We start from the raw sequence: 199130 nt of genomic DNA, 5'->3' as shown, positions 1-199130 counted from the left end.
CGAGTGATTGGTGCGTGCGAGTGATGGGTAGACGGCCGAGCGAACGAGATCCTGTTATGTGCGGAGTGAAGATTTGCGGGACTGTCCCCGAACAGTCGAGGGTGGTACTGTCGAGGGTGGCTTTGTCGAGGGTTGCGGTTGTTCCTGACACCCGACGACCTGAAGATTGTCACCTAAAGACTGACACCAAAGACTGCCTCTGGGGATGGTTTCTGTGCATGGTGCGGCTTGGCGCTTCGGCGCCGGGTCCGCGATATCGAGTATAATAAGGGCATTCGGTGGATGCCTTGGCACCAGGAGGCGATGAAGGACGTGGCACGCTGCGAAAAGCCACGGGGAGCCGCGAGCAGGCGTTGATCCGTGGATGTCCGAATGGGGCAACCCACCCGAAAGGGTATCTTCACATGAATCCATAGTGTGAAGAGGCGAACCCGGGGAACTGAAACATCTCAGTACCCGGAGGAACAGACATCAACAGAGATTCCGCTAGTAGTGGCGAGCGAACGCGGAACAGGCCAGTGGTCTTCGCAAGATAAGCAGAACGGTCTGGAAAGTCCGGCCATAGCGGGTGATAGCCCCGTATGCGTAAAGTGGCGAAGATCCTTGAGTAGGGCGGGACACGTGAAATCCTGTCTGAACATGGGGGGACCACCCTCCAAGCCTAAATACTCCCTGGTGACCGATAGCGAACAAGTACCGTGAGGGAAAGGTGAAAAGCACCCCGAAAGGGGAGTGAAAGAGACCTGAAACCGGATGCCTACAAGCAGTCGGAGCGGCCTCGCGTGCGAGCGCGGCGTGTCGTGACGGCGTACCTTTTGTATAATGGGTCAGCGAGTTTCCGTTCGCGGCGAGCTTAAGCCGGTAGGCGAAGGCGCAGCGAAAGCGAGTCTGAACAGGGCGTTCAGTCGCGGGCGGAAGACCCGAAACCGAGTGATCTAGCCATGGCCAGGCTGAAGGTGCGGTAACACGCACTGGAGGGCCGAACCCACGCCTGTTGAAAAAGTCGGGGATGAGCTGTGGCTAGGGGTGAAAGGCCAATCAAACTCGGAAATAGCTGGTTCTCCGCGAAATCTATTGAGGTAGATCGTCATGTGTTTACTCCGGGGGGTAGAGCACTGGATGGGCTAGGGGGACCCAAAGTCTTACCAAACCTAACCAAACTCCGAATACCCGGACGTATAGCGTGGCAGACAGACGGCGGGTGCTAAGGTCCGTCGTCGAGAGGGAAACAGCCCAGACCACCAGCTAAGGTCCCCAAATCGTGGCTAAGTGGGAAAGGATGTGGGAATTCCAAAACAACCAGGAGGTTGGCTTAGAAGCAGCCATCCTTTAAAGAAAGCGTAATAGCTCACTGGTCTAATCAAGAAATCCTGCGCCGAAGATGTAACGGGGCTCAAGCCACGTACCGAAGCTGTGGGTGCATCGAAAGATGCGCGGTAGCGGAGCGTTCCGTAAGCCTGCGAAGTTCTGCCCGTGAGGGGGGATGGAGGTATCGGAAGTGCGAATGCTGACATGAGTAGCGACAAACAGAGTGAGAAACTCTGTCGCCGAAAGTCCAAGGGTTCCTGCGCAAGGTTAATCCGCGCAGGGTGAGCCGGCCCCTAAGGCGAGGGCGAAAGCCGTAGTCGATGGGAACGGGGTTAATACTCCCCGGCCTGCTGGAAGTGACGAATGATCGACGTTGTGCGGACTTATCGGATTGTCCGTGCAACCACATTGTTCCGGGAAATAGCTCCAGCGTATAGACCGTACCCGAAACCGACACAGGTGGACTGGTAGAGCATACCAAGGCGCTTGAGAGAACGATGCTGAAGGAACTAGGCAAATTGCTCGCGTAACTTCGGGATAAGCGAGACCCACACTTGGGCAACCAGGGGTGGGTGGCACAAAGCAGGGGGTAGCGACTGTTTAGTAAAAACACAGGGCTCTGCGAAGTCGAGAGACGACGTATAGGGTCTGACGCCTGCCCGGTGCCGGAAGGTTAAGAGGAGATGTGCAAGCATCGAATTGAAGCCCCGGTAAACGGCGGCCGTAACTATAACGGTCCTAAGGTAGCGAAATTCCTTGTCGGGTAAGTTCCGACCTGCACGAATGGCGTAACGACTTCCCCACTGTCTCCAGCATCGGCTCAGCGAAATTGAATTCCCCGTGAAGATGCGGGGTACCCGCGGTCAGACGGAAAGACCCTATGAACCTTTACTGCAGCTTTGCAGTGGCCTCAGAAGAGAGCTGTGTAGGATAGGTGGGAGGCTTTGAAGCCGGGGCGCTAGCCTCGGTGGAGCCAGCCTTGAAATACCACCCTGAGCTCTGCTGATGTCTAACCGCGACCGGTCAGCCCGGTCCGGGACCCTGCATGGTGGGCAGTTTGACTGGGGCGGTCGCCTCCCAAAATGTAACGGAGGCGCGCGATGGTGGGCTCAGGCCGGTCGGACATCGGCTGCTGAGTGCAATGGCACAAGCCCGCCTGACTGCGAGAGTGACAGCTCGAGCAGAGACGAAAGTCGGCCATAGTGATCCGGTGGTCCCGCGTGGAAGGGCCATCGCTCAACGGATAAAAGGTACTCTAGGGATAACAGGCTGATCTCCCCCAAGAGTCCACATCGACGGGGAGGTTTGGCACCTCGATGTCGGCTCATCACATCCTGGGGCTGGAGCAGGTCCCAAGGGTTCGGCTGTTCGCCGATTAAAGTGGTACGTGAGCTGGGTTTAGAACGTCGTGAGACAGTTCGGTCCCTATCTGCCGTGGGTGAAGGAGACTTGAGAGGATTTGTCCCTAGTACGAGAGGACCGGGATGAACAGACCTCTGGTGCACCGGTTGTCACGCCAGTGGCACCGCCGGGTAGCTATGTCTGGACAAGATAACCGCTGAAAGCATCTAAGCGGGAAACTTACCTCAAAACCAGGTCTCCCAGGGGGCAACCCCGAGAGGGCCGTGATAGACCATCACGTCGATAGGCCAGATGTATACGGGCGGCAACGTCCTCAGCTAACTGGTCCTAATCGCCCAAAGACTCGATAGCAGCGGTCAGTGGTCAGCCGCCCGTGGTCAGCAATGGCCGCCGACGATCCGACGCGACACACCATGCATGGAAATCATCCCCAGGGAATGATCCCAGTGGAAATGATCCCAGTGGAACTTATCCGCAGGGAAAATATCCGCAGGGAAAATATCCCCGGACAGACCTCGCCTGAGACCGCCCGGCGGGCGAAACCGGCGGGCGGCGGCGAGCACACCGCACGACACACACCCAGAACCGATCCGTCCCGCCAGCCTGATACCCTGACCACTGAACAGGGCTGGACTGGACGACCTGGTGGCCATGGCGGGGAGCCTACACCCGATCCCATCCCGAACTCGGCCGTGAAAGTCCCCAGCGCCCATGGTACTGTGTCTCAAGGCACGGGAGAGTAGGTCGCCGCCAGGTCTTCCAATCTAGCCCAATACCCAACACTTGAGACACCAGGCGTAGGTAGCAAGGCCATCGGACCCAGGCCACCAGGACCTAGCTAGCTAAGACCCAGCCAACCTCAGAGACGGCGGCACGCCCGTATCGCCCGTCCGAGACAACACACCTCTTCTACCGCGGGGTGGAGCAGCCCGGTAGCTCGTCAGGCTCATAACCTGAAGGTCACAGGTTCAAATCCTGTCCCCGCAACCAGATTGTCCAACAATACCAACGCCGTCAGCCTCACCGCTGACGGCTTTTTGATTCAAAATACCGTAGGGCCTGTCGTCAATTGAGCCAAATCGCGCTGGCGGCGAGATAGACGGCGGCGAGGAAGTTGCGGGCGGTCTTGTCGTAGCGCGTGGCGATAGCGCGGAACTGTTTGAGTTTGGCGAAGAAATTCTCGATCAGATGGCGCGCCTTGTAGAGGTCGCGGTCGAACGGGCGAGTCGCGCGTCGGTTGGCCCGTGGCGGGATCACCGTGCTCTTGCCGGCTTCGGCCAGCGGCTCGATGACCCGGGTATCGGCATCGAATGCCTTATCGGCGATCAGAGTATGGGCGGCCATATCCGGCAACAGATGGTCAGCTCCGACCAAATCGTGGACCTCGCCGCCGGTCAAATGGAAGCCAACTGGATTGCCAAGCGCATCGACCAGGGTGTGGATCTTGGTGCTCAGTCCACCCCGCGAGCGGCCGATCGCTTGGTCCGCGCCGGCTTTTTTTTAGCCCCGGCGCTATGCTGATGAGCCCGCACGATGGTGCTGTCGATCATCGCGTATTGGTTGTCGGCATCGCCGGCGAGAGGCTCGAAAACCCGCAGCAAAACGCCGGACTTTGCCCAACGACTGAAGCGTCGGTGGACGTTTTTCCAGTCACCATAGCGTTCCGGAAGGTCGCGCCAGGGAATCCCGGCGCGGTATCGGTAGAGCATCGCCTCGATGAACAAACGGTTGTCCGCGGCGTTCGCTCCCACCGTCCCCGGCTGTCCCGGCAACAGGGTCTTGATCCGGTCCCACTGGTCATCACGCAAGCCATAGCGGCGCATCGGTCAGCCTTTCGATCAAGCTGACCGCCTACGAATCGAAGAATGCGCCGCGCCGGAATCTCCTAGTTTGCCTGGACAACCGATTTACGCTTAGCTGTTGCACGCTGGACTCAACACGCCAGTCCTTAATTGACGGCAGACCCTAGTGCGTATGCGTCCGGTCAGCCGCGCCTGTTGGCGAATGACGAGTTCTGGCAGGGCAACACCTTAAGATTAGCTTTAAGGTGTGTTCAAGGTCATGGCGGACGGAGCTGTTGAGATCATCACGGGGCGTGAGCGTCGGCGTCGGTGGAGCGTCGAGGACAAGCTGAAGATTGTTGGCGAGACCCTGGAGCCCGGCGCGTCGGTCAACCAGATTGCGGCTCGGCACGATGTCTATCCGGGCCTGCTGTTCACTTGGCGTGGAGTGCGCCCCTGCGGGTGGACAGAATCAAGCCAGCATTTTGACCGTCTGGCGGGTGTGTTGATCCTCAAACTGGGCCGGGCTGAGATAGCCAAGCGCTGAATGCAGTCGTTTGGTGTTGTAGACCTCGTCGATGAAGCGTGGAAGACCGGCGGTAACATCCTCGAAGGTTTCATAGGCTGCCAAGTAAACCGCCTCGACCTTCAAGGTTTTCATGAAGCTCTCGGCTTTGGCATTATCATAGGGATTGCCGCGTCGGCTCATCGAACCTTTTAGGCCGTACTCGGCAATCAAAGTGCGATAGGCGTCCGACGCGTATTGCGCCCCCCGATCGGAATGGTGAACACAATCCTTGGGCGGCTGACGCAGGCGGATGGCGGCCTTGAAGGCGGCGATCGCAATCCGGGCATCCATCGATCGGCTGATGGCGTAGCCGATCACTTTGCGCGACCAGGCGTCCAGGATGGCGGCGAGATAGACGAAGCCACCCGGGATCGCCACATAGGTCAGGTCCGCGATCCAGAGCTGATTGGAGCGCTCGACCACCAGGCCCTTGGTCAGGTTCTTGAAGATCGGGCTGGCATGGTTGCTGTCGGTGGTGACGACATGCCGTCGGCGGCGCTTCGGTTGCAGATCATGCTCGCGCATCAGGCGGCGGATCTTCTTGCTATTCACCACCATACCCTGGTGGCGGAGGGCCGCACTCACCCGTCGGTACCCGTAGCACTCAAATTCGTCACAGATCTTGCTGATCCGTTGGACGAGATCGTCCTGAGACGCCGCGATGGGCGGTGCGTCGTAGAACGTCGAGCGCGCCAGCCCCATCAGTTCGCACCCCCGGCGGGCGGTGATGCCACGGGGCCGGTGACGACGGAGGTATTCGCGCTTTTCGGCCGGGGTGCCTGCTTGAGAGCCCCCTTTAGCATCTCGATCTCCAGCGCCTGGCGACCGACCATCCGCTCCAGAGCTGCGATCTTGGCTTCGTATTCCTGAAGCAGGTCAGCCGCCTGGACATCATCATCCAACGCCCCGGCTTCAAACTTGCCAACCCAGATCCGGATCAGCTGGCGCGAGATGTCGTGGCGCTTGGACAGCGCATGCAGCGCCTCCCCGGCGATGAATTCCTCGGCTACCTGCCGCTTGAACGCCGCACTATGGGAACGATGCTTGGTCATGGCTTCTAGTCTCCAGAAGCCCGATCAGGGGGGTCAAATCTACGAACTCAAACTGTCCACCCGCAGGGGCGCACTCCAGCCCCCCCGCCACTGGTGGGTCAGTTTTCAACCGGCGTTGACACCCGCTCCATGGCTCGCGGAAGATGAAGCTATGAAACACATGGATTAGTCCACCTTGTAGCCAAGTTGCTCAATTACTGGCTGCAATATTGGAATGACTGCCTCGATCTGGGCGATATAATTCCGATATCGGAATATAGAGCGATCGTATAGCTTCTGCGAAACCTGCGCGTAACTGGCTGTGCGCGCGTAACGAAGATTTTCATGGAAGCGCAAGCATCTTGCATCGAACGGCTCTCCAATGAAGTCCAGCAGCCGCCGCACTGTGGCCTCCTGATCATAAACCATATCTTCGTAACGGATCGTCAGATATCGAAGCGCCATCTCATGCCGGTAGTGCTCGACCAGGTGCATGACCAGGACGTAATGCCGCGCCACTGTCTCCAGTTCATACGAGCAACAGAACCCGTGCGTGAGCTGGGTGGCAAATACCGACAACACGACGTCGAGTGGGTGCCGCATCACGTGGACCAGCGGCGCCGTGGGAAAAACCAGCGCTATGAGGCCAAGGTGCATTTCGTTCAGCGGCATCTTGTCGGTTAGCCAAGCCGCTCCCGGTTTCATGATGCCGCGGCGACCTACTTGATCGAGATAGTAATCGCGGAGCTTATCCAGCCCGTCACGGTGATCGGCCATCCACAATTCGGCCAAAGCCTCAGGATACGGCAATGGGCTATCGAACATGCCCGGCATCCTGACGGTGATTTCATTGATCAATGGCAACTCATCGCCCGCGGAAATACGGGGATGCGCCGACAACATCTGTTCCACCAAAGTTGTGCCGGAGCGCGGAAAACCTAGAACAAAGATTGGTTTCGTTTGCTCGGAAGAATCGGTGACACGCGGCAGGGTCGCCAGCCGTTTGGCGGTGAAGAAACCGCCAAGCCGATGCGACAATTGCCGCGCCTGTTCGGACTGATAACGGGTGCCGGTCAGCTCGCAGGTCAGGCGCTTGCCCTCCTCGAACGCGGCGAAAGCCTCTTCGTAACGGCCCATCCGGTCGAGCAATGCGCCTTTCTCCAGCAACTCGTCAGAGCTCAGACTACCGTTACGACTGGCATGGGCGATTGTTTGCAAGGTCTCGAGTGCCTGCTCATAGCGCCCAGTGCGGCGCAAGAGCACCGCTCGTGCGAGTAGCAGGCCGGGATCGTCCGGGAACTTGGCTTGCGCGCGATCCAGTATGGCGGTGGCGTTTCCGAACTGCCGATCGGCTTCTTCCATTCTGGCCCAGCCCAGCATCGTCTGGGGAACGTCGGGCGCCTGTCCCGCCGACTCCTCGTAGAGACGGCGCGCCTCTGTCATCTTACCTTGAGTTTTCAGATTCCACGCCAAATTCGCCAGCAAGATTGGGTCACGCCGGCCGGACAGATCGATTACGCGACGATAGTGATACTCCCCGAGGTGCGGTTTGTGGGCTTCTGTCAGGACCATGCCCATCAAGTTGTGTGCCTGCGGGTTCTGCGGCGCGAGGCGAACCGCATTGCGGGCGTGGACCTCTGCTTCTGCGATGTTACCCTTGTTCAGCAGCATCAGCGCCAGCTCATTGACCGCCCAGAAATCATTGGCATCGAGCGCAACGAGGCGTCGGATCAGGGACTCGACTGCGTGGTGCCGAGTTTCGGCCTTGCGGATATTGTACAACACGCGCAGCGCGTCCCGCTCGATTGGGACGAGTTCCAGAACATCGAGACATAGACGCTCCGCGACCTTCGCGTCACCGTCGCGATTCGCCTCAGTCGCGCGCTGGACCAGCGGAGCCAAATGGCGAAGCGAATTCGGCGCGGGTGGGGCCACATACGGTAACGCACAGCAACTGCCGTGCCGGAGACCGCTGTCGCACGGGCAGAGCGCAAGCGGATCCAAGAGGTCAGCTCAACAATGGCGACATTGTTCGGCAGGCTCCAAGTTCAACGCGATCATGGCGATCGTCGATACGACGTTCAAGAGTAATTCGCTGGGTTCAGGTGTAGGTAACGAGTGCACCGCTGGCTCCGTCAGAGGCGATATGGAATGCGCCGCTGCCCAGACTGGACGTATCGAACCGCAACGACGCTGCCTGACTGCCGGCGTTGGCGATCTGCAGCAGGCCGTTCGTGTTGTTAAAATTGAGGACCGCTCCCGCTGCCCCGAAGTTCTTCAGATCAACTTCGCTTCCGCCAAATTGTTCAAGCAGTGGCCCGGCATAGTTCGAGGTCCCCACGTTGACGCCGAAGGATCCCGTGTTGTCGATCAGCAGATCGCTGCTGGTCGAGAAACTGATCTTGGTGTTAATTCCGAGCGCGGCGGCGATCTCCAGGCTCGCTGAGTTGGTCAGCCGGAACAGACCGGAGCTGGCTGGATCGATCGAAGTGCTGACATCCAAGAAGCCTGCAACCGCCAGGGTGCCAGTATCCAGCACGGTGGCGATGGTATTGGTCCCGGTCATCGTCCAGTTCGCCCCCAAATCAACAACCGCAGTGCCAAAATTGGTGAAGTTGCTGCTGTTGATACCGCTGATGCTGCCGGTGCCACCAGCGGCAAGCTCCAGTGTATTGCTGCCGGTGCCCCCGACAACGGAGCCGTTGAACACCGCCCCTGGATCGACGATCAGCCGATTGGCGCCGCTGTTGCCAAACTCGACAGAAGCGATCCCGCCGGAGATGGTGCCGGCGTTTGTGACGGTTCCTCCGCTACCATAGACAGCGACGCCGAAGCCCGCGCTGGAAATGGATGCGCCGGCGGTATTGGTGACGCTTCCTCCGCCGGTCAGGTCGATGGCAATGTTGTTGTTTCCGGCAATCGACCCCGAATTGCTGACTGTGCCGAGGCCCCCGGTGACGAAGAGGCCGAACGTGGCTCCCGAGAGCGACGCGTTCGCCGCGTTGGTGATGCTGCCACCGTTCTCGATATCGGCGCCGGTGCCACCGGACCCCGCTGCGCTGATCAAACCAGAGTTGCTCAGGGTCGCGGCGCCGCCCTGGATCAGGACGGCTGTAGTCGGGCCCAATACCGATCCCCCCGCATTGTTCGTGACGCTTCCGCCTGCCTCCAGGACCACACCGCGTGGACCGGAGATGCTGCCTGAGTTGCTAACCGCGCCGGCACCGCCAGTGACGAAGATGCCCTCCTGGGTGCCGGAAATCGAGGCGCCGGCGGTGTTTGTGATACTTGCGCCACCCTCGAGATCGGCGCCGGCACCGCCTGCGCCGTTAACGCTGCCGGCGTTATTCAGGGTGACCGATCGGCTGCTGGAAAAGATACCGGACACGGCGCCAGAAACAGTCGCGGAGGCGGCGTTTGTGATGCTACCGCCCGCGGCAAGATCGATACCGATACTGCTGGTTCCTTTGACGTTGCCGGTGTTGGTGACCGATCCGGACGCGCCTGAGACGAAGATGCCGCTGCCGCCTGAGACCAGGCCGGCGGCGTTATTGGTCACCGACCCGCCGTCGCCGAGATCGATTCCGGCGCCGGTTCCGGTGACGGTGCCGGTATTGGTGATCGTTCCGGCACCTTTGTATCCGACATAGACGCCGGCGCTGCCGCCGGAAATCGTTCCGCCCGCGGCATTGGTGACACTGCCCCCGGCCGAGAGGGCTACACCATCATAGGTGCCGCCGCTGATGATGCCGGCATTGCTCACACTGCCGACCGCGCCAGCAATGAAGACGCCGAACAGGCTGCCCGATATTGATGATGCCGTGGTGTTGTTCTGTACGCTGCCGCCGGCCTCAAGATCGGCACCGGCGGCGCCGCTGGCCTTGATGCTGCCCGAATTGGTGACGGTGCCGGCCACATTGCTAAAGGCGACGGCGGCAGAGTTGCCTGTTATGGATGCGCCGGCGGCATTGGTAACGCTGCCGCCCGCAATCATGAACACGCCGAGGTGCGGGCCGCTGACTGTGCCGGCGTTGGTCACCGTGCCTGCACCGCCGCTGATGAAGACGCCGGCCCCCTGGGCACCACCGCCGACAATGGACGCGCCAGCCTTGTTGTTGACGCTGCCGCCGGAGAATTCGGCGACGCCGTCGTCGACCGATGCGGTGACGCGACCAGAGTTCACGATGGTGCCTGAACCGCCCTGGATGATGATCCCGTCTTCGCCGCCGGAGATGACGCTGACATTGGTCACACTGCCGCCATGTCCCAGTCCTACGCCATAAGCGCCTGCGCTTACGCTGCCGTAGTTCGCGACGGCTCCGGTCGTGCCGGTAACGTAAATGCCATCCCCGATAGACAGTCCGCCGCCTACGGTACCGTTCGCAACAATCGACCCGCCGGCTGCGTTCGTCACGTTTCCGCCGGCATCGAGCCCGACACCATCTCGGCCAGAAATCAGTCCCGAGTTGGTGACGGTACCGCGTCCGGCGAGCCTGATTCCATAAGCGGCGGAAGACGTGACGGTGCCAGCATTGGTAATTGTCCAGGTCGTTCCGGACGGCCCATCGACACCGTCAGCCCCGGTGCCGGTCGATGTCACCTTGCCGGTTTTGGTAATGGTGAGCGGGTTGTCCGTGCTGCGAAGAGTTACCGGACCGCTGATGCTGGTGCTGATCGTCCTGCCGCTGACGAGGGGGGCCAGTTGCTGTTGCGGGTTGGCGAGGGGCGTGATCGGTGGCGGATTAGCCACTGCGGGCGCGGGCCGGTGAGCCGGCAACGGCGAAAGCTGATGGTTTTGTTCGTTAGGAACGATAGGTCGCGGCGGCAGTGCTGGCGGCGTGGCAGGACGCACGCCGGCGAAAGGACGTAGAGTGCTGCTTATTGGCGCGCTGGCCATGCTGTAGTCCCCCGGTGATCGACACAAACTCGGCCATTAGCCCGAACAAGCCAACAATGTATCATTGCCCCCGGACAAGGGGAGACTAATAAAGATGTAGATCGAAAGTTCACGCTTTAAATACGGTTACCAGTTTTCTGAAAGCTCAGTTTTCCCGAGCAATATTGAGAGTCGGGAGCCAAGCCATAAACCGAACCACGGCCCGAATCTGTAATTCCTATGACAACGATCTAATCAGCATCAGCATGGCTGCTTCGGTTTCAACTTTCTGATCGATTTGCTTCGGTGATCGCCGAAACGAAAATCAACGATTGAGAGCTTTACTTGATGCCGTCGCCTCGGTTGTAGCGCGCAAACAAGGTCTGAAGGCTGGGCGCTGTCTCCAGTGCGACGTCGCCTTTTTGCACGCCCCAACTATAGGCCATGTCCATTTCGGGAGCTGGAACAAGCTGGCTCCAGCGGGACAGGATGTCGGCAGTCTGTTGTACGGTTGGCATACGTAGTGTCCGCCGGTTTCGGTTTTCCAGTCTCCGCCGCCAAAGGTTTGATAGATCGGCACGATCCGATCACGTGAAATTCCGGCATCCACTGCCGCCGCGACGTAACGATCGATGATCCCGTAATCGCAGCGGGGGAGGCTCGAACGACATGGGTAGGCTGCGAGCCCGAACAGATCAACATGTGAGTTGGCGGGCTCATATGTATTGATGAACGAAGGCTGCACCGTCGTGGCCATGTTCATCAGCACAATGATGGTCTTGGCCCCAGGGATATTATCGTGAATCCAATCGGCTTCCGCTCGGAGGTTACCCGAGGCGCAGGCATGGGAAGGATTCCTTATTTCCGCAAACAGCCGCGGGTCGGGATCGTCCATCAGAAAAAACCCAAACAGATCCCGGCGCCTGGCATAGGGACGAACGATGCGCAGAAAATCTTTGTCCACGCCTCCGCAGCGGCCGACCCACACCAATGCAAGCTCACTCGGCTTTAGTCTCTTTATCTCGTGAAGCCCAGAGACATCTGCCAGGTTGAAGCCCGCGCTGGCCGGCGAAAATGCTCCGTCCAGGGCGAAGTTATGGTTGGGTGCGTAATGCAGCTTCGTTTCGGCGGAGGCAACTGCCGGCCCCAGGAATGTCAAAAAAAGGGCAATGGCGGTAAGTCGACCGAGCCGTTGCAGCGTGGGACAAAAGCGTTGCATCCGCTGATCAGCCTTTCGCGGAGAATCTTGTACCGACGGTCTCAAGCTAATGACTTCTGTTTTTCTTCCGGCTTACCACGCACCAGAACGGCTGCGCGTCTGAGAACGTTATTTCCTCGAGTCCGGCTTCATGCAACGTTGCTTCAATTTCGGCCCGGCTGAACCGATGTTCGATCGGTGTTCCGAACCGGTCAAGTGCATTCGTTCGCATGGTGTATAGTGTCTTATCTCTATACCAATTCAGAGGCAGGCTGGTCGGATTTATACCGAAACATTGTACCAAAGCGGCAAAGCGGGCCACGGGCCAATAGACGCAAAGCGCTATAACATCGGTAACGTACCTTTTGCCCTTGATCGGCAGGCTAGCGATAATTCGGCGCACGAGGTCCGCAGCTCGCCAAATGGCACGAAACCATGTCGGGCGATCATCCAGCGCGTAATAAAGATACAGCAACAATGGGGCGCCGGGCTTCAGGAGCCGAACGCAGCACCATATACCGGCCTTGGTGTCCGGTATATGGTGCAAGACGCCCAAAGAGTAGCAGAAGTCGAGTGAATCCAGCGCGACAGGCATAACGTCTACGCTGGCATGGTGAAACGTACAATTATGAGCCCGCGACAGGTTGCGACGGGCCACATTCAAGGCTTCTTCGCTGGCATCAAGGCAATGCAAATGCCCAACACGGGGGGCGACCAGTGCGGCCCAGCGGCCGCTGCCGCAACCAACATCCGCACCGATCGCGTTTTCCGGCAAGCTGTTCCAGGGAAAAATACCAAAGTATTCGTTGAAGCGGGATTCTGTTTTTGTCTCGTGCGCCATACGACTTTGATCGAAATGCGCCCATTCCGCGCCAAAGGATCGGACGGTCCGCTCGTCTAGATTTTGCGTGCTCATGTTTTAGCTCCACCCGAATTGTGACTTACCGGCGCTTCGTGCGCTGTTCGTATTGAGTTTGCAGTGTTCGATGGTGTTCGATGCCCGGACCAGCGCGTCTTCCACCTCCCCGGCGCTAAGCGTGACGCTCAGCGCGAGCGCGCCCCGGCGGCCGCGCGACCAAAGTGCTGCGATTCACGGAACAAGCGTCTTGCTCTGCTTCATCGACCTTGACCATGCAAAGCGCGATGGCGAACCACACCAGCGGCTGGCGGATGATCAGTCCCGTCATGCCGAATAGAACCAGCCCGCAGAGCATGGCGGTCAGCCCGGCGTAGCGGAACCGATAGACCCCGGTCAGCGCCCTGCCAAACAGCCAGAAGAAGCTAATCACCAAGATCAACCCGCCCTGGGTCAGTAGATCCAGCGGCGTGTTGTGAGCTTCGTAATTCGCGGCCGCACCCTGCTGCGGAGACTGCATCTCGCCACGCTGGTTGATACCGCTGGTGTGATCGGCAGCAATCTCCGCCGGCATCTGCAGATGCGGGCCCGGTCCCAGGCCAAGCATGCCGGATCTGACGCTCCGCTCGAGTGCCTGGCGCCAAAGCGCAAGGCGCAACTTGGCCTCGGAGTCGGCATATTTGCCGCCGTCCTTCTCCAGGCCGGAAACGAGGAAACCGACGGAATCCGGCTTGGACAGGACGATTGGGGCCATGGCGGCAGCGGCAAACGGTATGGCCACGATGATGATCCAAGCGGTGGCCGAACGAAGCATAAGCCGCGGGCCCCGCATCACCAGCCAGGCCCGCATCTTCATAGCGGCGAACACCAGACCCGCGGCAAGCATGGCAAACGTGCAGCCATCGCTTTGCGACAGGCGGCCGACCCATACCGCAAGGACCAGGCACAGCATGGCGCTCCACCATTGCCCGGCTCGGCGCGCCGTTTCGATGCCATGCAGCGCAACGACGGCGAGACTGAGGCAGAGCACCGCGAGCTGGTTGGGATTGTCCGACCAGCCGCGGAAGCGTTCCCAGAACCATGGCTCGATCGACGGGATGCTCAGGATGCCGGCAGCCTGCGCCAGCAACAAAGCCAAGCTCGGCACGCCAAGCGCGATCATCGCCCGGGCCACGCTCTGTAGCCGGCGGGCGGCCTCGGGTCCGGAAACCATGACACAACTAACCGCCGCCAGCAGCGGATAGGCGAGGCAATCGTGCATGAACCAATTGGGATCGTAGATCTCCCCGGTGGCGAGTCCGACAAGCGTGCCGATGGCCAGGCTTATCGTCAGCAGCAGCCAGAATGTCCCCATGCGGCAGAAGGCCGGTGTCAGCGGCGGGCTTGGCTGCCTGAAAAGCTCCGGGGCGCGCAGTCCCAGCCAGACGACCAGGCAAAGCTCTCCGGGGCCGAACGGGAGGCCCCCAACACGGAACTGGGACGCCGTGGTAAGAATCAGGGCAATGGCGAGCAGAACGTTGCCGTTCATCGCATCAGGCTCGGCTTCGCCGGTGCGTCGACGTGCCCCGGCTTGCGCCGGTCCATCCATCGTACCGCTCGAAAAAGCAAATTCCGCGCGGCCGCGGAGAGCGCACGCATGGTCCATGGTTTCGCAAGCATTCCGAATGAGCCAGGCTTGACGCCCAGGCGGCGCCAGACCAGCAGCGCCATCGCGATGTTCATTCCCACCAGGCAAGCGGAGGTCGCCACGGCGGCACCGGGCAGGCCGAACGGCGGCACCAGCAGCACGCTGGCGGCAACATCAGCCAAGGCGAAACCGATCAGCACGATGGCCGCCAGCCGTTCCTGCCCTGACATGGTCAGCAGAAAAATCTGCGATCCCGCCCCGCTGGCGATGATCTGGCCGAGCAGCAGAATGCCGAGAACCGGCAGAGCGCCCACAACAGCCGGACCGAACACGAGAGGTAGCAGGGGTGCTGCCACCAACCACAGCGCGGCGGCCATGCTGGCGGCCGCTAGCAGGGCCCAAAGGCTGGCGTGATTGAGCAAGGCCTGCACACCTTCGGTGTCGCCGCGGGCAAAGCGATCGGCGACCATGGGCGCGAACTGCGTATTCACCGCGACGCGTGGCAGGATGACGATGGCGGATAGATTGAACGCAAGGGCATAGACACCAGCCTCGGCGGGACTTCCGGCCCAGGTCAGCGCCAGGGAGCCGGCGCGATTGACCGTGACTTCGGCCAGGGCGATAGCGACGAGCGGAAAAATCGAACGCCGCCATAAACCGATTTCGCCGGAGCTGGGTTCATAGGAATCCATGGGCAACCTCGCCGGCGCGTCCTGTGGTCCCCGCTGGTTCCGAACCGCCCGGGTGACCGTGACAAGTCCGGCGATGCCGCCCAGCAGGGTGATGGCCATTGCCGTGGGTGCACCGAAAGCGCCGGTCGGCAACAGCGCGGCGAGCAGGACCGCGGCCAGCACGAACCCATCCCGTATCACCCGGTCGGGGATCAGGGCGGAGGCAACGCCGCCGAACGCACGGACCCTGGCACAGCGTATCCACAGCAGCGCATACACCGGAATCAAACCGAACCCGGCTGCAAATGTCAGAATGGTTCCGTCGCGCGCGACATGTCCGAATGCCACGATCGCGGCAATCCCGACTGCCGCGATCAGGCCGCCAGCCCAAGCGGCGCTGCGTTCTGCATAAACCACAACGCCCCGCATCAGGCGCCATTGCTGCTGGCTTTGATAGGCGGGCAGGAAGCGAAGCAGCGACACATCGAAGCCAAGCGCGGCCAGGTAGGCCAGCAGCGTAACGATCCCCAGCACGTAGGCGTAGGTCCCGTACGCCGCCATGCCTATGACCCGAGCGAGCACAAGTTGTGACAGGTAGGTCAGCCCGGCGCCACAGACATAGACGGCGAAGGCCGTGGCCTTTCCCTTGAGCAGCGGTCCGGAACCGGCTGGTTGCGCCGACGACGGTTGGATCATGGCGCGCCCCCCCTGCGGCGGGCGGGTGCGTGACGGTTTTCCCGCACGCCGTGGCGATCGGGTTGGGCGGGCAGAATCTGCTCGATCCGCGCCACAACCTTTTCATCCACGTCGTCGTACGGCGAGGATAGCCAGACAGGGCTTCGCCCCTGGCGCCGCAGTCGCGTCGCAAGGTCGGCCAGCACCGCGGCAAAGCGCAAATTCTCTTCCACCGACAACTCCAGCCAACGTTCCAGCCAACCTTGGGCCGGCAGCCTTTCGGCGAGACGCTGGCGCAGCACAGCGGCGGGCGACTGCAGCCCGATTAGAAGGTCTGGCCTTGGCAGGGTGGTCAACTCGCGGTCAATGCGAGCCTCGTTCCGGCAGCCGGACAGCAGTACCAGGGAGGCGATGGCCTGCACGAAGCCCTGGTCAATCAGCACCAGGTACGGCGCCCGCGCGGCCGCTTCCCATGCGCAGTGCAGGTGCAGAAGGTAGCGATACAGCCGGATGCTCCAAAGCGGGCTGCGAGGCGGCATCGCGGCCAGCATGTGCCAGGCAGCGGCAACGTGTTCGCGATGTTGGGCCGCGTGGCGCAAATCGGCGCCCAGCAAGTAGATCGGGCGAAGCAGGCGCCGCGCGGCCGGAAGCGTTGGGTCGCACGTCGGGCCCTCCCGCTGCTCTCCAGGCCGGAGGCTCATCAGCAGGTCGACACGGTGGCCGCGCGCGCGCAGCGCAGCGGCCAGCCTGAAGGCGCAGGTGGTCTTGCCGACGGCCGGTGGACCGAACAGTTCGACGATCATTGACGCTGGCCGCCCATGATCACAGACGCCGCCAGATTTCCCGCTTCGCACGTCGGATCACCTCGTCCAACGGCAAAGTCGCATCGATGGCGATCAGAGGCACTCCCGGGAACGCCAATTGCTTGACCGCTTCGGTCCGGGCGGTCAGCACCGTCCGGTCCATGTCGGGCTCGCGGCGGGCCAGCACGTCGGGCGTCGCGTCCAGGCGAATCACCAGATCGGGGGGCAGGCGTCGCGCCAGGGCATAGGATCGCGCCTCGAATCGGCGCAACCAGGCCGGCACCGCGCGCAGGCGCGGCAGAAGGGGGCCATCGTTGAAGGATGGCAACTGGTCCTGCGGGTAGCGGTCCGCGACCACCACGGCGCCACGGGCCGCGCCCCGGTGCGCGGCTGTCAATTTGCGCCGTTTTTCGATTGCCAGGACGGTTGCCCATAGCGCCAGAAGGCCGGCGTAGGCTGAGCCCGGCGCGCGGTCGGAGACCTGGCCATGTGATGCGCCCGCCGGCTTTCGCCGCATCAGCGCCTGCGCCAGGGGAACCATCATTTTCAGCGGCGCCAGGATCAGCGACGGCCGGCCGCCGCCGGTACCGAAATAGATCGGCATGACGTCCATCTCGGCGCCCAGCCAGGTCCGGATCGTGCGCGTGAGGGTGGTCTTGCCGCTGCCATCGACACCCAGCATGGCGATCACCAGGCCGCCAGCGAAGGGGCGTCGGCGCATCGGCCTTGGCGCCTGTAGAAAGCGTCTATTGATCGTGTCCCACGCCAAGCCCGCGGCGCGTATGCCGGCACGGAACAGTGCTTCGCCAGCATTATAGCGGCGCCAGGGGGCCAAGGCGCGGCGGATTTGCCAGCGCAATTTGACTGGGATGCGACGCGCCGGCGCGAGACATTCAGCGGTGATCGCGACGGCCAGATTCTCGCCGAGAAACTCGGTGGCCCGCGCGTGCAGTTCGTTGCGATCCAGATCACGACGCAGTGCGTCCTGCGCGGCGGCCAGTCGAGCCGTCTTATCGCGCCAGTTGTGCAGCGCGACGGGATCGGTGATGGAAACATCCAAACAGCGACGCAGCAAGAGCAGCAAGGCCTCGGTCGGCGGATCGAGCAGCCTGATGGGCAGGGTCGGGTGCACCATGGCGCGCGACAGAATGGACCTGGTCCAGGGCAGCCGGTAGTTCTTCGACAGCGCATGGCCCATCACGGGAAAGAAATGTACATGTACATGCAGTAGCCGGCCGCTGGCTTCGTCGAACCCGAGAAAGCTGGTGAAGCAGGGGTCGTCGCGAAGCTGGGCCGAGGGAAACAGCTTGAACCCGCATTCGCCCAGCGTCCGCTGCAGCAGCGCTTGATCCTGCTGCGCCACCAGAAGATCAAGGTCGGACCTGCCGGAAAGCGCCGCGTTCAGACGATGGCGGCTTTTCCAATAGCACCATGCCACGCCGCAATCATTCAGGGCATGCGCAAGTTCGGCAAGCGGATCGGCGATGGGATGGAGTTCGGTGATTTGATTCATCGTTGCCCTCGTTTCGCCTATGGACTGCCGCCAATTTGCGGAAAGGCCGAGCGCGCGGAGCGGTCCGGGGTGAATTCGGCATCAGCATAGTCATATTTATAGCGGTATGACGCATGGCTTTTCGGATCGATCTGGTTGATCACAACGCTTGCCAGCGCCGCGGAATCCCGTTTGAGGAAGCCGCCGTTGCGCAGCATGTCGATCGCGCCGCAGGCCTCTTCATGTCGGGTGCTGCCCGATTTCACGACGAACAGGATGCGGTCAGCCATTGCGGCGAGCAGCCGCGCTTCTGTGATGGCGAGCAGGGGCGCGCTGTCGATCACTATGCAGTCGTATCGATCACGCAGCCTGCCCAGGGAATTGGCGATGTCGGCGCGTGCGAAGAGTGCCACCGGATCAAGCGACCGATCCCGCCTGACCGGTAGATAGTCCAGATTAAGTCCGGGCAGATGCTGCACGCTTGCCTCGGACAGCGGGCCTTGCCGCAGAGGCATCGGGGAGACGTCCTGATCCCTGCCGCCGAGAGCACGAAGGATCCCCGGTTTGCGCAAATCAAGATCCACAAGCAGCACCCGATAACCCAGCTTGGCGGTGTATGTCGCAAGGCTGACGGCCAGGGTGGTCTTGCCCTCGCCGGGCAGGCTGGAGGTGACCAGAATCACCTTGTTGGCCTGCTCCGCCGGGCGCAGATGGGTCGCCGCGACCAGCGAGCGGATCGCCTCTGCATAGTGGCTGAAGGGGTGACTCAGAAGATATTCATGCAGCCGCATCTGATTGGGGGGGCGCACGCGCGGAACCAGGCCGGCGCAGCGAAGGCCGAGCGCGGCGGTAATTTCGGACTCGCCTCGGAGCGTGTGGTCCAGGCCTTCGCGCAACACAGCGATGAAGCAACCGAGGATCGTGAAGGCGATCAGCGCGGGCGGAACGAACAGAATGGGACCAGGCGATGTCGGCCGATCCGGCGGGGCGGCGAGGGACAAGATGTCGATGTTGGGAGATAGGCCCTCCCGCTGTTGGTGCAGTTCTTCCTCCCGCTGGGCGAGAGAGAGGTAAAGCGCGTGGTTCAGGGCGTCCTGCCGCTCGAGCGTGCGGACGCTGCTATCCGAACTCGATGCCTGCAGCAGGTCGAGCCTCGATCGTAGTGATGCCACCCGTGCCGCGGATACACTCGCGTCGCTGATGAGACCTTGGATGCCGCTGCTGACCTCGACGCCCATCAGGCGGCGGACTTCCTGGAGCTGGCGGTCCACGAGATCGATGGATGGATCATCCTTATGATACGTCGTCGCAAGCTTGATCCTGGCCTGCATCAGGTCCCAGGCGCGCCGGCGCAGTTCGGTGATCGAAGGCGAGTTAAAGGCACCCGCCAACGACTCGGCGGTTGCGCCGTTGTGGCGCAGATCCTCGATGTTTTTGACCCGTTCCGAGCGGGCCGCGGCATCGGCCTCCGCGGTCGCCAGTTCCCGGCTGAGATCGGCCAGCCGTTGGTCCATGGCGCCGGCATGCGAGGTATCGATCAACTGACGGCTGGACTGATACGCGCGCAGACTGGCTTCTGTTGCGGCACTGTCCTTCTGTAATGTTTTCAGGCGGCCGTCGACCCAGGCCAAGGCACGATCGGTCGCGGCGCGCTTTGCCTCCTGCTGGTGCTCGACATAAAGCTTGACGATGCGGTTGACGATTGCCGCCGAGTCCACTGCCTGGCCGGACACGAAGCTGACGCCGATCACGTGGGACCCGGCTTCCTGAAAGACTTTCAGGTTGCGCTGCAGCTCACGTATCGTCAGCCAACTGTTGTTTTGCGCGGAAAGCAAGCGTTCCACCCAGGTTTGCAGTTGCGGCAGAAGGTCCTGTTCATCGTGGGGCTTCGCCCGTGCGGCGACGATATGACCGAATTGCGGGTCGTTCCTTAGGCTGTCGAGAACGCGCCGCAGTTGATCGTACGAGGTGATCGCCGTTATTTCAGTCAGCACGGTCGGTTCATCGGGCGACTGCGTGATTACGGCCTGCTGGCCGGCCAGCAGGCTTGGCTGTTGTGACTTGACAACAAGTTGCGCCTTGGCGGTGTAACGCAGCGGCAGCACCATGGCGACGGCGAACACTGCGGCGGTGCCGAACATGGCGGTCAGCAGGATAGTCCAACGCCGACGCAGCAAAGTGGACAACACCTGGGAAAACGGCGACGGGTCGGTGAGGGTCATGACACGGCTCCAGGTTGCGCAGTGAGGGCAAGCGCACGGGCATCGCTGGATGCGACCTCCGAATCCGGCATCCGGATCGCTTGTTGGCTGGTATCCAGCCAGGACTGGACCATCAGAATGGCCCATAACGCGTAGGCATGGTCTTGCCCGCCGCTGATATGTCGCGCCAGACAGGTCCGCACCCGCGCGACATCCAGAAGGCCGTGGCTGCGGAGTCTGGACTCGCTGAGGGTATCTTCGGCCCATGGACGCAGCGGACCGCGCAGCCATTCACCAATGGGTACGTTGAAGCCGTGCTTCGCCCGCGCCGCCACCGGTTCGGGAACGTATTTTCGCAGCAGCCTACGCAGCGGCAACTTGCCCTTGCCGCCGCGTATCTTGTGGTGCAATGGCAGCCGCCAGGCGAACTCGACCACGCGATGATCCAATAATGGACAGCGGGCTTCGAGGCTGACCGCCATGCTCGCCCGATCAAGCTTGACCAGGATGTCGCCCGGAAGATACCGCCCGGTATCCCGAAACATGATCCGCTCGGCCAAGCCCGTTAGTGCCGGCATCTGTGTCGCCGCCGGGGACGGGTGGGAACGCGGCGCTGTCATTCCGGCATCGAGACGCAGGAGGCCGGCATACAGCGCGTCCTCGGACTCCGCGTTGAGGGCGTCCGCCAGCTTCGGGAGCCGCCCGACGCCTAGACGCGCGGCGAGCGTCGCGGTCGCTGGATTGCGTTGCAGCTGGCGGATAAGGTCGGGATGAAGCATGCCGAGCGTGCGGGCGCCAAACCTGCGCAGGCTGCCTGGCAGCCGGAACAGCGGATCGTACTGCACCGCTTGAACATGGCGGGTGTAGCCGCCAAAAACCTCGTCCCCACCATCGCCGGACAACGCAACGGTGACGTGCCGCCGGGCCAGTTGCGAAACCAGCAGGGTCGGGATCTGCGATTCGTCGGCAAACGGCTCGTCCCAGACATTGGGCAGGTCGGGCAGCACGTCCCAGACCTGTGCCGGCCGAAGCCGCAGTGCCGTATGGTCGGTGCCCAGATGGTGCGCGACCAGGGACGCGGCGCTCGCCTCATCGAATCCAGGGGCGTCGAAGCCGATGGTGAAGGTGCGCACTGGGCGGGAGGCCCGCGCCTGCATCAACGCAACGACCAAGCTGCTATCGACACCACCGGACAGGAATGCGCCGAGCGGAACGTCCGCCACCATGCGATCGTTCACCGCGGCCTGCAGCAGCGCTTCAAGTTCGTCATCCAAGGCTTGTTCATCACCCTTGAAGGGGTCGCGTTGCCCGACTTCGACGACGTCGCGAAGTGACCACCAAGGCGTGGCTTTTTGTTGCAAATCGGCGGCGCTGCAACGATCAAGCTCGGCTGCGGTTATCGACAGGCAGCTGCCAGGTGGAAGCTTGATAACGCCCTGCCAAATGCAGGCATCGTCCGGCACCCACCCCTGCTGAAGCACCGCGGCAAGGGCGGCTGGATCGACATGCGGCGTGAATCCCGGGCCGGCACGCAACGCGCGCAGCTCGGAGGCGAACAGCAGGGCGCCATCGACAACGGTGACATACAGCGGCTTCTTGCCAAAGCGATCGCGTACCAGGTGGAGAACCCGGTCACGCCGGTCCCACAGGCCAAATGCGAACATGCCGACGAAACGCGACAGGGCGTTACGCAAGCCGAATTCCTGGCAGGCCGCGAGAATGATCTCGGTATCGCTATGGCCGCGGAATACGTGGCCGCGCGATCGAAGCTCGTCACCAATTTTCGCGGCGTTATAGACCTCTCCGTTGTAGGTGATGACGAAGCGGCCGTCGGCGCTGTGCATGGGCTGACGCCCGAGCGGCGAAAGGTCCACGATCGCCAGTCGCCGGTGGCCGAAAGCGAGGCCAGCTTCGACGTCAAGCCAGCTGTCGCCATCGTCCGGACCGCGATGCCGCAGGGTCTGGTTCATGCTGTCGATCGATCGCAGGCGCCAGGGGGCATTGACACGCGGACCGCTTACCCGGGGCGACAGCAAGATGCCGGCAATTCCGCACATTGGCGTCAGCGCCGACGTCTGGACATTGCTTGCGGTTGCGCCGCCAGCAAGGTCCGGTAAAGCTCGGTGTAACGAGCGACAATGAGTTTCAAGCCGAACTCGCGGCGCACCAGATCCGCCGCCGCCCGACCCATGGCACGGGCGCCGTTCGGATCCACCACCAGATCGAGAATGCGGGCGGCGAGCGCATCCGGTGATCGGGGCGGAACCAGATAACCGCCACGGCCGTCCTCGACCACGTCACTGCAGCCTGGCATGCGCGTCGCCACAATCGGCCGCTCGGCTAGTGCGGCTTCCAACAGGGCGCGCGGTACGCCTTCCCGGTATTCGGTCGGGAAGGCGAAAATATCAGCCATCCGCAGCAGCGCGGGTACATCGTCTCGCTGCCCGGTGGCGACCACATAGGGGCGATGGCGGTCAAGCTCCTGCTGGGATACCGCGAGGCGGCCCTCGGTCTCGCGCGGGCCGACGAGAACGAAGCGAAGGTCCGGGCGCAGGCCATGTAGTTTTTGCGCCGCCCGCAGTAAGGTTGGAATGCCTTTTTGCCGGGTCAGGCGGGTGACAGTCAGCACCACCGGGCCAGCGCCGAGCCCCAATCGTGCTCGCATTTGGTGCGGCGCGGGGGCGGTCGCCGCGGCTTGATCGAAGCCTTCGACATCAACCCCGGAACCGGGAATGAGGCATTCGGTGCCTTGGGCGACCAGATGATAGCGCTGGAAGAACGCTTGATCCTGACGGTTTTGGAACACCGTCGCCGTCGCATGGCGGCCGGCGCGATGATGCATCAGAAGATAGCTCGGTCGTAGCGCGATGGCGGCCGGCGAGCGGGACGAGTAGATCCATCCGAGACCATTGACGGTGCGGACAACCGTTGTTCCCGGCACAGCGCGGGCGGCCATCGGGGCGAGGATGTTCGGCTTGGTATCGAATGACTGCACCAGCGCCGGGCGACGCGCAGCGATCAGATCAGACAGCGCACGCACGCTACGCCGATCAGCGATGGGGTTGACGAATCTGTCGTAGTCAAAACGGTCAAAATCGATGCCTGCCCGGACAAACGGCGCAGGATCGCCCGACCCTGCCGCTCGGACACAAAATCCCGCGTCCGCGAGCAGGTGAAGAAACGGAAGCCGGAGATGGAGGTCGCTGCCGCCGACGAAAAGTATCAGCGGTGGATCGACAAGATCCGAAAATGTCAGATGGGTGGCTGAACGATCGTGTCCCGGCTTTGCCTCGGCAAACCCGGCGCGCGGCAAAGACCTGTCGGCTTGCCCGATGCACGGGATCGTGCGGTCGAGAGTGATCATAAGAACCGGTGCCTTCCCTGCGGCCAAGCTTAATTACGCGACGTCGCTCCGTTACTTGCCGCCATTTGCGCTGGTAGGTCGTATAAAGACCATTCGGCGGCGTCATGACCACTCGGCCGTACGATCAATATTCCATACTCCTCGGATGTATGAAGGGCTGATCCGAATGCATCGGAAGATCGATACCATTGTCATGGGGTCGGCCCTAAAGCGCGATAAATCAATGCTTCTTGGGCATTTCTTATGTCGAGTCTCTTCACTTAGATCGTTTGGACAATTTGACCTGGGGGTAGAATTCAGCGCATTTCCCGCTGGTCCGTAGTTCATTGATGTCGAGTTTGCGACATTGCGGTGCGCACCGAAATACAGGGGAACGCCATGAAGGCCGTTATTCAATCCGGCGGAAAGGGGATGCGCCTACGCCCCTACACCAACATTTTGCCGAAGCCGCTGATGCCGGTCGGATCAAAACCGGTGCTGGAGGTATTACTTCGCTGGCTGCGTCGGAACGGGGTAAAAGACGTCTATATTACGACGGGCTATCTGGGGCACCTGATCCGCAGCTTCTGCGGCGACGGGAGGCGCTGGGATCTTCGTATCGAATACACTGAGGAATATGAGCCGCGAGGCACGATCGGTGCCTTGAGCCTGCTGCGTGAGGAGCTGGATACGACGTTTCTTGTCATAAACGGCGATATCCTGACCGATCTCAACCTCGCGTCGTTTGTGGCGGAGCACAATAGTCATGGCGGCGGCCTGACGGTCGCGGTGTCGAGCCGGAATGTGAAGATTGACTTCGGCGTTCTTGAGCACGTCAACAACCGGGTGATCGCATTCCGGGAGAAGCCGAATTTCACCAGCCTATGCAGTATGGGCGTTTACTGTATGGAGCCAACTATGCTGCGTTACATCCCGGATGGGATACCATTCGGTTTCGACGACCTGATGTTCTCGATGCTGGCGTCTGAGCAGCCTGCCCACACGTTCGTTCACAACGGCACCTGGCTGGACATTGGTCGGATCGAGGACTTTCAGAAAGCACAGGACCTGAACTGGGACGAAGACACGCCGGCGTTCGACACGACGCCGCTCAGGCTGGAAGCGATTGGGCTGGGCTAGCCACCCGGAGGCGCGAAACCGGGGCAGTCGCGAGTACTATATCTCCAGTTGAGCTGATCACCGTCCGCGTTGCATCAGCGGTGTTGATTTAGAAATGTAATGAAAGTGTTGCTTCGATGTATGGCAAGTCCCTGTTGCTTGTATCCGAACCGAGCTTGGGCGCCGATGAGACTGCGGCGCTGGCGGATGTTATTTCGTCCAATTGGATTACCATGGGCGGTCGTGTAGCCGGCTTCGAGCGCGCCTTTGCCGAAGCGCACGGCGTCGGCGACGCCGTGGCGGTGAATTCCTGCACCGCCGGTCTGCATTTGGCGCTTTCAGCGCTTGGGATCGGCAGCGGCGACGAGGTCATTGTCCCATCCTTGTCATTCGTGGCCACCGCGAATTGTGTGATTTATACAGGCGCGCGGGCTGTGTTCGCCGACATCGAATCACTCGAGCGGCCGTTGATGTCGCTGGCCGACGCGGAAGCAAAGCTTACGCCGCGAACGCGCGCGGTGGTCGTAATGCACTACGCGGGCTCGGTCGCGGACGCGCAGGCTTGGCGCGACTTCGCGAGCAGGAACAATCTTTTCCTGATCGAGGACTCGGCGCATGCGGTTGGACAGGACCGTGGTCCGATTTTCGGCGATCTCGCTGTATTCAGTTTCTACGGCAACAAAAACATGACCACCGCCGAAGGTGGTATGATTTTGGGCCGAGACAAGGCGGTGCTGGAACGGACGCGGCGAGCCCGGGCGCACGGCATGACCAGCACGACATCGGAGCGCCTGAATGCGCGGGCGGCGAGCTATGATGTTCTTAGTCTTGGCTACAACTACCGGATGTCCGAGTTGAACGCGGCGCTGGGACTGGCGCAGCTTCCAAAGCTGGCGGCGCGTAACGCTAAGCGCCGCCTGATTGTCCAAACCTACGCGGAGGCATTCGGCAAGCGACCGTCCGGTTTGCGGCTGCCGCTATTGGGGCATGCGCCGTCCGCCCATCATCTATTTCCGGTTGTTTTGCCGCAACACGCGGACCGTAGCACTGTCATGTCAAGCCTGTACGAGCAGGGCATCCAGACAACGATCCACTACCCACCGATTCATCAATTGACCTGGTTCAGGCAGCATTGCCCCGGTGTCAGCCTGCCCGTGACCGAGGCTTTTGGCGCCCGACAACTAACCTTACCGCTGCATCCGAAGATGAGCGAAGCCGATGCCGAGTATGTGGCTGGATCGCTGCTGCAGCTGCTTGCCACGCTTGCCGGGAGCGGGACGTGACGGCTCACCTATTGGGGGCGGAAGCAAGGCGGCATCGGCTTGCGAAAGCCCTTCCGGTGATCGAGGTGCTGATCGCACTGGCGCTGATGCTGATCCTGCTGCCCGCGATTGCGGTGATCGCGCTGTTGATCTGCCTCGAGGATGGCGGACCGGTATTTTTCGCGCAAACGCGGCTTGGCCGGGATGGACAGCCATTTGCGCTGCTGAAATTCCGCAAGTTCAAACCCGATTGCGGCACGACGGGCCAGGCAGTTACGGTCAGCGGCGACAATCGCCTGACCCGGGTGGGCCGGTGGCTGGAGCACACCAAGCTCGATGAACTGCCGCAGCTTTGGAACATCTTACGCGGCGACATGGCGATTGTTGGCCCGCGCCCGGAATCGATGTTCTTCGCCGATTGTTTTTCGGGGGTTCATCGCGGCCTGCTGCGCTACCGCCCTGGGATCTTCGGCCCGGCGCAGGCGTTGTTTCGGGATGAAAAGAACATGTATCCGAAAGGCTGCGATCCAGAAGAGTTCTATCGGCAGGTTTTGTTCCCGACAAAAGCGCAAATTGATCTGGCGTATTACCCGGACCGATCCTGGCTTTCCGACTTCGGTTGGATTTGCCGCTGCTGCCTTGCCGTCTGCGGCATCGCTGCCGGGTGGCGCTTGGGTGAAAGACCTTCGCTGGAGATGCCGTTCAAGGCGCGGGTTGATCTGTGATGAGGATTTCTTGTTCGGGAAGGTTCCATGCCAGCTATGGCCTGTTTTGATAGCGCAAAAATTCTTGTCACAGGAGCGGATGGGTTCATTGGCTCTCATTTGACTGAACGTTTGGCACGTGCCGGCGCAGCCGTAACAGCGTTAAGTTTGTACAATTCTTTCGATGGTCATGGGTGGCTTGATGACTTGCCGGCGAACCTGTCGGGCAACCTTTCGCTTGTTAGAGGAGATATTCGCGATCCGTCGTTCGTGCGGAACCTGGTGTCCGGGCAGGACATTATCCTCCACCTCGCCGCCCTGATTGCGATCCCGCATTCCTATGTTGCGGCGCGATCCTATGTGGAGACCAACGTGTTAGGGACGCTGAACGTACTTGAAGCGTCGCGCGAGTGCGCGCCGGGGCGGGTCGTCGTGACATCGACAAGTGAGGTCTATGGCACCGCGCAGACCATACCCATTGCGGAGTCACATCCGCTGCACGGTCAATCACCTTATTCGGCGACGAAGATCGGCGCCGACATGCTGGCCGAGGCCTACGCCCGATCGTTTGGGCTTCCGGTGGTAATCCTGAGGCCCTTCAATACGTTCGGGCCGCGTCAGAGCGAACGGGCGGTGATTCCCACCATCATCCGCCAAGCGCTCGATCCGACCTGCCGTATGTTGAAGCTGGGCGACACGACGACGCTGCGCGATTTCACCTTCGTCGAGGACACGGTGTCCGCATTCCTTGCGGTCGCGGCAGCGCCTTCGATCGACTATGGACGGCCCTATAACGCGGGTACCGGCATCGCGGTCTCGGTTGCTGACGTGATCGCGATGGTTTCGGATCTGACCGAAACAAACAAGCCGGCTGAGCAAGACTGCCAACGTTTGCGTCCAGCAGAATCTGAAGTTCGGGCATTGATTGCGGACAGTCGCCGGCTGACTGCAGATACCGGTTGGCATGCCGAGACAAGTCTGAACAAGGGATTAGCGGAGACAATCGCGTGGTGGAGAACCCGTTTCGAACGCGGCAAGGTTCATCAATCTCGCACCTACATGACTTAGATCGGCCCGATCTCGCAGCACATAGCGCTCGTTCTTTGCGATTTCAGAAACCCAGGCCAACCGCTCGTAGTTTGCTGATTACCATGGGTGCGGCGGTGCCACCCATGGATGGACCAAAAAGGCCCGAAGGGAGACGAGGAATGTCATCGCTGTCGGAACTGGCCGCATCCGTTGTCATGCCCGTGACAAGCGAATTGAGAGAAGCGATAACAGACCCCGCAAAAGCCCATCATGGCAGTCTCTTTCTGCGAGGCCTTCCGTCAGCTGATCTACGCCGGATCGCACCTGATCTGAAGATCAGAGTATTTAACGAGGAAAAATGTATTCAGAACGATGGCGACATAATAGAAAACATTCTTTTCCCGCATAACATGACGGTTTCGCTTGTTGGCATCACGGCAGGCGGTCACGCCGTTGAAAGCGCGTGTGTCGGCCGCGAAGGATTTGTCGGCGTGGAAACCTTGCTTGGCTCGGCTGGGGCCAAATGCGGGGCTGTAGCGCGACGCGGACAGGCGTCAAGCATTCCGCTGGATCGTTTGCTGATCATGACGCATCAGCTTCCGTCGCTTCGTGCAGCCCTATTGCGGTACGCAAGATGCTATCTGGCCGGGATTGCAAGACTGGCGGCGTGCAATGCTGTTCATAGCATTCGACAGCGGGCCTGCCGACGATTGTTGCTGGAGCTGGACCAAAGCGAGCAACGGGAGGTGGCGATCACACAAGAGGAACTGGGACGTGCGTTGGGGGTGAGCCGAGCCAGTCTGAACCAGATATGTCGGGAACTCCGCGCTGACGGGGTCATTGCATATAGCCGCGGGCATATCCGCATCAAAGATGCGGAGGCGATGAAGACCGCCGCTTGTGAATGCTATTCCTACCTAAAACGCATTCAGATCGTCTGAAACCAGCGGCCTGACGCGCTGACTCTTCTGCCCTCAAAATGCTGACTCGTAGGTGATTGCGAGCGACGCGGTGAGGTGTGATTGATCGATTTCCTTTGTCTATGTGGGAGGCGGGATGACGGTTCGGATTGTCCGACATGATCACACGTCGGCCGAACTGCGAATCGAGGCTGCCCGAAGCAAGGACGCGGCCTATGCGCGGCGGGCCCCGCGAGAAAGGATGCCGCCGAAACCATGCGGTATGGATCGTCAGGCCGGCGCCACGCGACCAACTCTACAAGTGGGTCTATATCCGGTGCGGTCTGCCCGGCCCGCGATAGCGGGGACGCCCTGGTTCTGCTAGCTGCCAATGCTTATGCGATGGACCTGCACCTGCGGGAAATCAGTACACACGCCATCTTCGTCCCGGAAGGCGCCGGCTGCCACCAGACTGGAAGTCGCAGTCCCAGACAACATCAGCCTGTTACACTTTCTGCCACATTCAACCCGACCGAGAATATCTTGCCACACCTCCGGCAGAACCACCTTTAGCAACCGCATCCTCGATAATTACGACACCATCGTCGATGCCTGCTGCAACGCGCGGAGCACGTCGAGGAGACCAAAGATTTACCGAATCCGATACGCCTGCGCCGCTGCAAGGGGAGTTTTGCAGCGGCCGGCTAAACTACTGATGAGCAGTCGCTCGCTAGTATTGGCGGTTGCCAGACCAGTCACGACGCTCGGTTGGGTCAATGTGCCTTGGGGCCGACACGAGGTGCGCGGACGACGAAACGGCTGGCGAGGTGCGGCGTGATCTCAAGATCACCCTTTTTTGCCGCCAGCTCAAACTCTAGATGGCCAACTTTGTCAGCTGGGTGAACGGACTGGTCGCGCGATTCGACGCTAATCTTAGTGGCAGCGATTACCGCCTCGGTACGGTTTTTTACCTTCAACTTACGGATAATATTATGAACATGGACTTTTGCTGTACTTAACGACATACTAAGTTGGTGGGCAATTACCTTATTAGGCTTGCCAGTTTTCAGCAAATCTAGAACGGCGCGCTCTCGCTGTGTCAGACCGTTCAGGCGGGCGATGGGATTTTGATCAGCCGGATCGTCGGGACTTTTTGACGGCAGAGCCGCGGTGGGAACCTGAAGCGGCATGTAGCGGCCGCCAGCGATGACCAAACGCAACGCAGCCGCAGCCACTTCGGTCGTGTCAGACATCGGAATAAAAGCATCGATGGCTCCGCGGACAATCAGATTTTGAACTAGGTCAGCGTTGAATGCGTCAACGATTAAGATTGTCGGCGCCGACGCGCAATATCGATTTTTCGCTTCGATCTGCTGCTCGATCCACTCAAAATCGCGCCGGTGACCGCTTGCGTGAAGAACAATAGCAACAGGTGCGCCTGCAGGTTCCTGCGAACGCAGGTCACCCAACTGGGTGGCGACAACAACTTCGAATTCGGGGCAACACGCACGACCCCAATGCAACAAACAGCCTAGTACCTCCTGTCATTGATTTCGCGGCCATTCTTCGAATCGATAGTTCCGCAACGACGGAGATGCTTCGTGATCGCGGAACGACTTGCTGGAAAAAGGTATGTGGTGAAGCTCAGCGAAGAGGAGCGGGATCGCCTCAACACGCTGATCCACGCGGGCAACCACCCGGCCCGGCAACTGACCCGGGCCCGCATTCTGTTGAAGGCCGACAGCGCGCAAGCGGGCGACGGCTGGAGCGACAGACAAATCGCAACAGCCCTCGATACCAGCGTCGACACGGTCGCACGGACCCGCCAGCAAATGGTGGAAGAGGGGTTCGAGGCCGTTCTGGTCCGCAAGCATTCCCCAGCCTCGGCCAGACCGCGCATTTTCGACGGAGCCGCCGAGGCTAAACTGATCGCGCTGGCTTGTTCCGACCCGCCGAAGGGTCGCAAGCGGTGGACGCTACAACTCCTTGAAGAGCACGTTGTCGAACTGAAGATCGTCGACCGCGCCAGCGACAACACGATCGGGCGGACGCTAAAAAAAACCTCCTTAAGCCGCATCTACAAAAGCAATGGGTGATCCCGCCGGACGCCAACGCCGCCTTTGTAGCCGGAATGGAGGACGTTCTTGAGGTTTATCAGAGGCCGCACGATCCAGAGTATCCTGTGGTCTGCGTGGACGAGACCTCGAAACAATTGGTCGCCGAAACGCGTGTAGCCATCGCTGGCAGGCCTGGGCAACCGGCACGCTACGATTACGAGTATAAGCGTAATGGAACCGCTAATCTGTTCATGATCTTCGCCCCCCTGGAAGGCTGGCGCCATGTCGAGGTGACAGATCGCCACACGGCCGTGGATTATGCTCAGATCCTCAAAGCCATAGCCGACATGAATTTTCCGAAGGCGAAGAAAATCGTGCTGATGCAAGACAATCTCAATACCCACAAGCCGGCGTCGCTCTACGAGGCTTTTCCCGCCGCAGAGGCCCGCCGGCTGGTGGAGCGGTTCGAATGGCACTACACGCCAAAGCACGGCAGTTGGCTGGATATGGCTGAATCCGAGCTCAGCGCCTTGTCGGGTCAGTGCCTCGATCGGCGGATCGCGGACAAGCAAACTCTGACCGAGGAAGTCGCCGCATGGGAGGGCAGCCGTAACAAGAAACATGTCAAAGCCGACTGGCAGTTCACCACCGCCGATGCCCGCGTCAAGCTGAAGCGGTTGTACCCCGCACTATGAACGACTCGAAGTACTAGCATGAAACCTCGCTCGGCCAACACGATTAGTTTAGATGCTGCCTCAGACATTTCATCCCTACCTTGTAACTGGCATCCCATTCGAGGGGTTCGGAAAGGAAAATTTGAAGTGCACGTAGTGCATCTTCTTAGCATGGCAGGGTTTTGTCGCTGGCGACGCTAGATGTCATCAAGTAAACACTTTGATGACACATATGTGAATGTTTGATGAACTAGAACCAATATGAGGAGTACCTTAGGACGCGCGCGAGCTTCCGATAACAACTAGAGCGAGCAGAAACTGTATTTACCATGAGACAACGCGTTTATTTAGTGCTCGCTTAGCACGTCAAGCCTAGCCGGCTTTAGGCCAGCGACACCCATACGAACACAGGTTGAGGTCACGACACTCTAAGCTCGACTTTGGCCATTTCCCCCTGAGCGGTCGGGTCCCCGCCTCCACGATATGGACCTGAGTTGAATCCTCCGTGATTGAATGGAACGTGATGTCGTAGCGGATTCGCATTGGACCCGCGGTCGTCGAGTCTTTCCCCCGAAAACATCGATTCGGGAGAAGTGCATGCAGGGCGCAAGCGGACGCGGCGTGCCAAATGTGCTGGCGGCTTGGATGCAGTCTTTCCGAGGCGCGTTCGCCGCGCCAACCTGGCGGCATGTGCTGGTCCTGGTTATGGGTGCGATCCTTGTACCCGGTCGACGCACCGTCGCTTCTGCCCTGCGGGTCATGGGGCTCGATCAGGTCGCGAATCGGTTGGCTAGGGCCGCTCAGGCTATCGGTAGCATGGTATGCGAACATCCCCCTGGCCATTTGCGTTGTTCGGATGGCCAAAGGCCGCGCTCCAGATACCGCAACCTGCTATCTAGCTATCGACCTTGCTGCAACCGCATTGATTCCACATTTGTTTTTCTCAATGGTATGGGGTTGGCAGTTCCAGATTCATTGGGGACTTTCTCTGTGGCTCTGGTTGCGGTGGTCCCGGCGGTCTGGACAGGTTCCGGCATATCTATGGCGCCCCGCGCATCCATGCTCAGCTTCGGGCTGACGGGCCAGGCATGGGCGTAAGCGGATTGCCCGCCTGATGCGTGAAGCTGGCCTGGTTGGCGCCTGTCATCGTCAGGGTGGTCCTACCATCACACTCCGGGACCAAACACCTAGTGGCCGGCGTGGCTGCCGGAGAAATCCGGCTGTTCCAGGCCAGAGGCTTCGAGTTGCGTCACCAGCGCGGCCTTCAGCCGGTCCAGGCCGGCGGTGCTGGTGGCCTCGCAGCGGGCGACCAGCACGGCCTGGGTGTTGGAGGCGCGCAGCAGCCACCAGCCGTCCGGGGTCTGAACGCGGACGCCGTCGGTGGCGGAGACCTTGGCGCCCTCGGCCTGCAGGCGCGCGGCGACTTCCTCGATCACCGCGAACTTGCGGCGGTCGTCACAGTCGAAGCGGACCTCCGGGGTGTTGACGACGTGCGGCAGGGCTTCGCGCATCTCCGACAGCTTGCCGGACATGCGGGCGATGATGCCGAGGGTGCGGACCGCTGCGTAGAGTGCGTCGTCGAAGCCGTACCAGCGGTCGGCGAAGAAGATGTGGCCGGACATTTCGCCGGCCAGCGGGCTGCCGGTCTCGGCCATCTTCGACTTGACCAGCGAGTGACCGGTCTTCCACATCAGTGGATGGCCGCCGGCCTTGGCGATCTCGTCGAACAGAACCTGGCTGGCCTTGACGTCGGCGATGATGGTGGCGCCAGGATGTTCCTTCAGCACGTCACGCGCCAGCAGCACCAGAATCTGATCGCCGAACATGATCGTGCCGGTGTCGTCGACCAGACCGATGCGGTCGGCGTCGCCGTCGAAGGCGATGCCGATATCGGCCTTGCGGGCGCGCACCTCGGCGATCAGTTGAGCCAGATTGGCCGGCACGGTGGGATCGGGGTGATGGGCGGGGAAGCGGCCGTCGATGGTGCCGTTCAGCACGCAGTGCTCACCGGGCAGCGATGCCACCAGCTTGTCCAGCACGTCGCCGGCGGCGCCGTTGCCGTTGTCCCAGACCACTTTTAGCATGCGGTCGCCGCCGTCCCAGTCGGATAGCAGGCGCGCCGCGTAGTCATCGGCGATGGCGACCGCCTGTTCGGCACCGGTCGCCTCGGGCACCACGTTGCCGGTTTCGGCCAGCTTGCCGATCCGCAGGATCTGCTGGCCGAAGAACGGCTTGCGGCCCCACATCATCTTGAAGCCGTTATAGTCGGGCGGGTTGTGCGATCCGGTGACCATGACGGCGCCGTCGGTCTCCAGCTTGGTCGCGGCGTAGTACAGCATCGGGGTCGGTCCGCGGCCGACGCGCAGGGCTTCGATGCCGCTGGCCTGGAGCCCATCGACCAGCGCCCGTTCCAGATCGGGGCTGGTCAGGCGGCCGTCGTAGCCCACCGCTACTCGCTTGGCCGCAGCGTGCGAGTTGGCATTGGGCGCCCTGGCGTCGGCCTCGGCGTGGGTGGCCGGCGCATCGGCTTCGACCAGCATCGATCCGAACACCCGGCCGATGGCGAAGGCGTCGGCCGGATGCAGGGTCCGCCCGACGATGCCGCGGATGTCGTATTCGCGCAGCACCGTCGGATCGAAATGGTGGGAGAAGGCCATGGATCGGGTTGCTCCCGCTGTCAGACGTAGTTTTTCAGGAACGCGTGCACCGCGCCGGCCAGGTCGGGTCGCTGCAGGGCGAAGGCGATCTGTGCCTCTAGGAAGCCGATCTTGTCGCCGCAGTCAAAGCGGCGGCCCTGGTAGCGCAGGCCATGGAACGGCTGCTCGCCGATCAGGCGGGCCATGCCGTCGGTCAGTTGCACCTCGTTGCCGGCGCCGCGGTCCATCCGCGCGAGGTGGTTGATGACCTCCGGCATCAGGATATAGCGGCCGATGATCGAGAGGTTCGACGGTGCGTCCTTGGGCGCCGGCTTTTCCACCAGGCCGAGGACCTCGACCAGGCGGCCATCGTCCTTTCCGGTGCGCAGAATGCCGTAGCGGTTGGTCTGTTCCGGCGGAACCTCGGTGATGGCGACGACGTTGCCGCCGGTTTCGCGGTAGGCTTCGGTGAGTTGCTGCATGCAGGGCTTGTCGGACAGCACCATGTCGTCGGGCAGCAGGATGGCGAACGGATCGTCGGCGACGAAGGCGCGGGCGCACCAGATGGCGTGGCCGAGGCCCAACGGCACCTGCTGGCGAACCGAGGTGATCGAGCCGGGTTCGCTGCGGGTGCCGGCCAGGGCGGCGATCGCGTCCTGTTTGTCGCGTTCGCGCAGCGTGGCCTCCAATTCGAAGGCGACGTCGAAATGTTCGACCATGGCGGTCTTGCCGCGGCCGGTGACCATGCAGAATTGCTCGATGCCGGCGGCGCGTGCCTCTTCCACGGCGTATTGGATCAGCGGCTTGTCGACGACCGGCAACATCTCCTTGGCGGTGGCCTTGGTGGCGGGCAGGAAGCGGGTTCCCATACCGGCGACGGGGAGAACGGCTTTGCGCAGTTTTTTAATCACGCACGGCTCCAATCCAAATTTTTCGCAAATTCGCGCGGCGCGGGTTAGCCTGTGGCGCTGCTGACATGGCAACGCCGCATACCGGCGCGCGAGCACGGGGCTGCGGCGTGAAGATAAGTCGGTGCCCGGCTTTACCCAAGCAGAATGTCGCGGGCCTGATTGATCCGCGCGGCGAGCCAGTCGGACCCGCCGGCATCGGGGTGGGCGCCGCGCATCAGGCGGCGATGGGCGCTCCTGATGTCCGGTTCCGAGGCGCCGGGCCGCAATCCGAGCACCGCGTAGGCTTCCTCACGGGTCATCGGGCCGGAGCGGGGGGGCGCCGAGTTGGCGTTGTGGGTGCCGGTTCCTGGCCCCGCGGCGCGGCGGCCGCGGGCTGCCTGCCAGCGCTGATAAACCAGTGGACCGAACAGGGTGAGCGCGCCGAGCGCGACGCCGCCGCGGCCGGAGAGGATCAACAGCAGCGCAAGGCTGAGGCCGCCGAGGGCGAGGATCCAGGTAAGCAGCGCCTTGATCGAGGTGACCGAGGCCTTGGCGAACGCGCTCATGCCGCCGAGCAGCAGGAACAGGACGACGGCACCGAACAGAAGCCAGAGCATGGTCAGGCCATCATGTGGGGTGGGCGTTCATGTGGGGTAGTGGATCATTTTGGGTAGGTTGGGCTGGCCTGCTCCTGCGCCTCGACCACGGCGAGGGCGCTGAGGTTCACGATCCCGCGTGCGGTCACGCTGGGGACGACGACGTGGATCGGCTTGGACATGCCGAGCAGGATGGGCCCGACCGGCAGGCCGTCGGCGGCGGCCTTCAGCAGGTTGAAGGAGATGTTGGCGGCATCGAGGGTCGGCATGATCAGCAGGTTGGCGCTGCCGCCGAGCTGGCTGTCGGGCACCGCGCGGTCGCGGATCGCCTGCAGCAGGGCGGCGTCGGCGTGCATCTCGCCATCGATTTCCAGGCCGGGGGCTTGGGCCCTTATCATGCCCAGGGCCTGGCGCATCTTGCGCGCCGACTGGCTGTCGCTGGCGCCGAAGCTGGAGTGTGAGACCAGCGCCGCCTTGGGGATGAGGCCGAAGCCGCGCACCGCCTGGGCGGCGAGCAGGGTCATTTCGGTGATCTGCTCGGCGGTGGGATCGAGCACCATGAAGGTGTCGCAGATGAACAGCACGCCGCTGGGGATGATCAGGCAGGACAAGGCGTAGATCCGGTTGACGTCGCGCCGGCGCGGGATGATCGGCAGGATGTACTGGATCTGGCGCCACCAGCCGCCGGTGCCGCCGCAGATCGCCGCATCGGCCTGGCCATCATGCAGCAGCATCGCGGCGGCGACCGAGGCTCGGGTGGAGAGGCGCCTTGCGGCGGCCTCGGGCGGGGTGCCGCGACGGCCGGACAGGCGCTGGTATGGCGGGACCAGGCGGTCGAAAACGTCGCTGTCGAGCGTCGGGTCGAGCACCCGGACGGTGTTTTCGAGATCGATGCGCAGGCCCATTTCCTTGATTTTGGCGGCGATCACGGCGCGCCGGCCGAGCAGGATGGGTTGGGCGATGTCGTCATCCACCAGGGTCTGGGCGGCGCGCAGGATGCGTTCGTCCTCACCTTCGGCGAACACCACGCGGCGGGGATCGCGGGAGGCGGCTTCGAACACCGGGCGCATCAGGTAGCCGGAGCGGAACACGAAACGCTGCAGGTCGCGTTGGTAGGCGGCGAAGTCGGCGATCGGGTGGCGGGCGACGCCGGTTTCGATCGCGGCACGGGCGACGGCGGGGGCGATTTCGAGGATCAGGCGGGGGTCGAACGGCTTGGGGATGATGTAGTCCGGGCCGAACACCGGGGCCGATCCGCCGTAGGCGGCGGCGACCACCTCGCTGGCCTCGACGCGGGCGAGCCGGGCGATGGCTTCGACGGCGGCGATCTTCATTGCCTCGTTGATGGTGCTGGCCCAGACATCCAGGGCGCCGCGGAAGATGAACGGGAAGCAGAGCACGTTGTTGACCTGGTTGGCGTAGTCGCTGCGGCCGGTGGCGATGATGGCGTCGGGGCGGGCGGCGGCGACGATGTCGGGGTCGATTTCGGGATCGGGATTGGCCAGCGCCAGGATCAGCGGCTTGTCGGCGAGCAGCGGCAGCCAGTCGGGGTGGAGCACGCGCGGGGCGGACAGGCCCATGAAGATGTCGCAGCCCGGCAGCGCGTCGCGCAGCGTGGCGGCACTGGCGTCGCGGGCGTAGCGGGCCATGTTCGCCAGCATGCCGGGGCGGTCCTTGGTGACCACGCCGCTGATGTCGGTCAGGGTGACGTTCTCGGGGCGGAGACCCATCGAGACCAGCAGGTCGACGCAGGCCAGTGCGGCGGCGCCGGCGCCGGAGGTGACCAGCCTGGCGTCGGACAGGTCCTTGCCCTGCAGCAGCAGGCCGTTGCGCACGGCGGCGGCGACGGTGATGGCGGTGCCGTGCTGATCGTCGTGGAACACCGGGATGGCCATGCGGGCGCGCAACTCGGCCTCGATGGCGAAGCACTCGGGGGCCTTGATGTCTTCCAGGTTGATGGCGCCGAAGGTGGGTTCCAGGGCGGCGACGACGTCGCAGAAGCGGGCCGGGTCGGTGGCGTCGACCTCGATGTCGAACACGTCGATGCCGGCGAATTTCTTGAACAGGACGGCCTTGCCTTCCATCACCGGCTTGCCGGCCAGGGCGCCGATGTTGCCGAGGCCGAGCACCGCGGTGCCGTTAGAGATCACGCCGACGAGGTTGCCGCGGGTGGTGTAGTCGTAGGCGGCATTAGGGTCGGTCTTGATCGCCTCGCAGGCGGCGGCGACGCCGGGCGAGTAGGCCAGCGCCAGGTCGCGTTGGGTGGCCATGCGCTTGGTGGCCTCGATGGCGAGTTTTCCGGGCCGGGGAAGCCGGTGGTAGTCGAGCGCGGCCTTGCGGAAGTCGTCGTCCATTGATGCCTCGGGCGGTCGGGTTGCAGCCGCGCACCATGGTGGGCGGAGGCTGGGCTGGCAACACGAGGTTGGTTTTTTCGCTTTTTGGTTGGAAAGAGCACGTGGCTGCTTGATGAGGGTCTTTTGGAGAAATATTATCTAAGTGACGGCTTTGATCTTGCAGTTTTGGAAAAAATATCCTCTTAAGCGCCACTCGATTGCGCCACGAGCGCGTTTCAAGGCGTTCCTGTTCGATGCATTTTCCCGGTCTTGTCGGCGCACGGTTCGATCCAGGTTCGGTTTGGCTGGTGGGGGCGGGTCCGGGTGATCCGGGCCTGCTGACGATGCACGCGGCGTATGCTCTGGGGCAGGCGGATGTGGTGGTGCACGACGCACTGGTGTCGGAGGCGATCCTGTCGCTGGCGCCGAACGCGGTGCTGGAGCTGGCGGGCAAGCGGGCCGGCGGAGCGCGCACGCAGCAGTTGCGGATCAACGACCGGCTGATCCGGTTGGCCAGGCGGGGTCTGCGGGTGGTGCGGCTGAAGGGCGGCGACCCACTGGTGTTCGGGCGCGGTGGCGAGGAGGCGCTGGCGTTGGCTGCCGCCGGGATCGGGTTTCGCATCGTGCCGGGAATCAGCGCCGGGCTCGGGGCCACCGCGGCGGCGGGGATTCCGCTGACACATCGGCGGCTGGCGCGCAGCGTGGCGCTGGCGACCGGGCATGATTCCAGCGGCGAGCTGGCGGATGTGGACTGGGCCTCGGTATCACGCGGGTCGGAGGTGCTGGTGTTCTACATGGCGCAGCGCCGGATCGGGCAGATCGCCGACCGCCTGATGCAGGCGGGGCGTGAACCCGGTGAGCCGGTCGCGCTGATTAGCAATGCCACGCGGGTCGATCAGGAGGTGCGGATTTCGACGTTGGCCGAGGCGGGTTCGGCGGCGGCCGGCATCGCGCCCAGCGCGGCGACGCTGATCGTGGTTGGGCCGACCATTGGTTTGCGGCCGTTGCTGGCCGATTGGCAGCAGACCGAACCGATGACTGTGGCGGGTAGCGACGCCGATGCCGCGGACCGACTCCGCTTGGCACAAGGCTGAAGGACAAAACATGCAAACTGCTCCCTTGCTTCCGACGACGGCGCCGTTTGCCGAGGAACAGATCGCGGCGCTGAACCGGGTGATCTCGGTGACCACGGAGGAACAGCGGGCGTGGCTTTCGGGCTATCTGGCGGGGCTGCAGGCGGCGAATGATCCGCAAGGCGTTGCGCCTGCCGCGCCGCCGGCCAAGCGCGCGCCGTTGACCATCCTGTTCGCCACCGAATCGGGCAACGCGGAGGCGCTGGCGGGGCGAGCGCGCAAGGCGGCGGCGAAACTCGGTTTCGCGGCGAAAGTGGTCGATATGGCGGACTTCACGCCGCAGCAGGCGGCCGGGGTGGAGAATTTGCTGATCGTTGCCTCGACCTGGGGCGAGGGCGACCCGCCGCAGCGAGGGGTGGATTTTCATGAGGCGTTGATGGCCGAGGATGCGCCTCGGTTCGACAAGACGCGGTTCGCTGTGCTGGCGCTGGGCGACCGCGCCTATGCCCAGTTCTGCGAGATCGGGCGGGCGATCGATGAGCGTCTGGCGGCGTTGGGCGGGGCGCGGGTGGCTGACCGGATCGAGTGCGACCTGGATTTCGAGGCCGCGGCGTCGGGCTGGATCGATGCGACCTTGGAGCGGTTGAACGCCGAGGTCGGTGGCGAGGCGGCGGGTGCGTCGGTGATCCATGTCGATTTTGCCCGGCCGGGGGCGGAGGCGCCGACGCGGGCGGTTCCGTACCCGGCCGAGATCACCGAACACGTGCGGCTGAGTGGCAGCCGGTCGTCGTCGGATACGCATCATGTCGCGGTGTCGCTGGCGGGGTCGGGCATCCTGTATGAGCCGGGCGACTCGCTGGGGGTGGTGGCCGAGAACGACCCGGCGCTGGCAGATGCGGTGCTTCGGGCGGCGGGGTTGGGCGATGACGCGGCGTTGCGCGGCGCGCTGATCGAGCGGCTGGATATCACCACGCTGACCGCGCGGCAGGTCGAGGATTTCGCCCGCAAGACGAAGACTGCGGCGCTGCCGGCGGATTGGGCGGTGGGGCGGCAGGTCATCGACCTGCTGGAGACCGCGCCGGGGGCATTGAGTGGCGAACAACTGACGGCGCTGCTGCGTCCGCTGCCGCCGCGCTACTACTCGATTGCGTCCAGCCGGCGGGCAGTGGGGGACGAGGCGCACCTGCTGGTTGCCGGGCTGCGCTATGCGGCGCATGGGCGGGAACGGGGTGGCGTGGCCTCGCTGGACATCACCGCGCGCCATAATGAGGGCGATCGGTTGAAGGTGTTCCTTCGGCCGAATGCGCATTTCCGGCTGCCGGCGGACGGCGGGCGGCCGATCATCATGGTTGGGCCGGGCACCGGTCTGGCTCCGTTCCGCGGCTTCCTGCAGGAGCGGGAGGCGACGGCGGCGGGCGGGCGCAACTGGCTGGTGTTCGGGCATCGCAACTACAGCCATGATTTTCTGTATCAGCTGGAGCTGCAGGATTGGGTGAAGAGCGGCCTGCTGACCCGGCTGGATGTGGCGTTTTCCCGCGATCAGCCGCGGAAGCGCTACGTTCAGGACGCGCTGTGGGAGGCTCGGACGGAGCTGCATGGCTGGTTGAAAGAGGGCGCGGCGCTCTACGTTTGTGGTGACGCCAACGCGATGGCCAAGGACGTGCACGCGATGCTGCTGCGGATCCTGGCCGATCAGGGTCGCCAGGATGCGGCGGCGGCGAAGGCGGAGTTGGATGCGATCCGGCGCGACGGCCGTTATCTGCGCGACGTTTACTGAGGGTCATCGGCATGGCTGCGGAACCGAAATTGTCGGCCAACGAGCGGATCAAGGCGGAGAGTCGTTTGTTGCGCGGCACGATCGCCGAGGGTCTGACGCGGGTCGAGACCGGGGCGCTGGCGGACGATGACACTCAACTGACGAAATTCCATGGCTTCTATCAGCAGGACGACCGTGATCTGCGGGCCGAACGCGGCAAGCAACGCATGGAGAAGGCGTTCAGCTTCATGGTGCGGATGCGGATCCCCTCGGGCACCGTCAGCCCGGCGCAATGGCTGGCGATCGATCAACTGGCGTTGCAGCGCGGCAACGGCAGCATCCGGCTGACGACGCGCCAGACGGTGCAGTTGCATGGGGTGCTGAAGGGTAACGTGCGATCGCTGATGCAGGGGCTGCATGACGTGTCGCTGGACACGATCGCGGCCTGCGGCGATGTCAATCGCAACGTCATCGCGTCGGCCGATCCGTGGCGGCGCGCGCTTTATGGCGAAATCAGTTCGCTGGCGCGCGGGCTTTCCGAGCACCTGCTGCCGCGCACCCGAGCCTGGCACGAGATCTGGCTGGGCGAGCAGCAGGTGGCGGGTGAGGCGGTGGAGGACGAGCCGATCCTGGGGCGGACCTATCTGCCGAGGAAGTTCAAGATCGCCATCGCGCTGCCACCGCACAACGATGTCGATGTGTTCGCCCATGATCTGGGGTTCATCGCCATCGTCGAGAGCGGTGCCATCGTCGGCTACAACGTGGTGGTCGGCGGCGGCATGGGGATGACGCATGGCGAGACGGAGACCTATCCGCGGACCGGCGACGTGATCGGATTCTGCCGGGCGCGCGATGCGATCGATGTGGCGGAGCAGGTCGTCACCGTCCAGCGTGACCACGGCGATCGTTTCAATCGAAAGCATGCTCGGTTGAAATACACTATCGACGCGATCGGACTGGATCGCTTCGTCGGTTTGCTGCGCGAACGCCTGGCGGTGGGATTGGAACCGGCGCGGGCGTATGCGTTTGCCTCGACCGGGGACCGGCTGGGCTGGGTCGAGGAAGCGGATGGTTCGGCACACTTCACGTTGTTCGTGGAGAATGGCCGGATCCGCGGCGAGATGTTGGCCGGACTGCACGCGATCGCCGCGCTGGGTGTCGGACGGTTTGTCATGACGGCGAACCAGAATCTGATACTGGCGGAGATTCCGGCGGCGTCTCGGCGCGATGTGCAGGCGCTACTGGCGGAGCATGGGCTGGATCGGCCGGCAGCTGGGCTGCGGCGCAATGCGATGGCCTGCGTGGCGCTGCCGACGTGCGGGCTGGCACTGGCGGAAAGTGAACGTTACTTACCCGATCTGGTGAGCCGGCTGGAAGGCGAGCTGGAGCGGTTCGGACTGGGCGAGGACGAGATCACTCTGCGGATGACCGGCTGCCCGAACGGCTGCGCCAGGCCGTATGTCTCGGAGATCGGGTTGGTCGGTCGCACGCCGGGTATCTACAACCTGTATCTCGGCGGGGCGTTCGAGGGGGTGCGGCTGAACAAGCTGTATCGCCGTGATGTCGATGGCGACGCGATCGTGGCGGCGCTGTCGCCGCTGTTCGAGCGCTACGCGACGGCGCGGCGGCGGGACGAGCGGTTCGGCGATTACCTGATTCGGGCTAGTATCGTTGCCGAAACGACGGCCGGGTTGAACTTTCATGACAATTTGTCCGCGGATGTAGGGAGCTGATCGATGCGCGCTGTTCGTGCCTTGACGGGTGGTTTCGCGATCTCCGCCGAGCAGCCCTGGCTGCCGGGGTTGCCGCATGTGGTGGCGGCGCTGGCGACGCTGCTGGTGTTCGACGGCCGGGCTTTTGTCACTGGGCTGCTGCTGGCGACGCTGGCGAGCTTCGTGGTGTATCTGCCGGTGACGGCGCTGGCGCTGAACGGCGGCCGGGCGATCCCGGCGGAGGGGCCGGCGCCGGTGTTGCCGGTGGCGGCGCAGGTGGTGCTGCTGGGGTTGTGGACGCTGACCGCTTGGGTAGGGGCGGCGCTGGCTGGGTAGCGGGTTGGCCGAGGCAGGGAATAAACCCGACCGGGGGTGTCGGAGCCGGCGTGTCCCGAAGGTCGGCGCCTAGCTGCACGGCTAATGGCTGGATTGGCAGATGAGGATGCCTCGGTTTGCGCTCGGTCCGACTATCGGGGGTCACGATTGCCTCAGCGGGCTTGCGGCGGCTGCTACGTCGCCAACCTCGCGGTCAGACAAAGGAGACTGCGATGACCAAGGCGCTTCGTCCCGGCGAGAGGGTTTCCTGGGGCACATCCCGGGGTCCGACCAAAGGCGTCGTAGAAGCAAAGGTCACGTCCACCACGAAGGTGAAGGGCCACACTGCCCAAGCCACCGAGGCGAACCCGGAATACAAGGTGCGGAGCGACAAGACCGGGGCGGAGGCAGTCCACAAGCCCGGGAGTTTGCGCAAAGTCCGGTGAAGCCTGCGTGACGGGCCACTCGGTTATTGACACGAACCGGTTCGATGCCCCCAGACTGATCTTGTCCAAGGAGGTAACCCCGCGCTTGCGCGCCCAGGCCCGTTGTTGCGCTTGACCCTGCCGGTCGAGCCGATCATTGCTTCCGCCGCCGATGCCGGAATGGTCCGGCCTGGGTGTGGGGATTGGCATGGATGACCGGGACTAAACGCAAACGTCTACATGTCATCACCTGGGGCTGCCAGATGAACGTGTATGACAGCGGGCGGATGGCGGACGTTCTGGCGCCGATCGGCTATGCGCCGGCGGCGGACCCGGACGGCGCCGACATGGTGATCCTGAACACCTGCCACATCCGCGACAAGGCGGCGGAAAAGGTGTTTTCCGAGCTGGGACGGCTGCGCCGATTGAAGGAGGCGACCGGCAACCGGATGATCCTCGCGGTGGCTGGCTGCGTGGCGCAGGCCGAGGGGGCAGAGATCCTGGCTCGGGCGCCCTATGTCGATATCGTGCTGGGACCGCAGACCTATCACCGGCTGCCGGAAATGGTCGCCCGCGCCGCTCGTGCCGGCGGCAAAGCGGGCGGCCGGGGGGCGGGGGTGATCGAGACCGACTTCCCGCCCGAGGACAAGTTCGACCAATTGCCGCAGAGCCGCGCGCCGCAGGGCGTGACCGCGTTCCTGACGGTGCAGGAAGGCTGCGATAAATTCTGCAGCTTCTGCGTGGTGCCGTATACCCGCGGCGCCGAACAGAGCCGCTCGGCCGACAGCATCCTGCGTGAGGCGCGTCACCTGGTGGCGCAGGGCGCGCGCGAGATCACCGTGCTGGGCCAGAACGTCAACGCCTGGCATGGCGCGGCGCCGGCTGGTTCAACCAGCGGCTCCGGTTCAACCAGTGTCTGGGGCCTCGGGCGGCTGTTGCGGGCACTGGCCGAGATTCCGGGCTTGGGCCGGCTGCGCTACACCACGTCGCATCCCGGCGACATGGATGACGACCTGATCGGCGCGCACCGCGACCTGCCGACGCTGATGCCGTATCTGCATCTGCCGGTGCAGTCCGGATCGGACCGCGTGCTGGCGGCGATGAACCGCAAGCACTCGGCGGCGGACTACTGGCGGTTGGTGGAACGGCTGCGCGCGGCGCGGCCCGACCTGGCGCTGTCGTCGGACTTCATCGTCGGTCATCCGGGCGAGACCGAGGCCGACTTCGAGGCCACCCTGGCGCTGGTCCGCGCGGTCAAGTTCGCCCAGGCCTACAGTTTCAAATACTCGCCGCGGCCGGGTACGCCGGCGGCCGGAGCGCCGTCGCAGGTGGCGGAGGCGGACAAGGACCGGCGGCTGCGGACCCTGCAGGCGCTGCTGCGCGACCAGCAGGGCGAATTCGCCGCCGGCTGCGTGGGGCTCGATCTGGCGGTGTTGTTCACCGGATTCGGCCGTCACCCTGGTCAGATCGTCGGGCGTTCACCATTTCTTCAGCCTGTACATGTGATGGGACAGGCCGGTCTGATTGGTACTGAATCGATTGTGCGAATCATTGCCAATATGCCAAACTCATTGTCGGGAACCCTTGTCGAGGAGAGACGAATAGCTTGACCCAGATCGCCGTCCCCCGGGCCGCGCCTGCGGCACCGACTGCCTCCGCCGCGTCCGGCGGCAAGGCCATTACCCTCAAGTTCAACGACAACACCTTGCTGCCGCTGTTGTTGGGGGATCACGACCGGCATTTGGTGCGGATCGAGCAGGCCTTGGGGGTCCGCCTGTCGTGCCGGGGCAATCGGGTGGCGATCGCGGGGGACGCGGTTCGGGTGGACGTGGCACAGGAGCTGCTGCGCGGGCTGTGGCGGCGGCTGGAGCGCGGCGAAAGCGTCGGACGGCCCGAGATCGAGGCGGCGATCCGGCTGGCGGATGCGGAAAACGATCCGCGGCTGCCGCTGTCGGACCTGCCGGCGATCCGCACAAGGCGGGGCGAGGTCGGCCCGCGCAGTCCGGGCCAGGCGGAATACATGGAGGCGTTGGCCAATCAGGAGATGGTGTTCGGGGTCGGCCCGGCGGGGACCGGCAAGACCTACCTCGCGGTGGCGCAGGCCGTCGCCATGCTGCAGGCCGGCAAGGTGGACCGTATCGTGCTGTCGCGCCCGGCGGTGGAGGCCGGCGAACGGCTGGGGTTCCTGCCCGGCGACATGAAGGAGAAGATCGACCCGTATCTGCGGCCGCTGTACGACGCGCTGCACGACATGATGCCGGCCGACCAGGTGATCCGGCGCATGACCAACGGCGAGATCGAGGTTGCGCCGCTGGCGTTCATGCGCGGCCGCACCCTGGCGCATTGCTATGCCATCCTGGACGAGGCGCAGAACACCACGCCGATGCAGATGAAGATGTTTCTGACCCGGATGGGGGACGGGGCCCGGATGGTGGTCACCGGCGACCTCAGCCAGGTGGATCTGCCGAACGGGCTCCGCTCCGGTCTGCGGGATGCGCTGGACACCCTGGAGGGTATCCAGGGCATCGGCGTGGTGCGGTTCGGGCAGCGCGACGTGGTGCGCCATCCCCTGGTGGCCAGGATCGTTGGCGCCTATGATCAACGAGACGCAGCTTTGGGCGAGGCCCGCCGGGAACGGGAGCGGCCGAAAACCAGCGAGCAATCGAGTAGCGATGGAACCTCCTAGTAGCCGTCCGTCCGACGCAGGTGGCGGCGCCATCGAGATCGTCGTGACGGATCCGGCCTGGCACCGACTGATCCCGAACGCCGGCGCGATCGTGCGGCGCGCGGCGCGTGCCGCCGGTATGGCGGGAACCGTCGTGCTGGCCTCCGACCGCGTGGTGCGGGGACTGAACGGGCGTCACCGTGGCCGGAACAAGCCGACCAACGTGCTGACCTACGCCGATCCGGCGCCGGAGGTCATCCTGGCGCTGGGCGTGGTGCGCGCCGAGGCCGCCGCGCAGGGTCGGCGTCCGGCCGATCATCTGGCTCATCTCGTGGTGCATGGCGCGCTGCACCTGGGTGGCGCGGAGCACGATCATCCGGGCCAGGCTCGGCGGATGGAAATGGCGGAGACCCGCATCCTGCACCGCATCGGCGTGCCCAATCCGTGGCAGCGCCGATGAGCACCCATCGCGGCACGCTGCTGGGCCGGCTGGGTCATCTGCTGGGGCGCCGGCAGAGCGAACACTCGCTGCGCGAATCGATCGCCGAACTGGTGCAGGAAGCCGCCGACGCGCAGCAGCTTCCGGGGGAGCAGCCGGAGCTCGATCGTCATGAGCGGCTGCTGATCGCCAATGTGCTGCGGTTGCGCGAGACGACGGCGGACGACGTGATGCTGCCGCGGGCCGATATCGTTGCGATGCGCGCGGATGTGACGTTGGCCCAGGCGATCGAATTGATCCGCAACGACGGCCACTCGCGCCTGCCGGTGTACCGCGAGCAACTGGACGATGTGATCGGCATGATCCACATCAAGGACGTGTTCGCCTATGTCGGCCGACCGGAGGCGTTTGCGCTGGAGGCGATCATGCGCAAGCCGCTCATGGTCGCGCCGCAACTGCCGGTGCTGGACCTGCTGCTGCAGATGCGCACGCAGCGCATCCACCTGGCGCTGGTGGTGGACGAATATGGCGGCATCGACGGGCTGGTGACGATCGAGGACCTGGTGGAAACCATCACCGGCGACATTGCCGACGAGCACGACGACGTCGAGGCGCCGATGATCAGCGAGCGGCCGGATGGCGCGCTGGACCTGAATGCCCGGATGCCGATCGAGGATTTTGAGAGCAAGGTTGGGCGGATCCTGACCGAGGACGAGCGTGACGCCGATATCGAGACGGTCGGCGGCCTGGTGTTCACGCTGGCCGGCCGGGTGCCGACCCGGGGCGAGGTGATCAGCCATCCGTCCGGCATGGAATTCCGCGTGCTGGACGCCGACGCGAGGCGGATTCGCCGGCTACGCGCGCGGCGGACGCAGACGGAAGCCGCCGCCGCTTAAGGTCCTGGCCAGGCGGACGTGCGGCCTGGCGATTGCGTCAGGCGGCCGGCGACAGCACGTGGATCACCCGGCTGGCGATCAGATCTTTGGTCTTGGCGGCGTATTCGGCCATGTGAGCAGACGCGCCGTGGGCCTTCAGGTGATCCATGCTCTGCCATTTCTCGATCACCACGAAGGTGTCGGCGCCGAACGGCGTCTGGATGCGGCCGGCGTCTTCGGCGTCCACCGCGGGACCATACTCGATACAGCCGGCCTCGGCGTGCACGGCGGGAATGTTGGCGCGGAAGGCCTGCAGGATCTTCTCGCGGTTGCCCGGTTTGGCGGTGATGATGGCGAGGACGTTGATCATGGTTCGATGGTTTCCTTGTGTCGGATCGGCGCGGTTTCGGCAGATGGCCGGGTCCGCTCGCGGCGGGGGGATGATGCGCCAATTCGGCCGGCGCGCGAAGACACCGGGGTCCGGCCGGGTTGCGGGACGTGCCGGGTTCGGCGGCTCCGAGGACGTTTCGCCTGCGGCTGCGACGGTCGAAGGTGGTTTCATGTCGCGGCGGTCGGTGCGGATCGGTTATCACCACGGTCATCCGATGTGAGTATGACGCCGTATGACGAACGCCTCTACGATCCTGCTATTGCCGTTCATTGTCGCGTTTCTGATCTTCGTGCTGAGATTCTACAGCCGCGAAGGCGCTGCTTCGATGGGCCAACCAAGTTTTCTGCTTGCCGCAGTGACGGTGCTGATCGCCGGGGGCTATCTAGTACTGGGGGTGATGGGAGTGCTGCCGCCATACAGCACCTTGGCTTTCGCCGCGATCGGGCTGATCCTGCTGGGCACCGCCATCCTGCGCATGTTCATGATCTGACCGCGATGGTCATTTGAACCCGAGCGTCATTGGCGCAGCAGGCGGGACCAGAATCCAGTGGTGGCGCGATTGGTTTGGGACACATAAGGCGTGTGCGCGGGCGGCGGCAAGGCGCTGCTGATCAGGTGGCGGCCGATGTCACGCGCGGCGATTTTGGTGCGCTGGAAGGCGATGAGTGTGGCGGCGAGTTCGTCCGGGCCATGCTGGGACATGTGGTCTGCCCAGGCCTCGGCTTCCTGGAACAGGCCGGCGCGGCGCAGCACATCCAGTCGGCGCAGACCGAGTTCGATGTCGGTGGTGCCGTCCCACAGCGCCGCGACCTCGGTGCGCAGGCGAGCCGGTTCGGTCATCGCGGCGGCGTCATCAGCGGCCCATGCGGCCTGCAACAGGGCCTCGGCCTGAGTTGGGCGGTCCCCGGTGCGCTGACAGATCAGCGCCCAGCGGCGGAACGGCAGGGTTTCCTCCGGCGCCGAGGTGGTCAGCATGCGGTATTCATCGGATTTGGCGACCGCGCGCGCGGTCGAAGGCAGGGCGGCGAGGTCCGGTGCCGCGGCGCCGCAGGCGGGACAGAGTTGAATCCAGTCGCGCAAGGTGGAACGTGCCGGTTCGCCTGGACGCATGTCGAGGTCGGGTGCGATTTCGGGGGCCGGGGCTCGGAACGGTGCGCGGACCGGGCCGCCGCAGGCTCCACAAACAGGTTCGGTCCCAGGGGTTGGTTCGGTCATCGTGCCATCTCCGCCCGTATGCCGTCACTCAGGCGCTGCATCGCCCGCTCCATCAATCCCGACGATTGCGCGAAACAGACCCGTAGCCAGCCTTCGCCGGCTGATCCAAACGCCACGCCGGGTGCGACGGCAACGCCGTGGCGGGTCACCAGTTGCTTCGCCAGGTCGAGGCTGTCGCGCAATCCGTCCACCTGGAGGAATGCGTAGAACGCGCCGGCGGGGGGTTGGTAGCGGATACCGCTCAGTCCGGTCAGAGTTTGGGTGGCGAGATCGCGGCCGACGGCGCAATGGGCGCGGAATTGCTGCATCGTTTCGGTGTCGGCGATCGCGGCGACCCCGGCGAGCTGGATGAAGGGTGCGACGCCAGAATGCAGGGTCTCCACCAGGTCGACGATGAGTTCGCTGGTTGCGGCAGGCACCACTAGCCAGCCGAGCCGCCAGCCGGTCATCATCCAGGTCTTGGAGAAGCTGTTGCAGACGATGATCCGGTCATCCGGTTCGGCGATATCCAGCATCGAGGGGGCGGCGTCGCGGCCGTCGTAGACCAGGCGGGAATAGACCTCGTCGCTGATCAGCCAGGCGCCGTGGCGCTGGGCGATATCGCGGATGGCGCGCAGTTCGGCCTCGGTCGCGGTCCAGCCGGTGGGATTGCCGGGCGAGTTCACGACCAGGGCGCGGGCGCCGTCCATCATCATGTCCAGGCGATCGAGATCGAGCCTGAAGCTGCCGTCGGGCTGGACGTCGAGATCGATCGGCTCGACCACTGCGCCGCGCAGCGCGGCGGCGCTGGCGATGTTGGGCCAGGCCGGGCTGGGGATCAGCACGCGATGACCGGGGCGCAGCACCGCCGCCATGGCGACCGCGAGCGCGGTCATGCCCGACGCGGTTACCTGGATGCGGGCCTCCGCCACTGGTTTGGCGTGTAGCTGGGTCAGGTAGTCAGACAACGCCTGTCTTAGCGCGGGGACGCCCCGGACGTCGGGGTAGCGGGTGTGTCCTTCGGACAGGGCGCGGATTGCCGCGTCGCGAGCCGCCAGCGGGCTGGGCTGATCGGATTCGCCGAAACAGAGCAGATCGACGTCTGGAGTGGAAAATGCGAGGCGGGCGACCTCTACGATGCGCGAGCCCGGAATGACAGTCAGGTCCATGGGCTGCCATATAGAGGTTTTTGCGTTGATTCGGTATCATTACTGATGCTCTTCGAGCCAGATTCAGGATTAATTATACGGCCGACGGCGTGTCGGGCGGTGGTCCGCAACGATCGGGGTCAGCGCAGGCCTGAATCGGCGCGGTGCGTCGACGTCTGTCAGCGCGGGGGCGGCGCGAGCGGGGGCGATGGGGTAGACGGAAGTGGGGTGCGGTCGGTGTCGGTGCCGGTGTTGCGGATGCAGTTGCTGACCATCCGATCATGCACGAACAGGTCGGACAGGCCGCGGGTGGAATCGCCCGAGACATAATTGGCGGAATATGGGGTGTTGACCTGTGATTGCGGGCCGTAGATCTCGGCTCGGTTCTGTTGTTCGTAGGCTTGTTCGGCGCGGTGTTCGCAGGCAGCGCGAGTCTCGGCGTCGGCTCGGGCCTGTCCGGTCGGCGCGGGGCGGTCGCAGCCGGCCAGCGCGACGGCAACCAGCAGGGCGGCGGCCGGGATATGGCCGAGGTTGGAGCGGGGGCGGTTCATCAACGGGCTCCTGACAGGCGTTGCGCCGATTGCGCGGTTTCGATCTGAAAGCCGCTGACGAAGCGGGACAGCCGGGCTCGGAAGCCGGCTTCGTCAAATCGGGCCTCGGTGGTGAGCGGCTGGCTGGCGGCGGCCTTGAGCAGGGCGGGGTGAAATTCGGCACCGTCGCGTGCCAAGTGGAACAGCGAGCGGGCCCATGGCGCGTGCGCCAGCAGATCGATCAGCGCGAGCAGACGCAGGCAGAGCGACAGGCCGGTGGTGTTGGCGATGCCGACCGAGCGATCGACCGCGCCGACCCAGCAGCGTGCATCGCGGTCGGCCAAAGCGAGGTCGGTGTGGCTGCCGTCTGGGCGGTTGAAGCGAAAGCCGCGCACCGCGCCTTGGCGTTCCGCCAGCGCTGCTTCGCGGGCCGCGTACCAGGCTCGCTCGAGGTCGCGGCGGCCGACGCTGGGCAATGCCTCGGGCGGCAGATCGATCAGATAGGTCATGAGCCCATCAGGATCGCCGCCGACGCGGATGGCTGCGCCGGACGCATCACTGTCCGTGGGCTGCTGTCGAACGTTCATCAGGGTCAGGATGGACCCGTGGACGCCGCGGCGCCAGTGTCGCATGGGTTCGGGGATGAGAATTGGGTGTTGTCGGTGGGATCGCGAAGGCTTTGGTTCGGCTGGGTTGCGTCGTCTGCCGGCCGGGTGAAGGACGGGCAAAGTCACTATAGTCTGGACGCCGGCGCCGAGGCGGATGGGTCGCGGTTGGCGGAAACGTTGCGTCTGGCGGATAGGCGGCTGGGTGGATCCCCGAGCAGGGTGGTCATGCAATAGGCCAGGGCTGTCCTATTGCATGTTTGTGGGCGTCAGGCGTCAGGATCGTCGCGTTTGGGCTGCATCCGAAGGTCGCGGTGGGCGTTTCAGGCCGCTGGGTGTTTTCCCGACACTGGGCCTTTGCGACGCCGGCTTGCGGCCAGTCCGAGCAGGCCGGCGCCGAGCAGGGCCATGGACGCGGGTTCCGGGACGAGGGCGGGATCAGCCGTGACCAGCGTCTGCGTGCCCTGCAGCGAGATCAGTGCGATGACGTTGCCGCCATAAAGGGCTGCCTGCTGCGGGTCATTCACGACCGTCAGATAATTTGCGATGAGACCATCCAAGGTGGCGTTTCCCTGGTAGGTGAAGGTGGGATATTCGACCTGCCAGATGGCAAGCTGAATCGCGGCCGAGACGTCGTTGCTGGCGGTGTGGGGGTTGGCGAGCAGCGCGTCGCCGTAATTGATCAGCCCCCTGATCTTGGTGATCTGATCATCGGTAAGCGCGACGGCGATGGGTGTCGCATTGTTGGTGGTGATCGGGCCGGTAACGAACGCCACGTCCTGGCCGCCGCCGACCTGATCGTCGTGGTAGATGTCGATGCACCAGGCATCGATGGTGCCGATACTGGTGGTCAGCACCTGCTGGCCGATATAGCCCGTGCCCGACGCGGGACCGTTGATGGTCAGAGTGTCGTTGTACGGTAGCTCGATATCATTGACTGTGAACGGGCCGGCCATGGCCGGAGTGGCCAGGGCCAACGACACCGCTCCGCTAAGTGCGGCAAGGCCGAGGATTGCAGTCCGCATTAGAGTCTCCTGTGGCGAAGCCCATTGCTTCAAGGAAACTAATTCAATAAGCGTGCCAAGATGTTCGTCGTAGGATATCGGTTACTTCGGTATGTCTGGTCGGTTGTTATCAGTTATGAACATACGATACGATGCGGAAAAGCTCCCATGGAGGGAAATTAGCCGTCCAGGTATGGTGCCAAGTTTAGACCGTCATCGCTTCCGCGCGGGGTAAATCGCGATAGCATTTGTCGACTCATGATACTATCGAGTAAACTTAAGTGTTTGTTTTAGCGTATAATTTATTAGACCGACACGTTCACTCATCGCCGTGATGGTTCGGAACATTCGTTGTGCGGTCGATAATTCTTACACTATTTTGATCGGCCAAATCGAGTTTACCCGCCCCGATATTGGCTGAAAGCCGGGCTTTCCGTAGCGCAACAGTAAATCGGTTGGGTCCAAAATGCATGCGTATGGTCAGCCAATTTTACACCGACCATGCGCTGGGCCTGGGCTTGATTCGGACGCCGGCGGACTGACCGGCAGCCGTTGCGTGGGCCGGATGCGGGCGCGCGGGTTCTTTTCCTGGTCCAGGCGGCGACACGGTGACCGGTCTGGTCGGCGGCAATCCGGGCTACAGCACCGGCAATGGGTCTTTTCCGTCGATCCTGACGCTTGATGGGCTGTTTTAGTATGATGACATTTTGTATCCTGCTGCCTAATCGGACCAAGGTTCGTTGCTCGACAATAGCGGCCCGCTGTTCGCCGCGACGGGTCACGCGGAAGCCGACATCTACGGAAGTGCTACGACTTCGGCTACACCAGCAGCATTTCCGGGCCGGCCCTCGGCTACGACCACAACGACGTGTCGGGCGCGACGTTCACCGTTGCCGCGGTTCCCGAGCCGCTTCGACGGCTGTCGTCGGTTGATCGGCCTCGACGCGGTTCGGCACCGCCAGTGCCGGCTTGCGCAAGCCCGGGTCTGAGCCGCCAGGTGAAACCGGCACGCAGTCGTCCCCGGCGTGCCGGTCCATGGCGTTGAACCGGCGGTCCGTCCGCCGCTGCTTTGGACTGGGGCAAGAACCATTTTGCGCGGCCGGGCGAAAGCTTCCACAGTGCCCTGCCGGTGTTCAGTTCTGCCGGCCGATCAGTCCGCGCGCGATCACCTGGGCCTGGATTTCCGCGGCGCCTTCAAAGATCGAAAGGATGCGGGCGTCGCAGAGTACCCGGCTGATCGGATATTCGACCGCGTAGCCGTTGCCGCCATGCACCTGGACCGCGCTGTCGGCATTCGACCAGGCAACCCGGGCGGCCAGAAGCTTGGCCATGCCGGCCTCGATGTCGCAGCGCTGGCCGCTGTCCTTCTGCCGCGCGGCGAAATAGGTGAGCTGTCGGGCGAGCATGGTTTCCGTCGCCATCCAGGCGATTTTGCCGCTGACCCGCGGGAACGCCATGATGGGTCGGCCGAACTGGTTGCGTTCGGTGGCGTAGACGGTGGCCAGTTCCAGGGCGTTCTGCGCCACGCCCAAGGCCCGAGCGCCGGTCTGGATGCGGGCGCTTTCAAAGGTCTGCATCAACTGCTTGAACCCCTGGCCTTCCTCGCCGCCCAGCAGGCCGGAGACCGGGACGCGGAAATCCTCGAACCCGATCTCGTATTCCTTCATGCCGCGATAGCCCAGCACGCGGATCTCGGTGCCGGTCATGCCGGGCGCCGGGAACGGATCGTCTTGTGTTCCGCGCGGCTTGCCGGCGAGCAGCATGGACAGACCGCGATAGCCGGCGGCGGCCGGGTCGGTTCTGACGAGCAGCGTCATCAGGTCGGACCGCGACCCATGGGTGATCCAGGTCTTGGCGCCGGTGACACGATAGAAATCGCCGTCGCGCACCGCGCGGGTTCGCAGGCTGCCGAGATCGGACCCGGTATTGGGTTCGGTGAACACCGCGGTCGGCAGGATGGCGCCGGAGGCGATGCCTGGCAGCCACTGCCGCTTTTGCGCCTCGGTTCCGGCCTGCCCGACCAGTTCGGCGGCGATTTCCGATCGGGTGCCGAGCGAGCCGACGCCCAGGTAGCCGCCGCTGAGCGCCTCGGACACCACGCACATGGCGATCTTGCCGAGGCCTGAGCCGCCGCTGTCCTCGGCGACGGTCAGGCCGAACACGCCCATCTCGGCCAGTTGCTGGACGATCGCGGCGGGGATCAGTTCGTCGCGCTGGTGCCAGTCCTGCGCGTGCGGTGCGATCTCGGCCTCGGCGTAGCGCAGGAATTGCTCGCGGATCGCGGCGATGGTTTCGTCGGCGATGCCGACATCGCCGAAGTTGCGCAGCGAGGCTGCCTCCACGATGCGCTGGCGCGCGGCGGCCAAGGCGGCGGGATCGCCGAGTTCGGCCAGCAGCGGATCGCGCAGGAATGTCCACACCGCCTCGGCGTCGGTGCCGATGTCGCCGGGTCGGACCATCTCGGTCTGGCTGATGGCGATACCGCCGCCCAACTGGGCGAGGTATTCGGCGAAGCCGATCCGGAGCATGGCGGCCTCGACCGGGGTCAGGGCGCCGGTTTCGCGCAAGTTGCGGGCCCAGATCAGGCTGCGGCGCAGCGCCTCGACATAGGTGGCCTGCCAGGCGAAGCCGTGCGCCGCGAGTTGATGGGTATCGAGACGTTGCGGGTCGATGCGGCCGTCACGGACCACGGCCGAAGCAACGGCGTGGCGGGAATGGGCGAGCAGCTGTTCGGCGAGCGCGAGGCCGCGGTCGCACAGGAGTAGAAGGGCGTCGATTTCGGGCATGGTTGCGTTGGTCACCAATCGGTCCCCGGTCAGCGCGGCGGGCCGGCCACCACGCCGGCATCGTGCAGCTTGGCATATTCGGCGGACGGCAGGCCGAGGAGTTCGGTCAGTACTGCTTCGGTATGTTCGCCGAGGCGCGGCGCGGCGGTCGGATGGCGGCCGGCGGTAGCGGAGAAATTCAGCGGCTGGGTGTTGACCATCAGCGGGCCGACGCCGGGTTGGTGGACGTCGCCGAACATCGGGTTGGCGGACGAGCATAGCGGGTCGTCACGCAGCAACTGGCGAAAATCCTGATACGGTCCCCACAACACACCGCTGCCTTGGAACGCGGCGCCGATTTCCGTCAGCGTGTGTTGGGCGAACCAGGGTTCGAGCACCGCGGCGATGGCATGGCGGGCATCGAACCGACCGCCCTCGGTGTTGAGATCGACCTGCATCATCGGCCCGATCATGGCGAGGCGTTCGGACAATCCGGTGGATTGGCCGATGGCGCGCCATTGGCGGTTGGAGATCGCCGCCAGCATGATGCGCCGGTGGTCCGCGGTGGCGAAGTCGCGTCCAAAGGCACCGTACAAGTCGTTGCCCATCGCTGGTCGTACCGCGTCGTTGATCTGGACGTCGGCGAGGTAGCCAAGGTTGGAGACGGTGGCGAGCATCACGTCGGACAACGCAAGCGTGACTTCCTGGCCGTGCCCGGTTGCCCGCCGGGCACGCTCCGCGGCGAGGAAGCCGGCGGACAGGTAGAGTGCGGCGGTCACATCCCAGGCCGGCAATACGTGGTTGACCGGGTCCTGTCCGGTGCCGGTGGCGAGCGGGAAGCCGCTGGCGCAGTTGACGGTGTAGTCGATCGCGTTGCCGCCGGTGGAGGTGCCGGTCAGGCGCATCATGATCAGGTCGGAGCGTCGCTCAGACAGCGCCTGGTAGGTCATCCAGCCGCCGCTGGGCAGGTTGGTCAGCAGGTTGCCGCCTCCGGCCCCTGGGGCGCAGATCAGGGCGCGGGCGAGATCCTGTCCCTGCGGCGTGTTCAACGCCAGCGTGACCGAGCGTTTGGCCTTGTTGAGGCTGGCCCAGTACAGGCTGTTGCCGTCGGGTGCCAGCGGCCAGCGGCCGATATCGATGTTGCCGCCGATCGGGTCGATGCGGATGACGTCGGCACCAAGCTGGGCCAGCGTCATGCCGCCAAGCGGGGCGGCGACGAAGGCCGATACCTCGACAATTCGGAGGTCACTGAGCGGGTGGGCCACGAGGGTCAGGCTCCGCGGGTGCTGTCGTGGTTGCCGCTGGTCGGTGCGACCGATCGGGCTGAATCCGGGAGTTCCGGCGATGTCCGGGGACGGCTTGGCACAACAAACACTCAGCGCGCTTTGGCGGTGTCGCGTAACCCACGCAGCGCGAGGTAGTAGCCGAACACCCCGAAGCCGGTCACCATGCCGAGGCTGACGGTCGCGGTGTCTGATACCGGGCCTCGGCGCACCGGATTGGAGATGTGCACCTCAATCACCGGGAAGCTGACCTGGCTGATGGCCGCGGTGAGCGCGGGGTAGCCGCGGGAGAAACCGGCCGGGTTGAACAATGCGCCGTCGCAGGCCTGGTCATTCGCCTGGTACAGGCGGTTGATGACCTCGCCCTCGATATTGGAGTGGAAGATGTCGATCTGGAGATCCAGTTCGGCGGCGTATTGACGGATGTGCTGGTTGTATTGGTCCAGCGTCATGGTGCCGAAAATCTCGGTTTGGGTTTTGCCGCGCATGTTCATGCCGGCGCCCTGGACAACGAGGATTTTCATCGCGAGGCTTCCTGCTGGATCAACATTGACCGACGGTAGGCGAGCGGCCGGCGGCTGACAAGCGGTTCGGCGGCGGCGAAAAAGGGGGGAGGCATGGGCGGCGACAACGATAGCCTGATCGAGGCATTCTGGCAGGCGCGCGGGCAGGGCAGCTATTTCCCGCCGGCGTATTTCGGCAGGCTTTCGGTCGACCAGGCCTATCAGGTTCAGCTTGGGTTGATCGCGCGCCGGTGTGCGGCGGGGGAGCGCCAGATCGGCTGGAAGGTCGGGCTGACGGCGCCGGCGATCCAGCAACAGTTCGGCTTCCACGAACCCGTGTTCGGCTGCGTGTTGGACAGCAAGCCCACGGGGCACGAGTTTGCCGCGGGCGAGCTGATCGCGCCCGGCTTCGAGAACGAACTCTGCATGCGGCTGGGCGTCGATCTTGCCGGCACGATCGATCTGGAGCAGGCGCGGGCGGCCGTCGAGGTGATCTACCCGTCGCTCGAGATCATCGAGACCCGTGGACCATTTACCGAGCAGATCGCCCTGGCGCTGGCTGACAATGCCCAGCAGAAGACGGTGGTTCTGGGGGCACCGGCGGCGTTGCCGGCCGATCCGACCGCGATCGAGGCGCGGGTGTCGATCAATGGGCAGCCTGTGGCGACCGGTACCGGGGATGCGGTGCTGGGGAATCCGCTGCGTTCGATCGTGTGGCTGGCGGCGAAACTCGGGGCTTATGGCCGGCAGTTGAAAGCCGGTGAGATCGTCATGACCGGGTCGTTCACGCGGCAGTTTCCGATTGCCCCGGGCGACCGCATCGAGACGGTGTTTTCCGGTCTCGGCGTGGTGAGTGCGGCGATGTCCGCTTAGGAGTGCGCGCGGACGCGGGCCGGCTTCTTCGTTGCCGGAGGAGTGGCCGAATCATCGGGTAACGGGGGTCTGTCGCCCGATCGGGGATTGCCCTGGCGGCAAAGCCTGATTACTGGGCGGCGATGAATTCATTTTCGACCGCCGTCCGATGGCGATGATCCGCGCGTTGCGGCTGGTTGCCGACCGGCAGGTCGCGCTGACCGAGCGTGACGCCCCGCCCGATCCCGGGGTGGATGAGGTGCAGCTTCGGGTTCGCGCGGTCGGGCTGAACCACATCGACGTCTGGGGCTTTCGTGGGATGGCGTTCGCCAAGCGGAGCTATCCGCTGACGGTGGGCGCTGAGACGGCGTGCGAGGTTGTCTCGGTCGGCGCGGGCGTCTCCGGTGTGAAGCCGGGGGATCGGGTCGTGCCGTATTCGGCGTTGACCTGCGGTACCTGCGCGGCCTGCCTGAGCGGTCGCGACAATCTGTGTGAGAACGTCGCCGGGGTGCGCGGTTTCCATATCGACGGGTTCGCCGAGGAGCTGACCAATCACCCGGCTCGGTTGCTGGTGAAGATCCCCGATGGCGTGTCGATGCAGGACGCCGCCTGCGTCGCTGTCGCGTATGGCACGGTGGAGCATATGCTGTTCGACAACGCGCAATTGCAGCCGGGCGAGTGGGTGCTGGTGCAGGCGGGCGGGTCGGGGATCGGCAGCATCGCCATCCGGATCGCCAAATCGATCGGCTGCACCGTCATCACCACGGTGGGTTCTCCGGCCAAGGCCGAGCGAGCCAGGGCGCTGGGGGCGGACCATGTGATCAACTACCGCGAGGACCGGTTCGAGGGCGTGGTGCGCAAGCTGACCCGAAAACGGGGCGTCGATGTGGTGTTCGAACACACCGGCGCGGATACCTGGGCGGGGTCGCTGTTGTCGCTGAAGCGGGGTGGGCGGCTGGTGACCTGCGGCGCGACCTCGGGGCCGGTCGGCAGCCTGAACCTGATGCAGTTGTTTCAGCAGCAGTATCGCATCATCGGGTCGTTTGGCGCGCCGATGACGGCGCTGACGCGCGGGTTGCAGAGGATCGCATCGGGGGTCAGGCCGGTGATCGACACCGTGTATGGCCTGGCCGATTTCCACGCCGGGGTGCAGCGGCTGGAGTCGCGCGACGTGTTCGGCAAGATCCTGATCGAACTCTGAGCAAGGTGCGCCGGCAAATCGGACTGTACGCGGAACGTATCCTCGGCCGCGTGGTGAAGTGGCTGATCCGGCTGCTGCGGCGCGCCGATCCTGACCGCGCGTCGGATTTCTGCGGTGGGGTGGCCAGGCGGGTCGGCCCCTATCTGCCGGCGCACCGTGTTGGCCGGGCCAATCTTCGCGCGGCGTTTCCGGAGCAGGACACGGCCTGGATCGAGGCCACGCTGGCTGAGGCGTGGGAGAATCTGGGCCGCGTCGGCGGCGAGTATGTCCATATGGCGCGGATCTGGGACTTCGATATGCAGCGTCCGAACAGCGGCCGCATCCAGACCGACAGCGTGCCGTTGTTCGATCTGTTGCGCGACGACGGCAAGCCGGCGCTGTGTTTCGCCGCGCATCTGGCAAACTGGGAGTTGCCGGCGATTGCCGCGGCGGCGCACGGGCTGCCCTCGGCGGTGGTCTACCGGATGCCGAACAACAAGGCAGTCGCCAAGGAGATCATCCGCATTCGAGCGCCTCTGATGGGGCGGCTGATCCGCACCCGGGCGCAGGCGGCGCTGGAGATGGCGGCGGCGTTGAACGCGGGCGAGCATCTAGGCATGCTGGTGGACCAGCATTTTTCCCGCGGCGTGGAAGTGGATTTTTTTGGCCGGCGGTGCAAGGCCAACCCCTCGGTGGCGCGGCTGGCTCGGCGGTTCGATTGCCCGGTGATCGGGGTGCGGGTGATCCGTCTACCGCAGCACGGTTTTCGGATTGAGGGGTTCGGGCCGTATGAACTGCCAAGGGGGGAAGACGGAGAGATCGATGTGGTCGCGGCGACGCAGATGATCACCACGATCGTCGAGGGCTGGGTTCGCGATTATCCGGGGCAATATCTGTGGTTTCATCGTCGGTGGCGTTGACCGGGGCGGCATTGACCGGGGCGGCATTGACCGGGGGGGCGCCTGTCCGTACTTCGTGTCTTGCGGCGAGGTGAAGGGTGTCAGCGCGGCTGTTCCCGGACCGGCCTGCCGCTATTTTGCCATGCGGACTATGTAACCGCCTGAAACCATCTGCTGAGGAATTCGAAATCGATGCGAGCTGTTGTTCTTTCCGCTTGGTTGCTGATCGCGGGTTCAGGCGCCGCCCTGGCCCAGCAGGCCCGCGAATCGGTGCTGTCGCCGTTGCCATCGCCGAACCTGCCGGAGGGCGCTAGACCATCGGACGAGCTTCGCGCGGCGGAAGGGGCGTTGGCGGCCGGTCGCACCGGAGAGGTCGAGGAAGCGCTTGAGCGGGCGCAGACGCGGATGCTGGACCGGTCGGTGGCGCTGGGGCGAACTAACGACCCTAGTAACAATCCGACGGTCGGGCAGATCACCGAGGCGCGGCAGGCGTTGGCGGCGGGTGATCGCGCGGGCTGTCTGCAGTGGATCCAGACGGCGGTCGCCTCGGCCACCGCTCAAGGGTTGTGAGGCGGGATCGGGAGGGATCAGAGGCCGAGATCGGTCAGGTTCGGATGGTCGGCGGGACGCGGGCCGGTGTGGTCCCAGTGAAACAGGCGGGCTGAGGCGGCGATCGGCAGGTCGTTGATGCTGGCGTGGCGGGTGTGCATCAGACCGTGGGCGTCGAACTCCCAGTTCTCGTTGCCATAGGCGCGGAACCAGGTTCCGGAATCGTCATGATACTCGTAGGCGAAGCGCACCGCGATGCGGGCGTCGGTGAATGCCCAAAGCTGTTTGATCAGGCGGTAGTCGAGTTCGCGGGTCCACTTGCGGGTCAGGAATGCGACGATGGCCGGGCGGCCCTGAAAGAACTCGCTGCGGTTCCGCCAGCGGCTGTCTTCAGTGTAGGCGAGGCAGACGCGGTCTGGGTCGCGACTGTTCCAGGCATCCTCGGCGCCGCGGACCTTTTGTCGCGCGGTTTCCAGGTTGAATGGCGGCAGCGGCGGGCGGTCGGCGGGCATTGTGTACTCCGGGGGGTGTACTCCGGGGGGTGTTTTCCGGGGGTGTTTTCCGGGGCTTGCCCTAACGGACGAAGCCCGGGCCCAGAAGCTTGTCCGGGCTTGCATCTGAAGCGCCCTCGACGCAGATCATCTTGCGGTTCAACCCGGACTCTTCTCGGATCTTCAAACCAGGAGAATACTCGGGGGAAGCGTACCACCGCGCCGCGGCTTCCCGATCGGGGAATTCGACGATGACGATGCCGTAAGGGGACCAGTCGCTTTCCATGACTTCGATCGCCCCACCGCGAGCCAGATAGCGTCCACCATACTGCTCGATCGTCGCTGGGGCCATAGCCACGTAAGCCTTCCAGGCGCCTTCGTCTTCGGGTGCTACGACACCAACGTCAACGATTACATATGCCGGCATAATCTGGTCCTTACGATTTGTCGTATTTGGCTGGATCGAATGGCGCCCGGAGCAGCCACTAGCAACCGAGTTGAGGTCGCGTCATCCCAGCGCAATCCTGATCCTTGCAAAAGCTGCTTATCGTTGATATGACGGAAATAAATAGCACTGGTTGCGCGCCAGCGCGTCTTCCGCATCTGAAAATCAGTGCCCTCATTTATTGCGAACTTGGGACAGCGTCCATCATACGTCAAGCGTACTGTCCAAAGCGAGAAGCGGCTGAAGGGCGGCGGCGGTCGCGCGGAGGCTGCGGTCGAAAGATTCAACTGGCAAACGGATAACGGCTTGCCAGCAGCGCGAAGCAACGCTCGTCGTGGTCTGGCCGGGCTGGGTCGGAGGCCTCGGTGTCGCCGACGCTGCGGTGGGCCAGCAGGTCCCAGCCGGAGCGGTCGAACAGACGGATCAGGCCGGTTTCGCTGAAGATCCAATAGTTGGTCGAATCGTTGTTGGCCTCGGTCGGGTCGAGCAGGTAGGCGACCGGCAGGTGCCTGATTGGTTCGGCGTGTGGGGTGAGTTGCGCGATGCGGGTGCTGAGCAATAGGTATTTTGTTACTTTGGAGAGACTTTCGAGCACCAGGAACGGGTTCTTCAGGTGGTACAGGATGCCCAAGAAGAACACCAGGTCGTAGCGTGTGCCGGGCAGGGCGAAGTAGCTGTCGAGGTCGACGTCGTGGATGACGACCCCCGATTTTAGCCGCGCCGCGAGCAGGCGGGCGCCGCGCAGGCCGTTGAAATTGGTCGGCGCGTGGTCGATAACCTCGACCGCGTGGCCCAGACGTTCGAGGAAGAACGCCAGGTCGCCGTCGGCGGCACCGATGTCGAGCGCCGGGCGTGCGCCCAGCAGTTGGTGCAGCGGAAACTGTTCGAACAGCGGCCTGAGATGAATGAAGTTGTTGAGGCTGCCGTAGGGGTACCAGGGAAACTTCGGATCGATGGCGGCCTTGAGCGCATCGATCTCGGTCATGAACGCCAGGGCGGCGGTTTCCAGATCGGTTGCGTTCATCGGGCTGGGTCCGTCGTGGCGGCGTCTTGCGAGATCAGCGACCGGCCGGTCATTTCGGTCGGTTGGGGGATGCCCATCAGGTCGAGCAAGGTCGGCGCGAGGTCGGCGAGGCGGCCTTCGTGGATCGCCCGATCGCCGCCGCCGATCAGCACCACGGGCACCGGGTTGGTGGTATGCGCGGTGTGGGGGCCGCCGGTCTCGTGGTCCTTCATCAATTCGCAATTGCCGTGATCGGCGGTGACCAGCAGCGCGCCGTGCTGGCGCGTGATTGCATCGGCGATACGCCCGAGGCCGGTGTCGACGGTCTCCACCGCCGTGATGGCGGCTTCCAGGACGCCGGTATGGCCGACCATGTCGGGGTTGGCGAAGTTCAGTATGATCAGGTCGTATTGTCCGCTGTCGATTGCCTGCACCGCCTTGTCGGTCAGTTCGGGGGCCGACATTTCGGGTTGCAGGTCGTAGGTGGCGACCTTTGGGGATGCGACCAGGATGCGGTCCTCGCCGCTGAACGGTGTCTCCTGGCCGCCGTTCAGGAAATAGGTGACGTGGGGGAATTTCTCGGTCTCGGCCATGCGGAGCTGGGCTTTGCCGGCGTTGGCGACGACCTCGCCCAGGATGTTGCGTGGCGTTTCGGGAGCGAACAGAACACCGAGGAAGGGTGCCAGCGCATCGGAATAACGCGTCATGCCGACCGCGGCGGCGAACTTGCGCGGATCGGGGCGGGGGAAGCCATCGAATGCCGGGTCGAGCAGCGCGGCAAGGATTTCGCGGACCCGGTCGGCGCGGAAGTTGAAGCACAATATGGCATCGCCGTCTTGCATCCCGGCGTAGTCGCCGATCACCGAGGCGGGAACGAATTCGTCGAATTTTTGCTTGGCGTAGGCGGCCTCGATAGCGGTCTTTGGGGAGGGAAAGCGCGGCGCCTGGGCATCGGCGATGGCGCCGTAGGCCTGGGCGACACGATCCCAGCGGTGGTCGCGATCCATCGCGAAGTAGCGGCCGACGACGGTGGCGACCGGCACGGCCTCGGGCAGCGCGGACTGCAGGCGGGCGAGGTCACCGGCGGCGGATTGCGGCGGGGTGTCACGGCCGTCGGTGATCGCGTGGACCACGGTCTTGATGCCGGCGTCGTGCAGGTATCCGGCCAGGGCGGCGGCGTGGTCCTGGTGGGCGTGCACGCCGCCGGGTGAGACCAGGCCGATAAGGTGGCAGGTGCCGTCGGTCTGCTTGAGCGTTTCGACCAGGGCGGTGAAGGCGGCGGCCTGGGCGATGCTGCCGTCGGCCACGGCGTCGCCGATCCGCACCAGTTCCTGCTTCAGAATGCGCCCGGCACCGATGTTGAGGTGGCCGACCTCGGAATTGCCCATCTGGCCGTCGGGCAGTCCGACGTCGCGGCCGGAGGGGTGCAGGATGGCGTGCGGGCAGGTGTCCCAAAGGCCGGAGAAGGTGGGGGTTTTGGCGAGGCGCACGGCGTTGTCGGCGGGTTCGTCACGCCAACCGAAGCCGTCGAGAATCACCAGCATTACCGGTCTTGTCGCCATGGATCTGCCATCCCTCTGCCTGCGCAGGCCAGGATGTCTCCGTTCGGAGCGTCCTGGCCTGGCTGATGCGGTTGTGCGGCGGGTGCCTCGGGTCGGAACAATTCGGGACAATCCGCTGCCAGTCGCCAAATGCCTGCGTAGCGTCCAAGGTCGCAGGGGACAAGCCGATTGACGGTGCGGCGATTACTTTGCCTGGGCGGTCACGGCCGCCAGCCCAGCCTTGGCGGTGACCGCGTCCTGGGTGAAGATGCCGCCGCTGGCGCCGATCGCGCCGACCAGTTTGCCGTCGATCACGATCGGGAAGCCGCCTTCGCTGGCGACGCCGCCGCCGGCCACCGCCAGCAGGCTGAGGCCGTTTGGCGAGCCGCCGTTCACCGCGGTTTGGAATACGCCCGACGGGCGGCGGAACGTAGCAGCGGTGCGGGCCTTGGCCTGGGAAATCGAGATCGAGGCGTATTGCGTGCCGTCCATGGTCGCATGCGCGATCAGGTTGCCGGCTGGATCGACCACGGTAATCGACATTTTCCAATTGTGTTTCTTTGCCTCGGCGATGGCGGCGGTGATGGCCTTGTCGGCCTGATCGAGTTTGAGCGGGGCGCCGTAGGGGATGTCGAACGGCATGACCTCGGGCACTGGGGCTGGGGTTTGGGCTTGGCTTGCGGGTCCATCGGCGATGATGGCGGCGATGGTGGCGGCGATGACCGCGGCGGCGATGCGCATGGGTGAGTTCCTCCCGGTATGATTGGACGCTGTTTTCCAGCGAATGAGGCCTGCGTACCGCCGAAATGGTTCCCCGGCAATGCAGGTCCCACCCGGCGGGGGCACGGCCGGGTCTGGGCCAAGCTTGACCAGGGCGCCGTCGAGGTTTTCCATGTCGCGAGCAAAGAAACGGGAGCGGGCCATGCATGATACGGTGATCCGGGGCGGCAGTATCGTCGATGGCAGCGGCACGCCGGCGATGACCGGCGACGTTGCGATCGATGGCGACAAGATCGCCCAGGTCGGCGGCAAGGCTGGTCCGGGCAAGCGGGAGATCGACGCCGACGGACTGCTGGTAACGCCGGGTTGGGTCGATGTGCACACGCATTACGACGGTCAGGCGACCTGGGACCCGGTGCTGGCGCCGTCGTCGTGGCACGGTGTCACTACAATCCTGTTCGGCAATTGCGGCGTTGGGTTCGCGCCGGTGCGCAACGAGGATCACTCGGCACTGATCGGCATGATGGAATCGATCGAGGAGATTCCCGGCATCGCGTTGGCCGATGGGCTGAAGTGGAACTGGGAGACGTTCCCGCAGTATCTGGACGCGTTGGAACAGATGCCGCGGGCGATCGATATCGCGGCGCAGATCCCGCACCACCCGCTGCGGGTCTATGTGATGGGGGAGCGGGCGATCAACCGCGAGGCGGCGACCGGGGAGGACATCGCGGTGATGCGGGACGCGGTGCGGGCCGGGCTTGAGGCTGGGGCGTTCGGTTTCACCACCTCGCGCACCAATTCGCACAAGACGCCGAGCGGGGACATGGTGCCGGGTCGTTACTCGGAAGTGGATGAGCTGTTGGGCATCGGCTCGGCGTTCAAGCAGCTTGGCTATGGTGCGTTCGGGGTGAACAGCGACTTCGACGACGAGGCTGAGGAGCTGAAGTGGATGACCCAGTTCGGCCGCGAGACTGGCCGTCCGGTTTGGTTTCTGTTGACCGACAGGCCGACCGACAAGGTGCGCTGGCGCCGGCTGATGGACGGGGTACACAGGGCGCGGGCGGCGGGTGCCATGGTGACCGCTCAGGTCGCCGGGCGGCCGGTCGGGGTGATGCTGGGGATCGATACGGCACTGAATCCGTTTTCCATCCGGCCGAGCTATCAGGCGCTGTTGCGGCTTCCGGTGGCGGAGCGGATTAAGCGGATGCAGGATCCGGCGTTGCGGTCGCAGATCCTGTCGGAGGCACCCTCGCCGGCGTTGCTGAACCGGCTGTCACAGTTCCGCCAGCACATCGTGACGCGGTGGAACCGGATGTTCCCGATGGGCGATCCGCCGGACTACGAGCCGGAGGAGAAGGACAGCATCGCGGCGATTGCGACGCGGTCGAACCACACGCCGGACGAGGTTGCGTATGACTACCTGGCGGGCGGGGCGGAGCGGTTCCTGTTCTTCCCGATCGTCGGCTATAACGAGGACAACCTGGACATCATCCATACCATGCTGACGGATGACGCGACGATCCTGGGGCTGTCGGACGGCGGCGCGCATTGCTCGTCCATTGTTGATGCCAGCGTGCCGAGCTGGATGTTGATCCATTGGGCGAGGGACCGCTCGCGCGGGCCGAAACTGCCGCTGGAGTTGATGGTGAAGCGGCAGACCAGTGAGACCGCCGAGTTCTTCGGGTTTCATGATCGCGGCCGGCTGGCGGTTGGCAAGAAGGCCGATGTCAATGTGATCGATTACCAGGCGCTGCGGCTGCATATCCCGGAGGTCCGCTATGACCTGCCGATGAACGGGCGGCGGCTGGTGCAGCGGGTCGATGGCTACCGCAATACGTTCGTTTCGGGGGTCTCGACGTTCGAGAGCGGCGTGTTCACTGGGGCGACGCCTGGGCGACTGGTGCGCGCGGCGGCGCGGTAGGCGGGGCGCCCGGCGGCTGTATCCGGGTGTTGGCGCGTCCGTCCGCGGTTTGAGGTAAATCCGGTGTTGCGGAGGCAGTGCTTTACGGCGCCGCCTCGTCGTCGCATGTTACGCTGGCCAAGAAGACGGCCGGGACAATCCGGCCGCATCAGGGAGACTTCGCCATGAAACAAACCAGCGCGGTTTCGCGCCGCTTGGTGCTGGGTGGAACCGCCAGCATCCTTGCCTCGCCAGCAATCATCGGACGCGCCGCCGCGGCGACGCGCGGCGTGAGCGACAGTGAGATCGTGATCGGGACGATGGCCGACCTTTCCGGCGTGACCGCGGTGCAGGGGGTCAACAACGCCAATGGGATGCGGCTGGGGTTTGACGAGGCCAACGCGCGCGGCGGCGTCCATGGCCGCAAAATCCGCTGGATCGTCGAGGACAATGAATACATCGTGCCAAAGGCGGTGCAGGCGATGAACAAGCTGCTGAACCGCGACAATATCTTCTTTGCGATTGGCAATGGGGGCACGCCGCACAACGACGCGGTGATGCCGTCGATGTTTGAGAAAAGTGTGCCGAACGTCTTCCCGACGACCTGCGCTCGGTCGATGTATGAGCCGTTCAACCGGCTGAAATTTGGGCAATTCGCTTCCTACTATGACCAGATGCGTGCCGGGGTGAAGTATTTCGTTGAACAGCGCGGCAAGAAAGTCATCGGGTCGATGTATCAGGACACCGATTTCGGACGTGATGTGCATGCCGGGGTTGTGGCGCAGCTTCAGGCGATGGGGCTGAAGCTGGCGGCGGAGACGTCGCATCGGCCGACCGACACCGACTTCAACGCGGCGCTGGCGCGCCAGCACGACGCCGGCTGCGACCTGATATGCGCGGGCACGATCGTCAAGGACACCACGATCATCCTGCAGACGGCGCACAAGATGGGCTGGAATGTGCAGTTTTGCGGCCAGTTCGCCAGCTATTCCACGGCTGTGGCGGAGGCTCCGGGCGAGCCGGCGGAGGGGTTCTACTCGATGGCGCCGGCGCTGTATCGCTACCCGGATGATCCGAAACCGGCGGTGCACGCATTTGCCGAGACGTATCGTAAGCGGTTTGGTTTCGACCCGAACTATCTGGGTGAGGCTGGCTATACGGCTGCCTGTTTCAGCGTCGCCGCGCTGCAGAAAGCCGGGCGGGACCTGACGCTGGATAGTTTCATCAACGCGATGGAGAGCATGCGTGACTGGCACGATATCTTTGGCGGCCCGGCGTTGTCGTTGAGCCCGACCAATCATCACGCCTCCAGCCAGTCCTTCCTGTCGGTGGTGAAGAACCGGCGCTGGACCCCGGTGCAAGAGCAGCCGCTGATGTTCTGAACCGCCGCTGTCGTGCTGGCGGGATCGCCGCGCGCCGCGGTGGTCAGGGGTTGGCCGCGCTATATTGCTTGCGCAGTTCGCGCTTCAGCAATTTGCCAGCGGTGTTGCGCGGCAGGTGGTCCACGAACAGCACGTTCTTGGGCACCTTGTAGGGGGCGAGATGCTGGCGGGCGAACGCCTGCAGCGCGGGCCCATCGACGCTGTGGCCGGGGCGAAGCACGACGAAGGCGGTAACCGCTTCGATCCATTTGTCATCCGGCAATCCAACGACGGCGACTTCCGAGACGGCTGGGTGGGTGAACAGGACTTCCTCTACTTCGCGGCTTGCCACCAGCACGCCGCCGGTGTTGATCACGTCGCGGATGCGGTCGACGATGTAGAGATAGCCAGCCGCGTCGAAATAGCCGACATCGCCCGAGTGGAACCAGCCGCCGGCGAAGGCCTCGGCGGTTTCCGCTGGCTTTTCCCAGTAGCCGGTCAGAAGATGCGGCGAGCGGTGGACGATTTCGCCATGGGTTCCGGGCGGTGTGTCGTTCATGTCCGGATCGACCACGCGGGTTTCGACGTTCAGCACCGGGCGGCCGCAGGAGGCGGGGCGGGCGTCGTGTTCCTCGGGGCGCAGGACGGTGGCGAGCGGAGCGATCTCGGTCTGGCCGTAACAGTTGTACGGCCGAGCGCGCGGCAGACGCTGGCGCAGTTCGTGCAGCACCGGGACCGGCATGATGGAGGCACCATAGTAGACCTTTTCCAGCGAGGTCAGGTCGCTTGTGGCGAAGTCGGGGTGACGCAGCAGGGTGATCCAAACGGTGGGGGGTGCGAAGAACGAGGTGATACGGTGTTGCTCGATCAGCCGCAGCACGAGGTCGGGCGCCGGTGCCTCGATCAGGATGGTGCGCGCGCCGACCAGCAACTGCGGCATGGTGAAGGCGTGCAGTTGGGCGGTGTGATACAGCGGCAATGCGGCGAGTGCCGTGTCGGTCTCGGCATAGTCCATATTGTGGATGACCGAGTAATACTGTGACAGCATCGCCTTGTGGGTCATCATCGCGCCCTTTGGCGCGGCTGTCGTGCCTGATGTATAGACGATCTGGGCCAGGCTGTCGTCTTCAAGTTCGGGGTCGATGGCGGTTGGCGCGGCGGCGTCCTGGGCGATGCCGATCAGATCTTCCAGCGGGTGTGAGGCGACGTCGATGTCGGCCAGGTTCGGCCGCAGTGCCGCCGCCGTCAGCACCAGCCGCGAACCGGACTGGCGTACGATGTAGGACAGTTCCTCGCCGGTCAGCGCGTAGTTCACCGGCACGTGGACGAAGCCGCCGCGCAGGCAGGCCAGCCAGGCGATGAAGTAGGCGTCGGAGTTCTTGCCGTAGGCGGCGACCCGGTCGCCTTGGTTCAGGCCGCGATCGGTCAGATATCGCGCGACCCGATCGGCGGCGCGATCCAGATCGTTGAATGACCAGTCGCGTTCGGCGAATGCCAGGGCCGAGCGGTCGCGGAACAGGCGGGCGGCGCGGCGGATCGCGTCGCCTGCTGTGTTGCGGCGGATCAGGTCCATGGCAACGGGTCGGTTGGTGTGCGGCAGAGCTTCGACATCGTTCGGTTCCGCGTGCGTATGAACAAAATACACCGGGCATCGCGGCGGCGTCCATGCGGTCTGCTTGCGCCTGAAGCAGCTCGCATGGTTGCACTGGGCGGATAACTGGAATCGGAGTTCAGTCGGCTGCCGCCGCACCCATCTTCTCTGCCAGGCGCGGCAATGCGCGAGGACGGTTCGGCATCAGCCAGTGCTGCAGCCGATCGAGATACAGATAGATCACCGGTGTGGTGTAGAGGGTAAGCACCTGACTGAGTGCCAGGCCGCCAACCATGGCGAAACCGAGCGGCTTGCGCAGTTCCGATCCGGCGCCATTTTCCAGCATCAACGGCAGGCCGCTGAACATCGCCGCCATGGTCGTCATCAGGATCGGGCGGAACCGCAGCAGGCAGGCCTGGCGGATCGCCTGGTGAGGGGTTAGGCCGTCCCGCCGTTCGGCGGTGATGGCGAAATCCACCATCATGATGCCGTTCTTCTTGACGATGCCGATCAGCAGAATGATGCCGATCAGCGCGATCACGGTGAGTTCGTAATGAAATACCAGCAGCATCAGCAGTGCGCCAACGCCGGCCGAGGGCAGGGTGGACAGGATGGTCAGCGGTAGCACGTAGCTTTCGTACAATACCCCGAGAATAATATAGACGGTGACCAGCGCCGCGGCCACCAGATAGGGCTCGGTGCTCAGCGAAGCCTGGAACGCCTGGGCCGTGCCCTGGAAGCTGCCCTGGACGGTCGCCGGCAGGCCTATCGAAGCTTCCACGGCGTCGACCTTGGTCACGGCTTCGCCAAGCGAGGCGTTGGCCGCGAGATTGAACGATATTGTCACGGAGGGAAATTGACTCTGATGGTTGATCGCCAGGGGCTGCACGGGAAGCGTCGTCTCGTGCAGCAGCGTCGACAGCGGCACAACCGCGCCGCTGGATGAATGCACGTAGAGCTTCCGCAACGTCGACAATTTGCCATACTCGTTGGGCAACGCCTCCAGGATCACGTAGTAGGCCTTGTTGCCGGTGAAGTACTGGGCGACCTCGCGCTGGCCGAAGGCGTCGTAGAGTATCGCATCGATCATCGCCGGCTGAACGCCGAAACGGGAGGCCTGATCGCGGTCATAGGTGAGGGTTTCGGTGGTGCCGGAATTCTCCTGGTCCGAGGTTACACTGGACAGCAGTTTGATTTGCTGCATCTTCGCCAGGACCTTCGGGGCCCAGTGGTTCAACTCGTCCTGGTTGGAATCCTGCAGGGTGTACTGGTACTGCGTCCGCCCGAGGCGGGCACCGACCCTGACGTCCTGGATCGGCTGCAGGAACAAGCGGATGCCGTTGATCGCTTTCATCTTCTGATCGATCCGATCGATCACCTGCATGATCGTGCTGGAGCGTTGGTCCCAGGGCTTGAGCGTGATGTACATGCGTCCGTTGTTGGCGGTCTGCCCGGCGGCGCCGGCGCCGACTGCTGACACCACCGATGCGACCGCGGGATCGTGCATCACCACGTCGTTGGCCCGGCGCTGCAGCACCGCCATCTCGTCGTAGGAAGCGTCCTGCGCCGCATCGGTGATACCGATCATGATTCCGGTGTCCTGCAGCGGGAAGAAGCCCTTCGGAATGATGATGTACAGCACCACGGTGAGTGACACCGTGGCTACGAAGACCATCAGCGTGATGAAGCTGAACCGCAGCGCGATATCCAATGTCCGCTCATAAAAGCGGACCATTGCCGTGAACATCGCCTCGATCGCGCGGTAGATGCGCCCGTGCTGATGCGCCTGCGGCGACAGGAACCGCGAAGACATCATCGGCGTCAGGGTCAGCGAGACCACCGCCGAGATCACGATGGTGATCGAAACGCAGATGGCGAATTCGCGGAACAGGCGTCCGACGATGCCGCCCATCAGCAGCAGCGGGATGAAGACCGCGATCAGCGAGAAGCTGATCGACACGATGGTGAAGCCGATTTCGCTGGCACCGGTTAACGCCGCCTCCAACGGGCCCATTCCGTCTTCGATATGACGGAAAATATTTTCCAGCATGACGATGGCATCGTCGACGACGAAGCCGACCGCGATGGTGAGGCCCATCAGCGAGAGATTGTCCAGGCTGAAGCCGCACACATACATCGTGCCGAGGGTGCCAACGAGGGCGACGGGTATAGTGACACTGGGGATGATGGTTGCCCAGATATTGCGCAGGAACAGGAAGATCACCATCACCACGAGACCGACCGCGATCAGCAAGGTGAACTCGACGTCGTTAACCGAGGCGCGGATCGTCAGCGTACGATCGGACACCACGCTGAGCTGGACATTGGGGGGTATGTCGGCTCGGAGCGATGACAGCTTGGCCTTCACCCCATCGGCGGTCGAAATGACGTTGGCGCTGGCCTGCTTGAACACCAGCAGCAGGACGGCTTTCTTGCCGTTGATCCACGCCGTCAACTCGCGGTTCTGCGGCCCGGCTATGGCACGACCGATATCGCGGACGCGGATCGGCGCACCGTTGCGATAGCCGATGATGACGTTGTTGTAAGGTTGCGCCTTGGTCAGCTGATCGTTGGCGTAGACGGTATAAGATTGATGCGGGCCGTCGATGCTGCCTTTCGGATTGTCGACAGTGACGTTGGTCAGCACCGTGCGGACGTCTTCCAGCGTCATGCCCATGCTGGCGAGGCGCGCGGGGTCGACCTGCACCCGGATTGCCGGTGTTTGCTGGCCGACGACAAGCACCTGCCCGACGCCGGAAAGCTGCGAGATCTGCTGTTCGACGATGTTCTCGGCGTAGCTGTCAACATCGGTGATCGGCGCCTGATCGGACTGCATCGCCAGGATCAGGATCGGGCTGTCGGACGGGTTGATGGCCCTGAAGGTCGGCGGACTGGGCAGGTCCTTGGGCAGCGAGCCCTCGGCGGCATTGATCGCCTCCAGCAACAATGTCTCGGCCTTGCCGATGTCGGTGCCGAGGTCGAACTGCAGCGCGATGGTGGTGGTCCCGAGCACGCTGGTGGAGGTCATCTGCGCCAGGCCCGGCAGCATCTGACCGAACTCGGTTTCCAATGGGGTTGCGACGGTGGATGCCATGGTTTCGGGGCTGGCGCCGGGGTATTGCGCGGTGACCGTCAGGGTGGGGAATTGCACGTTCGGCAGGGGCGCCACCGGCAACAGCGGGTAGGCCACCAGGCCGGCCAGAAACACCGCGGCGGTCAGCAGGGACGTGGCAATCGGTCGTTTGATGAACGGGGTCGAAATACTCATGCTCGGAATGGGGTCCTGGCGTGCGGTTCAGGTCGGCGATGCTTCGCCAGGCGAGGCGTTGGAAACGTCGGTGGCGTGTACGTGGACGCCGGGTGCCAGGCGTGACTGGCCCGACACCACGACGGTCTGTTGTCCCGACAGGCCCGTGGTGACGACGATGCGCTGCGCCACCTGATCGCCGACCTGCACGCTGGTTTGCGCCACCGTGCCGTCGGGCTTCACGGTATAGACGAAGGTGCCGTTCGGGCCATGCTGAATTGCCAGTGAGGGGACGGTGACAGCATGGCGAAGCAAACCCACCTGGACGCGGGTGTTGACGAACTGGCCAGGCCAGAGATGGCCATCCTGGTTGGCGAAGGTGGCCTTCAGGGCGATCGTGCCGGAGGCGGGGTCGATGGTGTTGTTCAGGGTCGTCAAAGTCCCGGTCGCCAACTGCTGGTTGCTGCTGCCGTCGAACACGGTGACCGCAACCGGGCCGTGTTCCCGAGCCTGCTGGGCCGGCGCGAGATCGGCTTCCGGCAAGGTGAATACCACCTGGATCGGCTTGACCTGGGTAATCGAGATGATCCCGGTCTGGCTGGCGGCTTGCACCAGATTGCCGACATTCAACTGATAGAAGCTGACTCGGCCGGCGAACGGCGCCTTGATGACGCAATAGCCGAGGTTGATTCGCGCGGTCTCGATCATTGCGTTGTCGACGCCGATGGCGCCGATCTGCTTGTCGACGGTGCCTTGCTGGTCTTCCACCTGCTGCACCGGCGCAAAATTGGTCTTCGCCAGGTTCTGATAGCGCTTCAGGTCGAGCTGGGCGCTTTTGAGCAGCGCGATATCCTCGTCGCGCTGCGCCAGTGCCTGATCCAGTGCCGCCTTGTAAGGGCGCGGATCGATCTCGGCGACGATGTCGCCCTGCTGGACCTCGGCGCCCTCTGGCACCGGCAGGGCGATCAAGGTGCCGCTGACCTGGGCCTTGATCTCGACCACGTTGGGCGGCTGCACGGTGCCGAGACCGTTGAGGTAGAGCGGCATGTCCTGAATCCGCGACGCCGCGGTGGTGACCGGGACGGCAGCGGGCGGTTCCGGGTCGGCCGCGTTCGCCGGGCCGGGCGTCATCGCGCGCCAGGTCAGCAGTGCGGCGGTCAGCACGAGCGTAAGCATCAGCAGCCCGAATCCCCGCCGCGTCGTCATTCGTTTGCCAATCCATTCGAAGCTGGTTGCTTTATTGATAGCAGAAATTGGGCCCGGAGATGGGCGAACCAGTCCGCTACCGGCATCGTGAAACTCGTAACACAGCGTAACCACTTTCCGCAGCGCAACAGAGCGTTGCGGGGCGCGGCGGAAAACGCCCGGTTGCGTTTCGCACCGGTGTCGGCAGACTATCCCGTAGTGGCCGCGAGAGGGGAAACCAATGGGTTACAAGATCGCCATCATGGGCACCGGCGCGGTCGGCGCATACGCTGGGGCGCACATGGCCAGGGCGGGTGAGGATGTCACCTTCATCGATCCTTGGCCGGCCAACGTTGAGACGATGAAGTCGCAGGGACTGAAGGTGTCCCACATCCGCGAGGTCGCGGAGTGGTCGACGCCGGTGCGTGCGCTGCACCTGACTGAATTGCAGCAGGCGGCGAAGCAAAAGCCGTTCGATATCGCCTTCGTCTGCATGAAGTCGTACGACACCGAATGGGCGGCGATCATGATCGCGCAGTATCTGGCGCCGAACGGCTTTATTGTTTCATTACAGAACTGCATGAATGAGGCGACGATCGCCGGGGTGGTCGGCTGGGGCAAGGTGGTCGGCTGCATTGCCAGCTCCATCACCGTGGATCTGTGCGAACCCGGCCACGTGCGGCGGGCGGCGGGCAAGAGTGGGGACAAGCACACGGTGTTCCGCACCGGTGAAGTGCACGGCCGGGTCACCGATCGGGTGCAGGAGATCAAGCGCCTGGTCGCGCTGACCGATTCGGCCCTGGTGACGTCTAATCTGTGGGGTGAGCGGTGGTCGAAACTGGTGACCAACGCGATGGCCAACGGAATGTCCGCCAGCACCGGGCTGATCAGCAAGGACATCCTGCGCAATGACTCGCTGCGGCGGTTCGGCGCCAGGCTTGGCAGCGAGGCGATCCGCGTCGGTCAGGCGCTGGGCTATGAGCTGGAGGAGATTCATCATATCGATCCAGAATTGATCGCGCGGGCCGGCGAGGGCGATCCCGGCGCGGTGCGGGAATACGACGCGCACCGTCTGGACGAGGTGAGCAAGGCCGGCGGCGGCGAGCACCGGCCTTCGATGGGTCAGGACATGGTGAAGGGGCGTCGGACGGAGATCGATTTCCTCAACGGCTTCATCGTGCGCCAGGGCGACGCGATCGGACTGCCGACTCCGGCCAACGCGGCGTTGACCGATATCGTCAAGCGGGTGGAGAAGGGGGAGTTGCAGGCCGATCCGAAGCACCTGATCGACCTGCGGCTGAACTAGGCCGTTAGCCTGAGGCGGGCGCGGCATCCCGTGCAGCCTGTGGGCCGCAAGCCAACCCCGCGGAGGTGATGATGCCGGTTGCCAAAGCGAAGCTTTCCGCCATCGCGTCGTTTCCACCGCATTATTTTCTCGAGAACTTGGCGGTCCGCAGCGACGATTCCTTGATCGTATCGGACCTTACCAGGAACGGTTTGTGGTATGTGCCGCCGGCTGCCGCGGGCGAGACGGTGGAACCGACGCGGCTGGCCTTATTCGAGCAGCCGACGCTCTGCATCATCGAGACCGACCCGGATGTTTTCATCGTGGCGACCTCGAAAGCCTATACCACGCACGAGTCTTACCTTTATCGCCTGGACCTGCGTGGCTGGACCCCGGGGTCGTCGGTGCGGCCCGAACCGGTGCTGAAATTCCCCGGCATCGTTCAAGGGCTGAACGGCGGCTGCGTGATCGGGGCTGGCGTGATCCTGTTGGCGGACTGCTTCGCCGGGTTGATCTGGCGGGTCGACCTGCGGCCGGACGGCGGGGCAATTCCCAGTGTCTGGCTGAAGCATTACAGCATGGGCCACGATCCGAATGGCGGCCCGCTGGCCGATCAGCCGGGGATCAACGGCTTGCGATACGTCGCGCGCTCCGGACACCTCTACTACACCTCGACCTAGCACAAGCTGTTCATGCGGGTGCGGATCGACCCGATCACGTTGGCGCCCCTCGGCGAGCCTGAGATGGTCGCCAGCGGTTATTGGTATGACGACTTCTGTATCGACGAAACGGCCGGGGTCGCCTACGTCTCCACCCATCGCGAGAACACCATCGAGATGATTTGGCTGGAGCCCAGCAAGAACATCTCGACGGAACCGCCCGGCGACGGGGCCACGTCCACCGGTCAGTGGCGAATGACGGTCGCGGGAGATCCTTTTGATGACGTTTTGGTCGGCCCGTCGAGCGGAGCCTGGGGTCGGTTGCCGGGCGAGCATGGCCGGGTCGCGTTCTTCTCGACGGATGGGGGAACCAAGAGTCCTCCGGCGGACGGAATTGTGCGACCGGCCAAGGTGATTCGCGTCGAGTTCGCCCACCAAGCGGTCGCCACGCCGGGCTGAGCGGCCGGCCGCCGCCGGACAATCCCCGGCGTGTCTCAGCCGGTCCGACGCGCCGGCCGCAGGGAAACCGGTTCGCCGGCGGTTTCCGGCATCGCCAAGACCAGGGCCGCCAGCGCGACGCAGGCCGCCGCGCCGAACGACAGGAACGCCGGCGAATATCCCAGGTGGTCGACTATGACCCCGGCCGCCAGCCCGCTGAGCGAGGCGCCGACGCCCTGCATCGTGGCCACCGCCCCCTGGGCCAGGTTGTATCGGCCGGTGCCGCGCATCAGGTCGGCGATCACCAGCGGGGTGATCGCGCCGTAAATGCCGGCACCGACGCCATCCAGCAACTGCACCCCGATCAGCCAGGGCGCGCTATTGGAAAACGTGTAGAGCAGCGCCCGCACCGGAAGCACGCCGAACCCCAACAGCAGGATCGGCTTGCGCCCGATGCGATCGGCGGTGCGCCCGACCGCGAGCGCCACCGGCAGCATGATCAGTTGCGCGGCGATGATGCATGACGACATCATTGCAGTGGCCCAGGCAGGATGGGACTGCGCCAGTTTTTGACCGACCAGCGGCAACAACGGCGCGTTGGCGAAGTGGAACAGCATTACGCACAGACCGAACACCACCAGCGGTCGGCAGCGCAGCAGAGTCATATAGCCGGACGGAGCCTGGCTTCCCTCCGCCGGCTTCGCCTCTCCATCGCCGAGCCCGCGCGCCCGGTCCTGGTCGATCGCCTTTGAAGGGATCGACAGAATCGCCACCACGGCCAGCGCGGCGAACACCGGCACCATCAGAAACACAGCACGCTGCGAGAACAGATACCCCACGCCGCCCGCCGCGGCGGCGATGGCGACATTGCCGGCATGGTCGAAGGCCGAGTTGCGTCCCATGCGGCGAGCGAGCTGCTTGCGGACGTACAGTCCCAGCGTCACCGCAGCGATGGCGGGCCCGAACACATCGCCCACGACGGCCATGCCGGTGTTGGCGATCAGCACCGGCCAGAAGGTGGGGGCGGCGAAAATGACCGCCGCGCCGATCGCGAGCACGATCAGCGCCAGCACCACGGCGCCTCGCTTGCGGCGTGTGGAATCGATGGCGGCGCCGGCGGGGGTCTGGGCGGCAAGCCCGATCAGGCCGCCGATTGTAGTGACCCAGCCGACCTCGGTCTGGCTCCAATGCCGCTGGGTGATCAGGAAGACGTTGAGGTACGGACCCAGCGCGCCGCGTACGTCGGCGAGCAGGAAGTTCACCGCGTCGAGCGAGCGGGCGTGGAAGCCGGCGTCTCGCGCTTGCTGGGTTGAGCCATCTTCGGAGCCTGCCATGTCAGAACAGCGCGACCAGAAGAATGCCGCCGGTCATCAGCACGCCGCCCAGGATGCGCCAGATGTTGAGGCTGTGCTGCTCGATGCCGAACCAGCCGAAGTTGTCGATCGCCAGCGACATCAGGATGTTCGCCGTGATGGTCATTCCGGCAAACGGTCCGGCGCCGATCTTGTCGACGAACAGCAATCCGGTGATGACCGCGAATGCGCCCAACAGGCCGCCAAGCGGGGCCCACCAGGGCATTGCCGAGAGGCCTCTCAGCGAAGGCAGCGGGTTGGGCAGGCAGAGGAACAGCACCAGAAGGAACGCGACGACCGGCAGGAACGAGACGGTGCTGGCGAGCCAGGGATTGTCCAGCGACTTGCGCAGGGCGCCGTTCATCGGCGGTCCCCAGGCTTGCAGCGCGCCGGCGATCAGGATGATCGGGTAGAGCCAGACCGAGCTGACATTCTGCATGACGAATCTCCGGAAAATGGGTCAGCCGAACGCGAAGGCGCCGGCGATGGCGAGCACAAGGGCCGGGGGCATCACCAGCACGCCCAGCTTGAGGAAGGTCAGCGCGCTGACGCTGTGGCCCTCGCGCCGCAGCGCGGTCAGCCAGAGGATCGTAGCGAGGGACCCGGTGACCGACAGGTTCGGCCCAAGGTCGACGCCGATCAGCACCGCGCTGCGCACCTGATCCGGCACGCGCGCCAATTCGACCACGCGACCCGAGACCAGGCCGGTCGGAAGGTTGTTGATCAGATTGCAGGCGATGGCGAGCAGCACGCCGGATGCCCAGGCGGCCAGTGTCGCCGAACGCCGGACCAGGTCTTGCAACAGGAACGACAGATGCTGGGTGACGCCGGTGATCTGCAGCGCTTCCACCAACACGAACAGGCCGGCCACCAGCGGCAACACGCCCCAGGAGATGTTCTTCACCACATCGACGACGCCGCATTTGGAGCAGGTCAGGACCAGGATCGCGGTGCCGAGGCCGGCAAGGAAGGTCGGCAGGCCAAGCTGGATGTCGAAGCCGGACGATACCAGCACCACGATCGCGGTCACCACGATGCCTGCCGCGGCCATCCGGCCGGCGCCGGACAACTCGGGCAGATCGATGTCGGCCGAGACCGGCTGGCGCAGATCGCCACGTTGGGTCCAGCGCAGCACGAAGTATGTCGCCAGGATGGACAGCGCGGACGGCAGTGCGTAGCGCGGCAGCCATTGCAGCAGCGGCGGCATGTGGCTGCCGTAGATCACCAGGTTCGCCGGGTTGGAGATCGGCAGCACGAAGCTCGCGGCATTGGCGATGAAGGCGCAGATGAACAGATAGGGCAGCGGTTTGTCGGCCTGGACCGCTTTCGCCACGGCGGCGACGGCGGGGGTGAGCACGACGGCGGTTGCGTCGTTCGACAGGAACACGGTGACGATGGTGCCGACCGCGAACACCAGGGTGAACAGGCGACTGGCGGAGCCCTTCGCCATGCCGGCCGCCGCCGCCGCCAGCCAGTCGAACAGACCTTCCTGGCGGGCCAGCTCCGACAGCAGCATCATTCCGGTCAAGAACAGATAGACATCGGTGCCCTTGGTGACGCCGGCCAGGGCGTCGGTGGGAGTCAGCAGGCCCAGCCCGACGAGTAGCCCGGCGCCGGCGACTGCCCAGATGAATTCCGGCCAGGAGAACGGGCGAATGATCACCCCGGCGGTCGCCAGCCCGGCGATGCTCCAGGTGGTCCAGGGCGAGGCCAGAACAGCGCCCATCACCACTTCCGGCCGTTGCGGTTGGGGCCGAGCTGGGTGCCGGGGATGGCTTTCTCCGGCCAGGCGCTGATCCGGTCGGCGTCGCTGCCGTTGGTCTTGCGCCGGGGCGGTGTCCAATCCGGCCCGGGCGGATGCACCTGATCCTGGTCGAGCCGGCCGCGCGAGTCGCGGGCGCGCACGGTGACGCGTTCGCCTTGCGGCGCGGCGGTTTGCCAGACGGCGGGAGCGTCCGGCACAGGCGTCATCGCGGTCCAGTCACCGTCGTCGATGCGCGCCTCGACCGTTTCGATCGGCGCATCGCCGATCACTTTGGCGCGGACCAGGTGTGGTTGGGTTTCAGTATGCCGGGTGACGAGGCGGCGATCGACCGGGCAGGTGATGACGACGCAGGGCCATGCCTGATCCAGCGTCTTGAACCGCCAGCTCATGCCGCGCCGATCCACCGTGGCAATGGAAAAACCGGGTGGACCTTCCTCGATCTGGCCGGTGGAGCGCGTGGTCATGAAGATCGTGCCGCCGTCGTTGGCCAGTTCGTTGTAGTGCGTGTGCCCCATGTCCACGCAGGTGACGTGCGGGTGGGCGAGCAGCGCGCCGATACGCTGGGCACCGTGGCGCAGGTCGGCCGGATAGGTGTGCATGAAAATGACCGCGTCCCGACCGGCGGCCGCGGCGTGTTCGATTTCCTGCTCGGCCCAGGCCAGTTGGGCATCGCCCAGGCGGAAGTCCGGACCGCCGGTGCCGGCTGACACGACGTCGAGGAACAGGCAGCGGTGGCCTTGCACGGCGATCGATTTTGGCAGCCGTTCGGCACCCAGCACGTCGTGGAAGGCGTCCAACGAGCGGGGTTTGAAGTCGTGGTCGCCGGGCAGGATGTGCAGCGCCATCGGCAGCCCGGCAACCGCGTCGCGCACCAGGGCGAACTGCTCCGGCGTGCCGTCGTCGGCGTTGTCGCCGGGGAGCAGCGCGAAATCGACACTGCCCGCGGGCAATCCTTGCGCGAGGTCGACGATGCGCAGGAGATCGCGATGGTTCTCCTGGTCGGCGCGGGTGATGTGCAGGTCGCCGATGTGAAGCCAGCTCAGGATGTGGTCCGGCACTATTCGTCCCCCTCAAAGCAAAGCCGGGTGCGCGCGGCACCCGGTCCGAAGTCTATATTCTCGTCGTCCAGCCGCTGTCCGTGGTCCGTCGCCGGTTGCATCCTGCCGGGGCGGTTGGTGCCCGTTGGTCTCCTTGGGCACGCTTCGGGTGCGGTTAGTTGGTGTCGAGCGCGATATCACTTGATTGGTCTCGCGCTTTGTTTAGTCAGCGAGCCCGGGGGTTTCAGCGTCGCCCGGGCGAGGCGGGTTCAGGATCAGCCGGGCGGCGGCGGAGGCCCGGGCGGAGGCACCATTCCAGGGCCGCCGGGCGGCGGTGGCGGGCGACGACCCGGACCCGGACGCGGCGGGGCGGCGACCTGCGCCAGATGCGTGGCATCCGCCCCGATCGAACGCGCCTCGATCACCCGACCCAGCGGGCCATCCAAGCCGAAGCCCTTGACGGTTATCCGGGCGCCGACCGCGAGCATCGCCGCCAGCCGTTCTGCCTCGGGCGGCGGCAGGCGGATGATGGTGCCGTCCTCGAGCAGCGCGCCGTTCAGGTCGCCGCGCGGGCCGTGCAGTTGCGCCTTGATGCGCCCGGTGGCGCTGAGCGGTTGTTGTGCGTCCGCCGGGCCGGGGGGTCCGCCGGCGCCGTTGTCGGTCACCGTGCTGCCGGTGGCGTCATTCTTCACCGACATCGCCTGCACCATCGGGATCGCGCGCGCCTTCAGGCCGCGGATGGTGACCGCATCGCCGGGCTTCACCGCATAGACCAGTTGGGTGCCGAGATGGGGCGGCAGGTGGGCCTCGGTGCCGTCCGCCAGGATCAGCCCATCGACGTCGCCGCGCGGGGTCAGGCTGTACTCAGCGACCTTGCCCTGGATCGCAGGCAACTGGCTCGGATCGTAGGTGGCGGCGTTCTGCGCCACGGCCACGCCGGCAGCGCCTGCCAGCAGCGTGGCGGCCAGCAGTATCTGTTTCCTCATGATGGTCTCCGTCTTCAGGGCTCCAGGCCCATCGACCGGACAGCAAGGACTGTGCCAGAGCTAAGTAATTGAAATTGTGAGGTCAGTCATCACTTCGGCGCAGCCGGCTGGTCCGCTTCGGGGACATCGTCTGTCGCATTCGCGGACACCGCCGGGCCATAGCGCTCCAGCTTCTGATACAGCAACTGGCGGCGGATGCCGAGTTGTTCGGCTGCCTGGGCGCGGTTGCCGCCGCTGGCCACCAGCGCGCGCCGGATCAGCTCGATCTCGACCCGCGCGACCACCTCGGGCAGGGTGCCGGCCAGCCAGTCGATGGAACCCGCTTGGGTGTCCGCGGATGTGCCTGACTGGCTGGCGTGGGTCGCCAGGAAGGCGAGGTCCTCGGCCGCGATCACCGAACGCCGCACCAGCGTCGATGCGCGTTTCATGGCGTTGAGCAGTTCGCGGACGTTGCCCGGCCACGGATGGGCCAGCAGGCGCGACGCGGCGTCCGGCGAAAGCCGCTTGGGCGGTCCGCCATCGGCCGACAGCGCCAGGAAGTGCTCCGCCAGTGGGACGATGTCGGCCAGGCGTTCGCGCAACGGCGGCAGGGCGAGGGGCACCACGCCCAACCGGTAATACAGGTCCTCGCGGAATTTGCCGTCGCGTACCGACTGGATCAGGTCACGGTGGGTGGCCGCGATCACCCGCACGTCGATCGCCACCGGACGGCCGCCGACCGGGGTCACCACGCGCTCTTGCAAGGCGCGCAGCAGCTTGGCCTGCATCGCCAGGTCCATGTCGCCGATCTCGTCGAGGAACAGGGTGCCGCCCTGGGCATCCCGGAACGATCCGGACCGATCGGCGAGCGCGCCGGTGAACGCGCCGCGGACATGACCGAACAGCAGGCTTTCCAGCAGTTCGGCGGGGATCGCGGCGCAGTTGACCGGCACGAACGGCGCCTGGGCGCGGCGTCCGTGACGATGGATGGCGCGTGCCACGATTTCCTTGCCGGAGCCGGTCTCGCCCAGCAGCAGGACCGTCGCATCGCTGTCCGCCAGCATGCCGATGGATTTCTGCACCTCGCGCATGGCCGTGCTCGACCCGACCAGATCGCCGTCCCTGGTGTCGGGTGGCGCGGCGCCGAACGCTGTCGCGTCGATCACGGGCAACATCCGCGCCAACAGGGCCCGCAGCGCGTCGCGCCCGATCGGCTTGGCAAGGTGGTCCGCCGCGCCCAGCCGCATCGCCTCGATCGTGTTGTCGCTGGTTGGTACCGCGGTCAGCACGGCGACGGGCGGTGGGTCGGCCATGGTTCGGATGCGGCGCAGGACATCCATGCCGTCCATCCCCGGCATCCGCAGGTCCAGCAGCACGGCATCGGCATGGTCACGCGCCAGCCAGACCAGCGCCGCCTCACCGTTGGCGGCCTCGGCGGTGTCGTGGCCGAGGTCGGCGAGCGCGGTGGCGATGGCCCGCCGCAGGGCGCGGTCGTCATCCACGATCAGGACGGTTGCCACTCGGCCTCCCGCGGCAGTTCGACCGCGAACACCGCGCCGCCTGTGGCCGAACCGGCGCTGCGCAGGACGAGCCGGCCGCCATGGGCGTCGATCAGTTCACGGGCAATGGCCAGGCCAAGCCCGGTGCCATCGGCGCGGCCGGTGACGAACGGCTCGAACAGCCGGTCGGTCATCTCGGGCGGCACGCCGGCGCCGCTGTCTTCGACGGTAAAACTAAGCAGGTCCGGCTGGCGTTCGACCGAGAGCGTGACGCTGCCGCCCTGGGGAGCGTGGCGGATCGCATTGGTCATCAGGTTGTCCAACACCCGTTCGATCAAGGCAGGATCAAGCGCCGCGGTGCCGGCGGCATCGCGGACGCAGACGGCGAGGGATTTGGTTTGCGCAGTTTCCTTGTGCCGCGCCACCTGCTGGGCGAGAAACGCCGCGAGTTCGACGTGGACCCGGTTCGGCTCGACCCGCTGGGTCATCGCTAGCAGTTCGCCGACCAGCCCATCCAGCCGATCGATCTGGCCCAGCATGTCGCCGATCGCGTCCCGCCGCCTTGTGTCGTCCCCGGCCAGGGCGTTTTCGCCTTGCAGCCTGGCCGCGGCGATCGGATTGCGGATTTCGTGTGCCACCCCGGCGGCTACCCGGCCGAGCGCGGCGAGGCGTTCGGCGCGTGCGGCGCGTGCGGTCATGCTGTCGGCCTCGCGCCGCGCTTCGGCGAGCCGTTGGCCGGCATCGTTCAGGGCGTCGATGATCTGATCCAGTTCGCGCTCTCCGGTGCGGCCGACCGTTGGCATGCCGCCGGCTCCGGCGGTGCGCAAGGCCGCCTCGATGCCGCGCACATGGCGTCCCCAGACCAGCAGCGTACGACCCAGCCAGGCCGACATCAGCAGCATCAACGCCAGCAGCACGCCGAGACCGAGTTGCTGGGGCTGGAATCCGCGCACCGACTGGACCCGGGTCATGGTCCAGGCGGTCAGGCCGGCGATCGGGCCCGACAGCGGACATGCGTACAACAGCAGGGTCTGGGACCCGAAGGTCGTGCGGCGATCGACGAACTGCTCGTCGCGCGCAGCCTGCTGGTTGACGGCGCGGATCTGATCGCGCTCGGCGGTCGGCAGATCGGTTTTCGGACCGGTTCCCTCGTAGGTCGGGAAGGCGTAGGCCAGCGGGCCGGCGCCGGCTTGCCAGATGCCGCCCTCGACGCCCTGCTGCTTGGCCAAGGCGAGGCCGACGGCGGTGGCGAGGTCGGAGCGCAGCCTGTCGTCGGGCTGTCCCTGCCGCGGCCCGGCCCAGCCGGTGGCATAGAAGCCGTAGCGGTCGCGGATCAGGTCGCAGGCGCGGGCGATTACTGCTTCGGCCCGCCCGACCTGGGCATCGGTGGATTGTTGATAGAGCTGCAGCAACAGGAAGCCGACCGCGATGCAGGCGGCCAGGGACAATCCCCACAGACCGAACAGCCGGGTTCTCAGTGAATGCAAACGAACATCCCAAGAAAGGTGGAATCGGCGGGATTTATGCATGACTAATCGTCGATCGCGGAGTCCGCTGGGCATCCGGGCGCGAGTGCGGTTTGACCTTGTCCGATCGGAACATCAGAAAACGAATCCATGACCGCGGGCGGCTGCACAGAGATCGGTGGCGGGTGGATCATTGCAGACCGAAGAAGTTTGGCGCAGGTAATCCCGACCGATGAAATGACGAACTCGCCCGAATCAGGCCTTTTTTGCATTTATCAATGAGTATTCGGATTCATCCGCAATGGATTATTTGTAATTGAACAAATAATGAGTGTATTCCGCATAATATGTTATTAATTTGTGATGATATCGCGCGGCACCACTCGATAATGTGTATTGTGGGTCACTTCCGCCTGACTGAGCAGTGTCCCTGGCAATGCAGCAATCTGTGTTGCGTCGCAACGAATTTTTGGGGGATTCCAAGATGCGAAAGATCGGACCTTGCGTCCTGTGGGCGGTTCCGCTCGTGGCTCTAGCCGTCTCTGCAAAGCCCGTCCGCGCCGATGAGCACATGGTGCTGGTAAGCACGATCGATGTCGGCGGCAATGGGCTGGGCACATTCGACATCAGCTTCGTCGATCCGAAGATCAATCGCTATGTGTTGTCGGATCGAACCAACGCGTCGATCGATTTTTTCAACGCCACCGACGCCACCTTCATCGGTCGGGTCGGCGGTTTTGCCGGCCAGAAATTCGAGGCTGACGGCGTGACCGCCGACAACACGACTTCCGGCCCCGACGGTGTCACGGTGGTGAACAACAACCAAGTCTGGGCCGGCGACGGCGACAGCACGGTGAAGGTGATCGACATCGCCAGCTTCCAGGTGGTCGATAAGATTTCCACCGGCGGCAAGTTCCGTTGTGATGAGATGGCGTGGGACGCGGCCGACCACATTCTTGCCGTCGCCAACAACGCCGACGTTCCGCCGTTCATCACGATGATCAACACCGATACCCATGCGGTGGTCGGCAAGATCGTGTTTGACGGCACCAAGGGCACACCGGATGCCATGCAGACCGGCATCGAGCAGTCGCAATGGTCGAAAAAGACCGGCCTGTTCTACGTCTCGGTGCCGCAGATCGTGCCGACGGATGCCACGCAGGGCGGTGTTTCGGTGATCGACCCCAGCACGATGTCCGTCAAGGCGACCTATCCGGTGTCGAACTGCACCCCCGGCGGTCTGACGCTTGGCCCGCGAAACGAGGCGATGATCGGGTGCAGCGGCGCCTTCACGGTGCCGCCGAACACCGTTGCCACGACCCAGTCGGTGGTGATCAATCTGAACAATGGAAACATCGTGGCCAACATCACCCCGGCCGGCGGCAACGATGAGGTCTGGTTCGACCGCGGCACGAAGCATTACTACCTGTCTGCCCGCGGCACCCTGGTCAATGGCAAGGTGACCCCGATCCTCGGCACCGTCGATGCCGGGACCAACATGTATGACGGCGGCGTGGCGACGTCGACGTCGGCGCATTCGGTGGCGGCGGACAAGGTTTCGCACCACGTGTTCGTGCCGATCGGGTTCGTTCCTCTTGGCACCGCGGCGTCGACCGACCCGACCAGTCCTTGCCCGACGCGCGGCTGCATAGCGGTCTATCTTCCGTCGTCGATTGATGCCGACGATGGCAAGGTGGCCAAGCAGTAGACCGCCGAGCACAAGGGCGCGGCACCGGTCGGATTGGATTCCGATCGGTGCGCGCCCGCATCGGCCTTGCGCGAGGCCCCAGCACCGTCTTGCCGACACCGTCAGCGATCGACCGGGTCACCGGCAAAGCCCACGTTCGGACCTCTCAGACCATTTCAGCATAACCGTGCATGCAAAAAAATGATCTAGCTCTTGGCGCATGATTCACACGGCTTGAATCTTCCGCCAAGCTGCGATCATGCTCTGGCCTGGCTGGGAAAATGCAGTACACAACGCAGCCCCGGCTGGTTATCCCGCAGATCGAGTGACGCCACGTGCAGCACCACGATCGCGTTCACCAGGCTGAGGCCGAGTCCGTTGCCTGGTGTCGTGCGACTGCCCTCCAGACGGTAGAAACGCTGCAGCACCTGCTTGCGTGATCCAGCCGGGACGCCGGGACCGGTGTCGGCGACGATCGCCTCGATGCCATCCGGCTGGCGCTTGGCTTGCAGCAATATGCGCGCACCTGGCGGTGAATGCCCGATGGCATTCTCGACCAGGTTGGCAAACAGCAGCGTCAACAATTCTTCGTCGCCGTGCAAGCCCAAGTCCAGCTCGATGCTGCTCGACAGGGTCTGGCGCTTCTCCTCGGCGACCGGCTGATAGGCTTCCACCAGCGCAAGGAGCAATGCATCGAGCATGACGGACTTGAATCCGGCGCGGCGCGTCCCGGCCTCGATCTGGGCGATCCGCAACAAGGCCGCGAATGTTTCCAAGATGGCATCGACGTTGGTGATCGCGCCGTCCATCGCGGCGTGCAGCCCGTCCACGGTAGTTTCCCGCCGTCGCGCTAGTTCCAGTCTCTGACGCAGACGGGTCAACGGCGTGCGCAGATCGTGGGCGATGTCGCTCGACACCTGCTGCAGTCCAAGCATCAAATCCTGAATCCGGTCCAGCATGGCGTTGAGGCTGCTGCCGAGGTGGTCGAACTCGTCCTCCGTGCCGCGCAATGCCATACGCTGGGTCAGGTCGCCCGCCATGATCGCTCGGCTGGCGCGGCTGACCGCCTCCACCCGGCGCAACACGCCGAGGCTGACGACCAGACCCGCGGCCATCGCCAGCACGACTGTCATGCCGAGACCCAGCAGGAAGGTGCGCGTCACGACTTCGCGGAGCTCGCCTTGCTGGTGGTCGCTGACGCCGACGAAGAGATAGGCGCCATCGGCAACCATGATGCCACGTCCGCGGATACCGCCAAGCACGTGCCGGTCGGAGGCTTGATTGGCCGAAGCCAGGACTCGCAGTCCGGGCCTCGGCCGGATCGGCGTCATGTTGCCGGCGATGACCTGGCCGTCCGCCGCCTGCAGCAGATAGTCGATCCCGGGTGAATGAATGATCAGCCCGTCGACGACGCGTTTCAGCGCCGCGATCTGCTGGCCGCCGGCATCGGCCTGGACCTCGGCCAGTTCGTTGGCGACGGTCGCGTCCAACTGTTGGGCCATGAAACTGTTCACCGCCCATGCGATGACGCCGAACAGCAGCAGCCCGGACACGCCGAAGACCGCGACATAAAGGATGGTCAGCCGGAAGCTCGAGGTGCGCAGCGATCGAGGCCATCGCCAAGCTGATCGTCTGGTATCGCGCATCAGGGCAGCACGATACGGCGGATTTTTCGGCGTATCCGATTGACGCGCCAAATCGCGGAGGCCCCGCGGCTGGCGCCGCTCTGTGATTGGCTAGACCGGCGCACGGATGCAGTATCCGCTGCCGCGCACCGTGTTGATCAATTCGGTCCTGCCTTTATCGATCTTGCCACGCAGGCGGCTGATATGGCTCTCCACCAGGCTGGTGCGCGGATCGAAGTGGAAGCCCCAGACGTGTTCCAATAACATCGTTCGGGTCACCACCTGATCGGCGTGTTTCATCAGGTATTCCAGCAGTTCGTATTCCCGTGGTTGCAGGTCGATCGGCTGCCCGCCACGTCGGACCACCCGGGTCAGCAGGTCCATTTCCAGGTCAGCGACCCGCAACACCGTGTCCGGCGCGAGCCGGAGCGACCGTCGGCCGAGCGCACTCACCCGCGCCATTAGTTCGGCGAAGGCGAAGGGTTTGGTCAAGTAGTCGTCGCCACCGGCATTCAGGCCGCTGACGCGGTCATCCAGCCCGCCCATCGTGGTCAGGAACAGCACCGGTGTGGCGATGCCGCTGGCGCGCAGGGTTCGGACCAGGGCCAGCCCGTCCAGCCCCGGCAGCATGCGGTCGACGATCAGCAGGTCCCAGGTCTCGGAGGCGGCGCGCACCAGGGCGGCTCGGCCGTCCATCGAGACTTCCACGTCATGCCCTTCGCTCTGTAATCCTTCGACAACGTACTCGGCCGTCTCCGGATCGTCCTCGATCAACAGGATATGCACCGGTTTCGTTCCGCCAGGCGCGATGATGCTCCATTGGTGATCCCACAGCGCCTGGCAAGCGGTCGTCAACTTGTCGATTGCGAAGGTTGTGGAAAGGCGCCGCCAAAGTTGCCGCCCCTAGCGTGCCGGGCATGCGCTGTCGTCCCCGTCTTGTGTCCCGCTGCCTTGTGCCAGGCGCGGGCTGGTCGATCCCGGCCCTGATGACCGCGACCCTGGCGTTGGCGAGCTGCGCGTCACCGGCCGATCTGGCGCTACCGACCCGGCCGTTGCTGAGTGACAGCCTGCAGGGTCTGCGGCATGACGGAATCGCGCTGCCGGCTCGGCTGACTGTTTCCCAGGTCGCGGTTCTGGCGGTGCGCAACAACCCTGACCTGCGAGCGGTCAGGGCACAACATGGCGTGGCCCAGGCACAGGTCCTGCAGGCCGGCCTGCTGCCCAACCCCCAGCTCACCGGCTCCTACTTGCCAATTCTCGCCGGACCCGGCACGACGCCGGCCTGGACCGCCGGCATCACCGAGGACGTCCGCGCGCTGATCACGCTTTCCAGCACGCGCCGGGCGGCGCGGGCCGCGGCGAACCAGATCGATGCACAAATCCTCTGGCAGGAATGGCAAGTCATCGGCCAGGCGAGACTGCTTGCGGTCGATATCATCGAGGCCGACCGTATCGCGGCACTGCTGGCGCAAAACCGCGATCTGCTTGCCGCCCGCTACGACAAGTCGCGGCGGGCGGTCGCCGCTGGCAACGAGACGCTGACGGTCTCGGCGCCCGACCTCGCTGCGTTGGAGTCGATCACGACGTTGCTTAATGACCAGCAACGCCAGCAGCTTGACCGAAGGCACCAGTTGAACGCGCTGCTCGGTTTAGCGCCCGACGTCGTTGTGCCACTGGATCGAATACCCGACATTGCGCCATGGAACGCCGATGCGGTCGAGCGGACGCTGCCGACGCTGTCCGAGCGGCGGCCCGATCTGGTGGCGCTGCAACTCGGCTATCGCGCGCAAAAAGCCAAGCTGCGCAGCGCCGTTCTGTCGCGCTTCCCTAACCTGGCGCTGGGCGGGACCGGAGGCAGTGACAACACCAACGTTCGTACCCTCGGTCCGCAGATCAGCCTGGAGCTGCCGATCTTCAATCAGAACCAGGGCAATATCGCGATCGAGACCGCGACCCGCCAGCAACTGCACGATGAATATGCCGCGCGGCTGACGACGGCGGTCGGCCAGGTCCGCGCGATGATCGCCGAAATCGACCTGTTGAACCGCCAGCTTCACGACGTTCGCCACCAACTGGCGGGGGCGCGACGGATCGCGGCACAGGCCGAGGCGGCTTTCAACGCCGGCAACCTCGATGAGCGCGGCTATGTCGATCTGGTCGGCGCGCGGCTTACCAAGGAGCAGGAAATCGTGACAATCGAGCAGTCGCTGCTGGACCAGCAGGTGGCGATCGCCACGCTGATCGGGGCGGGTATGCCGGCGATTGCGCTGCCCCGGCAGGACGCGTCGCGATGATGCCTCGCCGGGGTGCGCTGGCTTTGCTGGCCGGCCTGATCGCGCTTCCAGCCTTGCTGGCCGGCTTTATTGCGCGGTCGGCATGGGCCGATGACCCGCCGAGCGTCGCGGTGCAGACCGAGAAGCCGCGAGAGGGTACTGTCCCCGATCTGCTGGTCGCCTATGGTTCGGCCCGACCGGCACTCGACGGCGGCATGACGTTGAGCTTCCAGCAGGACGGACGGGTGCTGGCGATCGCGGTGACGCCTGGCGAGGCGGTTCACCAAGGCGATAAGCTGCTTGAATTCGGCGCATCGGCCACCGCGATCTCGACGTATCAGCAGGCGGTGCACTCGCTTGCGGCGGCCCGCCAGCAGCGTAATCAGGCGGCGCAATTGCTGAAGCAGCAGCTGGCGACCCGGGACCAGCTTGCCCAGGCCGATAAGGCGGTGGCCGACGCTCAGGCCGCGCTCGATGCGCTGCGGCGGGAGGGCGCCGACCTGGCGTCGCGCACGCTCACGGCGCCGTTCGACGGCATCGTCGCGACCATACCGGTGGCGCCGGGGGATCGCGTGCCAGCGGGCGCGACGCTGATGACAATCACCCGGCTCGACGGTCTGGTGGTCACCGTCGGCATCAACCCGGGCGCGCGGTCGCGGGTTCGACCGGGACAGCCGGTGCATCTGACGCCGATGTCGGACGGGGCGCCGGTTGACGGCCGGATCGTCCGCCTCGACGGCACGCTCAATCCCAGGACCCGGATGCTCGATGCCGATGTCGCCGTTGCCCCCGGGTCGGTGATTGCCGGCACCGCCTACCGGGCGGACATTACGGTGGGCCAGTTCAACGGCTGGATCGTGCCGCACGATGCGCTGCTGACCGACGCCAAGGGTGAATACCTGTTCCAGGTCGATGGATCGAGCGCTTCGCGGGTCGACGTGAAGCTGGTGGGCACGGCGGGGAACAATGACGTCGTTCAGGGGACATTGGATCCGCGGCGCCCACTTGTGGTGCAGGGCAACTATCAGCTCTCCAACAAGATGGCGGTCCGCGTGAGCGGCCCGGGCGCAAACGGCCCGAGCGTAAGCGGCGGCGGCGCGAGCGGCGCGCAATGAATTTCGCCGCGTTCGTCGAGCGCCACGCCCGTTCGATCCTTCTCGTGGCGCTGGCCTTGACCGCGGCCGGCGTGGTGTCGGCGGTCTCGCTGCCGGTCGGGCTGTTCCCGCAGGTGTCGTTTCCACGGGTCATCGTCGATCTGAATGCCGGCAGCCGTCCGGCCGACCAGATGGCGTTGCTGGTCACCCGCCCGGTCGAGGAGGCGGTGCGTTCGGTGCCTGGCGTGCAGGATGTACGCTCCGCCAGTTCGCGCGGCTCGGCGCAAATCTCGATCGATTTCGGCTGGGGTCGGGACATGATCAGCAGCACGTTGCTGATCGACGCGGCGATCACGCAGATCCTGCCCGACCTGCCGCCCGGCACCGGCTACGACGTGCGGCGGATGGACCCGACGGTGTTCCCGATCGATTCCTATGCACTGATGTCGGATACGGTTTCGGGGATCGCGCTGCGCGATCTGGCGCAGTACCAGATCGTGCCGCTGCTGTCGGCGATCCCTGGCCTGGCGCGGGTCAACGTGCAGGGTGGCAACATCGCCGAGGTGGAGGTGCTGGCCGACCCGCACCGGCTCGAGGCTTACGGTCTGAGCATGACCGACCTGTCCGATGCGTTGGCCAAGGGTAACGTGCTGCAGGCGGTTGGCCGATTGCAGGACAACCACAAGCTTTACCTGGTGATGGCCGATCACAGCATCACCGCGACCGACAAGATCGGCGACGTGGTGGTGCGATCGGATGCCGCCGGGATCGTGCGCGTGCGCGATGTCGCCAATGTGCAGAATGGCGTCGTGCCGGAATGGATCCGCGTCGTGGAAGACGGCAAACCAGCGGTGCTGTTCAATGTCTATGAGCAGCCCAACGGCAACGCGGTGCAAATTGCCGCCGACGTGCGGGCCAAGCTGGCGCAATTCAAGCTGCCGCCTGGCGTGCGCATGGTGAACTGGTATGACCAGAGTGAGCTTGTCACCCAGTCGGCCGGCAGCGTGCGCGACGCGGTGCTGATCGGCCTGGTTCTCGCCGCCCTGGTGCTGTTGGGGTTCCTGCGCAGTTGGCGGGTGACGCTGGTCGCCGTGCTGGTGGTTCCGGCCACGCTGGCGGCCTCGATCCTGGTGCTGAGCCTGCTGGGCATGAGCTTCAACATCATGACGCTGGGCGGCATCGCCGCCGCCGTCGGGCTGCTGATCGACGACGTCATCGTGATGGTGGAGCACATCGCGCGCCGCGCCGGTGCGGCGGTCTCGGGCGGCGGCATTGCCGGGGCTGCGGCGGTGCTGCCCGCCGGGCGGGAGTTTCTGCGTCCGCTGACCGGGTCCAGCCTGGCGACGCTGATCGTGTTCGTCCCTTTGGGCTTCCTGAGCGGGGTCACCGGCGCGTTTTCTCAGGCGCTGTCGATCACCATGGCCGCGGCGCTGGCGATTTCCTACTTGATGACAGCGTTCGTGGTGCCGGTGCTGGCGCGCCATCTGGTCAACTTCGACCGCTGGCAGGATCCCGGCGCCGCCGGCAAAAGCTGGTTGGCGCGGGGCCACGGCTGGTTATTGGATAGGCTGTTCGCGCGGCCTTGGCTGTTCGCCGTCGCCCTGGTGCCGCTGCTGGCGATGGGCTGGTTTGCCTACAATGCGGTGCCGACCGGCTTCATGCCGAAGGTCGATGAGGGCGGCTTCATCATGGACTACTACACGCCGCCGGGAACCTCCTTGACCGAAACCAGCTGCGAGGTCGGTGAGATCGATGCCATGCTGCGCGCGATCCCGGAAGTGGCGACGTTCTCCCGCCGTCTTGGCACCGGCCTCGGTGCCGACCTTGGGGAAAGCTATCACGGCGATTACTTTGTCCGGTTGAAGCCGAACCATGCGCGGTCCACGCCGGCGGTGATGGCGGCGGTGCTGGCCGAGGTGCAGCAGAAGGTGCCGGGCGTGCAGATCGAACTGGCGCAATTAATGGAAGATCTGATCGGCGACCTGACCGCCGTTCCGCAGCCGATCGAGATCAAGCTATACGCATCCGACACCAGCGCGCTGATCCCGCAGGCGCAGAAGGTCGCCGCCGCGATCAGCAAGATCAACGGCGTCGTCGAGGTAAAGAGCGGCGTCAAGCTGGCCGGCGACGCGCTTAATCTGAAGATCGATCCGATCCGGGCAAGTATCGAGGGGGTCACGCCGGACGACGTGTCACGTGCGGTCTCGATCGCGTTGACCGGGTCGGTGGCGACCCAACTGCCGCAAGCCACCAAGACCGTCGGCGTGCGGGTGCGGTTGCCCGACGCGTTGCAGCTGCGGCAGACAGAATTGCAGGATCTGCCGATCCGGGCCACGGATGGGCACGTGTTTCCGCTTCACCGGGTGGCCACGATCACACCGGTGACCGGCCAGCCGGAAATCTCACGCGAAAACCTGCAGCCGATGATTGCGGTGACGGCGCGGATCGAAGGCCGCGGCATCGGCCAGGCGGTCGGCGACGTGCAGCGGGTGCTGGCTCAGCCGAACCTGCTGGCTGCCGGCGTGCGATACGAACTGGGCGGGTTGTATCAACAACAGCAGATCGACTTTGCCGGTCTGGCGCGCGTGTTCGCGGCGGCGCTGATCGCCGAATTCATTCTTTTGCTGTTTCTATATGAGAGGCTGTGGCTGCCGGTGATCATCATCGCCTGCTCGCTGCTGTCGACGACAGCCGTATTTACAGCGCTGTGGCTGACCGGGGTCGATCTGAACATCACCGCGCTGATGGGCATGACGATGATCATTGGTATCGGTACCGAAATGGCGATCTTCTATGTCTCGGAATACGCCGAGCTGGCACGGGAGATGGAGCCGCGGAAAGCGCTGCGCGAGGCGAGCCGCAACCGGCTGCGTCCGATTACCATGACCACGCTGGCCGCGATCCTGACCCTGATGCCGCTGGCGCTTGCGATCGGGCAGGGTTCGGCTATTCAGCAGCCGCTGGCGATCTCGATCATCGCTGGGCTGCTGCTGCAGTTTCCGCTCGTGCTTCTGGTGATGCCGCTGCTGATCGGCTTCACCATCAAGCGCTCAGCCCGAGTCGATCCAGCCGTAAAACGAGCCGTCTAACCCGCGAACTTGAGCCTGTCCTGAGTCTGGGTTTCGAAATCGCCGGCGTCATGGCGTTCGTGCAACTGACTCGAGAGCTCGCCGTTGATGCGGTTGACCATGCGGCCACGTTTGGCGGCCGGTCGATTGCCGATCGTATCGGCCCAGCGCTGCACGTTCTTGTAGTCCTCCACCTGGAGGAATTCGGCGGCCCCGTACAGCCAGCCCTTCACCAGTCCGCCATACCAAGGCCACACCGCGATGTCGGCGATGGTGTATTCGCCGCCCGCTAGATATTCGCTGTCGGCGAGACGCTTGTCGAGCACATCGAGCTGGCGCTTCGCCTCCATGGCAAACCGATCGATCGCATATTCGATCTTGGTCGGGGCATAGGCGAAGAAGTGGCCGAAGCCGCCGCCGAGATACGGCGCGCTGCCCATCTGCCAGAACAGCCACGACAGGCATTCGGCGCGGGCAGCGGCCTCGGTGGGCAGGAACGCGGCGAACTTTTCGGCGAGGTACATCAGGATCGCACCGGTTTCGAACACCCGGATCGGCTTCGGGCCGCCGCGGTCGAGCAGCGCGGGTATCTTGGAGTTCGGGTTGATCGCCACGAAGCCGCTGCCGAACTGGTCGCCGTCGCCGATGCGGATCAGCCAGGCGTCATATTCCGCGCCGCGGTGGCCGAGCGCCAAAAGCTCCTCGAGCATGACCGTGACCTTCACGCCGTTCGGTGTGCCCAGCGAGTAAAGCTGCAGCGGATGGCGCCCCACCGGCAGGTCCTTGTCGTGCGTGGACCCCGAGATCGGCCGGTTGATATTGGCGAACCGCCCGCCGTTTTCCTTGTTCCATTCCCACACCTTTGGCGGTGTATAATCGGACGAACCCGTCATGTTCAAAGCTCCTGAATTCGCCGGGACGCTATAAATTACCCAGGCGACTGGCAAGCTGGCATGCACCAGGGTAGTGCCTTAGTTTGAAATCCCAACGCGATCTCGCTTCAGAAAACGGAGGGTTTTCCAATGGCTGACGCCCGATGCAGTTGCGGCGCTCTCAAACTAACGCTTGCAGAACCATCAAAGTTGGTTGTCGCCTGTCATTGTCTTGACTGCCAACGGACAACCGGCGCGCCATTTGGTGTAGGCGCCTTTTATCCGGTCGACGCCGTCACCATTTCTGGAACTGCCAAAGAGTACACTCGCGATGCAACTGGCGGCGGGAAGGTCCACACCTACTTTTGCCCAAACTGCGGGTCAACGATCTATTGGAAGGCTGACAACCTACCCTCGCTGATCGGCGTTGCGGTTGGCGCTCTATCGGACCCAAAATACCCGGCCCCGGTCAGATCGGTTTTTGAGCAGTCAAAACATAATTGGGTTCAAATTGAGGGCGCCGTCGAACACTTCCAACAAAGCAGTGTGGCAAAGAATTCAAACTGAGACGCCATCTGCTTCATCGTGTCGCTGCATCCGCCGCGACAGCTCGGTCGTCCGACGCCCCAGCGACGTCGCGGCAGCTTGGGCTTCGCCGCGGGGCCACGTCGGTTACCGAGCTGCGGATTTCAGCGCCGTCATGGCGAAAGTCACTTTTTTCCAGACTGTTCCGTGCTACTTTATCGCGATGGGCTTGCCGCTTCGTCTTCAGACCACCGCCTGATGAGCATCTCGTCACCCGTTGCCACCTCGTCACCCGCTGCCCTGGCGCCCGCCGGATCGATAAGTCCAGATTCAGCGTTCCCAGGACGGTTGTCCGCCGTCACCGCACCCCGGTTGTGTGAGTGCCACGATTGCGGACAGATGCAGGTGCTGCCGACGATGCCAGCCGGTGCGCGGGCGGTCTGTGAGCGTTGCGACGCGGTGCTGCGCCACACCAGGCGCAACCCGCTTGCACTGCCGCTGGCGCTGAACATCAGTGCGCTGATCCTGTTTCTGCTGGGCGCCACCCTGACCTTGATCGCGGTCAGCACCGCCGGTCAGGAGCGCATCGCCGGACTGGTCAGCGGGCCGCAGGAGATGGAGCAGTACGGCCTGTGGGAGATTTCACTGGTCGTTTTGATCACCACCGTCGCCGCGCCGCTTGCCCGGGTGCTGTGCATGCTGGCGGTGCTGGGCGGCTTGCGCCTGAGCCGGCCGCCGGCGGAACTGCGAGAGATCTATGCCTGGGTGCAGCGCCTGCGGCCGTGGTCGATGGTGGAAATCTATCTGCTGGGCCTGTTCGTCGCCTATGTCCGTCTCAGCGGCATGACCACAGTCAATCTCGGCCCGGCGATCTATGCGCTGGCCGGCCTGATGGTGATCATGGTGCTGGCCGATCACATGCTCGACGGTCAGGCGGTGTGGGAGGCGATGGAGCCGCCCAATCGGCGGCGGCGGCGGGCCCTGGATGTCAATCCACCGACGTCGGAACGTCCCGGTCGCAATGTGGTTCGCTGGCGCATCGGCTGCGACACCTGCGGCCTGGTCAGCCGCGCCGCGCCTGGCATGCGATGCACGCGCTGCGGGTTCCGGCTGCGGATCCGCAAGCCGAACTCGATCGCGCGCACCTGGGCGTTCGCCATAGCAGCGATGATGCTTTACATTCCTGCGAACACCTACCCTGTGCTCACCGTTGTCCGGCTCGGTGCCGGCCAACCCAGCACGATCCTGGGCGGCGTGCGGGAGCTGTTGGAGCTTGGGATGTGGCCGCTGGCTGCGCTGGTATTCTTCGCCAGCGTGGCGGTTCCGGTGCTGAAACTGATCGGGCTGATCATCCTGCTGGTCTCGACCCACCTTGGCAGCAGTTGGGCGATGCGCGATCGCACCTTGCTCTACCGGGTCGTCGATGCCATCGGGCGTTGGTCGATGATCGACATCTTCATGGAATCGATCCTGGTCGGGGTGGTGCAGTTCGGCAAGCTCGCCAGCGTTTACCCAGGTCCCGGGGCGATCGCCTTCGCCGCGGTTGTGATCCTGACCATGTTGGCGGCGCACAGCTTCGATCCAAGGCTGATGTGGGATCGTGCTCGCGAAACAGCCGACGCGGCGCGGATCCCGACACCGCTGATGGATTCGGGCCAGGCGGAAACCGCGTGAGCGAGAGGCATCCCACGGCGGTCGTGCGGTCGCCGATCGACCACAAGAGGCGGCTGCCGCTGATCTGGGCGATCCCGGTGGTGACGCTGATCATCGGGGCTTGGCTTGCCTGGTCGACGCTGTCGCAGCGCGGCCCGCTGATCACCGTCACGTTTGAGACCGCCGAGGGGTTGCAGGCCGACCAGTCGCACGTCCGCCACAAGGACGTCGATATGGGCGTGGTGCAGAAAATCGGGCTCACTCCGGACCTCAAGCGGGTGCAGGTGACGATCCGGATGAACCGGGAAGCTGAACCGCTACTGACCGATGGCGCGCAGTTCTGGGTCGTGCGTCCGCGGTTCTTCGCCGGCGCGATCAGTGGGCTACAGACGCTGTTCTCGGGATCCTACATCGATCTGTTGCCGGCGCAGGGCGGCGGCCAGCCCAAACGCGACTTCGTCGGCCTGGAAAATCCACCCGTGCTGCAATCGGACGTGCCGGGCCGCACCTTCCTGCTGCGGGCCAAGCGAATCGGATCGCTCAACCTGGGTTCGCCGATCCTGTTCCGCGATCTGGAAGTGGGGGAGGTGCTCGGCTGGGACGTCGGCGAGATGGCCCGCAACATCACGGTGCATATTTTCGTGCGCGCGCCCTTTGACAAATATGTCGATGACAACACGCGGTTCTGGAACGCATCCGGCGCCAAGGTGGCGCTTGGCGCGAACGGACTGCAGGTCAAGCTGCAATCGCTGCGCGCCGTGGTGCTTGGCGCACTTGCCTTCGACACGCCGGACGACCCCAAGACCGCCGGTGAGAGCGCGGCTGAGCATTCGTTCCCGCTGTATGAGGATGAGGATGCGGCCGATTCCTCGACCTACAAGCGCACCTTGCCGTTCATCGCCAATTTCGAAAGCTCGGTTTCCGGCCTGGGGGCGGGGTCGCCGGTCACCTTGCACGGCCTGAAGATCGGTGAAGTGTCCAGCCTGTCGCTGATGTATGACCGCGCGTCGGACACGGTCGTGGCTCCGGTGCATTTCACCGTGGAGCCGGAGCGCATCGCGATGCTGGAATTGCCGACCGGTGGGGACCTCGACAAGAAGATGCAGGCGCTGGTCAATCAGGGACTGCGGGTGAAGCTGGAATCGAGCAACATCCTGACCGGGTCGAAGCAATTGTCGATGGACGTGTATCCCGATGCCGGCCCGGGCACGCTGGGCAAGCAGGGCGATGCCTATGTCATCCCGATCGAGGGCGGCAGCGCCGATGACGTCGCCACGGCGGCGACCAATTTGGTCAATCGGCTGAACTCCATTCCGTTCGAATCGATCGGGCAGAACCTCGATCACACGCTTGCCGGGGTGAATGCGCTGGTGAACGACAAGCAGCTGGCCGAGACGGTCGGCGAACTGCGATCGACCCTGGCCGGCGCGCAGCAGTTGATCGGCAACCTCAATCATGGGCTGAAGCCGGCGATGCAGCGCCTGCCGTCGATCGCCAACGGCTTAGACAGCACGGTGCAGCGCACCGACAAGCTGCTGGCATCGTTGCAGTCCGGGTATGGCACCGATTCCCGCTTCAACCGCGATGTCGGCCGAACCATGGACCAGTTATCCGACGCCGCCCGCTCGATCCGGGTGCTGGCCGATCTGCTGGCCCGCCATCCGGAGGCGTTGATCCGTGGTCGCACCGACCAAGGGGTTCAATGACTGATCGGATGACGCTGTCCAGGCGATCCGCCCTGCTGGCACTGGCCGCGTTGCCAGCAGCCTGTTCTTCGCCCAATCCAGAATTGTATGTGCTGGCAGCGATCCCGGGGCCGACTCATGCCGGTGCGCCGCGGGTCATTGCCTTGCGCGCGATCGCCGTCGCGCACTATCTGGAACGCTCGCAAATCGTGCGCTCGTCCGAGGGCTACCGGATCGAGGTGCTGTCCAACCAATGGTGGGGCGAGCCGCTCGACGCGATGCTGAGCCGGATCCTGGTTCAGGAGCTGAACCAGCGGCTGCCGGGCAGCAATGTTTACGGTGACAGCGGTGCGATTTCCACGCCGGCCGCGGCAAGGGTGGAGATCAATCTGCTGCGGTTCGACCTGGATCGCGACGGCAACCTCCTGCTGGCGGCGCAGATCGCGGTGGACGGCAAGGGCATCAGATCGCGCGGGGTCAGGTTCACGGCACGGCCTCAGGATGCCACGACCCGCGCCCTGGTGGCCGCGATGAGCACGGCGACGGCTGAATTGGCGGATGCCATCGCCGGGATGCTGGCGTGATTCCAGCGGCGGAAGGTCCCGGGCCACGACGCCTCTCGGGGTTTGCGTTTACGACGACCCAAAGCGCCGGCACCCCGCCAGCGAAGCGCGCGCTTGCTCGGCCGACTCGGCGATTTGGGATCAGCCCCCCGACCCGGGCCAGGACGCCGGCATCGCCACGGTCACCGCATGATCCAGCGGACCATGCCCACCTCCGAACCCGGGTGCGGAGCTGATGGCGGCCCGGACATAAAGTCGCGCGCGAACGATTGCATCGCGCAGCGACAGACCTTGCGCTAGCCCGGCCGCCACGGCTGAGGCCGTCGTGCAACCAGTGCCGTGGGTATGGCGCGTGTCTATCCGGGATGCGGAGAACGCCTCGATACCGTCCGTGGTCGCCAGCAGATCGACCACCGTGTCGGTGGGCAGATGGCCGCCCTTCAACAGCACGGCCGGCACGCCGGTTGCCAGCAATACGGAGGCGGCGGCGCGCATCTCGGTCTCGGTCCGGATGGTCAGACCGGTCAGCGCCTCGGCTTCCGGCAGGTTCGGGGTGATCAGCGTCGCGAGCGGCAATAGTCGCCGGCGCAGGGTGTCCACCGCCTGAGCCGCCAACAGGGCATGTCCGCCCTTTGCCACCATGACCGGGTCGAGCACCACCGGTATCGCCGCGGCCAGATCGCGCAACGCGGCGGAGACTACCTCGATCGTGGCAACGTCGCCCAGCATGCCGATCTTGATGACGTCGGCGCCGATGTCCCCGAGAACCACGTCGATCTGCTGGTGGATGAAATCGGGCGGCACTGGGATAACGCCGTGCACGCCGAGCGTGTTTTGCGCGGTCAGCGCGGTGACTGCTGTCGCGGCAAACCCTCCGAGCGCGGTTATGGTCTTGATATCGGCCTGAAGCCCCGCTCCGCCGCCCGAGTCGGAGCCGGCGATGACCAGCACCCGGCCGCGCATCAGCGGGCGGTTCCGGTCGGCCCTGGGGTGGTGCTCTCGAGGCTCGGGGCCATTGCTAAACCGCGGCTTGCCTGATCCGGGCGACGTCGGCGATCATTTCGCACAGCCAGTCCACCACCTCGGCGACGATGAAACTGTCTTCGCCCTCGGCCATTACCCGCACCAGCGGTTCGGTGCCGCTTTCGCGGATCAGCACGCGTCCGGTGCCGTGCAGGCGGGCCTCGGCGTCGCGGATCGCTGCCTGCACGCGGTCTTCGCGCAACGGCGACACACCGGCGAAGCGCACGTTCTTCAGGCGCTGCGGCAGCCGCCGGAACACCTGCAACAGTTCCGACGCCGGCCGATCCTGCTGCACGAGAACCGCCAGCACCTGGAGCGCGGCGAGCAGCCCGTCCCCGGTGGTGGCGAAATCGGACAGGATAAGGTGGCCGGATTGCTCGCCCCCGACGTTGATCCCGCTGGTGCGCATATGCTCCGCGACATAGCGATCGCCCACCTTTGTGCGGTGCAGGCGCAGTCCAAGTTGGCCGAGATGGCGCTCCAACCCCAGATTGGACATGACGGTGGCGACGATCCCGCCGCCGCGCAGTGTCCCGGCTTGGTGCCACGACCGAGCGATCAATGCCAGGATTTGGTCGCCATCGACCACCTCTCCGGTTTCGTCGGCGATGATCACCCGGTCGGCGTCGCCGTCGAGCGCGATGCCCAGATGCGCGCCATGCTCGACCACCTTGGCGCAGAGGAATTCGGGCACCGTCGAGCCGCAGGCCTGGTTGATGTTGAAGCCATCCGGGGCAACGCCGACGGGAATAACCGTCGCACCCAGCTCCCACAACACGGTGGGCGCCACCTTGTAGGCGGCACCGTTGGCGCAATCGACGACGATGCGCAAGCCGTCGAGGCGAGATCCCCGGGGGAAGCTGCCCTTGGCTGCCTCGATATAGCGCCCGGCCGCGTCATCCAGCCGGGCGGCGCGGCCGAGCCGGTCGGAGTCGGCCAGACGGTCGGCGAAGCCGCTGTCCATCAGAGCCTCGATCTCGAGCTCTTTTTCATCCGACAGTTTGGTGCCATCGGGGCCGAACAGCTTGATGCCGTTATCCTCGTAGGGATTGTGCGAGGCGGAGATCATCACCCCGAGATCGGCGCGCAACGACCGGGTCAGCATCGCCACCGCTGGCGTCGGCAACGGGCCCAGCAAGGTGACGTCCATACCGGCGCCGATAAATCCGGCGGTCAGCGCGGGCTCGATCATGTAGCCGGACAGCCTGGTGTCCTTGCCGATGACGACGCGGTGGCGATGTTCGCCGCGGGTGAACAGCAAACCGGCGGCCTGACCGAGTCGCAAGGCGATGCCGGCGGTCATCGGGTCGGTATTCGCCTTGCCCCTGATGCCATCGGTGCCGAACAGGCGTCTCGTTTTGCTCATGCGCTGTTTGTCGCTCTCTGCCGCACTTCCGATCGTCTCACCGCAAGGTCTAATCGAATGGCGGGCGTTGGGGAAGCGGAACTGTGCCTGAGGCAAACAGCGTCTGCCAGATGCGAACGGCCTGAACCGTCTCTCTGACATCATGGACACGCAGGATCGAGGCGCCGCGCAGCACCGCGTAAAGCCCGGCGGCGAGCGATCCGCCGAGTCGCTGGTCGGGCTCCGACTGGCCTGCGACGGTGGCGATGAAGCTCTTGCGCGAGACCCCGACCACGATCGGGTAGCCAAGGCGGCCGAGGTCCGGCAGCCCGCGCAACACCGCCAGCGAGTGTGGCGCCCGCTTGGCGAAACCGACTCCTGGGTCGATGGCGATCTGGTCGCGGAGAATTCCAGCACGAAGCGCCGCCTCGATCCGCGTCGAAAGTTCCGCGCGCACCTCAGCCGCGACATCGGCATAAACTGCTTCGGCATCCATCGTCGCGGGTTTGCCGCGCATGTGCATGAGCACGACCGGACAGCCCGCTTCGGCGACGACGCCGGCCGATGACGGATCATGCGCCAGCGCCGACACATCGTTGACGATGCTGGCACCGGCGCTGAGCGCGGCCCGCATGGTGGCGGCGTTCCTGGTATCGACCGAAACGCGAAGGCCCGCCGCCGCTAGGGCTTCGATAATCGGCAGCACGCGATCCTGCTCCCGTTCGGGCGACGCCGGTGCGGCGCCGGGACGGGTACTTTCACCGCCGACGTCGATGATGTCGGCGCCATCGGCGGACATCCGCAAGCCGGCGGCGATGGCGTCGCGCGGTTTGGCATGGCGCCCGCCGTCGGCGAAGCTGTCCCGGGTGGCGTTGACGATGGCCATGACGAGCGGTCGATCGAGACCGAGGCCGGCCCAGCATCGGCGCGGTGCTGGCGGGCGCGTCTGATGGCCGTCGCCCGGCGTAGCGCTCATGGGCGTAGCGCTCATGACGGACTGGCAGGAGTTGAAACCATGAATCCGAGTCGCCGCCGCAAACCACCCAACGGTGCGATCGGCGCTTTTCCTGGTGGATTAAATATATTGTGACTCAAGAGTTTACACCAAATAAGTCAATGATCGGGTGAACTTGGTTCGCGCGCTGTCGCGGCACGTGCCCTCGGTTTCGGCAATGGCTGCACAGCGACGGATCATACGAAGAATTTCGGCCACGCGGTGGATCGAGTGGTGTAGCCTCTTCGACCGGCAAGGATGGATGGAACGAAAACGATACACGTTAAGGGAATGTTAAGAATATCCGTGTATTCCTGGTGCCTTGGTGTCCTCGACTCGGGCGGACCGGCGGCTAGGACAGGCAGTTGATGCACTTGACAGCCATGACGCGGCGCTTGCCCAGGCTGCTTGCTGGGCGCTGTTATAACGCAATTGGTTTGCGTTATGCCTGACCGCAACCACGTATCGTCCAAGCTGTCTTCGAAGGCCTCGCCGAATTGGGCCGAAGCGCTTTTTCACAGTGCCGTTGTGAATTCTCTTGAAATGCCGAACGGCGGGTTTCACTATTCCGTGATTGGCGGAAATGTCTCGGGTTTGCTGGCTTGCGGAGCGGTCGTCCGCCGGCCGTACGATAAAGTTGCCGCCTTGGGTCGCAAGATTATCGCGCCCGATCCTGACGCGGTGCGGTTGTTTCCGCGTGGTCATGGACTGCCGGCGATGAACGACGCCTCAACACATTATGTGTCGGCCGCTACTTCGAGCCGGCGGAAGAAAGAGTAATGCGAATGACTGCGGCTTTTCTCAGGGAATGTAAGTCACCGTCGCACTTGCGGATCTCGGCATGATCCGAATCGGTGAAAACATTCCCGCGACATCTTCCCTATGCGCTACGGTTGCACCCATCTTGCATGACATGTTTCATGCAGACGCGACTGATCGTGGCACCACCCTTAACCAAGGAGCGGCCGCATGAATACGGTCGATGACATCTTCACCGCCTATGCAAGGACATTCGAGGCTCATCGCGAAGCCGAGATGTCGCTGGCGGACTACCTCGACGCTTGCAAGCAGGACCCGCTTGTCTATTCGACCGCGACCGAACGCCTGCTGGCGGCGATCGGCGAGCCCGAGATGGTGGATACCTCGAAGGATCCGAGGCTCGGCCGCATCTTCATGAATCGTACGATCCGCGCCTATCCGGCGTTCAGCGAATTCTACGGGATGGAAGAAACCATCGAGCGCATCGTCGGGTTCCTGCGCCACGCCGCCCAGGGTCTCGAGGAACGCAAGCAGATCATGTACCTGCTGGGCCCGGTTGGCGGCGGCAAGTCGTCGCTGGCGGAACGCCTGAAGGCGTTGATGGAGACCTACCCGATCTACGTGCTGAAGGCCGGCGACGACCTCAGCCCGGTGTTCGAGAGCCCGCTTGGGCTGTTCAACCCGGAGCGGATGGGTCCGATGCTGGAGGACCGCTACGGCATCCCGGTGCGCCGGCTGACCGGACTGATGAGCCCGTGGTGCATCAAGCGGCTGGACGAGTTCAACGGCGACATCTCGAAATTCCGGGTGCAGAAGCTGGTCCCGTCGCGGTTGCGCCAGGTCGGCATCGCCAAGACCGAGCCGGGTGATGAGAACAACCAGGACATATCGTCGCTGGTCGGCAAGGTCGATATCCGCAAGCTGGAGATGCACGCGCAGAACGATCCCGACGCCTACAGCTACTCGGGCGGCTTGAATCGGGCCAACCAGGGGATGCTCGAATTCGTCGAGATGTTCAAGGCGCCGATCAAGATGCTGCACCCGTTGCTGACCGCGACGCAGGAAGGCAACTACATCGGCACCGAAAACATCGGCGCGATCCCGTTCCAGGGCATCATCATGGCGCACTCCAACGAATCGGAGTGGCAGTCGTTCAAGAACAACAAGAACAACGAAGCCTTTATCGACCGGATCTATGTCATCAAGGTACCGTATTGCCTGCGGGTCACCGAGGAACAGAAGATCTACGACAAGCTGGTGTCACGCTCGGAACTGGGGGATGCCCCGTGCGCCCCGGCGACGCTGGAAATGCTGGCCCGGTTCTCGGTGCTGTCGCGGCTCAAGCGGCACGAGAACTCCACGCTGTATGCCAAGATGCGGGTGTATGATGGCGAAAGCCTGAAAGAGACCGATCCGCGCGCGCGCTCCTTGCAGGAATACAAGGATACCGCGGGTGTCGAGGAAGGCATGGACGGCGCCTCGACGCGCTTCGCGTTCAAGGTGCTGGCCGCGACGTTCAACCACGACACCACCGAGATCGCCGCCGATCCGGTTCACCTGATGTATGTGCTGGAACAGTCGATCCGGCGCGACCAGATGCCGCAGGAGACCGAAAAGCGTTACCTGGAGTTTATCAAGGGCGAGCTGGCACCGCGCTATGCCGAGTTCATCGGCAATGAAATCCAGAAAGCCTACCTGGAATCCTACCACGATTATGGACAGAACCTGTTCGACCGCTACGTGTCCTATGCCGACGCCTGGATCGAGGACATCGACTTCAAGGACGCCGACACCGGCCAGCTATTGAACCGCGAACTGCTGAATCAGGAGTTGACCAAGGTCGAGAAACCGGCCGGAATCGCCAATCCCAAGGATTTCCGCAACGAGGTGGTGAAATTCAGCCTGCGGGCTCGGGCGAACAACAACGGGAAGAACCCGTCCTGGACCAGCTACGAGAAGATCCGCGACGTCATCGAGCGTCGGATGTTCAGCCAGGTCGAGGAGTTGCTGCCGGTGATCAGCTTTGGATCGAAGAAGGACAGTGACACCGAAAAGAAACACACCGAGTTTGTCGAACGCATGACCGCCCGCGGCTACACCGAAAGGCAGGTCAGGCGACTCGTTGAGTGGTATATGCGCGTGAAGCAGGCGGGCTAGCCATGCCCGCCGAACCCGGAAAGGTCGCACAGGCACGCTATGCACATCGTTGACCGCCGCCTGAACCCGAGTGGAAAGAACCTGGCCAACCGCCAACGCTTCATGCGGCGTGCCAAATCGCAGATCCGCAAGGCGGTGCATGAAAGCGCCGGCAGCCGCAGCATCAAGGACGCCGACGAAGGCGGTGAGGTGGTCCTGCCAGCGCAGGGCGTACATGAACCTTCCTTCCGGCGCAGCGGCACCGGCGGCATTCGCGACCACCTGCTGCCCGGCAACAAGGAGTACATCGCCGGCGACACGATCCAGCGGCCGCCCAGTGGTGGCGGCGGCAGCGGATCCGAAGGCAGTCCGGACGGCGAGGGTGAGGACGATTTTCGCTTCGCCCTGTCGCGTGAGGAATTCGTCGACCTGTTCCTGGAGGATCTGGAACTTCCCGACCTGGCCAAGCGCCGGGTGGTGAACACCGAGGCGCTGGTTTATCACCGCGCCGGCTACTCGGTCAGCGGCTCGCCGGCCAACTTGGCGTTGAACCGCACGGTGCGCAACAGCCTGTCGCGGCGGATCGCGTTGCGCCGGCCGAAGCCCGATGAGATCCAGGCGCTGCGGGATGAAATCGCCGCGCTGGAAGCGGACGACCCGCGGCGCGTCGCGCTCGAGGAAGAATTGGCCCGCAAGGTGCGCCGCACCGGGATCATCCCCTACATCGATCCGCTGGACGTGCGCTACCGGCGGTTCGAGGCGCATCCCAGGCCGGTGGCCCAGGCGGTGATGTTTTGCCTGATGGACGTATCGGGGTCGATGACCGAGCACATGAAGGACCTGGCCAAGCGGTTCTATGTGTTGCTGTATATTTTCCTGAAGCGGCGCTACAAGAACGTGGAAGTGGTGTTCATCCGCCACACCCATCAGGCGTCCGAGGTCGATGAGGACACCTTCTTCAACAGCCCCGAGACCGGCGGCACCGTGGTGTCCACCGCGCTGGAAGAAATGCAGCGGGTGATCGACGATCGCTATAGCCCGGACAGTTGGAACATCTATGCCGCCCAGGTGTCTGACGGCGACAACACCGCCAGCGACAACGACAAGACCGCCGCGCTGCTGACCAGGGTCCTGCTGCCGGCCTGCCAGTACTACGCCTATCTCGAGGTCGGCCGCGATTCCGAGCACTTCCCGCCCGGCTTCATCCGCCGCGACAGCGATCTGTGGCAAACCTATTCCACGATCATTCGCAACGGCGCGCCGATGGCGATGCGCAAGGTCGGCCACCGGCGTGACATCTACCCAGTGTTCCGGGAACTCTTCGCTAAGAAGACCGGGGCCGAGGAGGCTGCCGAATGAGTTCCACGCTGATCCGGGCCGAACGTCCGTTGTTCGAGGGTGCCGACTGGGAGTTCGGCACAATCCAGCGCTGCTACGACGCGATCGAGAAGGTCGCGCTGACCGAAATGGGGCTCGACGTCTACACCAACCAGATCGAGGTGATCGGCACCGAACAGATGCTGGATGCCTATTCTTCCATCGGCATGCCGCTGTTTTATAAGCACTGGTCGTTCGGCAAGCATTTTTCCCGCAACGAGGCGATGTACCGGGCTGGCATGCAGGGGCTGGCGTACGAGATCGTCATCAACTCCAACCCGTGCATCAGCTACATCATGGAAGAGAACACCGCCATGATGCAGACCCTGGTGATGGCGCACGCCGCGTTCGGGCATAACCACTTCTTCAAGAACAACTATCTGTTCCAGCAGTGGACCGACGCCAACGGCATCCTGGATTACCTCGAGTTCGCCAAGGACTACATCACGTCGTGCGAACAGCGTTACGGTGAGGCGGCGGTCGAACGCCTGCTGGACGCCGCGCACGCGCTGATGAACCAGGCGGTGCACAAATATCCGCGCAAGCGGACCGCCGATCTGCGGTCGGAGGAAAAGCGGGAACGCGAACGCCGCGAACACGATGAAAAGGTGTTCAACGACCTATGGCGCACCGTGCCCGGCAAGGAAAATACCCGCGCCGACCCGACCGCCGCCGAACAGCGCAAGGCGCTGCTGGAACTGCCGCAGGAAAACATCCTGTATTTCATGGAGAAGACCGCCCCGCGGCTGGCTCCATGGCAGCGCGAGGTGCTGCGGATCGTGCGCATCATCGCGCAGTACTTCTATCCGCAGTCGCAGACCAAGGTGATGAACGAGGGCTGCGCGACCTACTCGCATTATACGATCCTGAACCGGCTGCACGAGAAGGGGCTGCTGACCGACGGCGCGATGGTGGAGTTCCTGTCGTCGCACACCAACGTGGTGTTCCAGCCGGAATTCGACGACCGTCGCTACTCCGGCATCAATCCCTATGCGCTGGGATTCGCCATGATGCAGGATATCGAGCGGATCTGCACGCTGCCGACCGCCGAGGACCGCCAGTGGTTCCCCCATATCGCCGGCTGCAACGACCACATGAACGTGCTGCGCGACGTTTGGTCGAACTACCGCGACGAGAGCTTCATCCTGCAATACCTCAGCCCGAAGCTGGTGCGTCATTTCGGCCTGTTCCATGTGATGGACGACGCCAGCGAACCGAACCTGCGGGTCGAGGCGATCCACGACGAGCGTGGCTACCGCAAGATCAAGCAGGCTTTGGCGAAGCACTACGACGTGTCGTGGACATCGGCCGATATCCAGGTGATCGATGTGAACCTTGCCGGTGACCGCCGCCTGATCCTGCACCACCGCGCGCTGAACCGTGTGCTGCTGGAGGAGAAGGATGCCAGGATGGTGCTGCAGCATCTGGCCGATCTGTGGGGCTACGATGTGCTGATGAAGGAAGTCGATCCAGGGACCGAGGCGGTGCTGAAGGAACATGCCGCGTCGCCGCGTCCAGGCATCGTGCAGATCGAGCCGAGTTAGGTTAGCTGAACCGATCAGGCTAAGCCGCCGCGTCCGCCCTGATCGACCCAGTCTGATGCCGGGTCAGGCGTGGGCGCCAGCGCGGTCGCTGGGCTGACCCTCTGGCTGTTGTCCCCCTGCAGTTGCCGCGCTGGATCCGGTGCCTATTCGCTGATCGAGGTGTCGGGTCTCGCCGTCTGCGCGTTGGTCCGCAGGCTGTCCATGTAGGCGGCGACCCTGGCATTCGAGTCATTGAACTTGTCCAGCGCCTGATTGATGGCCAGTTGGAACGTACCCTCATCCCATTTTGTCTGCGCCGTGGCCAGCGTCTTCGGATTTGTCGTGCGCTGTTTTTTGCGCGCCTCCAGCATCTTGGTCGCTTTATCAGACACCCGGTGCAGCTTGAGGGCCTCGCGCTGCAGGCGCAGCATCTCGTTGATTGAGTCGTGCTTGGCCACCGACGCGGCGCTCAGGCAGGCCAGCGTCGCCAGGCCAGCTGCGATGATCTGGGCCGATAACTGAATTTCCTTGGGCGTGGCCGCGCGATAATCTTGCAGCAGGCTGTCGGCGGATTTCTGGGCGGCGGTCTCACAGCCGTTGGCAGCGCTGGTAAAAAACGGCGAGAGCGCGGCGCTGGCATAGACGCGCATGCGCTCGGTGGACTCGGTTGGATTGGTGGCTTCTTTCATGGCATCCCGTTCAGTGTTTGTTCGGAAAACTTCTACCTCAGGTTGTGTAGGGACGCAAGGAAAAATTGCTTAGGAAGTGCCCCGCGTTTGATGCCCCCACGTTCGCTGTTCGGCGTCGATGGCAAACTGCGGCAAGCCCGGGCGCCCTGCCCAACATGCGCGCCCTGCGGCATACTGCGTCAGGGCCAAGCGGCGGGAAGGAGAGACGACGATGACCTGGCCGACCCAGCACGGTAGTTTCGATCTCGGAGACCTGACGCTGCAATCCGGCGCGCGGCTGGCGTCCGCCAGGCTGTGCTGGAAGACTTACGGCACGCTATCGCCAGCGCGGGACAACGTCATTGTCTATCCCACCAGCTATGGGGCGCAGCATCCGGACCTTGAATGGCTGATCGGCCCGGACAAGATCCTCGATCCGACGCGCTGGTTCATCATCATCGTGGACATGTTCGGCAACGGACTGTCGTCCTCACCGTCCGATACGGCGGACTATCCGACGCTGGTGACGGTGCATGACAACGTGCAGGCTCAGCGACGCGCGCTGGCAGCGTCGTTCGGCATCGACCGTGTGGCCTGTGTCTATGGCTGGTCGATGGGCGCGCTGCAGGCCTATCACTGGGCGGCGCTGTTCCACGACGCGGTGCAGCGGATCGTGGTCAATTGCGGCGTCGCTCGGACCGCGGTGCACAACCAGGTGTTCCTGCGCTCGCTGATGGCAACCCTGGAGGCCGCGCCTGGGCATATCGGCAATGGCCGGTTCTCCGCCGAACCGCAGGCGGCGAAACGGGCGTTCGGGCGGATCTACGCGGGCTGGGGGCTCAGTCAGGATTTCTATCGGGCCGGCCTGCATTTGGCGGCCGCACCGGCGCCGAATCTGGGCGCGCCCGACCTCGAAACGTTTCTGAAAACCGATTGGGAGGATCGATACGCCGCCCGTCCGGCCGCCAACCTGTATGCTCAGCTCCGCACCTGGGACGCCGCCGACATCAGCGCCAACGGGCTGTACGACGGCGATCTGGAGGCCGCGTTGCGGGCGATCCGAGCGCGGGTCCTGCTGATGCCTGGCGCCACCGACCTGTATTTTCGCACTGCCGACAACGAGGCGGAACTGCCTTTCCTGGCGTCCGCCGAACTGCGGCCGATCCCCAGCGTCTGGGGGCATCGCGCCGGCAATCCTGTCGCCAATCCGGCCGATGCGGAGTTTATCAGGCAGCAGGTCCACGCGCTGCTTGCGGCGTAATCGTCCTGCGATTTCGACCAAGCGCCGCCTTTCATGCTGCATTATTCAGCGGCGAGGTCCTGTTTGTCGTCCCTCCGCCATTTTGAACGTCCCCGGCCAGCCGCTGATTCCGCCGTTACCACAACTCGTTCGCGGCCAGGGTCAGCCCGTATGATCCGCCTGCCCGGGGTTTTGCCCTGTGACAATGTCAGCATGACTATGCGGTGATGAAAATGGTCTACCTACTTGCCACCACCCGGGCTTCCGGCCGCATCACGATGCAACCGCCTCGGTGATAACCCAAACAGGTGTCGCGGGCGTCCGCCTGGGTCAGGCCCGTCACCTGCGCCCTCCACAGCCGCTTCGCCCGCTGCCGGATCGGCTCGACACGGACTTCCCCGGCTTCCGCCTCACGCCTGGCCGCCAGGGCCGCACTACGGGCGGCGCCCGCCGTTGCGTAGCTGCCAACCTGAACCGTCCAATTCGCGGCGGCCGCATGGTGCGGCGCAAGCTGGCCGATCTCCGCCGCATGCGCGCTGGCGATCAAGCTGACCCGAGACGCCAGCAGCAACGGCTTGCGCACCGGCAGCACGTCCAACTGCTCGAAACCATGGTCGAGCAACGCAGTCATATGGATATCGCGTTCCCCATTGGACCCGGCCCCAAGCACCACCCCGATCAACCGCACGCCGCCGCGCACCGCGCTGGTAACCAGGTTATGCCCGGATGCCTCGGTATAGCCGGTCTTCAGCCCGTCGGCGCCCGGATAGCTGCGCAGCATACTGTCGTGATTGAAGATGATCTGGCGGTGCCAGACGAAGCTCGGGGTCGAGAAATAGTTGTAATAGGTGGGAAAATCGTTGATCAGCCGTCGGCTCAGGATCGCCAGGTCGCGGGCGGTGGTCCACTGCAAGTCGTTCGGCAGGCCGGACGCATTCATGAACGTGGTATGAGTCATGCCGAGCGCGCGGGCGCGCAGCGTCATCATTTGGGCAAAGCGGTCCTCGCTGCCGCCCAATAATTCGCCCAGAGCCGAGGCAGCGTCATTGGCGGAACGCGTTATCAGACCCAGAATCGCCTGCTGCACCGACAGCCGAGACCCGGGCACCAGGCCAAGCTTGGTCGGCTCCATCGACGCCGCGTGCGGCGAAACCGGCACCGCCTGGTCCAGGCTGATGCGGCGGTCTCGCAACGCCTCGAACGTCAGATACAAAGTCATCATCTTGGTCAGACTGGCCGGGTGGCGCGGCTGGTCCGCGTTCACGTCTTCCAGCACATCGCCGTTGTTGGCATCGACCACGATGGAACTATACCGAGCCGACCCGACTTGCGCCCGCGCCGACCCGCTCAGCGCCCAACCGGCAACCAGCAACGACGTCAGGACAACGACGGCGGACACGCAATGCGATACCGGCTTGCGCGAACCGCAGGCTGAGTTGGCCATTCATGTCCCCTTCGTCATGGCGCGACAACATTATGTTGCCAAGGCGTCTCTTGTCCAGCTTAAAACAGTCTAAAAACCATAAAAAGTGAATGCCTTACGACACGACGCTCGCACGCCGTCGCGTCACCGTCCGGGTCCGGAAATCCCCGGCTTGGGGTCTTGGAAATTTTGTGCAGTGCACAAAAATTCCCTTGATCGCGGCTCACGACATTTCTATATCGAGTTTGTGTTGCGGTGCAGCGAGTTCAGCACTGAAACTGGCTACCACGATTTATCGGCCCGGCGTCTGACCAGTCAGGCGCTCTCGCCGTTGGACAAGAAAACCGGCCATAATTCACAGGATGGAACCCATGACGACCAGCAAAGCCAAGTTTGTCGAAGTCCCCCACACCGCGGAACATGCCGCCGACAAGGGCATCGAAGCCACCGTGTCGAACCTGAAGGAAGGCGTCGCCAAAGCCACCGCCGGGTTCGAAGCGACACAGGCAAAAGTCAAGGAAGGAGTGGAAAAAGCGATGAAGACCGCCGAGGAATTCGTGGCATTCAATCAAGGCAACATGGAAGCCATGGTGAAGTCCGGCCAGATCTGGGCCACCGGCATGCAGGACCTGTCCAAGCACCTCGCCGCCGCCGCCCAGGCCTCGTTCGATGACAGTATGTCGGCCTTCAAGGCGCTGTCCGGCGTCAAGTCGGTGAAAGACGCGTTCGAACTGCAGTCCTCGCTGGCCCGCTCTACGTTGGAGAAGTCGCTGGCCGAGTCCGGCAAGCTGACCGATGCCTCGTTCCGTCTGACCGAGCAGGCGCTGGCCCCGATCACCGCCCGCGTCAGCGTCGCGGTCGAGAAGTTCGCCAAAACCACCTGACCGGTCCAGCCGCGTTCAACCGGGGCACACGTCCCGCGGATCGCGTTCATGCAATATCTCAAAGGCCCGGGCATCCGTCCGGGCCTTTGTTTTTTCGTCCAGCCGCCCATCTTGTTGGGTGTCGAGAAGCTCTTCGCCGGACAATTCGGTGAATCGCCTCTTGCGGTCACGCCAAGTCGGCGCAATCGTCTGGACCGGCGCCAATATACTTTCAACGGACCAAGGCGTTCCGATATGCTGGGTCCTCGATAGCACGAAAAAGCTGGCACCGGCTGACGACAACGAAAGAGGGCAAAGGTGCCCGGGCAAGCCTGCCAAGCAGGGGAAACAGGGACCGGCAGGATTGAAGGATCGGCCGCGCGGTGGCCGAATGCGGGACGGCGGATGGATGCGAACACCATGAGCGATAACGACAAGCGGGGCGGCACGACCGAGGGGCCCAATACCGGGGTCGTCGTCAAGGCGCGGCCGAAAACACGCAAACCCGCGATGTACAAAGTCTTGATGCTGAACGACGACTACACCCCAATGGAGTTCGTGGTTCACGTCTTGGAGCGGTTTTTTCAGAAAAACCGCGAGGAAGCGACCCGCATCATGCTGCATGTGCATCGTCGCGGCGTCGGGGTTTGCGGTGTCTACACCTACGAAGTGGCCGAAACCAAGGTCACCCAGGTGATGGACCTCGCGCGGCAGAATCAGCATCCCCTGCAATGTACGATCGAGAAGGAATGATGACGCTGTCAGGCGCGCCGGTGCCAACATCGTCGCTGTGATGGATAGGGTGGTGATCCCATCCAGGGTTGGTCAGGTCCCGTTCGGGACCGCAAGGGTTTAGGAGCGTCGGATATGCTATCACGGAACCTCGAACAGACGCTTCACCGCGCCTTGTCACTCGCCAGCGAGCGACGCCACGAATACGCCACCCTCGAACATCTTCTGCTCGGACTGGCCGAGGACACCGACGCCGCCACCGTGCTCAAGGCCTGTGGTGTCGACCTCGACAAGCTGCGAAACGACCTGACCGAATTCCTCGACAAGGATCTCGCCGGGCTGGCAACCGACCGTCCGGGCGACCCGAAACCCACCGCCGGTTTCCAGCGCGTCGTGCAGCGCGCCGCGATCCACGTGCAGTCATCCGGCCGCGACGAGGTCACCGGTGCCAACGTGCTGGTCGCGCTGTTCAGCGAACGCGAAAGCCACGCCGTCTATTTCCTGCAGCTGCAGGACATGACCCGCCTCGACGCGGTGAACTTCATCAGCCACGGGATCGCCAAGGCGCCCGGGCGGTCGGCGCAGCGCCCGGTCAGCGGTTCCAACAATCAGGCCCCGGAGGGCAACCAGCCGGAGCAGGAACGCGAGGAAAAACCCAACCGTCGCGGCCAGGACGCGCTGTCCAACTACTGCGTGAACCTGAACAAGAAAGCGATGTCGGGCAAGATCGACCCGCTGATCGGGCGCGACTCCGAAATCGAACGCACCATCCAGATCCTCTGCCGCCGCACCAAGAACAACCCGCTGTATGTCGGTGATCCGGGCGTCGGCAAGACCGCGATCGCCGAGGGCCTGGCCAAGCGCATCGTGGAAGGCGACGTGCCGGAAGTGCTGGCGAAATCGACCATCTTCGCACTCGACATGGGCTCGCTGCTGGCCGGAACCCGCTATCGCGGCGATTTTGAGGAACGCCTGAAGGCGGTGGTGAACGAACTGGAAAACCAGCCCGGCGCTATCCTGTTCATCGACGAGATCCACACCGTGATCGGCGCCGGCGCCACCAGCGGCGGCGCGATGGATGCCTCCAACCTGCTGAAGCCGGCCTTGGCTTCGGGCAACCTGCGCTGCATCGGCAGCACCACCTACAAGGAATTCCGCAACTACTTTGAAAAAGACCGCGCCCTGGTGCGCCGCTTCCAGAAGATCGACGTCAACGAACCGTCGCTCGAAGACAGCGTCAAGATCCTGCGCGGCCTCAAGCTGAATTACGAAAAGCACCACAAGGTGCGCTACACCGACGAAGCGATCCGCGCCGCGGTCGAGCTGTCATCAAAGTACATCCATGACCGCAAGCTGCCCGATAAGGCGATCGACGTCATCGACGAGGTGGGTGCCTCCCGCATGCTGCTGCCCGAGAACAAGCGGCGGAAAACGGTTACCTTGAAGGATGTCGAGGAGATCGTCGCTAAGATCGCCCGCATCCCGCCGAAGTCGGTCTCCGCCGACGACAAGGAGACGCTGCGCAATCTGGAACGCGACCTGAAGTCCATGGTGTTCGGCCAGGACAAGGCGATCGATGCGCTGGCCGCGGCGATCAAACTGGCCCGCGCCGGCCTGCGCGAACCGGAAAAGCCGATCGGCAACTACCTGTTCTCCGGCCCCACCGGCGTCGGCAAGACCGAAGTCGCCCGCCAACTGGCCTCAACCATGGGTATCGAACTGATCCGCTTCGACATGTCCGAATACATGGAACGGCATTCGGTATCGCGCCTGATCGGTGCCCCGCCGGGCTATGTCGGCTTCGACCAGGGCGGCATGCTGACCGACGCCATCGACCAGCATCCCCATGCCGTGCTGTTGCTGGACGAAATCGAGAAAGCCCACCCCGATCTGTTCAACATCCTGTTGCAGGTCATGGATCACGGCAAGCTCACCGACCACAACGGCAAGACGGTGGATTTCCGCAACGTGATCCTGATCATGACCACCAACGCCGGCGCCTCCGACATGGCCAAGGAAGTCATCGGCTTCGGCCGCGACATCCGTACCGGTGAGGATGACGACGCCATCAAGCGCCTGTTCACGCCGGAATTCCGCAACCGCCTGGACGCCACCATTACCTTTGCCGGCCTCACGCCTGAAATCGTCGGCCGCGTGGTGGAAAAATTCGTCATGCAGCTGGAGGCCCAGCTCGCCGACCGCAACGTGACCATCGAACTGTCCTCGGCCGCCAAGGAATGGCTGGCGGAACGCGGCTACGACCGACTCTATGGCGCCCGCCCGCTCGGCCGCGTCATCCAGGAGCACATCAAGAAGGCTCTGGCCGAGGAATTGCTGTTCGGCAAGCTGGTCAAGGGCGGCGCCGTCAAGGTGACGCTGAAGGACAACAAACTCGACTTCGAGATCACCGAGGCCGCGCTACCCGCGCTACCGAAGCCAGAAGGCGACGACGACGGCAGCGCCGACCGCGAGCAGGAAGTCGAGGTCTGAAGCGCAGAATTGTTGGAGCGCGCCGGCGCGAGCCGGCGTGGCACCCCGGAGACTAATTAACTTGGCATCCTGGAAAAAGCTCGTCACTGCCCGCTCCACCCGCGCAGCGACATCCTCGACGCAAAGCCGATCCCGCGTCCGCAGCAGCAAACCCGGCAGATAATCGCCTGCAATCGCGAAGAACCGTACACGCGCGAGGCGGCGCACAATGAGAATGCGCTGACACTGTTGCTGGGCGACCCGATGCCCGCCGACCTGCCCCCCCGGGAAATCGATCGACCAGCAGGGTCTGCTGAGTGACCTGCGGGCCAGGCTTCCCTCCGATCTGCTGTTCCGCAGGCCGGACGTCATCGCGGCGCAGCACAATCTGCTCGCGACCAACGCCAATATCTGTGCCGCTCGGGCAGCGTTCTTTCCCAGCATCACCCTGACCGGCAGCGGCGGCGTGGCCAGCAGCCAACTCAGCCGCATGTTCACCGCCGGCGGCCTGACCTGGAGCTTCGCGCCGCAGATCAATATCCCGATCTTCACTGCGGGTCAGAACCCGGGGAACCCGGACCCAAAGCCCAGAAGAACATCCGGGTCCCGCAATACGAGAAAACCATCCAGACCGCATTCCGCGAGGTCGCCGATGCGCTGGCCGCGCGATCCACCTGCATCGATCAGGTGCGCTCGCAGCAGCAACTGGTGGATGCCGCGGCCGACACGCTGCGTCTGTCGATGATGCTATTCCGAGCCAGGGTGAACGATTACCTGCCGGTGCTGATGGCACAGCAAAGGCTGTATTCGGCGCAACAGACGCTGCTCAGCCTGAAGCAGGCGCAATTGGCCAATCTTGTCACGCTCTACAAGGCGCTGGGGGGTGGATGGAACGAGCATACCGTTGCGACAGCATCGGCATCGCCAGGGTTATAGAGCATGGTCGCGGCTTGGACGGAACTTACCCCCTGATGCGCCTTTACCAGCGAATTTCCTTGCCGGTATAATCCAGGAACCGGTGCTGATGCGCCCCGCTCTGCTTCTGGACGACGGAAACGATTCCGGCGGCGCTGTCTTCCACCGATACCGCCGCGGATTTCCCGCCCATGTCGGTTCGAACCCAGCCCGGATGCAGCGACACCAACGTCAGCTTCCGCCCGCTCAGTTCGCCCCACAGCCCCCGCGTCAGTGAATTCAACGCGGCCTTGCTCGCCCGATACAGTTCGTGACCGCCCGAGTTGTCAGCCACACTGCCCATCACCGATGAGGTGAACGCGATCACGCCGGTACCGCTGCGCACATGCCCGGCCAGCGATCGCGCCAGACGCACCGGAGCGATCGCGTTGACGAACATCAGGGCGCCGATCTCCTCCGGCGTCACCTCGCTGGCGCTGCGATGCGCCGGACCGGAGACACCCGCGTTGACCAGAACCGCGTCGATCGTCTTGCCGCCCAAGGTCGCTGCAAATCCATCCACCTTTTCCGGATCGCTCATGTCGAGCTGCGGGATCGTCAGCCGCCCGCCGCTGGACGATTCCAGCGCCCGCAGTTCCCCGGCCTTCGCCGGCTGCCGCGCCGTCGCAATCACATCCCAGCCCTGCGCAAGGAAATCCCTGGTCACGCCCAGACCGATGCCGCGATTGCCTCCAACGATAAGCACCAGATGATGTTCCGCCATATCCGACTCCTTCCGGTCATTGCCATGGCCGCCGAGGCGACCGGCCACATCGCTACACAACGAACGCTACGCATGAGCGTTGCAGGCACCCACCGGGCGAAGCGCTGTCGCCCGCCGCGATGTCAGCCTTTACTGGTCGATTTGGCGACGTTGTAATACCCGGCGTCCCAGACCCGGGCTTCGTCACCGGCCGCCGGCACCATAACGCGGAATAAGTCATGATCACGCCAGACAGGCCGGCCGACGGCCTGGTCAACAAAGGCTTCATTATCAATCGCTCGGCAACGCCCGGCCGCAACCAACGCGGCCGCACCTTCATCGTCACCGGCCTGCACCGTTCGGGAACCAGCCTGGTCGCATCCATCCTGCGCCAGGTCGGCATCTTCATGGGCACCGACCTCAACGACAATGTCCACGAGGACGAGGCCCTGGCAAAGATCCTTATCGCGCGCGACAAGCCAGCCCTGAAGCGCACCATCCGGCAGCGCGACGCGAACTACGGCACATGGGGCTTCAAGTTCCCCATGCTGAGCGATGTGCTCGACTACCCCGACATCGGACTGTTCACCAACCCGCACATCATCATCCCGTTCCGTGATCCGGTCTCGGTGGCGGTAAGGCGCTCGCTCTCGGACTATCTGGATCCGATGCCGGCCCTGCGATCCACCGTCGATGCGATCGCAGAGATGGTGGCCTTCGTCGAGCCGCTCGATTGCCCCACGCTGCTGCTGAGCTACGAAAAGGCCCTGGTGTTTCCCGCCGACTTCGTCGCCGCTCTGATGCGCTTCTGCGACCTGCCGCGAAGCGACACCCTACGCGACCGGCTGATCGCTCTGATCGAGCCCAACCGCAAAGCCTATATCGACGTCGTGCGCCGCAACTTCGGCGGCACCATCGAAGGCGTCGTCAACGGCAGCCTGCAGGGCTGGAGCCACCTGACCGGATCGCCCGACCCGGTCGCGCTCGATCTGCTGGTCGACGACCATCCCGTTCTCGCCTTTCACGCCGATGAATTCCGCCACGACCTGCTGCAGGCAGGCTTCGGCACAGGCCACCACGGCTTCGCCATCGACCTTGCCAGGTTCAGTGTCCAACCCGACGCGGTGATCCGCATACGAGTGGCCACGCATGGCATCGAACTGGCAAACGGCGGCCGCCGCCTGCGCGATTATGACGATCTATCCTGACCAGCTTCCTACCGGTCGCAGGCGACGACGACGGTGCCGACCTTCCCCCCGGCCTCAACCGACAGATGCGCCGCCGCGGTTTCATGCAGCGCGAACGTGCCGGCCACCGACAGCAACCGACCGCGCGTGCGCAAGAAAGCCTCGATATCCCGCTGCGCGCGCTTGCGCGCTACCCGCGGGCTGGTCGGCAATACAAACCCCCGCAGCGTCAGGTTCCTCGCCATCAGCGTGCGCAGGTTGACCGCCGGCTCCAACGCCCCGTTGCTGGCGTAATAGGCCATGCTGCCGTGTTCGCGCACCGAGGCCAACACGACGGCCAAGTTGCCGCCCAGATCGACGTCCACCACGTGATCGACCCCGCTGCCTTTAGTGATCCCGGCGACGCGGGCAGCGACATCCTCGGTGCGGTAGTTCACCACATGCGCCGCCCCGGCCGCCGCCGCGCGCCCGGCCTTGTCCGGTGAACTGACCGTCGCGATCACCTCGGCCCCCGCCCAGGCGGCGAGTTGTACCGCGTAATTGCCGACCGCGCCCGCCCCACCGGTGACCAGCAGCCGCTTGCCCTGCACCGCTCCGGCCGCGAACACACACCCATGCGCGGTCATGCAGGGGATGCCCAGTGTCGCACCCTCCGCAAACGAGACGTGGTCCGGAAGCTCGGTCACAAGATCGGCGTCTAGCGCGATATATTCCGCGGCCGTGCCCATCCAGCGTCCATTGCGCTGGCCGTTATACAACCAAACCCGCTTGCCGACCCAGGACGGCGAAACGCCTTCGCCGACGCCGCAGACCACGCCGGCGCCATCGCTGTTCGGGATCACCCTGGGGTATTCCGCCGGCACCGCCCCGCGCCGGCGATACGTGTCCGACGGATTGACGCCCGAGGCGTGCAGACGAACGCACACCTCACCTCGCCCCGGCTCCGGGGTTGGCAGCTCACCGCTGACGATAACCTCGTCGGCCGGCCCTTGGCGGTCATACCATACGGCGCGCATGGCTTCCCCTCCCCATTGCCAACACCCATCGTAGCCGGGTTCTGTTACCCAAGCCACACACCTCACCACCCGGTGGCGCAGCCACCCATCAAGCGCTACCCATTCCATATCGAAATAGTCTAGGTTTCACCGCATACTTTGGCTGGAGCGGCAGGCGTGTCTCACAGCGGCGATTACGACGGCTCTATCGTAACGATATTGGACCAGTTGCGCGTCACCGCCGATCTGCAAGGGCTCGCCATTGTCGATCTGGCCCAGGACGCCGCCGACGCGCCCGTGGCGTACTGTCTCGGTGACGTCGGCACCGACATCATCGACCGCGGCCGCGCCCTGCTCGTCGCCGCCCCCGACCGGCCGACCCACCTGCGGGGCGCCGATAACCGGCCGCTGATAGCCTGCCCCTGGACCCTGCCGCCGGGTCGCCCAGGCGGGCTGTTGCTGTGGCGCGCCTCCGGGTCGCCGCCATGGACCGACACCGACCGCGCACTCTGCGCCGCGGTCGCCATGCTGCTGCGGACCGTGATTAGCGCCGGCATGGGCCAGATCGGCATCGACCGGCTCACTGCCATCCCCAACCGAAGATGGTTCCTCGATGAAGCCGACCGCCATATCGACCGGCTCGACCGGGATGGCACCGTCGGCACGCTGTCGCTTGTCGATATCGACGATCTGCGCCAGGTCAACCACGCCGCCGGCCGCGCCGAGGGCGATCGGGTGCTGGTTCGCATGGCCAGCCAGTTGCGCGCGACGGTCCGTCCGGGCGATCTCGTCGCCAGGGTCGGCGCCGATGAATTCGCCGTCTGGCAAAACGGCATGGATCACCTCACCGCCGCCGAACGCGCCGACGCGCTGTGCCGCAACCCGGCCTTCCAGGATGGGCCCGATGGTCTCGGAGTGAAATTCTCCGTCGGCATCGCCAGCCGTCTGCCCGGTAGCGGAGAGGATGTGCGCGCCGTGCTGCGCCGTGCCCACATGGCGGCTCGTGAGGTGAAGACAAACGGCGGCGGCGGTTGGCGCGTCGGCCGGGTGGAACCGCTGCCGCGTTGCTCCGACCCCTGACCCTGGGGCCACAGTAGGCCGGACCAAGCAAGCCGATCGCGCCAGACGATCCGCCGAGTGAAAAAATCGACACCCGGCACAAGACCTGTATTCGGCGCTTGCTCGTCACCCCCAACCGGTTGACAATCCAATGATGATGCCGGTTCAAGCCAGTGCCGCGCTCGACACAGCCGCGCAGCCTAGTGACGTGCGGCCGAACCAGGCACGTCGAAGCTTCGGACCCGCTTTCGCCGCCTTGGACCTCGGTACCAACAATTGCCGGATGCTGGTCGGAACCCCGTCCGGCGACGGCTTTCGCGTGCTCGATAGTTTCTCACGCATCGTCCGCCTGGGGGAGGGATTGCAGGCCACCGGGCGACTTAACGACGCCGCCATGGATCGCGCCATCATCGCTTTGCAGGCCTGCGCCGCCCGGCTCGTTCGCCGCCCGGTGCGCGGCGTCCGCGCCGTCGCCACTGAGGCCTGCCGCCGGGCCACCAACGGACTGGCCTTTCTGGCCAGGGTGAAGCAGGAAACCGGCTTCGATTTCGGCATCATCAGCAGCCGCGAGGAAGCCGAACTGGCATTGGAATCGTGCACCCCACTGCTGCCCTGCGACGGCCGCCGAGCGCTGCTGTTCGACATCGGTGGCGGCTCAACCGAACTCGCCTGGGTCCGCCTGACCAACGGCCGCCCGGACCTGATCGGATACGAATCGCTTCCAGTCGGCGTAGTCACCCTGTCGGAGCGCTGGGGCGACGCCGGATTCGACCCCGGCGGCTTTGATGCGATGGTCGCCGACGTCCAGGACCGGCTGCGCCCGTTCGAGCGGGTGCACTGCATCGCCCACGAAATCCGCGATGGCGGCGTCCGCCTGCTCGGCACCAGCGGAACGGTCACTACGCTGGCCGGTGTGGCGCTCAATCTCGAACGCTACCGTCGCCCCGCCGTCGATGGCCTCGAGCTTTGCCGGCAGGATGCCGCTGACGCATTATCCCACCTGCGCGCCATCGGACGCGACGGCCTGATGCTGCACCCTTGCGTCGGTCCGGATCGGGTCGAGTTCGTGCTGCCCGGTTGCGCCGTGTTTGCCGCCATCACTGGCCTGTGGCCGGCGCCGCACGTGATCGTCGCCGACCGCGGCCTGCGTGAGGGTGTGCTGCTGCGACTGATGCGCGCCGACCGCCTGCGCCAGGGACGCCGCCGCGACCATTGCCGGACATGACCCGGACGCCGGCTCTTTCGCCGCCCCGAGGTCTCTCGGTCCGCGTCAAGACCGCCAAGAGCCGCAGCCCCGCCTCGGCACGCTGGCTGGCTCGGCAGTTGAACGATCCCTATGTCACGGCCGCCAAACAGCAGGGTCTGCGCTCGCGCGCGGCGTTCAAGTTGCGCGAACTCGACGACAAGTTTCATCTGATACGACCCGGCGATCGCGTGATCGACCTCGGCGCCGCGCCCGGCGGATGGTCCCAGGTCGCGGTCCAACTCGGCGCCGCCTCGGTGCTGGCGGTTGACCTGCTGGCGATCGATGCGCTGCCCGGCGCCACCATCGTGCAGGGCGATTTCACCGACCCGGCAATGCCCGCACGGCTGACCGAGGCCCTCGGCGGTTCGGCCGACTTGGTCTTGTCGGATATGGCGCCCAACACCACCGGGCATGCCGCCACCGATCATATCCGGATCGTCGCTCTGGCCGAGATGGCCCTGGACTTCGCGGTCCAGGTGTTGGCCCCGGATGGAAGGTTTGTCGCCAAAGTATTCCAGGGCGGCTCGGAGAAACCGGTGCTGGACGTGCTGAAGCGTAATTTCGCCAGCGTGCGCCACGCCAAGCCGCCATCCAGCCGCAAGCAATCCAGCGAGCTTTACGTCGTCGCCACAGGTTTCCGCGGCCGCCCCTGACCCCTGCTTACTGAAACTAACTGACTTCAGACCCCGGACACTACCGACCGCTCGCGGCGGTCCGGATCGCCCAAGGCGTGAGAGCGACAAGCCGGTCGCGCCCGATCGGACGGTCCGGCCGGATGAAGCCGAATGTCGAATAATCCGTCTTCCCCATCTCGCCGGAGGGCGCCCACCAGACCCGGACCTCGCTCCAGTCCCCCTGCGCGGAGACGTCGATCACCGGTTGGTCCTCGGTCACCCGGTGATGCACCCAATTGGCCTGCATCACCCTGATCCGCCGCGCGGAAACCACCTGCGACACCACCGCCACGTGCCCATCGGGCAACCGTGAGGAACGCCGGAACACCAAAATGCTGCCGACTTCCGGCTTCCGCGCCCGCCGCAGCCGGCCTTCAGCTTGGCGCCACCAGTCCGCCGCCGCGCCCGACAGCGGAACCCCTGTCAGCGCCCGGGCGAACGGCGCGCACTCCACCGCCGCCGCGGAGCCCACCGCGCCGGGTCCGCCGCACGCCCCAAGCACCAGGCAGATCAGCGGAAGCAGGCGCAACGTAACAAGCGGCAAACAGCCTCGAAACTGCTGTTCCACCTCCGGCCTTCGCCGCACTAAACCGAGGATGGTAGTAGAGAAGCAGGTTATTGAAAAAGACAACGACTACCCCGAGACTGCGATGGAAAACTTCAACTAATACCAAATACTAGGTCCGCGCATTCGGGCTGCTATCATTTAATCTCACTTCCGATACGGACGTTGCCGACGCGATAACGCAAAACACATAGTCTGTGTCGACGGGGTTCCAGCACTCACCAAGCGACTGGTTCGACGACAGCATTCTCGATGCCCTGGAGGCCTCGTTGTCGCCCGAGCCGGCTGGCAACCTATCTGGCGGCGGCGCGTGCATCCAGGACATGTGGATAGACAATCTCGCCTGATTGTTCTGAAATTGAGATAACTTACAGGCTCTACAAATGACCGTTACCACCGATCTTCGACCGGATATTGAAGCTGCACTGGCCGCCTTGGCCGCGGAGCAGGGCGTCTTCCTGGCGCATCACCTCGGGCGTCTCTTCGGGGAAGAGACGCCCGGACCCATCCCGCTCTCTCCCGCTGAGCGGGCGGCACTCTGGCGTGGATCAACAAGGAACCCGCCGCGTGGCAGGCGTTGATGCTTTTGCCAGAAGCGCCGGCCATCCACGGAGAGCAACGCTTCGTTGCCTATATGCCCACCTCAGGCGGCAAACCATGGTTGCCCGCACCCAATAGGTGAACCGAGCAAGCCGCCTCCACGAATCGCCTGATCAAGTCTGCTTTCTCGGCAGCCCTAGCAGCGTATGCAGAACATGCTCTGTGTGCGCCCCGACCGCGGGCCCGGTCCAGCGCACCACGTCCTCCGCCCGCTCGCCATCAAGCCGGATCGTCGGTCCCGGATGCAGTGTGCGCCCGATCAACGGGTCCTCGACATCCTGCACCGCCTGGCGTGCCCGGAAGTGCGGATCGGCGGCACAATCGGCGATATCGAACAAGCGCGAGCAAGGCACGTCCGCCGCCTCCAGAGCCGCCTCCGCGTCCTTCGCCGTTTGCGTCCGGGTCCAGGCCGCGATCGCCGCGTCCAGCCTGTCGCGATTGTCACAGCGCAGGCCATTGGTCCGGTAGTCCGGATCGGCCGCCATCTCCGGCCGTCCGATCACCGCCATCAGCCTGGCGAAGATCAGGTCGGAGTTCCCCGCGATACACAGCCACCGCCCATCCGCGCACGGATAGGTATTGGTCGGCGACGCCGTCAGCAGCGCCGCCCCGGCCGGCTGCCGCACCCGCCCATCCAGTGCATATTCCGGCAACATGCCCTCCATCAGGCTGAACACGCTGTCCACCAGGTTCACATCGACGATCCGCCCCTTTCCGGTGCCGATCGCGTCACGCTGCCACAGTGCCGACAGCAGCCCGATCGCCGCATACAGCCCGGCCAGGTCGTCACTGATCGAGATCCCGCAGCGCGGCGGCGGCAGCTCCGTCGCACCCCCTGGATGCCCGGTCAGATGCCGCAATCCGCCGATCGCCTCACCGATCGCACCGAATGCCGGCTTGTCGCGATACGGACCGTCCTGCCCGTAGCCAGAAATCCGCGCGATCACCAGCCGAGGGTTGACCGCGTGCAGCACGTCGGGGCCGATGTTCAACCGTTCCAACTGCCCGGCACGCAGATTCTCCACCAGCACATCGGCCCGTTCGGCCAGCTTCAGCAGCACGTCCCGATCCCGCTTCAGATCCAGCTCGACCGACAGCTTGTTGCGGCCGTGGATGCTGAACCACACCGAATGGCGATCCTTCGCCGCGCCCCAGCCACGGAACGGATCGCCGCCCGGCGGTTCCAGCTTGATCACCTCGGCACCCAGGTCGGCCAGAATGCGGGTGCAGAACGGCGCCGCGATATAGTGGCCGATTTCCAGAATCTTGAGACCCACCAGCGGAAGGTTGCTCATGTGTCTGGTTCCGCAATCGGGCCTGCTTCAAGAAATTCGAGCATGAAACGATCTTGTTAACCTTTGGTAAACTTATCTTATATACATACAGACGCGGCGCCGCCCCCTCGGCGGTGGCCTGTTTCCTCCCCAAAGTCGCGCCCATGGCGCGACCACCTGGCGGTACGGCCACTCCCCCGGCCGTACCGCCTTTTTTTATCGCATAGCCGCTACTTGTCGATGCCCCCGACTTGTCCATGCCCGATCGCCGTCACCAATCACACCACGCCACGCACCTACACGGCAGGAATAAGACCGACCCCTTTCGCCAGCATCCGACACGCAGCATGATCGCACCGCACAACGCGGAGTGATGCCATGGACCCCATCATCGCTGCCTGGGCGCGGGCCGCCGGCCTGGACAAGGCGCTGGACCAATTCCCCGACGACGTGACCGCGGCCGCCGAACAGGCGCTGAACCACGCCGGAATCGTGCGGGTGCCGACCGACCCGACCGCCGAACCGTGGCCACCGATGCGCGCCCCCGCCGGCCCGCTGGGGCACCGCCCGTGACCCACCCAGAATCCGCCCCGCATTGGCTCTCCGCCAGTGAAATCGCCCAGGCATTCGCGGCGAAAACGCTGTCACCGGTCGAACTCCTCAACGCCCTGCTGGCCCGCATCGAGGCGCTCGACCCCAGCCTGAACGCCTTCATCCGCCTCGACGCCGACGCCGCGATGGGCGCCGCGCGGCAAGCCGAAGCCGAACTCACCGCCGGACGCAGCCGAGGACCGCTGCACGGCGTGCCGGTCGGCATCAAGGACATCATCGACGTCGCCGGGCTGCCGACCACGTGTCATTCGAAGATCCTGGTCGACAACACCGCCGCTACCGACGCCGCCGTCGTCCAGAAGCTGCGCCAGGCCGGCGCCATCATCATCGGCAAGCTGTCCACCCATGAATTCGCCATCGGCGGCCCCAGCTTCGATCTGCCGTTTCCGCCGGCCCGCAATCCGTGGAACCGGAACCATCATCCCGGCGGGTCATCCTCCGGTTCCGGCGCTGGCGTCGCCGCCGGCCTGTTCCCCCTCGCACTCGGCACCGACACCGGCGGATCGGTGCGCAATCCCGCCAGCGCCTGCGGCATCGTCGGGCTGAAGCCCACCTACGGCCTGGTCTCTCGGCGCGGCGTGTTCCCGCTGTCGTACACCCTCGATCACGTCGGCCCGCTAACCCGCACCGTCGCCGACAACGCGCTGCTGCTGGATGCCATCGCCGGCCACGACCCGGCCGACCCCGGCAGCGCCGCGACGCAGTCCCGCCGCTTCGGCCACCTGCTAGACCGAGGGGTGCGCGACCTGCGCATCGGCTTCGTCCGCCATTTCCACGAACACGACCTGCCGGCCCACCCCGAGGTCGCCGCCGCGCTCGAGGACGTCACCCGCGTGCTGCGCGCCGAGGGCGCCCGGATCGACACCGTCACCCTGCCGACCCTGACCGAATTCGCCGCCATCAACCGGGTGATCCTGTGCAGCGAGGCGTGGTCGGTCCACGCCCCATGGCTACGCGACCGACCCGGCGACTACGGCGCGCTCGCCCGCCGCCGGCTGCTGCCGGGGGCATTCATCACCGCCGGCGACTACGTCGGCGCCCAGCGCCGCCGAACCGAGGTCATCGCCGCGGTCGAGGACCGCCTCGCCGACTACGACGTGCTGCTATGTGCCAGCTCGATGGACCCATCCAGCCGGATCGACGATGCCACCGAAACTGCTCGCACCTATCCGCGGCAGGCGCGGACCCCGTTCAACGTCACCGGCCACCCGGCGCTGGCGATGATGTCCGGCCTGTCCCGCGCCGGCCTGCCGCTGTCGGTCCAGTTCGTCGGACGCTATTTCGATGACGCCACCGTGCTGCGGGTCGCCGCCGCCTACCAGCGCGCGGCCGGCTGGCACGACCAAAAGCCGCCGCTCGACTGATGGACCGGGTGATCGCGCCGAACTCCGGTCCCACCTCACGCAGCTATTTCTCCCAGCGGCTGCGGCTGCACTACGTGGACTGGGGCAACCAAACGGCGCCGCCGCTGATCCTGCTGCATGGCGGGCGCGATCACTGCCGCAACTGGGATTGGGTCGCAGCCGATCTGCGCCGCGACTTCCACGTCATCGCCCCCGATCTGCGCGGACACGGCGATTCCGCCTGGTCCGCCTCGGGTCACTACACCATGGCCAACCACATCTACGACCTGGCGCAACTGATCCATCAGCAGAACCTCGCCCCGGTCACCATCATCGCCCATTCGCTCGGCGGCAACATCGCCTTGCGTTACAGCGGCATCTACCCCGACAACGTGCGCCGCCTCGTCGCCATTGAAGGACTTGGACCAGGCCCAGGCCAGGATGCCGTCTCCGACCGTAAGCCGATCGCCGAACGCATGCGCAACTGGATCGACCAGCAGCGGGCGATCTCCGGCCGCCAGCCGCGGCGCTATCCCAGCATGGAGGCAGCCTACGCACGTATGCAGGAAGAGAACAAACACCTGACCCCCGCCCAGGCTCGGCACCTGACACAATACGGCGTCAACCAGAACGAGGATGGCACCTACAGCTGGAAGTTCGACCACTACGTGCGCCTGTGGCCCCCCTACGACATGACCCGCGACGCAATAGCCGAACTCTGGGGGTCTATTACCTGCCCTACTTTGCTGGTCTACGGCACCGAAAGCTGGGCCATTAATCCAGCCGAGGACGGGCGGCTGGCGTATTTCAATACTGCCAGTGTGCTCGCGGTCGAAAAGGCCGGTCATTGGGTTCACCATGACCAGTTGGATTTCTTCCTCAACCGGGTTCGGGCCTTCCTGGGAGTGCCATCGCCTTTGGTGGCTTCACCAAAGGCCTGAATCGCCCTCTCGAACCGATATTCCTCAAAAGGCGCCATAACCGCCATGGTCATCGTGTTCGGCTCGATCAATCTGGATCTGATCTTCAACCTCCCTACCATCCCGCGGCCGGGTGAGACCGTGCTCGGTCCCGCGACCCGGATCGAGCCCGGCGGCAAGGGCGCCAACCAGGCGGTGGCCGCCGCACGCGATGGCGCCAGCGTCACCATGGTCGGCGCCATCGGCGGCGATGCCCTGGGCCAGGGCGCCTTGGACCTGATGCGCCAGGCCGGCGTGAACCTCGACCGGGTGCTCACTGTCGAGGCCACCACCGGGTGCGCCGCCATCGTCGTCGATCGCGACGGCCACAACGCCATCGCCGTCGGGTCCGGCGCCAACCGGCGGGTCCTGGCCTCGCAGGTCGAACCCGCGTTGCTGGATTCGGATACGACCGTGGTGCTGCAGATGGAGGTGCCGGCGGCGGAGACCGCGGCCCTGATCGCCCGCGCCAGGGCAGCGGGTACCCGCATCGTGCTGAACCTCGCCCCCGCCGCCCCGCTGCCCGAGGATGCACTGCGCGCGCTCGACGTGCTGGTCGTCAACGAGACCGAGGCGGCCTGGCTGGCGGCCGATCTGCACGTTCAGCCGACCGCGCCGTCGCTGCGCGATTGCCTGGGCGGGGTCGCGGTCGTGGTGACCCGAGGCGCCGGCGGCGCCGACATCGCCAGCCGAAACGAAACCTGGCACGAACCGGCCCAGTCTGTGGTTGCGGTCGATACCACCGCGGCAGGCGATTGTTTTGTCGGCGTCCTGGCGCACCGGCTGGATAAAGGAGACACGCTGCGCGCCGCGGTCGGGCGTGCCACTGTCGCCGCCGCGTTGTGCTGCACCGGGCACGGCAGTCAGGGCAGCTTGCCGACAGCTGCGCGAACCGATGCATTCCGCCCAATTGGCACCAGGACGGGCTGAGCGTCAGCGCCCGATCCACCATGGGGTCGGGCCGCCGGGACAGCTATTCGCCGTACCCCGACCCAAGGGTGGATCGGGCAGCCAAATCGTTACCTGATTTCGGTCCCACGCGTCTCCGGGCAACACAGGATGACGCCGATCGCCAGCACGAAGGCGACGATCGTGGTCGCCATGCCAGCGACAAATCCGCTCTCACTGGTGGCCAGGGCACCGATCAGCACCGGGGCGATCAACCCTCCGATTCGCCCGCCGTTATAGGCAATGCCCATCGCCAAGCCGCGCGCGCTGCTATCGGCGACCATCTCAGCGGTGAACGGTCCCATGCCAGCGAAAATGCCGGTGATGCCGAAGCCGGTGAAGAACATCGTCGCCAGCAGCACCGCCGGATTGGACTGCCACAGCAGCACAGCGACGGAAACGGCGCCGATCAGCAGATACGCAACGAAGGTCGGCCGCCGCCCCAGCCGGTCCACCAGCGCGGCGAACACCAGGAACCCCGCCAGTGACCCGATCTGCTGCGACAGCACGAAACCGAGGCCGCGGATAAACGCCAGGTGCTTCACGCTCACCAGGAACGTTGGCGTCCAAGTGATCACGCCCCAGTAGATGTACTGCGCGAAAAAGATGAAGCCCAGCGCCAGCAGCAGGCCGCGCGCGTTACCGCCGTGGAACAGATCGGTGATCGGCACGCGTTTCGCTTTCGATGCGACTCTGGCCAGCCAGACCGGCGATTCCGGGGTGGTCCAGGCGACCGGCAGCAGCAGCAGCGCCGGCAGACAGCCAAGTCCATAGATGACCCGCCAGCCGTTGCCGTTCAACCCTCCCATCAGATGGCTGACCAGGGCGGTGACCCCGATCGCCAGCATCGACCCCAGCGGCAGGCCCATCTGCATCAGCGCACCGCCTTTGCCGCGATGCTTGGCGCCCCAGGTCTCCGCCACCAGCGCCGCGCCCGCGGTCCAGCTGCCGCCCATGCCCAGCCCGCCCAGGAACCGCGACACCGCCACCCACCCCGCCGACGGCGCGAATGCCGTCAGGCAGGTAAACACCGAGTAGACCAGAATGCTGAGATACAGCGTCCGAACCCGCCCGATGCGGTCGGCAACCCCGCCCATGATGATGCCGCCTATGATCAGCCCGGCGGCCAGTACGCTGCCGATCGCGCCGGCCTCGGCCTTCGACAACCCAAACGTCAGCACCAGGGCGGGAATCGTCAGCGATAGAACGAACGTGTCATAGACATCGAACATCCAGCCCAGCCCGGCATACCCAAGCGCCCGCCAGCAAGCCGGACTGATCTCGCGATACCAGGGTGTTGCGCTGGCGCCGGCGGTAACGACACCCGGCCTGCTCATCGCCCGCCGACGACCTTGTCCTGGAACAACGCCGCGATCTCCGTCGCCGAATAGCCGTGTTCCTTCAACACATCGCTGCTGTGCTCGCCCAAGCCCGGGGCATGCGCCCGCCTGGTGCCGCTCTCGAACGCCGGCAATCCAGGAATGTTCGGCATTGGCACCAGTTCCGCCACGCCCGGCTGCTCCAGCCACGACATGATGCCGGTCGCCGCCACCTGTTCCTCCTGCAGGAACTCCTGATAGCTGTTGACGCGTCCGTTCATGATGCCATTGGCGCTCAACCGGTCCGCCAGCCACGCTGTGGTCCTGGCCTTGAACATCGGCCGCAGCACCACGTAGAGCTCGTCCAGGTTGACACCCCGTGCCGCGTGCGTGGCAAACCGCGGATCCTCCAGCAGCCCGGTCTCCTCGATCGCCTCACAGAACGGACGCCAGTCGCCGGGGCGGATCATGGTGACGTTGATCTGACCATCGGCGGTGTCGAACACCCCATTCGGCATGCTGGTACGCACCGTGGTGCCGCGCTCCAGATAGTGCGCGATCATCCGGATCACCGACAGCATCGCCCCGCCCTGCATCAGGCTGAGTTCGATGAACCGCCCCTGTTTCACCGCCTGCTCGCGCCGCGCATAAAGTGATGTGGCGATCGCCTGGAACCCCAGCAGACCCGAGAACATGTCGATCAGCGAGATCGCAACGCGATGCGGGTGGCCGTCACGCTCGCCCTTGTTCTCGGTGACGATCCCGGTGAACGCCTGCAGCACCGGGTCCATCGCCGGGCGCGCCGCCAGCGGCCCGGTCTGCCCAAAGCCCGAGATCGAGTAATAGATGATGCCCGGCTCCGTGGCGCTGACCGCGTCGTAACCGAAGCCGTAGCGCTGGATGGTGCCGGGCCGGAAACCCTCGATGAAAACATCGGCCCCCCGCACCAGGCGCCACAGGATCTCCTTGCCCTGCGGGGTCTTCAGGTCCAGCGCCAGGCTGCGCTTTCCCAGCGTGCCATAGAGCGAGAACGCGGAATGATCCTGGTAGGTCCGCCCCAGGATCCGCGACCAGTCGCCGCCATTATGCGGGGTCTCCACCTTGATCACGTCGGCCCCATGCTGCGCCAGCATCATCGCGCAGGACGGCCCGGCAACGCCGCCGCTCAGATCGATCACCTTCATTCCGGCAAACGCAGCATTATAGTCCATCGTTTCCCCCGCGCGGTTGGCTCCGATGATAAGGGGGGATCGGCGGCGATGGCCAGACCTGGTCCTGCCGGCCGACGGGTGCCGGGCGATCCATACCCGGCGATCGGTGCCCAGCGGCCGGTGCCCAGCGGCCAGTGCCCAGCGGCCAGTGCCGAGCGGTCCGCGCCCGGCCAGTGCGCGGTAATCAGCGCCCTGCGATCAATGCCGAGCGGTCCGCGCCCGGTGGTCAGTGCTCCGTCGCGGCGCTCAGCACATACTTCGCCAGCGCCTGGCCCAGGCAATCGTTCAGCAGCGTAATGGCCTTGTCGCGCATATCGCGGCCGGCCCGCTCCAAATCGATCTGCCCGTTGTTCACCCACTCCTCGGTCAGATCGTAGCGGTGAAACAGCGTCACTGCGGGCGTGCTGGTCATCTGTTCCAGCACCGTCTCATAGGGGCTGATATCGGCATTCGCCCGCAGGAAGCGGCTGAACTGCGGATCGATCAGCACAAGATCGGCCTGCGCTTCGTCGGCGGCATCCGCGCCATCCTCCAGCACGCCGCGCAGAGCATCGGGCCGAAGCCCGTGCACCGCCTCCACCGTGCCGGTCTGCCATAGCACCAGTTGATACTGCCGCCCCGCCAGCTCGCGCCGCAGGATCGGCAGCATCTGCTCGGCCGTCATGCTGCGGCCGCCGCGCACCACCAGATTGAAGTGCAGCGCCGGGCGCATCGAGCGCAACATCTCAAGCATCTGAAACGGGAACGAATGCTCCGGGGTCTGCACCCGCAACGCCGGACCGCCCGCCCCGCCGCTGTCCCCGACCGTGGATCCCGACCCCAATGCCAGGATGTTGAGGCTGCCCTTCCGCAAGGCGGCGGCCACATGGTCCAGCGAGGCCGAGGGCACGATCAGGTCGGTCGGCATATCGCACGCCAAATGGTCCCGGGTAGCGGACCAGGCCGGCGTGCCTAAGACCGGCGTCGCTACGACCAGCGTCCCTACGAATAGCGTCAGCCGAAGGCAGCCAAGCGATAGCCGTTGCATACCTTCAACCGGTATCAGGCTGCGCATCCACCGGCAATAGAGGCGCGGCCGGCGCTGGCGACGGCGCGGGGCGCGAAGGCTTGCCCCGACCCTTGACGCGATACCAAGCCGCCAATGTGCCCATGCCGACCATGCCGACCGCGCCGAACAGATTGATCCCAACCTGCATCAGGGCGCCGTCGTTATATTCCAGTCCTAGCCTCGCAATAAACCCAAATACGATACCGGAACAGAATACCGGCAGCGAATTCTGCCCGACCAGCACCAGCGGCGCCGCCCAGCGCGAGCGCAGCCACGGCTGGTCGAACCGGATCAGGCGCACGCACAACCAGGTCAGCGCCAGGATCGAGACCAGCCGGAACGGATAAAGCCCGGTCTTGTCCTCGATCACCAGGTAGCGGAACACCCGCGATTGGGAAACCCAGTCCATCAAGTGCGGGTGCGGTTCGATGACCAGAACCACCACCACCCCAAGCAGCGCCGCCGCGCCGGCGACACTGTCGAACAGCCGGAGCCTTGACGGAGCCCGCATCGGCGCGCACGCCAGCAAAACCCCGATGATGAACAGGAACTGCCAGGCAAACGGGTCGAAGAACCAGTTGTCGCCGGTCCAGGCGCCCAGGTTCAGGTCGGTTAACCGTACCACCATGTAGATCGCGAACGACAGCCCGAACAACACCCGCGGCCAGCGCAGCAACCACAGAGTGGCGGCGAAAAAAGTCATCAGCACCACGTACAACGGCAGGATATTCAACAGACTCGGCTGAAACCGCAGCAGCAGCGCTTCCAGGATCGACCGGTAAGGATCGTCGCCCAGCACGTCCAACCTGGTCTCCGCCAGGTAATTCAGCCGGTTGAGGGCGGTGGCCGAGTAGGACACCTGCGCGGTGAACAGGACGAACAGAAAGATGTGCGCGACATAAAGCGTCCAGGCCCGCTTCATCACGTCGGCGGCGGTCGAGACATAGCCATTGCGGATGAAACCCAAGCCATAGGACAGCCCGGCGCCATAGCCGGCCAACAGCACGAAAACCTCGGTCGCGTCGCACATGGCGAAGTTGCGCAGACTGAAGCTACTGAGCACGTCACCGGGGATGTGATCGGTGAAGATCCACCACAGCGCGAGGCCACGGAAAAAGTCGACCCGAAGGTCGCGCCCCGGGGAACGCCGGATCAGATCCATGGCGGCAATGTGGTGGATGCCGCCGGAATCGGCATCGTGGCGATACGAACCGTCACATCACGTTTTTGCGGTTTGCGTTACAGCCCCTCGCCGGCGCGATGGAACTGTTCGGCGGTTGACAAGTAGCTGTCGATGTCCCGGTCGTCCGGCGCGGCCATGACATGCTGCACGCCGGCATCGCGGTAGTGGCCCAGGACATCGCGCATGCCGGCCACCGTCCCGGCACCGCAACTGACCCGGAGCGAAATGGTAAAATCAGCACCCGGTCGTTCCGAACGCAACCGCTTCACCACGCTCGCCGCCTGTTCCGGACCGACCCGGCTGCCGTGCCAGCCGTCCAGCCGCAGCGCCCGCCCGATCGCGGCGTCCGACGACCCGCCGATCCAGATCGGGATCGGCGCGACCGGCTGCGGCTGCGCCCGCATGGCCTCGATCCGCGCCGGAATCCATTTCGCCTCGAAACTGACCGGGTCTTGCGACCAGACCGCGCGCATCATCGCGATGCCCTCGTCCATGCGCCGCCCGCGCTGCTTGAACGGCACCCCCAGCGCGTCGAACTCGGCCTCCAGCCAGCCGACGCCGGCGCCCAGGATCAGCCGCCCGCCCGACAGGTTCTGCAGTGTCGCGAGTTCCTTCGCTAACGGCAACGGATGGCGCAGCGGCAAGACCAGCACCGAGGTGCCCAGACGCACCCGCCGGGTCACCGCGGCGGCCCAGGTCAGCGTCAGCACCGGATCCCAGAAATTGGCCGACGGCGGGTAGCCGCCGTCCTTCGGAACGATGATGTGCTCGCTGACCCAGACATCGTCGAAGCCGAGTTCCTCGGCCTGGATCGCGGCCCAACGGATGCTGTCCGGGCCAGCCTTGCGCCCGATATGGGGCAGGTGAATGCCAAGCTGCATGGTTGTCGCCTCCCTCTGGTCAGCCACAACCTGACGTGTAGGTTCGCCGCCGTCCAGCGTGGTATCGGCGCTCTTGCGCGTTTCGCATCGGCTGAGCCAGTTTGCGGCAACGCCAGGTTGACGAGGACCGTCCCATTCCCACCAACGAACCACCGCGGCGCCCCCGGAAAACCGCGGTAGCAACCAAGCCGGCCAGTCGTGTCTCGTTCACACCGTTGAAAACCGAGCGCCTGACGCTGCGCCCGCTTCGCCCGAAGGACGCCGAGGCGCTGCACCGCCTGGTCAACGACTGGGAGGTCACCCGCACCCTGGCCGAGCTGCCCTATCCCTATCCGCGGTCGCTGGCCGACGAGTGGATCGCCTTGACGGTCGCCGACCTCGCCGCCGGGTCCGCCTATCACCTCGCCATCACCGGCAAGGAGGGCCGCAAGGAGACCATCGTCGGCGTCGTCGGCCTGCGCCTCGATGCCGCCCGCCGCTCCGGACGCCTCGGCTACTGGGTCGGGCGCGCCTATTGGAAGCACGGCGTGGCCACCGAGGCGGCCACCCGCATGACCCGCTGGGCGTTCGCCAACCTGCCGCTCGACCTGATCGTCGCCGAGGTCACCGAGGGCAATGTCGGCTCGCTCAAGGTGCTGCGCCGCGCCGGCTTCCGCGAGGTCGGAACCGGCATCCGCGCTTCGCTGACCACCGGCGACGAGCACACCGTCATCGCCTTCGAGGCCACTCGCGACGACATTTTCGGCCGGCCCGAGGCCCCCGCGGCCGACGCCGCCAACCCCGACGCCAAGCCGCTGCTGCTGGTCGCCGCCTGCGCCCTGGTCGATACCGATGGAAGGGTGCTGCTGGCGCGCCGCCCCGAGGGCAAGAAGATGGCCGGGCTATGGGAATTTCCCGGCGGCAAGCTGAACCCCGGCGAAACCCCCGAAACCGCGCTGATCCGCGAACTGCACGAGGAACTCGGCATCGACGTCACCGCGGCCTGCCTGGCACCTTTCGCCTTCGCCTCGCACGAGTACGAGGGGTTTCATCTGCTGATGCCGCTGTTCCTGTGCCGACGCTGGCGCGGCATCCCGAGCCCCAGGGAAAACCAGACCCTGACCTGGGTGCGCGCCTCGAAGCTGACTGAGTATGAAATGCCACCCGCCGACAAGCCGCTGATCCCGCTGCTGCGCGACTTTCTGTAGCGCATCGCGCCCGCGCCATTGTCCGGTCGGACATCGCCTGCACCGTTGTCCGGTCGGACATCGCCTGCACCGTTGTGCATCGGAATGCCGCGTGCAGTCCGGTCCCGCTGGAGAGCGCTTGCGACGACGGTTTCCAGCGGGTCCCGGCCCACGCCGATAGCGAAAATTTGGCCGCTGGCGATCAGATTGACATTCCGCCCGATACTTCGATTCGTTGAGCGTTAACCCAACGGTTGTCTTCAGAAAGCAGCGACGCGATCATCGGGCCGATGTCGTCGGGCAGGCCGGCTCGGCCGAGCGCCGTCATGTCGGCCACTTGTTTATTGACCTGAGGATTGTCGCGAACCATGCCGCCGCTGAAGTCGGTCTGCACGGCGCCTGGTGCGACGACATTAACCGCAATGCCGCGCGCACCGAGTTCCTTGGCCAAGTACTTGGTAAAAACTTCCACCGCTCCCTTCATTGCGCCGTAGGCGGCGCTGCCCGGGCGGATGATGCGGGTGAGACCGGATGACAGATTGACGATGCGCCCGCCGTCGTGGATGAGCGGAAGTAGAGCCTGCGTCAGGAAGAACACGCCTTTGACGTGGACTTGGTAGAGCGCATCCAGATCTGTCTCTGTGACCTCCTCAATGCGTGCGTGGTGCGATGTGCCGGCATTGTTGACGAGATAATCGAAGCGTTCCGCGCCCCATTCGCCTAGCACGTACTGAACCTCATTGGAGAAGCCGCGGAAAGCAGCGACCTCGCCGGCGTCAAGCTGGCGCGCCGCCGCCTTGACGCCTGCCTGCTCGGCAAGCGCGACCACCTCGTCTGCCGCGGCTCGATTGGAGCTGTAGGTGAAAATTGAGTTCACGCCGCGTGCGGCGAGCGCCAGGACGGTGGAGCGGCCAAGGCCGCGGCTGCCACCGGTGACGAGAGCGATACGGGTCTGGGCGGGCATAGGTAGCTCCGAGAGTTGAGATCCGACAAATTGAGCACCGAGCGGATGCTTATTAGCTCGCGCGAATGGACAGCATTGTTCGGCTGCGCAAAACAATGGCTATGGATCGGCTCACGACGCTCGAACTCTTCACCCGCATAGTCGACCGCGGCAGCTTCAGCGCTGCCGCCATCGACGTGGGCGTGTCTCGACCGGTCGCCACCGCCGCGATTCAGGCGCTGGAAGAGCGGCTCGGCGCGCGCCTGCTCCAGCGCACAACCCGTCACGTCTCACCCACGATCGAGGGCGAAGCCTACTACCGGCGAGGCGTGCAGATCCTGGCCGATCTTGAGGAAGCCGACGGCGCGTGCGGCGCGGTTAGGGGGCTGCTCCGGGTCGACGTCGCCGGCAATCTTGCGCGCACGATTATCTTGCCCGAACTGTCCCACTTTCTTGCGCGCCACCCGGCGCTGACTGTCCAGCTCGGCGAGAGCGAGCGCTTCGTTGACCTCGTCCGCGAAGGCGTCGACTGCGTGGTTCGCGCGGGCGAGCTGGCGGACAGCGACATGGTCGTTCGCCGGCTGGGGCTGATGGAGGAGATCACCTGCGCGAGCCCCGCCTACTTGGCCCAGCACGGCGTACCCGTCTCCCTGGATGCGCTCGACGGGCACGTTATGGTCGGCTTCGTGTCCTCGCGCACCGGCCAGGTGATGCCGCTCGAGTTCATGCGCGACGGCGTCGCGATCATGCGGACGCTTCCCGCACGCGTTCTGGTCAGCGGCGCAGACGCCAGCGCCGCGGCCGCGCGCCTTGGGCTCGGCCTCGTCCAGGCGCCGCGGCATCGCTTCTTAAACGATCTCGCCGCCGGCACGCTGGCCGAGGTGCTCGCTGAATATCCGCCGGCCCCGACGCTTATATCGCTCCTCTATCCCACCAGACGGCAGCTTTCGCCGCGCGTTCGCGTCTTCGTCGAATGGCTGGAGGACGTAATTAGGCCGTATCTACGATCGGCATAGCTGCAGATTTTATCAAGGAATGCGACGGGCCAGGATCGAACCCTGTCTCGCCACCACACGTGCGAAATGGTTACCGCTCTGACAAGCTCCGCGGTCGTGCTGCGGCGAAGCGGGGCATCTAAAGACCGTTGCCAGCCGCATCGCACCGCTCGACAATGCCGCGTCGTTCGGTCATCGCCCAGCCACGACCGGGCGAGCCATGCGATCATGCCCTGGGGAACCCGACCATGCCTGCGAAAAACCCAACCGCCTGCCTGCTGGTGATCGGCAACGAAGTGCTGTCCGGCCGTACCCGGGATGCCAACATCCAGTTCCTGGCAACCGGTCTCGGCACCCTTGGCATCCCCTTGCGCGAGGTCCGGGTGATCCCCGACGTGCCGGAAACCATCATCGCCAGCGTCAACGAGGTGCGGTGCAAGTTCGACTACGTGTTCACCACCGGCGGCATTGGCCCGACCCATGACGACATCACCAGCGAGTGCGTCGCCGCCGCCTTCGCCGTGCCGTGGGAGCCGCATCCGGTCGCCTGGCCCCGAATGCAGGCCAGCTACAAGCCGGGTGACTTCAACGTCGCCCGCCAACGCATGGCGACCATGCCGCGCGGCGCCGCGCTGATCGAGAATTCCATCAGCGTCGCCCCCGGCTTCCAAATGGAAAATGTCTACGTGATGGCCGGCGTGCCCCGCGTCATGCAGTCGATGTTCGAGTGGCTGGCGCCGCGGCTTCCCGGCGGCGCCAAGATCGAAATGCGCGCAGTCCACGTCATCGGCCTGCCCGAAGGCATCATCGCCGAGGGACTGGGCGCGGTCCAGCAACGTTATCCCGATCTGGATATCGGCAGTTACCCGTTCTACCGAGCCAGCGGCAACGGCGTCGCCCTGGTAGCGAAAGGCTCGGATTCCGCCGAGGCCGAAAAAGCCATCGCCGAGGTGACGCAGTTGATCATCGGCTTCGGTCGGGTCGCCATCCCGGGTGAGCCGCCCGAAGTGTAAGCCAAGCCCCGCCATCGCTCGAGCCCTGCCACCGCCCGCCCGCTTCGCCGGCGCCACCGAACCGCACCTGCCTGGCCGCCATTTCCGTCGGCATTGTCCCGCTTCACGGTTTTCCCTCTCGAGTGACCTGTCCTCGCCCGCTGCCCGCCTTCCCGCTATGCTGCCATCGTGGCAGACCCCGATGACCTGTTCGGCGCCCCCGACCCCGCCGCGCCGCCGCAACCCGACACCAACCGCCCGCTCGCGGACCGGCTGCGTCCCGCCACGCTGTCCGACATCGTTGGCCAGGACCACCTGCTGGGGCCCGACGGCAGCATCGCCCGCATGCTGCAACGAGGCTCGCTCGCCTCGCTGATCCTGTGGGGGCCACCCGGTGTCGGCAAGACCACCATCGCCCGGCTGCTCGCCGCCGGCGCCGGCCTGGCCTTCGTCCAGCTCTCCGCCGTGTTCTCCGGCGTCGCCGACCTCAAGCGCACCTTCGATGACGCCACCAGGCGCCGGCGGACAGGGCAGGGCACGCTGCTGTTCGTGGACGAGATCCACCGCTTCAACCGCGCCCAGCAGGACGGCTTTCTCCCCGTGGTGGAAAACGGCACGGTGACCCTGATCGGCGCCACCACGGAAAACCCGTCCTTCGCCCTGAACGGTGCGCTGCTGTCGCGCTGCCAGGTGATGGTGCTGCGCCGGCTGGACGATGCCGCGCTGGAACGCCTGCTGGCCCGCGCCGAAGCCGAGATCGATCGTCCTCTGCCGCTGACCCAGGACGCCCGCGGAACCCTACGCGCCATGGCCGACGGCGACGGCCGCTACCTGCTGAACATGGCCGAGCAACTGATCGCCCTGCCGGAGCGGACCCAAGCGCTCGATACCGCCGCGCTGTCCGAAGTGCTGGCGCGCCGCGCCGCGCTCTACGACAAGGACCGCGAGGAGCACTACAACCTGATCTCGGCGCTGCATAAATCGCTGCGCGGCTCCGACCCCGACGCGGCACTTTACTGGTTCGCGCGCATGCTGAACGGCGGCGAGGACCCCCGCTACATCGCCCGCCGCCTGGTCCGCTTCGCCGCCGAGGACATCGGCATGGCCGATCCCGGCGCGCTGCCCCAGGCCCTGGCCGGATGGGAAACCTACGAACGGCTGGGCTCGCCCGAGGGCGAACTGGCGATCGCCCAGGTGGTCGTCTATCTCGGCACCGCCCCGAAATCGAACGCGGTCTACGCGGCGTTCGGCCAAGCCCGCGCCGCGGCGAAGAATACCGGCAGCCTGATGCCCCCGGCCCACATCCTGAACGCCCCGACCAAGCTGATGAAGCAGTTGGGCTACGGTGCCGGCTACGAATACGACCACGGTGCCGAGGACGCTTTCTCCGGGCAGAACTACTTTCCCGACGGGATGGATCGGGTCGCCTTCTACCAGCCGAAGGACCGGGGCTTCGAACGCGAGATCGCCCGGCGGCTGGAGTATTGGGCGGAACTGCGGGCGAAGCGGTGAGGGCGCTCACCGGCGCTTATATGACAGGCAGCCAGGGGGGCGGCCAGCCGTCATCGTCTTCCGGATCATCGGATCTCAGCGGCCATTCCGCAAGGCTCATCAGGCTACCGTTAAGGGTTTATTAGCGTCCATGCCCCAAGTTGCATCCCGTGATCCGACGTGGATCTTCATGCCGTTCGGGATCAGGAAGACTTGCAACAGCACGCCAAAATCGCGGCGAACCGGTCGCTTCCGGTGGATCGCTTACATGCCGTCGCGCGGCCAAACGATGACCGGCGACCGCGGTCGATGCGGGGCCGTGCCCCGGCGGGGACAGTGTGCAGGTGAATACGACGGATGTTCCCAACTCGGAACTGTCAGGCAAGCCATACATCGCCATCGTCGCGGGCAACGCCAGACAGCGATCGATATTGGCCCGCTGCCTCACCTCGTTCTATCAGTTCGCGGAGTATTCCGATGTCGCGCAGGCGACTGCCGGCTGCCGGGCGCACATGCCGCTGCTGGCGCTCGTCAGCGAGCAGTTGCCACCGGGCGGTGGGTTCGATCTGGTCCGCAGGTTCCGTCTCGACCCCGGCCTGGCGTCGATCCCCATCGTGATACTGGCCGGCAAGGACGACAAGGCAACCCGCGATGGCGCGCTGCAATGCGGTGCCGACAGCCTGCTGGTTGAGCCATTCTCCCGCAGTGCGCTGGTGATGACCGTATCGGGCCTGCTCAATCGTGGTGTCGAGCGCAAGTGGAAAACCTTGCGCCCGCTGCAGCGCAAGGCCTTGTCCGACACCTTGCTGTTGTTCAATGGAATCTCGAACGTCATCAGCGAAGGCAAACCGATCCCGTACCAGGGGGTTAGCGACGCTTGCCAGCCGCTTGTCGAAGCCGTCGCCAACGACGATTTCAGGGAGATGCTGGACGGCGTGAAGGACCACGACAACTACTCGTTTGCGCATTCAATGCGGGTTGCAACCTACCTCTCTTTGTTCGGCTGCAACCTGCGCCTGCCAAAGGAAGAGCAGATCTTGTTGGCCAGCGGCGGACTGCTGCACGATATCGGCAAGATGTCGATCCCGCACGAGGTGCTGAACAAGCCAGGCCGGCTCAATGAAGCCGAACGTCAGGTCATGGAGGGCCATGTTACCGCCTCGGTGGCCTACCTGGAGCGTTGCCCGGATCTGCCCAAGGGCATCATCACCATCGCCGCGCAACATCACGAAAAGGTCGATGGAACCGGCTATCCACTCGGCCTCGCAGGCAGCAAGTTGAACCGGCTGGCGCGTATTGCCTGCATCATCGACGTATTTACCGCGCTGACCGACCGACGCGTTTACAAGCCGCCGATCGAGGCCGAGGCAGCGCTCAAGTTCATGGTCGACGAAATGGACTCGCAACTGGACACAAAATTGCTCGGCCTGTTCCGCCAGATGCTGCTCGACGCCTCGGGCGCAATCCACCGACAGATCGCTCATTCCGCCTGAACAGGTGCGGTACTGGCGGCGCGGCGATGCGCTGCACCATCGGGCCCCTGCTTGACGATCTTCACCGGCACCGCGGCTTGAGCCTACCCTGGCGCTGCCCGGGTCCGGATGGTCGTCATGAAGACTCTGCTGATTGTGTTTCATTCGCTGACCGGGGGCACCCGGCAGATGGCTGAAGCAGCGGCGGCGAGCGCGGCGGACGAAACTGAGATCGAGTTGCGTCTGCTGACCGCGGCCGAGGCTCAGCCTGCCGATGTCCTGGCCGCCGACGGTTTCATCTTCGCGACGCCGGAGAATCTGGCCGCCATGGCCGGCCAAATGAAAGACTTCTTCGATCGCACCTACTATCCGGCACTGGACCGCATCAACGGCCGGCCCTACGCCGCGATGATCTGCGCCGGCAGCGACGGCGAGAACGCCGCTCGCCAGATCGCCCGGATCGCCACCGGCTGGCGCCTGCGCTCCGTCGCGGACACACTGATCGTCCGCACCAACGCGCAGACCCCCGAAACCATCCTGGCAACCAAGATCATTTCCCCGGCTGACCTGCGGCGCTGCCGAGACCTGGGCGCCGCACTGGCCGGCGGTCTGGCGGCCGGCATCTTCTGACCAGCGCCCAGCGGGTGGTCCGTGGCGGCTGCGTTGCCGGGGTCAGCCCACCGCGTCCAGCGCTCCGATCGCCGCTGTCGGCTCATATCAGGCGGTCGGTCGGCGACCCTCAGCCCGCCCGCAGATGTCATCCGCGGATCGACTTCCAGTCGACGCCACGCTCGAAGGCGGCGGCGGCGCGGTAGATCGTCATCTCATCCAGCATCCTGCCGACCAGCATCATCCCGACCGGCAGCCCGTCGACCATGCCGCAAGGGATGCTCATGGCCGGGTGGTGGGTGCAGTCGAACGGCGCGGTGTTGGGCAGGATCTCGAACGCGCGCTGAATGATTTCCGTAACCGGCGCATCGGCCGCCGGCAGCGGGGTCGCGGTCATCGGCAGCGTCGGCATCAGCAGCAGATCGTATTTCGCCAGGACATCGTCGTAGGCGCGGCGCAGCGTGCGCACCAGGTTCTGTGCCTTGGCGTAATAGCGCCCGCGGTGCCGCGTGGTCATCGAGTGTCCCAGCAGCATCGTGTTCTTCAACGTGTCGGACAACTCATCCGCCCGGCTGCGCCAGCCGGAATGGGCATCCAGCAGAGAAACGATATACTGCCCCTGCCAGTTGAAGCCGAAGCCGTTGCCGGCCATCATCTGCGCCGTCGCCCCCTCGGCCGCGATCGGCAGCCAGATCGCCGGGCCCAGCAGGTGCATTGGGATCGAAACGGTCTCGACGTTCGCCCCGAGGCCGCGCAACCGGTCCGCAGCCTCGCGCACCACGGCATCGGAGGTTTCCATGGATTGCCGGTGGCCGAATCCTTGTTCCACGACGCCGATGCGCACACCCTGCGCGCCGCGGCCAAGCGAATCGCGGTAGGCCACGATCGGGGCGCCATACTGACGCGGATCGAGCCCGTCCGGTCCGGCCAGCACCTCCAGCATCAAGGCGTTGTCCTCCACCGTCGCGGTCATCGGGCCGATGTGATCCAGCGTCAGCTCGATCGGCATGATGCCGGTATAAGGCACCAGCCCATGCGTCGGCTTCATGCCGTAAATGCCGCAGAACGAAGCCGGCATGCGGATCGATCCACCCTGGTCGCCGCCTAGCGCCATCGGAACCTCGCCGGCTGCGACCAGCGCCCCGCTGCCCGAGGACGAGCCGCCGGCCGAATAGCCGTGACGGTGCGGGTTATGCACCGGCCCGGTCGAGCTGGTGTGACTGCCGCCGGAGAAGCAGAAATATTCGCACACGCTCTTGCCGACGATGGTGCCGCCGGCGTCCAGGATGCGCTCCACCACGGTCGCATCGAGGTCCGGCACATAGCCCTCCAGCGTGGAGGCGCCGTTCGTCATGGGTACGCCGGCGACGCAGACATTGTCCTTCACCGCGACGGTCTTGCCCTTCAGCTTGCCGCTGGGTGCGCCCTCGATCCGGGTCTTGACGTACCAGGCGCCGTATCGGTTTTCCTCAGGCGTCGGGCGCTGCCCGGGCATCCGCGGGTAGCGCACCGGCGGCATGTCATCGGGCAGCCGGTCGACGATGTTGTATGCCGCGAAGCCGGGCTGCAGGCACTCCAGGTGTGCGGCCAGTTCGGCATCCCCCATGCTGAAGCCCAGCGACCGAGCGGTGTCGCGGAGCTGGTCGAGCGTGGGAATCTTGACAGTGTCCGTTGTCATTGCTGTTGCCTCCTTCTGTCAGGCCCATTTTCAGTCATGTCATGCCGACGAACTCGTCGATCATGCTGCGGTCGCGAGCGACCTCGGGCGGGATCTCCCGGGTGACCTCACCCTTCTGCAGGATCAGGATACGGTCGGCCAGTGCGGCGATAAAGTTCAGGTTCTGCTCCACCAGCACCATGGTGACCGGGCGGCGGCGGCGGATCGCCAGCAGGGTCTCGACGATTTCCTCGATGATCGACGGTTGGATGCCCTCGGTCGGCTCATCGAGCAGGATCAGCCGGGGATGGCCGCACAGGCAGCGGGCCAGCGCCAGCAACTGTTGCTCACCGCCTGACAAGGTACCGCCCAGGCGGTCAAGCAGTCGTGTTAGCCGGGGAAAGTCGCCCAGCACATCGTGGATGGTGCGCGCCTCATCCAGCCGCCGCAGGCTGCCCATGCGCAGGTTCTCGGCGACCGACAGCGTGGCGAAGATCTCCCGCCCCTGCGGGACGTAGCCAATGCCAAATCGCGCGCGGGCGGTGGGTGACAGGCGAGTGATATCGGCCGCGTCGAAGTGGATGGTGCCGTCAGTGACCGGCAGGTAGCCCATCAGCGTGCGCAGCAGCGTCGTTTTACCCATGCCGTTATGACCCAGGATGCCGACAATCTCGCCTTCGTTGACCGTAAGACTGACGCCGGCCAGGATCGGGATGCGGCCATAGCCGGCGCGCAGCCGTGACACCGCGAGAAGGGTCATGCCGCCTGCTTTCCCAGGTAGACGTCGCGCACCCGTTGGTCGGCGAGCACATGGCTGACATCGTCCTCGATCAGCACACGGCCCTGGTTGAACACCGTGACGGTGCGAGCGATCATGCGGATGAACTGCATGTCGTGCTCCACCACCACCAGGGCCTGGGTGCGGTTGATCTCGCGGATCAGTTCGGCGGTCCGCTCCACTTCGGCGTGGTTCATGCCGGCTGCCGGCTCGTCCAGCAGGATCAGGTCGGGCTGCTGCGCCAGCACGGTGGCGATTTCCACCCATTGCCGCTGTCCGTGTGCGAGCTGCCCGACCAGCCGGTCGGCGATCGGATCGAGCTGCAGCCGCGCCAGCGTCTCCGCCACGATCGAGCGGGCGCGGCTGGCGGACTTGCGACGGGCGGCACCGAGGAACACGTTTTCCCGCACCGACAGCCCATTGAACACGTTCGGCACCTGCGTCTTGATGCCGACACCCAGGCGGGCGATCGCGTGCGGGTTCGACCCGGTTATGGTCTTGCCACGAAACTGGATGGTGCCCTCGGTGGGCACGAGCTGGCCGGTCAGCATCTTGAAGAACGTGCTCTTGCCGGCGCCGTTGGGACCGATCAGGCAGCGCAGCTCGACCTCTTGCAGCGTCAGGTCGACGGACTGCACGGCGGTCACCCCGCCGAAACGCATGGTTGCGCCGCGCACCTCCAGCAGCGGGGGGCCGTTCATCGATGCAGGTCCGCAGTCTTGGGCACCGGGCGCGCGGCGGGTGACCGGGGTTGGCGCAGCATCGGCAGCAGCCGGTCGCGCAGCAGCGGCACGATGCCCTGCGGCACCAGCAGCACGAAGGCGACCAGGATGATGCCAAGGCCGAGGTTGGCGTCGACGAAGTGCTGCGCACCGGCCAGGTTGATCAGATACTGGATGCCGACCGCGCCCAGGATCGGGCCCAGCAGCGTGCCCAGCCCGCCGACCAGCACGAAGATGATGACTTGGGCCGACATGGTCAGGCTGAACACGGTCGGGCTGATGAAGCCGCCCCAGTTGGTGAACAGGCAGCCGGCCAGCCCGGCCACGCCGGCGGCGATCATGAAGGTCAGCAGCTTGTAGAGCCGCGGATCATAGCCGATCAGCATCGCCCGGGTCTCATTCTCCCGGATCGCCACGACGACCCGGCCGAAGCGGCTGGCCAGGATGGCGCGCAGCACGACGTAGACGCCGATCAGCGAGCCCATGGCGGCATACCAGGTCTGCACCGGATCGAGCTGGCTGGACGCATCGCCGGGCAGGTTCAGCGGCGGGACACCGGGGATGCCGTTAAAGCCGCCCAGCTCGGCTTGGCCGATGTGGTAGGCGTTGCCGGAGGTGGAGTTGATCAGCTCGAACAGGATGACCGAGACAGTCAGTGTAATCACACCGATATAGGCGTCGGTAATACGGCCGTAGAACATGAAATAGCCCAATAGGGCCGCGAACAGCATCGGCACCACGATCGATAGGATGACCGGCACTGTGCTGTCGCCCATGTTGATCACGGCGACCGCATAGGCGTAGCCGCCCAGGCCGAAGAAGGCAGCCTGGCCGAACGACATGATGCCGCCGTAGCCCCATAGGAACCCCTGGCTGAGCGCGAACATCGCCATCGCGACAAAGACGGTCATCTGCACGATGCCGAACAGGTCGAGGACTTGCGGCAGGCCGAACAACAGCAGCAGCCCGATGCTCAGCATGGCCAGGAAGCCGGCCCAGCCGGCGGCGATCCTCACAGGCTTCGCCGCAGGAAGCGGCCGGTGATGCCCTGCGGCAGCAGGCGGATCATCAGCACTGCGGCGGCCAGCAGGGCGACATCGCCGATCACCGGTGTGGTTTCAAACGATACCAGTGAGTTGATAGTGCCGAACAGGGCGGCGGCCAGTCCGGTGCCGGTGATGATCGCCGGGCCTCCGCCCAGCACGGTGATGAAGGCGCGCGCGATATAGGCCGCCCCCATGCCAGGCGAGATGCCGGACACCGGCGCCAGCACGCCGCCGGCCAGCCCCGCCAGGGCGGAGCCCAGGGCGAAGGTCGTCATGTAGATGGTGGAGGGCGAGACGCCGAGGGCCGCGGCCATGTTGGGGTTCTGCATGGTGGCGCGCAGGATCAGCCCGAACCGCGTGAGGCGCAGCAGCGCCAGCATGCCCAACAGCCCGGCCAGGGCCGCGGCGATGATCACCAGGCTGTATTGGCTCGCGCCGAAGCGACCGATCGCGAAGCCGCCCAACGGCACCGGCACCGCGCGGGTGTTGTTGCCGAAGATCGTCGTCATCAGTCCGATCAGGCCCAGGCTGGCGCCCCAGGTCGCCAGCATCGTGTCGATGATGCGGCCATACAGGAAGCGGATCAGCGTTCGTTCCAGGACCAGGCCGACGATCCCGACCAGCAGTGGCGACAGCACCAGCATGGCGATCCAGATGTTTACGCCGGCGCCGACCGCCACGACGGACGTATAGGCACCCAGCATCATGAACTCGCCATGCGCCAGGTTGATCACGCGCATCATGCCGTAGATGACGCCCAGGCCCAAGGTGATCAGCACCAGCGTGGCGATGCCCGAGACGACGTTGAATCCGAGCAGCCCGATCAGGTCCACGCGTGCCCTCCTAGATGGTTGGCTCGAACTGCTTGTCGGTGCGCGGGTTTTTCACCAGGTCGCAGCGACCCCCGGTGTCCGCGGGATACTGCTCCGGATAAGTCGCCATGATGTCCCAGCGGCGATTCTTCGGCTGCGCCAGATAGGCGTTGCGGATGGTGTGGTGCGTCTTCGGGTCCATCGTCACCTTGCCGGACGGACCGTTGATAGTGATCCCGGATTCGAGCGCGGCGATGACCTTCTGCTGCGCGACCGAGCCGGCCTTCTTGACGCCTTCGGCCCAGATCATGATGCCTTCGTAGGTCGCCGAATCGAGCTCGCCCAGGTCGGTGACGCCGGCCCCGTATTTGGTCTGCATGCCCTTGACGAAGGCTTCGCTCGCCGGGGTGCCGAGGTCGTTGTACCAGCCGTAGCAGGTGACGATGCCGTCGGTGGTGGCGGGCTCCATGCTGGTCAGCTCGTCGCTGAGACCGAACACCGTCGAGGCCATCGGGATCTTCGGCTTCATGCCGGCCGCCGCCCATTGCCGGTAGAACCCGTTATGATTGGCCCCGACCAGCGCCGACAGCAGGAAAGTCGGCGCGGCCTGCTGGATGCGGCTGATGGCGGAGGAAAAATCGGTGACGTCGAGCGGGAAGAAGTCAGTCCGCGCGACGCTGCCGCCGCCGTCGCGGACGAACTTGGTCATCCACTTCGCGGTGATCTGCCCGTAATTGTAATCGGCGGCGATGATATAGGCCTTCTTGCCCCAGTTCTTCACCGCGTAGGCGACGACGTGGTCCACGGTCTGCGCCGGTGTCGTGCCGGTGCAAAAGACGTTGCGATCACAGACACCGCCCTCGTATTGCGTGTTGTAGAAATACAGTGTCTTGAACCGATCCAGCGTCGGACGGATCGCCTCGCGCGACGCCGAGGTGATGCCGCCCTGCACCACGTCGACCCGGTCCTTCAGCACGAGTTGCTGCGCGTACTGCGAATAGAGCTGCATGCTGGACTGGGTATCGTAGTTGATCAGCTTGATCTGGCGTCCCAGCAGGCCGCCCCTGGCGTTCAGCACGCCGACAGCGTACTCGGTCGTCTGGATCATGCGCGCACCGCTGATGCCGATCGGACCGGACGCGTCCAGCAGGCTGCCTAGCTTGATCGGCGGTTCCGCCAGACCGTTCCGAGATACGAACGGCATTGTCAGGGCGGCGGCGGAGAGTGACCCCAGGGCGAGCGCCGAGCGGCGGGTTATGGCACGACGCGTCATCTAACGACTCCGTAATGTGTAGCGGGCGGCGCTTCCGGCCAAACGTCTCGGTCCGCCGGGCTTGCAAGCGCGGTGCCAGGGATGATTAATTTTCTCTGACCGCGATCGATCCAGTTTGCAGCCGCCTACTCTGTTTCGCGGGATAAGCCGAAGCGGCCAGCGCCGGCGTCTGGCTGGTTGCAACGATCGGCCGGATCGCCCGCGCCCGTATGCTCAGCAAAACGTCAGACGCATGCTCGGCTTGCCCAAACCGCGCCCCACGCGTTCGTTAGGCTAAATCGCGGCAGGTCGTCGACTGCATCGCCTGGCGTTCCCCACTGATCAGCGTGTTCGGCTGCCGGCGTTGGGTCCAATTAGTGCGACAGCCAACGCTGACCAGTCGGTCGAACCGTAGCGGAGGAAAATGTTTCCCAGCCGCGCTCGCGCGGGTCGGTCGTGATCAGGATATCGACCAATTTGTCCGGCACTTCGACCTGGCCGGGCGGCAATTTATCCAACGTTCCGATCCGGTCCGTCTGGGCGATAACGATACCGCCGCTTTTTTGCGCCGCCCGCGCCAGGGTCATGGAATCCCGGGTCATTGCGATCGCCGCGGTGCCCTCCATGAACGCCACCCCGATCACCGCAACGTCGATCGGGAAGGCATGGTACAGTAGCGCCTCGTCGCCGGCGGGCCGGACCAGGCGCACCAGTTGTTCCCGCGTGCGCGGATTGAGCCGCCCGCCGCCGTTACGCGGATCGGTAAAGGTGCCCAGACCGCTGCGGCTGAGGTGGCCAGGCAGGCCCGCGGCGATATCGCGAAACAGCCGGTTAATGACGCCGACCGGAAGGCTGTACGCCTCGATCCGGTTGGCCGCCGCCAGCGCCTGCAAGCCGGGCACCGGATGCCATTGACCGCCAACCACGCGGCGCACCAGACCGGCATGGGCCAGAATGTTGAGGCCGTGGGTGCGCCCGTCCCGTTTAGGCGTCGCATAGACCAGGGTGAGCCCGCGGGGCTGGCCGCGGGCCGCGAACGACCCAGCCATTGCCGACGCCAGGCTGTCGCTGAGCCAACCGACCGCGATGGTGGCCCCGGCGCGGATCGAACCGGCCGCGTCCGCCGGCAAGGCGGTCTTCCAGTGTCGAAGGGCGCGGATGTCCGACCCCGGCTGAGCAGGCAGTGAAAACATTGGCGACGGGGTCTCCCCGGAGACAGACCGGTATGCAGGCGAACCGGTATTAGCACGAGATGATAACGATTACGCTGATGAATACAGTTGACAACTCTGGGAGAGGCAAGATTTTGATGCTCAATCACGCAGATGTGGCATCACCTCGCTGCACATCAGCCGCAGCGAGGTCACCACCCGGTCATGCTGGATGCGCATGCCACAGTTCATCTCCGCCAGGATGCCGGACAGGCCAAGCGTCTGCTTCAGCGCCGCCAGCCGATCAGTCACCATGGCCGGCGTGCCGACCACGATCTTGCTCCTGAGCGCTTCCTCGTAATCGATGGTCATCAGCCGCTGACCGCGTTCGGCGCGGTTTTCGATCGCCCGCGCGCCTTCCTGCGTGGCCGAGGCTTCGATCCGCTCGCCGAGGTATTTGTAGAAGAACATGATGCTTTCGTGCGGCTCCTCGCGCGCCTGTCGTTCGGTCGGGGCAATATAGACCGGGACGCGAAGATAGACTTTGCCGTCGCCCGGATGGCCGGCGGCCGACCATGCCTCGCGATAGACCCGCAGGTTGGGCACCAGTTCGTTCAGGTCGCCGAGGCGAGTGGCGACGAAGATCGGCATGCCGGCCTCGCCGCTCTGCTGAAAGGTGTCGGGGCTGTTAACCGCGATCCGCAGTTCGGGATACGGCGCCTGGTATGGCTTCGGCACCAGACAGATATCGTCGAAATGATAGAACTGACCGTGAAACGAGAACGTCTCCTGCGTCCAGGCGCGCCGCAGGATTTCCAGCACTTCGGCAAAACGTTCGCGGCTTTCCGCATAGGAGATGCCATAAGCCTGATAAGTGCGTGGAAAGCCGCTTCGACCGATGCCGAAGATCAGCCTGCCGTGGCTGATATGGTCGACAGTGGTGGCTTCCTCGGCGATGCGCAGCGGGTGGCAAAGCGGCAGCACCTGCACCGCGATACCGATCCGCATGCGCTTGGTGCGCATGGCGATGGCGCTGGCGATGTTGAGCGGGGCGGCGAGCACCGAGCGTTCTGGCGCATTGTGCAGTTCGGCGAGCCACATGACGTCCAGGCCGGCAGCCTCGGCTTCGTCGACCTGCTGAAATGCCTCGCTGAAGGCGTCGGTTTCAGACTGCCCGGGGCGACGCTGAAATTCGTGAAACATGCCGAATTCCATGGCTCGTAATCTCCCTGTTCGGGGCCAGCGTCGGCCGGTTCCGCGCATCCTGCAAGAGGCGAAGCGGCGTTGGCCCGCTTGCCGAGGCGTTTGCCGTGCTTATAGGCTAACCGGCACGACAGAATTTGGATCGACATGTTGATCGCGCGCGTGCCGTGACCTGGGTCTATTTCATCACCCATCCGGAGATCACGATCGAGCCGGCTGTTCCGGTCACCCAGTGGAACCTCTCACCGTATGGACGGGAGCGGATGCGCAAGGTGCTGGGTCAGCCCTGGATGCGGGACATCGGCTCGGTGTGGTGCAGCGACGAACGCAAGGCGATTGAAGCGGCGTGGATAATCGGTGACGCGGTCGGCATCGCGCCCCGCCAGTCGCGCGGCTTGGGCGAGAACGACCGATCAGCCACCGGCTACCTGCCCAAAGCCGAATTTGAGGCGACCGCCGACGCGTTTTTCTCCCACCCAAACCGCAGTGTCCGCGGTTGGGAGACAGCCGCCGATGCCCAGGCTCGGATCGTCGCCGCGGTCAGCACGGTGCTCAAACAAACCGCCGAGGATCGCGACATAGCCGTGATATCGCACGGCGGCGTCGGCACACTGCTGCTGTGTCAGCTCAAGAGCCGCCCGATCAACCGATCCGAAGACCAGCCGGGGGGCGGCGGTGGAAACTATTTCAGTTTCGCCCTACCGGCGCGATCGCTCTGCCACGGTTGGCAACCGATCGACGAAATAGCGCGGGCGCGTGATTCGTCCAGGGCGTGATAGGATGAAGCCGAGCCGCGGAGCAGATAAACCAATGACAACACCTCTGGCGTCCGAACCGTTCGGCCAACTGCCCGACCGCGGGCCGGCCACGCTGTTTACCCTTCAGAACGCCGATTTACGCGTGCGGATCACCGACTATGGCGGCCGCATGGTCAGCATCGAGGCGCCGGATCGCGACGGACACCGCGGCCATGTCCTGCTGGGTTTCGCCGATGTCGCTGCCTATCACCAATACGGCGGCTCGTTCGGCACCCTGCTCGGACGTTATGCCAACCGCATTGCCGGGGCCGCGATCAAACTGGATGGCCACACCTACCCTTTATCGAAGAACAGCGGCGGCGACATGCTGCATGGCGGGGCAGCTGGCTTCAACCGGGTGGTCTGGTCGGTGCTGACAGCAGAAGCCGAACTGGTCCCGACGCTGGTGCTGACCCATGTCAGTCCCGACGGCGATCAAGGCTTTCCCGGGGAGCTGACTGCGCGGGCGGTCTATCAACTCGAAGCCGATACGCTGACGCTGACGCTGGAGGCACGCACGACGAAGCCGACCGTCATCAACCTGAGCGCGCATCCATATTTCAATTTGGCCGGCACCAACTCCGGTGACGTGCTCGGACACGAACTCAGCATCGCCGCCGATGGCTTTCTGCCGACCGACGCGGCACAAATCCCGACCGGGGAAATCCGCCCGGTCGCCGGCACGCCGTTCGATTTCCGCCTTCCGGTGCAAGTGGGCAGCCGGATCAGGCAGCCCGATCCTCAATTGTTTCACGGCCTCGGCTACGATCATTGCTTCGCCTTGCGAACCCAAAGCCCGGGCATCCTGAAATCAGCGCTGCGAGTACGCGATCCGTTGACCGGCCGGGTGCTGGAGATCGACACCGATCAACCGGGCGTGCAGGTCTATACCGGCAACAAACTCACCGGTGCCTTCGCCGGACATGAAGGAATGGTCTATCGCCAGTCGGCGGGCCTGGCGCTTGAGGCCCAGGATTTCCCCGACGCTCCGCACCATCCCAACTTTCCGTCCACCCTTCTTCGACCGGGCGACATCTACCTGCGGACCATCCGCTATCGGTTCACCATAGGGTAGGACTGCCCACCACCCGCGCTAATCAGGCTGATCGGGAACCTCCAGCGGCATCCACGACAATGTCTTGTCGTGACGCACCAACACGGCGGCGTAATGATGCCGTTTCTCGGATTGCTCCTTCAACAGCCGCATCGCCTGGGCGGGCTCGGACACCGGCTTCTGCTGCACCTCCATAATGACGTCGCCTTTATGGATGCCGCTATTCGCGGCGGTGCCCATCGGGTCGATCGCGGCGACCGTCACGACCGAGGCGCCCTTATCGCCAGGAGCCGACGCCAGTTGCAGACCCAGTTTGCGGCCGGCCGGGTCGTGTAGCACCACCGGCTTGGATTCCGGCCACTCATGGATCTTTACATGCACGGTTTCGTTGACGCCATCCTGGCAGATCTCCAGTGCGGCGTCGCTGCCGATCGCCGCCGCCGCCGCCTTCCGCGCCAAGTCGCGAGGGTCCGTTACCGTTTCCCCGTTGAACGACAGGATGATGTCGCCGGGCTTGATCTTACCATGCATCATCTTGCCGCCATCATCGTGAACCGAGGTCACCAGCGCGCCCTGCAGATCCGGGGCATTCAGCGCCTGCTTCAGCATCCAGGTCACCTGCTGCGTATAGATCGGCAGCATTCCCGCGTCGATTTCGCCGGTTTTCATCAGCCGCTCGAACACGAAATGCAGATCGTTCGACGGAATCGCAAATCCCAGTCCAACCGACCCGGTGCCAGGCGCAAATATCACGCTGTTCATGCCGATCACTTCGCCCTTGGTGTTGAACAGCGGGCCGCCCGAGTTGCCGTGATTGATCGCGGCGTCGGTCTGCAGATAATCGTCGAACGGGCTCTCCATGATGTCGCGGTTGACGGCACTGATGATGCCGGCGGTAACACTGTTGTCAAATCCGAACGGACTGCCGATCGCGATCACTGTGTCGCCGACTCGCACTTTGTCGCTGTCGCCGAACGGCACATACGGCAGGCTATGCGGCGCCTTGATCCGGATCAACGCCATGTCCGCCTTGCCCGGCATGCCAACGACCGAAGCCTTGTAACGCTCCCCGCCCGAGGTCTCGACGAACAAAGCGACGGCATCCTCGACCACATGTTTGTTGGTGGCGATGAAGCCGCTGGGTTCGATGATGAATCCCGAACCGGTGGAGGTCACCTGATCCGAGTTGGTCTTATCCGTGCTCGGCGCCTCCGCGACCTGGGGCCCAGGCTTGACGACTTCGGGTTTCGCGATGCGAACAGTGATGATCCGAACCACCGCGGGCGAGACCTTTGCCACCACGGCGGCGATCGGATCACTGCCTGTGGTGGCCGTGGCCGCAGCAACAATGCCAGCCGAGTCAGCGCGAGCGACACCAGGGCCGAACGCACTGCTGAACGCCATCAACATCAAGACGATGGAAGCTGCAAGCGAGCGCCGCGCCGGTCTCATGATCGAGAATTCCATGTCAGGCGCTGCACTGCGCCATCTAAGATCCGCCGTCACTCAGTGGTTGATTACGCGGTGATGGATTGCGCAGGCTATAAATAGGACCATCAGCCCGGGCCCTTGGTATGGACCCGGACTGAAAATGCGACAGTGTTATTGCTGCTTTGCCACGCCCATCGGGGTCTGACCGTGTGACAGGGTGCTCTGAGTCTGCTGCTTGTAAGCGCCGCTGGCGGGCCCGACCATGGTCGGGCTGTTGCCGTCCTGGGTCTTCTGCTTGTAGGCGCCGCTGGCGGGTCCGACCATGGTCGGGCTGTTGCCGTCCTGGGTCTTCTGCTTGTAGGCGCCGCTGGCGGGTCCGACCGTGGTCGGGCTGTTGCCGTCCTGGGTCTTCTGCTTGGTTGCTTGGGCGAAGGCCGGGGCGGCGATCAGCAAGCCGGCGCCGATAGCCAACGCGGAAAGACTTAAGGTTTTCATAGCATTCTCCTGAGGATGCAAGGGAAGTCGCGAGACAAGGAAAGTCGCGTCGGATGCCATTTCCTGCGCATCTGCAGGCAACATATACATTTTCGGCCATTTATCAATCAGACCCGCGCCATGTGATTTTCGGATGGACGTCATGCGGCCGGGGTATGCTTCGGCTTCGACTTGCTCAAGCGCGGCGAAGACCCAGGACACCGGTTTAGCACGTCGCAATACACACTTGATAAGGCCACATAATCTTGGGATGACGTTGCGTTTGCCCAGGCCTGGAGAGGCGGCTTTTTCGATGACAAGGACTGCGCTCTGGATAAATTGACTTTAATTTTTTATCCCTGGTCTTGACACTTTTGCACGCTTCGAACGGCATATTCAGCGGAAATCCCGCGTCGGTACCTTGATCCCCTTGCCTCCGGAAATCCGCAGGTCTGGCACGTAGATGTCGCGGCTGCCGACAATTTTTCTGTCGCGTGAATCCGGCGTGCTGTTGCGCCGGGCTTCGTCGCCGCGCCCCACCGGCAGGGGAAACGCCTCATCGCGTTCGCCCACCCCTCGCAACAGTCCGGACAGATCGGTCAGACGTTCGGTGACCACGTGAATGACATCGCCCTCGCGCTGCAGCTTGCCGCGACAGGCGATCATGCTGGCCGACAGCACCAGACGGCGTTGCGCCTCGAACACCGACGGCCAAAGGATCAGGTTGGCGTGGCCGGTCTCGTCCTCAATGGTGACGAACAGCACGCCTCGCGCGCTGCCCGGCCGCTGCCGCACCAGGATGATACCGGCAACCTCCACCCGTTTGCCGTCGCGGATCGTCGCCAGATCGGCGCAACGGACGATGCGCCGCGCCGCCAGATCGGGGCGCAGAAAACTGACCGGATGGCGGCGCAGACTAAGACCGGTGCTGCGGTAATCCTCCACCACCTGGCGTCCCGCCGTCATCGCCGCCAGGGTTACCGCCGGTTCGGCGCCCGAAGTTACCGTTATGCTATCGAATAATGGCAGCCTGGTGTCGGAAAGACCGCGGATCGCCCATAGCGCCTGGCGTCGATCGAGCCCCAGCGCCTGGAACGCATCCGCCTCCGCAAGCCTCTCCAGCGCCGCGACCGGTACTCTCAGACGGCGCCAGATGTCCTCGATCGAGCGATACCCGTCCCCGCGATGCCCGATCATTTCGTCCGCATGGGTTGCGGCAAGCCCCTTCACCATCCGCAGGCCGAGCCTCACGGCGTGGTATGTCCCGCTTGCCGTGGCGGTGTCTCGGGTTTCCCCAGAGGGTTCCAGTGTGCAGTCCCACATCGATCGATTGACCGAGACCGGCCGCACCTCCACGCCATGCAGTCGCGCATCCCGCACGATCTGCGCCGTGGCATAGAACCCCATCGGCTGCGCATTCAGCAGCGCGCAGCAGAAAACATCCGGGTGGTGGCACTTCATCCAGGCCGAGGCATAGGCGATCAGCGCGAAACTCGCCGCGTGGCTTTCCGGGAATCCGTAACTGCCGAAACCCTCGATCTGGGAGAACGTCCTGTCGGCGAAATCCTCGGAGTAGCCACGCTCGACCATCCCGGTGATCAGTTTCTGTTTGAAATGCGAGACGCCACCGGTGAACTTGAATGTCGCCATGCTGCGCCGCAGCGCATCGGCTTCACTGGGCGTGAAGCCGGCACAGACGATCGCCACCTGCATCGCCTGTTCCTGGAACAGCGGCACACCCAGGGTTTTTTCCAGCACCCGGCGCAGTTCCGGGGTGGGGTAATCCACCTGCTCCAGCCCATCGCGGCGGCGTAGATACGGATGCACCATGTCGCCCTGGATCGGCCCCGGCCGCACGATCGCCACCTGAATAACGATATCATAAAACCTGCGTGGCTTCAGCCGCGGCAGCATCGACATCTGTGCTCTGGACTCGATCTGGAAAGTACCCAGCGTGTCGGCCTTGCGGATCATGGCGTAGGTCGCGGGGTCTTCCGCCGGGATCGTCGCCATGTTCAGCCGTTGGCGTTTATGGTCCGACAAAAGATCGAACGCGCGCCGCATGCAGCCCAGCATGCCGAGGCCCAGCACGTCGACCTTCATGAAACGCAGCGCGTCGATGTCGTCCTTGTCCCACTCGATCACCTGACGGTTGACCATGCTGGCCGGTTCGATCGGCACCAGGTCATCCAAACGATCCTCTGTCAGAACAAAACCGCCGGGATGCTGCGACATGTGCCTGGGAAATCCGATCAGTTCCCGAGCCAGATCCAGGGTCAGACGCAGGCGACGGTCCGCCAGGTTGAAATTCAGCGCCGCGGCGTGTTCTTCGGCCACGCCTTCCTCGCTCCAGCTCCAGACCTGGGACGCCAGCGCGCCGGTCACGTCCTCGGTCAGCCCCAGCGCCTTGCCGACATCGCGCACCGCGCCGCGGCCGCGATAGCGGATGATCGTTGCGCACAACGCCGAACGGTGGCGGCCATAGGTGTCATAGATCCATTGGATCACTTCCTCGCGCCGCTCATGCTCGAAATCCACGTCGATATCGGGCGGCTCCCGGCGTTCGGCACTGACGAAGCGTTCGAACAGCAGGTCACTGCGGGTCGGGTCGATCGAGGTGATGCCCAGCACGAAACACACCGCCGAATTGGCCGCGGACCCACGCCCCTGACACAGGATGTCCTGCGAGCGGGCAAACCGGACAATACTGTCCACCGTCAGAAAATACGGTGCGTATCCCAGCCCGTCGATCAGGTCGAGCTCATGGCGAAGCTGATTGCGGATCTTGTCGGGCAGCCCGTCCGTGTACCGCGCCGCCGCACCTTCCCAGGTGCGCTGCTCCAGGGTCTGCTGCGCCGTCAGGCCGGCGATGTGGACCTCATGCGGATACTGATAACACAGCTCGTCAAGGCTGAAACGGCAGCGTTGCGCAATCTGCTGGGTGCGGGCGACCGCGTCGGGATGGTGAGTAAACAGTCGAACCATTTCTTCCGGCGACTGAAGCTGCCGCACCACGGACCATTCCCGGCGATGCCCCAGTTCATCGATGCTGCAGCCCTCGCGGATACAGCTCAGCACATCCTGCAGGATGCGTCGCCCGGCGGCATGATACAGCACGTCGTTGGTGGCGACGGTGGGGACGCCCAGCGACCCGGCGACATCGGCGATGGTTCGCAGCCGCACTGCGTCGTTCGGCCGGTGCATCAAGGTCAGGGCCACATAGGCCCGATCGCCGAAGCCGGCCTTCAGCCGACGGATGTTGGCCTCGGTCGGGTCGCTGCAAAGGATCGCGATCAACCCCTCGGCTGCTGCCGCCAGATCAGCACAGTACAGTTCGCACTTGCCCTTGCCGGCCCGTCCCTTGCCGACCGACAGCAGTCGGGTCAGCCGGGAATACGCCGCCCGATCGGTCGGATACACCAGCACCGAAATCCCATCGGCCAAATCCAGCCGGCATCCGACAATCAGTCTGATCCCGGCCTCGCGCGCCCGCTGGTGCGCCCGCACGATGCCGGCGAGCGAATTGCGGTCGGTGACGGCGAGCGACTTCATGCCCAGCACGCTGGCGCGGCCGATTAGTTCCTCGATATGCGAGGCGCCACGCAAAAAGCTGTAATTCGTCGTCACCTGAAGCTCGGTGTACATTCGCCCTAGAAAACCCCGTGCAGGAACCAGCGCATGTCACCGCTATCCGCCTCGCTGCCATCGCCGCGCCGGAACAGCCAGAAGCGCCGCCCGTCCTCATCCTCGACCCGGAAATAATCCCGCACCGAGGCCCATTCGCGTTCGCGCTTCCACCATTCTCCGGCGATCCGTTCCGGGCCATCGGCGTGGCGCACGCGATGGCGCACCCGCCGCCAGGTGAAGGCGACCGGCGGGTGATCCGGCAGCAGCGCCATCGCCTCCACCGGCTGTGGCGGGTGCAACAGCCGCACCGGCCTGGGCAGGTCCACCGGCCAGCCGCCGTCGATCCGCGACAGCGCCGGCACCCGGCGCACCGATCGTTCCGGCACGTCGCTCTGCACCGCGGCGACGCGGTAGACGCGCGTCTGCCCCAGGCGGTTGGCCAGCCGATCCACCAGGGGCGCAAGGTCGGGGGTCGCTTCTCCGACCAACGACGATGCGGTTTGCACGAAATCCAAGGCATCGGCGGCGGCAACCACCAGCCGCATCGCCTCCACCCCCAATCCGGGATCGATCCGTTCCAGCCGCTCATTCAGCATCCGTCCGAGATGACCCGCATCGCGGACGGCACGAGCCGTGCCGATGCGGATCGCCCGCATCGATCCATCCACCCGTTCGAACAGCAGGTCCAACCGGCGCGCCCCCAGACCCGCCCGTTCCAGATCACCGCAGACCATGTCGAGCAGCCGCGCGATGACGGATGAAAAAGCTTCCGCCGTGAGCAGCGGCTCGACAAATCCCAGCCTGGCCTGGATCAACGCGGGCGGCACGACCGGCAGGATCGGCTCGAACACTCGCCCCGCCGCCTGGTCCAGCCTCGATGCCAGCATCGTCCCGAAGCGTCGGACCAGAGGAGCCCGGGCGGCGGCGGCCAAGGCGCCAACCCGCTCGAACCCCATCAGCCGCAGATCGGCCAGCACATCGGACGGCAACCGTAGTGCCTCGATCGGCAGCTTTGCCATGACATCCGCGCCCGGGGGCACCACGCCGCCACCGCCAAACCTGGCGACGGCGTGCGCCACGGCGGGGGTATCGGCAACGGCGGCATGGGCGGCCCAACCCTGGTCGCGGAACCGGTGCAACACATTGCGCAGCAGCCGGGTTTCTCCGCCATGCAGATGCGTGCTGCCGGTGACGTCGATCCACACCCCGTCCGGCGGATCGGCGGCGGTCAGCGGTGCATAGCGCAGGCACTCCGCCGCCAGTCGCTGCAATTCCGCCGCATCACCCGCCGGATTGGCGTCATACACCGAGAGTCCCGGCCCCAGGGCCTGCGCCTGGGCCAACTTCATCCCCACACGCAGTCCGAGCCCCGCCGCGACCGCATCCACCGCTGTCACAACCCGGCTTGTTGCGATCACCAGAGGAAGGCCAGGGCTCCGCCCTGGACCCGCAAAGGGGGCGTGCCCCCTTTGATCCCGTTGATTCAAGGGGGTTGGGTGAGAGGGGGGCAACACGGGGGAGGCAACCGTCTCGGTCGCCCCCCTTTCACCCAACCCCCTTAAGTCCTGGTTCCAAGGGCCACTGCCCTTGGCTGGGTTCGGGGCAGCGCCCCGACCTTGCTTAGGCTGCCCGAGACGATCGGTCGGAAAGCTCGGAAACCAGACCGAGACGACCCGTCGCATCGCAAGCCTCCACTATCCAGGACCCCGGTTCACCGCCGCGGCATCGTGTCAAATCCAGCCGCCAGCGGGCGCGTCCCAAGCCCGGCGTATCCGGGGCGTGGGGCAGGGCGGGTGGCGAGGCCAACGCGGTGATCCGCCAACTCGTGACAGCGGCGCTCGGTTGGGTCAGCACCGGATCGTCGAAACTGGGACTGCGACGGATCAGGATGGCCAGGATGCCGGCCTGCTCGGCGGCCAGTTGCAGCCGGCGCGAGGCGACCAGGGTCAGCCGCCCGGTGTGTTCGGCCACCACGGCGGCGAGACCGCGATGGCGCAGGCCTTCCTCCATCACCGCCAGCACGGTCTTGCCGGCTTCGGCGAACACCACCCGGTCCGGCTGCAGCCCGGCACCGGCAAGCCCGGGGGCGAACAGGTCGGCCTGGCGCAGCACCCACAGGATGGGACCATCGAGCCGCGCCAGGATGCCGGCGGCGAACAAGCTGGCGGCGGCGGCGTGTTCGGTATCGGGCCCGGCCGAAGCGGCATCATGCAGCGCGCCCAGGCGAATGCCGCCGGTGGGCAATATTTTATCGATCGCCTCGATGCCCAGGGGAAGCGACCGTTCCGCTAGCCCGCGGACATGACGACGCTCGATCCGCGCGATCCGCTGCCGCAGCAGGCTGATCGCCGGTGACGCCGGACGCGGCGGCGAAACTTCAGCGGGCGAAACCTCAGCAGGCGAAACTCCCGCAACAGCCTGTGGTTTGACGGTCGATTCAGTTGGTCGCTTTGGTCTGGCGGGAATTTCGAAGTTTGAGAACATAAAAAGAACATAACTCGCCGACCCCCGCGAGTCGAGTCGCATCTTATCGTCAGCCACCTCCGATTCTGACCGCTGCGCCGCGCGCCGCGCCAGCCCTTTGGTGGGTCAAGCAAAAGCCTTTGGAGCGCCATCGTCTGAGGATGAACCAACCTCAGACGTGAGTCGCCCTCTTTAACCGAAGAGAAATAGAGCCGCATCGCCTCAACCTGAAGCGATGCGGCTCTGAGAGCCCCCGTACCGTCAGCGCCCGGACTTTGTCTCAAGCCAAGCTTATTCAGTGATTACCCGACAAGTCGCCGCCGATGAGCCCCTAGGTCATCACAGCCACCGCGAGACTACCCGCCGCGAACATAACGCCGCGACAGGATCCGCAAATGATCGCGGAAATGCGGCCGCAGCCGTTCCGTCCAAGGCGTCGCGGCCGCGTTCTTCCAGTCCGCGCCGGTGCTCACCTCGGGCGTGGCCAGGTGATACAGCGCCAGATAGCGGTGGGTGCCCTTCGGATCGCGAAACCGCCGCGCCGACATCACGCCAGGGACGGCGGCCAGGGCAGGGATGTGCTCGTGGTCATACCATTCGTTGAATTCGGCCTCGTGTTCGGGGACCACGTTCATCGCATTCACCAGCAGACCGCCAGCCCGGGCCGGACTGTCGGCGTTGCCGGGCAAGGTCTGCTCACCGTCGAAGCGGATCAGCCGGGTACACATCGGGCCAACCCGTTTCGACCACGGCGACAGGTTGTCATGGGCAATGGCCAGGTATGGCCCACTCGATAGCACAGCCAGGCTTTCAAGGTCGTAGTTGGCAACCGCCTGTTTCGGATTGGCGACGCTGATCCAGCGCTCGCATAACCCGAAGCCTGGCACGCGCTGACGTTCCGGCAGGTGCTCCAGGTCGTACCAGTCGTGAAACTCATCCTGATGCGTATTGCTGAAATCGAACGCCACCAGAAGGATACCCTTGGCCATCGCTATGCCTCCTCAGTTGGTTGGACGCTTGCCGCGCCAAAGCCCGACGCGATCCTCTGCTCAGGTCGCGATCTGATCCAGTTCCCGTCCGGCATGATCCGGCGTGAACCACCATACCCCCAGCGCCATGCAGGCCATCGCCGCCGGGATCAGCAGGAACGCCGCGGCGAACGACCCGGTGCGTTGCTGCAGCCAGACCGCAAGGAACGGCCACAGCACGAAGCCGAACAGCCAGGCGATCGACCAGGAGAACCCGTTGCCGATGCCACGAATACGGGTTGGATAGACCTCCGCGGTCAGGATCATGCTGGGTCCCCAGAAACCCAGGAACCCGATACTCCACAGCAGCCCGTAGATCCACAATTCGGTATTCGTCTTGGCGAATACCCAAAGGGTGATAAACGCCGCCCCCTCCGCCAGCATCACGTAGAACGCGGGGCGTCGCCCGAAGCGGTCGGAAATCCAGCCCGAGACGAGCAGGCCGAGGAACCCCACCAGCCCCCACCAGATGTAGAACTGCCCATACATCGCGGTGGACCAGTGCCGCTCTTGCGCCAGATACAGCGGCATCCAGCCGCCGACGGTGCCGTAGATCGTGGTCGAGCAACAGGCGATGAAGGTTGCCACCCCGGTACTGTGCCGCATGTCCGGCAGAAACAGTTGCCGTAATGGGATCCGTTTCGCTTTGCTGACCCATTCCCGGTCGTCGGCCGACAATGTCACGCCGCTTGCCTCGGCTCGGGCGATGCGGGCCTTGCGATCCTGCGTGCGCACCCAGTATGGCGACTCCGGGCACTTCGCCCGCACATAGACCGCGATCAGCGACACCACCGCGGGCACCGCAAACGCGGCGCGCCAGCCGAAATCGGCGATGATGTAGGTGGCGATCGCGCCCGCCAGGGAGGCGCCGAAGCACCACGTGCCTCGGCTGATGCCGATGACCCGTCCGCGCAGCCGCGCCGGCCAGGTCTCCGCCACCAGCATCGATCCCAGCGACCACTCGCCGTTCAGCGCGAAATTCACCACGCAGCGGACCGCGACGAACGCGGCCCAGGTGGTGCAGATCGCCAGCACCGGCATCATCAGCGAGAACAGCGCGATGTTGATCGCCAGCAGCGACCGGCGTCCATAGCGATCCGCCAACCACGGCCAGACGAACATGCCGGCGATGCCGACCAGCAGCGCGATCTGCAACCCCGAGCGGTACTCAGGGATGGTGAGTGAGAAATCCCTGATCAGCAACGGGGAGGCCAGCGCGAAGATCACCCCGTCCATGCCGTCGAAGCCCCAGCCCAGGCCGTTGGCGACGGCGATGTGGATATGCGTGGGCGTGATCCTGGTCTGCTCCGAGGCGGCACGGAATGCCGCCGACTCGCGATATCGTTCCTCAAGTGAACCAGACTCGGGCGTGAGGATGTCGGCGCCTGCGACGGCACTCATGGTCTTGATGCTCCGTTTCTTCCCTGCCTAGCAGTAGGCCCGCGGAAGTTGGATCAGTCCAGACCCTGACTATGTCGGCCGAAACTTGCCGCACCGGATGATGGACCCGGGATGGGGTTCCGCCCGCCGCGATCATGTTCCAGTCCGAAGAACCGGGTGATCTCGGCGGTGGCATCGACCGGGGCCTGGGCCATGAACCGCCCCGGCACCGCCACCCGTGACCCGACCGGATAGGCATGCGGCAGATGCGTCAGCGACCACAGTTCCACCGCCGATTGCCGGCGATCCCGCCACACCTGATGGATCAGCCCGCCGCCCGACTGTTCGATGACCGCCGGCGTGGCCAGGTGATGCAACGCGCACCATTGCGACGCCAGCAGCGCGCCGTTCTCCGGTGCCACCGTCATATCGGCCTGTCCTTGCCACACCGACAGCCTCGGCCAGGGGCCGGCAAAGCCACGCGGCGCGGCGGCCCGCACCTGCGCGGCCAATGCCTCCGGCGTCCGCGGCCGGCCGGCCGAGGCCATGCGCAGGATCGCCTGTATGCCGGAGTGGGCGGCCCCGACCGGCAAACCGGCGACCGAGGCGCCGGCGGCAAACAGATCGGGATAGGCCGCCAGCAGGGCGGCGGCCATGGCACCGCCCGCCGACAGCCCAACGACGAAAATCCGCCCCGGATCGCTGTCGAACCGGCTGATCCCGGCGCGGATCATCTCGGCGATGGAACCGGCCTCACCGGCGTCACGCGCCGTGTCGGCCGGTTGGAACCACTGGAAACAGCGTCCGGCGTTGTTGGCCTCGGCCTGCTGCGGCAGGATCAGCGGAAACCCCAGCCTGTCGGCGCAATCGGTCCATCCGGAGTCATATGCGAACGCGGCCGAGTCCTGGCCGCAGCCATGCAGCAGCACGACCAGCGGACGCCCGGCCGCCAGGGCAGGCAGATAGGCGCGCATCCGCAGCCGCGCGGGGTTGTCGCCAAAACCATTGAATTCCGCCAACCGGCCGCTCTGCGCCAACGGCTCCGACCGCGGCATCGTGACAGCGTGCAGTTTCGCCTTGGTGAGACCCGTTGCCAGGCTGATTCCGCGGCGAAGCGCGCCTACTTTGGAAGACCATTTCATTCCGCCGGCAGCCTTTTCACAGTTCCTGCTTGCGAAGCGCAGCGCAGCCCTTAGCGATATGCTGCACCGCAGCATTGAATCAACCGCGCGACGGATTTTCGACCTATCGATGTGTCCCGATGTTTGCGCCTACACTGGCATGTCGAAATCGCTGGAACCGAGTCGCCCACCATGTTGCATGTGACCAAGCTAGCCGTCGGTGTCAGTGACACCGAACATCTGCGCCGACTGCAGGCCGCGCGGATGCGGGATCATCCGCCGTTGCGTCACCGCACGCGCAACTTCCCCAGGCGACGGGCCGAGGTGATCGACGGCGGTTCGATGTATTGGGTCATCGCTGGCACCATGCTGGCGCGCCAGCGCATCCTGGACATCATAGAAGACCAGCGCGACGACCAGACCGCCTGCGCCAGTTTCGTCCTCGACCCCGAGGTCATAGCGCTGGCCGGGCGCCCGACCCGGCCGTTTCAGGGCTGGCGCTATCTCGATCCCGACGGCGCGCCACTCGATCTGCCCGCGATCGGTGCGATCCTTGGCCTTGACAGCCTGCCGGCGGCACTGCGCCATGAACTGCGCGCGCTCTGTCTGCTCTGATTCCGGGCAATGTCCAGCCTCAACCTCGCCCGAGCGCCATTCCCAAGAACCACAGTCGCGATGAGCTGCCGGCGCGGCTTGCGTAGCTTCGGCCGAGGCGGCAAAGCCTCAACCCGATGACGCACGTCCACGTGATCGGGGCCGGCCTCGCCGGCCTCTCAGCAGCCTTGACGCTGACCGCTCGGGGCTGCCGGGTCACCGTTCACGAGGCCGGCCCGGCCGCCGGCGGCCGTTGCCGATCCTACCTCGACAAGGAACTCGGCCTGCGTATCGACAACGGCAACCACCTGCTGCTGTCGGGCAATTCGGCGGCCAACAGCTACATCGCCGAGGTCGCCGCGACCGACGCGTTCAGCGTCGCGCGCCGCGCGAGCTTTCCGTTCATGGATCTGGCGACTGGCGAACGCTGGTCGGTGCGCCCCAACCGGGGCCCGATCCCCTGGTGGATCCTCAGTGCCGGCCGCCGCGTACCGGCAACCCGCGCGTCCGAGTATCTGCAACTGGCCCGCGTCGCCCGCATCCGCGACGACGCCTCGGTCGCCGACAGTATGCGTCCCAGCCGGCTGTACCGGCAACTGCTGGAGCCGATCGCCATCGCCGCCCTCAACACCCCCCCACGCCAGGGGCTGGCGCGACTGCTTGCCGAAGTGATGCGCGAAACGCTGCTGCGTGGCGGGGCTGCGTGCCGGGCGATGCTGCCGAAGGCCGGCTTGTCCGAGGCGCTGATCGACCCAGCCATCGCCACCCTGCGGGCGCGCGGCGCCGAGATCGGGCTCAATCGCCGGATCGCCGGCCTGACCATCGAGGACCGCAGGATCACCGCGCTGCGCGGCCCCGCCGGTCCTATCGCTCTCGACGCCGACGATGCGGTCCTGCTCGCCGTGCCGCCCTGGGTCGCCGTGGAACTAGTGCCGGGCCTGGTCGGCCCCGATGCGTTCGAGGCGATCCTCAACATCCACTTCCTGCACGCCGCCGGTCCGGCCGGACCGATGGCGGAGGCCGGCTTCATCGGCCTGACGTCGGGAACCGCGGAGTGGGTGTTCATCAAGCCTGGGCACGTCTCGGTCACCATCAGCGCCGCCAACCGCATGGTGGATGACCCGGCCAGCACGATCGCGGCGCTGGTCTGGCCCAACGTGGCGGACGCGCTTGGGCTGCACCCCGACATGAAGCGGACGCTGCCGCCCTACCGCGTGGTCAAGGAAAAGCGCGCCACTTTCGCTGCCACCGCCGAGCAAGAGATCAGGCGGCCGAAGCCGCGAACCGCACTGGCCCGCAACCTCGCGCTGGCGGGTGACTGGACAGACACCGGCTTGCCCGCCACCATCGAGGGCGCCATAAGGTCCGGCCGCTCCGCCGCGGAAGCTCTGCGCACGCTCTGATTGCAAGGAAGCCCACAGGAAAGTCCCACGGGGAAGCCATGGACCTCGATACGATAACCGCCCCGGTTGTCGAAGACCCCGCGTTGCTCGATGCCATCTCCCGGGCGACCGATGCGCTGATGCGTCATCAAAAGCCGGACGGCCATTTCGTCTTCGAGTTGGAAGCGGATGCCACGATCCCGGCCGAGTACGTTCTGCTCGAGCATTTCCTCGATCGCATCGATGCGGACCTGCAGGCGCGGATCGGGGTCTATCTGCGCGCTATCCAGGGCCAGCATGGCGGCTGGCCGCTGTTCCATGACGGCGCGTTCAACGTGTCGGCCAGCGTGAAGGCCTATTTCGCGCTGAAGGCGATCGGCGACGATCCGGATGCCGCCCATATGCGCCGCGCGCGCGACGCCATCCTGGCCGCCGGCGGCGCGGAGCGGACCAATGTCTTCACCCGCGCCCAGCTTGCGTTGTTCCAGGCGGTGCCGTGGCGGGCGGTCCCTGTGATGCCGCTGGAGATCATGCATCTGCCGCTGTGGTTTCCATTCCACCTCTCAAAGGTCTCCTACTGGTCGCGCACCGTGATGGTGCCGCTGCTGGTGCTGATGGCGCTGCGGCCGAAGGCGCGCAATCCACGCGGGATCGGCATTCCCGAACTGTTTCGCACCCCGCCGGATCAGGTGACAGACTGGATCCGAGGTCCCTATCGGTCGGCCTGGGGCCGTTTCTTCAAGGGCGTGGATGTGGCCCTGCGCGTGGCTGAACCGCTGCTTCCCAAGGCGTCCCGCCGCTCCGCGATCGACAAGGCGGTCGCCTTCGTCACCGAACGGCTGAACGGCGAGGACGGCCTCGGCGCGATCTACCCGGCCATCGCCAACTCCGTGATGATGTTCGACGCGCTCGGCTATCCCGCCGACCACCCCAACGCCGCCATCGCCTGGCAATCGGTGCGCAGGTTGCTGGTGACCGAGCCCGATCGCGCCTATTGCCAGCCCTGCCTGTCGCCGGTGTGGGACACCAGTCTCGCCGGCCATGCCCTCGCCGAGGCGGGTGTCGCCACCGAGGCCGCCTGCGACTGGCTTCGTCCGTTGCAGATCACCGATGTGGTGGGCGACTGGGCGGTGCGCCGGCCCGATCTGCGGCCCGGCGGCTGGGCGTTCCAATACAACAATCCGCACTATCCGGACGTCGATGACACCGCCGTGGTCGGCCTGCTGCTGCACCGCAACGGCCACCCTGCCCATATCGGGGCGATCGAGCGCGCCCGCGAATGGATCATCGGCATGCAGTCCTCCGATCGCGGCCCGATGGACGGAGGATGGGGCGCGTTCGAGCCGGAAAACACCCACTACTACCTGAACCACATCCCGTTCGCCGACCACGGCGCGCTGCTCGATCCTCCTACCGCGGATGTCAGCGCGCGCTGCGTGTCGTTTCTTGCGCAGATCGGCATGGCGGACGACGACCCGGTGATGCAGCGCGCGGTGTCGTATTTGCGGCGCGAGCAGGAAGCCGATGGCAGTTGGTTCGGCCGCTGGGGCACCAACTACATCTACGGCACCTGGTCGGTGCTGTGCGCACTGAACGCCGTCGGCCTGGCGCACAGCGATCCGGCGATCACCCGGGCGCTGGAATGGCTGGTCTCGGTGCAGCGCGACGACGGCGGCTGGGGTGAGGACGAAGACAGTTACGGCGACGCGCCGCACGGCCGCTACAAGACCAGCACCCCGAGCCAGACCGCCTGGGCGGTGCTGGGCCTGATGGCCGCGGGCGCGACCGATCATCCGGCCACCGCGCGCGGCATCGCCTATCTGGCCGACGCGCAAAAGGCCGACGGCGAATGGACCGAGGCAGCCTACACCGCGGTTGGCTTTCCGCGCGTATTCTATCTGCGCTACCACGGCTACAAGATGTATTTCCCGCTGCTCGCGCTCGCCCGCTACCGCAATCTTCGCCGCGGCAATGCGAGCCGAACCGAGTTCGGCATCTGAGCGAAGCAGGCCGGCCGGGCATCGTCGTCGGTCTGGCGGCCGAGGCGCGCATCGCCACCCGGTTCGGCTATCCAGTCGAAACCGGCGGCGGCACGTCCGCCGGAGCAGAGGCCGCCGCATCCCGACTGGTCGACGCCGGCGCCACCGCGTTGATCAGTTTCGGCCTGGCGGGCGGCCTCGATCCGGCGCTGCGTCCGGGCGAGGTGATCGTGCCCCAAACCGTGCTGTCGGACGGCGTAACGCGACAGGCCGATCGGTCGCTGGCCGATCGGTTCGGTGGACTGACCACTCATACCATCCTGGGCGGCCGCGACATTGCCGCAACCGCGGTGGGGAAGCGACGTATTCAAGGGTTGACCCAGGCGCATGCCATCGACCTTGAAAGCGGAGCCGTCGCGGCAACGGCTGCGGCGCACGGCCTGCCTTTCGTCGTGGTCCGGGCGATCTGCGACCCAGCCGAACGAGATTTGCCGCCCGCCGCCCTGTTCGCCCTCGATCCGGGCGGCGCGATCGCCCCGTGGCGCGTCATCCGCTCGGTTTTCGGCGACCCGCGCCAGATCGCCCCTCTCCTGGCCCTGGCGCGCGACGCCCGAACCGCCCGAACAGCGTTGCTGCGCCTGGCCACGCGCTTTGAGGCGGAACGGCCCGCAGGTTGATCCAGACTCTCGGCGGCAAACCGGCAGCAGCGGCGACCTGCTCTATCGCCGATGCGGCTGGACCGAACTCGGCACGATCCTCGACCACGCCTACACCGTGCACGGATGTCCCGCAGCCGCGACCGTGTTCTACAAAGCGTTTGCTCCGCATCGACGACCTGCAGCCAGTCCCCGGGTCGGGGACTGACGGCGGGGCAGGGCGCTCATCCGACCCCGGCGGGGATCAACCAGGGGCCGCCTCTGCGGAACCCAACAGGTCCAACCTGTAGCGCCGATGCCGCTCCTGGCGGGTGACGCGGAGCGCCGTTTTCGTCTGTTCGACGAAACGATCAGGCGCGGCATCGCTCGGACTCGGATCGTCGGTTTGACCGAGCCAGTTGACCAGCACGACGGCGCCGCCGGGCATCAGACAATGCAATACGTGCCTCGCGCAGGTCGCGATGTCGGCGGCCGACAGGAAATACAATACCTCGGAGAACACGATCAGGTCGAACCGCCCCCCCGGCCATTGCCCCGGCACCTGCATCTGTTCGAAGCGCACCTGGGGCTGGTCGGCGCAACGCGACCGGGCAGCGGACAGCGGGTCCTCCACGATATCGATCCCCAGCAGGCTGTCGCATTGCGGCGCCAGCATCCGGGTCAGGATCCCGATCGAGCAGCCGACCTCCAATCCCGCACTGAAGCGGCGATCGCCCAGAGCGTCCAGTGTTTGCCGGTATTTCGCCCGTTCGTAGCGGCTGGTGTTGAACCCCCACGGGTCCGGGTTCGCCTGGTACAACCGTTGAAAGTGGCTGGCGGGACGTGACCCCGTCATGGCCGAATAAATGTCTCGAACGCGGTGTCGAACACCGACAGCAGCGTGTGCGGCAGCTGGAATCCAGCCGGATCATCGGTGATCAGGCCGCCATATTGCGACCGATGCGCCTTGAGGGCCGCCCGTTTGGCGCCCAGGAACAGGCTGATATCCAGACGGCAGCCGACGGCTGGCGCACCCGGGATCGGGGTCTCGGGCGGCAGGGTCCAGCCCCAGACCGGAAAGGCCAGGTGCTTGATCCCGCTGCATTCCGCCACGGCTGCGGCGATCAGTGACGCCGCCGTGTGATCGCAATGCGGGTCGTGCCGCCACGGCGCCAGGATCGCCGTGAAAGTCGGCTCGCGGCGGATCAATCCGACCAACCGGGCCACCACGGCGGCAAATCCCGGACCGTCATGTGGCGCGGCGGTGTCCGGCTGTCGCAGCAGAACTAGCCGGTCCGGCGCCAGCCCGAGGCAGGCCGTTGCCTCAAGCACTTCCCGCGCCCGCAGCGCGCGCAGCCGGTCCGGGGGAAAGTCACGCGAATTGGGGTGCGAGCCGGCGCCGTCGGTCAGGACAACGACCAGGGGCATCCGGCCGGCGGCGGCGCACATCGCGATCAGGCCGCCGCAGCCAAGGCTCTCATCGTCCGGATGTGGCGCCAGGATCAGGCACGTGCCGCTGCCGATCACATCGTCGAGGCTGCCCAGCTTCAGTCCCCGCCACGCGCTCTGACACTCCCCGGCCGTGCTCAAAGCCGATGGTCCGTAAGATCGGCGAACCAGATTGCCGCCTCGGTCAGCACCTCGTCGGGCGCTGGCTGGCGCAGGTAGGTGGACAGGTCGCGGCAGATCAGTTCGATCGGGTTACCTTGGCGAAACGCCGACAATCCGACCGAGCGCTGCACCAGCCGCATTGCCTCCAAACAGGCGGTCTCCACGGCGATCCGCGCCAGGCCGACGGTTGCCACGCGATGGCCGGTTTCGGCGCTCTCGTCCTCGGCGACCCGAGCCGCCGAACTGACCCATAGGCGACTGGTCTCGCGCGCGATAATAGCCCTGCCAAGCCTGGCCTGCACGTGCGAATTGTCGAGCCGGCCGGATTGCCGTAACTGGTCCGCCGCATGGTCGATCAGGGCGATCAGCCCGCCCAGTGCCACCGCCGATCCGCGCCAGGCACCGGCGGAAAAATCCGGCTCTCGCATGTAGTCGCCGGCGCGTCCGAGCAGGCGATCGGCCGACACTTCGCAGCCGGTGAAGTCCACCGAACCGGTGACCGCCGCACGCATGCCTTGCAGCGGAGACGGCAGCGGCGTCACGGTCTCGCCAATGCCCAAGGGAAGCGTCAGCATCCGCGTGTCGCCGTCAGCGTCGCGGGCGGTGACCAAGGCGGCGGTGGCATGGCCGGCGGCAGAGCAGAATTGCTTGCCCCCGGTCAGCAGGACCCGCGCGCCAGCCCTGCGCATGCGCAATCCGTCGGTTGGCGGATCGGTGACCCACAACGCATGCAGCCGTTCCGGCTCCGGCTGCACGCCGTAGCGGGCCATCAGGTGCAAAGCGTTGACATGCGCCTCCAGTATCCGCCCGACCGAAAGATTGCCGCGTCCGAGCTGTCCAAGCAGGCAGGCAAGTTCGTCCGTTCGGTTGGAGCTGAGCCCCTCGGGGCCGAGCCTGCCGCGATCCAACCTGTCGCGATCTAGCTCCTCGCGATCTAGCTCCTCGCGATCCAGCCCCTCGCGATCCAGCCCCTCGCGATCCAGCACGGGCAGCCGTGGCGACAACGCGCCCGCGGCGCGCAACTTGTCGATCTCCTCGGCTGGAAACAACGCGTCCCGATCCAGCGCATCGGCGCGGCTCTGCATCCAGGGAACAAGGTCGCCTACCGCGGTCAACAAAGCTGACATGGCTAATCCGCCGCCAGCAATTCGGGCGGCAGCAGCGATTTGAGCAGCGCCTCGGCCGCGGTGATCTCGATCCCCAGGTCACCGAAGCGAACCCGCCGGCGCCGCAGCAGCGGACTGACGGCCTCCAATCGCGCCCAGGCTGCGCCGAAACGGCCCATGGCCAGAGCGTCCAAGAGGCTTCGGGGCGACAGCGCCATATCGCCAGCCAGCGCATCGTCCTTCACCCCGCGATCCGTCGCACGGGCATCCACCGTTCGGGCATCCCCCGTTCGGGCATCCCCCGTTCGGGCATCCCCCGTTCGGGCATCCCCCGTTCGGGCCCAGGCCCGCCGCACCCGCCGGCGCAGGCGATAGCGACGGAACGCATCGCCGGCCGGCTCGACCTGGTCGTCGGTGAATTCGTCCTGCCGCACCATCCGACGCCGGATCGCATCCGCCATGCCGCCTTCGGCACGACCGACCACGCGGCCGGAGACCGTAACCTGGATCGCCGGATCGTGCCGCAAGCGTGCATCCATCATCCACAACGCCCGAACGAACGCGCGGTCTTCTCCCGCGGCGATTGGCGGAATGCCGCCGACCCGGTGGAAGGCCGCGACGCCGACCGCCAAGCTTGCTCCGGAAGCCTCGGTATGGCGAGGCGGCGGATCGTGCGGTTCGGGATCCAGCATCCAGGCCAGATCATCCAGCAGCGCGATCAACCGGCACTCCAAGGCATCGTCCTGGTGTAAATGAGCCGGGATCAGGGTCGCCTCAAGCGGATCGATCACCGCGCGGCCGCAAACCACGTCCGCGCCCTCAGCCAGCCCGCCGACCGCGCGCGACACCCAATCAACAGGTACCGTGGCATCGGCGTCGGTGGTCAGCAGCACGCCATCGGATCCCGCCCGCACCGCCGCTGCCGCCATCACCAGACGGCGCGCATGGCCGGCATTGGCTTCGGCCAGCGGCAGGTCACGGCTGATGATTTGCAGATCAAAGTGGAGATTGGGCGCCATCGCCCAGGCAATCGGTTCGGTGGCGTCGGAGCAGTTGTTCAGCAAAAGCACAACCAGGTCGGGACGCAAGATCTGCTTGTCCAAGGCAATCAGACAGGATTCGATACGCTCCGCCTCATCGCGCGCGGGAATCGCGACAACAGTGTTGTTAGCCACGAGCGAACCACGCCATGGTGGGTTTCCTGCCGACAAATGTGTGCTTGTTGAAGAAGTGGACCTTCGACGGGCGGATACGACCCGAGGTCACCTAGCTGTTATGCGGCTTGTGCTGACGAATAAGCGACGTATAGGGCGCGCATGACACAGAATATCGAGACCGACGTGGCGATCGTCGGCGCCGGCCCGGTCGGGCTGTTCGCGGTTTTCGAATTGGGCATGCTGAAGCTGACCAGCGTATTGATCGACTCTCTCGCCGAGGTCGGCGGCCAATGCACCGCGCTGTATCCGGAAAAGCCGATCTACGACATTCCGGCGCAACCCTCGATCGAGGCAGGCGCCCTGATCACCCAGCTCGAACAGCAGATCGCGCCGTTCGCCGCGCCCCGTCTGCTTGGACGCCAGGTCAACGGCCTTCGCGGCGAAAGCGGCGGCTTCAGCTTGACCACCGACCAGGGCGACCGCGTGCGCGCCAAGGCGGTGATCGTCGCCGCCGGCGCCGGCGCGTTCGGCCCCAATCGGCCACCGCTGGACGGCCTCGCCGCCTACGAGGCTTCGGGCTCGGTGCAATATTACGTCCGCCGCCGCGAGGATCTGCGGGGCAGACGCGTCGTCATTGCAGGAGGCGGCGACTCCGCGGTCGACTGGGCACTGGCGCTGAAGGATATCGCCCGCGTCGCGGTCGTGCATCGCCGGCCAAAATTTCGCGCAGCGCCAGAAAGCGCCGCGCGACTGGACGCGGCGGCGCGAAACAATGAGATCGAATTGGTGATCCCGTATCAGTTGCGCGGCTTGGCCGGAACCGATGGCACGCTGTCGGCGGTGGAGGTCGCGACTCTGGATGGCGCCGTCCGCTCGCTGCCGGCCGATGTGCTGCTGCCGTTCTTCGGACTGTCGATGGATCTCGGGCCGATCGCCGCCTGGGGGCTGCAAAGCGAGCAGCACCATGTGAGCGTCGACCCCGCGACCTGCCAGACCAGCCAGCCCGGCGTGTTCGCCATCGGCGACGTGGCAAGTTATCCGGGCAAGCTGAAGCTGATCCTGCAAGGCTTCAGTGAGGCCGCCGTCGCGGCGCACGCTATCTTCCCGATCGTCCACCCGGATCGGGCACTGCACTTCGAATATTCCACCAGCAAAGGCGTCCCGACATAGCGGGGACCGACAGGATGCTTGCCCCGCGCCCCGCCTCGACCGCGGTTGCCTGGTCAGCCGTCCGCCCTGCCTGGTTGTCCGCGCCTGGTTATCCGCCGTGCCACGCGCTGGCCGCGCCCGACATTAACCATACCCCAGCGTTGCGGACATCAAGGTTGCCTGACCTGGACGGCTGTGGCATCCGCAGCGATTGCTGGAAAGTGGTCTGCTCCCGTGACTGTTTCTGACGTTCCGCGCCTCGGCTTCACCTTCTTCGATCTGGCGGCCCGCGATGGGCTGATCCGGCTGGACCGGCGGTTCCTGGACAGCCTGGCGACGCAGGACGCGGCGCTGCACCAGCGTTTGCTGGCGGCCCGAGCGACCCCCCAGGCGGTAAGCAACCGCGATGAGTCCGACCTGGTGGTCGCTCTCGGGCCGCATCTGGATGGATTCGTCGCGGCGCTGTTCGGGATCGAGGCGGAAACCGCCGCTCTGACGCAACAGACCCTGGCGCTGGATCCGATCCACGCCTGCAAGCGGCTGTTTGTGCAGCGCCAGGCGGTGAAGAAGTATCCCGACCCGTCCGGCTTCGACGGTCCGGCGTTGCGCGCCGTGCTGCAGGCGCGGATGGGCACCGCGTTGACCGAGCGCGGCTTTGCCACCCAGGTCCAGGCCTGGGAAGCCGACCCCGAGGCTCTGGACGTGGCGCTGCGCTATGCCGCATGGGCAACGCTGACCCCAGACGGGCAGGCGTTCCACCGCGGTGGCACGCTGTTCCGGGTGCCTGCCAGGGTCGATCCCCAACATCTGGTGCCGGTCGAAACGATCGAGCGCGATGGCGTCACCATGCTGCGGCTGCCGGAACATGACTGGCGGCACCGCGAAGGCTTCGCGCTGACCGATCACGGGATGAACACCCAACAGGCGCTGGATCAGATGAACTACTGCATCTGGTGTCACACCCAGGGCAAGGACTCCTGCAGCCAGGGCCTGAAGGACCGCAAGACCGGCGGATTCCAGAAGTCGGTGTTCGGGGTTACCCTGGCCGGCTGCCCGCTGGACGAAAAAATCAGCGAAATGCACACGCTGCGGGCCGCCGGGCACGTTTTAGGCGCGTTCGCCACCATCGCCATCGACAACCCGATGATGGCGGCGACCGGCCACCGCATCTGCAACGATTGCATGAAGGCCTGCATCTACCAGAAGCAGGAGGCGGTCGATATCCCGCAGGCCGAAACCTCGATCCTGAAGGACGTTCTGAAGCTGCCCTGGGGGTTCGAGATCTACGCGCTGCTGACCCGCTGGAACCCGCTCGACATCCGCCGCCCGCTGCCCAGGCCCGATAGCGGCCGCAAGGTCCTGATTGTCGGCCTGGGTCCGGCCGGGTTTACCCTGGCGCATCACCTGATGAACGACGGCCACACCATCGTCGCCATCGACGGTCTGAAGATCGAGCCGCTGGGGATCGACGCCGCCGCCCCTGTGCGTGACGTGGAGACGTTGTTCGAAAATCTGGACGACCGGGTCATGGCCGGGTTCGGCGGGGTCGCCGAGTACGGCATCACCGTGCGGTGGAACAAGAATTATCTGAAAATCGTCCGTCTGCTACTGGAACGGCGCGCCGAAAGATTTGCCCATTTCGGCGGGGTGCGCTTCGGCGGCGGCGCGACCCTGTCGATGGACGATGCCTGGGCGATGGGCTTCGACCACATCGCGCTGTGCATGGGCGCCGGCAAACCCACGGTGCTCGACATCCCGAACGGCCTCGCCCGCGGCGTGCGCCAGGCCTCCGACTTCCTGATGGCGCTGCAACTGACCGGAGCAGCCAAACAATCCTCGGTCGCCAACTTGCAGCTCCGCTTGCCGGTGGTGGTGATCGGCGGCGGCCTGACCGCGATCGACACCGCGACCGAGAGCCTGGCCTACTACGTTCGCCAAGTGGAGAAATTCGCGCTGCGCTACCGAACGCTGGTGGCGGAAAACGGCGAGATGAAGGTCCGCCTGCCGTGGACCCCGGAACAGGCCGAGATCGCCAACGAATTTCTCGCCCATGCCGCGGCGATCGAGGCAGAGCGCAGCGCCGCGGCGGCGCAAGGCCGGCCACCGGCGCTGGCGGCATTGCTGGACAGTTGGGGCGGCGCCACCATCGCCTATCGCCGCCGCTTGGTGGACAGCCCGTCCTACACGCTGAACCACGAGGAAGTGGCCAAGGCGATGGAGGAAGCCGTGCGCTTCGCCGAGGGCCTCAGCCCGGTCGCGGTGGAAACCGACGCCCACGGCCACGCCGCCGCGCTGCGTGTCAAGCGCGCCGACGGCACCGAGGCAGCCCTGCCGGCCCGCGCCATCCTGGTCGCCGCCGGCACCCAGCCGAACACCGTGCTGGCCCGCGAGGACCATCGCATCCAGCTCGACGGCCGCTACTTCCAGGCGGTTGATGAGAACGGCGCCAAGGTCGAGCCGATCCGCGGCCTCGCCAAGCCGGAAGAGGCGCGGGTGTTGATGCACCGCGCCGAGAACGGCCGCTTCGTCAGCTTCTTCGGCGACCTGCATCCCAGCTTCTTCGGCAACGTGGTGAAAGCCATGGGCGGCGCCAAGCGCGGCTACCCGGTAGTGTCCCGCGCGCTGGCGGCACAGCCGGCCAGCACCGTCGCCGGCCGCGACCTGATCGCTGCCGCCCGCGACAGCCTGACCGCCAAGGTGCATGCGGTGCACCGCCTGACCCCCACCATCATCGAGGTGGTGATCCGCGCCCCCGCCGCGGCCCGCGCCTTCCGCCCCGGCCAGTTCTACCGGCTGCAGAACTTCGAGGTACTGGCAGCAGCCGACGACGAACCCGGCATCGGCCGCACCGTGCTGAACATGGAAGGCCTAGCTATGACCGGCGCCTGGACCGACCCCGACGCCGGACTGGTCAGCATCATCGCCCTCGAGATGGGCGGAAGCTCCGACCTCTGCGCCATGCTGCGCCCAGGTGAGCCGGTGGTGCTGATGGGCCCGACCGGCACGCCGACCGAAATCCACCCCAACACCACCATCGCCCTGGTCGGCGGAGGCCTGGGCAACGCGGTGCTGTTCTCGATCGGCGCGGCGACCCGGGCAGCGGGGTCGAAGGTGATCTACTTCGCCGGCTACAAGGCCATGCGGGATCGCTACAAGGTGGCCGAGATCGAGCGCGCCGCCGACGTCATCATCTGGTGCTGCGACGAAGCCCCAGGATTCGCCCCCAATCCCGCTCGGCCGCAGGATCGCAGTTTCGTAGGCAACATCGTGCAGGCGATGGCGGCCTACGGATCGGGCGCGCTGGGGCCGCGGGCGGTGCCGCTGATCGAGGCCCAGCATATGATCGTCATTGGCTCCGACCGTATGATGCAGGCGGTCGGCGCGGCTCGGCATGGCACGCTGGCGCCCTATCTGAAGCCGGGACACGGCGCGATCGGGTCGATCAACTCCCCGATGCAGTGCATGATGAAGGAGGTCTGCGCCCAGTGCCTGCAGCCGCAGGTCGATCCCCAAACCGGCGAGCGGACCGTGGTGTTCTCCTGCTTCAACCAGGACCAGGCGCTGGACCGGGTGGATTTCCCGGCCCTGCACGACCGCCTGGCACAGAACGGCACGCAGGAGAAACTGACCGCGCAATGGATCGATCGCGCGCTACGCCGCCTCGAATTACGCCAGGCGGCCGCAGCGGAGTAGATACGCGCGTCAGGCGTTCGCACCCTGTAACACGTCGCCGAACAAGTTCCACGTCTTGCCTGTCCAGCGCATCAACTGCAACTGGCGGATCGGCCGGTAATTGGTCGGACTGGTGTTGATCTTGATGCCTGGCAGCAGCACCGGGTTTTCCAGGTCATGCAGGTTGGTCGCCTGTTTCATCAGGTTGGCGCGCGAGAAATCGCCGCCGCACTGCTTCAGCACCGTCAGCATGGTGTGCGTTAGACCAAAGCCGGCGACATTGCCGCCGTCCTTCAAATCGCCGTCCGGATAGTATTTCGCCATGAACGTCCGCCACGTCTTCATCCCGGCGTCGTCGCTCCAGCGCGGATCCGTCGGGTCCTTCAGATACGCCGAACTGATGATGCCAACGCCGTTTTCGGGACCCGCCGGAATCATCACCGCGCCGACCGACACGGAAACCCCGGTCAGCACATGCAGCGGCTTCCAGTTCATTGCCGCCACCTTGCGGATCGACTGCGCGGCGAACTTGGGCGACGCCACCGTCATCAGCACATCGACGCCGGCCGCCTGCAGGCTGACAAGCTGGCTGTCGATCGTTGCATCCGTGACTTCATAGGATACGCTGGTCACCTGATGATCGTAACGGTCTTTCAGGACGTCGCGAGTGCCGATCAGGTAGTCTTTCCCGAAATCGTCGTTCTGATAAAGGATCCCGATCTTGGCGTCTGGCTTATGCGCCAGGATATACTTCGCATAGACCTGTGACTCGGTCACATAGCTCGGCTGCCAGCCAATGGTCCAAGGGTGCAGTTTGTAATCGCCCCACTTGTCCGCCCCGGTGGACAGGAACAGGTCCGGCACCTTCTTTTGATTGACGTAGCGCACCGTCGCCGAGTTCGTCGGCGTGCCCAGCGGGGCAAACAGGGCAGCGACTTGATCCTCCTCGATCAGCCGGCGGGTTTGCTCGACCGTCTTCGGCGGGCTGTATCCGTCGTCGTACGAGATGAACTTCACCTTGTGCCCGGCAAAACCGCCATCGTCATTCGCCATTCGGAACATGGCCGCCATCGCTTTGCCGATCGTCCCATAGGCCGAAGCCGGGCCGCTATAGGGCATGGTGTTGCCGAGACGGATTTCGCTCGCGGTCACGCCGGGAGTTTCCGCGGCACGCACGATGGCGGGGGCGAGCCCCGCGGCGACAGCCGTGGTTAGCAGTGCGCGTCTTTGCAGCATGACCTGATCCTCCCTGTTGGCGACCCTTGTTACCGGGCTCGTAGGCCTAGCTTAGGGCCGCACCCGCGGTCGCGCCAGGGGGATCCGCCGGACGCGCAACTGCTGTACTCCGACTGATTATCGCGCCGGAATAAACCCGGCTTCGTTGGGTGGTCGGGGAAGGCAGCCGACGCCCGCGACAAGTGCGGCCGGGGCTACCGCCCGCTTACCCCACGCAAGCACCATCACCCACCGCCTGGCCCAACGTGCCTGGCAACGACCTCTACGCCAAGCCGCTCTTCACCGCCTCCGCGACCACGTTTCGTGCGACCTCGCGCAACAATTGCCGGTCCGCCGACTTCGTGCCGGCGGCCGCTATGCCGGGAATGACCCGGTCGTGGCTGTAAGTCGGCAGCGCCGCGCCGTTCTTCAGGATGGGGTAATCCAGGTCCTCGCCGGCGCCCACCGCACGGATCCCTCGCCGCAGCATGTTGCGCATCATGATCAGGCCGCGGTCGGTGGAGGCCAGATGCTCCAGCCCATGCCGAGCCATCCCGTCGTGAATGCTGACCTGGGCGTCCCAGTCGCCGGGAACGCGCTGCCGCTCCTCATACGGGCGGTTGCCGTCCTGGCCGAAAACCGTGCCGCGCTGCGGGTCCTTGCCGATCGGCGCGCGGTAATAGCCAATTTGCATCGTGTGCGTATCGTCGAGCGGCACCGCCCACGTGGTCGCCTGCGGCCGATTGAGCGTGTTGCGCAGCGCGACCGGATCCTGGTTGGGCGGGAACTGGTGAATGTTCGGCATGATGAAATCGGCGACGCGCACCCAGACCTTGTCCTCATACCGTCGGGTGTCGATGTAGACCATGCCGACCGGAGTCTCCATCCAGTCCCACTCGGCCAGCTCCTGAAAATCGTCGCTGAAACCCTCGCTGCCCGGCAGCGTGTGCAGGAACGCGACATGCGCCGGATCCATGCTGTTTTCTTTCACCTGCAACCAATTGCAGTCCCACAACGTCGGCGCGCGGGCAACCAGTTGGTAGCCGGGCAGGTCATAGGTATCGAAGATCGGAAAAGCCGGTTTCTTTTCCGGCGGTCCCATGTAGGCGAACACGAGGCCGGCGTGCTCGTGAACCGGATAGGCACCGTGGCACAGCCGGTCCTTCAGCGTGCTGTCGGCCGGCTCACCCGGCGTTTCCAGGATCCTGCCGTCAACGTCGAACAGCCAGCCGTGGTAGCAGCAGCGTATGCCCCGCTCGGCAACCAGTCCGAATTCAAGCGACGTGCCGCGATGCGGACAAAACGGCTCCACCAGGCCAACAGCACCGCTCTTGTCGCGGAAAGCCACCAGGTCCTCGCCCAGGATGCGCAACCGGCGGGGCAAATCGCCCAGCTCGCTGCCCAGGATCACCGGCTGCCAGAACCGCCGCAGGTATTCGCCGCACGGCGTGTCCGGCCCGATTCGGGTCATCTCCTGCTCGTCCGCCGGCATCCCGCGATGGTGGTAGGCACTGTACGCGCTGTTCAGAAACGGGGCTCGTTCAACCATGATCTGCCTTCTTTCGTAGCCGGTCGGGGCCGTAGGATGGGCGATCGGTTGACAGCGATAGTGGAAGGCGCCGGCGCCAAGCGTCAAGCGGTGGCTAAGCCCCCAAGCCAGGGCCGAGACCGACCCTGGCCGGGATCCACTTCGTCAGCTTGGTTCGATGGGGTGATCAGCTCCCGATCCCGCCGATCGCCAGATACTTGATCTCCAAGTAATCCTCGATCCCGTACTTCGACCCTTCGCGCCCCAGCCCGGACGACTTCATCCCGCCGAACGGCGCCTCGGCGGTCGAGATAATCCCCTCGTTGATCCCGATGATCCCGTATTCCAGCGCCTCGCCAACTCGGAAAACCCGCCCGACGTCGCGCGCATAGAAATACGCCGCCAGTCCAAATTCGGTATCGTTGGCCAACCGGATCGCTTCCTCTTCGGTTTTGAAGCGGAACAACGGTGCCACCGGCCCGAACGTTTCCTCGCGGAAGATCATCGCCTCATGCGGCACGTTCGCCAGCACCGTCGGCTCGTAGAAATTGCCGCCGAGCCGATGTTTCTTGCCGCCGGTCACCACCGACGCCCCCAGCGACAGCGCGTTGGCGACATGCTCCTCCACCTTCCTCACCGCGTCGGAGTTGATCAGCGGTCCCTGGCTGACACCGGACTCCATGCCGTTGCCAACCTTCATCGCCTCCACCGCGGTCTTCAGCTTGGCCGAGAACGCGTCATAAACGCCGTCCTGCACCAGGATGCGGTTGGCACAGACGCAGGTCTGACCCGTGTTACGGAACTTGCTGCCCATCGCACCTACCACGGCGGCATCCAGATCGGCATCGTCGAACACGATGAACGGAGCATTGCCGCCCAGTTCCATGCTGGTCTTCTTGATCGTCGGCGCGCACTGCGCCAGCAGCTTGGCGCCGACCTCGGTGGACCCGGTAAACGACAGCTTGCGCACCAGCGGATTCGACGTCAGCTCAGCCCCCATCGCCGACGATCCGCCGGTCAGCACGTTGCACACGCCCGCCGGCATGCCCGCACGCTCAGCCAGCACCGCCAACGCCAGCGCCGAGAACGGCGTTTGCGACGCCGGCCGGATCACCCCGGTGCAGCCCGCCGCCCAGCCCGGCCCGGCCTTGCGGGTGATCATCGCCGCCGGAAAATTCCACGGCGTGATCGCGGCAAAAACACCGATCGGCTCCTTCATCACGAGGATGCGACGGCCCTTGGCGTTCTGCGGGATGGTGTCGCCGTAGATCCGCTTGGCCTCGTCGGCGAACCAGTCGATGAAGCTGGCGGCGTAGACGATCTCGCCCTTGCTCTCGCCCAGCGGCTTGCCCTGTTCGGCGGTCATGATCATCGCCAGATCGTCAGCGTTCGCCAGCATCAGGTCGGACAGCTTGCGCAGGATCGCTCCGCGCTCTTTCGCCAGCATGGCGCGCCAACCGGGATAGGCCTTGTTCGCCGCCTCGATCGCGCGGCGGGTTTCGCTGGCCCCCATGTTGGGCACCTCGCCGACCGCTTCGCCGCTGGCGGGGTTTTTCACCACAATGGTCTGGCCACTGTCGGCCTCCACCCATTTGCCGTCCAGGTAGTTCGCTTGGCGAAACAGCGTCGGGTCCTTCAACGGCAGCGGCGAGACTGGGTTCAACATGTTCGGGTCCTCCTCTGGCTTTGCCCGCAACATAAGCATTGTCGCGCGCGCTGTTCAGGGGTGGGACGAGCCCAGCCCAGGCTACGCCGCCGCCCGCGCCTCGCCCCCGAAGCGTTCAAAGCGGAAAGCGGTCGGGTCAACCACCGGCGTCGCACCCATCACCAGTTCCGACATCAGCCGCCCGGCGCCGGGCCCGATGCCGAAGCCGTGCCCGGAAAAGCCGCTCATCAGGTAGAACCCCGGCACCGCACGCACCGGCCCGATCACCGGCACGGCATCCGGAGTGGTATCGATCAGGCCGCCCCAGCTTGCCGCGATCCGTGCTTGCGCGAAGGCCGGAAAGGCGCGGATCAGGTTGGCTTTGCTCTCCTCCACGATCGCCGGGTTGGGGGCCGGGTCCAGCACCCGCATCGCCTCGAACGGACTGGCCTGGTCCAGTGCCCAGCGGCGCGGAATGCGCCTTTCCTCCTGGAAGCGCCCAAACAGACGGATACGGTATTCACGTCTGGAGCCGAGCAAGGTCGGCAGAAACCGCGGCAGCAGCCGGAAACTGTCGGGCACCAGGTGAGCCTCATTGGCGTTGCGCCGAGCCACCGTGTAGCCGCCGTCCCGGCGTTTGCGAAACGCGAAGTCCGGGCCGGCCACGGCCATCTCCGGCGGCCCATCCAATGGCTGCGTCCGCATCACCGACCCGAGCACTTTCAACTGCGGAAAATCCACCCCCATGTTGCCGCAGAACAGCCGCGACCATGCCCCGCCCGCCAGCACCGCCGCATCGCACCCGATGGCGCCGCGTTCGGTGACGATGCCGCTGATCCGTCCGGCCTTGGTCTCGATGCCACGCGCCGCGCGCTGGGTGAGGATCGTCGCCCCCAGCCGCCGAGCCGCCTGCGCCATCAGCGGCACCGCGCGTTGCGGCTCCGCTCGGCCATCGTTCGGAGTATACAGCGCGCCGGCCCAGCGCCGGCTCGATCCGGGCAGCGTGGCATCGACCTCATCGGCCGAAAGGATGCGGCTTTGCACCTGCCACTGCCGCGCCTGGTCCAGCCAGGCCTCATAGCCGGCAACCTCGGCTTTTGTATCGCAAAGGTAGCACGCCCCGGCGCGCTGGAAGCCGACCTCGTCGCCCACGAGGCGGTCCATGCGGTCCCACAGCCGCAGGCTTTCCAGCGCCAGCGGCACCTCGGCCTGGGCGCGCCCCTGGGTCCGGCAGAACCCCCAGTTGCGGGAGGATTGTTCGCCGGCCAGCCGGCCCTTTTCCAGCAGCACCGCCGATACGCCTTGTTCCGCCAGCGCCAGTAGCGTGCTGACGCCGGCGATGCCGCCGCCGATGATCACCACGTCGGCGCGCGGCGGAAGCGTGGTATCGGTTTCCACGTCGATCAGTTCCGGCACCATGCAAGATATCCCCGTCCCAAGCCTGCGATCGCCAAGCCTGCCATCCGTTGCGGTCGCGCCAACGGGCAATCACTATGCCGGTGAACATGGAACGGGGGAAATATCCATGCTTCGGTCAGCTTTCCACCGCGCCCGAAACTTGCGCCCCGCCCGAAGCTTGTTAGCGGCTCGCTCCTTCCGTGGCGCTTGGGCCTGCGTCTGGCTCTGCGGCATCGTGCTGGCAACCGCGACCAACGAGTTCGCCCAGGGCGGTGGCGCATTATCCAGCGGTTCGCCGGCGCTGCAAGCGATCCGCGCCCGCGGCGCGTTGCTGTGCGGCACCGGCCGGGAAATCCCCGGGTTCTCGATGATCGACAGCGGCGGCGTCAGGCGCGGGATCGATGCCGATTACTGCCGAGCGGTCGCGGCGGCCACCCTGGATGACGCCTGGGCCGCTCGGATCGTCCGCCAGGTCGGCAATGACGGTGAGCTGTGGAAGCACGACATCACCCCGCTGGGTCTGGACCGCGGCCGCAACGCGGCGTGGACCAAAGGCGGCCTGCAATTCGCCCCGCAGTTTCGGTAGTCTGTTACCCAACCCATGCCCGCGCCTCCAGCGCCGGATCGGGAGGCAATCATGTGCGGCCGGTTCACTCAGCATTACACCTGGCAGCAGGTTCACGCCTTCCTCAGCCTGCTCGGACCAGCGCGCAACCTGCGCCCCCGCTACAATATCGCACCAACCACGCCGGTCGACGTGGTGCGCCAGGATCGGGACGGAAAGCGCGAATTGGTCTCGATGCGCTGGGGCCTGATACCGTTCTTCTGGACGAAGCCGTTGAAGGACCTCCCCGCCACCTTCAACGCGCGCGCCGAAAGCGCGCATCAGCGGCCGATGTTTCGCTACGCCTTCAAGCAGCGTCGATGCATCATTCCCGCTAGCGGCTTCTACGAATGGACAGGCGACAAAGCCGACCGGCAGCCGCACCTGTTCAGCGCCGCCGATGGCTCGCCCCTGCTTGCCTTCGCCGGCCTGTGGGAGCGCTGGCGCCAGCCGGACACGTCCGAGGAAATCCTCTCCTGCACCATCATCGTCTCCGGCGCCAGCGAATGGATGGAGCCGTATCACGACCGGATGCCCGTCCTGCTCAAGCAATCGGATTTCGACGCCTGGCTGAACGGCACGCTCGGACCCGAGGCCCTGCAGCCGGCGGTCGAAGCAGCCTTGCGCCAATGGCCGGTCTCAAAGCGGCTCAACAGCACCCGAGCCGATGCCAACGGCGTCACCAACGCCGACGACGATCCCACCATCATCGAGCGTGCCGCATGATCGGGACATCGTGGCCCGCCGAATCCGTTCCGCGCATGCCTCGGGCGCCGCGGTCGGAAGGCCCCATCCATATGCCATCCGCTCCGGTTGCGCCGCGATCCTTCGTCAGATCGCCCCCGCGACCTCGTGGCCACCGTGCCAGATCATCGTCAGCGCGACATACAGCACAATCAGCAGGCCGATCCAGGCGACCCAACGATGCCGCTGCAGCAGGCGGGCAACCAGCCCGGCCGCCAACCCCATCATCCCAACCGAGATCAGCAGTCCGACGACCAGCACCCACAACCGACCATGCGCCGCTCCAGCCACGCCGAGCACGTTGTCCAGGCTCATCGAAATGTCGGCGAGAACGATTTGCGCCATTGCCTGACGCAAGGTTTTGCTGTCATCGACGTCGCCGGCAACGCGGTGCGGCCGATGCAACTCGCGAAACATCTTCCAGCATACCCAAAGCAGCAGCACGCCGCCTGCGAGCAACAACCCGATCAGCGCCAGCAGCCGCAGCGCCACCGCCCCCAGCGCGATCCGGATCACCGTCGCGGCGCCGATCCCCAGCAGGATCGCCGGCCGCCGCTGCCGCGCAGGCAACCCCGCCGCCGCCATGCCGACGACGACCGCGTTGTCCCCGGCCAGCGCCACGTCGATCATCACCACCTGACCCAGCGCAATCGCCTGAGCCACCAGATCCTGCGTCCAATCCATGCTTGCCTTCCGCTGAACCGGGGTTTAGCTCGTCCATTCATCCAGATCGACAGGGCGGATCGACAGGGCAGCGATGGTTCCGCGATATTCAAGACCCGAAATGGCCGCGATCTGGGCGCCGGAGAACCGCTACCGCATCTGGTTCGAGATCGAGGCGCTCGCCGCCGAAGGCATGGCCCGCATCGGTGCCATTCCGCACAACGCCGCCCGCGCCATCCGCGACAAGGGCGGCCCGAAGCTCGCCGCAATCAACGCCGCCGATATCGAGCGGATCGACGCGATCGAACGCGAAACCCGCCATGACGTCATCGCCTTCCTGACCTGGCTGGCCGAGGCGGTCGGCCCCGAATCGCGCTACGTCCACCAGGGCATGACCAGCTCCGACGTGCTCGACACCACGCTGTCGGTGCAATTGACCCAGGCGGCCGACATCCTGCTGGCCGACATCGACGCCGTGCTGGCCGCGCTGAAAACCCGCGCGTTGGAGCACAAATACACCCAAACCATCGGCCGCAGCCACGGCATCCACGCCGAACCGACCACCTTCGGCCTGAAACTGGCCGGCCACTACGCCGAGTTTGCCCGCAACCGCGACCGCCTGGTCGCGGCGCGCAAGGAAGTCGCTGTCGCTGCCATCAGCGGCGCCGTCGGCACTTTCGCCCACCTCGACCCCAGCGTCGAGGAATACGTGGCGGTTCAGCTGGGCCTGAGCCCCGAACCGGTCTCCACCCAGGTGATCCCGCGCGATCGCCATGCCGCCTTCTTCTGCACCCTGGGCCTGGTCGCCAGCGCCATCGAGCGGCTCGCCACCGAAGTGCGCCACCTGCAACGCTCCGAGGTGCGAGAGGCCGAGGAGTACTTCCATCCCGGCCAAAAGGGTTCCTCGGCGATGCCGCACAAGCGCAATCCGGTGCTCAGCGAGAACCTGTGCGGCCTGGCCCGTTTGGTTCGCTCGGCCGTAGTACCGGCGCTGGAGAACGTGACGCTCTGGCACGAGCGCGACATCAGCCACTCCTCGGTGGAACGCGCGATCGGCCCGGATGCCACGGTGACGCTGGACTTCGCTCTGATCCGGCTGGCCGGGATGATGGAAAAGCTGCTGGTCTATCCGCAACGCATGCTCGCCAACCTGGAAAGCCTGGGCGGCGTGGTGCATTCCGGCGAGGTGCTGCTGGCGCTGACCCGGGCCGGCATCCTGCGCGAAGACGCCTACCGGATCGTGCAAGGCTGCGCGATGGCGACCTGGACCAAATTGGGAACGCCGGAAGGCCAGTCGTTCCGCACCAATCTTGCCGCCGATCCCGACGTGGCGCGAATGGTCAGGCCGGCCGACCTGGACGCCGCGATGGACCCGGCACTTCATTTTGCATCGGTCGATCGGATTTTCGACCGGGTTTTTGGCTAACCTCTTCGCTCAGTCGCATGACCGAGATATCCGCCAGGATTCCGAAAACCGCCCTCGTCACCGGAGGCGCTCAGCGGCTGGGACGAGCCATCGTGCTCGAACTCGCGCGACGCGGCTTCGACGTCGCCATCCACTACAACAGCAGCCGGCAAAAGGCGGACGAGACCCAAAATGAAGTGCGCGCCCTCAGGCGGCGAGCCGTCATCCTGCAGGCTGACCTGGCCCGCGAGCCGCAATCCCAACAACTGATGTCGCGCGCCGCCGAACAGCTTGGGCCGATCGGCGTGCTGATCAACAACGCCAGCCGCTTCGATCGCGACGAATGGAACGACGCGTCCCGAGGCTCCTGGGACGCCCACATGGAGGCCAACCTCCGCACCCCGTTCGTGCTGACCCAGGCGTTCGCACGCGCCCTGCCGCCTGAGTCCGAGGGCGTCATCGTCAACATGATCGATCAGCGCGTCTGGTCCCTGACGCCGCATTTCGTCTCCTACACGGTATCCAAGGCCGGTTTGTGGGCGCTGACCCAGACCATGGCGCTGGCGCTGGCGCCGCGCATCCGGGTCAACGCGATCGGGCCCGGCCCGGCGCTTCCCAGCCCCAGGCAAACCGACGCCCAGTTTGCCGATCAAGCCGGATCGGTGCCACTGGGCCATGGCACTAATCCCGCCGAGGTCGCCCGCGCGGTCATCGCGATCCTCGGCCTTCCGGCGATGACCGGCCAGATGATCGCCCTCGATGGCGGCCAGCATTTGCAATGGGCGGCAGTGCCCAACGCGACCGGTCCGCAGGAGTGAAACCGCCCGGTACCAACCTGTCAGGTTCGGGCCTGCGCCATGTTTTCGTGCGCGACATGGTGGTTTTCGCCAGCGTCGGCATCTACCCGCACGAGCACCAGGACCGCCAGCGGGTTCGTATCAACGTCGATCTCGCGGTCATCGACGACACCGCCCTGGCTGGGCAGATGGTCGGTGCCGACGAACTTGCCCGGGTGGTGAACTACGAGAAGATCGTCACCTCGGTGCGGGCGATCGCCGGGTCTGGCCATATCCGCCTGGTCGAAACCATGGCCGAACGCATCGCCGAAGCCTGCCTCACCGATGCCCGCGTCAGGATCGCCCGCATCCGGGTCGAAAAGCTCGATATCTTCGCCGATGCGGCATCCGCTGGCGTCGAGGTCGAACGGCAGCGGCCGGATGCGTAGAGTGCGATCGCTTTCGGTGGCATCACCAAAAGCGTAAATCGCTCTCTCGAACAATGAATTGTAGAGCAATATCGGTGCAACCCTGAACCAATATTGCTCTATCGCATGATCGCGGCTTGGGTAGACCGTTCAGGCGCGACAAACCAACAAGTTGCGCCGCAGCCGACGCGTCTCACTCACCACGCGCGAGCCGCTCATCCAGTGCCAGATACTCCGCCGACCGGATTGCCGCCGCCAACTCCGGCACGCTGGCCATCGCCGCCCGCGAGCCGCCTTGCAGCCCGGCCAACGCGGCCCGCACCGCCATCACAGTCGCGGCCAGGATCTCCTGCGGATAGATCACCATCTTGATGCCGATCGCCGCCAGCACATCGTCCGCCGGCTTGAAATGCTTGCCGGCGGGGTTGGTCACCGCGATCGCCGGCCGGCCCTGGCAGGCCTCGACCGAGGCCCGCATCTCGGCCTCCGACATCGGCGAGTCCAGGAACAAGATGTCCGCCCCCTCGGCCACGAAGTCCTGCAACCGAAGCAGCGCCTCGTCGAACCCGCGCGACCCCCGGGCGTCGGTCCTGGCCAGCAGCAGCACGCCGGCCTCCCGCGCCGTGGCCACCGCAATGCGGCAGCGCAACCGAGCCTCGGCCCGGTCAACCACCAGCTTGGCGCCGTTGTTGCCGAGTTGCCGAGGCCATTGCTTGTCCTCGATCAGCACCGCCGCCGCGCCAACCTGGGCGTAACCCAGGACCGTCTTGCGAACCGCGATCGCGTTGCCGTAGCCGGTGTCGCCGTCGGCCAGCCACAACAGCTTCGGCGCTGCGGTGATCATCGCCTCGACCGCGTCGCGCATCTCGGGGAAGCTCAGCAGATCCATGTCCGGCATCGCCAGCCGCGTCGCGTGGATCGACGACCCGGAGGCAAAGGCGATTTTAAACCCGGCCTGTTCGATCAATCGGGCACCCAGGCCGTCGCCGCAGCCCGGCACGACCTGCAACTCCGATTTGTTCAACAGAGTCTTCATGGCTTCCGCCTGTGGACGCATCGTGGGGTCCTTATCAGTAAAGCAATGGGCAAAGCCTGGGGTCGCCCTGCCGGTGACGAACGCCGGGTGCCGCGCCGACGCGCTTCAGGCCCCGGGGTCGATCCAGCCGATGTGGCCGTCGTCACGCCGATAGACCACGTTCAGCACGCCCGACGCGCTGTTGCGAAACATCATCACCATCTGGTCCGCGAGATCCATCCGCATCACCGCCTCGCCAACCGAGAGGCTGGCGATCTCGGTCTGGGTCTCGGCCACGACTGTGGCATAGGCTTCATCCAGGGTGCGGCCATCCGTCGCGCCGTGGTCGGCGCCATTGGGCGCCTCCTGCAGGATATATTGCCGCGCCGCCTCCGGATGGTCGCGCTGGGCAAGGTCACGGTGATGGTCGTTGACCCGCCGGCGATAGCGCCGCAGCCGCTTGGCGATGTGCTCCGCCGCGTCGTCGAACGCGGTGTTGGCGTCCGCCGCTTCGCCCTCGCCGCGCAACTGCAGCCCTCGGCCCGCATGCACGTTGATATCGCAGGTGAAGAAACTTCGCGCCCGACTGAAGGTGACGTTCGCTTCCAGTGCATGGTCGAAATATTTGCTCGCGATCGTGTCCATCTGGGTGGACACCCTGATCCGCAACGCATCCGACAAATCGACTTGTTTGCCGGAGACAGTGATCTGCATCATTCTCTCCCGACCGGTTCGAGGCCGACCGGGACGTTTGACCGGCGTCCCGGCGGCCAGCGGCATTTGGGCACGGTGCGGCCGGTGGTGTCCACCAGGGATAATCGTTTCGTAGAAACTCCTCTCCCGGGCCTTCCCAGGCCCACCGGAAAGCCTGACGAGCGATCCAGGATTTTTCCCGGCTATTGTCGGGCAGGGGCCGAATAAACCGCTGATTAACGAGCCTCCGCCCCGACACCGCCGCGCCGCCGCCCCATTCTCATCCGATGAGCGGTAATGGATCCGGGCCCCAACTCACCCTGCGGCGAACGCAAGGCAGCGTCACGCCCAGAGCATGATCGCGGCTCGCGGAAGCCCCTGGGACGCGGCACCCGCACCCGCTTGGCGCCTCAAGGTCCGGTTCCCACGCCGACGAGGCGGCCACCGACGGTCCGCCCATACATCGACGACGCGGAATTATGGAACCGTGCGCGGGTCTCCTGCACCGAACCGATGAATCTGGGATCTTGCGGGCGCTCCTGACTGTCGATGAACATGGCCGCGTCCCACGCATCCTGGTCGCTGAGCTTGCCGCCCAGACCCAGCGGCATGTTGGCCTTGATGAACCCAGCGGCGTTGGTGACCGAAGCCATGCCGGCGCCCCAATTATACGATTGCGCGCCCCAAAGCGCCGGAAACACCGTTTGTCCCGCCGCCGCCTGGCCCGCGCCATCAGCGCCGTGACACAGCGCGCATTGCTGCTGATAGACCCGGCTGCCGCTGGTATAATCAGGCGAAGAGACGGGCTTCGGAACCTTCGGATAGCCGCGTCCCTGCAAGGTTTCGCCGACCGGAGCGCCACGAGCCAGCCACGCCGAGTAGCTTTCGAGCGCGACCAGGACCTTGTCACCCAACGGAGGTGCCTTGCCGTTCATGCTGTAGCGAAAACATCCCTGTATGCGTTCGGCGAACGTGTTCACATGACCGTTCTTCGCCCGATACGCGGGAAAAGCCACCCATGCCGCCCAGAGCGGTGAAGCGTCGGCCAACCGTCCGGCATCGATGTGGCAGTTGCTGCAGGCCAAACGATTGCCGACGAATTGCGGCGCCGCCTGCGCCGGATGGCGGAAGATCTCTTCGCCAAGGCTGATCATCTGGCCAAGCTGCGTCCGCGGAATTGAATCCTCCGGCGGCGGCCGGAACGCTAAGGACCGCGCCGGGCCGCCCGGTTGATCCGCGGGGGCGGTATTCACCGAACCGGCCGCTGGTTCTCCAGCCACCGGCGCCCGGGCGGCCTTGGCAACCCGCGCCGCCGTCGGCGCGGCCGCTATCGGCTCGCCTGGTTCGCTCCCCAGCACCGGCGGCGATCGGCATTGCAACAGGCCGAGCGCGGACGCCACGGCTATTGCCGACAGTCGCAGCCGATGGCTCATGACCCGGCACCCCCCGCCACCCGGCACCACTCGTGACCGGGCACCCCTCGTGACCCGGCACCCCTCATGGCGTTGTACCCCTGACGACGCCGCTCTTGATCGCACCGGCCTTTATGCCACCAGTCTGGGGCGCCACACCGATGGACGCAAAATACGCAGCCACCGCGGTAATATCGTCGTTCGACAACCGCCCCGCCACCGCCGCCATCAGGCCAAGCGGCCCGGGCGGCCGAGCCGCGATTTTCCAAGCCCGTAGCTGTGCCTCGATGTAGTGCGCCGGCAGCCCGGCGAGCGGCGGAAATACGGCGCCGACGCCCATCCCTTCGGGCCCGTGGCATTGCTCGCAACCCGGCAATTTCTCCGACCAGCGGCCCCGCAGCGCCAGCTTGGCTCCAAGGTTGCCTCCCGCCGTGCCCGGCACCCCCGCTTCAGGCGGCGGCAAGCGGCTGAAATGGGCCGCGACGGCGGCCCGCTCGGCGACCGGCAGCGCCTGCGCGATCGGCAACATGATCGCGTTCTCGCGTTGCTTGTCGGCGAAAGCATCAAGCTGCTCGACGATATACGATGCTCCGAGACCAGCCAGCCGAGGGGCGCCGATTGCCGCGTTGCCTTCGCCCCGGACACCATGGCAGGTCGTGCAGGGCGCGGCACCTGGAGCGTTGCCCTTTTGCGCGATCGTCGCGCCCACGTCCGGCGTGCCAGTGGACGGCGTGCCAGTGGACCGCGTGCCAGTGGACCGCGTGCCAGTGGACAGCGTGGCAGCAGTCTGCGCACGTGCCTCGATCGCCATCAGGCCCACAAGGCCGATGACTGCCAGCAAGCAACTCGCGCCCCGCCGCCGCGCCAAGGCCGGGCGCGCATGCCTCCCCCTCATTCACAGTCCTCCCTCGCTACGATAGCGCGAAGTCGTCGGCCCGTCATCTGTGACGACGCTTTTCCTCGGGACGAGATCGCAACATCTGGCGCGTTGGCTCGATTCAATGAGCAACGCACCTTGGACGATCCGCGCGCCACACTCTAAATGAACGAAGGCTATCCGGAGCTGCCGCCATCGGGCCGCGAACGCGATAGCCCGTTGGGAGTAGAGACCATGCCAATCGTATCCGACCGCCGCGCCGCGCTGAAGGGTCTGGGGATCGCCGCCGGCGTCGCGGCCCTGCGAAGCCAGCCGACCCTGGCCGCCGAGCAGGCCGCGTCCTTGGTACCGCTCGGGTCCAGCGCCTTGACCGAACTGGTCCGCAAGGTCGCCGGGGCGCCCCGGCGGCGCGACTTCAAGACGGTGCCGATGATCCTCAACGCGCCGGACCAATGGGATCACGAAGCCCTGTCCGAGATCCTCGCCTACCAGCCGAAGACCAAGCAGGCGTGGGACTGCACCGACATCAAGGGCCCCTGGCTCAACCTGATCCGCAATGCGCTGAACGCGCAGGTCTGGTCGTTCCGTCATCCGGACTTCCTGGCGGTGACCACGGTGCACGGCACCGCCCAGGTCGCGCTCTACGAACAGCCGATGTGGGACAAGTACCAACTCGCCAAGCTTGCCGGAGGCGGGTTCAAGACCAACACCCTCATGCTGCCGAAAGCCGCCGGTTCAGCCGATCCGTCATCCTACGAGAACGCCGCCGGCGCGTTCTCGCCGGAAGATAACGACATCCCGGCGCTGCAGCGCCGCGGCGTCATGTTCCTCTCGTGCCACAATGCCATCTGGGAACAGGCCGGCCGTCTGATCGCCACCGGCGCCAACCCTGATAAGCTGTCGCACGAAGCGCTGGCGGCCGAACTGACCAACCATCTGATACCCGGCGTCGTGCTGACCCCAGGGGCGGTCGGTACTTTGCCGGAACTGCAACAGGCCGGCTTCCACTATGCCTATGCGGCGTAGTATCCAATCGCCGGGTATCATCCGACGCGCGGCGTTAATGGTTCGGCGCGGGAATCGGAGACGCAAACAAAAGGCGACATATCGCGCCGCCGTGATGCGTGATACGAGGCCCATAAAGCTGGCGTTTGTGGCCGTCCTCGCCATGGCACTGGCCGCGCCCGCGGATGCACAAACCCCGGATCACGGCTGGCAGGGCCGCGCCGAGGCGCCCCGCTATAAGGGTTCGGTGTTCCCACCCTGGCAGCACGGCGCCAACAACGACGCCGTGAACCGCGGCTTCGACATCACCGTCCCCGAGGCCGACAGTCTCGCCGACTTCCACGGCGACCTCACCGACCCCAAGCTCGTGCTCTACGTCGGCGGCAACTATTTCTTCGCGATGGCTCCGCTGGTTGCCGCGTTCGAGGCGATGCACACTGAATACAAGGGCCATGTGTTCTGGGAGACCTTGCCGCCGGGCTTCCTCCTCAAGCAGATGGAGGCCGGCGGCACTGTCACCTCGGGCAACATGACGTGGACGGTAAAACCGGACGCCTACTTCGCCGGGCTGGTCAAGGTGCGCCAAATGATCGACCAGGGCGTGCTCGCCGGTCCGGCCGTCCCTTACGCGACCAACACGCTCGCCATTATGGTGGCGAAGGGCAACCCGGCCCACGTCACCGGCCTGGCCGATCTTGGCAAGCCCACGATCCGGCTGTCGATGCCGAACCCCGCCTTCGAGGGCATTGCCCGCCAGATCAAGGCCTCGCTGGCAAAAGCCGGAGGGCAGGCACTGGCCGATGCGGTTTACCGCACCAAGGTCGCCGACGGCAGCACCATCCTCACCCACATCCATCACCGCCAGACGCCGCTATTTCTCATGCAGGGTGTGGCGGACGCCGGAGTCACCTGGCAATCCGAGGTGGTGTTCCAGCAACAGGCGGGCCATCCGATCGCCCAGGTGAGCATCCCCTCGGCCCAGAACACCACCGCGGTCTATGCCGGCGCCGAAGTGAAGGGCGCGGCGCATCCCGGGGCGGCGCAAACCTGGCTCGCCTTCATCCGCTCGCCCACCGCCCTGGCGATCTTCGAACGTTACGGGTTCAAGCCTTATACCGGCGGCCCGAAGGGCTGACGGTATGCGCGCGGGGTTGGTGGGGCGGCCGCGCGCAGAGTCAACAAGATACCAGCCGGCATTCCGGACCCGTAAGGGTCAGGAATTATGCCGGCTGGTATCGCCCCGCCGCGGTAGGCCGGTGGCTGACTACGCCGGAACCGCTTTCTCCCGCCGCCGCTGCACCGAGTTCGGAATACGCAGCGCCTCGCGGTATTTCGCCACCGTCCGGCGCGCGATTTCGACGCCTTCGTCGCGCAACACCGTCACGATCGCATCGTCCGACAGAATATCGGCCGCCGGTTCCCCCGCGATCAAACCGCGAATGCGGTGGCGCACCGCCTCGGCGCTGTGTGAATCGCCGCCATTGGTGCCGTGGATCGCCGTGGTGAAGAAATACTTCAGCTCGAACGTGCCGCGCGGCGTGGCGATGTATTTGTTCGCCGTCACCCGGCTGACGGTGCTTTCGTGCAGTTCCACCGCCTCGGCGATGTCGCGCAGGATCAGCGGCCGCAGGAACGCCACGCCGAGGCGCAGAAACCCGTCCTGCTGGCGAATGATCTCCGCCGCCACCTTCAGGATGGTCTGCGCGCGCTGCTGCAACGACCGCACCAGCCAGTTGGCATTCGCCAGTCGCTCGGTCAGGAACACCCGCTCGTCCTTTTTCGCCCGCGGCGCGACCTTGGCATAGAATCGCTCGTTCACCAGCACCCGCGGCATGGTTTCCGGGTTCAGTTCAATGATCCAACTGTCGTCGGGCAGGTGGCGCATCAGCAGGTCGGGCACCACCAGTTGCGGCGGCGTCGTGTCCCAGGTCGCCGCCGGCTTCGGATCCAGCGCCTTGATCTCGCGGACCATATCCGCCAAATCCTCGGCATCGACGCCGCATAGCGTCATCAGGCGCTGGTTCTCCCGCCTGGCCAGCAGATCGAGGTTGTCCAGCAGTGCTTGCATCGCCGGGTCGAGCCGATTGCGCTCGGCCAACTGCGCTGCCAGGCACTCCCGCAGGTCGCGCGCGAACAGCCCCACCGGATCGAACCGCATCATCCGCGCCCGGACCTGCTCCACCCGGTCCAGTGGCAGCCCCATCGCCCGCGCGATCGCTACCGGGTCCGCGGTCAGGCGACCGGCAGGGCAGAGCAGGGCGATCAGATGCGCTCCGATCATCCGTTCCACCGGATCGGCGAAATTCAGCCGCAGTTGCTCGCCCAGGTGATCGCGCAGCGAACGATCGTCGCCGGCAAAGTCGTCGATGCCGCGATCGTCCTGCTCGAAACCATGGCTGCCGCCGCCGCCCTCCATGCGGCCCACCAGCGGCGCACCATCACCCGCCCCGCCGGGATCGAACACCTCGGCATGTTCGGCATCCAGCGGTGCGCCGCCCGCCGGTAAGGTGTCCGACCGGGCGGCGTCGGCGGCATCCACCTCCACCGGGGCGCGTAGCTCAATCTGGTCGAGTGCCGCCCGCTCCCCGACCGGCGGGTCTGCGGCGCTGTCACGCTCCAGCAGCGGATTGCGCTCCAGTTCCTCCTCGACGAAGGAATTCACCTCGATATTGGAGAATTGCAGCAGTTTGATCGCCTGACGCAACTGCGGCGTCATGACCAGGGTCTGGCTTTGGCGCAGGTCGAGACGGGGGGCGATCGCCATGATCGCCGATTATCTAGCCATTCCGCCCGGGGTCAAATGGTTTCCGCAAATTCTATGCAAAAAGCGTGCAACCGTATGCGCGCCTTCATGCCAAATCGGTCAAAATCCTTACAAGCTAAACTTTTCCCCCAAATAGACCCGTCTCACATCTTGGTGAGCCACCACTTCGCTGGGCTTGCCCTCCATCAGCACCTGTCCATCGTGCATGATGTAGGCGCGGTCGATGATATCCAGCGTCTCACGCACGTTGTGGTCGGTGATCAGCACGCCGATCCCGCGGTCCTTCAGGTGCTTGACCAGGTCGCGGATTTCGCCGACCGCGATCGGGTCGATGCCGGCCAGCGGTTCGTCGAGCAGGATGTATGACGGCTGCGTCGCCAGGGCACGGGCGATCTCGACCCGTCGGCGCTCGCCACCGGACAGCGCCAAAGCCGGCGTGCGGCGCAAATGGCTGATGCCGAATTCGGCTAGCAACTCGTCCAGCATCATGTCGCGGGTGGCGGCGTCGGGCTCGATAACCTCCAGCGCCGCCATGACGTTCTGCTCGACGTTCAGGCCGCGGAACACGCTTGCCTCCTGCGGCAGATAGCCAATCCCCAGACGGGCGCGGCGATACATCGGCAGCCGGGTGATATCGGCACTGTCCAGGCTGATCGTCCCGGTGTCTGGCCTGACCAGACCGACGATCATGTAGAAGGTGGTGGTCTTGCCGGCGCCGTTCGGCCCCAACAGTCCAACCGCCTCGCCGCGGCGCAAGGTCACCGTGACGTTGCGCACCACCGGGCGGCCCTTATAGGTCTTGCCCACCGCGCGCGCGGTCAGCCCGCCGTCCCCGGTCACCACCTTCAGGCCGCGAGCCGAAACCTCGCGAAGCGGCCGCGTGCGGTCCATCACGTTCATGGTTTCCGCCGCTCCGCCGGCGGCTGGTTCGGTGCCTTGCCGCCGGCTGAAGCCGCTGGATTATTGGCCAGGGACTTGTTGCTGTCGTCGTTCGGCACCACAAGACCATGCACGCGGCCGCTCTTCTGCGACACCAGCGTCGCTATCCCGGTCTTCATGTTGACGTCCGCCTCCGCACCGTTCAACTGGCTCTGCCCGCGGGTGATGCGCACATTGCCAGCCAGCCTCGCCATGCCGGTGTCGGGCACATAGACGCCGCGGTCGCCGGTCACGGTATCGGTCGGCGTACGGATCGATACGTGGCCGAAGGCCTCCACCCGCTGCAGTTTGCCGGACGCCGCCAGCGGATCATTGGCCGCGACCCTGGTCGCCGTGGCGCCCGCCCCGGGCCTTGCCGCCACCCCGGGCCTTGCCGCCGCCCCGCCGGCCGGAGCCGGATTGTCGGTGGTGTAGGCCACCAGCGTATCGGCGGCCACCCGCTTGGCGTCACTTGTCACCACGACCGCATCACCCCTCGCCACCGCCATGTGCCGCTGTGGCCAATACTCCAGGTCGTCACGCGCCGTAATGACGTTGTTCGGAGTGGTCAGCTTGAGGTCGTGCCCGGTCATCACCAGGACCGACTGATCAAGGTCGTAGACCGCCTTGTCGCCTTGCCCCTGGTCGGTGGCGGTGAAGATGTGGACATGGCCCTCGGCCTGCAGGCGATAGATCTCGTTGCCCTCGGTCGACGGGTCGCCGGTCAACCCCGACGCCGGAGCGGTCTGCGCCGCCGGCGTCGCACCCTTTTTCCGATACCACGCTGTCAGCGTGTCGGCACTCACCGTCACCCCGCCGCGCACCGCGCGGGCATCGCCGCGGGCGATCACTTCCTGGTCGTTCTGTCGCCACTCCAGCCCACCGGCGGCGGTGATATCGATCGGACCGCCATGCGTCAGGTCAAGCTGCTGCGCCGCGGCGGGCAGCATTGACGCCAGCCCGTTCAGGCAGATCAGCGCGGCGGCGGCCGTAACCAGTTTCAATTGCCGGAACCGTTCAGCACAAGGTGGGCGGGACCCGGGAAATCGATCGCCGCGCCCTTGTCCATCAAGGTAAACCCCTGCGCGTCCAGAACCCCGAACGGACCTTCGGCATGCACCGGCTGCGACCCCGCCGCGGCGCCGGCCTTCATGTCGATCGACGCACTTTCGGTGTGCATGGTGGTGCCGTCATCGCGATACAGCGTCACATCCTTGCTCAGGTCGAGCTGATCCAGATGCTGCATATAGATACCTCGTTTCGAGTTCAACATCAACCAGGTTCCGTTCTGCAGCGTGATGTCTCCCTTCGGCATCGTCAGGCCAACCCGATCGGGATCGATCTGGCGGGCGATATCGGCGGTGATGGTGTATGGCCGGCCTTTTTCGTCCACCCCGTTATAGCGGGCACCCAGCAATCGGCCGCCGTCGACCTCGCCGGAGATATGGTTCATCGACAAACGCGCCCGCGTGGTCGCATCGCGGATTTCGGGATACAGCGCGATCGATGCCAGCAGCGCCATAGCCGCGATCGGCAGCACCCACTTGGTCAACGTGATCAGAAACCGCCGCCGGGCAATCCGGCGCGGCGCCGGCGGCACGCGATCCCGCGGCCCCGAACCGCCCAACAGATAGCCCCCGGTCCGCCCCGCGGCGGCCCCGTCGATAGGTCCCCGGATATTTCCGCCGGTCGAAGGCAGTGGCCGCCCGCTCATGATGATGTCACCATGCTCATACCAGCCCCGCGCGCAGCAGGTCGTGCACGTGCAGGATGCCCAACGGCCGCCCCCCAGCGTCCACCACGAACAGCGTGGTGACCGGCCGTTCATGAGCATTCATCGCGTGCAACGCCTCGACCGCCAGGGCATCCGGCCCGATCGTTCGCGGCGCCAGAGTCATGACATCGCCTGCGGCCCGCGCCAGCAGGTCCGGCCCCATGGACCGCCGCAGGTCGCCGTCGGTGATGATGCCGCGCAACACCCCATCCGAGCCGACGATGCCCAGGCAACCAAAGCGTTTCTCGGTCATCCGCACCAGCGCGGTCGCCATCGTCGTCTCCGGCGACGCCAGCGGCAACGCCTCGCCGGCATGCATCACATCGCGCACCCGGCGCAGCCTGGCCCCCAGCCGGCCGCCGGGATGGAACTGGCGAAAATCCGCCGCGGTAAATCCACGCCGTGTCAACAACGCAACGGCGATCGCATCCCCTAGCGCTACCTGCATGGTCGTGGAGGTGGTGGGGGCAAGGCCCATTGGACAGGCCTCGGCGGCTCTCGGCAGGATTAAAGCCACGTCAGCCGACCGCGCCAGCGCCGAATCCGGCTGCGCGGTGATCGCCACCAAAGGCAGGGCGAACCGGCGGCTGTGAGCCACCAGGTCGGCCAGTTCGGCGGTCTCGCCGGAGTTCGACAGCGCCAGCAACGCATCGCCCGCGACGATCATGCCCAGGTCACCGTGCGAGGCCTCGGCCGGATGCACGAACAGGGCAGGGGTGCCGGTCGAGGCCAGGGTCGCCGCGATTTTGCGCCCGACATGGCCGGATTTGCCCATGCCGGAAACCACCACCCGTCCGCTGGCCGAGGCCAGCCGCTCGATCGCCCGGCTGAACCCTTCCCCCAGGCCGGCCGCGA

168 protein-coding genes, 1 tRNA gene, 2 rRNA genes and 1 pseudogene (1 of these 172 only partly in view) are annotated in these 199130 nt (G+C 65.0%); 77 read left to right on the top strand and 95 right to left on the bottom strand.

Annotated features, from left to right (window positions below; translation table 11 throughout):
• Nucleotides 1-254: 254 nt before the first annotated feature.
• From ACQY4Y_RS26920 to ACQY4Y_RS26910, 3 genes are all read left to right on the top strand, one after another.
• Nucleotides 255-3021: ribosomal RNA gene (locus ACQY4Y_RS26920) — 23S ribosomal RNA — on the top strand.
• 290 nt (nucleotides 3022-3311) lie between these two features.
• Nucleotides 3312-3426: ribosomal RNA gene (gene rrf / locus ACQY4Y_RS26915) — 5S ribosomal RNA — on the top strand.
• A gap of 157 nt (nucleotides 3427-3583) precedes the next feature.
• Nucleotides 3584-3660: transfer RNA gene (locus tag ACQY4Y_RS26910), tRNA-Met, on the top strand.
• Between the two features lie 75 nt (nucleotides 3661-3735).
• On the opposite strand, the gene ACQY4Y_RS26905 is transcribed toward ACQY4Y_RS26910, so the two are convergent.
• Nucleotides 3736-4493, bottom strand: a protein-coding gene (locus ACQY4Y_RS26905; protein ID WP_428492458.1) for an IS5 family transposase whose coding sequence is annotated in 2 segments (ribosomal slippage) — nucleotides 3736-4163 and nucleotides 4163-4493 — 759 coding nt in all. Because the reading frame shifts where the segments join, the coding sequence is not laid out codon by codon here.
• 238 nt (nucleotides 4494-4731) lie between these two features.
• Between ACQY4Y_RS26905 and ACQY4Y_RS26900 the strand changes: the two genes are divergently transcribed.
• Nucleotides 4732-4998 (top strand): transposase, encoded by a 267-nt coding sequence (locus ACQY4Y_RS26900; RefSeq protein WP_428493685.1) that lies wholly within the window; start codon nucleotides 4732-4734, stop codon nucleotides 4996-4998.
• On the opposite strand, the gene ACQY4Y_RS26895 is transcribed toward ACQY4Y_RS26900, so the two are convergent.
• The 13 genes from ACQY4Y_RS26895 to ACQY4Y_RS26835 all read right to left on the bottom strand — a co-directional run bounded on the left by ACQY4Y_RS26895 (nucleotide 4924) and on the right by ACQY4Y_RS26835 (nucleotide 23489).
• Nucleotides 4924-5748, bottom strand: a complete 825-nt coding sequence (locus tag ACQY4Y_RS26895; protein WP_428490752.1) for an IS3 family transposase — start codon at nucleotides 5746-5748, stop codon at nucleotides 4924-4926. The genes ACQY4Y_RS26900 and ACQY4Y_RS26895 overlap by 75 nt on opposite strands.
• On the bottom strand, nucleotides 5721-6071 hold the full coding sequence (locus tag ACQY4Y_RS26890; RefSeq protein WP_428489847.1) for a transposase: 351 nt from the start codon (nucleotides 6069-6071) through the stop codon (nucleotides 5721-5723). Before ACQY4Y_RS26890 ends, ACQY4Y_RS26895 begins: the two co-directional genes overlap by 28 nt.
• A gap of 165 nt (nucleotides 6072-6236) precedes the next feature.
• On the bottom strand, nucleotides 6237-7952 hold the full coding sequence (locus tag ACQY4Y_RS26885) for a sulfotransferase (RefSeq protein WP_428493623.1): 1716 nt from the start codon (nucleotides 7950-7952) through the stop codon (nucleotides 6237-6239).
• Between the two features lie 199 nt (nucleotides 7953-8151).
• Entirely contained in the window at nucleotides 8152-10947 is a 2796-nt protein-coding gene (locus ACQY4Y_RS26880) for a beta strand repeat-containing protein (RefSeq protein WP_428493622.1), read from the bottom strand.
• 304 nt (nucleotides 10948-11251) lie between these two features.
• Nucleotides 11252-12145, bottom strand: a complete 894-nt coding sequence (locus ACQY4Y_RS26875) for a hypothetical protein (protein ID WP_428493621.1) — start codon at nucleotides 12143-12145, stop codon at nucleotides 11252-11254.
• A gap of 46 nt (nucleotides 12146-12191) precedes the next feature.
• Nucleotides 12192-13040: a class I SAM-dependent methyltransferase gene (locus ACQY4Y_RS26870; protein ID WP_428493620.1), complete on the bottom strand. Its 849-nt coding sequence runs from the start codon at nucleotides 13038-13040 to the stop codon at nucleotides 12192-12194.
• A gap of 115 nt (nucleotides 13041-13155) precedes the next feature.
• Complete coding sequence (locus ACQY4Y_RS26865) at nucleotides 13156-14508, bottom strand: O-antigen ligase family protein (RefSeq protein ID WP_428493619.1); 1353 nt, start codon at nucleotides 14506-14508, stop codon at nucleotides 13156-13158.
• Nucleotides 14505-15974: a lipopolysaccharide biosynthesis protein gene (locus ACQY4Y_RS26860; protein WP_428493618.1), complete on the bottom strand. Its 1470-nt coding sequence runs from the start codon at nucleotides 15972-15974 to the stop codon at nucleotides 14505-14507. Before ACQY4Y_RS26860 ends, ACQY4Y_RS26865 begins: the two co-directional genes overlap by 4 nt.
• Complete coding sequence (locus ACQY4Y_RS26855) at nucleotides 15971-16756, bottom strand: hypothetical protein (protein ID WP_428493617.1); 786 nt, start codon at nucleotides 16754-16756, stop codon at nucleotides 15971-15973. The genes ACQY4Y_RS26860 and ACQY4Y_RS26855 overlap by 4 nt, the downstream gene beginning before the upstream one ends.
• 19 nt (nucleotides 16757-16775) lie before the next feature.
• On the bottom strand, nucleotides 16776-18269 hold the full coding sequence (locus ACQY4Y_RS26850; RefSeq protein WP_428493616.1) for a hypothetical protein: 1494 nt from the start codon (nucleotides 18267-18269) through the stop codon (nucleotides 16776-16778).
• 17 nt (nucleotides 18270-18286) lie between these two features.
• Nucleotides 18287-20470, bottom strand: coding sequence for a GumC family protein (locus tag ACQY4Y_RS26845; protein WP_428493615.1), 2184 nt, complete (start codon nucleotides 20468-20470; stop codon nucleotides 18287-18289).
• On the bottom strand, nucleotides 20467-22506 hold the full coding sequence (gene asnB, locus ACQY4Y_RS26840; RefSeq protein WP_428493614.1) for an asparagine synthase (glutamine-hydrolyzing): 2040 nt from the start codon (nucleotides 22504-22506) through the stop codon (nucleotides 20467-20469). The genes ACQY4Y_RS26845 and asnB overlap by 4 nt, the downstream gene beginning before the upstream one ends.
• A 5-nt stretch (nucleotides 22507-22511) precedes the next feature.
• Nucleotides 22512-23489, bottom strand: a complete 978-nt coding sequence (locus tag ACQY4Y_RS26835; protein WP_428493613.1) for a glycosyltransferase — start codon at nucleotides 23487-23489, stop codon at nucleotides 22512-22514.
• A 702-nt stretch (nucleotides 23490-24191) separates the two neighbouring features.
• On the opposite strand from ACQY4Y_RS26835, the gene ACQY4Y_RS26830 reads away from it, so the two are divergent.
• The 5 genes from ACQY4Y_RS26830 (at nucleotide 24192) to ACQY4Y_RS26810 (ending at nucleotide 28847) form a co-directional block, all read left to right on the top strand.
• On the top strand, nucleotides 24192-24932 hold the full coding sequence (locus tag ACQY4Y_RS26830) for a sugar phosphate nucleotidyltransferase (RefSeq protein ID WP_428493612.1): 741 nt from the start codon (nucleotides 24192-24194) through the stop codon (nucleotides 24930-24932).
• Nucleotides 24933-25048: 116 nt separating this feature from the next.
• Nucleotides 25049-26194: a DegT/DnrJ/EryC1/StrS family aminotransferase gene (locus ACQY4Y_RS26825; protein WP_428493611.1), complete on the top strand. Its 1146-nt coding sequence runs from the start codon at nucleotides 25049-25051 to the stop codon at nucleotides 26192-26194.
• A gap of 56 nt (nucleotides 26195-26250) precedes the next feature.
• Nucleotides 26251-26898: a sugar transferase gene (locus tag ACQY4Y_RS26820; RefSeq protein WP_428493610.1), complete on the top strand. Its 648-nt coding sequence runs from the start codon at nucleotides 26251-26253 to the stop codon at nucleotides 26896-26898.
• 27 nt (nucleotides 26899-26925) lie between these two features.
• Entirely contained in the window at nucleotides 26926-27945 is a 1020-nt protein-coding gene (locus tag ACQY4Y_RS26815) for an SDR family NAD(P)-dependent oxidoreductase (protein ID WP_428493609.1), read from the top strand.
• A 140-nt stretch (nucleotides 27946-28085) separates the two neighbouring features.
• The gene (locus ACQY4Y_RS26810; RefSeq protein ID WP_428493608.1) at nucleotides 28086-28847 is read left to right on the top strand and encodes a Crp/Fnr family transcriptional regulator; all 762 of its coding nucleotides are present in this window, start codon (nucleotides 28086-28088) and stop codon (nucleotides 28845-28847) included.
• Nucleotides 28848-29578: 731 nt separating this feature from the next.
• Here ACQY4Y_RS26810 and ACQY4Y_RS26805 read toward each other — a convergent pair.
• On the bottom strand, nucleotides 29579-30328 hold the full coding sequence (locus ACQY4Y_RS26805) for a helix-turn-helix domain-containing protein (protein ID WP_428493607.1): 750 nt from the start codon (nucleotides 30326-30328) through the stop codon (nucleotides 29579-29581).
• 81 nt (nucleotides 30329-30409) lie between these two features.
• Between ACQY4Y_RS26805 and ACQY4Y_RS26800 the strand changes: the two genes are divergently transcribed.
• A protein-coding gene (locus ACQY4Y_RS26800; protein WP_428490713.1) for an IS630 family transposase occupies nucleotides 30410-31557 on the top strand; the annotation gives its coding sequence in 2 pieces (ribosomal slippage) (nucleotides 30410-30869 and nucleotides 30869-31557; 1149 coding nt in all).
• A 1166-nt stretch (nucleotides 31558-32723) separates the two neighbouring features.
• Here the strand turns inward: ACQY4Y_RS26800 and pgmG are convergent.
• The 4 genes from pgmG to ACQY4Y_RS26780 all read right to left on the bottom strand — a co-directional run bounded on the left by pgmG (nucleotide 32724) and on the right by ACQY4Y_RS26780 (nucleotide 38012).
• A complete protein-coding gene (pgmG, locus tag ACQY4Y_RS26795) occupies nucleotides 32724-34193 on the bottom strand; it encodes a phosphoglucomutase/phosphomannomutase PgmG (protein WP_428493606.1) in 1470 nt (489 codons plus the stop codon).
• Between the two features lie 20 nt (nucleotides 34194-34213).
• The gene (locus ACQY4Y_RS26790; RefSeq protein ID WP_428493605.1) at nucleotides 34214-35083 is read right to left on the bottom strand and encodes a UTP--glucose-1-phosphate uridylyltransferase; all 870 of its coding nucleotides are present in this window, start codon (nucleotides 35081-35083) and stop codon (nucleotides 34214-34216) included.
• Nucleotides 35084-35214: 131 nt separating this feature from the next.
• On the bottom strand, nucleotides 35215-35679 hold the full coding sequence (locus ACQY4Y_RS26785; protein WP_428493604.1) for a hypothetical protein: 465 nt from the start codon (nucleotides 35677-35679) through the stop codon (nucleotides 35215-35217).
• 44 nt (nucleotides 35680-35723) lie between these two features.
• Nucleotides 35724-38012: an NADP-dependent malic enzyme gene (locus ACQY4Y_RS26780; protein WP_428493603.1), complete on the bottom strand. Its 2289-nt coding sequence runs from the start codon at nucleotides 38010-38012 to the stop codon at nucleotides 35724-35726.
• A 233-nt stretch (nucleotides 38013-38245) separates the two neighbouring features.
• Between ACQY4Y_RS26780 and cobA the strand changes: the two genes are divergently transcribed.
• The 9 genes from cobA to ACQY4Y_RS26735 all read left to right on the top strand — a co-directional run bounded on the left by cobA (nucleotide 38246) and on the right by ACQY4Y_RS26735 (nucleotide 47272).
• Entirely contained in the window at nucleotides 38246-39085 is an 840-nt protein-coding gene (gene cobA / locus ACQY4Y_RS26775; RefSeq protein ID WP_428493602.1) for a uroporphyrinogen-III C-methyltransferase, read from the top strand.
• 10 nt (nucleotides 39086-39095) lie between these two features.
• On the top strand, nucleotides 39096-40841 hold the full coding sequence (locus ACQY4Y_RS26770; protein WP_428493601.1) for a diflavin oxidoreductase: 1746 nt from the start codon (nucleotides 39096-39098) through the stop codon (nucleotides 40839-40841).
• 11 nt (nucleotides 40842-40852) lie between these two features.
• On the top strand, nucleotides 40853-42553 hold the full coding sequence (locus ACQY4Y_RS26765) for an NADPH-dependent assimilatory sulfite reductase hemoprotein subunit (protein WP_428493600.1): 1701 nt from the start codon (nucleotides 40853-40855) through the stop codon (nucleotides 42551-42553).
• Nucleotides 42554-42556: 3 nt separating this feature from the next.
• A complete protein-coding gene (locus ACQY4Y_RS26760) occupies nucleotides 42557-42868 on the top strand; it encodes a hypothetical protein (protein WP_428493599.1) in 312 nt (103 codons plus the stop codon).
• A 212-nt stretch (nucleotides 42869-43080) separates the two neighbouring features.
• Entirely contained in the window at nucleotides 43081-43293 is a 213-nt protein-coding gene (locus ACQY4Y_RS26755) for a DUF2945 domain-containing protein (protein WP_428493598.1), read from the top strand.
• 191 nt (nucleotides 43294-43484) lie between these two features.
• Nucleotides 43485-44882 carry a tRNA (N6-isopentenyl adenosine(37)-C2)-methylthiotransferase MiaB gene (gene miaB / locus ACQY4Y_RS26750; RefSeq protein WP_428493597.1) on the top strand — a complete coding sequence of 466 codons (1398 nt, stop codon included), beginning with the start codon at nucleotides 43485-43487 and terminating at the stop codon, nucleotides 44880-44882.
• A 5-nt stretch (nucleotides 44883-44887) separates the two neighbouring features.
• Nucleotides 44888-45958 carry a PhoH family protein gene (locus ACQY4Y_RS26745; RefSeq protein WP_428493725.1) on the top strand — a complete coding sequence of 357 codons (1071 nt, stop codon included), beginning with the start codon at nucleotides 44888-44890 and terminating at the stop codon, nucleotides 45956-45958.
• Nucleotides 45945-46397 (top strand): rRNA maturation RNase YbeY, encoded by a 453-nt coding sequence (gene ybeY, locus ACQY4Y_RS26740; RefSeq protein WP_428493596.1) that lies wholly within the window; start codon nucleotides 45945-45947, stop codon nucleotides 46395-46397. Before ACQY4Y_RS26745 ends, ybeY begins: the two co-directional genes overlap by 14 nt.
• Entirely contained in the window at nucleotides 46394-47272 is an 879-nt protein-coding gene (locus ACQY4Y_RS26735; RefSeq protein WP_428493595.1) for a hemolysin family protein, read from the top strand. The genes ybeY and ACQY4Y_RS26735 overlap by 4 nt, the downstream gene beginning before the upstream one ends.
• Before the next feature lie 37 nt (nucleotides 47273-47309).
• Here the strand turns inward: ACQY4Y_RS26735 and ACQY4Y_RS26730 are convergent, their stop codons facing one another.
• On the bottom strand, nucleotides 47310-47621 hold the full coding sequence (locus ACQY4Y_RS26730) for a putative quinol monooxygenase (RefSeq protein ID WP_428493594.1): 312 nt from the start codon (nucleotides 47619-47621) through the stop codon (nucleotides 47310-47312).
• 253 nt (nucleotides 47622-47874) lie between these two features.
• Between ACQY4Y_RS26730 and ACQY4Y_RS26725 the strand changes: the two genes are divergently transcribed.
• On the top strand, nucleotides 47875-48132 hold the full coding sequence (locus tag ACQY4Y_RS26725) for a hypothetical protein (RefSeq protein WP_428493593.1): 258 nt from the start codon (nucleotides 47875-47877) through the stop codon (nucleotides 48130-48132).
• Nucleotides 48133-48158: 26 nt separating this feature from the next.
• On the opposite strand, the gene ACQY4Y_RS26720 is transcribed toward ACQY4Y_RS26725, so the two are convergent.
• The 8 genes from ACQY4Y_RS26720 to ACQY4Y_RS26685 all read right to left on the bottom strand — a co-directional run bounded on the left by ACQY4Y_RS26720 (nucleotide 48159) and on the right by ACQY4Y_RS26685 (nucleotide 56695).
• Nucleotides 48159-48857 (bottom strand): hypothetical protein, encoded by a 699-nt coding sequence (locus ACQY4Y_RS26720; protein ID WP_428493592.1) that lies wholly within the window; start codon nucleotides 48855-48857, stop codon nucleotides 48159-48161.
• Nucleotides 48854-50005: a pyridoxal phosphate-dependent aminotransferase gene (locus ACQY4Y_RS26715; protein WP_428493591.1), complete on the bottom strand. Its 1152-nt coding sequence runs from the start codon at nucleotides 50003-50005 to the stop codon at nucleotides 48854-48856. Before ACQY4Y_RS26715 ends, ACQY4Y_RS26720 begins: the two co-directional genes overlap by 4 nt.
• A gap of 158 nt (nucleotides 50006-50163) precedes the next feature.
• Complete coding sequence (locus tag ACQY4Y_RS26710) at nucleotides 50164-50535, bottom strand: hypothetical protein (protein ID WP_428493590.1); 372 nt, start codon at nucleotides 50533-50535, stop codon at nucleotides 50164-50166.
• A complete protein-coding gene (locus ACQY4Y_RS26705) occupies nucleotides 50535-51023 on the bottom strand; it encodes a hypothetical protein (protein ID WP_428493589.1) in 489 nt (162 codons plus the stop codon). The genes ACQY4Y_RS26710 and ACQY4Y_RS26705 overlap by 1 nt, the downstream gene beginning before the upstream one ends.
• A 419-nt stretch (nucleotides 51024-51442) precedes the next feature.
• On the bottom strand, nucleotides 51443-52144 hold the full coding sequence (locus tag ACQY4Y_RS26700; RefSeq protein WP_428493588.1) for a PEP-CTERM sorting domain-containing protein: 702 nt from the start codon (nucleotides 52142-52144) through the stop codon (nucleotides 51443-51445).
• A gap of 1112 nt (nucleotides 52145-53256) precedes the next feature.
• Nucleotides 53257-54924, bottom strand: coding sequence for an acyl-CoA dehydrogenase family protein (locus tag ACQY4Y_RS26695; RefSeq protein ID WP_428493587.1), 1668 nt, complete (start codon nucleotides 54922-54924; stop codon nucleotides 53257-53259).
• Nucleotides 54925-54938: 14 nt separating this feature from the next.
• The gene (locus ACQY4Y_RS26690; protein ID WP_428493586.1) at nucleotides 54939-56153 is read right to left on the bottom strand and encodes a CoA transferase; all 1215 of its coding nucleotides are present in this window, start codon (nucleotides 56151-56153) and stop codon (nucleotides 54939-54941) included.
• Nucleotides 56154-56263: 110 nt separating this feature from the next.
• Nucleotides 56264-56695, bottom strand: coding sequence for a type II 3-dehydroquinate dehydratase (locus tag ACQY4Y_RS26685; RefSeq protein WP_428493585.1), 432 nt, complete (start codon nucleotides 56693-56695; stop codon nucleotides 56264-56266).
• A gap of 93 nt (nucleotides 56696-56788) precedes the next feature.
• Here ACQY4Y_RS26685 and ACQY4Y_RS26680 point away from each other — a divergent pair, with 93 nt between their 5' ends.
• The 4 genes from ACQY4Y_RS26680 to ACQY4Y_RS26665 all read left to right on the top strand — a co-directional run bounded on the left by ACQY4Y_RS26680 (nucleotide 56789) and on the right by ACQY4Y_RS26665 (nucleotide 60175).
• A complete protein-coding gene (locus tag ACQY4Y_RS26680) occupies nucleotides 56789-57547 on the top strand; it encodes a 2-keto-4-pentenoate hydratase (RefSeq protein ID WP_428493584.1) in 759 nt (252 codons plus the stop codon).
• 148 nt (nucleotides 57548-57695) lie between these two features.
• Nucleotides 57696-58727 carry a zinc-binding dehydrogenase gene (locus ACQY4Y_RS26675; protein WP_428493583.1) on the top strand — a complete coding sequence of 344 codons (1032 nt, stop codon included), beginning with the start codon at nucleotides 57696-57698 and terminating at the stop codon, nucleotides 58725-58727.
• A gap of 5 nt (nucleotides 58728-58732) precedes the next feature.
• On the top strand, nucleotides 58733-59626 hold the full coding sequence (locus ACQY4Y_RS26670) for a lipid A biosynthesis lauroyl acyltransferase (RefSeq protein WP_428493582.1): 894 nt from the start codon (nucleotides 58733-58735) through the stop codon (nucleotides 59624-59626).
• A 171-nt stretch (nucleotides 59627-59797) separates the two neighbouring features.
• The gene (locus tag ACQY4Y_RS26665) at nucleotides 59798-60175 is read left to right on the top strand and encodes a hypothetical protein (RefSeq protein ID WP_428493581.1); all 378 of its coding nucleotides are present in this window, start codon (nucleotides 59798-59800) and stop codon (nucleotides 60173-60175) included.
• A gap of 17 nt (nucleotides 60176-60192) precedes the next feature.
• Here ACQY4Y_RS26665 and ACQY4Y_RS26660 read toward each other — a convergent pair whose 3' ends face one another.
• From ACQY4Y_RS26660 to ACQY4Y_RS26640, 5 genes are all read right to left on the bottom strand, one after another.
• The gene (locus ACQY4Y_RS26660) at nucleotides 60193-60666 is read right to left on the bottom strand and encodes a DUF1348 family protein (protein ID WP_428493580.1); all 474 of its coding nucleotides are present in this window, start codon (nucleotides 60664-60666) and stop codon (nucleotides 60193-60195) included.
• 61 nt (nucleotides 60667-60727) lie between these two features.
• Nucleotides 60728-61072 (bottom strand): DUF1330 domain-containing protein, encoded by a 345-nt coding sequence (locus ACQY4Y_RS26655; RefSeq protein ID WP_428493579.1) that lies wholly within the window; start codon nucleotides 61070-61072, stop codon nucleotides 60728-60730.
• 301 nt (nucleotides 61073-61373) lie between these two features.
• Entirely contained in the window at nucleotides 61374-62114 is a 741-nt protein-coding gene (locus ACQY4Y_RS26650; RefSeq protein ID WP_428493578.1) for a class I SAM-dependent methyltransferase, read from the bottom strand.
• Complete coding sequence (gene gpmI, locus ACQY4Y_RS26645; protein ID WP_428493577.1) at nucleotides 62111-63655, bottom strand: 2,3-bisphosphoglycerate-independent phosphoglycerate mutase; 1545 nt, start codon at nucleotides 63653-63655, stop codon at nucleotides 62111-62113. The genes ACQY4Y_RS26650 and gpmI overlap by 4 nt, the downstream gene beginning before the upstream one ends.
• Before the next feature lie 183 nt (nucleotides 63656-63838).
• Nucleotides 63839-64375 (bottom strand): GlcG/HbpS family heme-binding protein, encoded by a 537-nt coding sequence (locus tag ACQY4Y_RS26640; protein ID WP_428493576.1) that lies wholly within the window; start codon nucleotides 64373-64375, stop codon nucleotides 63839-63841.
• Nucleotides 64376-64556: 181 nt separating this feature from the next.
• Between ACQY4Y_RS26640 and ACQY4Y_RS26635 the strand changes: the two genes are divergently transcribed.
• Nucleotides 64557-66275 carry an N-acyl-D-amino-acid deacylase family protein gene (locus ACQY4Y_RS26635; protein ID WP_428493575.1) on the top strand — a complete coding sequence of 573 codons (1719 nt, stop codon included), beginning with the start codon at nucleotides 64557-64559 and terminating at the stop codon, nucleotides 66273-66275.
• 164 nt (nucleotides 66276-66439) lie between these two features.
• A complete protein-coding gene (locus ACQY4Y_RS26630) occupies nucleotides 66440-67636 on the top strand; it encodes an ABC transporter substrate-binding protein (protein ID WP_428493574.1) in 1197 nt (398 codons plus the stop codon).
• 43 nt (nucleotides 67637-67679) lie between these two features.
• On the opposite strand, the gene ACQY4Y_RS26625 is transcribed toward ACQY4Y_RS26630, so the two are convergent.
• The 3 genes from ACQY4Y_RS26625 to ACQY4Y_RS26615 all read right to left on the bottom strand — a co-directional run bounded on the left by ACQY4Y_RS26625 (nucleotide 67680) and on the right by ACQY4Y_RS26615 (nucleotide 73659).
• Entirely contained in the window at nucleotides 67680-69188 is a 1509-nt protein-coding gene (locus ACQY4Y_RS26625; RefSeq protein ID WP_428493573.1) for a fatty acyl-CoA synthetase, read from the bottom strand.
• A gap of 157 nt (nucleotides 69189-69345) precedes the next feature.
• Nucleotides 69346-72474 carry an efflux RND transporter permease subunit gene (locus ACQY4Y_RS26620; RefSeq protein ID WP_428493572.1) on the bottom strand — a complete coding sequence of 1043 codons (3129 nt, stop codon included), beginning with the start codon at nucleotides 72472-72474 and terminating at the stop codon, nucleotides 69346-69348.
• A gap of 27 nt (nucleotides 72475-72501) precedes the next feature.
• Complete coding sequence (locus ACQY4Y_RS26615; protein ID WP_428493571.1) at nucleotides 72502-73659, bottom strand: efflux RND transporter periplasmic adaptor subunit; 1158 nt, start codon at nucleotides 73657-73659, stop codon at nucleotides 72502-72504.
• 220 nt (nucleotides 73660-73879) lie between these two features.
• Here ACQY4Y_RS26615 and ACQY4Y_RS26610 point away from each other — a divergent pair, with 220 nt between their 5' ends.
• From ACQY4Y_RS26610 to ACQY4Y_RS26600, 3 genes are all read left to right on the top strand, one after another.
• On the top strand, nucleotides 73880-74944 hold the full coding sequence (locus tag ACQY4Y_RS26610; RefSeq protein WP_428493570.1) for a ketopantoate reductase family protein: 1065 nt from the start codon (nucleotides 73880-73882) through the stop codon (nucleotides 74942-74944).
• Nucleotides 74945-75015: 71 nt separating this feature from the next.
• Nucleotides 75016-75603, top strand: a complete 588-nt coding sequence (locus ACQY4Y_RS26605; protein ID WP_428493569.1) for a hypothetical protein — start codon at nucleotides 75016-75018, stop codon at nucleotides 75601-75603.
• A 12-nt stretch (nucleotides 75604-75615) separates the two neighbouring features.
• Entirely contained in the window at nucleotides 75616-76041 is a 426-nt protein-coding gene (locus tag ACQY4Y_RS26600) for a hypothetical protein (RefSeq protein ID WP_428493568.1), read from the top strand.
• Between the two features lie 35 nt (nucleotides 76042-76076).
• On the opposite strand, the gene ACQY4Y_RS26595 is transcribed toward ACQY4Y_RS26600, so the two are convergent.
• The 7 genes from ACQY4Y_RS26595 to ACQY4Y_RS26565 all read right to left on the bottom strand — a co-directional run bounded on the left by ACQY4Y_RS26595 (nucleotide 76077) and on the right by ACQY4Y_RS26565 (nucleotide 84125).
• Complete coding sequence (locus tag ACQY4Y_RS26595; RefSeq protein WP_428493567.1) at nucleotides 76077-77354, bottom strand: MFS transporter; 1278 nt, start codon at nucleotides 77352-77354, stop codon at nucleotides 76077-76079.
• A 1-nt stretch (nucleotide 77355) separates the two neighbouring features.
• On the bottom strand, nucleotides 77356-77811 hold the full coding sequence (locus tag ACQY4Y_RS26590; RefSeq protein ID WP_428493566.1) for a DMT family transporter: 456 nt from the start codon (nucleotides 77809-77811) through the stop codon (nucleotides 77356-77358).
• Between the two features lie 21 nt (nucleotides 77812-77832).
• Complete coding sequence (locus ACQY4Y_RS26585; RefSeq protein ID WP_428493565.1) at nucleotides 77833-79098, bottom strand: arsenic transporter; 1266 nt, start codon at nucleotides 79096-79098, stop codon at nucleotides 77833-77835.
• Entirely contained in the window at nucleotides 79098-80195 is a 1098-nt protein-coding gene (locus ACQY4Y_RS26580; protein WP_428493564.1) for a metallophosphoesterase family protein, read from the bottom strand. Before ACQY4Y_RS26580 ends, ACQY4Y_RS26585 begins: the two co-directional genes overlap by 1 nt.
• A 254-nt stretch (nucleotides 80196-80449) precedes the next feature.
• Entirely contained in the window at nucleotides 80450-81160 is a 711-nt protein-coding gene (locus tag ACQY4Y_RS26575) for a hypothetical protein (protein ID WP_428493563.1), read from the bottom strand.
• An 89-nt stretch (nucleotides 81161-81249) separates the two neighbouring features.
• Nucleotides 81250-82659, bottom strand: coding sequence for a sigma-54-dependent transcriptional regulator (locus tag ACQY4Y_RS26570; RefSeq protein WP_428493562.1), 1410 nt, complete (start codon nucleotides 82657-82659; stop codon nucleotides 81250-81252).
• A complete protein-coding gene (locus ACQY4Y_RS26565; RefSeq protein ID WP_428493560.1) occupies nucleotides 82644-84125 on the bottom strand; it encodes a sensor histidine kinase in 1482 nt (493 codons plus the stop codon). The genes ACQY4Y_RS26570 and ACQY4Y_RS26565 overlap by 16 nt, the downstream gene beginning before the upstream one ends.
• A 550-nt stretch (nucleotides 84126-84675) precedes the next feature.
• Between ACQY4Y_RS26565 and ACQY4Y_RS26560 the strand changes: the two genes are divergently transcribed.
• The gene (locus ACQY4Y_RS26560) at nucleotides 84676-85812 is read left to right on the top strand and encodes a YncE family protein (protein WP_428493559.1); all 1137 of its coding nucleotides are present in this window, start codon (nucleotides 84676-84678) and stop codon (nucleotides 85810-85812) included.
• Nucleotides 85813-86048: 236 nt separating this feature from the next.
• Here ACQY4Y_RS26560 and ACQY4Y_RS26555 read toward each other — a convergent pair whose 3' ends face one another.
• Both ACQY4Y_RS26555 and ACQY4Y_RS26550 read right to left on the bottom strand, forming a co-directional pair.
• Nucleotides 86049-87437, bottom strand: a complete 1389-nt coding sequence (locus tag ACQY4Y_RS26555) for an ATP-binding protein (RefSeq protein ID WP_428493558.1) — start codon at nucleotides 87435-87437, stop codon at nucleotides 86049-86051.
• Nucleotides 87438-87527: 90 nt separating this feature from the next.
• Nucleotides 87528-88202, bottom strand: a complete 675-nt coding sequence (locus tag ACQY4Y_RS26550) for a response regulator transcription factor (protein ID WP_428493724.1) — start codon at nucleotides 88200-88202, stop codon at nucleotides 87528-87530.
• A 200-nt stretch (nucleotides 88203-88402) separates the two neighbouring features.
• Here ACQY4Y_RS26550 and ACQY4Y_RS26545 point away from each other — a divergent pair, with 200 nt between their 5' ends.
• From ACQY4Y_RS26545 to ACQY4Y_RS26535, 3 genes are read left to right on the top strand one after another with little or no spacing between them, the layout of a single operon-like run.
• Nucleotides 88403-89710 (top strand): TolC family protein, encoded by a 1308-nt coding sequence (locus tag ACQY4Y_RS26545; RefSeq protein ID WP_428493557.1) that lies wholly within the window; start codon nucleotides 88403-88405, stop codon nucleotides 89708-89710.
• Nucleotides 89707-90804, top strand: coding sequence for an efflux RND transporter periplasmic adaptor subunit (locus ACQY4Y_RS26540; RefSeq protein WP_428493556.1), 1098 nt, complete (start codon nucleotides 89707-89709; stop codon nucleotides 90802-90804). The genes ACQY4Y_RS26545 and ACQY4Y_RS26540 overlap by 4 nt, the downstream gene beginning before the upstream one ends.
• The gene (locus ACQY4Y_RS26535) at nucleotides 90801-93872 is read left to right on the top strand and encodes an efflux RND transporter permease subunit (RefSeq protein ID WP_428493555.1); all 3072 of its coding nucleotides are present in this window, start codon (nucleotides 90801-90803) and stop codon (nucleotides 93870-93872) included. The genes ACQY4Y_RS26540 and ACQY4Y_RS26535 overlap by 4 nt, the downstream gene beginning before the upstream one ends.
• Here ACQY4Y_RS26535 and yghU read toward each other — a convergent pair.
• Entirely contained in the window at nucleotides 93869-94744 is an 876-nt protein-coding gene (yghU, locus tag ACQY4Y_RS26530) for a glutathione-dependent disulfide-bond oxidoreductase (RefSeq protein WP_428493554.1), read from the bottom strand. The two genes, ACQY4Y_RS26535 and yghU, sit on opposite strands and share 4 nt — an antisense overlap.
• A gap of 129 nt (nucleotides 94745-94873) precedes the next feature.
• On the opposite strand from yghU, the gene ACQY4Y_RS26525 reads away from it, so the two are divergent.
• From ACQY4Y_RS26525 to ACQY4Y_RS26510, 4 genes are all read left to right on the top strand, one after another.
• Entirely contained in the window at nucleotides 94874-95290 is a 417-nt protein-coding gene (locus tag ACQY4Y_RS26525; protein ID WP_428493553.1) for a GFA family protein, read from the top strand.
• Nucleotides 95291-95506: 216 nt separating this feature from the next.
• A complete protein-coding gene (locus ACQY4Y_RS26520; protein ID WP_428493552.1) occupies nucleotides 95507-96922 on the top strand; it encodes a paraquat-inducible protein A in 1416 nt (471 codons plus the stop codon).
• On the top strand, nucleotides 96919-98607 hold the full coding sequence (locus ACQY4Y_RS26515; protein ID WP_428493551.1) for an intermembrane transport protein PqiB: 1689 nt from the start codon (nucleotides 96919-96921) through the stop codon (nucleotides 98605-98607). Before ACQY4Y_RS26520 ends, ACQY4Y_RS26515 begins: the two co-directional genes overlap by 4 nt.
• Nucleotides 98604-99170, top strand: a complete 567-nt coding sequence (locus ACQY4Y_RS26510; RefSeq protein ID WP_428493550.1) for a PqiC family protein — start codon at nucleotides 98604-98606, stop codon at nucleotides 99168-99170. Before ACQY4Y_RS26515 ends, ACQY4Y_RS26510 begins: the two co-directional genes overlap by 4 nt.
• Nucleotides 99171-99290: 120 nt before the next feature.
• On the opposite strand, the gene thiD is transcribed toward ACQY4Y_RS26510, so the two are convergent.
• From thiD to folP, 3 genes are read right to left on the bottom strand one after another with little or no spacing between them, the layout of a single operon-like run.
• Nucleotides 99291-100112 carry a bifunctional hydroxymethylpyrimidine kinase/phosphomethylpyrimidine kinase gene (thiD, locus tag ACQY4Y_RS26505; protein WP_428493549.1) on the bottom strand — a complete coding sequence of 274 codons (822 nt, stop codon included), beginning with the start codon at nucleotides 100110-100112 and terminating at the stop codon, nucleotides 99291-99293.
• Between the two features lie 55 nt (nucleotides 100113-100167).
• Nucleotides 100168-101538 (bottom strand): phosphoglucosamine mutase, encoded by a 1371-nt coding sequence (gene glmM, locus ACQY4Y_RS26500; RefSeq protein ID WP_428493548.1) that lies wholly within the window; start codon nucleotides 101536-101538, stop codon nucleotides 100168-100170.
• 49 nt (nucleotides 101539-101587) lie between these two features.
• Nucleotides 101588-102493 carry a dihydropteroate synthase gene (gene folP, locus ACQY4Y_RS26495; protein WP_428493547.1) on the bottom strand — a complete coding sequence of 302 codons (906 nt, stop codon included), beginning with the start codon at nucleotides 102491-102493 and terminating at the stop codon, nucleotides 101588-101590.
• 462 nt (nucleotides 102494-102955) lie between these two features.
• Between folP and ACQY4Y_RS26490 the strand changes: the two genes are divergently transcribed.
• The 4 genes from ACQY4Y_RS26490 (at nucleotide 102956) to ACQY4Y_RS26475 (ending at nucleotide 108327) form a co-directional block, all read left to right on the top strand.
• Entirely contained in the window at nucleotides 102956-103291 is a 336-nt protein-coding gene (locus ACQY4Y_RS26490) for a hypothetical protein (protein WP_428493546.1), read from the top strand.
• A gap of 189 nt (nucleotides 103292-103480) precedes the next feature.
• The gene (locus ACQY4Y_RS26485) at nucleotides 103481-105427 is read left to right on the top strand and encodes a PrkA family serine protein kinase (RefSeq protein WP_428493545.1); all 1947 of its coding nucleotides are present in this window, start codon (nucleotides 103481-103483) and stop codon (nucleotides 105425-105427) included.
• A 39-nt stretch (nucleotides 105428-105466) separates the two neighbouring features.
• On the top strand, nucleotides 105467-106765 hold the full coding sequence (locus tag ACQY4Y_RS26480; RefSeq protein ID WP_428493544.1) for a YeaH/YhbH family protein: 1299 nt from the start codon (nucleotides 105467-105469) through the stop codon (nucleotides 106763-106765).
• Nucleotides 106762-108327: a SpoVR family protein gene (locus ACQY4Y_RS26475; RefSeq protein WP_428493543.1), complete on the top strand. Its 1566-nt coding sequence runs from the start codon at nucleotides 106762-106764 to the stop codon at nucleotides 108325-108327. Before ACQY4Y_RS26480 ends, ACQY4Y_RS26475 begins: the two co-directional genes overlap by 4 nt.
• Before the next feature lie 143 nt (nucleotides 108328-108470).
• Here the strand turns inward: ACQY4Y_RS26475 and ACQY4Y_RS26470 are convergent, their stop codons facing one another.
• Entirely contained in the window at nucleotides 108471-108995 is a 525-nt protein-coding gene (locus ACQY4Y_RS26470) for a hypothetical protein (RefSeq protein WP_428493542.1), read from the bottom strand.
• 211 nt (nucleotides 108996-109206) lie between these two features.
• On the opposite strand from ACQY4Y_RS26470, the gene ACQY4Y_RS26465 reads away from it, so the two are divergent.
• Nucleotides 109207-110235, top strand: a complete 1029-nt coding sequence (locus tag ACQY4Y_RS26465; protein ID WP_428493541.1) for an alpha/beta fold hydrolase — start codon at nucleotides 109207-109209, stop codon at nucleotides 110233-110235.
• A gap of 217 nt (nucleotides 110236-110452) precedes the next feature.
• Here the strand turns inward: ACQY4Y_RS26465 and ACQY4Y_RS26460 are convergent, their stop codons facing one another.
• Nucleotides 110453-111658, bottom strand: coding sequence for a D-alanyl-D-alanine carboxypeptidase family protein (locus tag ACQY4Y_RS26460; RefSeq protein WP_428493540.1), 1206 nt, complete (start codon nucleotides 111656-111658; stop codon nucleotides 110453-110455).
• A 350-nt stretch (nucleotides 111659-112008) separates the two neighbouring features.
• Between ACQY4Y_RS26460 and ACQY4Y_RS26455 the strand changes: the two genes are divergently transcribed.
• The 5 genes and pseudogenes from ACQY4Y_RS26455 (at nucleotide 112009) to ACQY4Y_RS26435 (ending at nucleotide 116637) form a co-directional block, all read left to right on the top strand.
• Nucleotides 112009-112521 (top strand): phasin family protein, encoded by a 513-nt coding sequence (locus ACQY4Y_RS26455; RefSeq protein ID WP_428493539.1) that lies wholly within the window; start codon nucleotides 112009-112011, stop codon nucleotides 112519-112521.
• Nucleotides 112522-112920: 399 nt separating this feature from the next.
• A complete protein-coding gene (gene clpS, locus ACQY4Y_RS26450; RefSeq protein WP_428493538.1) occupies nucleotides 112921-113253 on the top strand; it encodes an ATP-dependent Clp protease adapter ClpS in 333 nt (110 codons plus the stop codon).
• Between the two features lie 114 nt (nucleotides 113254-113367).
• Nucleotides 113368-115722 carry an ATP-dependent Clp protease ATP-binding subunit ClpA gene (clpA, locus tag ACQY4Y_RS26445; RefSeq protein ID WP_428493537.1) on the top strand — a complete coding sequence of 785 codons (2355 nt, stop codon included), beginning with the start codon at nucleotides 113368-113370 and terminating at the stop codon, nucleotides 115720-115722.
• A 274-nt stretch (nucleotides 115723-115996) separates the two neighbouring features.
• Nucleotides 115997-116209 (top strand): annotated as a pseudogene (locus ACQY4Y_RS26440) (TolC family protein); the annotation flags it as partial.
• On the top strand, nucleotides 116113-116637 hold the full coding sequence (locus ACQY4Y_RS26435; protein ID WP_428493723.1) for a TolC family protein: 525 nt from the start codon (nucleotides 116113-116115) through the stop codon (nucleotides 116635-116637). The pseudogene ACQY4Y_RS26440 and the gene ACQY4Y_RS26435, both read left to right, overlap by 97 nt.
• A 43-nt stretch (nucleotides 116638-116680) precedes the next feature.
• Here the strand turns inward: ACQY4Y_RS26435 and ACQY4Y_RS26430 are convergent, their stop codons facing one another.
• On the bottom strand, nucleotides 116681-117379 hold the full coding sequence (locus tag ACQY4Y_RS26430) for an SDR family oxidoreductase (protein WP_428493536.1): 699 nt from the start codon (nucleotides 117377-117379) through the stop codon (nucleotides 116681-116683).
• A gap of 218 nt (nucleotides 117380-117597) precedes the next feature.
• On the opposite strand from ACQY4Y_RS26430, the gene ACQY4Y_RS26425 reads away from it, so the two are divergent.
• A complete protein-coding gene (locus tag ACQY4Y_RS26425; protein ID WP_428493535.1) occupies nucleotides 117598-118566 on the top strand; it encodes a hypothetical protein in 969 nt (322 codons plus the stop codon).
• Nucleotides 118567-118574: 8 nt separating this feature from the next.
• Here ACQY4Y_RS26425 and ACQY4Y_RS26420 read toward each other — a convergent pair whose 3' ends face one another.
• Entirely contained in the window at nucleotides 118575-119561 is a 987-nt protein-coding gene (locus tag ACQY4Y_RS26420) for an NADPH:quinone reductase (RefSeq protein ID WP_428493534.1), read from the bottom strand.
• A gap of 156 nt (nucleotides 119562-119717) precedes the next feature.
• Between ACQY4Y_RS26420 and ACQY4Y_RS26415 the strand changes: the two genes are divergently transcribed.
• From ACQY4Y_RS26415 to ACQY4Y_RS26405, 3 genes are all read left to right on the top strand, one after another.
• Nucleotides 119718-120620, top strand: coding sequence for a GGDEF domain-containing protein (locus ACQY4Y_RS26415; protein ID WP_428493533.1), 903 nt, complete (start codon nucleotides 119718-119720; stop codon nucleotides 120618-120620).
• Between the two features lie 262 nt (nucleotides 120621-120882).
• Nucleotides 120883-121824, top strand: coding sequence for a Ppx/GppA phosphatase family protein (locus ACQY4Y_RS26410; protein WP_428493722.1), 942 nt, complete (start codon nucleotides 120883-120885; stop codon nucleotides 121822-121824).
• The gene (locus tag ACQY4Y_RS26405; RefSeq protein ID WP_428493532.1) at nucleotides 121821-122498 is read left to right on the top strand and encodes an RlmE family RNA methyltransferase; all 678 of its coding nucleotides are present in this window, start codon (nucleotides 121821-121823) and stop codon (nucleotides 122496-122498) included. The genes ACQY4Y_RS26410 and ACQY4Y_RS26405 overlap by 4 nt, the downstream gene beginning before the upstream one ends.
• Before the next feature lie 40 nt (nucleotides 122499-122538).
• Here ACQY4Y_RS26405 and ACQY4Y_RS26400 read toward each other — a convergent pair whose 3' ends face one another.
• Together ACQY4Y_RS26400 and ACQY4Y_RS26395 are read right to left on the bottom strand one after the other, a co-directional pair.
• Nucleotides 122539-123087 carry a CHAP domain-containing protein gene (locus ACQY4Y_RS26400; protein ID WP_428493531.1) on the bottom strand — a complete coding sequence of 183 codons (549 nt, stop codon included), beginning with the start codon at nucleotides 123085-123087 and terminating at the stop codon, nucleotides 122539-122541.
• A gap of 710 nt (nucleotides 123088-123797) precedes the next feature.
• On the bottom strand, nucleotides 123798-124979 hold the full coding sequence (locus ACQY4Y_RS26395) for a CaiB/BaiF CoA transferase family protein (protein ID WP_428493530.1): 1182 nt from the start codon (nucleotides 124977-124979) through the stop codon (nucleotides 123798-123800).
• A gap of 357 nt (nucleotides 124980-125336) precedes the next feature.
• On the opposite strand from ACQY4Y_RS26395, the gene ACQY4Y_RS26390 reads away from it, so the two are divergent.
• Genes ACQY4Y_RS26390 through ACQY4Y_RS26375 form a run of 4 tightly spaced genes read left to right on the top strand, consistent with a single transcriptional unit; the run spans nucleotide 125337 to nucleotide 128802 of the window.
• Nucleotides 125337-125531 carry a hypothetical protein gene (locus tag ACQY4Y_RS26390; protein ID WP_428493529.1) on the top strand — a complete coding sequence of 65 codons (195 nt, stop codon included), beginning with the start codon at nucleotides 125337-125339 and terminating at the stop codon, nucleotides 125529-125531.
• Nucleotides 125528-126934: an amidase gene (locus ACQY4Y_RS26385; RefSeq protein ID WP_428493528.1), complete on the top strand. Its 1407-nt coding sequence runs from the start codon at nucleotides 125528-125530 to the stop codon at nucleotides 126932-126934. The genes ACQY4Y_RS26390 and ACQY4Y_RS26385 overlap by 4 nt, the downstream gene beginning before the upstream one ends.
• Entirely contained in the window at nucleotides 126934-127854 is a 921-nt protein-coding gene (locus ACQY4Y_RS26380; protein ID WP_428493527.1) for an alpha/beta fold hydrolase, read from the top strand. Before ACQY4Y_RS26385 ends, ACQY4Y_RS26380 begins: the two co-directional genes overlap by 1 nt.
• 45 nt (nucleotides 127855-127899) lie before the next feature.
• On the top strand, nucleotides 127900-128802 hold the full coding sequence (locus tag ACQY4Y_RS26375; RefSeq protein ID WP_428493526.1) for a ribokinase: 903 nt from the start codon (nucleotides 127900-127902) through the stop codon (nucleotides 128800-128802).
• 89 nt (nucleotides 128803-128891) lie between these two features.
• Here ACQY4Y_RS26375 and ACQY4Y_RS26370 read toward each other — a convergent pair whose 3' ends face one another.
• From ACQY4Y_RS26370 to ACQY4Y_RS26350, 5 genes are all read right to left on the bottom strand, one after another.
• Nucleotides 128892-130157, bottom strand: a complete 1266-nt coding sequence (locus tag ACQY4Y_RS26370; RefSeq protein ID WP_428493525.1) for an MFS transporter — start codon at nucleotides 130155-130157, stop codon at nucleotides 128892-128894.
• Nucleotides 130154-131350 (bottom strand): CaiB/BaiF CoA transferase family protein, encoded by a 1197-nt coding sequence (locus ACQY4Y_RS26365; RefSeq protein ID WP_428493524.1) that lies wholly within the window; start codon nucleotides 131348-131350, stop codon nucleotides 130154-130156. Before ACQY4Y_RS26365 ends, ACQY4Y_RS26370 begins: the two co-directional genes overlap by 4 nt.
• Nucleotides 131351-131576: 226 nt before the next feature.
• Nucleotides 131577-132257 carry a hypothetical protein gene (locus ACQY4Y_RS26360; protein ID WP_428493523.1) on the bottom strand — a complete coding sequence of 227 codons (681 nt, stop codon included), beginning with the start codon at nucleotides 132255-132257 and terminating at the stop codon, nucleotides 131577-131579.
• 124 nt (nucleotides 132258-132381) lie between these two features.
• A complete protein-coding gene (locus ACQY4Y_RS26355) occupies nucleotides 132382-133560 on the bottom strand; it encodes an OpgC family protein (RefSeq protein ID WP_428493522.1) in 1179 nt (392 codons plus the stop codon).
• Nucleotides 133561-133637: 77 nt separating this feature from the next.
• Nucleotides 133638-134462, bottom strand: coding sequence for an LLM class F420-dependent oxidoreductase (locus ACQY4Y_RS26350; protein ID WP_428493521.1), 825 nt, complete (start codon nucleotides 134460-134462; stop codon nucleotides 133638-133640).
• Between the two features lie 215 nt (nucleotides 134463-134677).
• Here ACQY4Y_RS26350 and ACQY4Y_RS26345 point away from each other — a divergent pair, with 215 nt between their 5' ends.
• A complete protein-coding gene (locus tag ACQY4Y_RS26345) occupies nucleotides 134678-135649 on the top strand; it encodes a bifunctional GNAT family N-acetyltransferase/(deoxy)nucleoside triphosphate pyrophosphohydrolase (RefSeq protein WP_428493520.1) in 972 nt (323 codons plus the stop codon).
• A gap of 181 nt (nucleotides 135650-135830) precedes the next feature.
• On the opposite strand, the gene ACQY4Y_RS26340 is transcribed toward ACQY4Y_RS26345, so the two are convergent.
• Nucleotides 135831-136592 carry an SDR family NAD(P)-dependent oxidoreductase gene (locus tag ACQY4Y_RS26340; RefSeq protein WP_428493519.1) on the bottom strand — a complete coding sequence of 254 codons (762 nt, stop codon included), beginning with the start codon at nucleotides 136590-136592 and terminating at the stop codon, nucleotides 135831-135833.
• A 101-nt stretch (nucleotides 136593-136693) separates the two neighbouring features.
• Here ACQY4Y_RS26340 and ACQY4Y_RS26335 point away from each other — a divergent pair, with 101 nt between their 5' ends.
• The 5 genes from ACQY4Y_RS26335 to ACQY4Y_RS26315 all read left to right on the top strand — a co-directional run bounded on the left by ACQY4Y_RS26335 (nucleotide 136694) and on the right by ACQY4Y_RS26315 (nucleotide 142151).
• Nucleotides 136694-137587: a LysR family transcriptional regulator gene (locus ACQY4Y_RS26335; RefSeq protein WP_428493721.1), complete on the top strand. Its 894-nt coding sequence runs from the start codon at nucleotides 136694-136696 to the stop codon at nucleotides 137585-137587.
• A gap of 227 nt (nucleotides 137588-137814) precedes the next feature.
• Nucleotides 137815-138579, top strand: coding sequence for a competence/damage-inducible protein A (locus ACQY4Y_RS26330; RefSeq protein ID WP_428493518.1), 765 nt, complete (start codon nucleotides 137815-137817; stop codon nucleotides 138577-138579).
• 168 nt (nucleotides 138580-138747) lie between these two features.
• Nucleotides 138748-140070, top strand: coding sequence for a replication-associated recombination protein A (locus ACQY4Y_RS26325; RefSeq protein ID WP_428493517.1), 1323 nt, complete (start codon nucleotides 138748-138750; stop codon nucleotides 140068-140070).
• Nucleotides 140071-140393: 323 nt separating this feature from the next.
• Nucleotides 140394-141542 (top strand): HD domain-containing phosphohydrolase, encoded by a 1149-nt coding sequence (locus ACQY4Y_RS26320; RefSeq protein ID WP_428493516.1) that lies wholly within the window; start codon nucleotides 140394-140396, stop codon nucleotides 141540-141542.
• A 117-nt stretch (nucleotides 141543-141659) separates the two neighbouring features.
• Complete coding sequence (locus ACQY4Y_RS26315; RefSeq protein WP_428493515.1) at nucleotides 141660-142151, top strand: flavodoxin family protein; 492 nt, start codon at nucleotides 141660-141662, stop codon at nucleotides 142149-142151.
• 127 nt (nucleotides 142152-142278) lie between these two features.
• On the opposite strand, the gene ACQY4Y_RS26310 is transcribed toward ACQY4Y_RS26315, so the two are convergent.
• From ACQY4Y_RS26310 to ACQY4Y_RS26275, 8 genes are all read right to left on the bottom strand, one after another.
• Complete coding sequence (locus ACQY4Y_RS26310; protein ID WP_428493514.1) at nucleotides 142279-143808, bottom strand: amidase; 1530 nt, start codon at nucleotides 143806-143808, stop codon at nucleotides 142279-142281.
• Nucleotides 143809-143842: 34 nt separating this feature from the next.
• Entirely contained in the window at nucleotides 143843-144547 is a 705-nt protein-coding gene (locus ACQY4Y_RS26305) for an ABC transporter ATP-binding protein (protein ID WP_428493513.1), read from the bottom strand.
• The gene (locus tag ACQY4Y_RS26300; protein WP_428493512.1) at nucleotides 144544-145266 is read right to left on the bottom strand and encodes an ATP-binding cassette domain-containing protein; all 723 of its coding nucleotides are present in this window, start codon (nucleotides 145264-145266) and stop codon (nucleotides 144544-144546) included. The genes ACQY4Y_RS26305 and ACQY4Y_RS26300 overlap by 4 nt, the downstream gene beginning before the upstream one ends.
• Entirely contained in the window at nucleotides 145263-146303 is a 1041-nt protein-coding gene (locus ACQY4Y_RS26295) for an ABC transporter permease subunit (protein ID WP_428493511.1), read from the bottom strand. Before ACQY4Y_RS26295 ends, ACQY4Y_RS26300 begins: the two co-directional genes overlap by 4 nt.
• Nucleotides 146300-147166 (bottom strand): branched-chain amino acid ABC transporter permease, encoded by an 867-nt coding sequence (locus ACQY4Y_RS26290; protein WP_428493510.1) that lies wholly within the window; start codon nucleotides 147164-147166, stop codon nucleotides 146300-146302. Before ACQY4Y_RS26290 ends, ACQY4Y_RS26295 begins: the two co-directional genes overlap by 4 nt.
• Before the next feature lie 10 nt (nucleotides 147167-147176).
• On the bottom strand, nucleotides 147177-148418 hold the full coding sequence (locus ACQY4Y_RS26285) for an ABC transporter substrate-binding protein (protein ID WP_428493509.1): 1242 nt from the start codon (nucleotides 148416-148418) through the stop codon (nucleotides 147177-147179).
• 353 nt (nucleotides 148419-148771) lie between these two features.
• Nucleotides 148772-149590 (bottom strand): hypothetical protein, encoded by an 819-nt coding sequence (locus ACQY4Y_RS26280; RefSeq protein ID WP_428493508.1) that lies wholly within the window; start codon nucleotides 149588-149590, stop codon nucleotides 148772-148774.
• 120 nt (nucleotides 149591-149710) lie between these two features.
• A complete protein-coding gene (locus tag ACQY4Y_RS26275) occupies nucleotides 149711-150763 on the bottom strand; it encodes an LLM class flavin-dependent oxidoreductase (RefSeq protein ID WP_428493507.1) in 1053 nt (350 codons plus the stop codon).
• Nucleotides 150764-150918: 155 nt separating this feature from the next.
• Between ACQY4Y_RS26275 and ACQY4Y_RS26270 the strand changes: the two genes are divergently transcribed.
• Both ACQY4Y_RS26270 and ACQY4Y_RS26265 read left to right on the top strand, forming a co-directional pair.
• A complete protein-coding gene (locus ACQY4Y_RS26270) occupies nucleotides 150919-151527 on the top strand; it encodes a histidine phosphatase family protein (protein WP_428493506.1) in 609 nt (202 codons plus the stop codon).
• A 34-nt stretch (nucleotides 151528-151561) separates the two neighbouring features.
• Nucleotides 151562-152623 carry an aldose epimerase family protein gene (locus ACQY4Y_RS26265; RefSeq protein ID WP_428493505.1) on the top strand — a complete coding sequence of 354 codons (1062 nt, stop codon included), beginning with the start codon at nucleotides 151562-151564 and terminating at the stop codon, nucleotides 152621-152623.
• Between the two features lie 18 nt (nucleotides 152624-152641).
• Here ACQY4Y_RS26265 and ACQY4Y_RS26260 read toward each other — a convergent pair whose 3' ends face one another.
• Nucleotides 152642-153778, bottom strand: coding sequence for a trypsin-like peptidase domain-containing protein (locus tag ACQY4Y_RS26260; RefSeq protein ID WP_428493504.1), 1137 nt, complete (start codon nucleotides 153776-153778; stop codon nucleotides 152642-152644).
• An 88-nt stretch (nucleotides 153779-153866) separates the two neighbouring features.
• Here ACQY4Y_RS26260 and ACQY4Y_RS26255 point away from each other — a divergent pair, with 88 nt between their 5' ends.
• Nucleotides 153867-154130 carry a hypothetical protein gene (locus ACQY4Y_RS26255; RefSeq protein ID WP_428493502.1) on the top strand — a complete coding sequence of 88 codons (264 nt, stop codon included), beginning with the start codon at nucleotides 153867-153869 and terminating at the stop codon, nucleotides 154128-154130.
• Between the two features lie 74 nt (nucleotides 154131-154204).
• Here the strand turns inward: ACQY4Y_RS26255 and ACQY4Y_RS26250 are convergent, their stop codons facing one another.
• The 7 genes from ACQY4Y_RS26250 to ACQY4Y_RS26220 all read right to left on the bottom strand — a co-directional run bounded on the left by ACQY4Y_RS26250 (nucleotide 154205) and on the right by ACQY4Y_RS26220 (nucleotide 164147).
• Nucleotides 154205-154528 (bottom strand): hypothetical protein, encoded by a 324-nt coding sequence (locus ACQY4Y_RS26250; protein ID WP_428493501.1) that lies wholly within the window; start codon nucleotides 154526-154528, stop codon nucleotides 154205-154207.
• Nucleotides 154529-154903: 375 nt separating this feature from the next.
• Nucleotides 154904-158152, bottom strand: a complete 3249-nt coding sequence (locus ACQY4Y_RS26245) for an error-prone DNA polymerase (RefSeq protein ID WP_428493500.1) — start codon at nucleotides 158150-158152, stop codon at nucleotides 154904-154906.
• A 5-nt stretch (nucleotides 158153-158157) separates the two neighbouring features.
• Complete coding sequence (locus ACQY4Y_RS26240; protein WP_428493499.1) at nucleotides 158158-159552, bottom strand: Y-family DNA polymerase; 1395 nt, start codon at nucleotides 159550-159552, stop codon at nucleotides 158158-158160.
• A gap of 202 nt (nucleotides 159553-159754) precedes the next feature.
• Nucleotides 159755-160378, bottom strand: coding sequence for an ImuA family protein (locus tag ACQY4Y_RS26235; protein ID WP_428493498.1), 624 nt, complete (start codon nucleotides 160376-160378; stop codon nucleotides 159755-159757).
• A gap of 575 nt (nucleotides 160379-160953) precedes the next feature.
• Nucleotides 160954-161586 carry a hypothetical protein gene (locus ACQY4Y_RS26230; protein WP_428493497.1) on the bottom strand — a complete coding sequence of 211 codons (633 nt, stop codon included), beginning with the start codon at nucleotides 161584-161586 and terminating at the stop codon, nucleotides 160954-160956.
• A 60-nt stretch (nucleotides 161587-161646) separates the two neighbouring features.
• Nucleotides 161647-163026, bottom strand: a complete 1380-nt coding sequence (locus ACQY4Y_RS26225; RefSeq protein WP_428493496.1) for an MFS transporter — start codon at nucleotides 163024-163026, stop codon at nucleotides 161647-161649.
• Between the two features lie 53 nt (nucleotides 163027-163079).
• Nucleotides 163080-164147 (bottom strand): extracellular catalytic domain type 1 short-chain-length polyhydroxyalkanoate depolymerase, encoded by a 1068-nt coding sequence (locus ACQY4Y_RS26220; protein WP_428493495.1) that lies wholly within the window; start codon nucleotides 164145-164147, stop codon nucleotides 163080-163082.
• A gap of 171 nt (nucleotides 164148-164318) precedes the next feature.
• Between ACQY4Y_RS26220 and ACQY4Y_RS26215 the strand changes: the two genes are divergently transcribed.
• From ACQY4Y_RS26215 to ACQY4Y_RS26200, 4 genes are all read left to right on the top strand, one after another.
• Nucleotides 164319-164741 carry a DUF1489 family protein gene (locus tag ACQY4Y_RS26215; RefSeq protein WP_428493494.1) on the top strand — a complete coding sequence of 141 codons (423 nt, stop codon included), beginning with the start codon at nucleotides 164319-164321 and terminating at the stop codon, nucleotides 164739-164741.
• Nucleotides 164742-164857: 116 nt separating this feature from the next.
• Nucleotides 164858-166123: a hydroxysqualene dehydroxylase HpnE gene (gene hpnE, locus ACQY4Y_RS26210; RefSeq protein ID WP_428493493.1), complete on the top strand. Its 1266-nt coding sequence runs from the start codon at nucleotides 164858-164860 to the stop codon at nucleotides 166121-166123.
• A gap of 38 nt (nucleotides 166124-166161) precedes the next feature.
• Entirely contained in the window at nucleotides 166162-168102 is a 1941-nt protein-coding gene (gene shc / locus ACQY4Y_RS26205) for a squalene--hopene cyclase (protein WP_428493492.1), read from the top strand.
• On the top strand, nucleotides 167994-168758 hold the full coding sequence (locus ACQY4Y_RS26200) for a hypothetical protein (RefSeq protein WP_428493720.1): 765 nt from the start codon (nucleotides 167994-167996) through the stop codon (nucleotides 168756-168758). The genes shc and ACQY4Y_RS26200 overlap by 109 nt, the downstream gene beginning before the upstream one ends.
• A gap of 223 nt (nucleotides 168759-168981) precedes the next feature.
• On the opposite strand, the gene ACQY4Y_RS26195 is transcribed toward ACQY4Y_RS26200, so the two are convergent.
• Genes ACQY4Y_RS26195 through ACQY4Y_RS26180 form a run of 4 tightly spaced genes read right to left on the bottom strand, consistent with a single transcriptional unit; the run spans nucleotide 168982 to nucleotide 172608 of the window.
• A complete protein-coding gene (locus tag ACQY4Y_RS26195; RefSeq protein WP_428493491.1) occupies nucleotides 168982-169572 on the bottom strand; it encodes a class I SAM-dependent DNA methyltransferase in 591 nt (196 codons plus the stop codon).
• Nucleotides 169569-170306 carry a PIG-L deacetylase family protein gene (locus tag ACQY4Y_RS26190; RefSeq protein ID WP_428493490.1) on the bottom strand — a complete coding sequence of 246 codons (738 nt, stop codon included), beginning with the start codon at nucleotides 170304-170306 and terminating at the stop codon, nucleotides 169569-169571. The genes ACQY4Y_RS26195 and ACQY4Y_RS26190 overlap by 4 nt, the downstream gene beginning before the upstream one ends.
• The gene (locus ACQY4Y_RS26185; RefSeq protein WP_428493489.1) at nucleotides 170303-171454 is read right to left on the bottom strand and encodes an acyl-CoA dehydrogenase; all 1152 of its coding nucleotides are present in this window, start codon (nucleotides 171452-171454) and stop codon (nucleotides 170303-170305) included. Before ACQY4Y_RS26185 ends, ACQY4Y_RS26190 begins: the two co-directional genes overlap by 4 nt.
• A gap of 2 nt (nucleotides 171455-171456) precedes the next feature.
• On the bottom strand, nucleotides 171457-172608 hold the full coding sequence (locus ACQY4Y_RS26180) for a glycosyltransferase (protein ID WP_428493488.1): 1152 nt from the start codon (nucleotides 172606-172608) through the stop codon (nucleotides 171457-171459).
• A gap of 141 nt (nucleotides 172609-172749) precedes the next feature.
• Between ACQY4Y_RS26180 and ACQY4Y_RS26175 the strand changes: the two genes are divergently transcribed.
• Together ACQY4Y_RS26175 and ACQY4Y_RS26170 are read left to right on the top strand one after the other, a co-directional pair.
• Nucleotides 172750-173760 carry an NAD(P)/FAD-dependent oxidoreductase gene (locus ACQY4Y_RS26175; protein WP_428493487.1) on the top strand — a complete coding sequence of 337 codons (1011 nt, stop codon included), beginning with the start codon at nucleotides 172750-172752 and terminating at the stop codon, nucleotides 173758-173760.
• A gap of 213 nt (nucleotides 173761-173973) precedes the next feature.
• The gene (locus tag ACQY4Y_RS26170; RefSeq protein WP_428493486.1) at nucleotides 173974-177432 is read left to right on the top strand and encodes an FAD-dependent oxidoreductase; all 3459 of its coding nucleotides are present in this window, start codon (nucleotides 173974-173976) and stop codon (nucleotides 177430-177432) included.
• Between the two features lie 9 nt (nucleotides 177433-177441).
• Here ACQY4Y_RS26170 and ACQY4Y_RS26165 read toward each other — a convergent pair whose 3' ends face one another.
• The 4 genes from ACQY4Y_RS26165 to ACQY4Y_RS26150 all read right to left on the bottom strand — a co-directional run bounded on the left by ACQY4Y_RS26165 (nucleotide 177442) and on the right by ACQY4Y_RS26150 (nucleotide 183218).
• Nucleotides 177442-178647 (bottom strand): ABC transporter substrate-binding protein, encoded by a 1206-nt coding sequence (locus ACQY4Y_RS26165; RefSeq protein WP_428493485.1) that lies wholly within the window; start codon nucleotides 178645-178647, stop codon nucleotides 177442-177444.
• Nucleotides 178648-178909: 262 nt separating this feature from the next.
• Complete coding sequence (locus ACQY4Y_RS26160) at nucleotides 178910-180175, bottom strand: Rieske 2Fe-2S domain-containing protein (protein WP_428493484.1); 1266 nt, start codon at nucleotides 180173-180175, stop codon at nucleotides 178910-178912.
• Between the two features lie 166 nt (nucleotides 180176-180341).
• Nucleotides 180342-181820 carry an NAD-dependent succinate-semialdehyde dehydrogenase gene (locus ACQY4Y_RS26155; protein ID WP_428493483.1) on the bottom strand — a complete coding sequence of 493 codons (1479 nt, stop codon included), beginning with the start codon at nucleotides 181818-181820 and terminating at the stop codon, nucleotides 180342-180344.
• An 81-nt stretch (nucleotides 181821-181901) separates the two neighbouring features.
• Complete coding sequence (locus tag ACQY4Y_RS26150) at nucleotides 181902-183218, bottom strand: NAD(P)/FAD-dependent oxidoreductase (protein ID WP_428493482.1); 1317 nt, start codon at nucleotides 183216-183218, stop codon at nucleotides 181902-181904.
• 106 nt (nucleotides 183219-183324) lie between these two features.
• On the opposite strand from ACQY4Y_RS26150, the gene ACQY4Y_RS26145 reads away from it, so the two are divergent.
• Nucleotides 183325-183783: a hypothetical protein gene (locus ACQY4Y_RS26145; protein WP_428493481.1), complete on the top strand. Its 459-nt coding sequence runs from the start codon at nucleotides 183325-183327 to the stop codon at nucleotides 183781-183783.
• A 15-nt stretch (nucleotides 183784-183798) separates the two neighbouring features.
• A complete protein-coding gene (locus tag ACQY4Y_RS26140) occupies nucleotides 183799-184527 on the top strand; it encodes an SOS response-associated peptidase (protein WP_428493480.1) in 729 nt (242 codons plus the stop codon).
• A gap of 105 nt (nucleotides 184528-184632) precedes the next feature.
• On the opposite strand, the gene ACQY4Y_RS26135 is transcribed toward ACQY4Y_RS26140, so the two are convergent.
• Complete coding sequence (locus ACQY4Y_RS26135) at nucleotides 184633-185229, bottom strand: YjbE family putative metal transport protein (RefSeq protein ID WP_428493479.1); 597 nt, start codon at nucleotides 185227-185229, stop codon at nucleotides 184633-184635.
• A gap of 73 nt (nucleotides 185230-185302) precedes the next feature.
• Here ACQY4Y_RS26135 and purB point away from each other — a divergent pair, with 73 nt between their 5' ends.
• Genes purB through ACQY4Y_RS26120 form a run of 3 tightly spaced genes read left to right on the top strand, consistent with a single transcriptional unit; the run spans nucleotide 185303 to nucleotide 187838 of the window.
• Entirely contained in the window at nucleotides 185303-186634 is a 1332-nt protein-coding gene (purB, locus tag ACQY4Y_RS26130; RefSeq protein ID WP_428493478.1) for an adenylosuccinate lyase, read from the top strand.
• 17 nt (nucleotides 186635-186651) lie between these two features.
• Entirely contained in the window at nucleotides 186652-187431 is a 780-nt protein-coding gene (locus ACQY4Y_RS26125; RefSeq protein ID WP_428493477.1) for an SDR family oxidoreductase, read from the top strand.
• Entirely contained in the window at nucleotides 187428-187838 is a 411-nt protein-coding gene (locus tag ACQY4Y_RS26120) for a dihydroneopterin aldolase (protein ID WP_428493476.1), read from the top strand. Before ACQY4Y_RS26125 ends, ACQY4Y_RS26120 begins: the two co-directional genes overlap by 4 nt.
• Nucleotides 187839-188010: 172 nt before the next feature.
• Here the strand turns inward: ACQY4Y_RS26120 and ACQY4Y_RS26115 are convergent, their stop codons facing one another.
• The 4 genes from ACQY4Y_RS26115 to ACQY4Y_RS26100 form a co-directional block, all read right to left on the bottom strand.
• The gene (locus ACQY4Y_RS26115) at nucleotides 188011-188853 is read right to left on the bottom strand and encodes an isocitrate lyase/PEP mutase family protein (RefSeq protein WP_428493475.1); all 843 of its coding nucleotides are present in this window, start codon (nucleotides 188851-188853) and stop codon (nucleotides 188011-188013) included.
• Nucleotides 188854-188958: 105 nt separating this feature from the next.
• Nucleotides 188959-189546 (bottom strand): ribosome hibernation-promoting factor, HPF/YfiA family, encoded by a 588-nt coding sequence (gene hpf / locus ACQY4Y_RS26110; RefSeq protein WP_428493474.1) that lies wholly within the window; start codon nucleotides 189544-189546, stop codon nucleotides 188959-188961.
• A 389-nt stretch (nucleotides 189547-189935) separates the two neighbouring features.
• Nucleotides 189936-190958 (bottom strand): c-type cytochrome, encoded by a 1023-nt coding sequence (locus ACQY4Y_RS26105; protein ID WP_428493473.1) that lies wholly within the window; start codon nucleotides 190956-190958, stop codon nucleotides 189936-189938.
• Between the two features lie 64 nt (nucleotides 190959-191022).
• Nucleotides 191023-191778, bottom strand: a complete 756-nt coding sequence (locus ACQY4Y_RS26100; protein ID WP_428493472.1) for a c-type cytochrome — start codon at nucleotides 191776-191778, stop codon at nucleotides 191023-191025.
• Between the two features lie 270 nt (nucleotides 191779-192048).
• Here ACQY4Y_RS26100 and ACQY4Y_RS26095 point away from each other — a divergent pair, with 270 nt between their 5' ends.
• Together ACQY4Y_RS26095 and ACQY4Y_RS26090 are read left to right on the top strand one after the other, a co-directional pair.
• Nucleotides 192049-192840, top strand: a complete 792-nt coding sequence (locus ACQY4Y_RS26095) for a transcriptional initiation protein Tat (RefSeq protein ID WP_428493471.1) — start codon at nucleotides 192049-192051, stop codon at nucleotides 192838-192840.
• Nucleotides 192841-192982: 142 nt separating this feature from the next.
• Nucleotides 192983-193954 carry a substrate-binding domain-containing protein gene (locus ACQY4Y_RS26090; RefSeq protein ID WP_428493470.1) on the top strand — a complete coding sequence of 324 codons (972 nt, stop codon included), beginning with the start codon at nucleotides 192983-192985 and terminating at the stop codon, nucleotides 193952-193954.
• A gap of 129 nt (nucleotides 193955-194083) precedes the next feature.
• On the opposite strand, the gene rpoN is transcribed toward ACQY4Y_RS26090, so the two are convergent.
• The 5 genes from rpoN to ACQY4Y_RS26065 all read right to left on the bottom strand — a co-directional run.
• On the bottom strand, nucleotides 194084-195583 hold the full coding sequence (rpoN, locus tag ACQY4Y_RS26085) for an RNA polymerase factor sigma-54 (protein WP_428493469.1): 1500 nt from the start codon (nucleotides 195581-195583) through the stop codon (nucleotides 194084-194086).
• A gap of 108 nt (nucleotides 195584-195691) precedes the next feature.
• Complete coding sequence (gene lptB, locus ACQY4Y_RS26080; protein ID WP_428493719.1) at nucleotides 195692-196474, bottom strand: LPS export ABC transporter ATP-binding protein; 783 nt, start codon at nucleotides 196472-196474, stop codon at nucleotides 195692-195694.
• Between the two features lie 5 nt (nucleotides 196475-196479).
• The gene (locus ACQY4Y_RS26075; RefSeq protein ID WP_428493468.1) at nucleotides 196480-197505 is read right to left on the bottom strand and encodes an LptA/OstA family protein; all 1026 of its coding nucleotides are present in this window, start codon (nucleotides 197503-197505) and stop codon (nucleotides 196480-196482) included.
• A complete protein-coding gene (lptC, locus tag ACQY4Y_RS26070; RefSeq protein WP_428493467.1) occupies nucleotides 197502-198215 on the bottom strand; it encodes an LPS export ABC transporter periplasmic protein LptC in 714 nt (237 codons plus the stop codon). Before lptC ends, ACQY4Y_RS26075 begins: the two co-directional genes overlap by 4 nt.
• Before the next feature lie 16 nt (nucleotides 198216-198231).
• Nucleotides 198232-199130: the 3' portion of a KpsF/GutQ family sugar-phosphate isomerase gene (locus ACQY4Y_RS26065; protein WP_428493466.1), read on the bottom strand. It continues 100 nt past the right edge of the window; 899 of the gene's 999 nt are visible here — the last part of the coding sequence; its start codon lies beyond the right edge, outside the window; it ends in the stop codon at nucleotides 198232-198234.

It is taken from the genome of Rhodopila sp., from assembly GCF_965277165.1.
Lineage (GTDB): Bacteria > Pseudomonadota > Alphaproteobacteria > Acetobacterales > Acetobacteraceae > Rhodopila.
Note: the sequence above shows the minus strand (reverse complement) of the source record. Positions and strands in the feature narration are given on the sequence as shown.

Excerpts from the sequence above, each read along its gene's own strand:
- ACQY4Y_RS26900 (WP_428493685.1), top strand. The coding sequence starts at position 4,732 with ATGGCGGACGGAGCTGTTGAGATCATCACGGGGCGTGAGCGTCGGCGT.
- ACQY4Y_RS26890 (WP_428489847.1), bottom strand. The coding sequence starts at position 6,071 with ATGACCAAGCATCGTTCCCATAGTGCGGCGTTCAAGCGGCAGGTAGCC.
- ACQY4Y_RS26880 (WP_428493622.1), bottom strand. The coding sequence starts at position 10,947 with ATGGCCAGCGCGCCAATAAGCAGCACTCTACGTCCTTTCGCCGGCGTG.
- ACQY4Y_RS26875 (WP_428493621.1), bottom strand. The coding sequence starts at position 12,145 with ATGCAACGCTTTTGTCCCACGCTGCAACGGCTCGGTCGACTTACCGCC.
- ACQY4Y_RS26870 (WP_428493620.1), bottom strand. The coding sequence starts at position 13,040 with ATGAGCACGCAAAATCTAGACGAGCGGACCGTCCGATCCTTTGGCGCG.
- ACQY4Y_RS26865 (WP_428493619.1), bottom strand. The coding sequence starts at position 14,508 with ATGAACGGCAACGTTCTGCTCGCCATTGCCCTGATTCTTACCACGGCG.
- ACQY4Y_RS26860 (WP_428493618.1), bottom strand. The coding sequence starts at position 15,974 with ATGATCCAACCGTCGTCGGCGCAACCAGCCGGTTCCGGACCGCTGCTC.
- ACQY4Y_RS26855 (WP_428493617.1), bottom strand. The coding sequence starts at position 16,756 with ATGATCGTCGAACTGTTCGGTCCACCGGCCGTCGGCAAGACCACCTGC.
- ACQY4Y_RS26850 (WP_428493616.1), bottom strand. The coding sequence starts at position 18,269 with ATGAATCAAATCACCGAACTCCATCCCATCGCCGATCCGCTTGCCGAA.
- ACQY4Y_RS26845 (WP_428493615.1), bottom strand. The coding sequence starts at position 20,470 with ATGACCCTCACCGACCCGTCGCCGTTTTCCCAGGTGTTGTCCACTTTG.
- asnB (WP_428493614.1), bottom strand. The coding sequence starts at position 22,506 with ATGTGCGGAATTGCCGGCATCTTGCTGTCGCCCCGGGTAAGCGGTCCG.
- ACQY4Y_RS26830 (WP_428493612.1), top strand. The coding sequence starts at position 24,192 with ATGAAGGCCGTTATTCAATCCGGCGGAAAGGGGATGCGCCTACGCCCC.
- ACQY4Y_RS26825 (WP_428493611.1), top strand. The coding sequence starts at position 25,049 with ATGTATGGCAAGTCCCTGTTGCTTGTATCCGAACCGAGCTTGGGCGCC.
- ACQY4Y_RS26815 (WP_428493609.1), top strand. The coding sequence starts at position 26,926 with ATGCCAGCTATGGCCTGTTTTGATAGCGCAAAAATTCTTGTCACAGGA.
- ACQY4Y_RS26810 (WP_428493608.1), top strand. The coding sequence starts at position 28,086 with ATGTCATCGCTGTCGGAACTGGCCGCATCCGTTGTCATGCCCGTGACA.
- pgmG (WP_428493606.1), bottom strand. The coding sequence starts at position 34,193 with ATGGCCTTCTCCCACCATTTCGATCCGACGGTGCTGCGCGAATACGAC.
- ACQY4Y_RS26785 (WP_428493604.1), bottom strand. The coding sequence starts at position 35,679 with ATGCTCTGGCTTCTGTTCGGTGCCGTCGTCCTGTTCCTGCTGCTCGGC.
- ACQY4Y_RS26780 (WP_428493603.1), bottom strand. The coding sequence starts at position 38,012 with ATGGACGACGACTTCCGCAAGGCCGCGCTCGACTACCACCGGCTTCCC.
- cobA (WP_428493602.1), top strand. The coding sequence starts at position 38,246 with ATGCATTTTCCCGGTCTTGTCGGCGCACGGTTCGATCCAGGTTCGGTT.
- ACQY4Y_RS26770 (WP_428493601.1), top strand. The coding sequence starts at position 39,096 with ATGCAAACTGCTCCCTTGCTTCCGACGACGGCGCCGTTTGCCGAGGAA.
- ACQY4Y_RS26765 (WP_428493600.1), top strand. The coding sequence starts at position 40,853 with ATGGCTGCGGAACCGAAATTGTCGGCCAACGAGCGGATCAAGGCGGAG.
- ACQY4Y_RS26760 (WP_428493599.1), top strand. The coding sequence starts at position 42,557 with ATGCGCGCTGTTCGTGCCTTGACGGGTGGTTTCGCGATCTCCGCCGAG.
- ACQY4Y_RS26755 (WP_428493598.1), top strand. The coding sequence starts at position 43,081 with ATGACCAAGGCGCTTCGTCCCGGCGAGAGGGTTTCCTGGGGCACATCC.
- miaB (WP_428493597.1), top strand. The coding sequence starts at position 43,485 with ATGACCGGGACTAAACGCAAACGTCTACATGTCATCACCTGGGGCTGC.
- ybeY (WP_428493596.1), top strand. The coding sequence starts at position 45,945 with ATGGAACCTCCTAGTAGCCGTCCGTCCGACGCAGGTGGCGGCGCCATC.
- ACQY4Y_RS26735 (WP_428493595.1), top strand. The coding sequence starts at position 46,394 with ATGAGCACCCATCGCGGCACGCTGCTGGGCCGGCTGGGTCATCTGCTG.
- ACQY4Y_RS26730 (WP_428493594.1), bottom strand. The coding sequence starts at position 47,621 with ATGATCAACGTCCTCGCCATCATCACCGCCAAACCGGGCAACCGCGAG.
- ACQY4Y_RS26725 (WP_428493593.1), top strand. The coding sequence starts at position 47,875 with ATGACGAACGCCTCTACGATCCTGCTATTGCCGTTCATTGTCGCGTTT.
- ACQY4Y_RS26720 (WP_428493592.1), bottom strand. The coding sequence starts at position 48,857 with ATGACCGAACCAACCCCTGGGACCGAACCTGTTTGTGGAGCCTGCGGC.
- ACQY4Y_RS26715 (WP_428493591.1), bottom strand. The coding sequence starts at position 50,005 with ATGGACCTGACTGTCATTCCGGGCTCGCGCATCGTAGAGGTCGCCCGC.
- ACQY4Y_RS26710 (WP_428493590.1), bottom strand. The coding sequence starts at position 50,535 with ATGAACCGCCCCCGCTCCAACCTCGGCCATATCCCGGCCGCCGCCCTG.
- ACQY4Y_RS26705 (WP_428493589.1), bottom strand. The coding sequence starts at position 51,023 with ATGACCTATCTGATCGATCTGCCGCCCGAGGCATTGCCCAGCGTCGGC.
- ACQY4Y_RS26700 (WP_428493588.1), bottom strand. The coding sequence starts at position 52,144 with ATGCGGACTGCAATCCTCGGCCTTGCCGCACTTAGCGGAGCGGTGTCG.
- ACQY4Y_RS26685 (WP_428493585.1), bottom strand. The coding sequence starts at position 56,695 with ATGAAAATCCTCGTTGTCCAGGGCGCCGGCATGAACATGCGCGGCAAA.
- ACQY4Y_RS26680 (WP_428493584.1), top strand. The coding sequence starts at position 56,789 with ATGGGCGGCGACAACGATAGCCTGATCGAGGCATTCTGGCAGGCGCGC.
- ACQY4Y_RS26675 (WP_428493583.1), top strand. The coding sequence starts at position 57,696 with ATGGCGATGATCCGCGCGTTGCGGCTGGTTGCCGACCGGCAGGTCGCG.
- ACQY4Y_RS26665 (WP_428493581.1), top strand. The coding sequence starts at position 59,798 with ATGCGAGCTGTTGTTCTTTCCGCTTGGTTGCTGATCGCGGGTTCAGGC.
- ACQY4Y_RS26660 (WP_428493580.1), bottom strand. The coding sequence starts at position 60,666 with ATGCCCGCCGACCGCCCGCCGCTGCCGCCATTCAACCTGGAAACCGCG.
- ACQY4Y_RS26655 (WP_428493579.1), bottom strand. The coding sequence starts at position 61,072 with ATGCCGGCATATGTAATCGTTGACGTTGGTGTCGTAGCACCCGAAGAC.
- ACQY4Y_RS26650 (WP_428493578.1), bottom strand. The coding sequence starts at position 62,114 with ATGAACGCAACCGATCTGGAAACCGCCGCCCTGGCGTTCATGACCGAG.
- gpmI (WP_428493577.1), bottom strand. The coding sequence starts at position 63,655 with ATGGCGACAAGACCGGTAATGCTGGTGATTCTCGACGGCTTCGGTTGG.
- ACQY4Y_RS26640 (WP_428493576.1), bottom strand. The coding sequence starts at position 64,375 with ATGCGCATCGCCGCCGCGGTCATCGCCGCCACCATCGCCGCCATCATC.
- ACQY4Y_RS26635 (WP_428493575.1), top strand. The coding sequence starts at position 64,557 with ATGCATGATACGGTGATCCGGGGCGGCAGTATCGTCGATGGCAGCGGC.
- ACQY4Y_RS26630 (WP_428493574.1), top strand. The coding sequence starts at position 66,440 with ATGAAACAAACCAGCGCGGTTTCGCGCCGCTTGGTGCTGGGTGGAACC.
- ACQY4Y_RS26625 (WP_428493573.1), bottom strand. The coding sequence starts at position 69,188 with ATGGACCTGATCCGCCGCAACACAGCAGGCGACGCGATCCGCCGCGCC.
- ACQY4Y_RS26620 (WP_428493572.1), bottom strand. The coding sequence starts at position 72,474 with ATGAGTATTTCGACCCCGTTCATCAAACGACCGATTGCCACGTCCCTG.
- ACQY4Y_RS26615 (WP_428493571.1), bottom strand. The coding sequence starts at position 73,659 with ATGACGACGCGGCGGGGATTCGGGCTGCTGATGCTTACGCTCGTGCTG.
- ACQY4Y_RS26610 (WP_428493570.1), top strand. The coding sequence starts at position 73,880 with ATGGGTTACAAGATCGCCATCATGGGCACCGGCGCGGTCGGCGCATAC.
- ACQY4Y_RS26605 (WP_428493569.1), top strand. The coding sequence starts at position 75,016 with ATGCCGGTTGCCAAAGCGAAGCTTTCCGCCATCGCGTCGTTTCCACCG.
- ACQY4Y_RS26600 (WP_428493568.1), top strand. The coding sequence starts at position 75,616 with ATGCGGGTGCGGATCGACCCGATCACGTTGGCGCCCCTCGGCGAGCCT.
- ACQY4Y_RS26595 (WP_428493567.1), bottom strand. The coding sequence starts at position 77,354 with ATGGCAGGCTCCGAAGATGGCTCAACCCAGCAAGCGCGAGACGCCGGC.
- ACQY4Y_RS26590 (WP_428493566.1), bottom strand. The coding sequence starts at position 77,811 with ATGCAGAATGTCAGCTCGGTCTGGCTCTACCCGATCATCCTGATCGCC.
- ACQY4Y_RS26585 (WP_428493565.1), bottom strand. The coding sequence starts at position 79,098 with ATGGGCGCTGTTCTGGCCTCGCCCTGGACCACCTGGAGCATCGCCGGG.
- ACQY4Y_RS26575 (WP_428493563.1), bottom strand. The coding sequence starts at position 81,160 with ATGAGGAAACAGATACTGCTGGCCGCCACGCTGCTGGCAGGCGCTGCC.
- ACQY4Y_RS26560 (WP_428493559.1), top strand. The coding sequence starts at position 84,676 with ATGGTGCTGGTAAGCACGATCGATGTCGGCGGCAATGGGCTGGGCACA.
- ACQY4Y_RS26555 (WP_428493558.1), bottom strand. The coding sequence starts at position 87,437 with ATGCGCGATACCAGACGATCAGCTTGGCGATGGCCTCGATCGCTGCGC.
- ACQY4Y_RS26545 (WP_428493557.1), top strand. The coding sequence starts at position 88,403 with ATGACCGCGACCCTGGCGTTGGCGAGCTGCGCGTCACCGGCCGATCTG.
- ACQY4Y_RS26540 (WP_428493556.1), top strand. The coding sequence starts at position 89,707 with ATGATGCCTCGCCGGGGTGCGCTGGCTTTGCTGGCCGGCCTGATCGCG.
- ACQY4Y_RS26535 (WP_428493555.1), top strand. The coding sequence starts at position 90,801 with ATGAATTTCGCCGCGTTCGTCGAGCGCCACGCCCGTTCGATCCTTCTC.
- yghU (WP_428493554.1), bottom strand. The coding sequence starts at position 94,744 with ATGACGGGTTCGTCCGATTATACACCGCCAAAGGTGTGGGAATGGAAC.
- ACQY4Y_RS26525 (WP_428493553.1), top strand. The coding sequence starts at position 94,874 with ATGGCTGACGCCCGATGCAGTTGCGGCGCTCTCAAACTAACGCTTGCA.
- ACQY4Y_RS26520 (WP_428493552.1), top strand. The coding sequence starts at position 95,507 with ATGAGCATCTCGTCACCCGTTGCCACCTCGTCACCCGCTGCCCTGGCG.
- ACQY4Y_RS26510 (WP_428493550.1), top strand. The coding sequence starts at position 98,604 with ATGACTGATCGGATGACGCTGTCCAGGCGATCCGCCCTGCTGGCACTG.
- thiD (WP_428493549.1), bottom strand. The coding sequence starts at position 100,112 with ATGCGCGGCCGGGTGCTGGTCATCGCCGGCTCCGACTCGGGCGGCGGA.
- glmM (WP_428493548.1), bottom strand. The coding sequence starts at position 101,538 with ATGAGCAAAACGAGACGCCTGTTCGGCACCGATGGCATCAGGGGCAAG.
- folP (WP_428493547.1), bottom strand. The coding sequence starts at position 102,493 with ATGAGCGCTACGCCGGGCGACGGCCATCAGACGCGCCCGCCAGCACCG.
- ACQY4Y_RS26490 (WP_428493546.1), top strand. The coding sequence starts at position 102,956 with ATGCCTGACCGCAACCACGTATCGTCCAAGCTGTCTTCGAAGGCCTCG.
- ACQY4Y_RS26485 (WP_428493545.1), top strand. The coding sequence starts at position 103,481 with ATGAATACGGTCGATGACATCTTCACCGCCTATGCAAGGACATTCGAG.
- ACQY4Y_RS26480 (WP_428493544.1), top strand. The coding sequence starts at position 105,467 with ATGCACATCGTTGACCGCCGCCTGAACCCGAGTGGAAAGAACCTGGCC.
- ACQY4Y_RS26475 (WP_428493543.1), top strand. The coding sequence starts at position 106,762 with ATGAGTTCCACGCTGATCCGGGCCGAACGTCCGTTGTTCGAGGGTGCC.
- ACQY4Y_RS26470 (WP_428493542.1), bottom strand. The coding sequence starts at position 108,995 with ATGAAAGAAGCCACCAATCCAACCGAGTCCACCGAGCGCATGCGCGTC.
- ACQY4Y_RS26465 (WP_428493541.1), top strand. The coding sequence starts at position 109,207 with ATGACCTGGCCGACCCAGCACGGTAGTTTCGATCTCGGAGACCTGACG.
- ACQY4Y_RS26460 (WP_428493540.1), bottom strand. The coding sequence starts at position 111,658 with ATGGCCAACTCAGCCTGCGGTTCGCGCAAGCCGGTATCGCATTGCGTG.
- ACQY4Y_RS26455 (WP_428493539.1), top strand. The coding sequence starts at position 112,009 with ATGACGACCAGCAAAGCCAAGTTTGTCGAAGTCCCCCACACCGCGGAA.
- clpS (WP_428493538.1), top strand. The coding sequence starts at position 112,921 with ATGAGCGATAACGACAAGCGGGGCGGCACGACCGAGGGGCCCAATACC.
- clpA (WP_428493537.1), top strand. The coding sequence starts at position 113,368 with ATGCTATCACGGAACCTCGAACAGACGCTTCACCGCGCCTTGTCACTC.
- ACQY4Y_RS26430 (WP_428493536.1), bottom strand. The coding sequence starts at position 117,379 with ATGGCGGAACATCATCTGGTGCTTATCGTTGGAGGCAATCGCGGCATC.
- ACQY4Y_RS26425 (WP_428493535.1), top strand. The coding sequence starts at position 117,598 with ATGATCACGCCAGACAGGCCGGCCGACGGCCTGGTCAACAAAGGCTTC.
- ACQY4Y_RS26420 (WP_428493534.1), bottom strand. The coding sequence starts at position 119,561 with ATGCGCGCCGTATGGTATGACCGCCAAGGGCCGGCCGACGAGGTTATC.
- ACQY4Y_RS26410 (WP_428493722.1), top strand. The coding sequence starts at position 120,883 with ATGCTGGTCGGAACCCCGTCCGGCGACGGCTTTCGCGTGCTCGATAGT.
- ACQY4Y_RS26405 (WP_428493532.1), top strand. The coding sequence starts at position 121,821 with ATGACCCGGACGCCGGCTCTTTCGCCGCCCCGAGGTCTCTCGGTCCGC.
- ACQY4Y_RS26395 (WP_428493530.1), bottom strand. The coding sequence starts at position 124,979 with ATGAGCAACCTTCCGCTGGTGGGTCTCAAGATTCTGGAAATCGGCCAC.
- ACQY4Y_RS26390 (WP_428493529.1), top strand. The coding sequence starts at position 125,337 with ATGGACCCCATCATCGCTGCCTGGGCGCGGGCCGCCGGCCTGGACAAG.
- ACQY4Y_RS26380 (WP_428493527.1), top strand. The coding sequence starts at position 126,934 with ATGGACCGGGTGATCGCGCCGAACTCCGGTCCCACCTCACGCAGCTAT.
- ACQY4Y_RS26375 (WP_428493526.1), top strand. The coding sequence starts at position 127,900 with ATGGTCATCGTGTTCGGCTCGATCAATCTGGATCTGATCTTCAACCTC.
- ACQY4Y_RS26370 (WP_428493525.1), bottom strand. The coding sequence starts at position 130,157 with ATGAGCAGGCCGGGTGTCGTTACCGCCGGCGCCAGCGCAACACCCTGG.
- ACQY4Y_RS26365 (WP_428493524.1), bottom strand. The coding sequence starts at position 131,350 with ATGGACTATAATGCTGCGTTTGCCGGAATGAAGGTGATCGATCTGAGC.
- ACQY4Y_RS26360 (WP_428493523.1), bottom strand. The coding sequence starts at position 132,257 with ATGCCGACCGACCTGATCGTGCCCTCGGCCTCGCTGGACCATGTGGCC.
- ACQY4Y_RS26355 (WP_428493522.1), bottom strand. The coding sequence starts at position 133,560 with ATGGATCTGATCCGGCGTTCCCCGGGGCGCGACCTTCGGGTCGACTTT.
- ACQY4Y_RS26350 (WP_428493521.1), bottom strand. The coding sequence starts at position 134,462 with ATGCAGCTTGGCATTCACCTGCCCCATATCGGGCGCAAGGCTGGCCCG.
- ACQY4Y_RS26340 (WP_428493519.1), bottom strand. The coding sequence starts at position 136,592 with ATGCCCGCCCAGACCCGTATCGCTCTCGTCACCGGTGGCAGCCGCGGC.
- ACQY4Y_RS26335 (WP_428493721.1), top strand. The coding sequence starts at position 136,694 with ATGGATCGGCTCACGACGCTCGAACTCTTCACCCGCATAGTCGACCGC.
- ACQY4Y_RS26330 (WP_428493518.1), top strand. The coding sequence starts at position 137,815 with ATGCCTGCGAAAAACCCAACCGCCTGCCTGCTGGTGATCGGCAACGAA.
- ACQY4Y_RS26315 (WP_428493515.1), top strand. The coding sequence starts at position 141,660 with ATGAAGACTCTGCTGATTGTGTTTCATTCGCTGACCGGGGGCACCCGG.
- ACQY4Y_RS26310 (WP_428493514.1), bottom strand. The coding sequence starts at position 143,808 with ATGACAACGGACACTGTCAAGATTCCCACGCTCGACCAGCTCCGCGAC.
- ACQY4Y_RS26305 (WP_428493513.1), bottom strand. The coding sequence starts at position 144,547 with ATGACCCTTCTCGCGGTGTCACGGCTGCGCGCCGGCTATGGCCGCATC.
- ACQY4Y_RS26300 (WP_428493512.1), bottom strand. The coding sequence starts at position 145,266 with ATGAACGGCCCCCCGCTGCTGGAGGTGCGCGGCGCAACCATGCGTTTC.
- ACQY4Y_RS26285 (WP_428493509.1), bottom strand. The coding sequence starts at position 148,418 with ATGACGCGTCGTGCCATAACCCGCCGCTCGGCGCTCGCCCTGGGGTCA.
- ACQY4Y_RS26280 (WP_428493508.1), bottom strand. The coding sequence starts at position 149,590 with ATGTTTTCACTGCCTGCTCAGCCGGGGTCGGACATCCGCGCCCTTCGA.
- ACQY4Y_RS26275 (WP_428493507.1), bottom strand. The coding sequence starts at position 150,763 with ATGGAATTCGGCATGTTTCACGAATTTCAGCGTCGCCCCGGGCAGTCT.
- ACQY4Y_RS26265 (WP_428493505.1), top strand. The coding sequence starts at position 151,562 with ATGACAACACCTCTGGCGTCCGAACCGTTCGGCCAACTGCCCGACCGC.
- ACQY4Y_RS26255 (WP_428493502.1), top strand. The coding sequence starts at position 153,867 with ATGATCCGAACCACCGCGGGCGAGACCTTTGCCACCACGGCGGCGATC.
- ACQY4Y_RS26250 (WP_428493501.1), bottom strand. The coding sequence starts at position 154,528 with ATGAAAACCTTAAGTCTTTCCGCGTTGGCTATCGGCGCCGGCTTGCTG.
- ACQY4Y_RS26245 (WP_428493500.1), bottom strand. The coding sequence starts at position 158,152 with ATGTACACCGAGCTTCAGGTGACGACGAATTACAGCTTTTTGCGTGGC.
- ACQY4Y_RS26230 (WP_428493497.1), bottom strand. The coding sequence starts at position 161,586 with ATGGCCAAGGGTATCCTTCTGGTGGCGTTCGATTTCAGCAATACGCAT.
- ACQY4Y_RS26225 (WP_428493496.1), bottom strand. The coding sequence starts at position 163,026 with ATGAGTGCCGTCGCAGGCGCCGACATCCTCACGCCCGAGTCTGGTTCA.
- ACQY4Y_RS26220 (WP_428493495.1), bottom strand. The coding sequence starts at position 164,147 with ATGAAATGGTCTTCCAAAGTAGGCGCGCTTCGCCGCGGAATCAGCCTG.
- ACQY4Y_RS26215 (WP_428493494.1), top strand. The coding sequence starts at position 164,319 with ATGTTGCATGTGACCAAGCTAGCCGTCGGTGTCAGTGACACCGAACAT.
- hpnE (WP_428493493.1), top strand. The coding sequence starts at position 164,858 with ATGACGCACGTCCACGTGATCGGGGCCGGCCTCGCCGGCCTCTCAGCA.
- shc (WP_428493492.1), top strand. The coding sequence starts at position 166,162 with ATGGACCTCGATACGATAACCGCCCCGGTTGTCGAAGACCCCGCGTTG.
- ACQY4Y_RS26195 (WP_428493491.1), bottom strand. The coding sequence starts at position 169,572 with ATGACGGGGTCACGTCCCGCCAGCCACTTTCAACGGTTGTACCAGGCG.
- ACQY4Y_RS26185 (WP_428493489.1), bottom strand. The coding sequence starts at position 171,454 with ATGTCAGCTTTGTTGACCGCGGTAGGCGACCTTGTTCCCTGGATGCAG.
- ACQY4Y_RS26175 (WP_428493487.1), top strand. The coding sequence starts at position 172,750 with ATGACACAGAATATCGAGACCGACGTGGCGATCGTCGGCGCCGGCCCG.
- ACQY4Y_RS26165 (WP_428493485.1), bottom strand. The coding sequence starts at position 178,647 with ATGCTGCAAAGACGCGCACTGCTAACCACGGCTGTCGCCGCGGGGCTC.
- ACQY4Y_RS26160 (WP_428493484.1), bottom strand. The coding sequence starts at position 180,175 with ATGGTTGAACGAGCCCCGTTTCTGAACAGCGCGTACAGTGCCTACCAC.
- ACQY4Y_RS26155 (WP_428493483.1), bottom strand. The coding sequence starts at position 181,820 with ATGTTGAACCCAGTCTCGCCGCTGCCGTTGAAGGACCCGACGCTGTTT.
- ACQY4Y_RS26150 (WP_428493482.1), bottom strand. The coding sequence starts at position 183,218 with ATGGTGCCGGAACTGATCGACGTGGAAACCGATACCACGCTTCCGCCG.
- ACQY4Y_RS26145 (WP_428493481.1), top strand. The coding sequence starts at position 183,325 with ATGCTTCGGTCAGCTTTCCACCGCGCCCGAAACTTGCGCCCCGCCCGA.
- ACQY4Y_RS26140 (WP_428493480.1), top strand. The coding sequence starts at position 183,799 with ATGCCCGCGCCTCCAGCGCCGGATCGGGAGGCAATCATGTGCGGCCGG.
- ACQY4Y_RS26135 (WP_428493479.1), bottom strand. The coding sequence starts at position 185,229 with ATGGATTGGACGCAGGATCTGGTGGCTCAGGCGATTGCGCTGGGTCAG.
- purB (WP_428493478.1), top strand. The coding sequence starts at position 185,303 with ATGGTTCCGCGATATTCAAGACCCGAAATGGCCGCGATCTGGGCGCCG.
- ACQY4Y_RS26125 (WP_428493477.1), top strand. The coding sequence starts at position 186,652 with ATGACCGAGATATCCGCCAGGATTCCGAAAACCGCCCTCGTCACCGGA.
- ACQY4Y_RS26115 (WP_428493475.1), bottom strand. The coding sequence starts at position 188,853 with ATGAAGACTCTGTTGAACAAATCGGAGTTGCAGGTCGTGCCGGGCTGC.
- hpf (WP_428493474.1), bottom strand. The coding sequence starts at position 189,546 with ATGCAGATCACTGTCTCCGGCAAACAAGTCGATTTGTCGGATGCGTTG.
- ACQY4Y_RS26105 (WP_428493473.1), bottom strand. The coding sequence starts at position 190,958 with ATGAGCCATCGGCTGCGACTGTCGGCAATAGCCGTGGCGTCCGCGCTC.
- ACQY4Y_RS26095 (WP_428493471.1), top strand. The coding sequence starts at position 192,049 with ATGCCAATCGTATCCGACCGCCGCGCCGCGCTGAAGGGTCTGGGGATC.
- ACQY4Y_RS26090 (WP_428493470.1), top strand. The coding sequence starts at position 192,983 with ATGGCACTGGCCGCGCCCGCGGATGCACAAACCCCGGATCACGGCTGG.
- rpoN (WP_428493469.1), bottom strand. The coding sequence starts at position 195,583 with ATGGCGATCGCCCCCCGTCTCGACCTGCGCCAAAGCCAGACCCTGGTC.
- lptB (WP_428493719.1), bottom strand. The coding sequence starts at position 196,474 with ATGGACCGCACGCGGCCGCTTCGCGAGGTTTCGGCTCGCGGCCTGAAG.
- lptC (WP_428493467.1), bottom strand. The coding sequence starts at position 198,215 with ATGAGCGGGCGGCCACTGCCTTCGACCGGCGGAAATATCCGGGGACCT.